Source organism: Paraburkholderia caffeinilytica (assembly GCF_003368325.1).
GTDB classification, from domain to species: domain Bacteria; phylum Pseudomonadota; class Gammaproteobacteria; order Burkholderiales; family Burkholderiaceae; genus Paraburkholderia; species Paraburkholderia caffeinilytica.
In genome coordinates this window covers 1,663,341-1,894,026 of sequence record NZ_CP031466.1, presented here as the reverse complement: position 1 = coordinate 1,894,026, position 230,686 = coordinate 1,663,341, and the positions used below count along the sequence as shown (strand labels likewise).

The following is a 230,686-nucleotide window of genomic DNA, read 5'->3' as shown; positions in this document are numbered from 1 at the left end:
TCTGGCAGCGCGTGCGTCAGGTCGTGCCGACCTATCGTGACGACCGGCCGCTTGCGGACGACATGACGATCGCGTTTCGCATGATCGCCGATGAAACGCCGCCACTGCTGCCAAACCCGGGTAATATTCGGCCCGGGCTGGATGCTTCAGCCAGCGGCGCAGGTCTTGCCGCATTGCCGAGCGTGACGGGCGTCGGCGCCACCGGCATCGGCACCGACCCTGCGGCCAACGACGGCGGGGCGGCTGCCCACGCCGGTTGACGGACCGGGTTGCCGGGCCTGAATCGATGCACTTGAGTTTGACGGACTTGAATCGATGGAGACAAAGCCGGTGAGCGGGCTTACCCGCCGGTGAACCGGCCTGACGTGTACCACCCGCGTACCACCCACGAGGTCGACGTGAACACTATTACAAACGCGCAAATCGCAGACACGCAGGACTCTCCTGATCGCAGCCATGAGACGCCGGCCAAGGCGATGCCCGCCTATGAGCAGATCAAGCGCTACGTGATCAGGCGCATCAGCGAAGGGGACTGGAAGCCGGGCGGCTTGATCCCATCCGAAACGGAGCTGGTCAAGGAATTCGGTGTCGCGCGCATGACCGTATCGCGTGCGTTGCGTGAACTCACCACCGAACGCGTGCTGACGCGCGTGCAAGGTTCCGGCACGTTCGTTGCGCCACAGCGCTACGAATCGACGGTGCTGGAAATCCGCAATATCGCCGACGAAATCGCCGCGCGCGGCCATCGTCATTCCGCGCGTGTGCTGACGCTCGAACCCAGCGACGATCCGCAAGCGCTCGAAGCGCTCGGTCTCGCGAACGGGCCGGCGTTTCATTCGTGCATTGTGCACAGTGAAGAGGGCGAGCCGATCCAGTACGAAGATCGCTACGTCAATCCGAAGGTGTTCCCGGACTACTTGCAACAGGATTTCACGGTCGAGACGCCGAATCATTACATGGTGCGGCTCGCGCCGATCCAGCGCGCCGAGTTTCGCATCTACGCGCAGAAGCCCGACGCATATGTGCGGCGGCATCTGATGATGGATATCGGCGAACCCTGCCTGCAGCTATGGCGCCGCACCTGGGTCGGTGACGATGTGGCGACCTCGGTGCAGCTATGGCATCCGGCGTCGCGGTTTCATCTGGCGGGCAACGTGTGAGTGGCAGGCAGCGGACGAGGGCGCGGCGCGCGCCCCGCTAGCCCTGGCGCTGCGACAGATCCGGCGTGAACCGGCAACCCAGCCGATACCGCGAGCCCGGATGCACGAAACGCGCGAACGTGACCGCGACGCCGCTCGTCCATGTGCGGCGCATCAGCGTGAGGCAAGGCTCGTCGGGGCGAATCTCCAGCCACTCGGCTTCGGCGCGTGTCGGCAGGCCCGCGTCGACGACATGCTCGACGTCGTGCGCCGGAACGGTCTCGAACAGATACTCGGACGGCCTCGTCGTCGAGAAATCCTGCTTCAGGAAGTCTGGTGCGGTGACCGGATTGACGTAGCGGTCTTCGAGCTGCACCGGCAGACCGTTCTCGCGATGCACGCAAATCACATGAAACACGGAAGCGCCGGGCGCCAGCCCTAAAGCGTTCGACACCGTCACCGGCGCGGTTTCGCGTTGCGAGAGGACGGTGTCGTAGCTGTATTCGTGACCCCGCGAGCGGATCTCGTCGCCGATATGGGCGATCATCAACAGCGTCGATTGCGGTTTGGATTGCGCGACAAACGTGCCGACGCCGGATACACGGGTGACAAGGCCTTCGTCGGCGAGTTCGCGCAGCGCGCGGTTCACCGTCATGCGCGACACGCCCAGCGTCGCGACCAGGTCCAGCTCGGATGGCAGACGGTCGCCCGCTTGCCGCGCGCCCGATTCGATGATCTGGCGGATGTGATTCTTGACCTGTTCGTAGCGGGCGGCCGGCGCGGCGGTGGCTAGGCGCGCGGTTTTCATCGCCGCGGCGGGCGGGTTGTCGTGAGCTTTGCTACGAACGGTGGAGGACATCGGCAGCCCTCGCGCTACATTCCGTGCGAACCAGGCGAATCGGGAAAGCGCCGGTGCAGGTTCATACCGGCTCCGTATCGTCAGGGCCGCGCGTCCAGAAAGCATTGCGGTCGAAGTAGTTTTGCAGGAACTGCCGCAAACGCGGCTGTCCGGCGTCATGAAAAACTTCGCGCGGCTTGCCTTGCACGGCGATGCGGCCCTGGTCGATGAACATCACCTTGTCGGCGACCTGCGCGGCAAAGCCCATTTCATGCGTGACCACAGCCATCGTCATGCCGTCGCGCGCGAGTTGCTTCATCACTTGCAACACCTCGCCGACCAGCTCGGGATCGAGCGCCGAGGTCGGCTCGTCGAACAGCATGATGTGCGGCTCCATCGCCAGCGCGCGAGCAATCGCAACACGCTGCTGCTGGCCGCCCGAGAGTTTCGACGGGTAGGCATCGCCCTTATGCGCGAGGCCGACTGTTTCCAGCATCGCATTGGCGCGGCGGCGCGCTTCATCGCGTGACAGACTGCGCACGCGCAGCAACGCTTCCATCACATTGCCGAGCGCCGTCATATGCGGCCACAGGTTGAATTGCTGAAACACCATGCCGACGTTGCGCCGCACGCGATTGATCTCGCTCGGCGACGCTCGCACGCGTTTTCCATTGCGCTCGCTATAGCCGAGCAGTTCGCCTTCGATGCGCACGTCGCCCTGATCGTAGGTTTCGAGCGCGGCAAGGCAGCGCAGCAGCGTGCTCTTGCCCGATCCCGACGGGCCGATGATGCAGACCACTTCGGAGCGGGCAATCTCGAGATCGACGCCGCGCAATACCTCGACTTCACCGAAGCGTTTCTTCAGGTTGCGCACTTCGATCAGCGGCGCGCCGGGCGGCGTATCGAAGGCCGCGGTGGAGGTGGAAGACGGCATGTCGGCGATAGCGTTCATAAGATGGTCCGGATTCCGTTCATGCCATGAAGCGCGCAATGCGGGTTTCGGCCCACATACCCGCGCGCGAGGTCAGTTCGACCAGCGCGAGATAGCACACGCACAGCACCAGCAGCGTTTCGACGAAAGCGAAGGTGGCTGACCCAATGCCGGTCAGCACGAACGTGAGTTCGGGCACGGTGACGATCGACAGCACCGCGGTTTCCTTGCTCAGCACGATAATCAGATTGGTCAGCGCAGGCACGATCAGCACCAGCATCTGCGGCACCTGAATGCGCAGGACGGCCTGCCAGCGGGTGAGTCCGAGACAGGACGCCGCTTCGAGATGACCCGGCGGCACCGATTGGAAACCGGAGCGGAAGGCTTCGGCGAAATACGCACTGCCGTAGAGGCCCAGGCCGAGCACGCCGGCCGTCATCGGTTCGAGCGTGAGGCCAAAGGAAGGGCCGCCGTAGTACAGCAAAAACAGCTGCACCAGAAACGGCGTGCCGCGAAACATCTCGATGTAGAACCGCAAAGCGCCGCGCACCCAGCGTCCGCAAAAGAGCTGCAGCACGGCGATCAGGAAGCCGATCAGGATGCCGATTGCGACGCCCGCGGCCCAGGTGCCGAGCGTGGTCGCGAGACCGGCGGCAATCGGCTGCAGGTTGTGCGTGATGACGGTGGGATCGAGCTTTTGCATGGCCTATTTCAATCTCAAGCTCAGGGTCGGTCAGGCGTGCTGCAAGCGGTATTCGGCGGCATGCGCGACGAGTGCCAGCGTGCCGCAGATCACGAAGTAAATCAGCCCGGCGGCGAGGTAGGCTTCGAGCGGCCGATAGGTGCTGGCCGCGATGTTCTGCGCGGTGCGCGTCAACTCGGCCACGCCCACCACCGAGATCAGCGACGAAGCCTTGATCAGCAGCACCATTTCATTGACGAGCGAAGGCAGCGTCAAGCGGAACGCCTGCGGCACCAGAATGCGCCGCAGCATGTCGAACGGCGACAGCCCGAGCATGCGCGCGGCTTCGAGATGACCCGGCGGAATGCTGAGGAAACCGCCGCGCAGAATCTCGGCGATATAGGAAGCGGAGCACAGCGACACGGCGCTGATCGCGGCGACGATGGGCGATACATTGATCCCGGCGAACGGCAGCAGGTAATACACCAGCAGCAGTTGCACCAGCATCGGCACGCCGCGAAAGAAGAACACGTAGGCGCCGCCGAACATGCGTGCCGCGCGGTTCGGAGAGAGCCGCGCCGCGCACACGCCGATCGCGACGAAGAAACCGATCAGGAGACCCGTCAGCGAAATGCCGATGGTGGCGAGCGCCGCATGCAGCAGCAGCGGCAGGCCCTGGACGAAGACGGTCGTGCTGAACATGACATCAATAGTTCGGCACCGGCATCGTGGTCGGCGCATCCATGGCGACGCCGAACCACTTTTTCTGCAAGGTCGCAAGGCGCCCGTCGCTGTGCATTTTCACGAGCGCGGCGTTGAAGGCATCGGCGAGCGGTTTGCTGTCCGGGTCTTTACGCAGGCAGTAAGCAAAGTACACTTTCGCGCCGAACGGCGGCTGGACCACGGCGAAGGTTTCGGGCCGTTGTTTGGCGACGTACGCGATGTTGGTCATCGAATTCGCGACCGCGGCGATGCGGCCGGCGGCGAGATCGGCGTAAGCCTGATTGTTGTCGACGTATTCGCGGATTTCAGGCGGCTTCGGCAAGGTGGCGACGTAAGTCTTCAACTGATCGAGCTGGGCCGAGCCTTTGCCCGCGCCGACCGTCTTGCCGGCGATATCCGACGATTGCTTGACGGAGGCATCGTTGGCGCGCTTGAGCAGCGCGTCGGTGGCGTCCGCGATCGGCAGCGTGTACGTGTAGCGTTCCATGCGCGCCTTCGTGACCGTCAGCGGGCCGCCCACCATATCGAACTTGCCGGCTTCGAGACCCGGCAGCACGCTCGGCCACGGCAAATCGATGAAGCGCACCTTCACGCCCAGTTCCTTGCCGATCTCGGCAAACAGATCCTTGTTGAAGCCCGCTTGCTGGCCGTTTTCGAGGAAGTCGAAGGGCGCGAATTGCATCTCGGTGCCCACTACCAGTTCGCCTGCTTTCTTCACTTTGACGAGCTGGTCTTCCGCGTGGGCGGCGACGCTTGCGGCGCACAGCGCCAGCATGACCAAACGACACTTCCAGCCTGCAAGGATGCTCATGGGATTCTCCGGTTGGCAAAGCGGTGTCGCGCGAAAGCGGTTCGTCAGCACGGACCGGCGCGAGTCATGCGATGCAGTATATACCGCAGTTTTCACGCGAAATAAATAAAACCGCGAGTAGAGAAAAGCCCTTACGTGAAGCCCCGCAAAGCAACTTGCGGGTGCGCTTTTGGCGGTATATACAACTGGAATGCACGAGGCGCGCGAGCTTGTCGCGAGCGATTCGCAAGCCTCTTTCCTCAGTTGAATTGGCCGGCTTTCCAGGGAGCAGTGCAATGCCCGTGACCCGCATTCCGATCATCGATCTTGCCGGCGTGCGTGCCGGCGACCCACAGGCCTTGACACGCGTGGCGCACGAAATTCGCGAAGCCTGCACGACGATCGGCTTCTTCTACGTCGTCAATCATGGCGTCCCGCAAACGGCAATCGATGCAGCCGAGCAGGCCGCCCGCACGTTCTTCGCATTTCCGGTCGAGACGAAGCGGCGCGCGGCGGTCAATCAACGGCATCGCGGTTTCAATGCGCTCGGCGACGCCACCATGTACCAGGCGAAGCGCCCCGACTACAAGGAGTTCTTCAGCATCGGCCTGGAGTTGCCGGAGGACGATCCCGATGTGCTGGCCGGGCAGGCGCTGCGCGGGCCGAACAACTGGCCGGATTTCATGCCCGATTTGCGGCCCGCGCTTTACGGCTACTACGAAGCGGTCGCGGCATGCGGGGCCGATCTGCTGCGGGCGGTGGCGGTGAGTCTCGGCGTCGACGAGCATTTTTTCGCACCGCGCTATACGAAGCGGATGCAGCGCACGCAGATGGTCTACTATCCGCCGCAGCCGCCTCAATCGGACGCGGATCAATTCGGCGTCGCGCCGCATACCGACTACGGCTGCATTACCCTGCTGTGGCAGGATCGGGTGGGGGGCTTGCAGGTGCGCGAGATCGCCAACGATACGTGGGTCGATGCGCCGCCGATCGAAGGCAGCTTCGTGGTGAACGTCGGCGATCTGCTGGCGCGTTGGACCAATGACCGCTTCCGTTCCACCTTGCATCGCGTGATCAATGCGTCGGGGCGCGAGCGCTATTCGATCGCGACGTTCTATGATCCCACTTACGGCGCGATGGTCGATCCGCGTGAGCTCGGCACGAGCGACGCCGATCTCAAGTACCAACCGGTCGCCGCGGGTGACTACATCCTCGGGCGGATCAACGATTCGATGGGCTATCGCAAGAAACGGGCGGTCGAAGGCGCGCAAGGAACCCCTGCATGACCGATAACCGTTCGACAAACGGCGAGGCGAGCACTGCGAGCAGTAACGCAGCCCACAGCGCCGCGCCGCTCTCCGCAACACTCGACGCGCTGCGTGCCGCGCTCGGTGCCGACACGGTGCGCGTTGGCGAGCAGATTGGCGAGCACGCGATGACCGACTGGACACGCCACGATCCGACGCGCCCCGCCGCGCTGCTCTTGCCGCGCAGCACGGCAGAAGTCTCGCGCGCGCTGGCGATTTGCCACGCAGCGCATCAACCGGTGGTGCCGCAGGGCGGCATGACCGGTCTCGCCGGCGGCGCGATTGCGCGCGCGACCGATATCGCGCTGTCGCTCGAACGGCTCACCGGCGTCGAAGAAATCGACACCGCCTCGGCCACGCTGACCGTGCGCGCCGGCACCACCTTGCAAACCGCGCAGGAAGCCGCAGCCGAAGCCGGCTTCGAACTCAGCCTCGATCTCGGTGCACGCGGCTCGTGCCAGATCGGCGGCAATCTGGCGACCAACGCGGGCGGCAATCGCGTGATCCAGTCGGGCACCGCGCGCGATCAGGTGCTCGGCCTCGAAGTCGTGCTCGCGAATGGCGACGTGCTGACTTCGCTCGGCAAGATGGTCAAGAACAACACCGGCTACGACCTGAAGCACTGGTTCATCGGTTCGGAAGGCACGCTCGGCGTGATCACGCGTGCGGTACTGCGGCTTCATCCGCCACGCACGGCGCGCCATACCGCACTCGTCGCACTCGACGGTTACGATGCTGCCGTGAACCTGCTGCGCCGTCTGTCGACGCGCTTTGGCAACGACATCGGCGCATTCGAGATCATGTGGCCGGATTTCTACGATTTCGGCGTGAAGCTCACAGGCACGCGCTCGCCGTTCGACGATTCGCACCCGCTCTATGCACTGATCGAGCACGCGAGCTTCGACGCGAGTGACGACGGCGAACGCTTCTCCGCCGTGCTGACCGACGCGCTCGATTCACAAGCGATCCGCGACGCGGTGATCGCGCAATCGGTGGCCGACGTGCGTGCGTTATGGGCGATTCGCGAATGCACCGCGGAATTTCCAGTGCGGCTCGATGCGATCAACTTCGACGTGAGCTTGCCTATCGGCGAGATCGGCGCTTTCGTCGACCGTTGCCGCGCGGCGCTCGATCGGCGCTGGCCGGGCAACGTGTCGTATTTCTTCGGCCATATCGGCGATTCGAATCTGCATGTCACCGTGGATGGTCATTCGATCCCGGGCGTCGATCATCACGCGGTATATGCGTTCGTCTACGAGATGTTGGGGCCGTTGCACGGTTCGGTGTCGGCGGAACATGGGATTGGCTTGCTCAAGCGCGAGTTCTTGCCGATCTCGCGCTCGCCCGCCGAGTTGGCCGCCATGGCCGCCATCAAACATGCGCTCGACCCGCATGGCATTCTGAATCCGGGCAAGCTGCTTTGAGCCGCGTGAGCCACGTGAGCCGCGTGAGCCGCGCGATTTACCGCGGCGTGTTTTCGGTGCGCGCCAGCAGTTCGCGGACGTAAGATCCGGATACGCGTTGGCCGTTTCGTCAATGCGTCGCGATGGAATCCAGGCCGGTCGATGTGACGTCGGGTTGCGCGGCGGGTGAGGCGAGGTAGTCGAGCAGCGCCTTCGCTTCTTTCGGATGCTCCGCACCTACCGGAATGCCTGCAGCATATCGCGTGACGGATTGCACCGACTCCGGAATCTTTCCGACGAAGGTTGCGCCCGGCACCGGCAGCAATTCACTGACCTGCTGGAATCCCACTTCGTAATCGCCATTGGCGACCACAGAGGCGACCGGAATCTTCGGAATCATCTTTGCTTTGGCTTTCACCTGATCCTCGATGCCGAGCTTCCTGAAGAGCTCGCGCTCGATATAGACACCGCTCGCGCTGTCCGAGTAGGCGATCGATCTGGCATGCAGCAAGGTCTCTTTCAGCGCATCGACCGAGCTGATATCCGGCTTCGGCGCACCGCTGCGCACGGCCATGCCGATCCGGGAATCGGCAAGCTCGACGCGCGATCCGGGCATCACCTTGCCTTGCTTGATCAGATCGTCGAGCGCGTAGCCGACCATGATGACCACGTCCGCGTGCTCGCCGCGCTCGAGCCGGTTCGGAATGGCTTCCGGCGATTTGCCCATCGACGGCCCGAGTATCGTGTCGAGCGTATTGCCCGTCGACGCCGTGAACTTGGGGCCGAGCAGTTTGTACGCGGCGGTGAAGCCGCCCGAGCTCATCACGTAGAGTTCGGCCGCCTCGACATGAGCGGTTGCAACGGTGCCGGCCAGCAGCCCGGCGGTCAACATGGTCTGGAAGAAGGTTTTCATCCGGATAAGCGTGGCAGTCTGAGATGGATAAGGGCGTGAGGGGCTCACGAGGCCAGGCGCGTCGACCGCAAGCGCATCGACTCGCTTTCCTTATACATACCATAGCTGGACCCGCGCAAGAACAGCGGGCCGCGCACGACACGGGCGTGCGGCTGCTGGATGCTCCGACCTGAATCGAATCGATCTGAACCGATCCGATCGCAACGCTGCGCTCAACCTTCGTCAATGCGCATTCAGATACCGCGCAATCACCGGGTAGACATCCACAGCCGCGTTCTTGCCGAAGATACAGTCGATGTGCCCGTAGCCGGGAATCAGATGCCGCTCATACGGCTGCTCGGGGAAGCGATTGACCAGCATGTCGTAGGTGCGCAGGGTACTCGTCGGCAGATAGGTTTCGTTTTTCTCGCCGTGGATGAAACCGATCGGCAGGCGCATGCCTTCCAGACCCTTCATGCCGTCCGCGCCGCTCAGATAGACGTCCTGGCCTTCGGCATCGACGACCTTGCCCGCCCGCACCATCGCTGCGAGATGCTTGAAGACGGAGACGTCGTGCACGCCGAGCAGTTCCTGCAGGTTCGAATGAAGCGTCTCGTTCAGTTGTTCGTGTTCGTAGAGCAGGCCGTAAAGGAAGGTCGCCCGATGGCAGATCGGGCTGCCGCAGCCCTGTTTATGATTGAGCGGGTAGAGCCGCAACGCTTCGTCGAGCAGATTATGAGGCCACGACCTGTGCTCAGTAAAAGCGGTCAGGTCGAGCACGCCGAGATGTTCCATGATGTCCGGGACGTGCAACCCGCACTTGATCTTTTCCAGCGTGCCCGGCACCGGATGCGCCGAAACCTGCGAGATGACGGCCGAGCGCACGCCCTTGAGGCCGTACAGCAGCGACATGGTCAACGCCAACCCGCCCATGCAATGGCCCAGCACCTGAATGTCCGGCATGCTGGTCAGCTCCCGCACTTTGGCGACCGCCGCCGGAATGTCCTCGCGCGCAACCTTGTCGACGTTGGTCGGCACCAGCACGCTCGGCATTTCGATGCTGACGCGCAGATCGACGAGCCACACGTCGTAGCCGGCTGCACAGAGATATTCCACCAGGTTGGTTCCGATCAGATCGGTGGAGTAGATCCGGCTTGAGACGCCCGAGCCGTGGATCAGCAACACGGGACGCAGCGGTTTGTCGGGCGGCCCGGCATAGCGCGTGAGTCGCAACGTGGTCCCGTCAGGCGTATCGAAGAAGACCACTTGCGGCGCGGGCGCGCGTAGCGCACGTTTCAGGCGCGGCTCCGCCTTCGGATCATAAAACTGCAGGGGCGCGGCCACGCCGCCGTATTCGGTGAACAGCACGCCCGCGAAAAACTTGCCGAACTTCAGGGTCCATTCAAGGCGCGTTATCAGGTCGGGCGTGTTGGTGACCTCGAGCGTGCGTTGCTGCTTGAGGAAATTTTCTGGGGTGATGATCAGCGTCGCCTTGCCGATTGGCGGCGCATCCGCCTGCGCCGACTCGCGGAGTTCGGCATAGAGCGTGTTGGTCTGGTCCCATAGATTGATTGGCGACGTACGCGTGATGATCTTCTGTCCGCTCAGATAGTACGTCTTGCCCTCGGTGGAATTGAGCGTCATGCGGTAGTTCATGTTGCGCTCGTCCACGTCCGATTCGTTGACCACGAACAGGTTGAAGGTGCCGCCGGTGATCGTCATCGGTTGCGCGGAGAGCGCGGGGCAAGTCAGCGTGCCCGTGGTCTGGGCCAGATGCTGCGGATTGCTCAGCATATCGGCCAGATCGTCCGATTCCACTGTCAGCGTGAATTCGATCGGACTGGTGGCGGCCTGGCCCGCCACGGCCGGCGTATAAGTGCCGATCATCGTTTCGGTGAAGCGCAGGCCGATCTTTTGAGGCGCGGGTGTAGCGGCCGTGCCCTCGGCCAGGTAGTCGATGTTCCAGCCGCGCGCGTTGGCGAGCAGCGCGCAATTGCGTTCCGCCAGCGCGGAAATCGTCAGCAGCGGATTGACGCCGAGCGACATCGGCATGACCGCGCCATCCATGACGTAGAGGCCTTCGTGCACCGCATTTCCGGTCGTGCCGCTGAAGACCCGACCCTGATGGTCGACGACGCCGCGCGCCGCATCCTCGCCCATTCCGCAGCCGCCGAGCGGATGCACCGTGACCACCCGGTTGCCGAGCATGGCGGTCGAAATCGGATCGCGCAGGTATTTGCCGCCGAGCGGCGCTTGCGCCTTCTCGAGCGTTTCTTCGACGGTTTGGAAGATCGGCTGCTTGCCGGCGTTCGGCCAGGCGATGCGCGGCCTGCCTTTGTCGTTCACGCTGATCTGGCCGCTTTCGTCGTCATGCGCCATCACCAGGTAGGTTTGCGTGTGATTGAGCGCGCCGTGATAGGGGCCGCGCAGGAAGCTCTCGATCACGCGCGCATCGTAGCCGAGCGGTTCCCCGGCGGCGCGCGGCGTGGGAATGTCGACACCCTCGAACGGCGCCGCGCCGCCCAGCAGCGCGACCAGTGCGGCGCCGACCGGCCCGGCGAGCGAGCCTTCTTCGATCACGAAGCCGTCCGTCACGTCAGGGGTGTCGCGATGGTCGATGATGCCGGTAATGGTCGGCCCGACCGGCGGGATGTCGCCTTTCTTGTGCGCGCCCCAGCCGACGCCGTTGATCACCTCCTCGGTGTTGTACGCGAAGGCCAGCACGTCGCCGTTACCGGTGAAGTGTCGACCGAGCATGTCCGACACGCTTAGCCCCTCATTGCGCGAGCGCAGCAGCAGGGCGCTTGAACCGATCGTACCGGCCGATACGATGACAACGTCGGCGCTCACGAACAGATCGGGCGCGTCATAACTCTCGCGCCCCAGCTTCACTTCCTGAAAGCGCACGATCCACTTTTGCGTGGCGGCGTCGCGCAAGACCGAATGCACTGCCGCGCCGGTGAAAATATGGGCGCCGTGCGCGACCGCATCAGGCAGATAGTTCATGTGCGTCGAATTTTTCGCGTCGTAGTTGCAACCCGAATTGCAATCGCCGCATCCGACACAGGCTTTCTGCTCGACGCCCGCAGCGTTGACACGGTCCTCGAACGTGACCGTGACCGGCGGGGGGTAAAAGCGATCTTCCATGCCGAGCGCCTGCGCGGATTGCTTGAGCGCCTGCAGTTTCGGCAACTGCAAGAAATCGCCGGACACCGCCGAGGGCTGCAGCATGGCGCGAGCAAGTTGGTAGCCCCTGTCGCGTCCCGCCTTGTCGGCGCGCAACGCAGCGGGCCAGCGGTCGTCGTCCCATAAGCGCGGTTCGGCTTCGAGGGCGACGTTTGCGTTGATCAGCGAGGTGCCGCCCAGTCCGCAACCCACCACGGCATTCACATCTTCATTCACGTGCACTTCGAGCAGCGCGAGCGGCGAGCCGATTTGTGCAAGCGCGGTGTTGTACTGCACCTGCGCGGCGCCTTCGAGCGGCGTGCGCGGATAGTCGCCGGCCATGAATTCGCGCCCGCGCTCCAGCACGCAGACGCTTCTGCCGGCACGCGCCATACGGCTTGCGGCAATCGCACCGCCATATCCCGAACCCACCACCACCACGTCGTAATGCGACTGCATTGCTGTCAGGGCGCTCGATAAGCGGTTCATTCGGACCACCTCGTCAGGAAGGGGATGCCGGGTAGGGGAACCCGGACTTCGGAAGGAAGACGGTATGCGGCTGCGGCTTTTTTATCGTAGGCGGTGCGCGATGACAAAAAAAGGCGCATCGTACGTGGCGCGTGGCGCTTGCGTGGGATGCGGCGCTTGCGTGGGGTGTGCCGATTTCCGGAAAAGGGAAAAAGCCGCCGTCGGCCCACGCGGGTTGGTCAATGCGTTATTAGGCGGCTACTTCATTCATTTCGCTGTCGCTCGATTCGGCGGCGAGCAGGTTCAAGGCGAGCAGAATCGCCGCGCGGTTGTCGAGATCGATCTCGATGCCGAGCACGTCGGTCAGCCAGCGGCCGATCTTGGTATTGGAAAATTCGTCGGCCCCGGCCGTCTTTTTCATGGTGACGCCAAGTTTGACGGCGCGATAGTGATACGAGGGCACGCGATGCTGAGCAGCGACCGCCGACAGGCCGCCTTTCCCTTCCGAGCACCAGCCGAGGCTGCCGGCCAGCACGATGCGCTCCGGCTCGTCGAGGCTGTCGATAAAGGTGCGCGCCGCGAGCCGCACGCGTTGTTCGTCGAGGCCGTATTGCAGCAACACGCTTTCGACCGGGTCTTCCAGTGCTTGCGCGTGCAGATCGATTTCCTGCGCCATGCCTTCGTTTTCCATCGACACGTTGCGTTGATGGCCGGCGCTGCGCAGGCAGTCGATCAGGTAACGGCGAAAATACGCGCACAGTGCGAAACTGTTGGACGGCGCGCTGTCGGCACAGGCATGCGTTTCCGTGTGGCCGGGCGCGAGGCGCAGGACTTTCGCGTAGATGAACTGCGCGACCAGTTCTTCCTTGTCTTCGCCGAGCGCCTGCAATTCAAGCGGATGGTAGGTGCGCAGCGCCCGCTTGACCAGATCGACCATCGACACCATTTCGTCGGCGGACAACTGGGTACGCCGACGCCACAGGTCGGGCAGGATCGCATCGTCGAGATTGCGGACGAACGCGTGGCTCGGAACTGCGCCCATGAAAACCTCCATAAAGGGTTAGGCAATGAGCGCGGGGAGCCTCGACTGCAGGCAAAGAGTGGGGTGTTGGAACTTTTGAGCCGCGCCGGAATGTGAAGTCAGTATGGTTTCCGGCGGCCGCTTCGCCTATATGGATTAAGTGGTAGCTGATGGGTAAACTGCCGGGTAAACCATCCGGTCAGCACAATCCGCCGTGCCCGACAGCAAGCATCTTGCATGGGACCAGAGTAAGCGCTGAAGCACTAACTCTGGTCGACAGCTTTGCATGGGACCAGAGTAAGTGCTAAAGCACTAACTCTGGTCGACAGCTTTGCATGGGACGGGAGTAAGTGCGTTGCATGGGACTAGAGTAAGCGCTGAAGCGCCAACTCTAGTCGACAGCTGAAGCGCTAACTCCCGTCGACAGCTTTGCATGGGACGGGAGTAAGCGCTGAAGCGCTAACTCCCGTCGACAGCTTTGCATGGGACGGGAGTAAGCGCTGAAGCGCTAACTCCCGTCGACAAAGGAGACCGCATGACGCGGGCCGACCCTATCCAGCGTGCAATCGACGAAGACCTGGTGCGCGTGCTATACGCGCAAGATCCCATCGCCTTCTTTTCGCACTGGTTCTCGATCGCGGTGCTGGTGGCGATCTACTGGCCGAACGTGCCGTCGCCGCCGCTGTTCATCGCGTGTTTTGGGTTTTATGCGGCCGCCAATTGCGGTGGACTGGCGCTGTGGATCTGCAATCGCCGCTACCCGCACCTCACGACGCCGCGTGGCTGGATCAACCTGCATGCGGTGCGCGGCGTGCTGCTGTACAGCGCGCCGGGGCTTGCGGTGTGGTTCGCGTTCCAGAGCCCGCAGACCGATTTGCCGCTGCTGCACACCGTGATGCTCGTCACGCTGGCGGCCGGCGTGTTCATGTCCAATGGCTTCGATTTGCTGAACTTCTCGACCGCGATTCCGTTTCTGCTGTTTCCGGCAATCGTGCTGCATTTCGGCACGCATACGTTCGACCGCACGATTCTTGCGATCGTCCTCGCGTTCTTCTTCTGCGCGATCAACGTCTATGCGCTGAGCTATCGCAAGCTGTTCCAGCAGGTCGTGCAGGCGCGCGTCGATCAGCAGTATCTGGCGGAGTCGCTGGCGGCACAAAAACGTGTCGCGGAAGAGGCCAGCCTTGCCAAAACGCGGTTTTTTGCGGCGGCGAGCCACGATTTGCGCCAACCGCTGCACGCGATCGGACTGCTGGCGGCTTCGCTCAACGACACGGCGGCGACAGCCGTGCAACATGCGAAGACGGCCCAGCACATCGTTTATAACGTCGAGGCGCTGAATCAGTTGTTCAATCAGGTGCTCGATCTCGCCAGGCTCGAAAGCGGCGTAACCCAGGTGATCCGCCTGCATTTCCGGCTGTCGGAACTGTTCGAGCGGGTGGGTAGCCAGTACCGCCCGCAGGCCGCGGCCAAGGGGCTGGCGCTGCGGATCGCGCCGTCCTCAGTGGTCTTGCACGACGATCCGGTGTTGCTCGAACGCGTGCTGAGCAACCTGCTCTCGAATGCGGTGCGCTATACCGAGGAGGGCGCAATCTGGGTCGGTTATCGCCGTGCGGGCCGTCGTTCGGGAGGCTATATCGAGGTGCGCGATTCCGGCATCGGCATTCCGGCCGCGGAGCATGAACGCATCTTCGAGGAGTTCTATCAGGTTGCCAATCCGCAACGCGACGCGCGTCAGGGGCACGGATTGGGCTTGCCGACGGTGAAGCGCCTCGTCCAGATGCTCGGCGGCGAGTTGCAACTGCGCTCGGCGCCGGGCCGCGGCTCCGTGTTTCGCTTTCCGGTGCAGGTGGGCGACCCCCGCGGAATTGTCGCGAGCCTGAATGAGGCGGTGGCGGGCGGGCCGTCGGCGCAAGGGCGGCGCGTGCTGTGCATCGACGACGAACCATCGATTCTCGAAGGCCTCACCAGTCTGCTGGAACGCTGGGGTTGCATCGTGCGGGGCGCACGCGACGAGGTCGACGCGCTCGCCGCGCTGGAAGACGGCTTCGTGCCGGATGCCGTGCTATGCGACTACCAGCTGGCCAATCACCGAACCGGCGCGCAAGCGCTGTCGGCCATGCGCAATGTGCTCGCGCGCGCGGGGCACGAAGGCGTGGTGACCTTGCTGATCACGGGCGATATGGCGTCGGCCGAGCTGGCGGCACTGGCCTTGCAGGGGATCCCGGTGCTGCACAAGCCGGTCACGCCGGCGCGTTTGCGGCGCACCCTGGAAATGCTGTGGCAGCAGGCGGAACTGGATAAGGGACGGCCGGCGGCAGCGCTGGATCTGCGCACCGGCGACGGCGGACGTGAACCGGACAGTTGGGCAGTGAAGGCGTAGCGATTATCGCAAGGCGAATCGAAAAAAGCAGATGGACGGCCGTCGGCTCGAACGCCTGACCGCAGCTTGGCGCTGCTCCGCGATTACAGGGTTTTCCCGGCTTCGAGCCAGCCGTTGATCACGGCGATCGCCGTGGACCGGTTGTGCACGCCGAGTGCCCGAAAGATCACCGACAGATGCACCTTGACCGTCCCTTCCGCGACACCCAGCTCACGCGCGATCATCTTGTTGGTCCAGCCGCGGTGCACCAGCCGCATGATGTCCTGCTGTCTTGGCGACAGGTTCTCCAGCAAATGTTGCTGGTGCGGCTGCAACGCCTGGATTTGCGCGATCGGTTCGGTCAGCGCGGTGCCGCCCTGAGTCGAGGAATGGACGGCGCCCTGAGCGGCAAGCTCGGCGGCCGCTTCGGCGTGCGCGGGGGCGGCTTGCGTCTCGCGCGAGCCCAGCAGGCTGAGCGCTTCCATCGGTACGTAGGCGCCGCCTGACAACACCAGCTCGATTGCCTTGAGCATGACGCTGGCGGGTTGCCGCTTGGGCACGAAGCCGAGCGCGCCGGCGGCCAGCACCGCGCGCATTTCGTCGGGCGACTCTTCGGCGGAGAGCACGACGACGGGCAACGCCGGGTTCGCCTTCAACAGCACTTCAAGCGACGACGCGCCGGTCATGCCCGGCATATGCAGATCGACGATCGCGAGGTCGTGGTCGGCGTCGGGCCGCGCGGCGGCGGCGAGGGTTTCCCAGGTATCGGCTTCGTCGAACTGAGCGTCGGGATCGAGGCCGCGCAGCAGCCCTTTGACGCCTTGCCGGATCAGTTCATGGTCGTCGGCCACAAGAAACTTCATGATGTCTCCGCGAGTCGGGTCTGCGCGTGATGGACTACCGCGGGTGTACTTCTGGCTTTACTTCCCGTTTTACTTCTATTCTCGAGTCGCGTCATTGCCGGCTACCCCGCGATCATATGCCGATCGGTGCGCGGCGCGCCTTCCGGCTTGCCGCACGAGTGATTATCTATTTGTATGATCGCCGGCTGGTTCGATGCACCAGCATTATGGTGTAAGGCAGGTCTCCCGCGCATAGGTTCCGGCTTGCTTTGTAGACGAGCCGCATGCCCCAATTTTAAAGCCGTCCACGCAGGGATTCGAAGGTTATGCGCACCGGATGACGTCGCGCACGCTGAGTTGGTTACTTGACCGCAAATAACGTCGCATTCATCAGAAGCTTGAACGCGAAACCGAGCGAGACTGCCGAGACCACGCCGAAGCACCAGAGCGCGATGAACCACAGCCACCCCGGCAGTTTGCGCACCGGCGTTTGACGCGTGCCGTGGGTGGCCTTGGCGCGTGCGTCCTTAGTGATAGTGATGTTGGTCGCCATGACGCACCTTGCCACGAAATACCCAATAACCCATCGTCGTATAAGCGATGATGACCGGCAGAATCACCGCCGCGCCGACTAGCGTGAACATCTGGCTCGAGCGCGGCGCAGCGGCTTCCCAGAGCGTCATGCTCGACGGAATCGCATACGGCCACAGGCTCACCAGCAGCCCCGCATACCCAAGCAGCACCAGCAGAAGCGCCAGCACGAACGGCGTGTTGTGATGCCGCGCCCGCACCGCGCGGTGCATGAAGAACGCGCAGATCGCCACGAGAAACGGCACCGGCAGCAGACGGTAAAACAGGTTGTCGTGGAACCAGCGTTGCGCGATGTTCGGATCCTGCAGCGGCGTCCACAGGCTGACCATCGCGATGAAGCCGAGCAGCACGAGCGTCAGCGGCCACACCACGCGATGCAGGCGGCGTTGCAGATCGCCTTCGGTCTTCGCGACCAGCCAGCAGCAGCCGAGCAATGCGTAGGTGATCACCAGACCGAGACCCGTCAGCAGACTGAACGGCGTGAGCCAGCCGAAGGCGTCGCCCGCATAGCCGCCGTCGATCACCGGGATGCCTTGCAGGAACGCGCCCAGCACGATGCCCTGAAAGAACGCCGCGCCCGCCGAACCGCCGATGAATGCCAGATCCCACAAGTGTTTCGTGCGTTTGGCCTTGGCGCGAATCTCGAACGAGACGCCGCGGAAAATCAGGCACACGAGCATGAAGATCAGCGGCAGATACAGCGCGGACAGCACGCTCGAGTAGACCACCGGAAACACCGCGAACAGCGCGGCGCCGCCGAGCACCAGCCAGGTTTCGTTGCCGTCCCACACGGGCGCAACGGTGTTCATCATCAGGTCGCGTTCTTTCTCATCGGGGAAGAACGGGAACACGATGCCGATGCCCAGATCGAAGCCGTCCAGCACCACGTACATGAATAGGCCCAGCGCAATGATCGCGGCCCACGCTACGGTTACGTCCATTTTCTTTCTCGCATGCAGGTGAGGTCAGGCGGCGTCGATCATATGATCGGCGGCGGACAGCGGGCGGCGCGCGGTCTGATTCGGCGTGTACTCAGGCACGCCGTGCGGTGTTTGTCCCGGCAGGGCGGGACCCGCGCGCATCAGCTTGAGCATGTAGTAGATGCCGGTGCCGAACACGAGGAAGTAGACGACCACGAAGGTCATCAGCGAGATGCCGACCTGTTGCGTGGTAAGTGGCGACACCGCCTGCGAGGTGCGCATCACGCCGTACACCACCCACGGCTGACGGCCGGCTTCCGTGGTGACCCAACCCGCCAGCAGCGTGATGAAGCCGGTCGGGCCCATTGCCACGGCGACGCGCTGGAACCACTTTGCTTCGAATAGACGCTCGCGGCGGCGCAGCGCCCATGCGGCCAGCGACATCAGGATCATCAGCACGCCGAGGCCCGCCATGATGCGGAAGCTCCAGAACACGACCGTCGAGTTCGGCCGGTCTTGCGGCGGGAATTCCTTCAGGCCGCGAATTTCGCCGTCCCAGCTATGCGTGAGGATCAGGCTGCCGAGGTGGGGAATCGACACGGCATAACGCGTGGTCTCCGCCTGCATATCCGGAATGCCGAACAGGTTCAGCGCGGTGCCACCTTTCTCGGTGTCCCACAGACCTTCGATCGCGGCGATCTTGGCCGGCTGATACTTGCGCGTATTCAGACCGTGCTGATCGCCGACGAACGCCTGGATCGGCGTGAGGATCAGCAGCAGCCACAGCGCCATCGAGAACATCTTCCTGACCGCCGGATCGCGCCGGCCGCGCAGCAGATGCCACGCGCCGACCGCCGACACCACCAGCCCCGCGACGATGAACGCCGCCAGCGCCATATGCGCGAGCCGGTACGGGAACGACGGATTGAAAATGATCTTGAACCAGTCGAGCGGCACGACATGGCCGTCGACGACCTCAAAGCCTTGCGGCGTTTGCATCCAGCTATTGGACGCGAGAATCCAGAAGGTCGAGATCAGCGTGCCGATCGCCACCATCAGCGTCGCGCCGAAGTGGGCGCGCGGACTTACGCGCTGCCAGCCGAACAGCATGATGCCGAGAAAGCCCGCTTCGAGAAAGAACGCGGTCATGACTTCGTACATCAGCAACGGCCCGGTGATAGGCCCGGCGAAACTGGAGAAGCCGGACCAGTTGGTGCCGAACTGATAGCTCATCACGACGCCGGAGACGACGCCCATGCCGAAGGCGACTGCGAAGATCTTCGACCAGAACAGGCAAAGATCTTTGTAGTACGCCTTGCCGGTTTTCAGCCAGCGCCATTCGAGGACGGCGATGAAGCTGGCGAGGCCGATGCTGAGCGCCGGAAAAACAATGTGAAACGAGACGGTGAACGCAAACTGAATGCGGGCGAGATCGAAGGCCGAAATTGCGGAGTTCATGAGCGTGAAAGTCGTGATGCCCGTGAGGGCGGACTACGCGCGTCGACCGTTGTCGGTGCGCACTGCGCTGGGCAGATGGCGCAAGAGTAGGGGATCAGTGAAATTTTTGCTGCAATGCGACGTGCGTCAAAAAACCGCCTTGTTTTGCGCGGTTTTTCGTTTTTGAGACGGCAAAGCCTTGATAGGTATCAAGTTTTCCTTATTGCGCGTTTGCGTGTGTTCTTCGTGATCGCCACAGAACTGCGGCAATAGACCGCGCTGCAGCAAGCCGGCGTGCACGCGTTTGCGATGGTGTGCCCGCAAGCCGGAGCAGTTCGTTGTACGCGCCGGCTACGCGATCGAGATAAACAGCTGCTTGCCACACGCCGCCGCGTATCTGCGTAAGGTATCGATGGAAGGCGAGTGCTGCCCCGACGCAAGTGCCCGCTCCAGCCGGGTGATGGCCGGCGCTTTCGTGCCCATGCGCTCGGCGACTTGCGCCTGTGTCAAGCCGGCTTCGCGGCGCGCGGCGAGCATCTGGTCGAGCAGCGCGAATTCTTCACGGTTCAGCCGTTCGTATTCGGCGCGTACTTCGGGGTCGGCGAGCGCCCGTTCGCGCATTGCCTTATAAGTTGCCATTTCTGATCTCCAGCAGTCTTTTGCGCGCCACGTCCAGTTCATTGCGCGGCGTTTGTTGCGACTTCTTCACAAAGCTGTGAAGCATGACGATTTTCCGTTCCACGATGGAGCAGTAGAACACTCTGGCGATGCCCTCGGCGCCTTTCAGGCGCATCTCGAATAAACCGCCACCCATTGATGCAGTGTGCGGTTCGCCGAGATTCGGGCCGTATTCCTCCATGCGATCGGCCAGCGCGATGAAGCGTGCAAGCAGCGTTTTCGGCAAGGAGGCAACGTGTACTTTGACCTTTTCGTTGTAGAAGTCGATCGTAAATGCCATTGAAATCCATGATAACAAATATGTTATTTATACGCAAGCAAGTCGCCTTGCCGTGTTCTGCTGTCTTTCTGCAAAAGGCGGAGGCGTTGCCCGGCAGGGGATCGAACGATGGGAAGAGGGCGAAAGCAGGACCGCGATGAGCGGTTACGACGGCGTTGGCACAACTCGCTGTTCGGCTGGGTTGAGTCGTGCGGGACGCGATATTGGGCGCGGCACGGCGGAGGTCTCCTTTAGCATTGGCTGGCCGAGTTGGCGTAGCGAATCAAGCTCTACTCGTCATCAACCGACAATAACGCTGTTCGTGCCGACTTTCTATTAGCCGGTTAGCTAGCCATCAGGCTAGTTTGCTTCTACCATGCACGCAGCTAACCGGCGGCTTCTCCAGCGTCACTGCATGCTCGAACGGATGAGCGCCGCATCGTCATCCGCTGGTTCATTTCCGATCGTTATTTCGAATACCGCGTGAGCCGATCCGGTTCGTCGCGAGTCCGTCATCAAAGTGCGTTGCAAGCCGTGTCATGCTTGATCGAGCGAGCGTCTCATCGTGCACCGACGGGGCGTCTTTCCTCCCATGTTCCACTCACACGCATCGCGTTTGGCGTGCATTCGTTGCTAGCGGTTTTCGTTGGGCGGCGCGGCTCGTGCTGCCCAAACGGTTCGAGCGGCACGCTTCATCCACCTGCCGGCGACGGCAGACTTCATCCAGAAGGAGTCAGCAGATGAGCACGATCACCACGAAAGACGGTACGGAAATCTTCTACAAGGATTGGGGCAAAGGGCGCCCGGTTGTCTTCTCGCACGGCTGGCCGTTGTCCGCGGACGCCTGGGACGCGCAGATGCTGTTCCTCGGCAGCAAAGGGTTTCGCGTGATCGCGCACGACCGGCGCAGCCATGGCCGTTCGGCGCAGACGTGGGACGGCAACGACATGGACACCTATGCCGACGATCTCGCCGCGCTGATCGAGCACCTCGACCTGCGGGACGCCACGCTGGTCGGCCATTCGACAGGCGGCGGCGAGGTCGCGCACTACATCGGCCGTCACGGTACGAAACGCGTCGCGAAGGCCGTGCTGATCGGCGCGGTGCCGCCGCTGATGCTCAAGACGGAAGGCAATCCCGAGGGCACGCCGATCGACGTGTTCGACGGCATCCGCAAGAGTGTCGTGGCGGATCGTTCGCAGTTCTTCAAGGATCTTGCGCTGCCGTTTTACGGGTACAACCGTCCGCATGCGAAGGTATCGCAAGGCGTGATCGATTCGTTCTGGGCGCAAGGCATGGTCGGGTCGATCAAGGGCCTGTACGACTGCATCAAGCAGTTCTCCGAAGTCGACTACACGGAAGACCTGAAGAAGATCGACGTGCCGACGCTGGTCCTGCATGGCGACGACGACCAGATCGTGCCGATCGACGCCGCAGGCCGCAAGACGGCGAAGATCGTGAAGAACGCCACGCTCAAGGTCTACCCGGGCGGGCAGCACGGCATGTGCACCGTCGAGGCGGACAAGGTGAATGCCGATCTGCTGGAATTCATCGGCTCCTGATGCGCTGACTTCGCGAGTGCGGCCGGCGTGGGGCGATTGCCTTGCGCCGGCCGCGTCGGTATCTGCAGCGGGTCCGCGCGTGTTCCAGTGCGGTGCGTATCGAGTGCCCGGCGCGTTGGCGCCGCCAATCGACCCGCGGATTTAGACGGCCTGCTGGCCGATTTCGTGATTGGCGAGTATTTCGAGCGCGCGCACCATGGCGGAGTGATCCCATGCCTTGCCGCCATGCGCCACGCAGGCGTTGAAGAGCTGCTGGCAGGTGGCTGTATTCGGCAAGGAAACGCCGAGCGCCTGCGCCGTCGACAGCGCGAGATTCAGATCCTTCTGGTGGAGCTCGATCCGGAAGCCCGGCTCGAAGGTGCGCTTCGTCATCCGCTCGCCGTGCACTTCGAGAATGCGCGAGGACGCAAACCCGCCCATCAGCGCTTCGCGCACGCGCGCCGGATCGACGCCGGCTTTGGAGGCGAGCAGCAACGCTTCGCCGACGGCCTCGATCGTCGCGGCGACAATCACCTGATTAGCCACCTTGCACACCTGGCCCGCGCCGACAGCGCCGATCAGCGTGACGTTCTTGCCCATCATGTCGAAGAGCGGCTTGACGCTCTCGAAGGTCGCCGCTTCGCCGCCCACCATGATGGTCAGCGAACCGGCCTTCGCGCCAACCTCGCCGCCGGAAACCGGTGCATCGAGATAGTCCGCGCCGCGCTCGCGCACGCGGGCTGCGAAGTCGCGGGTGGCCATCGGCGAAATCGAGCTCATGTCGACCACCGTCTGCCCTGGGCGCAGGGCCTCGGCGAGGCCCTGTTCGCCAAACAGCACGCGTTCGACGTCCGGTGTGTCCGGCACCATGACGAAGATCACGTCGGCATGCGCGGCCACGGCGGCCGGGCTGTCACACGCGACAGCACCGGCCTGGGCGAGATCGTCGGGCACGCCGCTGCGCGTAAACGCAGCCAGCGCGACACCGTTCTTGAGAAGGTTGGCGGCCATGGGCTTGCCCATGATGCCGAGTCCGATAAAGCCTGCTTTTTGCATGGAAATCTCCGGAGATGTCATGGCGGCCGTCTTTACTTCCGGTCCGCCTGTTTCTGCATGAAGTGTTGTTGAACCGTCTGCGCGGCGGCTTTCAGCAGCCCCATATCGGCACAGACGGCGATGACGCGGCAGCCCATCGAGAGATAGCGCTCCGCGTCGGCCTGGACGGGCGCGAGGATGCCGCTCGGCTTGCCGGCGGCCTGTGCGCGCTCGAAAACGCGCGCGATCGCCTGCTGCACGTCGGGGTGGCCCGGATTGCCGATGTGGCCATAAGCGGCGGCGAGATCGGACGGGCCGACGAAAACGGCATCGACGCCGTCCACGGCGAGAATCGCGTCAATATTGTCCACCGCCTTGCGGCTTTCGATCTGAACGATGACGCAGACGTTGTCGTTGGCGATGTCGAAGTAATTGGCGACGGTCGCATAGCGATTGCCTCGTTGGCTGACCGAGACGCCGCGGATACCCTGAGGCGGATAACGCGTCGCGGCGACGGCGCGCGCCGCGTCTTCGGCGCTGTCGACGAACGGCACCAGAAAATTCGAGAAACCGCTATCGAGGAGCCGCTTGATGAACACGCTGTCGTTGGCCGGCGGACGCACCACCGGCGCGCTCGGGCTGTCCTTGAGCGCCATCAGCTGGGGGATCAGCGTCAGAACGTCGTTCGGTGCGTGTTCGGCATCCAGCAATATCCAGTCGAAGCCGACAACGCCGAGCAGTTCCGTGGCAATCGGGCTGGCAAGCGAAGCCCAGCAGCCGATCAGGGTTTCGCCGCCGAGGACGGCGCGGCGAAAGCTATTGGGTAAAGGCTGGTAAGGCGCGGCGACTGTCATGGGATGTCTCCTCGAACTGCACAAAATTAACCCGGCAAGCTCCGACGTTCGTTGAACCGCATGTTATAAGTCATCGTATGTCTAGATGCAGGTTAGCATCGGTCTGAGGGGTTGTAACGGCCAGGTAAACCCGAACTCCTTGTGGAGCAGGGGTTTTGGGTTGCATGTAGGTCGCTCAATGTTGTAGGATGACTTATATCTAAGACGTCCATCCAAGGAAAGCGAAATGTCTATTACCGGCGAAATGCTGATTGGCCGCAAAGCAGTGCGCGGCGAGGAAAAACCCTTGCGTGCGTTCAATCCCGCTACGGGGTCCGACATCGCCGAGCCGGTGTTCGGCAGCGGCTCGGTGGCGAACGTCGAGCTCGCCTGCGAACTCGCCCAGAAAGCGTTCGATACGTACCGGCATTTGCCGCTCACCGTGCGCGCCGAGTTTCTCGAGCGTATCGCAGACGGCATCACGGCGCTCGGCGACGCGCTAATCCAGCGCGCACATGGAGAGTCGGGCCTGCCGAAGGCGCGTCTCGAAGGCGAGCGCGGTCGCACGACCGGCCAGCTCAAACTGTTCGCGCAAGTCGTGCGCGCCGGCCAATGGCTTGCCGCCACGCTCGATTCGCCGCTGCCCGAGCGCAAGCCGCTGCCGCGCTCCGACCTGCGAATGCAAAAGATTCCGCTGGGACCGGTCGCCGTGTTCGGCGCCAGCAACTTTCCGCTCGCGTTTTCCGTGGCGGGCGGCGATACCGCTGCGGCGCTTGCGGCGGGCTGCCCGGTGGTGGTGAAGGCGCACCGCGCGCACCTGGGCACCTCGGAGATGGTCGGCCGCGTGATTCAACAGGCCGCGCAGGACATGGATCTGCCCGAAGGTGTGTTCTCGATGATCGTCGGCGCCGGCAATTCCGTCGGTGAAGCGCTGGTCGCGCATCCGGCGATCAAGGCGGTGGGCTTCACGGGTTCGCGCGCGGGCGGCACGTCGTTGATGCGCGTGGCGGCCGCCCGGGCCGAGCCGATTCCGGTCTACGCGGAAATGAGCAGCATCAACCCGGTGTTCCTCCTGCCGAACGCGCTGTCGCAACGCGCTGAGACGATCGCGCGTGGCTTCGTCGATTCGCTGGTGCTCGGCGCGGGGCAGTTCTGTACCAACCCGGGGCTCGCGATCGCTGTCGACAGCGAGGCGCTCAAAAGCTTCGTCGCAACGGCGTCCGAGGCGTTGAGCGGCAAGCCGGCCCAGACCATGCTCACCGCCGGCATTCATGCGGCCTATGAAGAAGGCGAAGGCAAACTGGCGGCAACGAGAGGTGTCGAAACAGTGGCGCAAGGCGTCGACGCGACGGGCCCGACGCAGGCTCGCGCGGCCTTGTTCGTGACCGATGCGCAGACTTTCCTGTCCACGCCGGCGCTGGAGGACGAGGTTTTCGGGCCGGCGTCGACCATCGTGCGTTGCAAGGACGAGCAGGAATTACTCGCCGTTGCCGAGCACTTCGCCGGTCAATTGACTGCCACGGTGCAAATGGATAGCGCGGATCTGGCGGCGGCGAAGAAGCTGGTGCCGATTCTCGAGCGCAAGGCCGGGCGGATTCTGGTCAACGGTTTCCCGACCGGCGTCGAGGTGTCGCACGCGATGGTGCACGGCGGCCCGTTCCCGGCGACCTCCGATAGCCGGGCGACGTCCGTGGGGACCACGTCGATCGAGCGCTTCCTGCGTCCGGTCTGCTACCAGGATTTCCCGGCTGGTTTGCTGCCGGACGCGCTGGCCGATAGCAATCCGCTGGACTTGTGGCGCCGTCGCGATGGCGAGATCACGCGCAGCTAGGCGATATATGGGCGGCGCGCTGGCGGGCGCCGCGCAGGATGGAAAAATGGCCGGGATATCCCGGCCATTTTTTTTACGCCCAGCGTGGCGCAGCGTGACGAATCAGCGCTTGCTCAGCGCACGGAATCGGCTGGGTCAGCTGAATCAGCTATTGGCTTCCGCGCTTTCGTTCGCGCGCCGCAGCCGCTCGCGGCTGTTGGACAAGTGCATGCGCATCGCCGCGCGTGCGCCTTCGGCGTCGTGCCGTGTGATCGCTTCGAGAATGCTTTCGTGCTCCAGATTGACGAGCGACAGATAGGCGTCGGGCTCGGCACGCGCGATCCCCGCCGAATCGAGCCGGTTGCGCGGGATCAGCGCGCTGCCCATTTGCGTGAGGATGTCGACGAAATACCGGTTGCCGGTGGCGCGCGCCACGGAGATATGGAATTGCAGGTCGGCGTCGACGCTATCCAGCCCATTGTGGCGGGTGGCTTCGATCGCATCGAGCGCGGCGCGCATGCGCGCGAGGTCGTCCGGTTTGGCCCGTTGCGCCGCCAGACCCGCGCATTCCGTTTCGAGGCTGATGCGCAGTTCCAGGATCGACAGCACGTCGCGCAGGGTGGTGGCAGGCACCATGTCGATGCCCAGCTTTTCGCGTTGCGGTTCCAGCACGAAGCTGCCGATGCCGTGGCGCGTCTCGATGATCTTGCCCGCCTGCAAGCGTGAAATCGCTTCGCGGATGACGGTGCGGCTCACGCTCAGCGTAACCATTAATTGCGATTCGGTCGGCAGTTTGTCGCCGGGCTTCAAGGCGTTGGACGCGATTTGCTCGGTGACGTAGCTGACGACAAACTCGGCAAGATTGCGCGCGCGCCGTGGCGGTGCCGCGGATGCCAGTGGTGTAGCCATCGAAAACGCCCCTTGAATCAGATAGTTGCAGATACTTCCTGCGATTCATTATACCGTCGTCTGACGACTGATTATATAAACGCCGGATCATTTTCGGCATCGGTGTCGGACCTGGCGTCGATGTCCGGTTTCAGGCGCCTGGCGGACAAGCCGCTTTGTTTTGCAGGCGCCCAGGGAAGTACGATAACAGCGCAACTGCTAGGCTTGGCGCAACTCGACCCGTTTGATGTCTTTCACGATCACGAGGTAGCTGAACACCGTCAGCAAGGCATTCAGGCCGACGAAAACCAGCGCGCCGTTGAACGACCCGGTCTTCGCGACGAGGTAGCCGATCACGATGGGCGTCACGATGCCGGCCACATTGCCGAACATGTTGAAGATGGCGCCCGACAAACCGAGCGCTTCCTTCGGCGACGTGTCCGCCACCACGGCCCACCCGAGCGCGCCGATACCCTTGCCGAAGAAGGCGAGCGACATGAGCGCGACGACGATCCAGTCCGTCGAGACGTAGTTGCAGCCAATGATGCACGCCGACAGCAGCATGCCGCCGACAATCGGCACCTTGCGCGCGACGGTGAGCGAATGCCCGCGGCGGATCAGTCCGTCGGACAGAATGCCGCCGAGCACGCCACCGGAGAATCCGCAAATCGCGGGCAGGGACGCCACCAGACCCGCTTGCAGAATCGTCATGCCGCGCGCCTGCACGAGGTAGATCGGAAACCAGGTCAGGAAGAAGTAGGTCAGCACGTTGATGCAGTACTGGGCGAGATAGACGCCCAGCAGCATGCGATTGGTCAGTAGTTGGCGCACCAGCGACCAGCCGCCCGTCCTGGCGATGTCCGCGGCCCGGGCTGCTTTCGTGTGCCCGTTCACCACGCCGCCGCCCTGTTCGATGTAGTCGAGCTCGGCGCGCGAGACGCGTGGATGGTCGGCGGGGTTCTTCATCATTTTCAGCCAGGTGAGGGCGAGAAGAAGACCGGCTCCGCCCATCACGAGGTAGACCGCGTGCCAGCCGAACGCGTGGGTCAGCCACGCCATCAGCGGCGTGAAAATAACGGCCGCGAAGTATTGCGCCGAATTGAAAATGGCGGAGGCGGTGCCGCGCTCGTTGGTCGGGAACCAACTGGCTACAACCTTGGCATTGGCCGGAAACGCCGGCGATTCCGCGGCGCCCATCGCGAAGCGCAGCACGAACAGCGCGGTGACGGCGGCGGCTGCGCTGCCGAGCAGGCCGATCGCGCTTTGCAGCAGCGTGAACAGCGACCACAGGAAAATGCTCGCCGCGTAGACGCGCCGCGCGCCGAAGCGGTCGAGCAGCCAGCCCGCCGGCAATTGCGACAGGACATAGGCCCAGCTGAACGCGGAGAAGATGTAGCCCATCCTGATCGCGTCGAAGCCGAACTCGGCGCGCATCGCGGAGCCGGTCACCGAGAGCGTGGCGCGGTCCGCGTAATTGAATGTCGTGATCAGAAAGATCAGCAGCAGAATCGCGTAGCGGACCTTGGTGCGCTTCGCGACGTGGGCGGGGCTCGCGGTGCGGCTCATTTCCATCGTCATCTCCGAAATTTGTTGTGCAGGGAGCGAACCCCCAGGCGGCGCGGCGCAAACGGCCGCCGCGCACCTTACCGATTCGAGCGGAACGCGCCTGGTGGCGCGCCTCGGCGCGATACAAAGAGCGCCCGGTGACGTTGCCGTCCCGGGCGCTCCTGACGGAACCGTCTATGCGGTTCTCGCTCGCACGGCCTCTGGGCGTTTATCGCATCGCTCGCGTAGCGAGCGCTACTGCGGACCGAGCGTCTTGATGAGCGCGTCGAGTTTTGCCATTTCTTCTTCGGTCAGATCGGTCAGCGGTGCGCGCACCGGACCGGCGCTGTGGCCGACCAGCTTTGCGCCCGCCTTCACGATGCTGACCGCGTAGCCCGCGCGGCGGTTGCGGATCGCCAGATACGGCAGGAAGAATTCGTCGATCAGCTTGCCGACGGTTGCGTGATCGTCCGCGGCAATCGCGCGGTAGAACGCCATCGCCGTCTTCGGGATGAAGTTGAACACGGCCGACGAGTACACCGGTACGCCCAGCGCCTTGTAGGCGGCGGCATAGACTTCCGCGGTCGGCAGGCCGCCGAGGTACGAGAAGCGGTCGCCGAGGCGGCGGCGGATCGACACCATGTTCTCGATCTCGCCCACGCCGTCCTTGAAACCGATCAGGTTGGGGCAGCGCTCGGCCAGCCCTTCGAGCATGTCGGCGTTAAGCTTGGAGTTCGCGCGGTTGTAGATGATCACGCCCATGTTCGGCACGGACTTGCAGACTTCTTCCGCGTGCGCCGCGATGCCTTCCTGGCAGGCTTCGGTCAGGTAGTGGGGCATCAGCAGAATGCCGTTCGCGCCGTGACGCTCGGCTTCCTGGGCATACGCGATCGCCACGCGGGTCGGGCCACCGGCGCCGGCGAGAATCGGCACCTTGCCTTTGCAGACTTCGGTTGCCGTGCGCACGACGTTCGAGTAGTCGTTATGCGTGAGCGAGAAGAATTCGCCCGTGCCGCCGGCGACGAACAGCGCCGACGCGCCGTAAGGCGCCAGCCATTCGAGGCGCTCGGCATAGGTATCGGCGCGGAAATCGCCTTGTTCGTCGAAGTCGGTAACGGGGAAGGACAGGAGGCCTTCCGAAACGATCTGCTTCAGTTCCTGCGGTGTCGTCATGATGAGTATCCAGGGCGTCGAATGGGGTCGGGATGTAGAAATGAAGATTTCTTATACGTCATCGTACAACAACAATTCGGCTAACTCAACGGTGTTTTCACGGCATAATGCACGTCATAGGGTAAATACGGAACGTCTGCGTAATCTTTCATGTTGTAGGATGACGTATGAATGATTGGCGTGAATGAGGCGCAGCAGGCGTGAAATCGCCACAAGGATCGATGTCATGGAACAAACCCCGCTCTACATTCGCGTTCACCCCAATGACAATGTCGCGATCGTCGTCAACGACGGCGGTCTGGGTGAGGGCGCTGTATTTCCCGATGGCCTCGCGTTGCGCGAGCGTGTCCCGCAGGGGCACAAGGTCGCGCTGGCCGATTTCGCGGAAGGCGACGAGGTCATCCGCTACAACGTGGTGATCGGTTACGCGCTCAAAGCCTTGCCGAAGGGCAGCTGGATCAACGAACACGTGATCCGCATGCCGAGTCCGCCGGGGCTGGACGACTTGCCGATCGCCACCATCAAGGCGCCGGAGATGCCGCCGCTGGAAGGGTTCACGTTCGAAGGCTATCGCAATGCCGACGGCTCGGTCGGCTCGCGCAACATTCTGGCCATCACGACCACGGTGCAATGCGTCGCCGACGTGGTTCAGCACGCGGTCACGCGCATCAAGGCCGAACTGCTGCCGCACTACCCGAACGTCGACGACGTAGTGAGTCTCGGCCACACCTATGGCTGCGGCGTCGCGATCGACGCGCCCGACGCGATGGTGCCGATCCGCACGGTGCGCAACATCAGTCTGAATCCGAACTTTGGCGGCGAGGTGATGATGGTCAGCCTCGGTTGCGAAAAGCTGCAACCCGAGCGCCTGATGCCGCCGGGCACGATTCCGATTGCCGCCGCCGCGAATGTCGCGGAAGTCGCGGACATCGGCGACGTCGAGGCCGATCTGAACGGCGGCGTGGTGGTGCTTCAGGACGACGCGCACGTTGGCTTCCAGTCGATGATCGAGTCGATCATGAGAATGGCCGAGGGCCATCTGAAGCGGCTGAACAATCGCCGCCGCGAGACCTGCCCGGCCTCCGATCTGGTGGTCGGCGTGCAATGCGGCGGCAGCGACGCGTTTTCCGGGCTGACCGCGAATCCTGCCGTGGGTTTCGCGACCGATTTGCTGGTGCGCGCCGGAGCGACGGTGATGTTCTCCGAAGTCACCGAAGTGCGCGACGGTGTCGATCAACTGACGGCGCGTGCGGCCAATGCGGACGTGGCGGCTGCGATCATCCGCGAGATGCAGTGGTACGACGATTATCTGAAGCGCGGCGGCGCGGACCGCAGTGCCAACACCACGCCCGGCAACAAGAAAGGCGGCCTGTCGAACATCGTTGAAAAGGCGATGGGCTCGATCATCAAGTCGGGCAATTCGGCCATTTCCGGCGTGTTGTCGCCCGGTGAAAAGGTCAGGCAGAAAGGCCTGATTTACGCGGCCACCCCGGCGAGCGATTTCATCTGCGGCACGCTGCAGGTCGCGGCGGGCATCAACCTGCATGTATTCACAACCGGCCGCGGCACACCGTACAGCCTCGCGGAGGTGCCTGTCATCAAGGTCGCGACGCGCTCCGATCTTGCGCGCCGCTGGCACGATCTGATGGATATCAACGCCGGCACCATTGCAACCGGCGCCGCGACGATCGAAGACGTGGGTTGGGAACTGTTCCGCCTGATGCTCGACGTCGCCAGCGGACGTAAAGAGACCTGCGCCGAGAAACTCAAGCTCCATAACGCGTTGACGCTGTTCAATCCGGCGCCGGTGACCTGATAGTACCGATCGCAATCACGACAAAGACTGAGACATGACTGACTCGAACCTTGGCCGCCCGCCGGCGCAGAAACCCTTTCGCCGTATTCTGCTCACCGGCGCTGCCGGCAATCTTGGCCGGCAGTTGCGCGGCGCGCTTGCTGCGTGGGCCGACGTGGTGCGCGTCACCGATATTGCGCCGCTGGGCGAAGTGGCGGCGCACGAAGAAGCATCGATTGTGGATCTCGCGGATGAGGCCGCCGTTCACGCGCTCCTCGAAGGCGTGGATGCGGTGGTTCATCTTGGCGGCATTTCCGTCGAGGCACCGTTCGAAGATCTGCTCGAAGCGAATATCCGCGGCCTGTACAACCTCTATTCGGCTGCGCAGAAGCAGGGCGTGAGGCGCATCGTGTACGCGAGCTCGAATCATGCCGTGGGTTTTCACCCGACGACCTCGGTGGTCGATATCGACGCGCCGCTGCGTCCCGACAGTCTGTATGGCGTGACGAAGTGCTTCGGCGAATCGCTGTCGCGCTATTACTTCGACCGCTTCGGTCTCGAGACGGTGTGTCTGCGGATCGGCTCGTCGTTCGAGCAGCCGAAGAATCCGCGCATGCTCGTCACTTATTTGAGCTTCCGCGACTTTATCGAACTGGTGCGCTGCTCGCTGTTCACCAACCGGGTCGGCCACGCGATTGTCTACGGCGTATCGGACAACCGGACCAAGTGGGTCGACAACACCAAGGCGGCGTTTCTCGGCTTTCGTCCGCAGGACAGCTCGGTCGAGTTCGAGCATCTTTTCCCGGTCACGGCGCCCACCGCCGAGCTCGATGATCCGACGCAGCGGTTCCAGGGCGGCGCATTCGTGCTGGCCGGCCCGATGGAGCCGAGGCGGTGAGCAGCGTGGCGAACCCGCGAGTGGAGCGTGTCGAGGCAGCGGGGCAGGCGCCCGCGTCGGTCGGCGAGAGTCCGGTATGGCGCGCCGCGGAACAGGCGCTTTACTGGGTGGATATTCCGGCGCAAAAGATCGTGCGGCTGCGGCTCGATTCGGGAGCGCGCGCCGAGTGGCAATTGCCGGAGAGGGTGGCATGCATCGCCTTCGATCGTCGCGGCACGGTGCTGGCGGGCTGTGAGACGGGACTCTTCGCGCTCACGCTGACAGAAGGCGCGCCCCGTGGCGGCGAGCCGACGAAGGTGACGGGCAGAAAGCTCGCCGCGCCGCTTTTCCCATTCGACGACATGCGCTTCAACGACGGCCGTTGCGACCGGCAAGGGCGCTTCTGGTCCGGCACGATGGTGCAGGACATGGCGGCGGCAAATCCCGCGGGCGCGCTCTATCGCTTCGACGAGCGCGGTGTGTTGTCGGAGCCGGTTGTCGACGCGTTGATCACGCAAAACGGTCTGGCGTGGTCGCCCGATGGAACGACGATGTATCTGTCGGACTCGCATCCGCTGCGCCGGCAAATCTGGGCTTTCGACTACGACATCGAGACGGGCGAACCACGCAACCGGCGTGTATTCGCCGATCTGCACGATTACGCGGGTCGTCCCGACGGCGCGGCGGTGGATGCCGACGGTTGCTACTGGATTTGCGCGAACGACGCAGGCCTGCTGCTTCGCTTTACACCGCAAGGCAGGCTCGATCGGCAGATCGCCGTGCCGGCCTTGAAGCCGGCGATGTGCGCGTTCGGCGGGCGGAACCTGGATACGCTCTTCGTGACGTCGATTCGTCCCGCGACGGGCGCGAGTGAGCACGACGGCCATCTGTTTGCCGTTCGGCCCGGCGTGACCGGCTTGACCGAGCCCGAATACGCGGGCGAACTCTGAAAAGGCGGCGTGCATGAGGCGGGGCGCCTGGAATTAGCATGTCGGCGCCCAACAGTCGCAGCCGTTTATTCATCGCTTGTCGTACAACATAGTGGCAAAAATGCCACTCTCCAGCCATCTTCCTCTCTGCGAAAAACAGATGCCCGCGATTCGGGGATTTTGTTAAAACGCCTTCCTGTATTGGTTTTGATGCCGAACCTTAGTCCGGAAACTTTTACGGCCAACCTGTTGTCGTGCGGGTAAATACCGGCTGTACAACTTCGGGCACGTTTTATAGACTTCATATGTCGTCGTACAACGTATGAGCCCAAACAAATTCATTTCAAGATGGTTTTGGGCTGCCGGACAAAAGGGCAGCGTTCTCAGCGCGTATGACCAACGCGCGCGGGGCGCACGCCGAAGCAGTCGAAGTCAAGAAGTCGAGTTGTCTGACAGGAGTGCTGAGCATCTGTGCCGGGGAAGTAGAGCAGGCCAGCACGGCAAACCGCTCGCCATCCACACGGGCGGCGCGTGGAGCCGGGAGACGCATCAAAACCATGTCGCATCCGTACGCGGCCCTCCGCAAGTGCTCCCCGCAAGCGGCTCTCCGCATCCGGATGATCTAATTTCAAGGAATGTCACGATGAAAACCAAGTTTGCCTCTTCCCGTGTATCGATGATTGTCGCGGCCTCCGTGCTGGCGTTCAGCACGGTGTCGGCGCACGCGCGCGTGTTTCGGGTGTCGGACGTGCATGGCGACACCTATCCGACCAATATGGCTGTGAAATACATGGGGGAAGAAATCAGCAAGGCAACCGGTGGCAAGGATTCCGTGAAGGTCTTCGGCAACAGCGCGCTGGGTTCGGAAAACGACACGATCGACCAGGTGCGTATCGGCGCGCTGGACATGGCCCGCGCCAACGGTGCTGCGTTCAATGAGATCGTGCCCGAATCGATGATTCCGTCGCTGCCGTTCCTGTTTCGCGACATCGACCATTTCCGCAAAGTGATGTACGGCCCGGAAGGCCAGAAGATCCTCGACGCCTTCAAGGCGAAGGGCATGATCGCGCTGACGTTCTATGAGAGCGGCGCGCGCTCGATGTACGCGAAGAAGGCGATCCATTCGCCCGCCGACATGAAGGGCCTCAAGGTGCGCGTGCAGCCGTCGGACCTGATGGTCGACGAAATCAAGGCAATGGGCGGCACGCCCACGCCGATGCCGTTCGCAGAAGTCTATACGGGCCTGAAGACGGGTCTCGTGGATGGCGCGGAAAACAACCTGCCGTCATACGAAGAAACCAAGCACTTCGAAGTCGCACAGGTCTATTCCGAAACCCAGCATTCGATGACGCCGGAAGTGCTGGTGTTCTCCAAAAAGGTCTGGGACACACTAACGCCACAAGAACAGGACATCATCAAGAAGGCTGCGGCTGACTCCGTGCCTTACTACACGAAACTGTGGACCGCGCGTGAAAACGACGCGGCAAAGACGGTGACGAAGGCTGGCGCGACGATCGTTACCGCGTCGCAGATCGACCGTCCCGCTTTCGTGAAGGCGATGCAGCCGGTGTGGGCAAAGTACGAGAAGACCCCGCAAATGAAGCAGCTCGTCGACGAAATCCAGGCGGTTAAATAAGTTCGGAAGCAACGCGGTGGAGAAGGGCCGTGCGGCATATGCCGCCGGTTTTTCCCGCCGCGCCGGTTTTTTGAGCCGGCGAAGGTTGCAGGATTCTTGAAGATTAAATATAAGTCTGCTGCAGGCAAGGATGGGGTCAATGAGATTCATGAAACGGCCAAACGATTTTCTCTTCCGTGTGCTGGTGGTCGTGGCGTCGGCAAGTCTCGCCACGCTGTGCCTGTTGGTGATCTATAGCGTCTTGATGCGCTATGTCTTTAGCGATGCACCGGATTTCGTCGAGCCCATCGCCCTCCTGCTGGTGATTGTGATCGCCATGTTCGGCGCCGCGCTCAAGGTTCGCGAAGGCGGCCACATCGGGCTCGACTCGCTAGTCAAGAAGCTGCCGCCGAAAGGTCAGGTGATCGCCCATGCGTTCCAGCATATTTGCCTGATCATGCTGGCCGTGGCGGTTTTCTTCGGCTGCTGGCAGATGGCCGAGACGACGATGGACGACAAGATCCCGATCCTGGGCCTTCCGGAAGCGCTTCGCTATCTGATCCCCGTCTTCGCCAGCGCCTGCATCGCACTGTTCTCGTTCGAGAACCTGCTGGGGCTTTTCGCACAGAAACAAAAATAGAAGAATCATGGAACTTGCCATCCTCTCAGTCAGTTTCCTCGTTTTCCTCGTATTCGGGGTTCCTGTTTCGTTTGCGTTGGGACTCGCGTGCGTCCTCACGTATCTGTATGAAGGCTTGCCGGCGGCCACCGCCATGCAGTCGATGATTTCGGGAATGAACGCGTTTTCGTTTCTCGCGGTCCCGTTCTTCATTTTCTCCGGCGAATTGATGCTGCACGGCGGTATCGCCGACCGCATCCTGCGCTTCGCGCAGGCCACGGTGGGCCATTTCCGCGGTGGGCTCGGCATGGCCAACGTGGTCGCGTGCACGCTGTTCGGCGGCGTGTCCGGTTCGCCGACGGCAGACACGTCCGCGATGGGCGGCGTCGTCATTCCGCTGATGAAGCGCGAAGGCTACAGCGCGGCCTATGCGGTCAACGTGACGACCCATTCGTCGCTGGCGGGCGCGCTGATGCCCACGTCGACGAACATGATCATCTATGCGTTCGCGGCCCAGGGCATCACCGGGACGCTGAACGGACACCAGATGAGCGGCGTGTCGATCGGCGATCTGTTGTTTTCTGGTCTATTGCCGGTTCTGTGGGTGATGGGTTTCGTGCTTATTGCTGCATACTGGCAAGCGGTCAAGTTTGGCTATCCGCGTGGTGCTGACGGCTCGAGCGAATTGCAGCGTTTTCCTGGCTGGTTCGCGGTGGCCCGCACGTTCCTCGGCGCGGTGCCCGGCTTGATGGTGATCGCGATCATTCTGGTGTGCGTGGCCAAGGGTATTGCTACAGCGACGGAAGCCGCCGCCATAGCCGTGGCTTATTCGCTGGTGCTGACGATTGTCATCTATCGCACGATGACGCTGAAGAAGCTCTTTCATGCGCTGTCCAAGGCGGCTAAAACCACCGGTGTGGTGTTGCTGCTGATCGGCGTGTCGAACATGCTGCGCTATCAGATGGCCTATCTGGAGATTCCCGACGCCATCGAACACATGCTCGACGGCGCAACGAGCCTGCCCTGGTTGATGCTGCTTTATATCAACATCATCCAGATCTTCCTCGGCACATTCGTCGATATGGCTGCGCACATCCTGATCACCACGCCGTTATTCCTGCCGATGGCGATGCATGCAGGGGTCGGCCCGGTCCAGTTCGGGATCATGATTTTGCTGAACTGCGCATTGGGCCTCGTGCATCCGCCGATCGGGTCGGTGCAGTTCATTGGGTGCGCAATTGGCAATGTGTCGATAGGTGAAACCACCAAGGTGGCGTGGCCTTATTACCTGGCTATCTTCAGCGCGATCAACATCGTGACGTACGTGCCGATGTTTTCGACGTGGTTGCCCAGCCTGATCAATGGTCACCCGGTGTTTTGAATGCCTGGCCAAGAGTCGGCGCCGGTGTGGCACTGCCAGATACGAACGAATAAGTTTTTTACAGAGGAGCAGAAATGAAAAAGGTAATAGCAACCTCGGCCCTTGGGTTGGTCGCCCTCGGCGCGCACGCTCAAAGCAGTGTGACGCTGTACGGGGTCGTCGACGCGGGGATCGGTTATCAGAGCAGCCAGACGTCGCTCGGTTCGACGACCGGTGGCCGCTCGGTCGTCAAGATGGTCAACGGCGTCTGGGCAGGCAGCCGCTTCGGCCTGAAGGGCGGTGAGGATCTGGGCGGCGGCACGAAGGCGATCTTCCAGTTGGAAGAAGGCTTTAACAGTGCAACCGGTGCGCAGGCCGTCACCGGTCTGGCGTTCAACCGGCAGGCGTATGTCGGCGTGACCAATGCCTCCTACGGCACGTTCACCGCCGGCCGCCAGTACACGTCGTACTACACGCTGCTGTCGCCGTATAGCCCGACCACGTGGCTGACGGGTGCATACGGCGCGCACCCGGGCGATATCGATTCGCTGGATACGGTGTACCGCGTGAATAACTCGCTGGTGTACACGTCGCCGAGCATGTACGGCCTGACGGTGAGCGGCTCGTATGCGCTGGGCGGCGTGGCGGGCAGCACCAATGCCGGTTCGACGTATAGCGCGGCGATCCAGTACCTGAACGGTCCGTTCGGGATCGCGGCTGGCTACCAGCGCATCAATAACGCAGCGTCTGGCGGCGGTGCGTGGGACGCTAACTCCACGACGTCGAATGCCGGCGCGCAAGCGGGTGTGTCGGGTATCAACAACGGTTACCAGACGGCGCAGGCGCAGCAGCGCGTTGCGGTGACGGGCGGCTATGCGTTCAGCTCGCAGTGGGACGTCTCGTTCTCGTACTCGAACGTGCAATACATTCCGGGCGTGAATTCGAAGTTCCGCAGCCAGGCCACCTTCAACACGGCTGGCGCCGTGCTGCACTTCAAGCCGCTGACGGCGCTGGACCTGGCTGCAGGCTATAGCTACACGCGTGCTACGGAGTCGAACGGCATTTCGAGCGCGGCCCGCTACCAGCAGTTCAACCTCTCGCAGTACTACAGCCTCTCCAAGCGCACCGGTCTGTACGCGCTGGAAGCGTATCAGCGTGCAAGCGGCAAGACGATCGGCACGAACGGCACGAGCATCATCAACGCAACGGCCGATATCGGCGACGGCCAGAACAGCGCGCCGTCCTCGTCACGCAGCCAGTTTGCGGCTGGCGTCGGCATGATCCACCGGTTCTAATTGCCCGATGGCGTGGCGGCGTCTGCCGACGCTGCCACGGCGACGCGTTTCGAATATGCGTCGCTCAGAAATACCTGCTGCGCGCGCAACGCGCGCAGCATTTTCGGCGGCGCACGGACATCAGTTCAATCGTTAAGCTCCCCGTATCGCGCTATTGCACACCCGATGAGTTCATTGGCGGCTTTTTCAGCTCGCAGGGTCCAGATTTAGTGGCGACAATCCGACCGGGTTCAGGTGTCGGCCGATTGCCACGCACGCTCACGCGTCCGCTTCGGACCACAAACGCCCACCCGTTGCCCAGTTTTCGCGTTTGACGTCGGTGAGAATGATGTCCACCGAGTTCGGTTCGACGCCGAGCGATTCGCAAGTCGCTTTGGTAATGGCTTCGACGAACTGGCGCTTCTGCTCCAGCGAGCGGCCTTCGAAGAGTTCGATATGAAACGTGGGCATTGCGTGACTCCGTGATGAGCGATGTTGAGAAGTGAATCTAGTCGCGGTACGTGCGATCGAGCCGGTCGAGCCTGCGTAGCAAGGCAGGCCATTCCAGCGCGCCTTCGATCGCACCGCCGTCGTACAGTTGATCGGCTGTGCGTGCGGCGATGGCGTCGTCCGGCACGACGAGCTGGCTGCCGCATGCTTGCGCCTGCAGCTGGATTTCGCAGGCCTTGATCAGCGTGGCCATGAGCACATAGGCTTCGGCGACGGTGCGGCCGGCGGTCAACGTGCCGTGATTGCGCAACAGCATGGCCGGTTTGTCGGCGAGATGCGCGACGAGGCGTTCGCCTTCGGCCGGCGTAAAGGCGAGGCCTTCGTAATCGTGATACGCGAGATGGCCGTAAAAACGCAGCGCATGTTGCGACGCCGGCAGCAAACCGGCCGGTTGTGCTGAAACGGCCACGCCCGCCGTATTGTGCAAATGCATGACACAGAAAGCATCGGCGCGTGCCGCGTGCACGACGGCGTGCAGCGCGAAGCCCGTGGCGTTGACCGGATGCTCGCTCGCGCCGACGACGTTGCCTTCGATATCGATCTTCACCAGGTTCGACGCGCACACTTCGTCGAACGCGAGTCCGAACGGGTTGATCAGGAAGTGGCCGGGTTCGCCGGGAACGCTGGCCGAGATATGCGTGTAGACGAGATCGTCCCAGCCGTTGAGCGCCGCGAGGCGATAGGCGGCGGCCAGATCAACGCGGGTCTGCTGTTCCGCTTCGGACCTTGGCCCCGTCTCGATGACACGGCCGGTAGGCGTGTGAGTGAACGACATGTCTGTCTCCAGAGATTGCTTGATCGGCTGTGACGGCAGCCCGGGTTCAGGGGGCAAACCTGCAGCCTGGACCCGTATCTAAACCAGCGGCCCAACCTGCAACCCAAACCCGCCACATGACTCGCAGCGCTAACTGGCGCGGCCGACCGAAGCCGGCGAAGTGACGCGCCCTCCGGCTTCGACGCGCTCCGCCGCTTCGGGCATTCCCGTACCGCGCAAAAAACGGCCAGTGAGCCACTGCATGCACCACGACGCGAGTACGAACGGCGCGGTCATGGCCGGCAACGCATAGTAAGTGGCCGCCATTTGCAGCACGACAGAAATCACAATACCGCCAAGCGTTATCGCCATGCCGCAATCGGCCAGCGCGATCGCGGTCAGCGCGCCGTTGAATCCTAACAGGCCTGCGTCGAACGAGCTTGCGCTTGCGCCTAGCAGCAGATGCGCGGCGCTCGCAAGGCCCGCGCCGGCCAACACCCACAGGGCGTGCCGTCGTGACGCAGCCGCGATTCCGATCAAGATGAGGAAGCCAGGCAAGGCGCCGGACGCAAAGCCGGTTTGCGCGAGCCCGGCGAATAAGCCGTGGCTCAATTGCACCGCGCTGAACGTGGACTCAGTGGCGAGGCTTGCTGGCTGAACGACGCGTGCCACCAGCGGTAGCCAAAGCCACGTGACGATCAGACAGGGACTTGAGAAATAGCCGAGACCGCGCGAGCGCAGCCTGCGCGACCACGGTTCCAGCAGCCATGCCGTGCCGGTCCCGGCCAGAATCGCCACGGCTGCGGCCGTCGCGTTGTCGGCGATGAAGCTGAATGCGGCGAGACCGGCCAGCGCGCCATTGAAGCCGTGCAGGCCGGCGCGCGTGTCGTTCTCGCGATAGCCGGCCAGCACCGCGCTCACGTTGGCCGCGGTCGCGCCCGTCAGCGCCGCGCATGCGAGGCGCGGATCGGATAAGAGCCACGCGCCGAGCAGGCACGCACCGGTGAAGGCGTTCGGCTGCAACACGATCTGGCCGAGACTGCGCAACAAGGTGCGCAAGGCGGCGGATTGTGCTTCGGTTGCGGCGGCAGGCATGGTTTGAGGGCGGCGAATTCGATGCGGCGCGACTGTGTCGCGACTGTACCGCGGGCAGGTGAGGCGCGCGGCGGGTCAGGTTGAGAGTGAAACGCGAGCATAGGCTACTGGCGCCGCGCCGGGCATCGCCACCGTTGATAGTGGCTATTTGCGACACATGCGAGTCTGGAGGCGCAGCCGAAAGCCGAAAGCCGACGCATCGGCGAACCGAAAGTTTTCGCGCTACGATAGAAGCCCGGCGCGTTTGCCGCGCCGTTCCACAAGGAGGCAGACTGATGCGTGAACTACGGTGGGCATCGGAAGAGGGCGACGGCTTCGAACATCTGGCGTTCGACGCACGCGCGGACGGCTTTGCGGTGGAAAGCGTCCTGGTCGGGCAACGCTATGGCAAAGCGTATGGCCTGCACTATAAGGTGCGCTGCGATGCGCAATGGCGCACCACGTATGCATGGCTGAAAATCGTCGGCGGCGCTGAGCTGGAATTGCATGGCGACGGCGCCGGCCATTGGCACGATGGCAATGGCCTCGTACTGAACGCGATAGAAGGGTGCATCGATATCGATATCGCTGCCACGCCCTACACGAATACGTTGCCGATCCGCCGTTTGCAACTGGCCGAAGGCGAGCGCCAACCGATTTCCGTGGCCTATATTTCGACGCCGGATTTACAGGTCACGCGTGCCGAGCAGGCATATTCGTGCATCGAGTTGAATCGCGTGTATCGCTACGAGGGCATCTTCCGCAATTTCACCGCGGACCTGACGGTGGATGAAGACGGCCTCGTGATCGACTACCCGACGCTATTCACACGCTTGCCGCGCGGGCGTTGACTGTGGAGGCGTCGGGATCGCGTACGTCGTAGTTGATGACGCGGTAGCGCGCGTCGAGATGCGCGCGTACCGGTTCCCACACTATCGCCGCAGCCGGATAACCGCGCACCAGCACGATCGGTGCCGCGTCGCGCGGTCCACTCACGTAGAGCGCGAGCCGCACGTCGCCGGCCTCGACCGACAGCGTGTCGCGTATCACGCGGCCGCCTGCGCGCTGCGTCGCGCGGCTTTGCGCGCGCTCGGCGTGGCCGCGTTGGTGGCGTCGACAGCGGCGATGAGGCCGTCGATGCGCGACAGCTGCGCGCGATTGTCGTGATCCCACGGATGGAAGCCCGGCCGGAAAAAGCTCAGCCATTCGCCGGCAATACGCGGAAACACGCCATGACGCGGGCCGTACAGATACTTCACGACGCGCCACATGCCACGGATATGGCCGCCGCGTTTACGGTCGGCGATGAGCAGACGCACGTGGTAATCGAACACGATCAACCAGAACGTCAGCGTGGTGGCGAGCATCGTGCCGGTACGCAACAGGTAGCGTCCGAGTCCCGGCTTCAGCACGGCATTCCACACGTCGTACGAAACCGACTTGTGTTCGGTTTCTTCGAGCGCGTGCCACGTCCACATCTGCGCATAGCCTTCGACCGAACCGCCGATCCGCGATGCGTCTTCCAGCAGCAAGCCGGCCAGCATCGCCGTGTAATGCTCGAGGCAGACCGTGACCGCGAGTTGATACGAATGCGGCAGGACCTTGCGGCCGAAGTTGAGAATCGCCCACAGGCGTCTGTCGAGCTTGTGCGCGGGCAAACCGGCTTCCTGCAACAGATCGTTGTATTCGATGTGCTCGCGCGTATGCATCGCTTCCTGGCCGATGAACCCGAGCACCTGCTTCTTAAGCACGGGATCGTCGATCTGGTCGCGGTAGTTGCGCACGCTGTCCATGAAGAAACGCTCGCCGGCCGGGAATAGCAGCGAAAGCGCGTTGAAGAAGTGTGTCACATGCGAGCCCTGCACGTGCCAATCGCACGCGCGTTCCTGCGGTAAGTTGAAGCGGAGGTCGCGGCGAACCGGCATCATGGCCATTCTCCCTGTAATCCTTTATGTCCTGTTGATCGTGCTGACCGGGCGGATTGCTTTACGCGCTGCATGCCGTCCGTTGCGGGCGCCGCATCACGCACGCCGGCCGTCGACTTGCGCGGCGCGGCGCGCGCGTTTTTCCGCAATGCGTTTCATGCGGCGCGTCTGCATCACGACCAGCGCCTGATAGGCCGCCGGTAACGTGCGCGCCAACCAGTCGGCGGCGCGCGCATCGCGGCCGATCAGCACGCGCCGCTTGTTCCTGCGCACGCCGTCGAGAATCACGCGTGCGGCTTCGTCGGCGGTGGTGATGAAAAACTTCTCGAAGTCGTCCTTGCCCTGCTGTTCGTTTTCCAGCATGAAACCGACCATGTTCGACGAGATCCGGCTCGACTGCGCGATGCTGGTGCGAATGCCGCCCGGATGCACGCAAGTCGCCGACACGCCGCACTTCATCAGGTCGAGTTCCTGGCGCAACGCTTCGGTAAAGCCGCGCACGGCGAACTTGGTCGCGTTGTAGCCGCTCATGCCGGGCTGCGAGAACAGGCCGAACACGCTCGACGTATTGACGATATGTCCCGCGCCGGAGGCCTTGATATACGGCAGAAACGCCTTCGTGCCGTGCACCACGCCCCAGAAATTGATGCCGACGATCCACTCCAGGTCGGCATACTCCATGCCTTCGATGGTGCTCGACAATGCCACGCCCGCGTTGTTGAACACGAGGTTCACGCGCTGATGCTGCGCGGCTGTTTCGGCGGCCCAGTCGAACATCGCGGCGCGGTCGGACACGTCGAGCACGCGTGTGGTGATGCAGAGCGGCGAGCCGACGATATGCGGCGCGGCGGCCTGTGCGAGTTGCGCGGTTTCGGCGAGACTCGTCGCATTGCGGTCGGCGAGCGCAAGGTGGCAGCCTTCGCGCGCCAGACGGAGCGCGAGCGAGCGGCCCATGCCGGAGCCCGCGCCGGTGATCGCGGCCACTCTGTCGGTGAAATTCTTCATGGTTTATTTCCTCCCTGAACGGTGCCTTGTCGTTATGTTTATTCGGGTCGTGCTTTTGTCAGGTTGCTTCCGCGGACGCCGTGGCCGCGTTCCCATGCGCATGCACGGGCTGCGGCGGTGAACCATCGTGTCCGCTCAGCGGTTGCCGCACGGGCGAATACGCGAGGTAGTCGTCCATGCTGAAAGTGCGGGTCGCCTGGCGGAACTTGTAGGCAAACCCCGGCCATAGCGTGGTGTTCTTGCCGGTTTTCGGATCGAGATACCAGCTCTTGCAGCCACCCGTCGACCAGATCGCGCGGCCGAGTTTCAGCTGGATCTGCTCGTTGTAGGCGCGCTCGACCTGCGGACGCACTTCGATCGCATCGGCGCGTTCCGCGTTCATCGTCTTCAGCGCGCGCAGAACGTACTCGACCTGCGACTCGATCATGAACACCATCGAGTTGTGACCGAGGCCTGTGTTCGGGCCGACGATCATGAAGAAGTTCGGATAACCAGGCAGTGTCGTACCGAGATACGCATGCGCGCCATCGCGCCACGTATCGACGATGTCGACGCCGCCACGGCCGCGCACCACGCCGGCCGGAAACGGATCGGCCACCTGAAAGCCGGTGCCGAAGATCAGGCAGTCGGCCGGATGGCGGGCACCGTCGGTCGTGATCACCGCATCTTCCTCGACGCGGGCAATGCCGGTGGTCGTCACCGACACGTTCTGGCGTGACAGCGCCGGGAAGTAGTCGTTCGAGATCAGGATGCGCTTGCAGCCCATCGTGTAGTTCGGCGTGAGCGTGGCGCGCAATTGCGGATCGGGCACCTGGCGGCGCAGATGCCGCTCCGCGACTTTCTGCGCGGTCTTCATGAGCGAAGGATGAATCGCGAAGCCGAAGGCGCGCGATTCGAGCATGCAGTAGAGCGCCGAACGCATGATTTTCTGCGTGAACGGCAGATGCTTGAACAACCATTGTTCGAATGGCTTCACCGCACGGTCGGCCTTCGGCATGATCCACGGCGGCGTGCGCTGGAACAGGTTCAGATGCGAGACGCGCGGCGCGATCTGCGGCACGAACTGGATCGCGCTTGCACCGGTGCCGATCACCGCGACGCGTTTGCCTTCGAGCGGATACGTGTGGTCCCAATGCTGCGAGTGGAACGCTTTGCCCTTGAATGTCTCGATGCCGGGAATGTTCGGCAGGGCCGCACGCGACAGTCCGCCCATGCCCGAGATCAACACGCGCGCCGACCATTGCCGGCCGTTCGCGAATGTCAGTTGCCAGCGGTGGCGGGTTTCGTCGTAGATCGCGGAGGCCAGTTCATGGCCGAAGCGCAGATGACGCTGGATGCCGAAGCGCTGCGTGCATTCTTCCAGATACGCACGAATTTCCGGCTGGCGCGCGAACATGCGGGTCCAGCGCGGATTCGGGGCGAAGGAAAACGAATAGACGTGGGATTGCACGTCGCAGGCGCAACCGGGGTAGTGGTTGTCGCGCCAGGTGCCGCCGACCGACTCGGCCTTTTCGGCAATCATGAAATCGGTCAGGCCGGCTTGCCGCAGGCGGATCGCCATGCCGAGGCCCGCAAAGCCGGAGCCGATGATGGCGATATCGGTATCGACGGGCGCGGACGCGCCAGGCGCCGCGTCGTCGGGAGGCATCGTGCGTGCGTTCATCCGATCCGTCTCCTTGTTGTTCGCTCTTAACTGTTACATTGATTGATGTAACAATAGTGGCTGTCAACGGATGACGCAAGCAGCGGGTTAGACGGGAAACTCTATGCGCTATCGCACCGAAGCCTTAGGCGCGGCCGTCACGCGGGTCGCAGCGGACTCGCCAGCGTCGTTGCTTTGCACGATATGCAGTTCACGTGTGCGAACCGGCAAGCCGCATTGCGCGTCGGTGAGCGTTTGACGGACCTGGCGAGCGAGGTCCCAGCGCATGTCCCAGAACGCGTCGATGTTGGCCCATACGCGGATGTTCAGGACCACGGTGCTGTCGTCGAAACGGGCCACCATCACCTGCGGCGCGGGCTTTTGCAGCGCGCGCGGGTCGGCAGCGGCCAGATTGCGCAATGCGGCCAGCGCCTGCTCGACGTCGTCGCGCACCGAGATTTCCACTTCGAGATCGAGGCGGCGGGTCGGATTGCGGTTGTAATTGCGGATTGAATTGCTCCACAGCGCGCTGTTCGGCACGTATTCGCAAATGCCGTCGGCCTTCGTGAGACGCGTTGTGAACAGGCTGATTTCTTCGACGGTGCCCGACACATTGCCCGTGCCGGCATCAATCGAATCGCCCACCTTGAACGGCCGCAACAGCAAAAGCATGATGCCGGCCGCAATGTTCTGCATCGTGCCCTGCAGCGCGAGACCGATAGCGAGGCCGGCGGCGCCGAGCACGGCGACGATGCTCGCCGTCTGAATACCCAGTTGCGACAGCGCACCGATGATCGAGACGACGCGAATGCTCCACAGGCAGGTGTCGCAGATGACCGGACGCAGCGTGGCGTCCATGCGCGACTGGCTCGCGAGCAGCCGGTTGAGCGAGCGTGCGACGCGGCGGGCGACCCACCAGCCCACCATCAATAGCACCGCGGCCGCGCACAGGCGCATCGAGATCGTGGTGAGTGCGTCCCAAAGGAAGGTCCACCGGTCGGGGTGGATCTCAGCGAGTAGATTCTGCATGGCCTTGACGGTCCTGATTTTTAAAGCGGCGGCATGTTATCGGCCGCATGGTTTGAAAAAAGCATGGACACCGCGCGTTCGCGCAACGCGAGTGACGAGCCGGTATCCGGAAAATGACGCGATTAAAGCGTGCGGAGAAGGGACCGCTTCTTAAAAGGAAAGTTCTATCCGTACAAACTTTTTAACAGATCAGATTTCCGGATGCGAAGGGCGGGCGGCGCGCAATGGCGACGTGAAGGGGCGTTTTGTCGTGGCTCCGTTATCGATTGAATAACGGGGCCCGTGCAATATGGCGTGGGCCTAAGAAACTATTTCCTCAAGCCGTTGCAGCGTCATGAGATGATTTGATACGGATGGCGAAGTAATGGGTTGGTGGATTAATGGGTTGCCCCGTGTTTCTCCAACTGCCAACGTTTATTTTTGCGCCAGACTGGCGGCCACCTCGCGGTTTTGCCAGACGTTGTCCTTCACCGTGATTTTTTGTGGAATCAGATGCGCGCCGTAAAACGCATCGGCGACCACCTGCTGCGAGCGGACGATCTCGTCGGTCACGGCGGTGGTGCCGTACGGATAGCGGCGCACCCAGGTCTCGACCAGCTTCTGATCCAGACCGACCTTCGGCGCGATCAGTGCGGCAGTTTCCACCGGATGATCGTTGACCCACAGCCCGGTGGTGCGCAATTGTCCGAGAATCGCGCCGACCACATCCGGATGCTGCTGCGCGAAGTCGCGGGTCGCTTCATAGAAGTTGTGAGGGCTGTTGAGCTCCGAATAGTCCACGAGGGTGCGCGCTTTTAGTGTCTGCTGCGCCGACGCGTAGTACGGGTCCCAGATCACCCATGCATCGACGGTGCCGCCTTCGAAGGCGGCGCGTGCATCGGCGGGCGCCAGATACACCGGGTGGATGTCCTCGTAACGCAGGCCGGCTTTTTTCAGCGCTTCGAGCAGCAGATAGTTCGCGCTCGAGCCCTTCTGAAGCGCGACGCGTTTGCCCTTCAATTCCGCCACGTCGTGCAGCGTCGAATCGTTTCGGACCAGAATCGCTTCGGCATGACGTCCGGACGGTTCCGCCCCCACGTACACGAAGCGCACGCCACCGGCCTGCGCGAACACGGGTGGCGGCGCACCGGTGTAGCCGAAATCGACGCTGTTCGCGTTCAGCGCTTCGAGCAATTGCGGTCCGGCCGGAAACTCGAACCATTTGATGCTGTAGCCGAGCGGCTTGAGTTTTTCGTCGAGCGAGCCTTGCGCTTTGAGGATGGCGAGCAAGCCTGATTTCTGATAGCCGATGCGCAGCACGTTGGCCGGTTCGTTGCCGTTACTGGTGCTTTGCGCCGTCGCGCTCAAAGTGGCGAGCGCCGTCAGCAACGTGGCGGCGACGTGAAGCGAAATGCGGGTATGGCGGGGCATTCGGCGAATCTCCATTGCGTTCGATTGGTCGACGATAGTCGCATGGACGTCCCGCCGATCAAACGAAGCAATGCAGATTTGAATATGACGCGCGCGCGAACGGCTCGGGCATGAAAGCGGCTGGTTGAGCGCTGAAAGGGCACGTGCCTGCTCGCGGACGCGAGCCGCTAGCGAGGGAAAATGGCCGGCGAGTAGCCCTGCGCTTAACCCTACTTCCTGGGTTTATTTTTCTTCGTCGCTCCGCGCTCGGCCGCCGTACCGTCGGGCGCGTGGCCCAGCTTCTTTTCCATGATCGCCGCGACCCGGTCGCCGAGATAATCGCCGGAGGCTTCTTCCAGCGCGCGGTTCATTTCGCTTTCCACCAGCACCATCGCCAGCGGCCGCACCCGCCAGATCGCGTCGACGAGAGCGGGCACGTCGGCGGGCGGCGGCAGGGCGTCGGCGTCATAGCGATCCAGTTGGCGTACCACCAGATCGACCAGCGCCTTGGCGACCGCGTTGAAATGCGGTCTGGCAATACCCACGGCGTCGAGCAGGTCGGCGAGCGGAATGCCTTCCTTGGCCATGGTCGCGCCGGCGGCCAGCGCCGTTGGGCTGCCGGACACGAAAGAGAGGCCGTCGCGCTCGAGCAGACCCAGATCGACCGCTTTGCCGAGGGCGCTCGGCGAGGCCTTGTCGCCGAACATTTGCAGCAGTTCGAGCAGCGAGTATTTTTTTGGCCGCTCGCGCGACCAGCGGCTGCCGATCGCGGTTTCAAGGCCGAGGATAGAACGCAGATCGTGGCCTTCGTCGACGGCCTTGATCAGATCCTGGATGTTCGCGAGCGTGTAGCCGCGCGCGAGCAGATGGTTGATCAGCTTCAGACGCGAGACGTGCGTGTCGTCATACACGCCGACGCGGCCGCGCTTTTCCGGCGGCTCGAGCAGGCCGCGGTCCTGATAGGCGCGCACGTTGCGCACGGTGGTGTCGGTAACGCGTGCGAGTTCGTCGACGGTGTATTCGTTGCGCGGCGTGGCGCTTGCCGGGATGGTCGAACCGTCGGGTGAGGGCGGAATGGGGGGCGGCGTATTGGGCATGGAGGGATTTTACCGCGCCACGCCGTCCGGCACGGTCGAATCGCCCGCGCCCAACGTCCGCTGCATCAGCGTGGTGTCGAGCCACCGGCCGTGTTTGAAGCCGACCGCCTTCAGCGTACCGGTCAATTCGAAGCCCAACTGCGTATGCAGGGACAGCGAACCGCCGCTGCCGCCGTCGGCGATGACGGCGACCATCTGGCGCCACGGTCCGGTTTCGCAACGGTCGATCAGCGCCTGCAGCAGCACGCGCCCGAGGCCTCGCCCGCGATACGCGTCGCCGACGTAGATGGAATCTTCGATGGTGTTGCGATAGGCGGCGCGCGGCCGGTACGGCGTCGCGTAACAATAGCCGGCGACTTCGCCGTCGATCTCGACCACCATGTACGGCAGCCCATGACTGCGCACCGACGCGAGGCGCGTGCGCAGGTCGTCGACGGAGGGTGGGATTTCTTCGAACGAAGCGACGCCGGTCAGAACGTGATGCGCGTAGATCGCCTGGATCGCGGGCAGATCGGCTTCGGTGGCGTCGCGGATCACGGGTTCGGTGCTGGTCGAGCCGGTTGAACGGGGCGTGGAGGGCGCGGGGCGGGTGGTGCTCATGCGTGTTCCTGTCGTGTCCGGTGAGTCTGGGGATACGTTTTACTATGCCCGCCGCGCGTGCGAATTTGAAGCGCGTCAAAAATCGCCGCGATATATAGGCGGTGTCAGCGCAGCCATCGTGGATCGGCGTGCGCTGGAGCGGCCGCGTAGCGCCGGGCCATGCGGCTGTGTCGCGCTACGGCTTGTCGTCGTGAAGACGCATGCGCGTGGCATACGTCACGTCGATCAGCTATGCGAGTACGTATCCGGCTGCGTCACACGCCCGCGATGATGCCGGTGATGCTTTGCCTTGTGCTTCGGCTTGGCCTTGGCCGGAGGTCGTTCCGCGGATCGCGGTTGCGGTTGCTGTTGTTGTTGTTGTTGTTGTTGTTGTTGTTGTTGTTGGGCTTGCATCGGTTGCGGCTGCTGGGCCTGGGCGGCTGGTGCGGGTGCCGGATGGGCATTGCTGGACGGCAGCGTGGTTTGGCCTTCGCCGAAGTGAAAGGTTTGCGAGGTTTGCGCGTACGCGGTAGCGGACAGCGTCAGGGCCGCAGCGGCCAGGCAAATTGAAAACTTCATGAATCCATTCTCCTTCTGAACGAGCCGGTGAGGATACCGCAAAGCGGCTTGCGGCCCATTCGGAACGCCCAGGCGCCCCGGATTGAAAGAATTGATTCGTGAATTTGCCTTCCGGGCGGGTTCTGCCCGAAACATTGACTTGGCGAGCTTGAGCATCAGGCACCTGCATCCCGGACGCATCAACGCGCCAACGCACCGCCGCGCATCACGCGCCGGCTTGCGCAAACACCGGCTCGCCAAGCGTGAGCATCAGCCGGTTGGCCCACGCGAAGATCGCGATAGCGTGCGTCAGGTCGAGAATTTCCGCGTGCGTCAGCCCGTTTGCTTCGAGCCGCTCGATAGCGGCGGCGTCGACATTTTCGGGGTGGTCAGTCAGTTCGATCGCGTACCGGATGATCGCGCGCTCGCGCTCCGTGGTGCCTGCCGTCGACGGGTCCTCGAAAACCTGTTCGATCGCATCGGTTCGCTTCGCGAGCTGGCCGAATCGTTGCGCATGCACCGAAGCGCAATACACGCAGCCGTTTACGCGCGACACCACGGTGCTGGCGAGTTCGCGCTCGGCGCGCGGCAGGCCGCCTGGCGCATACATGATCGCGTTGAAGACCCCTGAGCGCTGCCGCAGAATTTCCGCTTGCTGGACCAGCAACAGATAGTAGTCAGAGGTCTTGGCATGCGGATGGCTCTCGTCGAGGACGGCGATCTGCTCGAGTGTGGCGCCGGCGAGGCTGACCGTATCGAGCCATGCGCGCCAGCCGAGCGTATCGAAGGTGAAGCCGTTGAGCCGGTCAACCGGCGATGCGCCGGCGTTCACGTGACTCATGCTGCCTCCTGTGCGGCGCGCAAAGCTTTCAGGCCCGCTACCACGCGCAATTGATAGGTGACGAATGCAATCAGCTGCGACAAGGCCACGATGCCGCGTGTCGTGATACCGGCTTGCCGCAGCGTTTGCAGATGCTCGGGACGGGCTTCGATGGGCTTGATAGTCAGCAACTTGACGTGCGAGAGGATCGCGATCAGGCGTGCGTCGGTGACGGAGTCGAGCGTGCCCGCTTCGATCGCATCGAGCGTGATCGGCTGGGCGCCGGCGGCGATGAGCTTCGCGGTGTAGGCGTCGGCGAGATCGTCAGCCAGCGAGAGGCGCGCGGCATACCATGCGGCAAACAGGCGTTCCTGCAGCGACAGGTCGGGCAATGCCGGATCGAACAACGCGTCTTCGCTGCGTTGCGTGTGCAGCGCGACCTTGTCGCGGGCATGGCGGATCGCGGCGAGCGGGCTGCCGGCCGGCAGCCCGGCGAGGGCGTCGATCGTATCGATGGTGTCGGCGCTCGAAGGCGCGGAAGGTTGAGTCGGTGACGCGAGATCGGTCATGTCTGCTCCGGCTGGTTAATCGGTGTTTTCAGCGGTGTTTTCAGCGGCATTTTCAGCAGTGTTCTTTGCTTGCAGGCGAGCGCGAGAAGTGTCGGGCGACGCATCCGCATCGGTCCATTCGTCCCCGCGCAGCTCTGCTGTATCGAAGGCGAGCAGCGCCTGATAGTGCCGCTCGCGATCCGCGTCGAACAGGCGGCTCGCGATGCCGCGCGCAAGGCGCTGCGCGCCGTCGCTGATCGCGGGGATGTCGCCGGAGAGCTTGCCGTGGCTGAGGCTTGCCGCATGATTGAAGCAATGAATCCGCGTCAGTGCGGCACAGGTGCCGGGCTCGCGCTCCTGAAATGCGAACGCGGCGCCGAGATCCGGCGACTCGGCCAGTTCGTGCGACGGCAGCGACGGGTCCGCGCGATAGCGGTCTTTCCAGCGCCGCACAAAGCGGGCGAACGGCGCGAATTCGGCGCGCGTGGCGATATCCGAGTGAAAGCCGGTCGCGAAGATCAGAAAGTCCACCACGTAGCGGCCTTTCGGTGTCGTCACGGCGAGCGCGCCGTCGAGCTCGTCGAGCGTAACAAGCGGGCTGCCGACGTGAAAGCGTGCGCCGGCATGGCGTGACACCCGCAGCACGCTGTCTCGTGGCGGCGGCGTTTGCTCGGCCTGCGCGTAGTGCAGGAAACGCCATTTGACCGGATCGTCGAGATCGGCGAAACCGTGCACGAGGCCCGGACTGCCGATGCCCGTCAGCTTGTTCACGCGTGGAATGTCGTCACGGCGGATAAACAGATCGACGCCGGCCGCACCGGCTTCGAGCGCGGTCGCCGCATTGTCGAAGGCGGACGCGCCCGCGCCGACGACACCGACGCGCTTGCCGGCCAATGCGGCGAAATCGATTGCATCCGCGGAGTGCGCCCAATAGCGGCGTGCAACCGTGTTGGCGATTGCCGGCACGGACGGGCCGCCCAAACCGTCGCGCCCGGTGGCGAGCACGACATGCCGCGCGAGCACCGTGCGCCGTGCATCGGCTTCAACGAGATCGAGAGCAAGCAGGCCGTCGTCGCGCGGACGCAGTGCGGTCAACGTGGTGTCGTTGTGCACCGGGAGATCGAGCACGCGGCGATACCAGCGCAGATAGTCCATCCACTGTGTGCGCGGAATCTTGTAGAGCGCATCCCACGCGACGGTGCCGAATTGCGCTTCGTACCACGCGCGAAATGTGAGCGCCGGCATGCGCAGCGCGGGCCCGGTGAGCTGCTTGGGCGAGCGCAGCGTTTCCATTCGTGCGAACGACACCCACGGGCCTTCGTGTCCCGATGGCGCGCGGTCGAACACCTGCAGATTGTCGATGCCGAGCCAGCGCAGTTCCGCTGCCGCGGCGAGCCCCGCCATGCCGCCGCCAATCACGGCGACATCGAGTATGCGCTCGGCGCCGGCGAAACGCGGTGGGACCCATGAGGGCGCGGGCAATTCCAGCCAGCGCAGATCTTCACGCAAGCGGGCTTCGAGTGCGTCAAGGCGATTCATGCTGTGTATTCCGGGTGTTTGTTGCGCGCACGGGAGACGCGCGTTTCGCGCTGTAGCAGCGCATCGTGTTGCTGGGCGGGATGCAGCACCACGCCTTCCAGCAGTTCACGGGTCGCGTGTTCGATGGCTTGCAGCAACGCGTCGACGGCAGGGCGGCGCGGTTTGCCCGCCGGCGTCACGAGGCCGAAGAAGAACGGAATCGCGCAATCGAGCGGTCGCGCCGTCACGCCTTCGATCGACAGGCCGAGTCCGGTGGCGGGATCCACGATCGCGACACCGGCGCCCGCGCGTGCGGCCATCACCGCGTTCAAAGAGGCATTGGTTTCGAGAAACACGTCGGCGGACAGGCGCTCGGCCGCGAACGCCGCGTCGATCCGATGCCGCAGCCGAAACCGGTTCGCCACGGTGACGATGCGCCGGTCCGCCAGATCGCGCAGCCCGATGTGCGGCTGCGTGGCAAGCGGGTCGCCGCTTTGCACAAGCGCCACGCAGGGCGCTTCGGCGATCCAGTGGATGTCGAGCCCCGCATGCCCGATCGGCAGCGTGACCAGCCCGATATCCGCGGTACGGGTCAATACCTCATGCACGACGTGTTCCGCCGACAAACTGCGCAACTGGAATTGCGGCGCGTGGCCGAGCGGCGGCAGCGAGGCGATGGCAGGTGGCACGATCGACGCCGCCAGCGCGGGCGTGGCTGCCACGCGCAGCGGTTCCGCTTCGCCGAGACCGATGGCGCGCGCCCGTTGCTCGATGGTTTTCAGCCCGATCAGCGAACGCTCGACTTCTTCGTAAAGCAGAAACGCGCGATGCGTCGGCGTGACACGCGGGCCATGGCGATTGAACAGCGCATAGCCCAGGTCCGCCTCGAGTTCCTGAATCTGACGCGTGACGGCCGGCTGCGAGCGTTCGAGCAAACGTCCCGCACCGGTGATGCTGCCGGCGGACATGACCGCCGAAAACGCTTCGAGTTGATGCAGCTCCATGACTCGCCCAGGCAATTCGGTCTGCGCATTGTAGGGGCCTCTGAATGCGGGATTTATATAATCAATTCGGATATCGACAGCCGAAAAAATGCGAAGCGGCTTGACGGACGAGCGCGTGGCGTTCTGGTTCCGGTTCTGCGCGGCGCGCGTCGCAAGCGAGAAAAATCAATTGCGTCAACGAGATGCCTTGGCGTATCCGGGCATGAGCGCGAACACGGGCTCGCTGCGTTGCTGTGAGCGAGTGGAGGCATCCTCGCCAACGCGATAACCATATTCCCAAAACTTCGTTGGTTCGCCCGAATTCACCGTGGTTACATGGCCCCACTTTGAAGATCACAGTCGGGGCACACATGAAGCACGTATCCAAATCATCGCGGAACAACTGGTCACGCTGGCTGAAAACGCTGCCGGTGCTCGCCGCCGTGGTGGGCATCACCGCAACCTCGCCGGCCCATGCCGGCGCAGCCGCGGGCGAGCCGTATCTGGTCGGCGTGAGTGGGCCGCTGACCGGACAGGACGCGCAATACGGCACGCAGTGGAAGCGCGGCTTCGATCTCGCGCTGGAGCAGATCAACAGCCAGGGCGGCATCAAGGGCCGCCCGCTTGCCTACGACTTCGAGGATAGCCGCGGCGACCCGCGTCAGGCAGTGTCGATCGCGCAGAAGTTCGTCGGCGATCCGCACATTCTGCTGGAGCTGGGCGATCTGTCGAGCACGACCTCGATGGCCGCGTCGCCGATTTATCAGCGTGGACAACTCGTGCAATTCGGCTTCACCAATTCGCACCCTGACTTCACGAAGGGGGGCGACTACATGTGGAGCACGGCGCTGAGTCAAGCCGAAGAGCAGCCGTTGCTCGCGCATTACGCGACGAAAGAACTCGGCTTCAAGCGCATTGCCGTGCTCTATCTGAATACCGACTGGGGCCGCACCAGCAAGGACATTTTCTCGAAGGCCGCCGCGCAGGATGGCGCACAGGTCGTCGCGGCGGAAGGCTATCAGCCGACTGAAAAAGATTTCCGCGCGACGCTAGTGCGCGTGAACGAAGCGAAGCCCGACTCGCTCGTGCTGATCTCGTACTACGCGGACGGTGCGCAGATCGTGCGCCAGGCGCGTTCGTCAGGGTTGACGCAACCGATCGCGGCGGTGGGCTCGGTCTATTCGCCGAAGTTTCTCGAACTGGCCGGCGAGGCGGCGAACGGCGTGTTCACCGAATCGAATTTCTTCCCCGGCGACAAGCGGCCTGAAGTGCAGGACTTCGTGCAGCGCTATCGCGCGAAATACAACGGCGAGCCCGATACCTTCGCCGCGCGTGCCTACGACGCGATGATCGTTTCGGCGGAAGTCATTCGCCGCTACGGCGTGACGCGTCAGGCGGTGCATGACGGTCTGAAGCAGATCAAGGACGTGCCGAGCCTGATCTTCGGCAAGGTGCAGTTCGATCAGGCGACGCGCCGCGTGGCCGGTGCACGCAGTGTGTACCTGGTCGTCAAGGACAATCAGTTCACGCAATGGGACGGTGCGAAGCCGCTGGTCGCTTCCAGATAACGCCACAGCAACGCTCACGTGCCTGCTCTTCACCGGATCTGAATGCTATGGCTTCATGGCTCGACTACACGATCAACGGACTGATCGTCGGCAACATCTATGCCTTGCTGGCGGTCGGCCTCGCGCTGATTTTCGGCGTGTCGCACCTGATCAACTTTGCGCACGGCTCGGTGTACATGATCGGCAGCTTCATCGGCTGGCTGTGTCTGACGCGGCTCGGTTTGCCATTGCCGCTGGCCTTGCTGGCGGTGGTGGCCGGCTGCGGGCTGCTGGGTATCGCGATCGAGCGCATCGGTTTGCGGCCGCTGCAGGGCGCGGCGCGCATCGCTCCGTTGCTCGCGACGATCGGTATCAGCTTCGTGCTCGATCAGTGCGCGCAGTTGCTGTTCGGCGCCGATCCGCGGCCCGTGCCGAGCACGCTGCCCGAGTGGCACTTTCGACTCGGCGGCGCGACGATCGGTTCGCTGGATCTGCTGATCGCCGGCATCGGCGTGACGGCGGCGGCCGTGCTCTATGTGTTCCTGCGTTTCACGCGCCTGGGCTGGGCCGTGCGCGCTACCGCGCAGGACCGGGAGGCGGCGCAGCAGATGGGCGTCAACGTCAACGGCGTCAATCAGGCGGTGTTTGCGATCGCGTGCGCGCTCGGCGGCGTGAGTGGCCTGCTGGTCGGCATGTACTACAACAGCATCGATCCGGCGATGGGCTTCCAGGCGACGCTGAAGGGCGTGGTGGCGTTGCTGATCGGTGGCCTCGGCAACGTGCCGGGTGCGATTGTCGGCAGCCTGCTGCTGGGACTCGTGGAGAGTTACGGTGTGGCGATCTTCGGCACCAGTTATCGCGATCTGTTCGCCTTCGTGTTGCTGCTGCTGTTTCTGGTGTGGCGCCCCAATGGACTTTTCAGCGGCAGCCGTCGTTTGCCGTCCGAGCCGATGACCGGCACGTTCCTGTCCGCCGGCCAGGCGGTGAAAGTGCCGCGCGCAGTGGTGATCGCGCTGACGCTGGCTGCGCTCGCGCTGCCGTTCGTCGCCAGTTCGTCCTATCTCCTGCAAACGCTCACCAATGCCTGGCTGTACGGAATGTTGGCGTTGAGCCTGACGCTGGTGGCGGGCACGGTCGGACAGATTTCGCTCGGCCATGCCGCGTTGCTGGTGATCGGGGCGTACGCGTCCGCATTGCTGTCGATGAACCTCGGCTGGTCGCCCGCCGTGACGATCCTGTGCGCCGGTCTGATCACCGCCGCGCTCGGCACGCTGCTGGTCTATCCGGCGTTCCGTTTGCGCGGCCACTATGTGTCGATTGCGACGCTTGGCATCGGCGAAGTGGTGAGCCTCGTGATCCTCAACTGGGACAGTCTGACGCGCGGCCCGCTCGGTATCGCGGGCATTGCGCCGCTGTCGGTGTTCGGCTGGACGCCGGGCAGCGCGCGTGCGATCTACTGGTTCGCGCTAGGCGTGCTGATCGTGCTGGCGCTCTTGCAAACGCGGCTGTTGAGTTCGCATCTGGGCCGCACGCTGCGTGCGATTCGCGAAGACGAGGTTGCCGCGCGCTCGCACGGCATCCGTCCGAATCGGTACAAGGCGATCGCATTTGCGTTCGGCGGGCTGGCCGCCGGCATCAGCGGCGGGATCGCGGCGCATCTGTATAGCTACATCAACAATCAGACCTTCGACTCGCAAGTGTCCATCCTCGCCTTGACGATGGTGATTCTCGGCGGCCTCGGCAACGTGCTGGGCGGCATCGTCGGCGCGGTTGCGCTGATCGGCTTGCCGGAGATTTTCCGCTGGGCCGCCGACTATCGGATGCTGATCTACGGGCTGGTATTGCTGCTGCTGGTGCGGTTCAGGCCGCAGGGTTTGCTGGGAACGGTATGACGGAGCGGGAGCGCACATGACACAGACTCTTCTCGACGTGCGCGGCATGACGCGGCGCTTCGGCGGACTGACCGCGGTGAACGGCGTCGATCTTTCGATTTCGGAGGGCGAACTCGTCAGCGTGATCGGGCCGAACGGTGCGGGCAAGTCGACGCTGTTCAATCTGATCACCGGGCTCGATACGCCGGACGCCGGCAGTGTGCAATTCGACGGCCGCGACATCACCGGCGTGCGGCCGGAAAAGCTGGCTGCGCTCGGACTTGCGCGGACGTTCCAGCATGGCCGCGTGTTCGGCAATCTGAGCGTGTTCGACAACGTGCTGATCGGCGCGCATGTGCGTTTGCGCGCTACCCGCACGGGCTGGCCGATTGTCGGCGCCATCGCCGAAGTCGCGCGCGCACTGGTCGGACCCGCTTCGATCCGACGTGAAGACGCGGCGTTGCGCGACGAAGTGCGCGAGATCGTCGCCGGGTTTGGCGAGCGTCTGACGCCACGCATCGATCATCCGGCGCATAGCCTGTCGTATGCGAACCGGCGGCGCGTCGAGATTGCCCGCGCACTCGCCTTGCACCCTCGCATCCTGCTGCTCGACGAGCCGACCGCGGGCATGAACGAGTCCGAAACCGCCGAAATGCTGGTGCTGATTCAGCAACTGAAAACGCGCGGGCTGACCATCCTGCTGATCGAGCACAAGCTCGACATGGTGATGCGCTTGTCGGATCGCGTGATCGTGCTCGACAACGGCGGGAAAATCGCCGAAGGGTTGCCGCGCGACGTGCGCAACGATCCGCGCGTGATCGAAGCGTATCTGGGCCATCGCAATGTCGGCGGCGCGGCGGCCGTGCGCGTCGCGGCCTGAACTTCTGGAACATCGACGATGAGCGACGCTCTACTGAAACTCGAACGCATCGAGACGTTTTATGGCCCCGTGCAGGTGCATTTCGACGTCAATTTTCAAGTTCGGCGCGGCCAGATCGTGAGTCTGCTCGGCGGCAACGCGAGCGGCAAATCGACCACCACGAAGCTGATCCTCGGTCTGCACAAGCCGCGCTCCGGCAGCATAACGTTCGAAGGCGAGGCGATCACGGGACTCAGCACGCCGCAGATCGTGCGGCGCGGTGTCGGCTCGGTGCCCGAGGCGCGGCGGCTGTTCGGCGACATGACGGTGCGTGAGAATCTGCTCATGGGCGCCTATACGCGGCGCGACCGCGCCGCCATCGAGGAAGACTACGAGCGCGTGCTGGGCCTTTTCCCGCGCGTGAAAGAGCGCCTGGCGCAAAAGGCCGGCACGCTCTCCGGCGGCGAGCAGCAGATGCTGGCCATGGCGCGCGCGCTGATGAGCCGCCCGAAACTGATCTGCATGGACGAACCCACCATGGGTTTGTCGCCGCTCTACGTCGATAAAGTGCTGGAACTGATCGACACGATCAACCGGCAAGGCGTGACGTTCTTCATGGTCGAGCAGAACGCCAGCCTCGCGCTGGAGATCGCGCATTACGGCTATGTGTTGCAGACCGGCCGCGTCGTGCTCGAAGGCACGGCGGAGTCGCTGCTCGGCGATGAGCGCATACGTGACGCGTATCTCGGTGGCGAAGCAGCGGCGACGACGGCGTCCTGACCCGCTCGACGCACGACATCGAATGCGGTCTTAAAGGTCGAACTGGTCGAATTCGCTTTGCAGTTCGCGGTTTCGTGCAACGCGTTCGTCGATGTTCGGCCCGAGCCGTTCGACAATCGCCGAAATCAGCAGATTGAACAGGCACGTGAGCGGCGCCAGCGAGTCCCAGAATTGACCGACGTCGGTCTTCACCTGCAGAAGATCGCCGTCGAAGTCGCGCGCCCACGGACAGTAAATATCCGTGACGAGCGCGAAACGCAGCCCCCGGCGGGTGGCCGCCTCGCAATAGCGGCGCGCGATCATCGAATAGGCCCGCGTATCGGTGACGATCAGATACGGCGACGCGAACCCGGAGTTCAGCGAATCGACATAGGAGCCCGACATGCCGTCGGAATAGAACACGCGCGGGCGGATGTATTCGAGGTAACTGTAGAACGCGTTGCTGATGCCGCGCGTGGACTGAATGCCGAGGATATACACGGCGTCGGCGGTTGAAATGCGCTCGGCCACGCGCGCAAACACCGGCGATTGCGCAAGCTGGTAGACATGCTGGATCGCGCCGGTTTCAAGTTCGAGCGAATGGGCGAGGGCCGGGTTGGGAGCAGGGGTAGCAGCATCAGGCCCGCTTGCGGCCGGTGTGGCTTCGTCGTGCTGGCCGGAGGCGCGGCGAAATGCGTCGAGCCGGTCGGTGATCAGCCATGGGCGCTCCTGCGCGCCGCGCAGTTCGCGCTTCAGGTCGTCGAGGTTCTGGTAGCCGATGCTGCGCAAGAACCGGCCCACCGAGATGCCGCTGGTGCCGGCTTGCTGGGCGATCTGGTCGGCGTTTTCGAGGCCGAGCCGGTCGAGATTCGCCAGCATGTAGCTGGCGACTCGCTTGGAAGTGGGGGTGAGTTCGGCAAAGCGGGCTTCGACGGTTTGTGCAAAAGCGGTCGGCATCGTAGTCGCGGCGCGAGTGGTGGATCGATTATCGAGATGATGACATATTCAACCCGCATTCATCCGACAACCGATCCCGCGCGATCCTGAAAATCAGGGATTGCCCGCACCGGCGAGATGCCGCTCAGACTGCCGGCCGCACCGGCGCGCTTCGCGAGAAGCGCCGCGCGCCCGCCACACACGCCACCACCACGACGGTCACCAGGATCATCGCGGGCGGCACCTGTTCATGCAGCAACAACCCGGCGAGCAGCAGACCGAAGAACGGCTGCAGCAACTGCAGTTGCCCGACCCCGGCGATGCCGCCGAGCGCCAGTCCGCGATACCAGAACACGAAGCCGATCAGCATGCTGAAGAGCGACACGTACGCGAGTCCCCACAGCGCCGCGTGGCTCACGCCATCAAACGAGGCCGGCCGGGCCCACCAGGCGAGCGGCAGCATCACCGGCAGCGACAGCACCAGCGCCCACGAAATCACCTGCCAGCCGCCGAGATGGCGCGACAGCCTTGCACCTTCGGCATAACCCAGACCGCAGACGACGATCGCCGCCAGCATCAGCGCATCGCCGAGCGGCGACGCGTCGAGGCCGTGGCGCAAGGCGAACGCGACCACCGCGCCGCTGCCGAGCGCCGAGAACAGCCAGAACGCCGGCTGCGGCCGCTCGCCGCCGCGCAGCACGCCGAAGACCGCAGTGGAAAGCGGGAGGAGCCCGACGAACACCACGGCGTGCGCGGAGCTCACGTGGCGCAGCGCGAGGGCGGTCAGAAGCGGGAAGCCGACCACCACGCCGAGTGCGACCACCACCAGCGGGACGAGGTCGCGTCTGGCGGGCCGAGCCTCGCGAAACACCAGCAGCAGCAACAGGCCCAGCGTGCCCGCGATGGTCGCGCGGGCGACCGTCAGAAACACCGGATCGAGGCCTTGCACGGCGATGCGGGTGGCGGGCAGCGAGCCGCTGAAAATCAACACGCCCACCATGCCGCTCACCCAGCCGTTCGTTGTCTTGTCCATCGAAAGAGTCCATGCACATGGAAAATGGTACGCATAGCATCCGCTTTCGGGCGGCAAAGAGTAAGCTATGGATCAGTACAATTCGTACAAACTGTACCGAACAAGGAGCAGTACAGATGGCGGAAAGCGATGGCAATCGGGCGGCCTCGAGCCTGGCAGCCGGCACGCGGGTCGGCGCAGTCATGGACAGCTTGCGCGAGCGCATCGCCAGCCGTTCGCTAGTGCCGGGCGCGCGCGTGCCGTCGATCCGAGCGATGACCGAGACGCTCGGTGTGTCGAAGTCGACCGTGGTGGAAGCGTACGACCGGCTGGTCGCGGAAGGAGTGATCGTGGCGCGGCGCGGCTCCGGTTTTTTCGTGTCCGGCCACGCGCCGCCGCTCGCGCTCGCCGATCTCGGGCCGCGGCTGGATCGCGAGGTCGATCCGCTGTGGCTCACGCGGCAGTCGCTGGAGGCCGGTGCAAAAGTGCTCAAGCCGGGCTGCGGCTGGATGCCGTCTTCATGGCTGCCGGAAGACGGCGTGCGCCGCGCGCTGCGTGCCGTGGCGCGCGACCCGCATGCGCCGCTCGCCGACTATGCGAACCCGCTCGGTCTGCCCGCGCTGCGTCAGCAACTCGCGTGGCGGCTCGCGCAGCACGGCGTGGAAGCGCCACCCGAGCAGATCGTGCTGACCGACGGCGGCACGCACGCGCTCGATCTCGTCTGCCGCTTTCTGCTCGAGCCCGGCGACACGGTTCTGATCGACGATCCGTGCTACTTCAACTTCCAGGCGCTGCTGCGCGCGCACCGCGTTCGCATTGTCGGTGTGCCTTATACGCCGTCCGGTCCGGATCTGGCGGCCTTCGAGCGGGCGCTGATCGAGCATCGCCCGCGGCTCTACGTGACCAATTCCGCGATCCACAATCCGACCGGCGCCACGCTTGCGCCGCCCGTCGCGCATCGGCTGCTGAAACTGGCGGGTGAACACAATCTGCTGATCATAGAGGACGACATCTTCGCCGACTTCGAAGACGAACCCGCGCCGCGGCTTGCGGCGTTCGACGGTCTCGCGCGGGTGGTCTCGATCGGCAGCTTTTCGAAGACCTTGTCCGCGGCCGTGCGCTGCGGCTACATCGCGGCGCGCAGCGAATGGATCGAGCCGCTGGTCGATCTGAAGCTGGCCACCTCGTTCGGCAACGGCCAGCTCGCGGCGAGCGTCGTGCATCGTTTGCTGGTGGACGGCACTTACCGCCGGCATCTGGAATCGATGCGCGCGAAGCTCGCCGACGCGATGGGCGAGACGATCAGACGGCTGGGCTATGCAGGCCTTGAAGTATGGACCCGGCCGCGCGCCGGCCTATTCGTGTGGGCGCGTTTGCCGGATGCGCTCGACGCCGCCGATATCGCGCGTCACGCGCTGGCAGAGAGTGTGGTGTTCGCGCCAGGCAACGTGTTCAGCGCTTCGCAATCGGCGGCCGGTTTCCTGCGCTTTAACGTGTCGCAATGCAACCGGCCGAAGGTGCACGAGGCGCTGCAACGGGCGATGGACGCGTCGGCCGTATCGAAGGAGCGCGCCTGAACGTGCGCTCCTTGTCACGCGAGCTTACTTGCACAGCAACAGCAGGCGTTCCTGATCCGTGCAAGGGGCGCGCGGTTTCTGCACGGCTTGCGCCGCCGTTGCGTTAATCGCCGCACTTCTGTTCGCGAGACAGGCGCGCAGATGTTTCTCCACCGGGCCGTAGTATTTCCATCCACGCACGAGCGGCGGCAATTCGAGTTTCACCTGCTTCCACTTCGGATGCCCGTGCTCCTGCAGATTGTCGAAGTTGGCGCAGAGCGAGTCCGCAAAGTGATTCAGATTGCCGACGGTACCGCGCAGGCCGTAATCGTAAGTGACGAGAAAGGCTTTGACCGTCAGCGTGGGAACATCTTCCTTCAGCCAGTTCGGATAGCTGGTCGCGCGGAGCGCCGTGGGAAAATACGTCTGTTTTGCGCGGGCGGTTTCGGGCGCGTTGGGATCGATCTTCAGAGGGCGGATCTGTTGCAGCAATTCGGGATTCATGTCGTTGAACAGTTTTGCCGGCTGCCCGACCACGATGATCGCAACGTCCACCTTCTTGACGATCAATGCGGCCAGCGCATCTTCATTGTTCAGGTGCTGGACGTTCTGCTCGGGAATCGCCTGACCGAACATCAGGTGATAGAGAGTCGTGGCGGTTTGCGCCGTGCCGCTGCCGAGCAGGCCCACGCTAATGCTTTTGTCCTTGATGTCGGCGAAGGTTTTCATCGGTGAATCCGCGCGCACCACGACGTTTATTTCCTCGTCGTAGAGCGGCATGATGAGCCGCAGCGGCCGGATTGTCGTGCCCGCGTCGGCATTGCCGGCATTGGCCATGTCGATGAAGGCCTGATACACGTCGGACTGCACCAGCGCGAGCTTCACGCCCGGCTCGAAGCGCATGCGCTGCACGTTTTCGGCCGAGCCCTTCGAGGCCATCACTTCCAGGTCGATGCCCGCCGGCTGCGCCACCCATTTCGACAGATCCTGACCGATCTGGATGTACGTGCCGCGCTCCGGACCGGTGACGATCTTGTAGTGCGCGGGTTCCGCGCCGGCAAACGAAGACACGATCATCAGCGCCAGCCCCAGCCATCCCGTCAGAAGTCTCTTCAGCATGGTTTATGTACCTATCGGTCAGGGTTGAACAGCCGCTCGCGTCGGCGCGCGCGAAGCACGGTGAGCGGGTTTGCGATCTCATGTTCAATGCGTTGCGCGCGCCATGTCCGTCTGCTGCCGCTCAGAGGACACGCGAAACGCAGTGCGTTCGGGCGTGCCGCGACGCAGGCAGCGAGGACAATTGGTCTCGCAAGCGGCTATGAAGTTCGGTATCCAAATGATTTGTCGATGACCGGACTGTCTGTCGCGGCATGCGGCTTGAGCGGCGCCCAACCTGTCTCGCGGATTACGCGTTCGAGGATCGTCTTCGCGGTGTCGTTGCCGGCGTCGATCGCGATCGCCTCATTGGCGTGCTGACGCGCGCAGCTCCACGACTGCTGCGCGGCGCACGCTTGCGCTGCCTGCAACGCGGCATCGCGGCGCGCGGCGAGTGGCTTCAGTTCGGTCAGCAGGCTTTGCGCGTCGGCGTTGCCGGGTTGCAGCGTCTGCGCCGCGCCAAGCGCCGCTTGTGCCGCGGACAGATCGTTGGCGCGGAAGGCCAGACGCGCTGCCTGCAGCGCTTGTGCGGCATCGCGGAACTGCGGCGTTGCTAGTTTGACAGGTGCTGCCGGCAAGGGCGGCGCAATGGGCGTGGCTGCGATTGCCGGTGCGGCCTTGGCGGAGTTGACGGGAACAGCAGGCTTAACCGCGGCAGCCTGATTCGTCGACTGAGACGGGGCGTATAGCGCAATCGTGCCGGTTGCCGTTCTGGCGTCCTGAGAGTTGTTCGCAGTTTGCTCGGTATTGCCGCTCTGAGATTCGTGGTCGTCGCTGAATAGTGTAAAGGCGACATAGGCCAGTCCTATTGCGCCAATCGCCACGATCGCGAGCAGCACCCGGCGCACCGGGAGCACGCTGTGGCCGCCGGTGTGCGGCGGATCGGCGAGGGGGGGAATCGGCGCGTCTGGAGAGACGAGCACCGGCGCTTGCATCGGCGATTCGGCATCGGCGGATTTGCCGGTGACGGCGGTCTGCGCGGCGAGACCGGTTTCACCTGGCTGGGCCGGATCGAAGCCGTTTTTCTGCACTGCCTTGCTGACGGCACTGGCGCGGCTGCCGGGAATCACGACGCGTTTGTGTGGGCCGGCGTCAAGCGGATGCACGGCGCCGCAATACGGGCAATAGTCGACTTGCCGGTACAGCGCACCGCCACAGCGTTTGCAAGGCGTCGGGAAGCTATGGCCGAGTATTGTCTGGGTGGACATGCTGTGGCCCCACCTGTGGAAAACAATGCCGTTACGGCATGTTCCAGATCGTGTTGAGGCAGGCGTGACGTCCGCGGAAACCACGATCCACATGCACTGGAGAACCTTTGGGACGCAAGTCCTCGCTTGCGGTGCCGCTGCTTGCAATATGTGGCGTTTCAGTGAGAACGTCAATCGACGTTGTTACCTACTTTATGCACGGTAAAGCGCATTTGTAGGTACGACGAAACACCGTATATGTCGGCAGAACGAACAGGCTGGTGGTTTTTTTCACACTGCATGTGCAGTCATGGTGCGCCGGCGATCGTGCAGTGACGCCCCGGCGGAATCGGCAGAATGAAATCGCGGCGATGAAAACAGAACGAGGTCGAAACGCGCGGCGTTCGACCTCGTCATCCAGCGCTTGCAGAAAACGTGCGTTGCAAACGCCCTGCGCGATCGATCAATGCTTGCGCAGCGGATGATCCTTCAGAAACCAGGCGAGCGCAAAGGCCAGCACGACGACGCAGGCCGCCGAGAGATACACCGTGTGCAAGGCACCGGCAAACGCTTGCAGATAATCGTCACGCAACGCTTCAGGCAACTGGTGGATGGCCGCCGGTCCGAGCGCGTGCGGCAGTTCGGTGTCGGCCGGAATCAGTTTTTCCAGACGCGCGGCAAGGCCGTTCGAAAACACCGCACCAAAACCGGCCACGCCGATCGAGCCGCCGATTGAACGGAACAGCGTCGCGCCTGACGTGGCGACACCCATGTGCTTGAACTCGACCGTATTCTGCACGGCAAGAATCAGCACCTGCATCACCATGCCGAGACCGAAGCCGAGAATGCCCATGTCGATATACATCACACGAATCGGCGTGCCGATCTGCAGGCGTGCGAGCAGCACCATGGCGACGGCCACGAGAAACGTGCCGGCGATCGGAAAAATGCGGTACTTGCCGATCTTGCTGATGACGCGTCCCGTCACCATCGACATCACGAACAGGCCGCCCATCATCGGCAGCATCTGTATGCCGGCTTCCGTAGGCGTCGAGCCTTTGACCACTTGCAGATACAGCGGCAGGAACGTGACCGAGCCGAACATCGACACGCCGATGATGAAGCCGATCAGACTGCTCAGCAAAAACGTGCGTTGTTTGAAGAGTTCGAGCGGCATGATCGGCTCGACGGCGGAGCGCTCTTCGTGGATGAAGCCCCAGATCGCCACCAGCCCCATCGCCAGCGTGAGCCACAATTGCGGCGACGACCACGGCAGGATCGTGCCGCCCTGGCTCGTGAACAGGATGATGCAGGTGAGCGCGCCGGCGAGAAACGCGGCGCCCATGTAGTCGATGGTGTGCTTCACATGCTGTACGTGCGGTTTGAAGACCGCGCCGATCACAGCCAGCGAGATGATGCCGAGCGGCAGGTTGATGTAGAAAATCCAGCGCCATGACAGGTGCTCGACGAGAAAGCCGCCAAGCAGCGGCCCGACTACCGTGGCGAGACCGAACACGCCGCCGAATACGCCCTGGAAGCGGCCGCGCTCAGCGGGCGGAATCACGTCGGCAATGGCCGCCATCGTCACGACCAGCAGACCGCCGCCGCCGAGTCCTTGCAGCGCCCGCAGCACGATCAACTGGGTCATGTTCTGGGCGACCCCGCACAGCGCGGAGCCGACGAGGAACACGACGATCGCCGTTTGCAGCACGATCTTGCGGCCGAACAGATCGCCGAATTTGCCATACAGCGGCACGACGATGGTCGAGCTGAGCAGGTAGGCGGTGACTACCCACGAAAGATTGTTGAGCCCGCCGAGTTCGCCGACGATGGTCGGCAGCGCCGTCGAGACGATCGTCTGATCGAGCGCGGCGAGTAGCATGACCAGCAGCAGCGCCGGAAACAGCAGACGGATCGGCGGGTGGTCATTGGCCTGCGGGCCGGACTGCGCTTCTGGGTGCACATCGGGCCGCGTCAGCCCGGGAGGTTGGGTCGTTGTCGATGGGTTCATGGCGCCACGGTGTTGAAATTAATTAATTCGGAGATTAATATATGCGACATCGTGTCACTCGTCAAATTGAATGCAATGGCAAGGATTACGTCAGATGACAGGGAAGTGAAACGCTCGCCACGCAGCACGGCTGCCGCCAAGGCGCGAAAGCTTTCGAAGCCGGCGTCGAGCGCCGCGGGCGATTCTGCGAACGCTTCAATTCCCGCACCACCGTCCGCACCCGCGCGGCGCCCAGGCAGGCCCTCGGGCTCGGCGCGCGGCCCCGAGCAGCGCAGCCGTCTGCTGGACGCCGCGCTTGCCCTGTTCGCGCGGCAGGGCATCGTCGACACCACGCTCGGAGAGATTGCCCGCGAGGCGGGTTTCACGCCGGCGATGATGCATTACTACTTCAAGACGCGAGATCAACTGCTCGACGTGCTGATCGATGAGCGTTTTGCGCCGTTGCGCGCGGGGATTGGCGTGCCGTTTCAGGAAAATCCCGACGATCCCGTGGCGGCCATCACGCAACTTGCGCAGCGATTGGTGAAGACGGCGAGCGACAATCCGTGGTTTCCGTCGCTGTGGGTGCGCGAAGTGATCAGCGACGGTGGCTTGCTGCGCCAGCGCATGCACGAACGGTTCGGCGACGCGAGTCAGAAGGCGTCGCTGTTGGCCATCGCGCGCTGGCAAAAGGAAGGGCGCCTGAATGCGGGGCTGGAGCCGTCACTGGTGTTCGTCACGCTGCTGGGTATGACGATTCTGCCGCTGGCCGCCTCGAAGCTGTGGCGTAACGATCCGGCCCGGCGCAACATCGGCAGCGAGGAGATCGCCCAACACGCGGTAGCCTTGCTGGTGCAGGGCGTCGGTCCGGGCAAAGCGGGCTGACACGCTGCCTGACTCATTCAGGATGACGTTTCTGCCGCCACGCCTCGTACGCGGCCTTTGTTTTTTCGTGTGGCGGATAAGTACCGGGCAGGGCGGCGCCCTCACGAATCCGCTCGGTGAGAAACGCTTCGAGTTGCTCCTGTTCGGCGGCAGGCTCGCGCAACCATGCCGATGCAACGGCGAGACTGGCGAAGCCCGCGCGGCACGCAACGTGCTACCCGAGGAGTGGACGTGAACGCCGCGCCGGAGACGTAACAATGCCGGCGTCGCAAGAGAACATGAATCTCAGGACAGACGCTGGGGTGGGCACGGCGATGGACACGGGTTGGCACCGGCCGCCACGGCGAATCGGGTGTCGACCCCAGTCGGCCAGGGCAACGGAGCCGGGGGTCGATTTTTCATCGGCGTGCAATTTTGGCGCGTTACCGTGCGCACGCGTTGCGCCCAGGCCATGTTTTACAATCGCGGGCCTGCATGCAACTCGACGCATGAAATCGAGTCGGAACCATGAACAGCGATACCGCAGCCGCGAAAATCGGCGGCAAACAGCAGGGCGATACGTTGGCCGAGTCTGATGGCCTAACCGGTTTTCTAGAGCAACAGCAGAACATGAACGGAGCATTGAGACTCGATCAGGCCACGATCGTGCTCGTCGAAGACGACCCGGATAGCCGGGAATCACTGGCCTTGTTACTCGAGGCGGAAGGGGCGCATGTCGTCGCAGTGGCGGATGCGGAAGAGGGTGTCGAAGCGGCGCTGCGGCTGTTGCCCGATGCCGTGGTGTGCGACCTCGAATTGCCGGCCATGGACGGCTTTTATCTGATCCAGCGGCTGCGCGATCACGAGATTCGCGGCGACCACGCGCCTTCGGTGGCCGTGGCGCTCACCGGACATACCGACGACGCTTACCGCTTACGCAGCATCGGCGAAGGCTTTCAGCATTTCATGACCAAGCCGGCATTGCCCGAAGACCTCGTGACACTCCTGCACGACGCAATCGACGCCCGCGCGGCGGGCTGATGAAGGGCCTCGCGGCCGATTGATCGGCGTTTTCCTGCGGCCGCGTCTTCGGTGGCCCGCTTTCGTCTGGCGAGAGAATCTGCAATCAGATTGCAAATCTGACTGCGGGCGCCGCTGTTATTTGGCGGCGGCGGCCGGTGCGGCAGCGCCGGCGCTAACCGCTTCCGCTGCCTGACAGGCAGAACACAATCCCTTCAATTCGATTTCATCGCTTGCAAGGCGGTAGCCCGCGTCTTCGATTTGCGCGACGAGCGCCTGGCGCAGCTTCGGCTGATGCAGTTCCGTGACGTTGCCGCATTGCTGGCAAACCACCAGAATGCCGTGCTGGCATTGCGTCAGATCGTGACAGACGGTGAATGCGTTGATCGATTCGATCCGGTGCACGAGGCCTGCCGAGAGCAGAAAGTCCAGCGCCCGGTAAACCGTGGGCGGCGCCGAGCCGGGATGGATCTGGCGCATGTCGTCGAGCAACGAATAAGCTTTGGTGGCGCGCCCGGAATTCAGCAGCAATTCGAGCACTTTGCGGCGGATCGGCGTGAGTTTTTCGCCGCGCTCGCGGCAATACTCTTCCGCGAGGGTCAGTGCGGCTTCCTGCGATTCGCCGTGCCCATTGTGCTCGCGCCCCGGCTCATGATGATGAGCGGCGGCGGCAGAGGTGGCTTTATTGGCGGTCACGGCGGGCTTGGCGGTCTTCATGTGTCGATTATAAAGGCCATCGTGCTTGGCCGTGCCGGTGGGCGACGCATCTGCCGGTTGCGGCTGGGCGCCGCGGCGAGGCACGAGGCCGCCCGACGGCTGCCGGATCGTTTAAGTCAGCGGGAAATCGACGTATTTCTTGAACCCCGGGCGTGTCGCAATCCGCGAATACCAACGCTCCAGATTCGGCAGCGGCGGGCGCTCGACACCTTCCAGCCCGACCCAGCGTTTTGCGTACGCGCCGATCACGATATCGGCGAGCGTGAACTTCTCGCCTTCGAGGAAGAAGCGGCCTTGCAGATGGTTGTCCAGCAGGCGCCACAGCAGCGTGACCGCGTTGAGGTCGGTGGCGAGCTTGTGGTCGTCGCGCTCGGCGGCCGGGGTGCGCACGAGGGCCCAGAACACCGGTTTTTCAGCGGGTTGCAGCGTGGTGAGCGACCAGTCGAGCCAGCGGTCGATGCTCGCGCGCAGTCTCGGCTCGGACGGATACAGAAGGCTCGATTCGGCGTATTGCAGCACCAGATAGCGCAGGATCGAGTTCGATTCCCACAGCACGAAGTCGTCGTCGACCAGCGTCGGAATCTTGCCAGTCGGGTTCATCGTCAGGTAGTCGGGTTCGTTGTTACGGCCGAATTGCAGGCCCGCGTCGATGCGCTCGTATGGCAGCACCAGTTCGTCGCAACACCACAAGACTTTCTGTACGTTGACCGAGTTGGCGCGTCCCCAGATCGTGATCATCCGGTAAATCCTTTCTTTATATTGACAGATGGCAAGCCGCGAACCGCGTGCGGCGTTCAGCCAGTAACGATACACGATGCGCATGGATTTGCGCGCCGCCGGCACGCAATCCGCCGCGTCAAGCGTTGCCGGAAGCACGGACAAAGCACGGACGAAGCGCGTGGCCCACGGAACCCCGAATGCCGCCCGAAGTGGCATGCCGGCAACGTGCGCGCGTTGCGTACAATGGGCGCACCCGAATACGACGAGGCATCGCATGGCCCGCATTGTCCCCGACGACTGGAAGAGCCTCGCCGCCACCGGCGCGGCGGCACGCGAACGCGAAACCCTTGCGTTGCTGGAAGGGGCGCTTTCCGATGGCTACACCGTCTATCACGGCGTGCACTGGACCCGCCTGAACCAGAACTTTTCGGTGTTCGGCGAGGCCGACTTCGTGATCGTCAGCCCGGCCGGGCGCGTGATGATCGTCGAACAGAAAACCGGCTTCCTGCGCGAAACGCCCAAAGGGCTCGTCAAGGTCTATCTTCAGACAGAACGCAATGTGGCGATCGCTCTCGCGCATACCGTCGAAACGCTGCACCGGCGCTTCACCGCGGCGTTCGGCGCGGGCACGTATTTCATCGAGGAACTGCTGTATTGCCCCGACCACATCGTCAAGGATGCGGCGATCGCCGGCGTGAATCCCGCGCGGATCGTCGACGCGACGCGTAAGGACCGGCTTGCCGCGATCATTCGCGAAGCCTTGCCGGCCGACGAACCGCGCCTCGCTTGCGCACCGAAGATCCACCATTTTCTCGCCGACGAACTTTCGCTTACGCCCGACGCCAGCGCGCTGGTCGGCCAGGCCGGCACGCTCGTCACGCGTCTGGCCGGTGGTCTCGCGACCTGGGCGCGACGGCTCGAGTTTGCGCCGTTCCGGCTGCGCGTAATCGGCACGGCCGGTTCCGGCAAGACGCAACTGGCGGTGCAGGTGATGAAGGACGCCGCGGCGCGTGGCCAGCGGCCTTTGTACGTGTGCTTCAACCGCCCGCTGGCGGATCACATTGCGCGGGTCGCGCCGCCCGAGGCAAAGGTGGCGAACTATCACCAGCTATGCGACTGGATTGCACGCGACGCGGGCCGCGAGCCGGATTTCCAGTCCGGCGACGTATTCAATCAGCTTGAAATGACTTTCGCCGACACCCCGGTCGGCGCGCGCTGGCAATTCGACGTGTTGATCGTCGACGAAGGGCAGGACTTCCAGCAGCCGTGGGTGGCGGCACTCGAGCGTCTTTTGAGGCCGGGCGCCGCGTGGTGGTGGCTCGAAGATCCGCTGCAGAATCTGTACATGCGCGAGCCGGTCGAGCTGCCCGGCTGGACCACGCTGAAAGAGACCACCAACTATCGCAGTCCGCGCGACATTCTCGATTATGTGCGCGAGGTGGTGGGCGCCTCGGTGCCGGTCGCGGCCGGTCTGGCGTCGGGCAGCCCGTTCGACGGTTCCGATATTTCGCTCTCCGTCTACGACGAGGCGAATGCCGCTGAAGGCAGCATCGAGGCGACCAAGCGGGCGATCACGCAGGCGTTGTCGCTCGGCTTTCGCAAGCAGGACATTGCCGTGCTGTCGTTTCGCGGCCGCGAGGGCTCGGCGATGACCGCGCAGGATCATCTCGGTCCGCATCGGTTGCGCAGTTTCACGGGTAAGTACGATCTGTTCGGCAACCCGGCGTATCGCGAAGGGGATGTGCTGTTCGAGTCGATCTACCGCTTCAAGGGGCAGGCGGCGCCGTGCGTGATTCTCACGGAAGTCGATTTCGAACGATTCGACGAGCGTATTGCACGCAAGCTGTTCGTCGGCGCCACGCGTGCGACGATGAAGCTGATCATCGTCGCCTCGCAGCGGGCCGCCGCGCATTTGCATCTGCGCGATGGCAAGGAGGTCAAGGAGACCAAAGAGGTCAAAGAGGCGAAAGAAGCCTAGCCGCCGTTCAGGTTGACGTCTGCGCGCTTGGGCGCGAACGTTCAGGTCCGTGCACTCAGCTCGGATGCGGGCTCGCAGGCTCGCGCCGGCCGGCACAAGCGGAGGCGCGTCCGCTTACCTCCACGCGCGCGCGCCCACCAGCATCCCCGTTTGCGTGAGCGCGTCCCACCAGATCACGCGCAGCAACGGCGCCTGCTGGGCAATCAGCAGCGCCTGCACCGGATCGCTCTCGACAAAATGCGTGACGCCGCCGCGCAATGCCGCAGCAGCTTTGTGAGCGGCGGCGCCGGCGGGACTTTCGTCGTGCATGCCGGGCGTGCGCATCGCCAGTTGCATATGACCGAAGCCGTGCCGCGCGAGCCACGCTTCGGTGCGCGCGCGATCCAGTTCCGGCCGGCCGGTGATGATCGTGCGCACGCGCTGCAAATCGATGCCCGGCAGCACCTCGAACGGCAGCAGCGCGTCGCGTTCGGCGAGCGCCGCGGCCAGATCCTCGTCGTAGCGCGCGAGCGGCACGTCGGGTAGCAGAATGCCGTCGAGGTCGATCGCGTAGGTGGCGTATTCATGATCGTCGGCCATGACGGGCGCGGCCCCCGCTTGGGCGGCCCCCGCTTCAACGCGCTTCCAGTCCTCGCGATAACGCTCGGTGTAGGCCTGGCGCTCCCACGGAAACAGCGCGAAGTAGCCGCGGGCGTCGATCGCGTAGTCGGGTTGCATGCGGCTCAGGTCGTCGACCGCGGCGGTCAGTGTCCTGACTTCGAGGCCATGCTGCCGCAGGAACGCGATGCAATCGGTCAGCGTAAAGCCGCGCCCCGCGATGTCCTCGCACAGCAGCACTTTGGAACCCGCTGGCGGGATCGGCAGCGTCGAATCCCAGGCGACCGTGCGCGTCTGGCGGTCGTAACGCAGGAAGGCGACCGGCGTGCCGGCCGCATGCGAAACCATCAGCGCAAGCGGCGCGCCGCCACGCAGAATGCCGATCGCGATCGTAAAACCCTCCGCCAGCAACGCGGGTTGCAGCGATTCGATCCAGTGATCGAGTTGTTCGTACGTCAGGGGCAAAACCGGCTTGTTCATGACTCGTGTGGCGTCGCGATGCGCGCGTGGGGCAAATGTCCCGTGGACGAAGAGCGGTGCGCGGTGCGGCGCAGCAGCGGATCCTCGTTTTTGAGGCAAGGAATTTTGGCGATATTATGCATGCGGTTCGAAGATCGCGCGTCGGGGTGACGCGCGTCGCCGGAGGGGACGTGTCGCAAAGACCGCCGCTGTGGCGAGAAAAGAACGAGCGCGCTGCAGGGTCGCCGGCAAGTTGAGCCGGCGCAGCGTGAAGCCGCTCGCAAAAATAACAAACGATGGAAAAAACAAGCAGATGACCAAGGTAAGTGCAGCGATGGATGGCGGGAAAAGCCGCTTCAGAGGCGCGTGGTGGGGACTGGGTCTGATCCTCGCCTTTGCCGCGTGGAGCATGCAGGCACAGGCACAGCCGCAGGCTGAGTCGTTGCCCTTATCGCTCGACGTGAAGGGCAAAATCGGCAAGACTAACGATGCGGCGCATCAGAAGTATCACTTTACCGAGGCGCAATTGCTCGCGCTGCCGGCTCATTCGATTACGACCGCCACCACCTGGACTCCACGTTCCACCTTCACAGGACCGCTGCTCGCGGATATCCTGAAGACAGTCGGCGCATCCGGCAGCGCAGTCGAGATCCATACGCTCGACGACTACACCTACACCATTCCGGTGTCGGACTGCGATCGCTACGGCGTGGTCGTTGCGTACAGCATGAACGGCCGGCGCCTGAAGATCAGCGACTTCGGGCCGCTGTTTCTTATCTATCCGCGCGACGCGTTTCCCGATGAACTCATGGGCGCGGCGGGCGACTCGAAATTCGTATGGCAGATCAAGGCACTCATCGTCAAATAACGCGCCGCCCATGGCGTCGTGTCCTCTATGTGTTGATCTGGCTGACCGCGCTTGCGGCGCCGGCAGGCGCGATCGGCTATCTGCTGTACGCGAACCTGCTCAATCCGCGCACCACCGAACAGCTGACCGGTCAGTACGACGGCTTCTATTGGGACGCTGCGCAACTGCAGATTGCCTACGCGCGCTTCGAGAACCAGCTGCTGCTGTATCAATCCGGCGTCGACGACGACTATCAACGGCTCATGCTGCGCTACCAGCTGCTGCAATCGAAGCTGCATGTGATGGCCGGTTCGACAAGCCAGCTGGCCACGCAGCTCGCGCTGCTGCAACGGCAACAGGACGAAATCCAGGTGCTCGATCATTTGCTGGGCGAGATCCAGCCTGAGGTCGATGCCTTGTCGAAGGACCGCAGCCGCGCCGATCGGATCGTCGCGGCGTTGCGTCAGCATTGGAATGAGGTCAACGATCTCGCGTTGAGCCGCCGTTTCGCCGACGTGGCCGACCGTGAGGCGATGAACCGCGATTTCATCGATAAGCGCCGCATGCTGTTCGCGGGCGGCCTGTTGCTGCTGTTACTGTCGGCGGCCGCGACCACGCTGCTGGTGCTCAACGGCCGGCGCCGCACGCGTCTGATGCATCAGCAGCACGCGGCGCTCGAAGCGGAGCATCAGGCGAGCCGCGCGGCGCGCGAGGCGAGTCTCGCGAAAGACGCGTTTCTCGGCATGATCAGCCACGAGCTGCGCACGCCGTTGCATGCGATCGTGTCGTCGATTGAATTGCTGGGCTTCAACTATCACTCCGAAGCCGACCGCAAGGTCATCCAGCGCCTCGAAACCGCGGGGCGCCATCTGGAAGCGCAGATGAAAGACCTGACCGACTACGCGCGCCTCGGCGCCGGCAAGCTCGAACTGCGTCACGAGCATTTCGAGCCGCGCGAACTGCTGGCGTCGATCGTCGACGAACATGCGATGTCGGCCGCCGCACGCGGACTCAAGCTGGAAAGCGAGGCGAGCGGCATGAACGGCCTCGTCGATTCCGATCCGCATCGCATCCGCCAGATCGTCAACAACCTGGTCACCAACGCGATCCGTTACACCGAAACCGGCACGGTGCGCGTGCAGCTGAGGCAGCGGCCGACGGTGCTGATCTTTGTCGTCAGCGATACGGGGCCGGGTGTGCCGCACGCGCAGATTCCGCTGATCTTCCAGGAGTTCACGCAGCTGGATGCGTCGCGCACGCGCCGCTTCGAGGGCGCGGGGATGGGGCTCACGATCGTTCAGGGACTGGTCAGGCTGTTCGGCGGCACCGTCGAGGTGGCGAGCACCGTGGGCGAGGGGACGGTCTTTACGGTGACGATCCCGGTTACGCCCGTCGCGGCCGTCGCGCCGCCCGGCGTGGCGGCGTACGCCGAACCGGGCGGCGCGCGCCCGTGCGTGCTGATCGTCGACGACAACCGCCTGATTCGCGAGTCGCTCAGCGAAATGATCGCGCACATGGATTTCGACGCGCACGCCGTCTCCAATGCCGACGATGCGCTCGCGTGGCTCGACGCGCGTCGCTGCGACGTGGTGCTGCTCGATCTGCATATGCCGGATCGCGACGGTTATACGTTCCTTGCGGATTTCGCGGCACGCGGGGGGCCGTCGTCGGGTGTTCCGGTGATCGTGGTGAGCGCGTATGCGCCGGAGGCGGATAGCGTGGATGCTGGTACGGCGGGCGAAGGGGGAGAAGTCGGCTCTCAGCCGTTTTTCGAAGCGTTATTAAAGCCGGTACATTACGAGGAACTGCGTGGCGCGTTGCAGCGAGCTTTGGCTTCGCGGCATACGGTGTGATGTGACGCCTTGAGGAAGCGCAGTTGGAGGAGGGCTCAACCTGAGCACACACCTTCAGCCGCTTGCCGGCGGATACTTCGTTAAGGCCGGTTGAGGCGCTTGGACAGATCCGCGACCAGGATCGCCATGCGCGCGGGCTTTTCATAGCACGCGACGTCGTAGTTGCGGATGATCTCGCTGATCTCCGATTCGCTGGCCTTGCCGGTCAGCAACTCGCCGGTCAGCACGAAAATCGGCGCATCGGGATTCTCCGACGCCCGCACCGCGCGAATCGCCGCCGCCGAGGTCTGCGAGCCGAACAGCCAGTCGATCACGACGCCGTCGAAGATCTGCGTCTGCAGTTGTTCGGCGAATGCCGCGAGGCCGTAGATCGCCACCGCCGTGAAACCGCTGCGCTCGAGATAATCGCGCAGGTTGTCGGCGGAGGCCCGATCGTCGTCGACCACGGCAATGGTCGGCTTGTCGGTTTCAGCGCGGCGCGGATAGATCTCGATCTTGTGGACTTCGTACGCGCTCTGGTAAAGCGTGCCGTCGTGACGCGCAACGCGCCATTGACCGAGCTTCAGGTACGCGACGAATTCAGGGCGGCTGCCCGGTTCGAGCGCGGCGCCGACCCATGCGGTGCAGGCCAGCTCGATTGGACCGGTGCAGAACATCGCCTCCTGGGCGATGGCGCCGACCATGCCCGGATCGAGCGACTGCGCGCCGAATAGCTGAGCGGCAGGTTCGCCGAACACCTCGGCAACCTTCTTGATCTGCGAGAGGGTCCACGGGCTGTTGCCGCGCAGCTTGCGGTGCCCCTGCGAAAAACTCAGATCGAGAATGCGGCATAGCTCAGTGGTTTGCTGGCGTTTTCCGATTCCATGCCGGCTCATCAACTCGCGCACGCGCTCGGCGACGGCGATGGAGTCAGGTGAGTGTGTTTCGTTGGTCATACTGCGTGAGGATCTGCCTTCTTGAAGGGTGGCTGGAGGACATGCGATACGGCACGCGCAGCGCGGCCATGCACATTGGATGCGCATTGACGCGGTTACGCGGGGGACAGCAAATGTACCGTAAAAAGTCTCACGGTCTGTGTTTTGGTGTGACTGTCGCCAAGCCTGTCGGTGCGAGGTGCGAACGGACAAATTGGGCGATCGGTTTATGCTTTTAGCATTGGGAGGCATTTTACCGATTAAATCTTGCGGAATCTGTAAGTAATTCCGATTGATAGTAATTCCGATTGATTTTTCCCTCATTCGCCGTCATGCCGGCGGCATCTTGTCGAGTTTGACCGCCGAGTTTTTCAGACCTTTGAAAATCCGCTCGGCGACCTTGCTCGGAAAGCGCTCGGGCAATTCGGCCGAGACCCGCGCGATGACCTCCGGCGTCTGTTCGATCAGCCGCTGGATCAACGGCTCGGCGTTCGCGCCATATGAGCACCTCGGCGCCATGGTGTTGAAGTGACGCCGCTGCACGTCGCGGAAGGCGTCGTGCTTGCTGCGCGACCACATCGCCATGGCGAGCCTGGCCTTGAACCATGACCACTGGTTCGGGCCGTTGCCTTCCACCGGCCAGATCGACATCACGTCGTAAAGCGGCGTCAGGCGGTACTGGCCACCCGCCAGCAAGCGGATGCTGAAGTTCTTGGCGTGGCCGTCGGGCGCCGCCAGCATCCAGAACAGGACCTGGCTTGCCAGCAGCGTCTCGATGTCCTGTTGCGCCGACACCGATTGCTGGAGAATCCGCGCGAGATCCAGCACGCCCGGACCGCCTTCGTTTTCGTACTTGCGATGCGAGGGCACGCCGTACACCTGGCAGAAGTCTTCCTGCGGCAGGCGCAGCAGCCATTGCCCGCTCGAATGCAGTTGCCGGTCAAAGCGTTCGACGCTCAGCACCCGCTGCTTGCCGAACGTCACGATCTCGGCGTTGGCCACCGGCAGGCCATAGGCGCGCAGAATCCGCAGACACAGCCATTCGTTTTCGACCGAGGTGCTGAGGTCGGCGAGCTTGTTGCCGACCAGCCCGAGCGGCAGCTTGAAAATGTGCGTGGTGGGCGTGGCGCCGTGCGGGCGTTGCCACTTGCCGTCGTGCCACAGCAGGGCGGTTTTCTCCTGCGCGCCGGCGAGCGAGATGCGGAAATCGTCTGCTTCGTCGGATGCGCCGAGGGCGGGGGTGCCGACGGTGCGCGCCAGCATGGTCTCGATCTCACTGTCGGAGAGCGGCGTGCCCTCGATCCGTTCGACGCCGGCCGGCGCGTCGTCGACGGCCAGCAACTGGACCGCGCCCACGCAATCGCGGCCGATGGCTTGCAGCAGGTCGAATGCGTCGAGCGTATCGGTCTGGTAGCGCTGGGCGATGCGCTTTCTGATCGCCTCGCTGTCGGGTAGCAGATTGTCGAAGTAGTTGAGCACCCGTGGCCCTTTATGCGCCTCGTTGCCTGGCGCGAACGGCAGCGAGAGCGAAAGCGGCCGGCCCGTCGGCGAGGCGACCCACGCGGAGTCGTAAGCGAACTCCATGGGGCCGCGGGTGGGCAGGCGCCAGACGCCGACGCGCTCGCCGTTGGCCCACACCGAAAGCGCCCGCGAATGCGTTTGGCGGCCCATGCTTACCACTCGATCAAGGACGCCGGCTCAGGCGCCGGCCGGTTCTTGTCGCGTACCTGCAATTGCAGGCCGTAGGCGCCGCACAACGCCAGCAATTGTGCGAGGGTGAGGGCGGTGGCGTCGGTTTCCAATGCCGAGATGCGACTCTGGCTGACGCCGATACGCGCGGCGGCTTCGGCTTGAGTGAGGCCGGCCTGACGCCGACCGGCAGCCAGCAGTCGGGCCATCTGGTCCGGCGCGGCGACGAGGTGGATCATGGTAAATTATCCGTGAGACGAATAAATGCACTTTATGCGTGATACGGATATTTGTCAATTATTCGTATCACGCATATTCGACAAATATCTGTCTGGCGAATAAATGGCAAATATCTGCGTGGCGAATAAAATCCGTCTGTATGCGTCCCGGCCGGGACGGCCGTGTAGCATGCTGTGAAAATATTCCCTACCGACTGGGCACGACTCATCTCATGAAGCAACCGACGCTACGCCATACCAACGTGCCGTACCACACGCAATGGGGCAGCCCCGAATGGGTGCGTCACGTCGTCGAACAACAGGGCGATCCATGCGACGATCCACACTGGCGGCGCAGCGGTTTTGCCGACCCGGAGCGTTACCGTTTCTGGGCCAGTCGCCTATGCGGTCTGACCTGCCTTGAATCCGTGCTCGACTACTGGCGCATCGAACATGCGCCGCGCGCCGTGCTGCTGGATGAAGCGTTGCGCCACGGCGTGTACCGGCTGCGCGACGACGGCGGTGTCGACGGCTTGATCTACCGGCCGTTCGCGGACTGGCTCGGCGAGGCATTCGGCATTCAGGTCGAGGTGCTGCCAGAGGCGCCGCTCGAAGAGATCGCCGTGCGCATCGACGGCGACACGCTGGCGATCGCCTCCGTGAGTCCCGAGATCCGCTATCCGGAGCAGCCGAATCAGCGCCGGGGCGGGCATCTGATCCTGCTGCACGGGCGCGATGGCGATGGCGTATGGTTTCATAATCCGTCGGGCATTGCGCCTCACCAGGCGGATGTGTATCTGCCGTTCGCAACAATGGCGCGTTTCTACGCAGGGCGTGGCATGACGCTCACCCGCATCGTGCGCTAGACACGGCAGCAGGCAAGTCGTGCGGCGAGTGCGATGATCGGGCCCGTTTTCTGCTGAGGAGCTTTCCATACCGACCTTCGCGATACCGGAGCTCGTCATGAAGCGAACCTATGCCGTGCTTGCCGCCAGCCTTGCCGCGCTCGGCGTCGTCATCGCAGCGAATGCGGCCAGCGGGGACGACCGGGCCAAGGTTTGCCGCAGCGACGCGATCCATTTCTGCGCAGCCCACATTCCGAGCAAGGCAAAAATCACCGCCTGCATGAAGGAGCACCTCGACGAACTCAGTCCGGCGTGCCGCGCGATGTTCGAGGACGACAAGAAAGACGACGCCAACGCCGCTTCGCAATGAACGTGGCGGAGATACGTCGGCGCCTGTCGGCGAATCATGCTAATTCCTGGGCTGCTGCGGGGCTTCCGCACTCCCGCACTCCCGCACTCCCGCACTCCCGCACTCCCGCATTCCCACGTTCCCGCATTCCCGCATTCCCGCATTCCCACGATCCCACGATCCCACGATCCCACGATCCCACGTTCCCACGTTCCGGCCCCACGGCGCACCAGGCGTCGTAGAATCGTTTGTTCCCGATCCCGGGATTCAACGCAGGAAGGCCGCCCGCATGAAACTGAACCGCATGATCAGCACGGTCGAAGTGCACACCGCCGGCGAACCGTTTCGCATCGTCACGAGCGGCTTGCCGAAGGTCCCAGGCAAGACCATCGTCGAGCGGCGCGCGTGGCTCAAGGAGCATGCCGATCACTTGCGCCGCGCGCTGATGCTCGAGCCGCGCGGCCATGCCGACATGTACGGCGGTTATCTGACCGAGCCGGTGAGCGAAGGCGCGGACTTCGGAGTGATCTTCGTGCACAACGAGGGCTATAGCGACCATTGCGGCCACGGCGTGATCGCTCTCGCGACCGCGGCCGTCGCGCTCGGCTGGGTCGAACGCAGCGAACCGGAAACGCGTGTCGGCATCGACGCGCCGTGCGGCTTCATCGAAGCGTTCGTGCAATGGGACGGCGAGCAGGCGGGGCACGTGCGCTTCGTCAACGTGCCGTCGTTCATCTGGCAGCGTGACGTGATCGTGCAAACGCCGACCTTCGGCGAAGTGCGCGGCGATATCGCCTTCGGCGGCGCGTTCTATTTCTACGCGTCGGGCAAGCCTTTCGGTCTGAACGTGCGCGAAGCCGAGGTCGACCGGCTCGTCCAGTTCGGCGACGAGGTCAAGCACGCGGCCAACGCGGCGTTCAAGGTCGAGCACCCGCTGATTCCGGAAATCAACCACATCTACGGCACGATCATCGACAACGCGCCGCGTCACGCCGGCTCCACGCAGGCCAATTGCTGCGTGTTCGCCGACCGGGAAGTGGACCGCTCGCCGACCGGGTCCGGCACCGCGGGCCGCGTCGCGCAACTCTATCTGCGCGGCGAGTTGGGACGCGACGAGACGCTGGTCAACGAATCGGTGATCGGCACGATTTTTCGCGGCCGCGTGTTGTCGGAGACGAAGCTCGACCGGTTCGACGCGGTGATTCCCGAGATCGAAGGCGACGCACATGTGGTTGGTTTTGCAAACTGGATCGTCGACGAACGCGATCCGCTGACATACGGTTTTCTGGTGCGCTGAATCGAACGCATCAATTCGCAAGGACAGGAAAAGCTCGCTCATGACCCAGCCGACCACCCCGACCCACCCGACCAACCCGACCGCGCAGATTTTCGACGCCGCCGCCACCGCGCGGCTGATTCCGTATGCGACGCTCGTCGACGCCTTGAAGCGCGCGAGCATCGACTACGCGCAGCAACGCATCGCGAGTCCCGAACGGCTCGTCGTGCCGCTCAACGAGGGCGGCATCATGCTGTCGATGCCGGCCACCGCGCCCGATCTCGCGATCCACAAGTTGGTCAACGTATGCGCGAGCAATCGCCCGCGCGGTATCCCGACCATCCACGGCCAGGTGATGGCTTTCGACGCCGACACGGGCGAGACGCTCTTCATCCTCGACGGCCCGACGGTGACTGGACGTCGCACTGCGGCGATGTCGATGCTCGGCGTACGCACTTTCGCGCCGGCCAGGCCGCGCGAATTCCTGCTGATCGGCACCGGCACGCAGGCGGTGAATCATCTTGAAGCGATCGGCGAACTGTATCCCGACGCTCGCGTGTGGGTGAAGGGCAGTGCGCCCGCGCGGGCCGAAGCGTTTTGCGCCGCACACGGTGCGCATGGCACGCATGGCACGCGCGGCGCGCATGGCGGCAACGCGCGCGAACCGCAACCGCTGGCCAACCCCGATGCGGCCATCCCCGACTCGATCGACGTGGTGGTCGCGCTGACCACCAGCAAAGAGGCCGTCTACGACGAAGCGGCGCGCGCGGACCGGCTCGTGATCGGCGTCGGCGCGTTCACGCCCGCCATGGTCGAGATCGGCGCGCGCACGATCGCAGGCAGCGCGCTGTTCGTCGACGACCAGGCCGGCGCGAGGCATGAAGCTGGCGATTTCATTCAGGCCGGCGTCGATTGGGCGCGGGTCGGCGGAATTGCCGATGTGGTGGCAAACGCCGCTTTGTCGCCGTCGAAACAAGCGATTGTTTTTAAAAGTGTCGGCTGCGCGGCGTGGGATCTGGCGGCCTGCCGCGTGGCGCGCGAAGCCTTGTCGGGCGGCTGATCGCGGAGCGTTCGCAACACCCGGCGTGTTGCGGCGCGCGGGTCCGGGTTGGCATCTTGCGCCAACCTGCGGCACATGTTGCCGTGCAAACAATCTCAAAACGTTGCACCATAGGCGTTTGCCAGAAAAAAGTGCCGGTCCGCCGGTGTTTTTTTGCCCTTTGTCCGTTGACTTGACGCCTACCACGACGCTGCGACCGCGCTATGACGACCCAACACGCTTCTGCCACTCCCGACCTGCCGCTCGACATGATCATTTTCGGCGGCACCGGCGACCTGTCGTTCCGCAAGCTGCTGCCCGCGCTCTACATGGCGCATCTGCACTGCAATCTGCCGCCGGATACCCGCATTCTCACGATTGGCCGCAAGCCGTGGTCGCGTGAGGAATACATCAACCAGTTCATGGAAGCGAAGGCGAAGCCCTTCATCGAAAAGAAGGCGTTCGACGCCACCGCCTGGGACAAATTCCTTGCGTTGTTCGAGTACGTGCGCATGGACGTCGATTCGATCGAGGATTATCAGCATCTGAAGGAGGTGTCGCGCGAAGGTGTGCGGCGTGTGTTCTATCTCGCGACCTCGCCGGATCTGTTCACGCATATTTGCGACAATCTTTCGGCTGCGGGATTGGTCGACGGGAATTCCCGCGTCGTGCTCGAGAAACCGCTGGGCCACGATCTGGCGTCCGCGCAGGAGATCAACACGGCGGTCGGCAAGCATTTCAGCGAAGCACAGATCTACCGGATCGACCACTATCTCGGCAAGGAAACCGTGCAGAACCTGATGGTGCTGCGCTTCGGCAACGCGATTTTCGGTCCGCTGTGGCAGGCGCCGTATATCAAGCGCGTACAGATCACGGTGGCCGAAGAAGTTGGCGTGGGCAGCCGCGCGGGCTTCTACGATAAAACCGGCGCACTGCGCGACATGGTGCAGAACCACTTGTTGCAACTGCTCTGCATCGTCGCAATGGAGCCGCCCGTGTCGCTCGATCCGGATGCGGTGCGCGACGAAAAGCTCAAGGTGCTGCGCTCGCTGCGCCCCATGACGCCCGAGGATATCGCGCGCGATACCGTGCGCGGCCAGTACACGGCCGGCGCCGTGAACGGAGAGCCGGTGAAGGGCTATCTCGAGGAAGACAACGTGCCGGCGAATAGCCGCGCCGAGACCTTCGTCGCGTTGCGCGCGCATATCAACAACTGGCGCTGGGCCAACGTGCCGTTTTACCTGCGCACCGGCAAGCGGATGCAGAAGAAGGTGTCGGAAATCGTCATCGAGTTTTCCGAGTTGCCGTTCTCGATCATTCCGAGCGGCGGGCGCAACTACGGCAACCGTCTCGTGATCCAGTTGCAGCCGGAAGAGTCGATCCAGTTGCAGATGCTCGCGAAGGAACCGGGCAGCGGCATGCACATGCTGCCGGTGAATCTGAACCTCGACCTGCAGCAGGCTTTCACCGAGCGTCGCGCGGAAGCGTACGAGCGTTTGCTGATCGACGTGATTCGCGGACGCCTCACGCACTTCATGCGCCGCGACGAACTCGAAGCCGCCTGGACATGGGCCGAACCGATTCTGGACGGCTGGAGCAAGTCGGGCGACAAACCGCGTGGCTATACGGCAGGTACGTTCGGGCCGGCTGCGTCGACGGCGCTGATGGCGCGCGAAAATGCGGTGTGGGCGGAAGAGTCGCAGTAAGCGGGTAGCTTCAGGCGTCGGCGGTGCGTCGACGCTTCGAAGCGCTCGTTTTGCATTGAAAAAGGCGACCCGTTTTCGCGGGCCGCCTTTTTTACGCGTTGCTGTTCTGATTTAAGGCAACGAAATCGTCAACGTGGCCGATTGCGGGCCAAGCTTGACCACCTGCGAATACGGCGCGAGCGTGCGCAACGTCTGATCGCGCAGATACGTATTCAGACCGAGATATGCGAGCAGCCCGACCAGCGCGAATACCGCGCCGATCGACCACAACGGCACCTCGCGCTTGAGCCGGTGAGCGACCTGATCCGGCAGTGGCCAATGCGGCGCGAACGGTGCGCGCTTGCCCTTCATATGCGCGATTTCGTCGCCGATGCGCGCGGTCAGATAGGCGAGCTTTTCCGGCCCTTCGAGCAGATACTTGCCCTGGAAGCCGAGCAGCAGGCACATGTGGAACACTTCGAGCGATTGCAAACGCGCGGCGCCTTGCGCACGGCATTCCTCGAGATACTGGAAGAATTTCTCGCCCGCGAGTTGCTCGCCGAAGAGCACCAGTTGCAGCGGCCGGCGTTCCCATTCCGTGCGAATCCTGAAGGTCGACGACAACACCGATTCGTCGATGGCGGCGCAAAACGCAAACTTCGACGCGTAAACATCTTCCGCCGACGCATTGAGTTTTTTCGCACCGCGCTCGAAGTCGCCGAGAAACTGCTGGATACGCTGGCTGAATTCGTGCGCGTCGCCGGGTTCGCGGCCGTTCTTCAACAAAAACAGCATGAAGAAGCCGTCGTACAGCAGATCGAGCAGCGAGCGGACCTGGTAGCTCGGCTCGGTCATGGGGGCGGGCGTCGCGGCAGGCGTGCTGCCGCCAAACAGGGAGGGCGCGTAGCTCATGATGTGACGGCGATCAGTTCGAGTTGAAGATCGTTGATGCCCGACGGCGCGTAGATCATTGCCGATTGGGCCTGCAACATGCGGTCATACAATGCGCCGCGCGATTCGCACGAGAAGTAGCACGCGCCCGGCCGCACCGGAATGGCAGGCGGTACTTGCGGCGTGTAGACGAGGCGCACGCCCGGCATGGCCGAGAGCACCAGCTTGTCGACGTCGTCCGGCGCGCCGACCTTGAAACGCGCGGGTACGGCTTCGACGAGTTCGGCGGTCGGCATGTCCGCGGAGACGGCGATGTAGAACATTGTTTTGTCGTCGATCTTGCCGGAGTCGAGGCGGCCCGCGTGGAACGACGGACGCACTTCCTCGAGCGCGATTGCGAAGTAACGCGTGGAGATCACGGTTTCGAGCAGATCGCGCAGGATCGTGTCGAGGCGCGCAAAGCCGGGGCCCGGATCGTCATGCCGGTAAGCCGGCAGGTCGGACAGCGCATAGCCCTTCGAAAATGTCATCAACTGGCCGGCCAGACGCAGCAATTCCTGAAACAGACGCTCAGGATGCAGCGCCGAATGCTGATACAGATGCGCGAGCGAGGCAAACGCGGCGCTCGCGGTGTGCAGCAGCCAGAACGACGCGATGTCGCCGGAACGGAACTCGATGATGTTCTTGGTCGGCTCGCGGTGAAAACCATACAGCGCGTTGACCTTGGCCTGCAGCGCGTCGATCAGTTGACGCAGCCGTTGATGCAGGATCGGCGACGCGTCGATCGCGAGGCAGGGCGGCACGAACGTGTCGTCGATTTCAAAACCCGAGGTGGCGGTGCGACGCACGCGCACGAGCGGCACCGACAGCAGCTGGTCGCGCGGCTCGCTATGCGCAATGAGTTTGACGCTGGTCTTCAGGAACGTGATGTCGGCTTCGGCGGCATCGGTGAAGTGGTCGGCCACCGGCGTCTGCTCGCTGACATAGCGCGAGACGAAGCCTGCATTGCTGTCTTGTGAATAGTTCTTGCCGGCTTCGCGCAACGGATGCAGCGCGAGATAAAAGGTGAATTCGTTGATGCCGTCGGGGAGCGTGTCGAGCGCGATCGGCGGCGGCAGGTCGTCGGCTTGCGGCGCGGAGTAGAGCGCGCCGTCCGGAAACACCAGCGAGAGTTCGCTCACGCGCAGCACATTGCTGCCGAGCGCGTCGCGGTCGAGGCGCGCCGAACGCACGCCCCAGTTGTACGGCTGGATGGCCTGGATCGATTCGAACAGGCGCGCCTCATGATAGGCGTCCTGACGCTGAAAATGCTGCGGCCTCAGAAACAGGCCTTCCCCCCAGAGCACTTTTGCTGAATAACTCATCTCAAACCTGTTATATGCGTTCAGCGTGTGGCGCGCCCGGAGATAACCGATTCGAACGCCGCATTGTTAATTCTCTAAAAACTGTTAAATCGTATTTTCACGGCATCTTTAACCGCAGCTTACCGAAGAAAGCATATTCAACGGCTGGGCGGGCAATCCCTGTTCCGGCGGGATCACAGTGCCGTTGGTCACCGTCATTGCACAGTTATGCAGGCCGATCATTATGCCGGATTTCTCCGACTTCGCCGGGTCGAAGGCGAATTTCCAGCGTTGCATCGCCGGATCGCGGAATAGAGCGACGATACCGAATGCCTGCGCCTCACGCGAGACTTTTTCGGTAACGACGTAACGTTGACCGGGGATCAGCGTCACTTCGCGCACGCCCAGCAGATCGCCGCCGAGCGTGGTCTTTTCCTTTGCCGGATCGGTAAAAGCGTCGAATGGCGCCTGCTGGAATGAAGTGGGGTCTTTCAGCACGTAAAGCCGCACGACCAGCGCCAATGGGCGTTTGTCATTGGCGGCATTCAGGTTCGGCGCGGCGTATAAAGTAAGGCCGACATTGCGCGGCGGTTTCTGCGCATCCGGCACGTCGGGCTTGCCGAGGCCGCTCGCCTGCAAAGCCGCGTTGGCGGCGGCTCCCAGCACCGTGACGCCGGCCGCGCAGCCGCCCAGCAGCACACACGCCGCGGCGTTTGCAATCAATAGCGATGCATGGCGAACAAGACGCGAATTCATATACATCGACCGGCTCGGCGCCGCCCCCCGTCAAAACATCAATAACGAATTCAATCCGGCAAATTTGCAGCAACGTGATGCCGCGTAATGCCGCTTTATGCAAAGTGCATTGTTCTCCGCCACTCGCGTGTTCGCAGGCCGGTATGCGGAAATTTTTTCCGTTCTTCGCAATGCGGCTATTGCGCCAGGAAACAATTTCTGCATGTTTCGTTTAAATCATCCGGGTGCATTTTTTTTGTGCAATGCTTCTTCACACGAAAGTTGAATTATCGAAAATTGGCCTGTACTATACCCGCGCAGTTGAAGCAAAGCAAAACTCCGGTTTCTCCTTGAATTAAAAAAATCGCACGTCGGTGAAAAACGATGAATGAGCGTCTGTTAGTAAAACTATCTGGGGTAGTGTTGGCATGCGGCGTGATTGCCGGTTGCGCGACACAGGGCAACAACACAGCGACCACACCGGAGGCTTTTAATAAGCAACTCGCGGACGCGGACACCGTCGCCAAGGGCGGTGATCAGGATCGCGCCATTGCGCTTTACCAGCAATTGTCCAAATCCGATCCGACCCGTGAAGAACCGTGGTCGCGCATTGCGCAGATCCAGTTCACGCAGGGTCATTACGGTCAGGCGATCGTCGCCGCGCAAGAAGCGCTGCAGCGCGACCAGACGGATCGTCAGGCCAAGAGCGTGCTGGCGGTAGCCGGCCTGCGCGTGGCGACGCAATCGCTCGGCGAACTGCGTCAGGATGCGTCGCTCGCGGGCGATGCGAAGTCGGACGCGCAGGCGCTCGCCAAACAGCTGCGCGACACGCTCGGCGAAGCCACGTTGTTTCCGCCCGACCCGAACGACAAGCCCGTCGTGAAGAAGAAGCGCATTGTCCGCCACGTCGCCAAAGGCAAGGCTGCGGATACGCCGGATGCCACCACCAGCGCAGCGGCTCCGGCCGCCACGCCGGCGGCTCCCGCGGCGCCCGCCGCCCCGGCTGCGCCGGCAGCCCCCGCCAAAGCCGCACAAAGCGGCGGCGCGTCCGACCCGTTCAGCGCGCTGCGCTGAACCACACGCCTGATCCATCTGCATCCGGGAGCCGACGATGGCGAAGAAAGAAAGTATTCAAAAACGCTTGCAAAAAGTGCGGCCTCCGCGCGTTCAACTGACGTATGAGGTGGAGCGCGGCGATGCGATCGAGATAAAAGAGCTGCCGTTTGTCGTCGGCGTGATTGCCGATCTGGCAGGCCAGTCCGAAGTCGAACAGCCGAAGCTGCGCGATCGCAAGTTCGTCAACATCGACCGCGACAATTTTGACGACGTGATGAAAGCGATCGAGCCGCGCGCCGCGTTTCAGGTGGAAAACCGCCTGAGTGAGGCGGGCGGCAAGTTTGCCGTTGACCTGCGGTTCAAGTCGATGGCCGATTTCAATCCGGACGAGGTGGTCGCGCAGATCGAGCCGCTGCGCCGTCTGCTCGAAGCGCGTTCGAAGCTGGCCGACCTGCGCAACAAGCTGGCCGGCAACGACAAGCTCGAGGACCTGCTGAGCGAAGTGCTCAACAACACGCAGCAGCTGCAGACGCTGGCGAAAGATCAGGGCAACGCAGCAGACCAGCACGCCGGCGCGCCGGATCACGACAAGCAGGGCGAATAAGTACGTACGGGGTGTGAGATGAATCAGCAAACGGCAGCAGCCCAACTTGTCAGCGCGCAGAGCGGCACGGAATCCACGCTGCTCGACGAAATCGTCGAGAAAAGCCGCGTGGCCAAGTCCGATTCCGAACACGCGCGCGCGAAAGACCTGATTGGCGAACTCGTCCATCAGGTGCTTGACGGCACGGTGGTGGTGTCCGACAACCTGTCGGCCACCATCGACGCGCGCGTCGCGGAACTCGACCGCCTGATCTCCGCGCAACTGAGCGCGGTGATGCATGCGCCGCAATTCCAGCGTATGGAAAGCACGTGGCGCGGCCTCGACTACCTGTGCAAGGAAAGCAATACCGGCTCGACGGTCAAGATCAAGGCGCTGCACGCGCCGAAGCGCGACCTCGTGCGCGACTTCAAGAACGCCATCGAATTCGATCAAAGCGCGCTCTTCAAGAAGGTGTATGAAGAAGAGTTCGGCACATTCGGCGGCGCGCCGTTCGGCACGATCATCGGCGACTTTGAAGTGACGCGTCAGCCCGAAGACGTGTACTTCATCGAACAGATGGCGCATGTCGCGGCCGCGGCGCACGCACCGTTCATCGCGTCGGCGTCGCCTGAGCTGATGGGTCTCGAAACGTTTGCCGATCTCGGCAAGCCGCGCGATCTCGGCAAGGTGTTCGATACCGTCGAGTACGCAAAGTGGAAGTCGTTCCGCGATTCCGAAGACTCGCGCTATGTCGGCCTGACCTTGCCGCGTTTTCTCGGTCGCCTGCCTTTCAATCCGAAAGACGGCGCCACGGCGGAAGGCTTCAATTTCGTCGAAGATGTGGACGGCACCGATCACAGCAAATACCTGTGGTGTAACGCAGCGTGGGCTTTCGCCGCTCGCCTGACGGCTGCATTCGACGACTTCGGCTGGTGCGCGGCGATTCGCGGCGTGGAAGGCGGTGGTCTGGTGGAAGACCTGCCCACCCACACGTTCAAGACCGACGACGGCGAAGTCGCGCTGAAATGCCCGACCGAAATCGCGATTACGGATCGCCGCGAAAAGGAACTGAGCGACCTCGGCTTCATTCCGCTCGTGCACTGCAAGAACTCGGATTACGCCGCGTTCTTCGCTGCGCAATCGGTGCAGAAGCCCAAGAAATACAGCACCGATAGCGCGAACGCGAACGCCGTGCTGTCCGCGCAGCTGCAGTACATCTTCTCGGTGTCGCGCGTGGCGCACTACCTGAAGGCGATGATGCGCGACAAGATCGGCAGTTTCGCATCGGCACAGAACGTCGAAGTATTCCTGAACCGTTGGATCTCGCAGTACGTGCTGCTCGACGACAACGCGACTCAGGAGCAGAAAGCGCAGTTCCCGCTGCGCGAGGCATCGATACAGGTCTCGGAGATTCCGGGCAAGCCTGGTGCGTATCGTTCGGTCGCTTTCCTGCGTCCGCACTTTCAACTGGATGAGCTGTCGATCTCTTTGCGGCTTGTCGCCGACCTGCCGAAACCGGCAAATTCATAAACGAAGTCAGAAAACCCGTGCCGGCCGCACGGGTTAGCTGTTAAAACCACCTTTTTGGGGAGTCGATGAGTTATGAAGGACATCTATTTAAAATTCGGCAATCCGGCGATCAAAGGCGAGTCCGCCGATAAAGATCATGCTGGCTGGATCGAAATCGATTCGTGGAGCCACTCGATTACGCAACCGCGTTCGGCAACCGCTTCGACGGCAGGCGGTCACACGTCCGAGCGTTGCGAGCACGCCGACATGCAGTTCACGAAAGACATCGACGTGGTCAGCCCGCTGATCTATCAACACGCATCGGGCGGCACGACGTTCGACGAAGTGACGATCGACTTCATGCGTTCGGACGGCGAAGGCAACCGCATCAAGTACCTGGAAGTGAAGCTCAAGTACGTGATCATCTCGAGCGCCACGCCGAGCGTGGTGGGCGAAGGCCTGCCGACCGAGCAGTTCTCGCTGAAGTACGCAGCCGTGCAGTGGAAATACACGCAGCAGAAAATCGGCGGCAACCAGGGCGGCAACGCGCAAGGCGCGTGGAGCCTGACGAAGAACGACAAGACGTACGCGGTCTGATGCCGGGGTGCACGCGGCGCGCGGCCTGAAAAGGCTAGCGCGCGCCGCGTGCGCCTCGCGTCGAACCGGTTCTTCGGACGCTGATGAAACGTTTCGAACCCAGCTTTCTCGACAAGCTGTTCGACGACGAACCGCATCTGCCGGCTTCCCCGGCGATGCGGCAATTGTCGTTGGACGAGTTGAAGGCCACCGTCGCGCGCGACGTCGAGGCAATCCTGAACACGCGGATCGCGCTGACCGAGCACGAGCTGGCGGCGCTGCCGGAATGCCAGCGCTCGGTGCTCACGTATGGCCTGAACGATTTCGCGGGCTTGAGCCTGGCGAGCCATTACGACCGTACGTTTATCTGCAAATCGATTCAACAGGCAATTGCACGGCATGAGCCGCGCTTGCAACAGGTGGCGGTCACGCTCGAATTGAACGAACAATCCACCAACGCGCTGAACTTTGCGATTCAGGCGCTGCTGGTCGTGCACCCGGCGGAAGAACCGGTCAGTTTCGATGCGATGCTGCAGCCTTCCACGCTGCAATATTCGGTGACGCGCGCACGCGCGAAACTTTAGTCCCTGATTTTAGCGGCTGAGTTTGAGTATCTGCGTTTGAGTATCTGCATTTTAGTATCTTGAGTACCGCTTTGCCGCCGCTCACGCGCGACGGTGGCGATAGATCGGGCGGCGATGGTTCAGGTTCGGGGATAGATCGATGGAAGAATTGCTGCCGTATTACGAGCGCGAATTATCATTTCTGCGGCGCTATTCGCGCGATTTCGCCGAGCGCTACCCAAAGATCGCAGCGCGTCTTGCGATGTCCGGCGAGCACTGCGAAGATCCGCACGTCGAGCGGATGATCGAGTCGTTCGCGCTGTTGGGCGCGCGTATCAACAAGAAGCTCGACGACGACTACCCCGAATTCACCGAAGCGTTGCTGGAAGTGCTGTATCCGCACTACCTGCGGCCGTTTCCGTCCTGCTCGATTGCGCAGTTGGGCACCTCGGCCGCGCTCAGTCACCTGACCGAACCGATCCTGGTCGAGCGTGGCACCGAACTCAAGTCGCGCCCGATTCGCGGCGTGCAATGCCGGTTCCGGACCGCCTACGACGTGACGCTGGCGCCGATCCGCATCTCGGAAGCGAAGTACACGTCGGTGGCGATGGCGCCGAGTGCGACCGTCCTGCCGGGCAACGCCACGGCAATCGTGTCGATCACGTTCGAATCGACGGCCGCGCAACTCGATCTCTCCGCATTGAAAGTCGGCGCGTTGCGCACGCACCTGCACGGCGAACAATCGTTTATCGCGGCGCTGGCGGACTGTCTGTTCGTCAACGCGATGGCCACGTATGTCGAAGCCGACCGCCGCGGCGTGTGGACGCCATTGCGGGAATCGCCTGTCGTACAAGCCGGCTTCGATGAGGACGACGCGCTGATCGACTATCCGGCCAAATCGCATCCGGCGTACCGTCTGCTGACCGAATACTTTGCGTTCCCCGAAAAATTCAATTTCGCCGATTTCAATCTGGCTGCGATGACGCGAGCGAGCGGCCGCTGCCAGCGTCTGACGCTGCACGTCGTACTCAAGGAGGTGCGCAGCGATTCCCACGTCGCGCGCTTGCTGGATTCGCTGTCCGCGCATCATTTCCGCTTGTTCTGCACGCCGGTCGTGAATCTGTTCGAACAGCACGGGGAGCCGATCCGCATCAGTCATCAGGCGATTTCGTACCCGGTGATCGCCGAAGCGCGCCGGGCATTCGCGTACGAGGTCTATTCGATCGACTCGGTGAAACTCGTCCGGCAGCAGGCGCATGAAGAATCGGTGATCGAATTCCGGCCGTTCTATTCGCTGCACCACGGCGAAGCGGCGCGTGCGGGACACTACTGGTTCGCACGGCGCAACGATTGGGTCGCGCAGAAAAGCCCGGGCTACGAGACCGAAATCTCCATCGTCGATATCGACTTCGAGCCGGCCGCGCCGCAAACCGACACGCTGAGTCTCGATCTGACGTGTACCAATCGCGACCTGCCTGCCGGCCTCGCCGTGGGTCTCGAAGGCGGCGATCTGTTTCTGGAGGGCGGTTCGCTGACCGGCAGCATCGCGATGCTGCGCAGGCCGACGCCCAGCGTGCGTTTTGAGCGCGGGCGCGCCTCGCACTGGCGGTTGATTTCGCATCTGGCGCTCAATCATGTGTCGCTCGCCAATAGCGGCCTGTCGGCGCTCAAGGAAATGCTGGTGCTTTACGATTTGCGGCGTACGGCGGTGTCGGCGCGGCACATCGACGGCCTGGTCGGCATCGAGCAGCGCGCGGCGGTGCAATGGCTGCCGGGCAAACCGTTTGCAACCTTCGTGCGCGGTATCGAGATTCGTTTGACGATCGACGAAGAGCATTTCGTCGGCACGAGTCTCGCGTCGTTCGTGCGGGTCATCGATACGTTTTTCGGGCTGTACGTGCATCTGAACAGCTTTGTGCAACTGGTCGTCGTGTCGAAGCGCACCGGCGAGGAGATTCTGCGATGCAAACCGCGCAGCGGCGAATCGATCCTGGCGTAGTCGAGCAACTTCTCGACGAACCGCATCGCTTCGAATTTTTTCAGGCGGTGCGGATTCTCGAGAAGTGGTTCGCGCAGCAAACGCCGTCGAGTCATGGACGCCCGGGCGAAATCGTCGCGCAGCGGATTGCCTTTCGCAATTCGCTGTCGATGTCGTTTCCGCCCAGCGAAATTCACAGCGCACAGTCATACGACGATGAAGGCACGGCGCTGAAAGAGACGCCGCAACGCACCGCCGCGCTCGAAGCCGGTTCGCTCCACAAGGTGGAAATCACGCCGGCGTTTTTCGGTTTGCTCGGCGGGCAGGGCGCCTTGCCGCTGCATTACACCGAGCAGATCATCGCGCGTGAGCAGATCAGGCGCGACCGGGCCGCACGCGAATTCTTCGACGTGTTTTCGAATCGTGCGACGGCGCTGTTCTATGCGGCCTGGAAGAAGTACCGGTTGCCGTTTCATTACGAACTGGACCGCGACGAACGTTATCTGCCGCTGTTGCTCGCGCTGGCAGGCGTCGCCGACGACGACACCCGCAACAGCCTGCAAAGCGGCGACGGCGCGCTATTCGACGAAGCGATAGCGGGTTACGCGTTGGCCGCACGGCATCGGCCGGTTTCTGCGGCCTATCTGCAACGCACGCTGTCCGAGTACTTCAAGGTGCGGGTGCGCGTCGAGCAGTTCGTCGGCAAATGGTATGACGTGCCGCGCGATCAATTGACCGTGCTCGGCGGTGTCAATGCGACGCTCGGCGCCACCGCGCTGGCAGGCGAGCGGGTCTGGCAGCGCGACATGCGCGCACGGCTCGTGATCGGCCCGCTCGACAAGGCCGACTACGAAGCGTTCTTGCCCGGCGCCGACCGCGCCGTGGCGCTCGAACGCATGCTGACGCTGCTGGCCGGCGTGACCCTCGAATATGAAGTCTCGCTGGTGCTGCGTCGCAAGGAAGTGGGACCCAGCATGCTCAGCGGCGGCGCGCGCCTCGGCTGGGACGCATTTCTGTGCACCAGGGAAGCCGACCGTGACCGCGCGGATGCCCGTTACGAATTGCACGTGATTCACTGACCATAACGATAGAACCAGGACCCGGATCGCACGACATGAGCACGTCCCTCAATACCCTGATCGCCAAACTGAATCCGACCTGCCGGCAGGCGGCTTTACTCGCGGCGAACAACTGTCTCGCGCGCGGTCACTATGAGGTGGACCTCGAGCATCTGTTGCTGGCGCTGCTGGATGAACCGGCGAGCGACGTCACGCTCGTGCTGCGCGCGAGCCGGGTCGACGCGCATGCTTTGCGCACGGATATCGAGCGCGAATTGCAACGGTTGAAGACAGGCAATACGCGCACACCTGTGTTTTCGAAGCATTTGATCGACTTGCTCGAACAGGCGTGGTTGATCGCGTCGCTCGATTCGCAGATCGGACGGATTCGTTCGGGGCATTTGCTGCTCGCGTTGTTGACGGCGCCGGACCTCGCGCAGTTTGCCGAGCGCATGTCGCCGCTGCTGCGCGACGTGCGGGTGACGGATCTGAAGCACAAGTTCGACGAATTGACCGCGGGGTCACGCGAAGTCGAACGTAGCAATGCGGCGGAGAACTCAACAGAAGGTGTGAGCGACGCATCTCCTGCCGACTCTGCACCCGGTGCGCCTTCTAAAACCCCCGCGCTCGATACGTACACCAGCAATCTCACGCAACGGGCGCGTGACGGCAAGATCGATCCGGTGATCGGCCGCGAAGCCGAAATTCGCCAGACCATCGACATCCTGATGCGTCGCCGGCAGAACAATCCGATCATGACGGGCGAGGCGGGTGTCGGCAAAACGGCGGTGGTCGAAGGTCTCGCGCTGCGTATTGCGGCCGACGACGTGCCCGCGCCGCTGAAAGGCGTCGCGTTGCATGTGCTCGATATGGGCCTGCTGCAGGCCGGCGCAAGCGTCAAAGGCGAGTTCGAGAATCGCCTGAAGAATGTGATCGACGAGGTGAAGAAGAGCCCGCATCCGATCATCCTGTTTATCGACGAAGCGCACACGATCATCGGCGCCGGCGGCCAGGCCGGACAGAACGACGCGGCGAATCTGTTGAAGCCGGCCTTGGCGCGCGGCGAATTGCGCACCATTGCGGCGACCACGTGGAGCGAATACAAGAAGTACTTCGAGAAAGATGCGGCCCTGGCGCGGCGTTTCCAGGTGGTGAAGATCGAAGAGCCGGGCGAGACGCTCGCGGCGGCGATGTTGCGCGGCATGGCCGCGTTGATGGAAAAGCACTTCAACGTCCGCGTGCTGGACGATGCGATCACTGAAGCGGTGCGTCTGTCGCATCGCTACATCAGCGGCCGTCAACTGCCGGACAAGGCGATCAGCGTGCTCGACACCGCCTGCGCGAAAGTCGCGCTCGCGCATAGCTCGACGCCCGCCGCGATCGACGATACGAAGAAGCGACTCGAACGCATCGACGCCGAAATCGCCGCGCTGGAACGCGAAGTGGCGAGCGGTGCGCTGCATGACGAGCGGCTCGCGGAACTGCGCAACCTGCGCGAAGAAGACGTGAAGGATCTGGCCGACGACGAGGCACGCTACGACAAGGAACGCGCATTGGTGACGGAGATCGTCGGTTTGCGTGCGGAAATCGACGCAGCGCGCGTGAGCAGTGCTGACGCTGCGCAGGCCGACAAGGCGCAACAGGCACGTGAAATGCTGGCCACGCGCGTTGCGGAATTGCATGCATTGCAGGGCGGCCAGCCGATGGTTCCTCTGCAGGTCGATGGCCACGTGGTCGCCGAAATCGTCGCTTCCTGGACCGGCATTCCACTCGGCCGCATGATCAAGGACGAAATCCAGACCGTGCTGAATCTGCAGCCGCTGCTGGGTGCCCGCGTGATCGGTCAGGACCACGCGCTCGAAGCGATCGCGCAACGCGTGCGCACCGCCAGCGCGAATCTCGAAGACCCAAACAAGCCACGCGGCGTGTTCATGTTCGTCGGGCCGTCCGGTGTCGGCAAGACCGAAACCGCGCTGGCGCTCGCGGATGTGCTGTACGGCGGCGAACGCAAGATGGTCACGATCAACATGAGCGAGTACCAGGAAGCGCACAGCGTGTCGGGCCTGAAGGGTTCGCCGCCGGGCTACGTCGGTTACGGCGAGGGCGGTGTGCTGACCGAAGCGGTGCGTCGCAATCCGTATTCGGTGGTGCTGCTCGACGAAGTGGAAAAGGCGCACCCTGACGTGCTCGAAATGTTCTTCCAGGTATTCGACAAAGGCACGATGGACGACGCCGAAGGACGGGAGATCGATTTCCGCAACACGCTGATCATTCTGACCTCGAACGTCGGCTCGCAGGCGGTGATGCAGGCCTGCCTGAACAAAAGCGCCGAAGAATTGCCCGGTGCGGACGAACTCGCGGAGACATTGCGCCCGCAACTGTACAAGGCGTTCAAGCCGGCGTTCCTCGGCCGCATGAAAGTGGTGCCGTACTACCCGATTTCCGACGACGTGCTGGCCGAAATCATCGATTTGAAGCTGGAGCGGATTCGCCGCCGCATCGAGTCGAACCACAAGGCGGTGTTCGAATGGGACGAATCGCTCGTCGACGCTGTGCTCGCGCGCTGCACCGAAGTGGATTCCGGCGCGCGCAATGTGGATCACATTCTGAACGGCACGCTTTTGCCTGAAGTCGCGCAGCAGGTGCTGGAACGCGTCGCGAACGGTGCCGCGATCGAACGCATCTCCGTGCGGGCGAGCGAGGCGGGCGAGTTCGACTACACCGTGGTGTAAAGCGGCGTGCCGTTGCAAACGCCAATCTGTTTTAATGCCGTACCGGAACCTTATTGCTTTCTGTCATGCCGACTAATCTGAACACGCTGCTGGCGCCGATCAGCGAAACCTCGCCTTGTGGCGAAGACCTGCTGTTTTCAGCGGACTTCGACGCGATTCAGCACGCGCGCCGATTCGAAGACCCATCGCTGGATCAGGGCGAATGGGTCACCGATATCAAGGAGGCCGACTGGCCGTTCGTGGTCGAACGTTCCAGCAGCCTGCTGCAGACGCAGACCAAAGACCTGCGCCTCGCCGTCTGGCTCACCGAGGCGTTAGCCATCGAAGAGGGCGTGACCGGTCTCGCGCAAGGGTATGCGCTGCTGACGGGCTTGTGCGAGAAGTACTGGGATCACGTGCATCCGCTGCCGGAAGGCGACGACACCGAGTATCGCCTCGGCAATGTCGCGTGGCTGGTGGGCCGTACCGGCGATCTGTTGCGGGCGATGCCGCTCACGTCCTCGCAAGGCAGCTCGTACAGCACGATCGATTGGGACGTGGCCACGCACGTCGCGCAGGCGGTCAAGCGCGATCCGGATCACGCCGACGACATCGTCCGCGGCAAACCCTCGATCGAGCAGATCGAGGCATCGAAACGCGCCACGCCGCCGGCGTTCTATTCGACGTTGCTGGCCGATCTGAAAGCGTTTGACTCGGCGATGCTCGCACTTGAACAGGAGCTGGACCGGCGTGCCGGCGATTCGGCACCGAGTTTCCGTCAGGCGAAGGATGCTTACGAGAGCGTCTACCGGTTGGTGGAGCGCTTCGCACGCGAACTGGGCGTCAGCGCCGAGACGTCACCGCCGAAAGCGCCGAAGCCGGAAGACCACGAACGCGCCGAGCCGACCTTCAAGACTTCACCGCAACGCGAGGAACCCGTGTTGACGACCATGCCGACCACGATCAGTCCGATTGCCGGAATCCAGAGCCGTGCGCAAGCCGTCGCGCAGTTGCGTGCCGTGGCCAGATTCTTTCGCAGCACCGAACCGCACAATCCGGCTGCTTACCTCGCCGACAAGGCGGCGGAATGCGCCGATATGCCCTTGCATCAGTGGCTGTCTTCGGTGGTGAAGGACGATGGATCGCTCGCGCATATTCGCGAGTTGCTGGGCGTGAAGCCTGAAGAAAACAGCTAGAATTTTCCTGCGCGCAAACAAAAAGCCTGGCATCGAAATCGATGCCAGGCTTTTTTTCGACCGTCAGGTCAAACAGGCAACAACTCAGGATCCCGCGCGAAATTCAATACGCCGGTTACGCGCCCGCCCGTCGGTCGTATCGTTCGATGCAATCGGCTGATCCGGACCGACTCCTGTGGTCGTCATCTGCTCGGGCGAGATGCCCTTGGCGACCAGATAGCCCTTCACGGCGTCCGCGCGCGCCTGGCTCAGCGCGATATTGGAGGCACGATTGCCCGCGTTGTCGGTATGGCCGATGATCGCCACCGTCCTCGTCTGCATCTTCGACAACACGGCCGCCATCTGATCGAGAATCGCGCGGCCTTGCGGCGTAAGCGTCGCACTGCCCGTCTCGAACTCGATCGTGCGGTTCGCCAATGTCTGGTCGAGCAGACCCTGTTCCGATGCGCTCACGCGCAGGCCGTTCTTGATCGTGTATGTCGGATTCAGTGCGTTCGCCATATCGCTCGCGAGCTGCTGCCGCTGCGATTCGTTGTGCACTTCGCCCTTCACGTCGATCTGCGTGCCGTCGATCTTCAACTGGCCTTTGCTGATCTGCTTCAACTGCGGGCCGATCAGCTTCTGCACGTTGGCGGACCAGTTCGGCGGCGTCGCGACGTCGGCGACTTCGATCTGATCGACCACGTTGGCCGCGCCGTAAGTGTCGCGCAGGCGCGCGAGCACCGCCGCCTTGGTCGCTTCATCCGGTACCTTGCCGCCCACCACCACCTGGCCCGGCGTTGCATTCGCAGGCGGCGGCGCCGCGCTGATCGCACCGGTGCCGGCGCCCGTGGTGCCGCTGGCGAGGCCGGCCGTACTGACCGCCGGACCCGCGTTGCCCGGCTGCGCCGACGAAGAAGCGGGCAAAATCGTCGTGCGAATCGCAATGCCGCTGTTGTCGACCGGCGTGACGCGTGCCGGGCCGTCGTTGTCGGCATGGGCGAGGGCGCCGATGAGAAGGCCCGCGAGGAGCGCGGCTATACGCATGGGTTGGCTCGACATTGCGTCACGCTCCCGTGAATGCTTCGCGGAACGTGTCGATGCTGACACGCAGCGACAGTTGCGGTTGGTCGAGGTAGCTGACGAGCTTGTTGATGCCATGGTCGTTTTGTGCGTGTTCGTCGATCCACTCGGGATCGTCGATATCGATGTTGTGTGCCGCGTACGCCTGCGGGTCGACCACGCTATGCAGCGTTTTTGCCGAGGCGCCGTTAAAGCCGATGATGAGCCGTTCGCGCTCGGCAATCGTGCCGATGAAAATCGCCAGTTCGAAATCGGCCTGCGAGACGAACGGTGCGATCAGTTCGAGCCAGAATGCGGCGACGAGCGAGCGATAGAACGGATCGTTCGGCAGCGGCAGCGTCAGGCCGCGTTCGAGATGCGACGAACCGCTTTGCATCACCGGACGCAGCAGCGAACCGAGCGCCAGCATCGCGCCACGCAAGCGCACCGGATGGCCGCTCGCAAGCAGCATCTGTTCGAGGCCGGAGAGGGTCTGATGTTCGACGAAGTCATTGAAAGTGCCGTCGTGCGGATTGCCCGGGCCGCCGCCGATTTCGATCGGCACTTGCGTTTCGCCGAGCGCGTGCAACGCGCCGGCCGGCTCGCTCATGCCGAGCAGCGGCTTCATCTGCGAGGCGATGCGCGACCACAGCCGCGCAAAGGCCAGCGGACTGTGCGCGAGGAACGTCAGCGGCTTTTCGACTTCCAGCGCAGTGGCGGCAAGAAACGGAAAGCGGCGTGACGATTGATCCTGGCTCGCCACCATATGCCCGGCAATCGCCAGCTTGCTGCGCGAACCGAGGAACGCGAAATGCATCGGCTTGGCGTTTTCGTAGACGATCTTCCAGCGCGGATCGTCAGTGAGCAACTCCATGGCCTCGGCGATCCAGCGGTCGAGCGTGGCCAGCAATTGCGGGTTATGCGCGCTTTTGACGAAGTCGCCGCGCGACGGAATCTTGCCGAAGTAGGCGATTTGCGCCTGCACGGTTTGCGTCATTGCGCACCCCCTGTGTTCGAAACCGCGGCGGCGGCCGCTGCCTGCCGTGCCGCCGGTGCGGCAGCGGGCGCGGCGCCCGCTGTTCCTGTTGGTCCTGCTGTTCCTGTTGCATTGGTCGCGCCCGCGGCCGTCGCGTTGACCGAATTCGCCGCCGCGCTCACGTCCGCCACCGACGACGGCAGCCGCAAGCCGCGCAGGCTTTGCTGTTGCGGCGCATCGCCGCTGCCGCCGCCCGACGCCTGCGACGTGCTGATGATGCGCATGCTGACCGCCACCGTGACATTGCCCTGCGTCCACGACAGATCGAAGGTGCCGTCCGGACGGCGCTTACGCTGCGCCGAGTTGATCAGCTTCTCCAGACCGTAGCGGCCCGGCTCGTTGACCAGCTGCAGCGTGCGGCCGTCGAAGGTCGTGGCGCTCAGCGTGGCGCCCGGCGAGCCCGATGGGTTCGGCCACACGAAGTTGGTCCATTGCGGCGGCGTATTGCGGTAACGCATTTGCTGGCCGTCGATCGCGAGCGTGTATTCCGTGGTGCCGCTGCTTGGCTGCGGCAGGATCTGGAATACGGTCTGCGGCTCGGCCGAGCTTTGACCCGACGAGGCCGCTGCACCGCCGGCAAGCGGGGCCACCCAGCGCGCGAAACCGCCGGTGAAGTCGGGCGTCAGCGCGAGGCCCATGTCGCCCCATGTGCGTGCGGTCAGCGTGTCGCCGCGGCGCACCGCGAGCGGGCCGAGCGTGGTGCCGACGAATTTGGCGATCGCGCCGTCCGGCCCGAACACCTGGGCGATCTCTCCGGCGCCGGCTTCGACCTTCGCATCGCCTGCAAACGGATACTTGTTCGCGAGCGACCCCTGGAACGTCTGGTAGACCTGCGCGTTCCACACCTTGTTGACTTCGACGCTGGCGGGCTGGATCACCACCGCATACGCCGCCATCAGCGGGCGCACCAGCAGCGGGCGCAGTGCCTTGCGTTGCGAATCGGTGAGGCCCGTCAGCATCTGTTCGTCGACGTACTTCAGCGAATCGGCCAACTCAGACCCGCTGCCGTCGAGCGTCTGCTGCATCAGCTGACGCGCGCCCGGTCCCGGATCGCCCTGGTTCTTGATCACGTTAAAGCGCGTACGGACTTTCGAGAGCGTGTCCATGTAGCCCTTCAACATCGAGCCGTTGTCGCCGGAGACGACGATGCGGCCCAGCGCCGAGAACTCCTGGCCGATCGGCCCCATCGGCACTTCGACCGGATTGCCGTTGATGTCGATATTGGCGTTCAACTGCCCGGTCGGCGCACGCGAGAACCAGTTCTTGAACCAGCTGGTCACGCCGGTTTGCGCGCGCTTCAGGTTCGCGTTGAAGAGCGACGGGTTGTCCCACGAGGTCTGGTCGTACGCGGTTTCAAGCACCTTGCGGATCGGCGAATCCTGCGGATCGCCGAGACGGTTCATCGCATCCACGGCCTGCCCGAAGCTGCCGAAGCTTTGCACCGCAATGCCTTGCATGAACTTCTGCCAGTGCATCGCGTACTCCGTCTTGTACATCGACACGAGCGCTTTCTGGATCTGCTCGGGGCTGCCTTCGAGCGTCAGGTCGTCGTGAGCGGAAGTGTTGAGCACCCAATCCTTGGCTTGCAACTCCTTGGTGGCGGCGTCGCGGATCGCAGGCTGCACGTACTGGAACCACGCTTCACGCGTGAACGTGCCGGGGATCGCGTAGCTGCCTGCCACCAGCGCCGTATTGTTCTCGCCGACGATGCGCGCGATCGTCATCGGCGCGAAGCGGGTCGACGCACGCGCCTTGATTTCCTCATAGACGCGCTGACGGGCCGGCATGCCGCGCACCACGCGGCGCAGATTTTCACGGGTCTGGTCGACGAGGCCGAGGTTCTGGTCGATCATCGGCCAGTCGTTGTCGGACACGCGCGACAGATAGAAGGTGATCATGCGCTCGGCGCTGCGGATCATCTCGTCGCGAGGCATGTTGCCGCGATTCGTTTCGAGCCAGCCGCGCCAGAAGCGGGCGACCTGGTCGGTCAGGTGAGCGGTTTCCACGTGACGCTTGTCGCTCAGCATCAGGTAGGTCTTGAGCGCGTTGTAGGCGTCTTCGACGTTGGTCGGCGACGCGTCGCTATACAGGCCGCCCTGGCTGTTCGCCGCCATCGCCGTGTGCGCGGACACGGGAATCGCGGCGGCGTCCGGCGTGCGGTTGAGCGGCGCGAGCTGATCGGGGTGCGCGTTGACGTCCTTCAGGAACGACGCGAGATTCTGCGAGACCGGGTCGAGCAGGATCTGGCGCACGCCGTTGTAATACTCGGTGAGCAAGTGCTGCTCGAGGCGGTCGCCCTGATACAGCCCGAGCGACACCGCCAGCGGCTTGTCGCGGCGGAACTGCTCGAGCTGGTCGATGCGGTCTTCCAGAATGTCCATGGCCTGCAACCGCGATTGCAGGTCGTTGCGGTTCTGCTGCAGGCGCACCACGTTGTCGAGGTCGGCCTTGACGTTGTCGGCGAGCTGCTGATTGCCGATCGTCGACCACGTCCAGCCGCCGAGCGCCAGCGCGAGCACCGCGACGAAGCCGAAGAACGTCGCATAGCGCATGCGCGTCTTGGCGGGGCTGGCGAACTGCTTGACAGTCTGCCGGTCGGCGAAGATCACCTTGGAGAACAGATCGCGCAGGAAGAAGCCGTTCTTCGAGAACGCGCTGTGCGGCTTGGGCAAACTGTCCGCGGAGAGGCCGAAACGGTTGGCGATGCGCGTGGCAGCGGCGCTGTTGGTCTCGCCTTCCTGCAGCGCGCTGGTGAAGTAGAAGCCGCGGAAAATCGGCTTGTGCTGGAACGGGTTGGTTTCGAACAGCGTGGCGAGGAACGCGCGCAAGGCAGGCTTGATCGTCGAGAATTCGAGCGGGAAGCTCAGCTGGCCCGGCGACAGCTTGTTGCCGCGGTTGATCGACATCTGCGCGACGCTGATTTCCTTCAGGCCGTCGTAGAGTTCTTCGAAGTGCTCGTCGAAAAGACCCACCACGTCGCGCTTTTCGTCCGGTTCGTAGGGCAGGGTGGCGCCCCATACGCGGTCGTACTCGTGACGGTCGCTGCCGCTGAAAAATTCGGTGAAGCCCGTGATCAGGTCGGCCTTGGTGAACATCACGTACACCGGCGCGAACACCTCGAGCTTCTCGGTCAGCTCCTGCACCCGTTGACGCAGATTCTTCGCGAGATTGATCGCGAACTCGGGCTTGCTGCCGGTCAACTCGGCAATGCTCGCCGTGACGATGATGCCGTTGATCGGCGCCTTTGGCCGGAAGCGCTTGAGCAGGCCGAGGAAGCCGAGCCATTCGGTGCGGTCTTCTTCGTGCACGGAATAGCGGCCGGCGGTGTCGAGCAGAATGCCTTCAGTCGTGAAGAACCAGTCGCAATTCCGCGTGCCGCCGATGCCGTGAATCACTGCGTTGTTCTTGTCGGCGAAGGGAAATTGCAGACCGGAATTCAGCACGGCGCTGCTCTTGCCCGCGGCCGGGTTGCCGATCACGATGTACCAGGGCAATTCATACAGCGCCGAGCCGCCGGACATCTGACCGATCTTCGAGGTCTTGATCGTTTTCACCGCGTCGACGAGACGCGTGCGCAGCACGTCGAGTTCGGCCTGGCGCGCGGGTGTCGGCGCGGGGCCGGTTTCGGTCTGTTTTTCGGCCTGTTGCTCGAGCATTTCACCGAGCTTGTTGTTCGCACGCCGCGCGCGCAGGCGGCGCACCGCCCAGACCAGCAACCATAGCGCGATCACCGCGCCGAGCACGATGGCGGGCCACATCGGGTCGATCTGCAAGGTATCGGCGCCGATGAACAAAACAGCAGCGAGCGCGAGCAAGCCGATGATCGAGAGCGTGCGTGTATGGGTCAACACGTTAAGAATGCGTCGCATAGGCCGTTCAGGTCTTGATGATGTGTGTTGTGGCGCGCGTGTGGCAAACAGCATGGCGCGAGCGCGGGCAAAGTCTGCCTGCGCCGCGTTTGAAATAAATCGAAAGCATATTCAGGCGAAGGTGAATGCGGCCGGATTGTTAAATCCGCCATGGGATGTTTCGCCGATGGCGACGAGACGAATGCCGTCATGCATGCGGCATTGCCGACTTTTGCCAGAAAATTTGCTTGAACGCCCCATTGCCAACCTCTTTATTGCCCACTTCGCCTTAATGACCACGCCCCAGCACGAAGCCGGGTTTGTGATATTCAACGTGCCCGAGATCCATCAATTTCCAACGGCCGCCCCACGTCAGGCCGACCTGTTCGGCCGTTTGTCCGTATAACTGATAACCTCGCATGGCCCAGGGATCTTTTTCTGAAATGACGAGCTTGCCGTCGCGCAAAAACGCATTGTCCGCGGCAAGGCCGTATTGGTGATAGCTTTGAAACGCTGCGGCATTGGTGACGTTGCCCCCCATTTGCGCCAGGCGGTTTTGCCGCTCCGGACTGCGATAACCTTCCAGCAATGCCATTTCATACCCGTACTGCTCGTGCATGATTTTGTACACGAGCAATAAACGCGTTCTGAAATCGGCGTCGAGCAAATTCCAGTCGCGGCTCGCATCTTTCAGCGCGGGCCGAATCTGCTCCACTTCCTGCGTTGCAAAGACCTCGGGCGGCAGCGGCGGCGGGGGCACGAGCTGTTCGCCATTCAATAACGCGGCAATTTTCTCGTCCGGTACCCGTGCAGTGTCATCGAATTGGAATAATTGCCGGCCGCGTAAAGCCAATGCCACCAATGGCGGCGTCGCAAGAATACCTGTGGTGGTAAAAATCAGCAAGCGCCGCTTTGCCAGTAACTTTTGCATATCGACTGCGGTCGATTGCGAAATTTTTGCCGAGCGCGCTAATTGTCCGCGTGCACGTGAAGCACCTTGAGATGCTCCGCGCATAACGCGGCCGTGAATGGCGAGCGCGGCGCCCAATAAAGAGGCGCGTACCGCCGGCAATAGCAGCATTGCGGCGATCACAACGGCGATGGCGAAATAGGCGAAAAGTACTACGGCAATCAAAGTCGCCCCCGGAAATTGGAAACAATTGTATTTTGTAATGCTTGCTCTTAGAATCAGGCCTGCTCGGAGAGGAGCCGGAACGGTATTATCACGGCGAAATAATCCAGGATTCAATGAGACAGTGAATGAGTGCGCCGGAAAGTTCGAATTCCAAAGCCCCACCTAGCCTGTTATCCGATAAGGCTAAGGGCGCCGATGGCAATGGTTCGCGAATTCTTGCGAATCTGGAAGGCCGCGTCGCGCCGCCTACCGATAAACCACGCCGGTCGAAAACGCCGCTCCTGCTGGTCGCCTTGCTGGTGATCGTGGCCGGCGGTTGGGGTGCGTGGCACATGCAGCAGCGTTTGCAGACAACGTCGCTGGCATCGGCCACGCCCGCCAACGCTGCGAAAGCCGCTGTGCCGGCGTCCGCCGCCAGTGGCGCGGCGCAGGTCGCCGCGAAAGCGGAGGCCCCGGCGGCTGCGTCGTCGCAAGCGGCCACGATTGTGGCTGACGACGGTGACGGCAAGGCGCCGGCGGCATCGGCGAGTGTGCCTGCAAGCAGCGATGAAAGCCGTTTGTCGCGCGCGCTTGCCGACGGCGCTGAGCCGAGCAATGCGTCGGCACCGGTTGCGTCCGCAACGGCCGCGTCGGCCACAACGGTGCCGGCGGCAAAGCAGGGTAAGAGTTCGACGGCTGTCGCCAGCAACGCGAAACACGAGACGGCGCACGGCAAGAAGGAAAGCGCGAGCGCAAGCAATCGTCACGCGAGCGCGCCGAGCGCGGTTGCTCAAGCGAAGAAATCGCGCCCGGCCGGTAATGCTTCGAAAGATGATTCGGATGCCGATCTATTGGCCGCGCTCGTGGCACGCACCAAACCGGCCGATGCGAAAGCGGCCGGCGGCAACACGGCCACCAAAGTCAGTGCCTCGGCTACGCCTGGGGACGCCAGGCTGGCCGAACGCGTGAAAGAGTGCGGGCAACGCGGTTTCTTCGAGGACCAGTTGTGCCGTTGGCGCGTGTGCGATGGGCATTGGGGTAAAGACCCCGCTTGTCCGGGTGCTGCGCCGCAGGCACGTCAGCCGTAAGCGCTCGTAGTGCGCCGTGGGTCCTCGTGACTCGCGGCAACCGGGCGCGATGCCTGCGCGGCTCATTTCCGCAGCCCATGTCTACCGACACGACCAGGACTGACAAGGTGGGATGCGATGGCGGCTAAACATGGGCCGCCTTCCATTCGCTGTCAGGGCGTCTCGTCATAGCGCTTTGCGGATTTTATTTCTCCTTGAACGACGACATGTTCGGCGGCGGCTCAAAAGCGCGGCGCTTCGGCTTTCACGAATCTGTCGATGCCGGAACGATGTTTTCCGGAATTTAGACGATTTGCCGTGCGGAAAGCTGATTCCATGAATTGCGCATTAAACATGGCGATTCTATTTCGTTAGGTTTACGTCTATGATGAACCTCCTTATTCGAGAAATATGGCTGCATAAAAGGAGGTATCGGTGAAGAAGCTCTTCGTGGCGCTGACCTGTGTGGCAAGCCTGGCAGCCATTTCGTCGCTTTCGGCGTGCGGCGGAAGCGATCTCAACGCGCAGGCGAATCCACCCAAAGTGATTATCGACAGCGACTACAATACACTGAGCGACGACGGCCAGCTCGGTGTAATGGCTGCGCAATTGCAGGCGCAAGGCTCACTGAAAGTATTGGGTATTACGGTGGTATCCGGTAATCAATGGTTGAAGCAAGGCGTATCGGACGCACTGAAATCAGTCGAGCGTCTTGGCGTTGAAAATCAGATCGGTGTATATGCCGGCGCCAATTACGCGTTATCGCATGATTTCGGCACCATTCAGGCCGAGCAGAAGCAATTCCCGGGTGGCGACGGCTATCTCGGCGCGTGGAACACGCCCGAGCCGAAATCGGACAGCGACCTCGTTGCACCGCCGGACGGCTTCGCCACGCACACCAAAGTGCAGAGCAGGAGCGCGGTGGATTTCATTGTCGATTCAGTCAAGCAATATCCCGGCGAGGTGACGATTCTGGCGATCGGCCCGCTGACCAACATCGCGCTCGCCACGCGTCAGCATCCCGAGATCGTGCCGCTGATCAAGCAGATCATCTACATGGGCGGCGCGATCGACGTGGCTGGCAACACCACACCGACGGCCGAATTCAACTGGTGGTTCGATCCGGAAGCGGCGAAAGCCGTGCTGCGTTTGCCGATCAAACAGGTGGTGATTCCGCTCGACGTGACAGATACCGTGAAGATGGACAAGGCGCTGTACGACCGTGTCGCGCACGATCCGGGCAAACAGACCATCATCACGCAATTGTTCAAGACGCTGAACGGCTACGGTTTCGACGGCAAGAACGGTTTTGAAACGAATCCGAACTACACCACGAACATCTGGGACACCCTGACGCTGGCGTATCTGATGCGTCCGTCGTTTGCGACGCAGACGGTGGATGAATGGGTGGATGTGGATATGAGCTTCGGTGCCAATGATGGCAAGTCGACCGGTTACACCAGTTCGCCGCCGGCGGGTTTGCAGAAGATGACGGTGGTTAAGCGCTTCGACAATCCGGCTTTTTTCAATTTCTATGTCGATCTGCTGACGCGTCCGGTGCCGGTGACACTACCGAACTAACGCGTTCGCGGTGTTGCGAGCCTGCATAAAACCCGCCTCAAGCGGGATGCAGGCCGCGCAACAACTGACGGACTCGCGACAGGTCCTGGTTCGCGTGTTCGGTCTGCTCGAACAACTCCACGAGCCAGTCGACGAAGGCTCGCACGCGTGGCGACACCTGGCGGTTCTTCACATACGCGACCGAGACCGGCATCGGCATGGGTTTCCATTGCGGCAGCACTTCGCGCAACAGTCCCGAGTCGAGGTACGGTTGTGCGGCGATCCGCGCCGGCTGGATCAGACCGAGACCTTGCAATCCGCAGGTGAGATAAGCCTGCTCGTCGCTGACTTTGACGAAGCCTTTGACTTTGACGTTTTGCGCTTCGCCGTCCACTTCGAAATCGAAGTCGACTTCGCGGCCGTTCTGCGGCGACATGCAATTGACGGCGACGTGCGTGCGCAGATCGTCGAGACCGACGGGCGTGCCGTGCCGGGCCAGATAGACAGGACTTGCGCACGTCACATGTTCGAGGGTGCCCAATTGCCGCGCGATCAGATTCGAATCCGGCAAGTCGCCGAGTTGGATACTGCAGTCGATGGCTTCTGAAATCAGATCTACCGAACGATTGCTGATGCCGATGGCGAGATCGAGATTCGGGTAGCGGGCATGGAAGTCTTCGAGCGCCGGCAGGACGATGGCGCTCGCGACTGCGCCGGGCATTTCTACGCGCAGGCGGCCGGTCAGGTTATCCGTTGCATGGCGGAGGCTGGCTTCCATTTCGTCGATGTCGGCGAGGATTTGCGCGCAGCGCTCGTAGTAGGCTGCGCCTTCCGGGGTGATGCTCAGGCGCCGCGTCGTACGGGTCAGGAGTGCGGTGCCTAGCAGCGCTTCCAGATTCTGGACGATGGTTGTCGCTGTCGCGCGGGGGATGTCGAGGGATTCCGCTGCGCGGGTGAAACTGTTTGTGTCCACGATTCGGATGAATGTCCGCATTGCAGTTATTCTGTCAATCACGATTCAAACTCCTGTTGGTGAAATAAAGGGTGCTTTTTTGCCTTTGGCGGTGGCGGTGTTTGTGGTTTTTGTGCTTTTTGTGCTTCTAGGGTTGGTGTCTTTTGTTGATCTGGGTTTTGGTTGTGTGTGCCTACGGCGTTGGGCTTTTCTTGTGCTTATGGTGTTGCCTTTCCTTGAATTGATTGCCTGCGCGACGCGTTCTTGTCCTTGTGCCTACGGCGTTGGGCTTTCCTTGAATTGTTAGTGGTCTATTAGCGTTCGCCCCTGTGCGGGGCAGGCACCTACTTTCTTTGCCGCCGCAAAGAAAGTAGGTGCCTGCCCCGCACAGGGGCGAACGCTAATAGACCACTAACAATTCAAGGAGAGGCACAAAAAACCAGAACCACAAAAACAACAAGCGCCGCGCAGACAACAACCCCAAGCACCCCCTCACCTGCAAGGCGCCAAAAATCAACCCGCGCCTCGCAGGCAAAAAAACAAATCACTTCCGCAAGGAATCCAGATCAATAACAAACCGATACTTAACATCACTCTTAAGCATCCGTTCATAAGCATCATTAATCCCCTGCATAGGAATCACTTCAATATCCGAAGTAATCCCGTGCTCGCCGCAGAAATCGAGCATTTCCTGCGTCTCGGCAATTCCACCAATCAACGACCCGGCCAGGCGGCGGCGCTTGAAGATCAGATTGAACACCTGCGGCGACGGATGATCATGCTCCGGCGCCCCAACCAGCGTCATCGTCCCATCACGCCTCAGCAGATTCAGAAACGGATTCAAATCATGCGGCGCAGCCACGGTATTCAGAATGAAATCGAAACTGTTCGCATGCGCGCCCATCTCTTCGGCATTCTTCGAGATGACAACCTCATGCGCGCCCAGCCGTTTGGCATCTTCAATCTTCGACGGCGACGTCGTAAACAACACGACATGCGCGCCCATCGCACGGGCCAATTTGACACCCATGTGGCCGAGACCGCCAAGACCGACAATCCCCACCTTCTTGCCAGGACCGGCGCCCCACGTGCGCAGCGGCGAATACGTGGTGATACCCGCGCACAGCAACGGCGCCACACCCGCCGGGTCGAGATTCTCCGGCACCCGCAGCGTGAATGCCTCGTCCACCACCAGTTGCGTCGAGTAGCCGCCGTACGTGATCTGACCGTCAACCCGGTCCACACCGTTGTACGTGCCGACAAAACCGTTTTCGCAATACTGTTCGAGGCCTTCCTCGCAATTCGCACACGTACGGCACGAATCGACCAGGCATCCCACGCCCACCAGATCGCCTGCCTTGTACTTCGTCACGTCCGGACCCACCGCCGTCACGCGGCCGACAATCTCATGGCCCGGCACCACGGGAAAAACCGTGTTCTTCCATTCGTTGCGCGCCTGATGCAAGTCGGAATGGCACACGCCGCAAAACAGCACTTCCATCTGCACGTCATGGGCGCGCAGTTCGCGGCGCTGAATTTCGAACGGGGCGAGCGGCGCGGTCGCGTCGGTCGCTGCATAGGCAAAAGTCGTGCTCATGGGTAGCTCCAGCAAAGAGGGTGATGTCGCAAGGCGCCGGCGATGGACGACGCGCGTCGCCGATGTGGGCAAACCTTGTCATGAACCGGGATCACGGCGCAGGCCGCGGCCGACGTATTCACCGAAACGGTGAACGGACAACCGAGCCCAGCACAGTGTGGAAGTAGACGACCCGGCAGGGTTCCCATAGTAGGGGCCGGGAGCGAACCGGGGAATACCTGAATATCTTGAAGATTTGCCTAAAACTCCTGGCGATGAGCGTACCAGGTCGTTTGGTGCTAAATTTCAAGCATTATTCTCTTATGCGTCACTATACCGTCATGTCAACCCGTTCCGTCGAACCCGCCTCGGCCACTTGTGATCCGGCCGAACACGTCCCGGCTGCAGGTAGTCCCTTCGATCGCGGCCCGGCCGCCGGCGGCCCCACCGATCGCGGCCCGGCCGATCGCGGCCCGGCCGATTCCGCTCAGCAGCGTCTGGTCGACCTGTTCGATTTGCTCGCGCCCAAACCTGGCGTGACGCGTTCGAGCTTCGAAGGTGTCAACCTGATGCGCGCCAATAGTCCGATGCCGCGTATGCCCGTGATGTACGAGCCGAGCATCGTGATCGTCTGCCAGGGGCGCAAGCGCGGTTACCTCGGCGATCAGGTGTTCCAGTACGACGCGCAGCAATACCTGGTGCTCTCGGTGCCGTTGCCGTTCGAATGTGAAACCGAGGCGAGCCCGGAAGCGCCGTTCCTTGGCATCTCGGTGCGCGTCGATCTGACCATGGTGGCCGAACTGCTGATGGCGCTGAACGAAACGCAGGGCACCGCGCAAAACGAGCCGCTCGGCATCTATTCAACGCCGCTCGATCCGGCCTTGAGCAATGCAGTGCAGCGTCTGATGGAAGCATTGGCCTCGCCGCTCGACGCGAGGATTCTCGCGCCCGGCGTGGTTCGCGAAATCTGTTATCGCGTGCTGACGGGCGAGCAGGGCGATGCGATTCGCGCGGCGCTCACGCATCAGAATCATTTCGGCCGCATCGCCAAGGCGCTACGGCGAATCCATGCCGACTATCACGGGCAACTCGATGTCGATACGCTCGCCTCTGAAGCGGGCATGAGCCTCGCCGTTTTTCATGCGCAATTCAAGGCCGTGACGGCGACCTCACCGATGCAATACGTGAAGACCACACGTTTGCATCACGCGCGTTTGCTGATGGTGCAGGACGGTTTGAATGCAGGCGCTGCCGCGGCGCGGGTCGGTTACGAAAGCGCGTCGCAGTTCAGCCGCGAGTTCAAGCGCCTGTTCGGCCTGAGCCCTGTCGACGAAGTCAAACGCATGCGCGCCGTGTACGACGCACCGCCGCCGCCGCGTGTGGTCAGGCCGGTTGCGCGTTATGTGACTGCCGTATAGACGCGCTTCGGCGGGAAGCGTCATAGCCCGCTAAACCAGTTGTAGCCCTGATCTTCCCAATAGCCGCCGGGGTTCGTGTTAGTCACGAAGATCGCCGCGATGTGCTTCGGATTCTTGAAGCCCAATTTGGTCGGTACGCGCAATTTCAGCGGATAGCCGTATTTGGCCGGCAACGGTGCGTCGCGGAAATCGAGCGTGAGCTGGGTTTGCGGATGCAAGGCCGTCGCCATGTCGAGGCTCGAGTAATAGCGGTCCGCGCATTTGAAGCCGACATAGCGAGCGCTCAGGTCGGCGCCGATGCGTTCGAGGAACGTGCGAAACGGCACGCCTCGCCATTGCCCGATCGCGCTCCATCCTTCGATGCAGATGTGCCGCGTAATCTGTGAAGCCTGGGGCAGGGCGCGCAGTTGATCGAGATTCCACGTGCGCTTGTCCGACACCAGGCCCGACACTTCCAGTCGATATGTCGAGCCGTCGATATCCGGCGCGTCGAACTCCGGATAGAACGCGTTGAACGGAAACGGTTCGGTGATCTCGCTTGCAGAGTAAGTCGGCGCGAGCTTGTTGCGATCGAACAGCCAGCCTTGCACGCGATCGTTCCAGCGCGACATGGCCCACAACACCTTGTCGACCGAATCGCCGTCCTGCATGTTGCAGCCCGAGAGCATCGCCAGCGCGCCGATCGAAAGCGACGAGCGCAGGAACAACCGCCGCTGCAATCGCTCGATTTGCGGTTTGTGGTCGGCGAGGAGAACGCCTGCGCTGCGCGAGTCCTTGCGTTTTGATTCGCTCATGCCTCGCTCCTTTCGTGCGCGGACAGCCTGGCGCGGCCGGTCAACATCGGTAGTAACGTGCGCGGCACCAGCAGCACCAGCGCCAGATGCACGACGACAAAACCCGCCACGCCCGCCATCGCGACAAAATGCACGCGACGCGCGAAATCGAAGCCGCCGAATAGGGCGGTAAGCCACGAGAACTGCACGGGCTTCCAGATCGAAAGCCCGGACGCAACCAGCAATACGCCAAGGAGCAATACGAAGAGATAGAGCGCGCGCTGCACCGCGTTATATTTGGCGGTATCGTGCGGCAGCTTGAACCGCATCGCCAATGCGGCATCGTGCACGACATCGCGTGGATAGACCGGCAATAGCCTGCGACGAAAATGCCCGCGCCCGATGCCATACGCCAGATACAGCAGGCCGTTCGCGCACAGCAGCCACATGGCCGCGAAATGCCATGCGATCGAACCGCCCAGCCAGCCGCCGACGGTTGCCCACACCGGGAATCTGAACGGAAAGAAGGGCGACGCGTTATAGATCGCCCAGCCGCTCATCACCATGCAGAGCATGGCAAACGCGTTGATCCAGTGCGTGATTCGTACGACGAGTGGGTGGACGATGAAGCGCGCTTGCGGTTCGGGCATGGTGAATAGTGATGAAGCAGGGAGAAAAGCAGGGAGAAAATTGAAAGCCGCGTCATTGAGGCACGCGGCAGTCTGAATGGCTGAAAGAGCGAGCGCTCAAAAGCGCCGTATTACATCGGCGGCGTGATGCCGTGCTCGCCCGCGGAGATGAAATTCGCCGCCATGGAGCCATCGGCTTCCTTATGGGCGAACAGCACGACCTTTGCGCCAGGCACCAGCAGCGCGCGGTCACCGGCTTCGAGCGCAACGATAGGCACGTCTTGCGGAATCACGACTTTCTTTTCGCCGTCCTTGTACTTGACCGTGATCGTGCGGCCGTTGCTGACCACGAGCGAACCGACCGTGCCGTTGGTCATCGTGCTGTTCGAGCCGAGGTCCCACGGACGGTGACCTTCGCCGGCGCCACGCATGCTGGCCGGGAATACATGCACTTCGAGGGCCTTCAGCGTGCCGTCGGGCTGCGGAATCGCGGCGGTGCCGACATAGCTGTCCGGCTTGATGTCGTTCACGTTGGCAATCGTCACGCCGCGAATCGGCGTGTCTTTGGCGAGCTTCACGTCGACGTCTCTGCCGTCGCGCGTGTGGACCTTGAGCAGGTCGCCCGAGAGCGAGGTGACGGTGCCGCGCACACCGGTGGGCGCGGCGGTCTGAGCTTCTGCGACGGATCCTGCTGCGAACAATGAGGCGGCGACGAGCGCGGGGGCGACGAAGGCGCGCATCGCATTGGCGGAGACAATCTTCATGGGTTTGCTCTGGGTGGGTGAAAGATAGCGTCAGGTTAGGCGCGCGATTGGCTCCGGCAGGTGACAGACAGATGACAAAAACGTCATGAACGGCGCGCCGCGGCCACGTAGAATGGCCGCCATATCCACGTCCACATTCATGACCCGCGCCCGATGCGGCGCGCGGGGTTGGAACACCAGGCACCATGAGCATCCTCGTCATCGAAGACGACCCGAAAACCGGCGACTACCTGAAGAAAGGGCTGCGCGAAAGCGGCTACGCGGTCGACCTTGCGCGCACCGGCACGGATGGGCTGCACATGGCGCTCGAACACGCTTACGACCTCGTGGTGCTGGACGTGATGCTGCCCGGCATCGACGGTTGGGAAATCATGCGCGCGCTGCGGGCGCGGCGCGATCTGCCGGTGATTTTCCTGACCGCGCGCGATCACGTCAGCGACCGCATCCGCGGCCTCGAACTTGGCGCCGACGATTACCTCGTCAAGCCGTTCTCGTTCACCGAGCTGGTGTTGCGCATCCGCACGTTGTTGCGCCGCGGGGTGATCCGCGAGAGCGATGTGTTCGAGATCGCGGACCTCAAGCTCGACGTCCTGCGCCGCAAAGTGACGCGCGAAGGCGTCGAGATTCCGCTGACCAATAAGGAATTCATGCTGTTGCATCTGCTGGTGCGCCGGCAGGGCGAGGCGTTGTCGCGTACGCAAATCGCCTCGGAGGTGTGGGATATGAATTTCGACAGCGACACGAACGTGGTCGACGTGGCGATCAAACGGCTGCGCGCGAAGATCGATCATCCGTTTGAGAAGAAGCTGATTCATACGGTGCGCAGCATCGGCTACACCTTCGGCGACGGCGCATGAAACTGTGGACCGAACGTTCGTTGACGGCTCGCACCACGATGCTGTTCGCCTCGATCGCGTGCGTGGTGATCGGCACGTTGGGCATGTATTTCTACCACTCCGCCGAGCTGTCGTTGCAGCGTCGCGCGGACGTGGTGCTCACCGGCCGTGTCGAGCACTTCAGCCGCATCGTGCACGATCTCTATTCGGTCAGCGAATTGAAGAGCCGGCCTTTGCTGTTCGAGAGCATGCTCGGCGCGGAGCAAGACGTGTTGCAGTTTCGCCGCCCGGGCGAAGCGCCGTTCATCGACGTGAATCCCGGTCATGTCGCCGTGCCGGCCCTGCAGGCCGGCACCGCTGACCACTTGCCGACGCCCTCGGACATTCGCCAGACCGTGCTGCCGGACGGCGTGCCGGTGCATTGGGCGATTGCTTCCGTCAAGGCGCGCGAGGACGGCAGCGAGGTCGAAGTGATCGCCGCGCATCCGATGACCCAGGAAGTGCGGATGCTGGCCGCGTATCGCAATCGCATCCTGCTAGCCACGCTGAGCGGCATGCTGGCTGCCACGTTGCTCGCCTACTACGTGCTGCGTCGCGCGTTGCGGCCGGTGCGCGAGATCGCTACGCGGGCGGCGCAGATCAGTCCGGCGAGTTTGTCGGTGCGGCTCGATAGCGAGTCCGCGCCGGCCGAACTGCGCCAGCTCACGCACGCCTTCAACGCCATGCTCGACCGTCTCGCTGATGGCTACCAGCGCCTCTCACAGTTCTCCGCCGATCTGGCGCATGAAATTCGCACGCCGGTAGGCGCCTTGATCGGCCAGACTCAGGTAACGCTCGCCAAACCGCGCGATGCCGAGGAATATCAACAGCTACTCGAATCGAACCTCGAGGAACTGAGCCGTTTGAGCCACATCGCGGAGAACATTCTGTTTCTTGCGCACGCGGATCATGCGGCACTGTCCATCGATCGGGAACCGGTCGATCTGCGCGACGAACTCGTCAGGATCGCAGACTATTTCGAAGGCCCGGCCGACGAGCGTGGCATGCGCTTTACCGTCGAGGCTCAGGGCGTGGCATCGGTCAATCCGATGCTGTGCCGCCGGGCGATCAACAATCTCGTCGTCAATGCGGTGCGGTATGGCGCGAACAATACGGTGGTACGTTTGAGCGGCGCGCAGGACGAACAGGGCGCGACCGTGGTGGTGGAAAACGACGGTGCGCCGATTCCCGGCGAGCAACTGGACCGCCTGTTCGATCGCTTCTACCGCGCGGATGCGGCGCGCAGCGAGTTCACCGAATCGAGCGGGCTGGGGCTCGCGATCGTCAAGGCGATCATGCATCTGCACGGCGGCACGGCGCGCGTGGTGTGTCCGGTGCCGGGCGTGGTGCGCTTCGAATTGCGTTTTCCGGGCGTTTAGCCGGCTGCCTGCGTGACTGGGGTCGTGTCCGGCGTGTGGCAACACACGAACAGCGGCCGCGGTGTATCGGCTGCCATCCACCCTGCCCAGCAGGCGTCGCTGTCACGGAACTTGAGCCGCAACCCTAACGTGTCCATCAGCACGCTATAAAAGCCGAATGCACGCTCGAAATCCGAAATGCCGACGAATACGTGGGAAAGCATCGGAGTCGCTCCTCATTTGCACTGCGGTGCCGGCCCGAGCTGGGTCAGACGATTCAAACCTTCTTCAGATACTCGGCCTTCAGCATGAAGTTGCCGGCGTCCATCTTGCAGTCCACTTCATGATCGCCGCCAACGAGGCGAATGCTCTTCACCTTGGTGCCCATTTTCAGCGTAATCGACGAGCCTTTCACTTTCAGGTCCTTGATCAGCACCACCGCGTCGCCGTCCGCCAACGGGTTGCCGTTGGCGTCCTTGACGACGCGTTCGTCGGTCTCGTCAGCGCTTGCGGCAGCGGTCATCGGCCACTCGTGCGCGCAATCGGGGCAGACGTAATTTTCGCCGTCGGGGTAGGTGTTTTCCATCGCGCATTGCGGGCAGGCGGGAATCGTCGACATGATTTTCTTTCCAGAGCGCGGCGCACCGCGGATAAATTAGGGGCTGGCGAGTATAGCGGACGTTGACCTGGCCGCCTTCGTCCCACGCGCCGGGAGCTGTTTCAATCGCCCGGCGCATCCTCAGCTGGACGGTTCGCGTAGTGCGCATGCTTTTCCTCATACATCAGCAGATCGGCGCGTTGTATGCCGGCCTCGAGCCGATCGCCGCGCTGGCACGTCGCCACGCCCATCGAAAGACTCAGCAGCGAACCCGGATAAAACTGGTTGTTCAGATCGACCAGTTGACGGATCGCATCGACCATCGCGGCGCCGCCGCGCTCGTCGGTGTCGGGCATCAGGATCGCGAACTCGTCACCGCCGATGCGCGCTGCGTGAAAGGGCGCGTCCGTCGCCTTGGCGAGGACTTCGCCGGCCCGCCGTAACAGCGCGTCGCCGGCCGCGTGGCCGAGCTGGTCGTTCACGCGTTTGAGGCCGTTGAGATCGGCCATGATGATCGTCACCGGCCACGGACCCTTGCGCTCCAGCCGGTTCAGTTCATCCACGTAAAAGGAGCGGTTGCGCAGCTTGGTCAGCACGTCATGCTTGCCGAGAAACTCCAGGTACGCTTCGGCCTTCTTGCGCGCCGTGATGTCGGTGAGGGCGACCAGCACCAGGTCCCAATTCTTTTCATGACCCGGCAGGACGGAGAACTGCAGGTGTACGTGCACCTCGTTGCCGTCGAGCGAATAGTTGAGCACTTCGCGCTGCTGGAACAGCTTGCCGTCCCACAGGTCGATCAGCTGCTCGCGAAAATGCGGCCGCATGTCGTCGCGGAAAACGTCGGGCAGACGCGAAAGAAGCGTTTTCTTGTCTTTCGCCATGAACATTTCGAGCGTGTGCTGGTTCACGTCGAGCACGTGGATTTCCTGCATGCAGCGCTCGACAAACTCGGGATGCACGTCGGTAAACACGCGGAAATCGCTGATGCCGGCCGAGCGCGCATCGTCGAGTAGGCGCTTGACCGCGCTGAAATCTTCCACCCACAACGAAACCGGCGAATGTTCGAACAGGCCGCGCACATATTCTTCGGCAAGCGTCACGCGATGCCGCGCGCCTTCCAGTTCGGTGATGTCTTCGACCGACACGAGCACGCGGTCCCACCGTTCTTCATGGCCGGGCAGCACGGCGCCCTTGAGCAGCACATCGAGGCGCCGTCCGCCGAGCGTGTAGTTGACTGTCTGGCTCGTGAACTGTGCCTGGCCCGCCCACAATTGGCATAGCTCTTCGAGGTGGGTCTTGAGCATGTCGTCGCGGAACACGGAGGCGAGGTTGCGGGTGAGCGCGTCGAAGTCGGCGGCCTCGAATTGCGTCAGTGTCTTCTGATTGACCTTGATGACGCGGATGCTGTGCGCGCATTCGGCGACCCGGCTTTGATCCGCGGCGAAATGGGCGCGCAGGTCCGTCACGCCTTCGGCCCGCCAGACGTCGAACAGCGCCCGCACGCCGCTGAAGTCTTCGAGCCAGAGGGAGACAGGCGCGAGTTCGAACATTTCGGAATCGTCCCTCAAGGGGGCGTTCTCCGGAGCGTCGTTGGTGGGCGCTGAGCCGCGCGGCAGGTTGTCCAGCATGAGATTCCCGTGGTCGGAGTTCCGGCTATTCTAAGGCGGCTTCCGTTCGCCTCGAAAGAAAGACGCATGACGCATGGCGTTCGCGCCGGTCCATTCACGAAGATAACGGCGTGGTCCGGATGGACTTTAGGCTGCACGGCAGCAGGTTCGCAACCGGGCTTTTCGCTCGCGACGGCTTGCGACTGTCCGTGGTCGGTCATGATCGCTGAAGCGTTGATGATCGCTCGCGATCGCCCGCCAGCAGGGCTGCCGGGGCCTTGTTACACTCACTCGTCGTGTCTCCAGCCCGTCGCCACCTCAGGAAAATACGCCTCTCATGAAGCCATCCCTGCTGGTTCTGATTCCCTTGAAAGAAGCGAGCCGCGCCCGTGTCGAGGCCGCTTTCGACGTCGTCCATGCACCCGATGCCAGCCGGCGGGCCGCCGCGCTCGCCGCGCACGGCGAGACGGTCCGCGCCGTGCTGACCAACGGCACGACGGGGCTGACGGCCGCTGAAATCGACCGGATGCCGCAGCTCGAGTTCGTCAGCGCGCTCGGCGCCGGCTACGAAAACCTCGCCATCGATCACGCCCGCTCGCGCGGCATCGTGCTCGTCAATGGCGCGGGCACCAACGATCATTGCGTGGCCGATCACGCGTTCGCCTTGCTGCTCGCGGTGGTGCGCGACGTGCCGCAACTCGATCAGGCCACCCGCCAGGGCGCCTGGCGCGACACGTTGCCGATGCGCCCGAACGTGTCCGGCAAGCGGCTCGGCATCGTCGGGCTCGGCAATATCGGCGAGAAGGTCGCGCGGCGGGGGGCCGGGTTCGACATGGAAATCGGTTACCACAACCGCACACCGCGCACAGGCTCGCCGCTGCGTTATTTCGACAGCGTGGAGGGACTTGCGCGGTGGTGCGATTTTCTCGTGGTGGCGACGCCCGGCGGCGCCGGCACGCGTCATCTGATCGGCAAGGCGGTGCTGGACGCACTTGGGCCGGACGGTTTCGTGGTCAACGTTTCTCGCGGCAGCGTGGTGGATACCGCTGCTTTAGCGGATGCGCTTGCCGCCGGCGCGATTGCCGGCGCGGGTCTCGACGTCTACGAGGGCGAGCCGCATCCACCGGAAGCCTTGCTGAGCCTGCGCAACGTGGTTCTGACGCCGCATGTGGGCGGCCGTTCGCCGGAGGCGATCGCGGCGTCGGTCGACAATTTCCTGGCCAACGCCGGCCGCCATTTTGCTGGCGAGACGGTATTGACGCCGATCTGATCGTTGAGGGTAACTGAAGCTAACTGAAGGCAAACTGAAACCATCGGCACGGCGGATAGTTTCTCTCGCAAATCGCGATTTCCCTTGCAGGCCGGCGGCGAATAGGATGGTCGGTATCGAACCACATCGCTTCGACATAGCCGGAGCCGCGACGGAGATCCCGCATGGAACACCACGCCCGCACGCAGGACGAGCGGCTCGAGATCAAGACGACCACCTGCTACATGTGCGCCTGCCGCTGCGGCATCCGCGTGCATCTGCGCGAAGGCGAGGTGCGCTATATCGACGGCAATCCCGAGCATCCGCTGAACCAGGGGGTGATCTGTGCGAAAGGCGCTTCGGGCATCATGAAGCAGTACTCGCCCGCGCGCCTGACCCAGCCGTTGATGCGCAAGGCGGGCGCGGAGCGGGGCAGTGCGCAGTTCGAACCGGTCTCGTGGGACGTGGCGTTCGACGTGCTCGAAAAGCGCCTCGCCACGATTCGCGCCACCGACCCGAAGAAGTTCGCGCTGTTCACCGGCCGCGACCAGATGCAGGCGCTCACCGGCCTCTTCGCCAAGCAGTTCGGCACGCCTAATTACGCGGCGCATGGCGGCTTCTGCTCGGCCAACATGGCGGCCGGGATGATCTATACGATCGGCGGCTCGTTCTGGGAGTTCGGTGGGCCCGATCTCGACAGCGCCAAGCTTTTCTTCATGATCGGCACGGCCGAAGATCATCATTCGAATCCCCTCAAGATCGCCATTTCCAAGTTCAAGCGCGCGGGTGGGCGCTTCATCGCGATCAATCCGATCCGTACCGGCTACGCCGCGATCGCCGACGAATGGGTGCCTATCAAGCCCGGCACCGACGGCGCGCTGTTCATGGCGTTTCTGCACGAACTGATCGCGGCCGACGCCTGGGACCACGAGTTTGTGCAGCGCTATACGAACGCGGCCGAGCTGGTCGATCTCGACGAAGCCAGCGAGACCTTCGGCCTGTTCGTGCGCGACCCGGATAGACCGGCTGGCAATCCGCTCTTTCCGCAGAATCATCTCTGGTGGGACGCCGACGGCGCGCGCGTCGTGCCGCATCATGCGCCGGGCGTGACGCCCGCGCTAGACGGCCGCTATACGCTCGCGGACGGCACACCGGTCACGCCGTCGTTCGCCTTGCTGCGCGAACGCGTCGCCGACTGCACGCCGGAGTGGGCCGCTGAAATCACCGGCATTGCCGCGGACACGATTCGCCGCCTCGCCGGCGAAATGATCCAGACCAGCCGCGATCACCGGATCGCGCTGCCGATCCCATGGACCGACGCGTGGGGCGAGACGCATGAGGCCGTCACTGGCAATCCGGTTGCCTTTCACGCAATGCGCGGGCTGGCCGCGCATTCCAACGGCTTCCAGTCGATCCGCGCGCTGGCGGTGCTGATGTCGCTGCTCGGCACGATCGACCGCCCGGGCGGCTTTCGTCATAAGTCGCCGTTTCCTCGCGCGGTGCCGCCATCGGCGAAACCGCCGAACAGTCCGCACGCCGTCAAGCCGAACACGCCGCTCGCCAGCGGTCCGCTCGGCTGGCCCGCCGCGCCTGAAGATCTGTTCATCGACGAACAGGGCGGCCCGGTTCGCATCGACAAAGCTTTCTCCTGGGAATATCCGCTCGCCGTGCACGGCCTGATGCACAGCGTGATCACCAACGCGTGGCGCGGCGATCCCTATCCCATCGACACGCTGCTGATCTTCATGGCCAACATGGCCTGGAATTCGTCGATGAATACGGTGAAGGTGCGCGAGATGCTCGCCGACAAGCACGCGAACGGCGAGTACAAGATTCCGTTTCTCGTGGTGTGCGATGCGTTCCAGTCGGAGATGACGGCGTTCGCCGATCTGATCCTGCCGGACACGACCTATCTCGAGCGGCACGACGCGATGTCGATGCTCGACCGACCGATCTCCGAATTCGACGGTCCGGTGGATTCCGTGCGCGTGCCGGTCGTGCCGCCGACCGGCCAATGCAAGCCGTTTCAGGAAGTGCTGATCGAACTCGCTTCGCGCCTCAGGCTTCCCGCCTTCACGACGGCCGAAGGCACGCGCCGTTTTCGCGACTATCCGGATTTCATCGTCAATCACACGACCTCGCCTGATTCCGGCGTGGGCTTTCTGATCGGTTGGCGCGGCAAGGACGGCGACAAGGCGCTGGTGGGCGAGCCGAATCCGCAGCAGTGGGAACAGTACGCAAAGAACAACTGCGTGTTCCATTACCGCTTGCCGGAGACGCTCCAATACATGCGCAACTGCAACGGGCCGTATCTCGACTGGGCAGTGAAGAACGGCTTCCGTAAATTTAACGAGCCGATCCTGATCCAGCTGTACTCCGACGTCATGCAAAAGTTCAGGCTCGCCGCGCAGGGTCGCACGCGCGGCAGGCAGCCGCCCGAGCACCTGCGGGCGCGGGTCGAAAAATATTTCGATCCGCTGCCGTTCTGGTACGCGCCGCTCGAAAGCGATTCCACCGATCTCACGCGTTTTCCGCTCGCCGCGGTGACGCAACGGCCGATGGCGATGTATCACTCATGGGATTCGCAGAACGCGTGGCTGCGGCAGATTCATGGCGAGAACTATCTCTACATGAATCCGCTGATGGCGGCCGAAAACGGCATTGCCGACGGCAGCTGGATCTATGCCGAATCGCAGTGGGGCCGCGTGCGCTGCATGGCGCGCTTTAGCGAGACCGTCGAGCCGGGGACGGTATGGACCTGGAATGCGATCGGCAAGGCCTCGGGCGCATGGAACCTCGGCGCCCACGCGAACGAATCGCAGCGTGGCTTCCTGCTCAATCACCTCATCACCGACGAGTTGCCCGGCCGCGACGCAGCGTCCGGGCGGCTCTCGAATTCGGACCCCGTGACAGGGCAGGCCGCGTGGTACGACGTGCGCGTGCGCATCTATCCCGCGGAAGCGGACGCGTGTCACACGCTGCCGCAGTTCGGCGCGATGCCCGCGTTGCCGGGATCGAACGGGGTGATATCGCGGGTTGTGCAGACCTATTTCGCGGGGCGCGGCGAATTCGCGGCGCGGCTGCGTGGCGCACAAGCTGCGCCTCGGAAAAGGAGCGATTGATGACTCAGATGGCTTTGGTGATCGACCTGAACGTATGCGTGGGATGCCAGGCTTGCGTGACGAGCTGCAAGGAATGGAATACGTCGGGCGAGTCGGGCAGCCTCGCCGATCTCAATCCGTACGACGCCGATCCGTCCGGCACGTTCTTCAATCGTGTGCAGAGCTTCGAGGCCGGCAGCTTCCCGAACGCCGACACGATCCATTTTCCGAAGTCGTGCCTGCACTGCGAGGACCCGCCGTGCGTGCCGGTGTGTCCGACCGGCGCCAGCTACAAGCGCAAGGAAGACGGCCTCGTGCTGGTCGATTTCGACAAATGCATCGGCTGCAAATACTGCGCGTGGGCCTGTCCGTACGGTGCGCGCGAACTCGACGAGGCGCGCAAGGAGATGACCAAGTGCACGCTATGCGTCGATCGCATTCACGATGAAAACCTCTCCGAGCGCGACCGGCAACCCGCGTGCGTGCTCGCGTGCCCGACCTCCGCCCGGCTGTTTGGCGACATCCACGATCCGGAGTCGGTGGTGTCGAAGGCAATCGAGGAGCGCGGCGGCTATCAGTTGATGCCCGAATGGAACACACGGCCGGCGAATCACTATTTGCCGCGCGTCAAGACGTCGGCATCGGCTTGCGGCAGCGGCGCCTGCGGATGCAAAGACGCCGGTACGGCCCTCGATGTACCCGACTCGCCCGCAGCACGGCTCGAGCGTGGCGAACTCCATCTTGCGTCGATGGCGAAGCGTATCTAAAGGACCTCGCGATGAATCCGGCTTTTTCGGTGGTTTTTCTCACCACATTGAGCGGCGCGGCTCAGGGCCTGTTGATCGCGCTCGTCGGCGTGGAGACGGCCGCGCATCTGGGACTCGTCACGGCGCCTGCTGATGCGTTCTACATCACTGGGGCGGGCTTGTCGGTCGTGTTGGGCGGCCTCGGCCTGATCGCCTCGTTCTTCCATCTCGGCCATCCGGAGCGCGCATGGCGCGCGGTGGCGATGTGGCGGACCTCGTGGTTGTCGCGCGAATGTCTGTGCCTGCCGGCGTTTCTCGCTTGCGCGTTCTTCTACGGCGTCGCGCACGGGTTCGGTTCGCCTTGGTCGCTCGCGATAGGCTGGCTCGGCGTGCTGGCGAGCGCCGCGCTGTTCGTCTGCTCGGCGATGATCTACGCATGCCTGCGCTTCCTGCAGGAATGGGCCACGCCGCTCACGCTGGTCAATTTCGTGCTGCTCGGCTGCGCCTCCGGCTTCACGCTGGCGACGGCGCTGAGCGCGGGGTTCGCGCCCGCGCTGACAGCGGGGCTCGCCATCGGCGCCTGCGTGCTGACGCTCGCGGGCTGCGCGAGCCGCTCGGCATCGCTCGTACGCAATGCGCGCTTGCGGCCGAAGTCCACCGTGCAGAGCGCGACCGGCATCCACAACCCGAAGCTCGTGCAGGTCTCGCGCGGCTTTACCGCCGGGGCGTTCAACCTGCGCGAATTCTTTCACGGCAAATCGGCGGGGACGCTGCGCGGCGTCAAATGGGGATTCCTCGTGGCCGCGTTTGCGTTGCCTGTCGTATTGATCGCGCTGGGTGCGGGCTTGCGCCCGATCGGCGCGTCGCTCGGCGTGCTGGCTGCCGCCTGTCTGGTGCAGTACGCCGGCCTCGTGGCGGAACGCTGGTTCTTTTTCGCCGAAGCGAAGCATCCGCAGAATCTGTACTACGCGCGAGTCGGTTGATGCAGGCGCGTTGGCGTTCGCACCAGAACCTCCCATCGCACGGGAACAGTGCTGTGCTGCACCATCGCCGTGCCTTGCCGCGCTACACATAGATTGGAGCGCCGGCCGGACGTCCGTCGCGCGGCATCGCTGTTGCCGGCTTTCCGGCACGCCGAACACCGGATTCCGCGGTATGGCACGGCATATGCATATAGGTCCCGCATAGGATCAAAGTCGACCTATCTTCATTCGAATCAATAGCAGCATCCTCATAACGGGGTTTTGGACAACGGCGTCCCCCGAATCCGGTCATCCGACCGGGTTCGCGGGACGCTTTTTCTTTTTTCTGGAACGACGATGACGGACAAAGCAACTCGCATCGAACTCTTCAGCCTGCGCACGCCACCGATGCGCGTTTTCCATCTGACGTGGATGGCGTTCTTCGTCTGCTTCTTTGCGTGGTTCGCCTGTGCGCCATTGATGCCGCTGATCAAGCGCGAATTCGGGCTTTCCGTCGATCAGGTCGCCAATATCAACATTGCCGCGGTCGCGGTCACGATCCTCGTGCGTTTGGTGATCGGTCCGCTATGCGACCGCTACGGTCCACGCAAGGTCTACTGCGGCCTGATGCTCGCGGGTGTCTTTCCGGTGCTCGGCGCGGCGCTCTCCACGGGCTACGAGAGCTTCCTGCTGTGCCGCCTGTGCATCGGCGCGGTTGGCGCCTGCTTTGTCATTAGCCAGTACCACACCTCGACGATGTTCGCGCCGAACGTGGTCGGCACCGCCAACGCGGCGACAGCCGGATGGGGCAATACCGGAGCCGGCGTGGCGCAGGCACTGGTGCCGCTGCTGCTGGCGGCGATCATGGCGCTCGGCGCGACAGAGCCGTCGGCATGGCGCCTCGCGCTGGTGGTGCCGGGCCTCGCGATGCCGGTCATGGCGTGGTTTTACTGGCGTTTCACGCAGGATTGCCCGCAAGGAAACGTTGCGGAACTGCGCTCGCGCGGTATCGCGATCGAAGGCGGAAAGAAGGGCGGTTGGGCGAGTTTCCGGGCGGCCTGCGCGAACTATCGCGTCTGGATGCTGTTCACCACCTACGCAGCGTGCTTCGGCGTCGAGGTTTTCATTCACAACGTCGCCGCAATCTATTACGTCGACCATTTTCACCTGTCGCTAAAGGCGGCGGGCATTGCCGCCGGCAGCTTCGGCCTGCTCGCCCTGTTTGCCCGCGCGCTGGGTGGCTGGCTGTCGGACAAGGCTGCCGCGCGTCGAGGCCTCGACATCCGCGCGAGCTTGCTGTTCGTGCTGATCGTCGGCGAAGGTCTGGGCCTCATGGGTTTCGCGCACGCGAACAGCATCGCGCTGGCCGTGATCTCCATGCTGGTTTTCGGTCTGTTCACGCACATGGCTTGCGGCGCGACCTATGCGCTGGTGCCGTTCATCGACCGCAAGGCGCTCGGTGGCGTGGCGGGCGTGATTGGCGCGGGCGGCAATGTCGGCGCGGTGGTGGCCGGTTTCCTGATGAAAGGCGTCGGCAGCATCCAGCAGACGCTGGCGCTGCTCGGCATGCTCGTCACACTGTCCGCGTTATGCGCGCTGGCCGTGCGCTTCAGCAGCGAACACAAAGCGCGCGAGGCGGCGCTGCGCGAGCACGCGTTGACCGTTGCCGGCACCAACGGCATTGCAAATTGACGACGCTGCCCTCGCATAAGGGGCTGTCGTCATCGCCCCGGCGCTGCACGGCGAAGGTGCCATGGCGCACCACCAATGTGCTGCGCTGCATCAAAATGCATCAACCCGGTTCGGGCAGCGCGGCCTTGCGATGGCGCCTTTCCCCGCGCAGGGCCGGACAGCAGCTCATTGACCCGCATGGCATGGCCCTTGCGTGAATGACCGCGGCGGATCAACGACGATCCGGCCAGCATGCAGCAAAAGTCGCTCTGCAGATTCCTTGGCTTTTGGACAACGGCGTCCCCCGAATCCAGTCACCTGATGACTGGTTCCGCGGGACGCCTTTTTATTTGCCGGACGAAAACTCCGTGGTCGCAGAGACCGCATGGCCCTCCGCCCCACCAACCTTGAGGAATTCAGCATGAACAACGATCGACTTCCGCAATCCTGGATGCCCGTGTGCGCGCTCGACGACATCGTTCCGAATACCGGCGTGTGCGCGCTTGTCAACGGCGAGCAGGTTGCGGTATTTCACGTGACCACCGGCGACGCGGAAGCGGGCATCTACGCGATCGACAACTTCGATCCGGGTTCGCAGGCGGCGGTGCTCTCGCGCGGGCTGATCGGCAGCCTCGGCGAGCGCATCGTGGTGGCCTCGCCGATCTACAAGCATCATTTCGATCTGCGCACCGGCGAATGCCTCGAGGCGCCCGAGAATTCCGTCAACGCGTATCCGGTGCGCATCGAGAGCGGTAAGGTGTGGGTCGCGGCATGAGACATGAGCACGCCGCGCCGGGCTCGGGAGGCGCATCGCTCATCGCGCCTTCCCGCCCGCGTCTGGTGGTGGTCGGCAACGGCATGGCCGGCATGCGCACGGTCGAGGAGCTGCTGAAGCTCGCGCCGGATCTCTACGACATCACCGTGTTCGGCGCCGAGCCGTACGGCAACTACAACCGCATCCTGCTGTCGCCGGTGCTCGCGGGCGAGAAGCGCGTCGACGAGATCATCCTCAATACGCGCGACTGGTATGCGGACAAGGGTATCCGGCTGCATGCGGGCGACCCGGTGGCCGCGATTGACCGCAAGCGCCGCATCGTGCGCTCGCAAAGCGGCATCGAGGTGGGCTACGACCGGCTGCTGATCGCAACCGGCTCCAAGCCATTCCTGATTCCGGTGCCGGGTCATCAGTTGCCTGGGGTGATCGCGTTTCGCGACATCCAGGACGTCGAAACGATGCTCGCGGCTGCGCGCAGTCACCGCCACGCCGTGATCATCGGCGGCGGTCTCCTTGGGCTGGAGGCGGCGAACGGGCTCATGCGCCAGGGCATGTCGGTGACCGTCGTGCACGACACCGACAGCCTGATGGACCGCCAGCTCGACAGGAGCGCGTCGGCCCTGCTGCTGCAGACGCTGGAGCGCAGGGGTTTGCGTTTCCTGATGAAGGCGCGCACTGCCGAAATCGTCGGGCCGGAGCGTGTCACCGCGGTACGGTTTGACGACGGCATGGAGATTCCCGCCGACCTGGTTGTCATGACGGCCGGGGTGCGCCCGAATATCGAGCTCGCGAAGCAGGCGGGCTTGCACTGCGAACGCGCGATCGTCGTCGACGACACCTTGCAGACCTACGATCCGCGCGTCTACGCCGTCGGCGAATGCGTGCAGCACCGCACGGCGACCTTCGGTCTCGTCGCGCCGATCTGGGATCAGGCGCGTGTTTGCGGCGCGCATCTGGCCGGTGCCGGTCACCGCCGCTACGTGCAGCGCGCGACGGCGACCAAGCTGAAAGTTACCGGCGTCGACCTGTATTCCGCCGGCGATTTCGTCGGCGGCCCGGATAGCGAAGATCTCGTGTTGCGCGATCCGCGACGCGGCATCTACAAGCGCCTCGTGATCGAGGGTAGCCGGGTGATCGGCGCGGTCCTGTACGGCGACGTCAAGGACGGCGCCTGGTACTTCGAACTGATCCAGAACCGGACCGACATCGCGCCGTTGCGCAGCCGGCTGTTGTTCGGCAAAGCCCTGTGCGAGGCGCAGCCCGCCTGAACCGGAATCGAACGTGAGTCTTCCCATCGTCATTGCCAGTCCGCCCGACGCCAGTCGTGACGCGGTCCGAACCACCTGTCCCTATTGCGGCGTCGGCTGCGGTGTACTCGCGACGCCACGCCCGGACGGCCAGGCCGACATTGCCGGCGACGATCGCCATCCGGCAAATGCCGGCCGCTTGTGCGTGAAAGGCTCGGCGCTCGGCGAAACGGTCGGGCTCGATGGACGCCTGCTGCATCCCAGGCTGCGCGATCCGGGCAGCGGTGAATTGCGCAACGTGTCGTGGAACGATGCGCTCGACACGGTTGCCGGCGGTTTTCGCCGGATCATCGATCAGCACGGCCCGGATGCCGTCGCGCTCTACGTCTCGGGGCAACTGCTGACGGAGGACTACTACGCCGCCAACAAGCTGATGAAGGGCTATGTCGGCAGCGCGAACATCGACACCAATTCGCGCCTGTGCATGTCGTCGTCGGTCGCGGGGCACAAGCGTGCGTTCGGCGAAGACCTCGTGCCGGTGTGCTACGAGGACCTCGAGCTCGCGGACCTGGTCGTGCTGGTCGGATCGAACACGGCGTGGTGCCATCCGATCCTGTTCCAGCGGATCGTCAGGATCAAGGAAACGCGGCCCGATGTGAAGGTCGTCGTGATCGACCCGCGCTACACCGCGACCTGCGAGATGGCCGACCTGCATCTGCCGCTGAAGGCGGGCACCGACGTTCGACTGTTCAACGGACTGCTCAGTTTTCTCGCGGAACACGACACGACCGATGCAGGTTTCGTCGATGCGCATACGACCGGCTACGCCCAGGCACTCGATGCCGCTTCAACCGACTCGGCGAACGGCTTCGACCTCGCGCAGTGCGCGAAGGCCTGCAAGCTCGACCCGCACGATCTGCTCGAGTTCTACCGGCTCTTCGCGCGGACCGAGCGGGTCGTGACGGTCTATTCCCAAGGCGTGAACCAGTCGACCTCCGGCACCGACAAGGTCAACAGCATCATCAATTGCCATCTGCTGACAGGCCGCATCGGCAAGCCGGGGATGGGGCCGTTCTCGTTCACCGGACAGCCGAACGCGATGGGCGGGCGTGAAGTGGGCGGCCTCGCGAACACGCTGGCGGCACATCTGGAACTCGACAATCCGCGTCATCGCGAGCTCGTGCAGACCTTCTGGGGCTCGCCCGCCATCGCGGAACGGCCGGGACTCAAGGCAGTCGAGTTGTTCGAGGCGATCGAGACGGGCCGCATCAAGGCTGTCTGGATCATGGGCACGAACCCGGTTGTGAGCCTGCCCGATGGCGATCAGGCGAAGCGCGCGCTCGCGCGTTGCGAGCTCGTCGTCAGCTCCGACATTGTCGAAAACACGGATACCAATGCGTTTGCCCACGTCCTGCTGCCGGCGCTCGGCTGGGGCGAGAAAGACGGCACCGTCACCAACTCCGAGCGCAGGATTTCGCGCCAGCGAGCGTTCCTGCCGGCACCGGGCGAAGCGCGCGCGGACTGGCGGATCATCTGCGACGTCGCACAGCGCATGGGGTATGCCGGCTTCGATTTTTCGGCGCCGCATGAGATCTTCGACGAGCATGCACGGCTGAGTGCCTATCGTAACGAGCCGGGCAACGGTGGCGAGGCCACGGGCAGCCTGGGAAAGATGAATAACGGACACACCGAAGGCGGTGTGCCGCGCGTGTTCAATCTGGGTGGGCTCGTCGCGCTCGGCCCCGAGCGCTACGACGCGCTGCAGCCGATCCAGTGGCCGGTGCCGGCGGCGAATGGCGCGGAGCAGCGCGGGACCGCGCGACTCTTCGGCGATCGCCGCTATGCGCACGCGGACGGCAAGGCGCGGTTCGTCGCGACCCCGCCGCGCGCGCCGGTCCACGCGCCGGACGACGAGTATCCGCTGACGCTCAATACCGGCCGGGTACGCGACCAATGGCACACGATGACCCGCACGGGCAAGTCGGAGAAGCTCGCCGGCCACGTGACGGAAGCCTTCGTCGATTTGCATCCGCAGGACGCGCTGTCGTGCGGCGTGCGGGAAGGTGAACTCGCGCGTGTGTCGAGCCGGTGGGGCACGATGGTCGCACGTGTGCAGCATGGCGGCGGCATGTCGCGAGGCAGCGTGTTCGTGCCGATTCACTGGAACGATCAGGTGGCGTCCGACGCGCGTGTCGGCGCGGTGGTGAATCCCGAGGTCGATCCGGTCTCCGGGGAGCCCGAGTTCAAGCACACGCCGGTTCGCATCGACAGGTTCGACGTCGCCTGGCACGGCTTCTCGTTGAGCCGTCACGCTCCGGTGCTGGACGGCATGACCTACTGGACGCGCGTCCACGGCACGCAGTTCGTGCGCTACGAACTCGCGGGGCGCAAGCCGCTCACCGATCACGGCAACTGGGCGCAGGCGCTATTCGGCATCGACGATCCGCACGCCGACTGGCTGGAATACGAGGACAGGACGGCGGGAATCTATCGCGCCGTGCATCTGGTCGACGAGCGTATCGAGAGTTGCATCTTCGTATCGGCGCGCTCCGAGTTGCCGTTGCCGTCGCGTACCTGGCTCGCGGGCCTGTTCGGGAAGAACAGGCTCGACGACGAGGACCGTGCCGGTCTGCTGGTCGGGCAGCCGATTGGCAAGGGTGTCGATACGGGACCCACGGTCTGCTCGTGTTTCGGCGTGGGACGCAATACGATCTGCGCGGCGATCCGGGAGCACGGGCTAAAGACCGCGGCGGAAATCACCGCGTGCCTGAAGGCCGGCGGCAACTGCGGATCCTGCGTGCCGGAACTGAAGAAGCTGTTGGTCGACACCGAACTGGAAAGGTTGAGCACAGCTTGAAGGAGATTGACGCTTCATGATGAAGAGACTCAAAACCATGCTGGCCGTGATCAAAACCGGCGACACTGTGTTCGCTCGCCATGACGACGGCAACGTCACGCCGTCAGGTTCAGAAGGTGTCGGAGAAGGGCATCTGCGACATACGGCGAGTCCTCGCGCCTCACATTTGAGCGAACGGGGGCGGCACGACCGTGCGCGGCGCCGCACCCGCAAGCCGGGCGCAGCCGTGGGCGCGGTGCACCCTGGCGCGCCACGCTCGCATCGCTATTGATGCGTTGGCCTTGGCCTTGGCGTTTGCGTTTGCGTTGGAAGGGCGCGGTTTCGACACGCCGCGCGGTGCGACTAACGCCGCAGTTCCGACATGATCTTTTCGGCGAGAAAGTCGCATGGCGGCCGCTTCGATTTGGCACTCCGCGCGAGTATTAGCTCCAGCGCGGCGATTTCGGGCAAGCCCTGCGCGTGGCCGAGCAAGGTCAGATGAGCAGGAACCGCGCATTGCGCGAGCGGCGCCACCGCGAGTCCTGCTTCGACCATGCTGAGCAGGCCCATCAGGCTCGGGCTCTCGTACGAGGTCCGGTAGGTGATCTTCGCCTGTTCAAGACTGCGGATCGCGTTTTCCCGGGCGACGCTGCCCGGCAGGAACACGGCAATCGGCAGCGGCCGCTCGCGCCAGATGTCGTGCGCGCTGGGCGCCGCGGCCCAGACCATCGGTTCGAGCCGGATGAATTCGCCGGATAGGCCCTTGACGCGCGTCCCGCAGACCAGGTCGACCGAGCCGTCCTTCACCATGGGCGCGAGCGCCACGCTCGGCAGTCCGACGACCTGAATCTCGACCTTCGGGTAGGTCGCGGAAAATTTCTTGAGGATCGACGGCAGCAGTGACGAGGCGTAGTCGTCGGGCACACCGATGACGACCCGGCCGGTTACGTCGGGCCGGACCACCGCCGCCCACGCTTCATCGCGCAGGGCGAGCATGCGCCGCGCGAACGTCAACAACACTTCGCCATCTTGCGTCGGGATCACGCTTCTTGGCTTGCGCACGAAAAGCGGCTTGCCGAGCGCGGTTTCGAGGGTCTTGATCTGCATGCTCACCGCCGATTGCGAGCGATGGACGATTTCCGCCGCGCGACTGATGTTCCCCGTGTCGGCCACGGCCACGATCATTGTCAGAACGTCCAGATCCAGTGCTTTCATTGGTATCAGATAAATCGATGGATACCATCAATATTACGCGATTTTCTTAGATCGACGCGTCGTGCATAGTGCTGGAAAGGAGCCTCATGTATGAACGCGCGAACCGACCCTTCAGTACTTTCAGTCCCGGAGCTGTGCTTTGCCACCGTGCCCTCCGGCATCTGCGTGCCCTATGTGATCAGCGGTTCGGGAGAGCCACTGGTCTTCGTGCACGGATCGCTGTGCGATTACCGCTACTGGAGCAGTCAAACCGATTTTCTGTCGAAGCATTTCCTCTGTATTTCGGTCAGCCTTAGCCACTACTGGCCGGCGGACGATGCCTGCATTCAAGGGGAATTTGGCTGGAAGACGCATGTCGCGGAACTCGCCGAGTTCATCGCGGCCATGAACCTCGGGCCGGTTCATCTGGTGGGGCACTCGCGCGGAGGATGCGTCGCATTCCACGTGGCGCGGGAGTATCCACGCCTCGTGAAAACGCTGACGCTTGCCGATCCGGGCGGCCCGTTGCAGATCGACGGGATGCCGGAAGCCTCGCTGCCGCCTGCGACCAACGTCCTTCGCGCCAAAGTCGCCGATTTGATTGAAAGCGGTGCGATCGACGCCGGACTGGAACTCTTCGTCGACTCGGTGAGCATGCCCGGCTTCTGGCGCAAGAGTCCCGCCGGTTTTCGCACCATGGCGATCGACAATGCCGCCACGCTGCCGAAGCAGTTTCGCGATCCGTTGCCGGCGTACTCACGTGACGCAGCGCGTGACGTGCAGTGCCGGACGTTGCTGATCGAAGGCGAAAAGAGCCCGCGCATGTTTCGCAACAACGTCGACAAGCTCGCGGATTGGGTCGACCACGCGGAAAAACAAACCATTGCGGGCGCATCGCATGGGATGAACGTCGCGAAGCCCGGGGTATTCAACCGGCTTGTCCATGCCTTTGTAAGTTCCTGGTAATACTGATTTTCGGGCAACGCGCACAACCATCAGAAATCAGAAAGAAGAATAACCATGGATCATTTCCTGCGCGCCAGCCTCGCGGGCGAATTGCACGCCCGGCCGTTTCTGCGGATTGGCGGTTCGGTGGCGCTCGCGCACTTTGCCATCTATGCCGACGGCGATCCTTCCGTTCACGAAGCGCTGCTTCGATCGCTGTGCAGGCTGACAGGTCTCGCGATTCCCGCCGACGGAACGACGCATTACTCGGCGCGGTGGAATGAGGAGAAGCAGTTGAAGTGGGAGCGGCACACGGAATTCTCCACCTTCACGTTTGTCGCGCAACGTCATGACGCGGACTACTTCTCCGATCTGCCGTCGGCCCATATTCCATCCGAATGGTTTCGCGGTTTTGAAGGCAAGCGGTTCGTCGCGATCCGCATGGAACTCGTGTCGGGCGACTCGACCGGCGCGGCACGCCAGAGCGTGCGGCAGTGGATCGACGGTCCCGTTCTGGTGGGCAGCAAGGTGCTGGGAGGCGGGCAGGTTTACTGCGACTGGAGCGTGCGGCCCGACGGCTTCTCGCGATTTCTGGTGATCGACGACGACTTTCGGGAGGAGCAGGGCGGACGTCTTCTGCAGCGACTCTACGAGATCGAGACATACCGGATGATGGCTTTGCTGGCGCTGCCGGTTGCCCGCGAACTGGGCAGAAGTCTCGACGAACTGCAGTCGGCGCTTCAGCCGTTGATGCACAGCATGGACACGAGCCAGGGGCGCCGCAACGATGCCGAACTGCTGGTGCGCCTCACGCATCTTGCCGTGCGCATCGAGTCGCTGGCGGGCTCGAGCGGGCGCTTCAGCGCCTCGCGCGCTTATGAAAAACTCGTCCTTGCCCGCATTCAGGAGCTGCGCGAAGAGCGCATCGAAGGCGTGCCGACCATCGCCGAATTCATGGAGCGGCGCTTCGCCCCCGCGATGGAGACGTGCAAGACCGTCTGGGCGCGCCACGAACAATTCGCCGGACGGGTGGCAAGGGCGGTCGATCTGCTGCGCACGCGCGTCAATCTGGCACAGGAAGAAGACACGACCCGCTTGCTGGAAGGCATGAATCAGACCGCACAAAGCCAGTTGAGGTTGCAACATGCGGTCGAGGGCCTGTCTGTCGCCGCCATCTCGTACTATGTGCTTTCCTTGGCGTCGGCCGGATTCAAGGCCCTTCATACCCTCCATTTTCCACTCGATCCGGAACTGGCCGAAGGGCTCCTGATCGTCCCGGTCGTCCTGCTGGTCATGCGCACAATCCGGCGCAGCAAAGGAAGACACGCGGCGCCCCGATCGGAATGGCCGACGTCCCGGCGATCCGGGAGTCCGGGTGCCGGGGTTTGCGACTGAACTCCCTGTTTGGTGGGGACTCCACCGGCTCCCGGTTGCCGCTTACCCGCACGCGCCGACTTCGCCACACGCCGTGCAGAAATCGCAGCCATCCTTGCGAATCACAGCGTTCGCACCGCAGGAGCCGCATTTGCGTCCGAGCATGGTGTGCAGCCCGAGCGCGCCACCGGATTGCGTCAGCGTTGTCTCATCAGCGTCACCAGGATGCGGACGGATGCCGAAATCCGCCGGCAACGCCGTCTCGGCCTTCATCTGACCGCGAGGCAAACGCGCCAGCATGCGCGACGGCACCTGGTTGCCTTCGGCGTCGAGAAAACCGCGACGATGCAGAATCTGCTGGATTGCAAAAGCGAGCGCCGCCACTTCTGAATCGTGCCAGCGCGGCGTGCGATGGCCGTCCAGACGCTGCACTTCGCCGAGCCGCACCTGCCCGCGATCCCACGACACCTTGCGCATATCCTGCAGGTTGCGCGCGACAAAACCGCCGCGTGCCGCGAGCGACAGCGAACGCATCGTCGCCGTGATCCATTGCTGAGATTCGTCGCGCTGCCCGGTCGGAATGAAGAACTCGATAGGGCGTTCGATCGTGACCTCGTCACCGCCCAGGCGTCCCGTCACTTCGATAAACGACACGGCTACGTAAAGCGATTTCTTGCCGGCTTGCGTGAGGTATTCGACTTTTTCGATGATCGCCGGCAACTCGCCCTTCGGCCGATGATCGATCGCGATCCGCAGCGGATCCTGATCGGTTTCGGCCAGCGTGTCGTCCGCTTGCGGCGCGCTCACGCTCAGCACCGCGCCGAGCGTTTCATTCGGACGGTAGGTGGCGAGACCCTTGAGACCGTTTTTCCACGCGTCGAAGTAGAGGCTTTCGAACGCATCGAACGGATAGTCCGCGGGCACGTTCACGGTCTTCGAGATCGACGTGTCCACGTACGGCTGCACGGCGGCCATCATGTCGAGGTGGTCGCGGGCCGACATTTCGAGTGCGCTGACGAAGTAGTCCGGCAAGTTGTTCACATCGCCGCCGAGCTCGCGATAAAGGCGATACGCGTAGTCTTCGACGTCGAACGATTCACGGCCCCCGTCGGCCATCACCTTCATGCGCGTGTAGGTCCACGAGAAGGCCGGCTCGATGCCGTTCGACGCGTTGTCCGCGAACGCGAGGCTGACGGTGCCCGTCGGCGCGATCGACAGCAGGTGGCTGTTGCGGATGCCGTCGCGGCGGATTGCATCCTTGATGTCGTCGGGCAGGCGGGAGGCGAAGGTGCCGGCGTCCAGATAACGTCCGGCGTCGAACAACTCAAACGCGCCGCGCTCGCGCGCCAGCTCCACCGATGCCCGATAGGCCTCGTCGCGCATCAACCGGGCGATGCGCACCGCGAAGTCGCGGCCTTCCTGCGAGTTGTAGCGCAGGCCAAGCATTACCAGCGTATCGCCGAGGCCGGTGAAGCCCACGCCGATGCGCCGCTTGGCGCGCGACTCGTCGTATTGCTGCTGCAGCGGCCATAGCGTGACGTCGAGCACGTCGTCGAGAAAGCGCACCTGGATGCGGGTGCGTTTGGCGAGACCGTCCCAGTCGAACGAAGGCTTGCGGCCTTTCGTTTGCGCGAACGGATCGAGCACGAAACGCGTGAGGTTCAACGGTCCGAGGTTGCAGCAGCCATAGGCCGGCAGCGGTTGTTCGCCGCACGGGTTGGTGGCGCGGATGGTTTCGACGGCGCGTAGATTGTTGTCCTCGTTCATGCGCGAGATGAACACGATGCCGGGCTCGGCGACGTCGTACGTGGAGCGCATGATGCGGTCCCAGATCTCGCGGGCCGGCCTTTCGCTGTAGACCCACAGGCCGTCCTCGCGTTGCCGCACATCGCCTGCCGCGCGCAGCGCCGGCGACGGCTCCGCGTGGTGCACGAGTTGCCAGGGCTGATCTTCTTCGACAGCGCGCATGAATTCGTCGGTGACGCCTACCGACACATTGAAGTTGTTCCAGCGGCCCTTCGAATGTTTTGCCTCGATGAACTCGATCAGATCGGGATGATTGCAGTCGAGCACGGCCATTTGCGCGCCGCGCCGCGAGCCGGCGCTTTCGACAGTCCGGCACGAGGCGTCGAACACGTCCATATAGCTGCACGGTCCGGACGCCGACGAACTGGTGGTATGAACGCGGGCGCCCTTGGGCCGGATGGCGGAGAAGTTGTAGCCGACGCCGCCGCCGCGGCGCATCGTTTCGGCGGCTTGCAGCAGCGCCACGTAGATGCCCGGCAGGCCCTGTTCGTCGACGCCTTGGATCGCGTCGCCGACCGGCTGCACGAAGCAGTTGATAAGCGTGGCGGCGATGCCCGTGCCCGCCGCGCTCATGATGCGCCCGGCGCCGAGCGCGCCGTGCCGCAGGTTGTCGGCAAACAGCGCTTCCACCGATTCGCGCAGGGCTTCCGGTTCCGCCTGGGCGACGCCGCGGGCGACGCGCTGGAACACGTCGTCGGCCGATTGCTCGTCGCCTTTCGCATATTTCTCGAGCAGGACGTCCAGAGAGAATTGTTGCGGTGCAACTAGCGGGGCGGGAGAAACCGCTGCGGCGCGGGTGTCGTGCGTGTCTTCTGCCATGGTGTCGCCTCTCGTTTGCCGCGGACGGGCCGCGGCGTGTTCGAATGGGTGAGGACGTTCATTTAACCGTGCGCGTCTGGCGGGTGTGGTGACCAGGCGCAACGGAGATCACCTTAACGCACGTGACCAAGGGCCGCAATCCGGCTTTTGGAGGCGAGGCCGCAGCGTGGCTGTCCGCCAGTGCCGGCGGCCTTCGGCCGTGGCCGTTATGGACATGCAGGCAGTGAATTGACGAGCGGCGCCGGGCGTGTCGGAGAGCGGACGAGAAGTGGACGAGAAACGGGCGCGGGCGAGAAACGGGTGAAAAGTAGCTGAAAAGCAGGTGAAAGGCAGGCTGGAAGCGGGCGAAAAGCGGGCAGCGAGGTGGAGAAACTGCACCCATCAATCAGGCGGGAGGCCTGCGACGACAGGCGCCGTAAGCGCCGCAACCGCATGCCGCAAGCGCACGGCAGCCACGTACCGTCGAGGTAAAAGCGTCAGGCTTCAGCCAGTTCGCCCAACACTTCGGCACAGATCATTGCCGAAGCATTCGAAGGCGCCGGCCGTTCAGCCGGTTTGAACACCGCGTCGCCGCGGCGAATCTTGCGCCGTGTCACCGCGCATGTTCCCGACGTATGCGCCGAGCGCCGCCGCCAACGCTGCTCGCCATAATGACAGCGCCCCGGTTCAACCCAGCGGATCACCAGCGTGGTGTCGGAGCGCTCGAGAATCTCGATGCGTACGCCATTGGTTCCGTCAAGGGGGATGGACTCTAAGGTCATCATCGTCGGCTCCGTATTGTGGTTTGCCGAATGTAGTCCCGTGCGCGCCGGATAGCCATTGTGCGGCGGTTGAAACACTGTTCCCCAAATAGCAACAATGAAACTTGACATTCACGCTTACCTGAAACCACAGGGCTTTGCGGGATATATGCGATGTGAATTTGCGATAGCGTGGATTTTTGCAACGCAGTGTTGTACTGAGCGCGACGCGCATGCCGCCGGCGGAGGGCGCCGGTGCTTCCTTTAAGATGTCGCTATTGATGAGCAACCGTGCGACGCAAGTGTAGCGGGTTTGCATTTTTCCGGTCGTCACGCGCGCATATCCACACGATCTCAAGAGCCCACATGATTTCACGCCCCCCCGTAGCGCCACCCGATTCGCCGACACCGCCTGATTGCCTGAGAAAGCAGAAAACGGCTTCACTCGTCCTGACCATCGCTCTCGTGTTGCTGGCGTTGTGGGTGGTGCGCGATTTCATTGCGGTGGTGGCCTGGGCGAGCGTCATTGCGATCGCGCTGTGGCCGCTTTTGCAGAAAGCGGAAGGCAGCAGCTGGCTCACTGGCCGCACGACGCTGATCGCCGTGGCGCTAACCCTTGCAATCGCGTTGCTGGTGGTCCTGCCGGTGGGTATCGGCATTGCCCAGGCGCTGCGCGAAGCCCACGACATGAATGAGTGGTTCAAGGCCGCGCAGGAAAACGGTATTCCGATGCCGGACGTCATCCAGCGCTTGCCGTTCGGCGTGCAACAGATTTCAGCCTGGTGGCAGGCCAATCTCGCTCAGCCGCTGCGCGATTCGGCGGCCATGAAAGGCTTGCACAGCACCACGGTGATGACGCTCGGCCGCCACTTCGGTGCGCGCGCCGCGCACGGCGTGATGGTGTTCGCGTTCATGCTGATCACGCTGTTCGTGATCTTTCAGGCGGGGCCGCGTCTGTCCGGCGCGTTGATGAAAGGCGCGCGGCGCGGCTTCGGCGATGACGGCGCGCAGTTGCTCGAACGCATGGCCGCGGCCGTACGCGGCACGGTGTCGGGACTGGTGGTGGTCGGACTCGGCGAAGGCGTGTTGCTGGGCGTCGCCTATTGCGTGACCGGTTTGCCGCACGTCGCGCTGCTCGCGTTCGTTACGGCGATCGCCGCGATGCTGCCGTTCTGCGCACCGCTCACGTTCGGTCTCGCGGCCTTGTGGCTGTTCTCGCAAGGTTCGGTTGCCGGGGCTGTCGGGCTTGCGGTGTTCGGTTCGGTCGTGGTGTTCGTCGCCGAACATTTCGTGCGGCCGGTGCTGATCGGCAACTCGACGCGATTGCCCTTCCTGCTGGTGCTATTCGGCATTCTCGGCGGGGCGGAGACGTTCGGTTTGCTCGGCCTCTTCATCGGCCCGGCGCTCATGACCGTGCTGATGGTGCTGTGGACCGATCTCGTGCAATAGTTGCACGCAATGCGCCGGTGCAATCGGGACTGCTGATTCGCCGGCTTATTTGTCCCGATCTACTTTTCCTGATCGCGCGCCGACTGTTTGACGCAGCCCAGCGTGTATTTCAGCGCGGCGGGCAGCAGCGCGCTCCAGACATCCCAGGTGTGGCCGCCGTCGACGATGCGCAGCGCCGCCGGATTTCCCGCCAGCCGAAGATGCGTGTAAAGCGATGACGCATCGGCCTGGATCGCCAGGTCGTCGTCGCCGGCGGCGATGAACATCGGCAGGCGATACGGCTGGCTCATGTAGCGCTCCCATTGCGCCGGATAGTTGAGCGCATGCCAGACGTGCGGATCGAACTGCCGGTCGCCGAACACCCCGACGCGGCGTGCCGCCGAAGCGAGCGGAGGCTCGTTCGCATAGATCGCGGGGCTCAGCAGGAGCGCGCCGCAAAAGAGTTCCGGTCGCGTCATGGCGTAGCGCAACGCGCCGAAACCGCCCATCGATACGCCGCCGATCATCCGCCCGCCACGCTGCGTCGCGACCGCGTAGCGCGTTTCGATCTCGGGCAGCAGGTCGCCGAAGAACGCGGTCTCTATCTTCTCCTTGCGATCGACATACCAGTCCGTGCCGCCTTGCGGCATCACGATCACGACCGGCGGCATCTCCTTGTGCTCGATCAGTGCGTCGGCGGTGGCTTGCAGATGGCCCTGCGTGAGCCAGTCGTTGGCGTCGCCGTTGTTGCCGTGCAGGAGGTAGAGTACGGGAAGGCGCGCGGCGTCATGGCGATAGCCGGTCGGCAGATAGATCGTGTACGCCCAGTCACGGCCGAGCGCTTCGGAATGAAAGCTTCGGCTGACGACGGTACTGGCGCTCGCCGGCGCGCCGACAGCGGCGCACAGCGCGAGGAGTGCGGAATGTAGGAATAGACGCATGTCAGAGTAGGAGGCCGCAGCGCAGGTCGCGCGCGGCCGTCATGCTATCAGCATCGGCAGTGGAAAATGGCAAGCGGCGTCGTGGTAATTCGTTGGGCAGGTAAGCGGCAAACGGCAACGCGGCAATTCGTCGGGCACGTAAGCGGCAAGAGGCGTCGTGGAAATTCGTCCGCCACATAATCGACAAACGGCAGGCAACGAATCGCAAACGGCAATACCCTAAAAGCTCGTTCGTTCGTTCGTTCGTTCGTGCACGCCGCCCGCTCAGGGCGACGTTCTGAGACGCAAGTTCCAGAGGTGCGTTGCGAAGCGCCTGAGCGGGTCAGACGCCCTGGCGACGCCGAACAGCGCGCCGACCGCACACGCGTCCGCCACCAGCCCGAGGGGATAGTTCAGATAGCCGTCGGTCGCGGCATACAGCACGGAATCGACGACCAGCGAAATCACGGCGCCCGCGATGAAACACAGCAGCCCTTTGCGGCCGATCATGCCGACCCACGGCATCCATTGAGCGAACTTCCTTGCCCAGCCGAGCTGGATCAGGTTCGCGACAAGCCAGGCAATCGCAAGAAAATTGACCGCGCGCAGATAGGAGAGGTTTTGCTTGAAGCTTGCATCGAGCGGCTCGCGTTCAATGAAGAGCTTGTAGTAAGCCGCGGCGGCAACCACGGCAAGCGCAAGCAAGCTGACCAGCCAGCCGAAACGGTGCGCGCTGATCCGCTGATAAACCGGCTGGCAGCGTGCCAGCACGCCGAGCACGAACAGCAACTGCCAGGCAAACGGGTTGAAGTCCCAGTGCATGTCCGGCGCGGCGGGCAGGTAGGCGTCGATCGCCGGCGCGCCTGCCCACAGCGCGACGCTGCCGGCCAGCAGCAGCCATGGCTTGCTGCGCGCGAGCGGCAGGATCATCGGCACCAGCAGCGCGAAGAACGCGTACATCGGCAACACGGAAGCGAGATACGGCTGACGGCGGAATAGCAGGATGTCGCGCAGGGCGGCCACGGGGGTGTCCATCAGATCGTCGAGATCGGTAGTGGCCAGATTGGGGCCGTCGATACTGAACGCGGTCAGCACCGCGCTGACCAGCAGCATCAAGCCGGCTGTGATGAGGAACGCGCGATAGATCTCGAGCGAGCGTCGCAGGAAGCGGCTGCGCGCGCTCGCTTCGTTACGCCGTTCGGCGAGCGCCGCATAGGCCGTTGCGGTGGCGAAGCCGCCGAGGAACACGAAGACCTCAGCCGCATCGCACAGCGCATAGGCATGCAGCGTAACGCGCGACAGAATGCTGCCGCCGATGTGATCGACGACGATGATCAGGAGGACCAGCCCGCGAAAAAAATCGAGCTCGATCAAGCGGGATTGCGACATTTGCATTGTGTGGTGCCAAAAGCAGCCCCGTGCGACGGCGCGCTGGTTCAGCGCGGCAGGCGTCTCACAAAGCTTTTTGAAATTGGATCAGGGGTTGCGGCATGCGGCCGCCCCGCGGATGCGCGACCCGCGGGCGGCCATCCGTGTGCCGCGCGAGCCGGCCATGCGAGGCGCGGCTGCCCAGGCCAGTAAAAATGACCCGTTTGAGGGCGGAGAGTTCCGCTGCAGCGCCGCAAAAGCTTTCAATTATATTTCCTTCCATGACGAAGCCGCATCGAAACGCGCAGGGCCGGCGCGGCCAATGCGGCAACTCGCTTAAGTCCCGGTGGCGCGGCGCCGTTTACCTGAATAAGCGCCGCGAAAAAAGGGGCCGCACGACGCAGTGGAGATTTCGCAACGTTTTTAGCCATGCGCGCGACACCCGATGGACGGCGGCGTAACGGCGTGTGAGGATTTCTTCAAAGCGCGCCGGGGTCAATAAACGCCTCGAGAAGCGTTAAAAAGAAAGCGGTCGGATCGAGTTGTCCCATTACTCGAGCTCAGGGAGATCATCATGAACAAGCAAGTGTTCGCGCTGGCTGTCTCCACCGCTTTGTCCGCCACTTCGTTAGCGATTTTCTCCCTGCCTGCCTGTGCCCAGACGAGCGTGACGCTGTACGGCGTACTCGATGAAGGCATCAACTACACCAATAATGTCGGCCGCGGCCATGTCTATGAGCTTGCGAGCGGCTTTGCACAAGGCAGCCGCTGGGGCCTGCGGGGCGCCGAGGAACTGGGCGGCGGCCTGAAAGCGATCTTCCAGCTGGAAAACGGCTTCGACGTCAGTTCCGGTCGGCTAAACCAGGGCGGCCGGATGTTCGGCCGCCAGGCGTTCGTGGGCTTGAGTTCGCAGCCATACGGCACGCTGACCTTCGGACGCCAGTACGACTCGGTGGTCGACTATCTGGCGCCGACCACGGCCAACGGCAACTGGGCCGGTTCGCTGTTCTCCCACCCGTACGATAACGACAACACCGACAACTCATTTCGTCTCGACAACAGCGTCAAGTACACCAGTCCATCGATCTCGGGCTTCCAGTTCGGCGGCGTCTACAGCTTCAGCAACGACACCGGCTTCGCCAACAATCGCGCGTACAGTTTCGGCGGGCAGTACACGTATGGCGGGCTGCTGGTGGCCGCGGCGTACCTGCAGGCCGACAACCCCGGCAACGGTTCAAACGGCGCGATCACCGCGAACGACGCCAGCTTCATCGCCGCCCGCATGCGCGTGTTCGGCGGCGGCATCACGTATACCTTCGGCCCAGCCACTGCCGGCTTCGTTTACACCAACTCGAACTATCTGGACCCGACCGGCAATGGCTATCTCGGCGTGACGCCGCTCGTGCCGCCGGGCGTGCTGTTGAACTCGCTCAAGTATCAGAACTTCGAGGTGAACGGCAAGTATCAGATTTCGCCGATGCTGTTCGTCGGCGCGCAGTACGTGTACACCATGGAAACCTACGATGCCTCGAGCGGCGGCGTGAAGCCGAAGATTCATTCGTTCGGCTTGATGGCGGACTACAACCTGTCCAAACGCACCGACGTGTACATTCAGGGCGAATATCAGCAGGTAACCGGCGACCCAACCTATTCGATTCTGGATGATGCCTTTACGCCGGGCACCCAGTCGCCGTCATCGACGTCGAAGCAGGTCGTGGTGCGCGCCGCGATACGGCATAAGTTCTAGCGGGCAGGGCGTGCCGGTGACGGACTGAATGATGACCGCAGTGGCCGGAGTGATGGAAAGCGTTTCTGCGCGTGGCGGGAAATCGGTTTATCAGTTCATCACGTAGTTCTGAATCAGAATGCCGATTACCACGCCGGCGGGAATGCCGAAGGTTCTGCCGCGAAGGGTCGCGCTCAGATCTTCATCGAGGACGAAGCTGCAGCGGCGTTCACGCCAGATGGTCTTATAGGCCAACGGTTTTGCATCGACGATAACGATTGAAATGAGCACGGTCAGGACGACCTGTTCCAAGGCATGCAGTTTCGCGATAAACGGCGAAAATTCACCGGCATTGCACAGCAATACCATCACGACTACAGCGATCAGGGCGCCGAAAAAGAAGCCACCCATGAATCTGTTCGCTGAATTAAGAGAATCCACTTAAACCTCAAATCATTCGCCGGCTTTATCAAGCTGGCGAAGTAAAAAAATATACTGACGGAATGGGTTGTCCCGTTTAAGGACTTGCACTGCTTTGACAGCGACAACGACAGCGAGGCAGGCAGGTTTCAAACGGACCCGTAAGGATATTTTTTTGACGTTCCTCAACATATCGTCCTTTTCCCAACGTCATGTGGGACCGGTCCGAAATGCCTGGCGTGCGGTCAGGTCGCCGGCAAAGCAGCCGTAGCGGGAGCAGGGCGCTTGCCGCGTAAGCGTTCATGCCTGCCACGGCGGACTTGAAATGAGTCAACGCGCTTCTCGAGAAAAAGAGCGGTCGTAATCGACTCGCGAAACAGGCTAAAAAAGCGCTGTAAACCCGTCACCACAACGACTCATACCCAGTCCGTTATTTGCGAGATAGCTGACAAAAAATGACGCACCGGGTGTCCAAACAGCGCGATAATCGCGGCCCTTGTCCTCTGTAGGGCAGGGGAAAAGGCAACTCACGGCAGTTCAAGGTAAATCAGATCGACTGCGGTAGCGGAACCGATGGCCGCCGCACGTCGCCGGTACGCCCGGGTGGACACAAGCGCCCGCGGATCGAACACCTCCCTCGTGGTGAAAGCCGTTCAGCGTTTCCGCGTGCGCAATCGCGCGCGGCGCGCGAAGCGTGAGGTTTTCCACGGGCTTTTGACTGGCTTTCCGCAGCCGTCCTGTCCACGAGTTGCCGTTGTGTTCACTAAAGGAGAAGTCCATGGGGAAACTCGACCTTTCGCGTCGCAGTTTTCTGAAGGCCAGCGTATTGGCGGGTGTGTCGGTGTATATCGCGCCGATGGGCAGCCGCGCATTCGCTGCGTTGTTCGAAGAGAAAATCCTGACGCCGGTTCAGTGGGACGCGGCCAACGGCCAGGCGAAATTCCGCATCGACGGGATTGCCAAAGTGACCGGCTCGAAAGTGTTCGCGCGCGACATTCGCGCCGCCGACATGCCGCACTGGCCGCAGCAGCAGTCGCACGCCTTCATCCTGCGCACGACGCAAGCCGACCGCAGCTACGAAGGTTTCGACCTGGCGCTGCTCGGCGACGAACTGAGGCCCGACCGTGTCGTCACGGCAGCCGATCTGACGCGCGACGGCCTGGTCTTCCCGGCCTTCTACGGCGCCGACATGCTGCTGCCGCCTGGCAAGACGCCCGCGTATCTCGGCCAGGCGGTCGCGATCCTGATCTATCACGACTTCGCGCGCTTCCGCTTCGCTAAAGACAAGCTCAAGTTCCAGGATCAGATCATCCGTTATGGTGCACAAACTGGGCCGCTAGAGCGCGATCCGTGGGGCACGTTCCGCTTCGTGCGCGTCGGCGGCAAGACGCCGTATGACGACGACATCTTCTCCAGCCTGAAAGACGCGCCGGTGTTCCCGAGCATGATGCGCAAGCATCAGCCGGTGTGGCCGGATGGCGTCGAACACGGCAAGCTCGACGAGCAGGGCATGTTCCACGCCGGCCAGATCCAGCAGGAGCTGGACCATCCGTCGGCGGACTGGCTCGTCATGGAGCGCGAGTACAGCACGCAGTCGATCGACACGGCCGCGCTCGAACCCGACAACGCGAACTGCTGGTACGACGCGGCGACGCAATCGCTGCATATGGTCGTGCCGACCCAGGCGCCGTCCGAAGTTGCCGACAGCGCCGCCGGCATGGTCGCGAAGTGCGCGTTCCCGGTGAAGAATCTGTTCATTCACCCGTGTTACACGGTGGGCTACGGTTCGAAGGACCACTTCAATGTGCCGTTCTACGGCCTCGTCTGCGCGATGAATGCGGATGGCCGCCCCGTGCGTCTTGCGAACGATCGCTACGAGCAGTTCCAGACGTCGCTGAAACGCCATGCGTTCAGGATGAACTACCGGATCGCCGTCGACAGGAACACCGGTCTGATGCAATCGTTCAAGGCCGCGATGGAAGCGGACGGTGGCGGTCGCTGCAACTTCTCGCCGTCGGTGGCGATGGTCGGCGCGACGGCCGCGCAATCGATTTACTACTTCCCGAAGAACGATCTTTCGGCGGTGGCGATCGCCTCGCGTGCGGTCGACGCCGGTTCCGCACGCGGCTACGGCACGCTGCAGAGCATGGCCGCGACCGAGATGATGGTCGACGAAATCGCCGCACAACTGAATCTCGATCCGATCGACTTCCGACTCAAAAACGCGCTGCGTTCGGGCATGAAGAACACGCAGGGCGCGGTGCCCGCGGGCGCGATTCGTGTCGACGACGTGTTGCAGAAAGCGAAGGTGCATCCGCTATGGGTGAATCGCGCGAAGCGTAAAGCCGAGTTCGAAGCCGCGCATCCAGGCAAGCGCTATGGCGTCGGTTTTGCGTGTGTGCAGAAGGACTTCGGCACGGGGGCGGAAACCTCGTTTGCAAAGGTCGAGTTCAGCGCCGACGGCAAGATCGGCTTGCAACACACGGCGGCCGAGATCGGCACCGGCATGTCGACCTCGCAGGCGATCGCGGTCGCGAAGTGGCTTGGCAAGCCGGCCACCGACGTGCATGTCGCGATCACCGATTGGCCCGATCTGCCGGTTGTCACGAGCGGCGATCCGTACATGATGTCGCAGGCGGACCAGGACAAGCTGGCCGCGAATCCGCGCTGGTCGCCGGGTTACGCGTCGCCGTCGAGTGCGACGAATTCCGCGTTCTACTTCACGCACAGCACGCGCGAAGCGGCACGCGTGGTTTTCGCGCACGGCTTGTGGCCGGCGGCGATGGCGATCTGGAGCCAGGGCGGCGGCGGTGGTCAAGCCGCGCCGCTGGTGGTGCGCATGGAGGACGCGCGCTGGGTCGACGGCAAGCTGTCCGCCGCGGGGCTCGAAGCGCTGTCGTTCGAGCAGCTCGCGAAGAAGGCGCACGAGTTGGGTCTGGTCACCGGTGCGACGGTGCACGTGTTCAATCGCTGGCAATGGACCGAGTCGGACTTCGAGATCGACGGCAATGTCGAGCGTTTGCCGCTCGATGGGCTTGCGCTTCGATATGGCGACAACGCTTCGGCCGATAAAAAGAAACTGCAAACCACGCCGAACCATTACCGCGTGCTCGATCGGCAGCGCGTGTTCATTCCGCCGGTTCAGCGCAACAACGCGGCCGTGACGTACTACAGCGCGGTCGGCACGCTGGTCGAGCTGTCGGTGCACGAAGCGAGCGGCGAGGTGGACCTGCTCGCGCATCACTCGATCATGGAGTGCGGCAATCAGCTTTCGCCGCAACTCGTATCGGGCCAGCTGCAAGGCGGCCTTGCGATGGGCATCGGCCATGCGCTGCACGAGTATCTGCCGCTCTATGAAGACGGTCCCGGCAACGGCACGTGGAACTTCAATCGCTACCGCTTGCCGCGCGCTACCGACGTCGCCGTCTGGACCCAGACCGGCGAAGTGCTGCCGCCGCTTACCGAGACCGATCCGCCGAAGGGTATTGCCGAAGTGGTGATGATTCCGGTGGTCGGCGCCATCGTGAACGGTATCGCGCACGCAATCGGACATCGCTTTACCCACCTGCCGGTCACCCCGCAACGTATTCAGGAGGTGCTCGCATGACGGCCCCCACTCAAACTTCCGCTGTTGCCGCGAGCGCCGCCGTTGCCTCGGGTACTGTTTCCGGCGCCTCTGCTGCCGGCGCAACTACTGCGACCTCTGGTCCTACGGGCGCTGCTGTCGCTCATACTGCTTCCGGTGCTTCCGGTGCTTCCGGTGCTTCCGGTGCTTCCGGTGCATCGGCCAGCGCCCCAACCGCAACCGCGGTCGAGCGTCCGTTGACGCATTTCCGTACGCTGCCGGTGTCGGTCAAGGTGAACGGCGAGATCGTCGGCCCGACCGACGTGCCTGCCGGTCTGATGATGATCGACTTTCTGCACGAGTATCTGCATCTGACCGGCTCGCGACTAGGCTGCGGTCAGGGCATCTGCCACGCGTGCGTCGTGATCGTCGACAAGCCGGACGGCACCAGCGAAGAAGTGCGCACCTGCATCACGGGCGCGAATTTCTTCCACGGCAAAACCATTCGCACGATCGAAGGCCACGCAAAGCGCAATGAAGCAGGCGAGGTCGTCGAACTGTCGCCGGTCCAGCAGAAGTTTCTCGAGCACTTCAGTTTTCAGTGCGGCTACTGTACGCCCGGTTTCGTCAATGCGGCGACGGTGCTGATCGAACGTCTGAAACGTCAGCCGGTCGCCAGAGGCGAGGTCGAGCACACCATCACCGAGGCGCTGAACGACCATATCTGCCGTTGCACGGGCTACGTGCGCTACTACGAAGCCGTGAAGGACGTCGTGATGACGACGCCTGGCCTCGTAAAGGACGCCCCGAAGGAAGTGCTCCAGGGGAGCGCCGCGTGATGAACCGCTCGATGAATGTGCGTCGCGCGCTGCTGTTGCTCGGCGCGGCTGTTGTGCTGAGCGCCTGCGGCAAACACGACGACTCCGCTGCCGCGATGCAGGCCGCCGCCGCATCAGGTCCGCAATCCACCGCGGCCGATCCGCTCGCACGCGGCCGTTACCTTGTCAAAGCCGCCGACTGCGCCGCCTGCCACACCACCTCCGACGGCGCACCGTTTGCCGGCGGCGTGAAGCTGGCCTCGCCGTTCGGCACTTTCTACGGCACCAACATCACGCCGGACAAGGACCACGGCATCGGCAACTGGAGCGCGAACGATCTCTACAAGGCGCTGCACGACGGCGTCGCGCCGACGAAGCAGTTGTATCCGGCCATGCCGTACACCTCCTATCGCCAGCTCTCGCGCGCGGATAGCGACGCGATCTACGCATACCTGATGGCGCAGAAGCCGGCAGCCGTGGCGAACCACGAACCTGAGCTGTCGTTCCCGTTCAACATGCGTTTTGGCGTGCGTTTCTGGAACTGGATGTTCCTGACGGACGCGTTGCCGGACGCATCGAAGGGGCAATCTTCGGCGGGGACTTCCATCGTGGCCTCCGCGGACTGGAATCGCGGGCGCTATCTCGTGAGCGCGCTCGGCCATTGCGCCGAATGCCATACGCCGCGTGGCAAGTTCGGCCAGCTTGACGGTGCGAAGCCATTGACGGGCGCGGCGCTCGGCCGGATCGCCGCACCGGACATCACGCCACAGGGTTTGGCAGCGCGCGGCTGGACGGCTGCGGACCTGCAGATGTTTTTCGCCACCGGCATCGCGCCGCAAGGCTCGGCTTTCGGCGAGATGTATCCGGTCGTGCATCTGAGCAGTCAGTCCATGACGCATGACGATTTGCGCGCGATGTCGGCGTATCTGCTCGGCGACAAGGCACCGGCGCCGCAACCGTTGCAATCGGTCTCCGCCGATACCGCGCAACTCGAGGCGGGGCGCAATGTGTATCTCGCAGTGTGCGCCGGCTGTCACGGCCTCGGCGGCGAGGGCAAGCCGCACGTCGCGGTGCCGATGCATGGCAACTCGACAGTGCGTCAAAGCGATGCGCACAACCTGATCGTGGCGATGCTCGACGGCATCGGCGCACAGGATTTTCCGGGTCTCGAGCGAATGCAGGAGATGCCGGGCTTCGCCACGCAACTCAGCGACACGGAACTCGCGCAGCTCGCGAACTATCTGCGAGCGACGCATGGCGGCCAGCCCGCCGACGTGACCGCCGATGCGGTGCAAGCCTTGCGGTGAAGCTTGCCACGCATTGGGCGCTGAAGATGACGTGCTAATCGTTATGTAAGCAAGAGCCGGTGCCGATCAGGGCACCGGCTTTTTTTATGCGCTGGCCGGTGAGCCGCCAGGCCGTCAGGCCAACGATTTACGTCTGTGCAAGTCGAATCGTCGGGTCGCTTGTGAGCGACACGCGATGAACTCACGCGTAATGGTCTGCTCAAACGATATCGCGCCGCTGCGTCCAGCGCGCGCCTTACGTTTCGCCGTAGACCAATCCGATGCCCTTCACGGAGACTTCATGAGCCATCTCGCAACGCAGATTCTTCCTCATCATAGTGACCCTCATTCGCTGGGTGCGCCGCTGGCTTGCGTGCAGGGCACGATCAGCAAGGTGTTCCTCAGCCCGGAATTTCACCACACCGCCAATCACCAGCAATTCGTCATCAGGATCGACAAGGTCGTGAAGTTCGACGGCGGCACGCAGAACCTGGTCGGCACCGAAGTCTTCGTTGCCGTGCGCTACGGCGACAGCGAAGGGCTCGCGCAGGAAATCCCCGGACTGCAGGTCGGGCAGCCGATCGAGGCGCAAGGCGAATACATCGCCGAAGCGAGCGCCTATCCCACCGCCGATAACAACAACCCCGTTCTGCCGGTGCTGCACTTCACGCATCATCCGGTCGGCTATGTGCTGTATCAAGGACACACCTACAGTTAGGCCGGACCGGTCGCTGCGAGCCGGGCGGGTGCACGCCTGTCCGTCCTCGCGGCGCATTTCTCCATCCACGTGCGCCATCGCATCAAGTGGCAATTCAAGTTTTCACGGCGTTTTGCCGTTAAAGCAAACGTTATCGTCCGGTCGTCGGGCGGGCAGCCGTCTGCGGTCTTCCGGCCGGGCGGGTAGAGACTGGAGATTAGAGATGTCAGGCCGGCACCGCGCGTCGAGCGCTGAGCGACCTGATGCACCGGGTCATGCCGCCAGGGCGGCGGCAACCGATCAGAACGGAACAGCGGCCGCTCGAGGACATGCGGCGCCGGGCTGGTTGCACATGCAACCGTGTCTGCAACACCGTGCGTAAGGTTTGTATCTGTTTGTGTAGGCCGGGGCGTTTTTTGCAAAACGCACTTTACAATTCCGCGTGAATTTTAATCGGCAATCTGGCCCTTTTCGCGGAAGATCGGCCGTTTTCGGGCATCCGGGCGTCTGTGTCCGGGCGTCCGGCGTCCGGGGCATCCGGTGACGTGAAAGGGATTGGGTTGGACGGCAGGGCACGGGTGGGCGCCGTACGAGGCGGCCTCGCTGTGTCGCGACAGACAGCAGCGCTTCGTCAGAACGCGCGCATCGCACGCGACAGGGCAGCATCCGGCTCGCCAATAAAAAGCAGGAGTCGAACATGTTGGGAAAGCGCTTCGACAGAACAATGATGGCCAGTCTGGCTGGCGTGTGGGTCGCGCTGGCGGTTAGCGGTTGTGCGAATGTGGGGCAGCAGGGCGGGCAGACTGACGCGGCAGCGGCTGCGTCTGGTGTGCCGGCGGCGGCTGCAGCGCCGGCTTCCGATGCGCTCGCAGGCACCTCGGTCAAGCCGGCTGCCGACGACGGCGCGCCGCTTAAAAAGTCGCCGCCGTTGGTGTATCGCGTCAAGCGTGGCGACACGCTGGCGCGCATCGCGCAGCATCATCATTGCAGTGTCAGGCAGTTGCAGGCGTGGAATGGGCTCAAGCCCTCCTCGCGATTGAAGCTTGGGCAGGTGCTGCACGTCGCCTCGCCGGAAACAGTGCGGGCGGTGAATGCTGCCAATGCAGCAGCTAATGCGGCGGCCGCCGCTGCCAAGGCTGCGGCGGCGTCCGCGCCGGCTGTTCCGCTCGCCGCGCAGCAGGCGTCGCCGGCAAGCCTGTCGCAGGCAACGGCGCAGCCCGCCACGCCATCCCCCGCGCCCAGCGCCGCCGAAGCACGTGAAGTCGCGCAGCAGACTTCCCGGCATGCGAACGGCGTGTCGCTGGCATGGCCTGCGGGTGGCCGCGTAATCGAAGCATTCCAGCCGGGCGAAACACGCGGCATCGAAATCGGCGGCAAGGCCGGCGATCCGGTACGGGCCGCCGCCGACGGCAAGGTGATGTACGCCGGCACCGGTCTGAACAGCTACGGCAGTCTGATCATTGTCCAGCACAACAAGGATTTTTTGACCGCGTACTCGCATAACCGCAAGCTGCTGGTCAAAATCGGCGACATCGTGCGGCAAGGTCAGCAGATTGCCGAGATGGGCGATGAGAACAACTCGCGCGTCTCGGTCGGCTTCGAGTTGCGCCGCGACGGCAAGCCGATCGACCCGATGCCGTATTTGCCGCAAGGCCGCGGCTAGGTTCGCGGTCAGCCGCCCGTCCGGATAGAGGCCCGATACAGGTCGGCGATTTTTCGTCCTCGCTACACAAGCAGCGCTCGCGGCAAATTGTTTGCCGCGAGCGCTGCCTTGTCACATCCACGCGCCCAGGTCACGACTGTACAGATCGGCCAACGGCTACACGCCTTCCTTCAATCGAACCACCGCAATGCCGCCGCGACGATCGCTTCGGGCGCATCTTCCTGCATCAGATGACCGGACCTGGGCACCGGCTGAAAGCGGGCCTCGGGGATGACCGCCGCCAGTTGCCGGCCGCGCTCGAGCGGAATCCACTGATCGTCTTCGCCCCACAGGATTTGCGTCGGGCAACGCATCTGCGAATAACGTGTTTCGACCGCGTCGGTGTAGCGCTGATCCATTTGGGCGATCTGGCGGTAGAACGCGGCTTGTCCCGTTGGACCGAGCCACGGCGCCACATAAGGAGCGAGTTCCTCGTCCGGAATGTCGCGAGCAATCGCGCCGCGCACGTAGGCTTGCACCACCGCCTCGTGAATATACGGCGGCAGCCCGGCGAAGGCCGCGCTGTGTTCGCGCACGTGCTGCACGAACGGCGAACCCCATGGCGCGACGGCGACCGGATCGATTAGCGTGAGGCTGCGATAGTCGCACCCGTCGATGATGTGCGCGCGCAAGGAAGTCGCGCCGCCGAAATCGTGCGCGATGACGTCCGGATTCGTCAGTTGCCAATGCGCGAGCAATTCCGCCAGCAGCACGTTCTGCACGCCGAGCGAGACGTCCTGAGCGTCGCGTTGTTCGGATTGGCCGTAGCCAAGCAGGTCGTAGTAATAGACGGTGCGAATCTGTGCGAGATACGGCGCGATGCGATGCCAGACGTAAGAAGAAAACGGTGTGCCGTGAACCAGCACCAGCGGCGGACCGTTACCGGTCACGCGAAAGCGCACGGTTTGATCGCGGAACGTATAGCTTTCGGGAAGCGGCCAGTTTTGCATGGCGGGGAACGTTGCAAGAAAGTCTTCTTACCTTAGCAGGACGCGCCGGAGCGCGCTGATCCGTTTGTCGCCGCATCCTCTGAAAGCCTCCCGCAAAAGCTCACCTTTGATTTAGTCAGCAAAGCCAGGCAAATTCAAAAAATTGTGCCTCCGGGCGTCGCCGGATCGAACGGTGAACGGTGCAGACATAGCGCACTATTACGAAACGAGCATAAATCACCTTGAAATAAGGTGTTTTTGCGTTGGCTGGGTTCGAGACACCTGGTAATCGTCAAGGGCGAGTCGATTCTGCTTTCAGCAAGACTTCAACCAGACGACACGTGAACCACCGGAATGTGCGCCCGGCAATGGTGAGTAAATTCGGGAGCCGAAGGCGCCGCCATCACCGAACGCAGCGCGGCTGCCTTCAAGCATGGCGACGACCTTCAGCCAACGTCAACGAAGCGCCACGCGAAGTAACGCGCCGCCGGCTACTTCGCTTCAATGCCGCGCAGTAATTGCGAAACCTGGCCGTGGTGATGCAGGATCGCCGGGTCGGCTTGCAGCAGCGGCAAATAGCGCGGCAGGAATGCGTTGTCGGGTTGCTCGGGAGAAAAGAGGCCGGAGACGGCTTCGGCTGCGGCGAGCCGGTCGGCGGCGTCTGCTTCCTTATCGTCGAGAATTTCGTCGACATTCGCGATGACGGTGGAAAGCGGCGTGAGCCAGCGGAACCCCGAGCCGTTGATGAGCACCTGCAGGAAGGCCGCCGGGGTCACAGGACCGAATTCCTTTTCATACGCTGCGCGCTCGTGATCGAGGATCGACTTATGCAGCGCCAATAGCGGTTTGCGAATCTCCGAGAGGAATTGAATGCATTGCTGGTCGTTCATCTTGCCGCTCCTTCGGATAGTCATGCCGGTTCAGGCCGGGCGATCGGGTCAAGCCAGATCCATGCTAACAAAATCGCGCGAAGATGCATCAACAAGATCGATGCGCGCATGCAAAGCGCGTCAGATCAGGCCGATGCGGCAATGGTAACGCATTGGTCCGCAGCCCGTTCTGCTTCCGGCACGGGCGGCGGCCGGGTCTCTTCCGGCGCCAGGACATATGCGCGTTTTCTGCGAACTTCTTTATCCGCGGCTACAATTTCCAGGTCCTTTCCGGCGCACTCGCGCTGCGCATCATCTACTGCACGCATTGAACTGTGGCCGCATGACGTATTAGCACGGCGTATCGAATAAACACGGCAAGTCTTTGCGTTTTGGTTCGACGTCTCTGTCTAAACAGACTGATAAAGAATAAACCCCACCGGAGCCGCTCATGACAACGTTCAACATCAACGGCCAGACCCATACCGTCGACGCGCCGCCCGACATGCCCCTGTTGTGGGTGTTACGCGACCTCGTCGGCTTGACCGGCACCAAGTTCGGTTGTGGCATCGCTCAATGCGGCGCGTGCACCGTGCATCTCGATGGCGTCGCGGTGCGCTCGTGCGTGCTGCCGGCGGCGGCGGTCGGCGACCGGAAAATCACCACCATCGAAGCGGTCGGCAGCACGCCGGCCGGGCAGAAGGTGCAGCAGGCATGGCGTCAGCTGGACGTCGTGCAATGCGGCTACTGTCAGTCGGGGCAGGTGATGTCGGCGGCCTCGCTGATCGCGAGCAATCCCAATCCGACCGACGCGGATATCGACGCCGCCATGGCCGGCAACATCTGCCGCTGTGGAACGTACAACCGCATCCGCGCGGCGATCCGGCAAGCCGCGAAGGGGGCCTGACATGTCCCAGGGATTGCTCGATTCGCAAAACCGCGCGCAACCATCGAAGGGCGGCAAAGGTGCTATATCGCGCCGCACGTTCCTCAAATTCGGCGTCACGGTAGGCGCGGCAACCGGCGGCGGCTTGCTGCTCGGCTTCAGCATGCCTGCCGTCAGTCAGGACCAGAAGGCCGGCAAATCGGTGATCGGCGGCGATGCCGACGAAGCGCCACACAGCGGCGTGTTCGCGCCGAATGCCTTCATCCAGATCGACACGGCCGGCAAGGTCACGCTGGTGATTCCGAAGGTCGAAATGGGGCAAGGCGTCTACACGTCGATCCCGATGCTGATCGCCGAAGAACTCGAAGTTCCGCTCGACTCGGTCACCCTCGACCATGCGCCGCCGAACGAAAAGCTCTTCATGGACCCGCTGCTCGGCGGCCAGCTCACGGGCGGCTCGACATCGATCCGCTATGCGTGGGAGCCGATGCGCCGAGCCGGCGCGGCAGCACGCACCGTACTGATCAGCACCGCCGCGCAGCAATGGCAGGTCGATCCGGCAAGCTGTCATGCAGAAGCCGGGCAGGTGAGGCATGCGGCGAGCAATCGCAGCATCGGCTACGGTCAGTTGGTGAACGCCGCCGCCGGATTGCCCGCGCCGCAGAACGTCAAGTTGAAAGACCCGAAAGACTTCAAGGTGATCGGCACGGCGGTTAAGCGCCTCGATTCGCCGGAGAAGGTCGACGGCACGGCGATGTTCGGACTGGACGTGCGCGTGCCCGGCATGGTCTATGCGGCCATTGCGAACTGTCCGGTGTTCGGTGGCACGCTCGCCAGCGTCGACGATACCCACGCGAAGAAGATCCCCGGCGTGCGTCAGGTCGTCAAGGTCGATAACGCGGTCGCCGTGATCGGCGATCACACGTGGGCCGCCAAACGCGGTTTGCAGGCGCTCGATATCAAATGGAACGAAGGCGCGGGCGCGAAGATCGGCATGAAACAGATCGTCGACGATCTCGCCAATGCGTCGCAGCGAAACGGTGCGGTGGCGCGTAAAGACGGCGATGTGAACAACGCGTTTGCAAACGCGAAGACACGCGTCGACGCCGTGTATCAGCAGCCGTTCCTCGCCCACGCCACAATGGAGCCGATCAACTGCACGGTCCACGTGCGGCCCGACGGTTGCGACATCTGGCTCGGCTCGCAAGTGCCGACGCGGGTGGTCGACGCGGCGGTCGCCGTCACCGGCTTGCCCGCGGACAAGATTGTGGTGCACAACCATCTGCTCGGCGGCGGCTTTGGCCGGCGGCTCGAGTTCGACATGGTCACGCAGGCGGTCAAGATCGGCAAACAGGTATCGACGCCGGTGAAGGTGCTGTGGACGCGCGAAGAGGACATCCAGCACGACATGTACCGGCCGTACTACTACGACAGGATCTCCGCCGGCCTCGACGCGAACGGCAAGCCGGTCGCCTGGCAGCATCGGATTGTCGGTTCGTCGATCCTGGCGCGTTTCGCGCCGCCCGCCTTCAGGAACGGTCTCGACCCGGATGCGGTGGAAGTCGCCTCGGACCTGCCGTACGACTTGCCGAATCAACTGGTCGACTATGTGCGCCAGGAGCCGCACGCCGTGCCCACGGCGTTCTGGCGCGGCGTGGGACCGACGCGCGGCACCTTCGTGGTCGAGAGTTTTATCGACGAACTCGCCGCGCAGGCGAAAGTCGATCCGGTCAAATACCGCCAGGATCTGCTGGGCAAGACGCCGCGCGCGCTGAACGTGCTCAATACCGCCACGCGGGCGGCGAACTGGGGCAGCGCGGTGCCGAAGGGTCAAGGGCGCGGCGTCTCGGTGATGCACGCGTTCGGCAGCTTCTTCTCGATCGTCGTCGACGTGGCGGTCGATCAGGGCGAGGTGGCCGTGAAGCGGGTCGTGTGCGCGGTCGACTGCGGGATGGTGGTGAATCCGAACACGATCGAAGCGCAGGTGCAGGGCGGCATCGTCTTCGGCATCACGGCCGCGCTCTATAGCGAGATCACGATCAAGGACGGCCGCGTCGAGCAGAACAACTTCACCGACTACCGGATGCTGCGGATCGATCAAACGCCGCCTATCGAGGTGCATATCGTGAAGAGCAGCGAGGCGCCGGGCGGCATCGGCGAACCGGGCACGGCGGCGCTCGCGCCCGCCCTGACGAACGCGATTTATGCGGCCACCGGCAAGCGGCTGCGGCAATTGCCGGTCGGCAGTCAGCTACAAACCGCCTGACTGGAGCCCAACATGAAAGACACACTCAAGGGTTTCGGTGCGGCGCTATGCGTGGCATTGCCGTTCCTGACGCAAGGTCCGGCGCAAGCGGCGGATCAGGCGCTGGTACAGCGCGGCGCCTATCTGGCGAAGGCCGGCGATTGCGTCGCCTGCCATACGGCGCCGAAGGGCAAGCCGTTCGCGGGCGGCCTCGCGATGACCACGCCGATGGGCCCGATCTACACCACCAACATCACGCCGGATCAGCAAACCGGCATCGGCAATTACACGGAAGAGGACTTTGCGAGAGCAATGCGCGAAGGCGTCGCGAAAGACGGCCACAACCTGTATCCGGCGATGCCGTACCCGTCGTACGCGAAGGTCAACGACGACGACATGAAGGCGCTGTACGCGTACTTCATGAGCGGCGTCGCACCGGTGCAGCAGGCGAATCGCGAACCGGACATCGAATGGCCGTTGAACATGCGCTGGCCGTTGAAGTTCTGGAACATGGTGTTCCTGGAGAAGGGCGCCTATCAGGACAAGCCGGGCAAGGATGTCGCGTGGAACCGGGGCGCGTATCTGATCCAGGGCCTGGGGCACTGCGGCTCGTGCCATACGCCGCGCGGCATCGCGTTCCAGGAGAAGGCGATGGATGAAAGCGGCAGCGCGTTCCTGAGCGGCGGCCTGCTCGACGGCTGGTTCGCGGCGAACCTGACGGGCGAGCACAACGTCGGCCTGGGCCGCTGGAACGATCAGGATCTGCAGGCGTTCCTGAAGACCGGCGCCAATCGCCACGCATCGGCCTTCGGTTCGATGACCAGTGTGATCAACAACAGCACGCAGGGCATGAGCGATGCCGACATCGCCGCGATGTCCACGTATCTGAAGTCGCTGCCGCCGGCGGGCGGCAGCGGTGCGCCGCCGTATACGTACGAGCCGCAGGCGACGAAGGTATCGCTGAACCGTCCCGCGAACGATGCCGGCGCGCGCGTTTATACGGCGTATTGCATGCACTGCCATGGCGTCGATGGACGCGGCTTTGCGCCGATGCTCGCGCCGCTGGCCGGGAATCCGAACGTGCTGGAGAAGGATCCGTCGTCGCTGATCAACGTGACCTTGAACGGTACGGAGGATCTGGTGATCGGCGGTATTCCCGCACCGTATCCGATGCCGAAGTACGCGCCGGTGCTCAACGACCGGCAGATCGCCGATGTGCTGACCTTCGTGCGGGCCGGGTGGAATAACCGTGGGCCGGCGGTCACGGCGGACGACGTGGCGAAGTTGCGGAAGTCGACGCAGGCGGCGAAGTAGCCCAATCGCGGCGGCAGTAAAAAAGCGGCAACCGTCTGAAACGGTTGCCGCTTTTTTGTGGATGCGTGTGAGGGCCGCTAAGCGTGTTGGCAGGCGTTCCGTTCGGCAAGGATCCGCCAACGGCAAGTCACCGGTGCTGCCCCACCTTTTGCCGCTTTTCCAGCACCCGCGCATACCAGGTCAACGGGAAACACATCGCGAAGTAAATCATCGCGACCATGCCGTAGATCGGAAACGGGCGGAATGCGGCGTTGGTGATCATCGTGCCGGTCTTGGTCAATTCCGTGAAGCCGATGATCGACGCGAGCGCCGTGCTTTTCACCACCTGCACGAGGAAGCCGACGGTCGGCGCCACGGCGATCTTCAGCGCCTGCGGCCAGACGATGTAGCGCAGTTGCTGGCCGAACGTCATGCCCAGACTCGCTCCGGCGGACCACTGTCCACGCGGCACGGCTTCCACGCAGCCGCGCCAGATATCCACCAGATACGCGCTGGTGTAAAGCGTCAGCGTGACGGTCGCCGCGACCCAGGGCGAGACGTCGACGCCCAGCAAGGGCAGGCCGAAGAACGCCAGAAACAGCTGCATCAGCAATGGCGTGCCTTGAAACACCTCCACATACACCACCACGATCCTCCGCAGCCATGGCAACGGCGACACGCGCATCGCGAGCAGGATGAGCCCGACCATGCCGCCGCCGACAAACGCGATCAGCGACAACAACACCGTCCAGCGGGCGGCGAGCAACAGATTGCGGGCGATGTCCCACAGTGTGAATTCGACCATGATCAGCGCTCCGTCGGCAGAGTGCGGGCGGCGGCGCGCCACATCAGGCGGGTGCGCCAGCTGCGCGGCGCGCTGTCGGCCCCTCGCGCGGCGCGGCCGGCAAACAGTCCGCGGCCAAACCGGTTCAACAATTGGCGCAACAGGATCGACAAGCCCAGATACGTCGCGGTGATGATCACGTAGCTCTCGAACGAGCGGAAGTTGCGCGACTGGATGAAGTTGGCCGCATAGGTCAGATCGGGCACGGAGATCTGCGAGACCACCGCCGAGCCGAGCATCACGATAAGGACCTGGCTCAGCAGCGCGGGAAACACGTTGGCGATCGCCTGCGGCAGCACGACGTAGCGGAACACCTGGCGCCCATGCAGGCCGAGTGCTTGCGCCGCCTGCACCTGGCCGCGCGAAATCGAATCGATGCCGGCACGCACGATCTCGATCGCGTACGCGCCGAGATTGACGGTCATCGCCAGGATCGCGGCCTGCACTTCGTCGATATGAATGCCGAGGCTCGGCAAGCCGAAGAAAACGAAGAACAACTGCACGATGAAGGGCGTATTGCGGATCAACTCGACATAAGTCGCGATCACCCAGCGCGCCCACTTCGGGCCGGCCACCGCGATGCTCGCTCCGGCAATGCCGACGAGGCCGCCGAGCACGGTGGACACGGCGGTCAGCCCCAGCGTGACGGCGACGCCGCGCGCGAGCATCCCCGCATAAAGGCCGAAGCCGCTGAAATCGAACGCATAAGTCATGGCGTGGCGCTCATCGTGAGGTCAAACTCCGGCGCGGACGACCCGAAAAGGCCTCCTGGAAGGCGCCCGGCAGGACGTCCCCTTGAGGGACCGGCCAGGCCAGTCCGCGCAAAAAAGGTTTAGAGATCGGCCGGCAGCGGCGCGCGCAGCCACTTCTGCGAAATCGCATTCATGGTGCCGTCCTTGCGGGCCTTGGCAATCGTTTCGTCGACTTTCTGCTTCAGACGCGGCTCGTTCTTGTTCAGACCGACGTGATCCGGCGAGCTGAACAGCGAAAACTTCTGCTCGGGATCGTTCGCCGGATGACGCGCAAGAATGGTCGCGCCGACATCGTTGCCGACTACCATCAACTGTACCTGACCAGAAAGAAACGCCGAAATTGCGCCGTTAGGATCGTCGAATCTTTTTATGGTTGCGCTGGGCGGCGCGATCTTGGTGACGCTCAGGTCTTCCAGCGTGCCGCGCGCCACCGAAATCGACTTGCCGGCGAGGTCGGCGGCGTTCTTCACGGGCAGCGTTTTCGGGCCGAAGACGGCGAGGTAGTAGGGCGCGTAGGGCTGCGAGAAGTCGATCACCTTTTCGCGTTCCGGCGTCTGGCCGACTGAAAGCAGCATGTCAGCCTTGTGGTCGGCGAGGTAGGCCATGCGGTTGTCGCCGGTCACCTGCACGAGCTCGACCTTCGCGTTGAGCGCCTTGCCGATCAGATTGGCGACGTCGATGTCGTAGCCCATCGGCTTCATGTCCGGGCCGATCGAGCCGAACGGCGGGTAGTCCTCGAATACGCCGATGCGCACCGTGCCGGACTTGGCGATGTTGTCGAGCGCGTCGGCATGCGCGGTGGACGGGAGCGCGCACAGTGCGCCGAGGCCGGTGAAGGCGAGCGTCGCGGCGAGGGTGGCGAAGACGCGGCGTGCGTTCGATTGGGCAACTTGGGGCTGATTCATGGTCTTTCCTCTGTCGAAAACTCGGTATTGGAATGGGTTTCTGTGAACGCTTCGGCGGCGCGTTTCGTTGCCTTGCTTCAGCGGCGCGCTTGCTTCAATGCGCCGCGCGGGCGGCGATCAGTTTGCACGCGTGCGGTGGCAATTCCGCGAACACCGGCATGCCGAGCGTCAACCCCGGCGTTTCGCGCGGCGTGGTCGCGGCAGTCAGCGTGAATCCCGCGCAATCGATGGTGGCTTCGAGCGACGCCCCCACATCGCGGATAAACGTCACCGTGCCCGCGAGGCGGTTCTGCCCGGCATCGCCGGCCGCTGCTTTGACGCACACGTCTTCCGGCCGGATCAGCAGACGGATATCGCTGCCGGATTCCGGCATCCGCGCCGGCTGCGCAACCGCAATGCGCCTTCCGCCCGGCAGGCTGACGCCGCCTGCGCCGTCATAAGTGACCGGCAGGATGTTGCCGAGCCCGATGAAGTCGGCGACGAACTCGCTGACCGGATCGCGATAAATATCGAGCGGCTTGCCGACCTGCGCAATCCGGCCTTTCTCCATCACCACGATCTCGTCGGCCATCGTCATCGCTTCGCGCTGATCGTGCGTCACCATGATCGTCGTGATGCCGAGGCGCTGTTGCAGCAGGCGGATTTCGACCTGCATGGCTTCGCGCAGTTTGGCGTCGAGCGCGGAGAGCGGTTCGTCGAGCAGCAGCAGTTTCGGTTGCGAGGCGATCGCGCGCGCAATCGCCACGCGTTGCCGCTGGCCGCCGGAGAGTTGCGTGACCGGCCGGTTCGCCATATGCGGCAACTGGATCAGCTCCAGCAATTCAGCGACGCGGCGCGCTTGCGCGTCTTTAGCGGTCTTGCGCAGCTTGAGCGGATACGCGACGTTCTGCGCGACCGTCATATGCGGAAACAGCGCGAGCGACTGAAACACCATGCCGAAGTCGCGCTGGTTCGCCGGTAAATGCGTGACGTCGCGGCCGGCGAAATCGATGCTGCCGGAGCTCGGCGTTTCCAGCCCGGCGATCATCCGCAATAGCGTGGTCTTGCCGCAGCCGGACGGCCCGAGAAAGCACACCAGTTTGCCGTCGGGCACGCTCAGATCGACGCTGTCGACGGCATAGGCCGCGTTGAAGCGCTTGGTCACGGCCTGCAAGCTTAGATGGGTCATCGAATGCTCCAGCAAAAAGGCATCGGCACAGCGCGAATCGAACGGGTGATCAAAGCGCCACCCCTTCGTCGCCGATCAGTTTTTCGAGCAGCCAGATCAGCGCGAAGTCGATCGCGACGATGAAAACGGCGAAACAGAACACGGTCGGATCGAGCGACGACACCGTGCGGCTGTAGAGCCACACCGGCAGCGTCATCGTGTCGATGCCGTACAGGAAGAAGGTCACCGTGAATTCGTTGAACGAGACGATGAACGCGAACAGCATGCCGGCGAGAATGCCGGGGCGCATCAGCGGCAGGATCACGTCGACCAGTGCGCGGGTCGGGCTTGCGCCCATCACGCAGGCCGCTTCCTCGAACTCAGGTCCGATCGAGGCCACCGACGCCGCACAATTCTTCACGGTGAACGGCAGCGCCAGAATCACGTGCGCGATGATCAGGCGGAAAACGCCGAGTTCGACCGGCAGCACGTTGAACACCAGCAGCAGCGACAAGCCGAGCATCACCAGCGGATAGACGAGCGGCAACGCCACCAGTTGTTCGACTGCGGGTTTGCCGCGAAAACGGTAACGGCTCAGTGCGTAGGCGGCGGGCACCGAGACGAGCGTGGCGATGACCATTGTCGAAAGTGCGACGATCAGGCTGGTGCTGAGCGCGGCGCCCATCGAGAGGGTGTCGCTTGCATCCGGCGAGACAAAGCTGTGCCAGGCCGCGCGGTACCAATGCAGGCCGTAGGCGTGCGGCGGGAATTCGAGCGTGTCGGCCGCGCTGAACGACATCGCGATCATCGTCAGGATCGGCAGCGCCGCGAGAAACAGCACGATGGCGGCCAGCAGCGCGGTGGCCTTGCCGAGCTGGCCGGGCATGGTGATCGGCAAACGCGGCTGGCGCGGTGAACGTGGTGAATGCGGTGAACGTGGGGGACGCGTCAAGGGCGTCTGGATCGGCGTGCTCATGCGTGAGGCTCCTCGGCGAGACGTTGCGTACGGCGCACGAGCCGCTGCGACAGCGCCATCACGGTGAGCGTCGCGATCATCAGCACGACACCGGATGCGGAAGCGGCGGGCCAGTTCAGCAGGGGCGCGACCTGGTCGTGGACCAGCACGGCGAGCATCGGCACGCGGCGTCCGCCGAGCAGCAAGGGTACGGCGAAGGCGCTGGCGTTGTACGCGAACACGAGCAGGGCGCCGGACACGAGACCCGGCATGGCGAGCGGCAGCAGCACATGGCGCAGCGTTTGCCAGCGTGTCGCGCCGAGCGTGGCCGCGGCTTCTTCATACGAGCTCGAGACCGCGCGCATCGCGCTCGACAAAGGCAGCACGGCCAGTGGAAACGCCGTCTGAATCAAACCGAGCAACACGCCGTGTTCGCGATACAGCCACATCACCGGACGCTCGACGAGGCCGCTGCCGAGCAGCGCGTGATTGAGCAGGCCCGCTGGGCCGAGAATGATCAGCCAGCCATAACCTTGCAGCAGCAGATTGACGAGCAAGGGCAGCAGCACGCCCGCGAGCAACAACCGCCGCGCGAGCCGCGACTGCGTGCGCGCCATCGCCAACGCGACGGGAATCGCCAGCAGCACGGCGCAGACCATGCTCTGGAACGCGAGCTTCAATGTGAGCCACAACGACTTCAGGAAATAGCCGTCGAGGAGATCGGCATAGTTCTGCAGCGTGAAGCCGCGCCATTCGTTGCCTTGCGTGCCGAAGCTCATGCGCAGCACGACGAGCGCGGCCGCGCCGAGGATGGCGAGAAATAACAGGATCGGCGCGAGCAGAAGCCAGGGGCGCGCTTTCGCGAGCGCCGTGGACGCCTGCTCGTCCGGTGCGCGGGATGCGGCGCCGGGCGAACCGGCAGCCGCGCCCGGCGCATCGTCCGTCGCCGCGCCCGACGCAGACGGGGCACGCCGCGAAAAGCGCGCGAGCATCGTGGTCATGCCGAGAAAATATCGGTGTAGCGCTTGATCCACGCCGGCTGCACGACGGCGAGCGCCTTGTCGTCATGCAGGATCGCCTTCTCGGCGATCTGCTGCGGACTCGGCACGAACGCCCGGCTTTCGGCCGGAATCACCGCTTTCGAATTGACCGGGCCGTTCAGCACGTCGGCAGCCATGCGGCCTTGCACGCCGGCGTCGAGCGAATGGTTGATGAAGGCGTGGATCAGATCGCTGTCGCCCGGATGCGACTTCGGGATCACCGTGAACATCAGTTGCGTGGCGAAACCTTCCTTCATGCCGTAGGTCACGCCCATCTTGTACTCGGGCTTGCGGATCTGGTCCGGGAAAAAGGCCGGCGAATAGATGCCGCCAATATCGAGCGAGCCGGTGCGGAACAGATCGGCTACCTGATTCGGATTCTCGCCGAGCGTCATCACGTGGTCCTTCAACTGCATCAGCTTCTTGAAGCCCGGCTCGATGTTCTGTTGCGAACCGCCGCTCATTTTTGCGGCGATGATCGCGAGGTCCACCGCTTCGGCCCATTCGGGCGGCGGCAGGAACAGGCGTCCGGCGTACTTCGGGTCCCATAGTGCTTCGTACGAAGACGGCGCCGTTTTGACCGTCGACGTGTTGTAGATCAAACCGTCCGACCACAGCAGATAACCCACGCCGAAGCCGTTCGCGCCCGTGCGGTATTGCGGCGCGACCTCCTTCAGGTTCGGCAGCTTGTCGAGATCGGGCTTCATCAGCAGGCCGGCGTCGCCCAGACCCGCCGCGCCGACGCCGGCCAGCGTGATGACGTCGTAAGTGGGACGATCGCCCGCGGCCTTGACCTTGGCGACCATGCCGGAGGTGCCGTCGGCGCGATCGGCGACGACCTTCGCGCCGGTCTTCGCCGTGAACGTGGCGGCGATGTTGCGCAGGGCGGCGGCGCCGGTGTCGTCCGACCAGGTCAGGAGGCGCAGTGTCTTGCCGGAGAAGTTGTGCTCCTGCGCCCGCAGATTGATGAACGGCATCGGCAAGGTGGACGCCGCGAGTGCCGCGCCGATCGTCTTGATGGCCTGCCTTCTACCCCGTTTGATCTCTTGCATGGCGGTCTCCTGTGTTGAACGCCTGTTGCCTGGTGATATTCGCTCTGACCGCTGCCGCTGCATCGCCCATTTGCGCTGCCGGTCTTACCCGGTTTCACGCAATGCCGGGTGCGCTGCGTGTTGATGCACTCTAGGTTTGCCAAAATCCTCCAACAAACGAAATATGCGCATGGCGCGCATGACGGAATCTCATGGGTCGGCTGTCGTGCGACGCTAGCAGCAGCTTTGCTGCGATCCGTGGGAAGACCAAGCCAGTGGCGTATCGGGGTTAACGTCCATGATCGATTGACGTCGGCGGGCTTGAAGGAGGTATGAGGAAAGCTCGGTTCTGGTGCGGTGTCCGGCGGGATGTGCCCTGAGTCGGTGCAAGCGGGGGCGCCCAGGCCTGAATCGACGTGCAGGTCATGAGCGGAATGCATGTGCGTTTGTCCGCGCGCAACGCCTGCGGAACATTCTGATCGCGTATCCTGTGGGCTCAAGGGCGCGACGGCACGCCATGCCGCACGCCCGGGCAATGACTTTTCCTGATCCCGGACTGGACTATCCCGATGCGACGTCTCCCGCCGCTCAATGCGCTGCAGATTTTCGAAACCGTCGCGCGGCATCGCAGCTTCACGCGCGCCGCCGACCACCTGTGCCTGACGCAAGGCGCGGTCAGCCGGCAAATCATCGCGCTCGAGGACTACTACAAGTTCCCGCTCTTCAAACGCCACGCAAAAGGTCTGACGCTGACCGCCGAAGGCGAGTTGCTGCTGCCGGCCGTGAAGGAGAGCTTCGCGCGCATCGAGGAGATATCGCTGCGCCTCACGCGTCAACGTACCGATCTCGCATTGAAAGTGCCGACCTGCGTGATGCGCTGGATGTTGCCCAAGATCATGCGCTTTCAGGCCGAGTATCCCGAGCTGCACGTGCAGATCACCACGACCTGGCAGCACGACGTCGATTTCCAGCTCGAGCCGTTCGACGCGGCGATCATCTACGGCTCGTCACCGGGCGTGGACGTGCAGGCGGTGCCCTTGTTCGAGGAGCGTCTGACGCCGGTGTGCGCGCCCGATCTGCTGAAAGACAAACCGTTGGACGAGGTGGCGGATCTGGCGCGCCACACGCTGCTGCATCCAACGCGCGACCATCGCGACTGGAAGATGTGGCTCGCCAAGGTGAGCGATGTGGATGCCGCGAACACGCAAGGTATCGACGCCGGGCACGGCCCGAGCTTCGACACGCTCGACATGGCGACCAACGCCGCTTTGCAGGGCTTCGGTGTCGCCATCAGCGATCTTGCCTTGATCGACGAAGACGTTGCGGCGAGGCGTCTCGTGCGGCCGTTCGATACGGTGCTCAAGACCGGCTGGCGCTATTACTTCGTGTATCCGGATTCAGTCGCGCATCAGCAGAAGCTGAATCTGTTTCGCGACTGGATTGCGGCGCACTGGGAGGAGTAGGCGCGGGCGGCCGCCGTTTGAGGTGGGCGTGGACCCTGAGCCTATCTTCAGGGCGCGAAGGACAGAAACAGATACGCCGCGAACAGCGACAGATGCACGGCGCCCTGCAGGATCGTCGTGCGTCCGGTGCTGAGCGTCAGGGTGCCGACAACCAGCGTGAGCGCCAGCAGCACGGTTTCCTTGCCGTCGATACCGAGGATGAGCGGCTGGGCGGTCCACAAGAACACCGCGGCGACCGTTGGAATGGTCAGCCCGATGCTGGCCAGCGCTGAGCCGAGCGCGAGATTCAGGCTGTTCTGCAAGCGATCGGCCCGCGCCGCGCGCACGGCAGCGAGTCCTTCGGGCAGCAGCACCAGCGCGGCGATGATAATGCCGACCACCGCGGGCGGCGCACCCGCGTTCTTCACCGCGGTTTCGACCACCGGCGAGAGCACCTTCGCCAGCAATACGACCGCGACGAGGCACACCACCAGCAAGCCGCCGCTGACCAGCGCCACACCGATACTCGGCGGGGTGGCATGGACGTCCTCGTCGGGGACGCCGGCAAGAAAGTAGTCGCGATGCCGCACGGTCTGGACGAACACGAACACGCCATACAGCACCAGCGACGACACCCCCGCAAACGCCAGTTGCGACGACGACAGAAGCGGGCCGGCGCTGGTCGTCGTGTAGTTCGGCATGACCAGCGTCAACACGGACAACGACGCGAGCACCGCCAGCGCAGCCGCCGCGCCGCGACTCTGAAAGTCCTGCTCGCGATGCCGGATGCCGCCCACCAGCAGGCAAATACCCACGATCCCGTTGCAGACGATCATCACCGCGGCGAATACGGTGTCGCGTGCGAGCCCGGCCTTTTCCGGGCCGGACGTCAGCATGACCGAGACGATCAGCGCGACCTCGATCACCGTGACGGCCACCGCCAGCACCAGGGTCCCGAACGGCTCGCCGACGCGATGCGCGACCACTTCCGCATGGTGCACGGCCGTGAACACGGCGGCGCACAGCGCGACGCCGATGAGCGCGAGCAGCAGTCCGTTGCCCGGCAAGGTATACGCGACGCCCAGCACGATCCAGGCGGCGAAGGGCGAGGCAATGGTCCAGCGGGGCAAACCGGTCGCGGGCGTGGTCATTCAGAGCCTCCTTTCATGGCGTGTTCTGTGGCTTGTGCCGGACTGGCGCGGCGCGCGCGGACGGCGCCGACGAGACTCGGGAGCGAGCGCGAATGCCAAACCATTCTGTCAACAATGTGCGATAACACATTAAATTATAAAGGATAGTTTGCGGCGGACGAGGTTTCGTCCGTCCGCGCTACGGATTGTGCAGACGCAGTGGCGGGGACGGCAAGACAACCGACGGCTGTTCTGCATCTGAAGGATTGGATGGATTGAGCGACGCGGGATTGCGCGGAAAATGCAGCGTGGTTTCGATGGACGAAACACCATCGGCCGACAACAGCCGGGTTGCCGCTTCAGGGAAAGAAACCGGATGTTTGGGTCCGGGCGCGCCGCCTCGTGATGAGGCGGCGCGCCCGGGTGTCGCGTGACGACTGTCTAACGCGATTACTGGCCGACCGGACGGATCGTCAGTGCGTTCTTGACCGACGTCACGCCCGGCACGCCTTGCGCGGTCTGGGTTGCCAGGTCGACCTGCGGCTGCTCAGGCACCGTGCCGGCCAGCGTCACTGCGCCGCTACGCGCACGCACGGTGATGTTGGCCACGCTCAGGCCCTTGGTCTTCGACAACGCGGTGCGCACTTTGCGTCCCAATGCGCGATCGGCTTTCTTGACCGCCTTGGCACCGCCAGCCGCGGACGAAGCGGCCATAGGGGCCGCCGGAGCTGCAGCGTCGCTGCTTTGTGCGTACGCGTTGATGGACGCCAGAACGATCAGCGCGCCGCCGACCATCTTGATTGCCTGGAATGCTTTCATTCAACTCTCTCCTATTGTCATGAATACATACGACGGCCCCGGAATGGGCCGGTGTACTGCACCAGCGGGTACTTCGGGATCAAATCTGAATGGAACGTTGCTGCGGTCGTGCAACTTCTTGCAATCTGTAAGCTGATCAGGCGCGCCTAAGCACACGCATGCCGGCAAAGGCTGTCCTGCAAGCCGGAAACACACGATACTCCAATTAGTGCCATGGTGAACGCGTAGCTGCCCGGAAATGAGGTTTTGGTACAACGCCTGGGCCGATGAAGGCAGACCGATGGCGCTCTACCACTTGATGCGGAGCGGGTGGCGCGGTCGTGGGCGCGTCTGCGCCGCCAGGCCGCACATCCATCGAACCCCGCGCGTTGCGCTTAACGACCTCCGTCCGGATCGCATGCCAAAGCAGCCTTTGCCTATCCTCCCATTGCTGCGTGACGATTTGCCGCTCGATACCGTCGCGCTGGCGCGTTTCATGGTCGGCAAATATCTGGTGCACGACCTCCCTGAAGGCCGTATCAGCGGCCGGATTGTCGAAACCGAGGCTTATCCGCTCGGCGATTCGACCAGCCATGCTTTTCAAGGCCGCCGCCCGTACAACGGTTCGATGTTTCTCGCCCCGGGCCACGCTTATATCCGGCTCACGTACGGGCTTTCGTACATGCTGAACATGTCCGCGGAAGCGGAGGAGGTTGGCGCCGGGATTCTGCTGCGCGCCATCGAGCCGCTGGAAGGTTTGCCCCTGATGGAAGCGCGGCGGCCGGGCGTGCCGCTGCGCGATCTCACGCGCGGTCCCGGCCGGCTTACCGTAGCGTTGGGCATCGATCAGTCGTTCGACGGTCGCGATCTTTGCACCGGGCGCGGCTTGTGGATCGGCGTGATAGAGAGCGGGGATGTGCCGGTCGGCGTGACGACGCGTATCGGCTTGTCGCGCGAAATGCATCGGCCGTTACGGTTTTTCGAACCCGGCAGCGCGTTCGTCAGCGGGCCCCGAAAATTGTTGCTGCCGCCGCATGCCGACACGTTGACGCGTGCGCAAATCTGACTACTGACGTCAAGCAATGCGGCAAAACACGCTCAATGGAGCAGCATTTTCGAAACATCAGACACAAAGGTTACGATTCCGACAATTATTACGGTAAATCGACGGCTTGGACGATCTTTGTTCGTTAGTTCCGCCGCATTCTTGCGTTTTGAACAATTATCTATCTCGCAATTAAGGGTTTTCCCGCGATGTTCGGGTGACTAGACTGAAACGACTCGCTTCTCGCATCGTGCGACAAGCGAAGCAAAAATCAGATCTGGAGGTAAGTCATCATGAAATCGCTCATCAAGGCAATCGCTATTGCAGCCGTTCTCGCCGCCCCGGTCGCTTCGTTCGCTCAATCGGCCGACCAGCCCGCGACCCGCGCGGAAGTCCGCAATCAATTGATCCAGCTGGAACAAGCGGGCTACAACCCGGCCGCGAGCAACGACCCGAACTATCCGGCTGATGCGCAAGCCGCCGAAAGCCGTGTGCAGGCGCAAAATCCGGCCGTCGCGCAGACGCAGGAGCCGGTCGCGGATACCAGCGGATACGGTGGCGCGGTGAGCGGTTCGTCGCAATCGGGTGGCGTCGTGCAGCCGATGTCGGGCCCGAAGGCCGTCTATTTCGGTAACTAGGCCGGTTGCGGCCGGCCGGTCGTCGATCAGATCGAAGCAGGGCGTGCGTGCAACACGCGAGCGCACGTTCTGCAGTTGGCAGGCAATCCGAGATATGACGCGTTCAGGGGTATGCGCACTTTATGCGCCGCGCATTCTCGCGGCCCACAATTCAGGAACCTCCGCTGCCGCAAGGTAGCTTTGCCCAACCTTTTTCAAGGATTGGGCTTTTTTTGCGTGCTGTTCCGCCAGCGTGCGACGCCCGAATCGCAGTGCGGACCGCCGCGGGCTGCGACAGGCAGCGACCCTCAGGGCCGTTCGCCGTGAATGTAGAACTCGAGTTGCTGAATCGTGAATTGCTGCTCGGCGATGATGTTCTTCACCAGGTCGCCGATCGATACCATGCCCACCAGGCGGTCGTTGTCGATGACCGGCAAGTGGCGCATGCGCCGTTCGGTCATCAGGGCCATGCAATCGTCGGTGGTCTGGTCGGGACGGACGAAGCGCACGGCTTTGCTCATGATGTCGCGCACCGGCGTGGCCTTCGACGAACGGTCCATCAGGACGACTTTGCGCGCATAGTCGCGCTCCGTGACAATCCCGGCGATGCTGTCGCCGTCTGTCACGACCAGTGCGCCGATACCCTTTTCAGCCATCAGCTTGATCGCCTCGTAGACGGAATCGTCGGCCCCGACCGTGTAGACGATGGTGTTGTTCGGTTTCGTTTTAAGAAGCTGTGCAACGCTTGTCATGGAGCGGCTCCGTTTCGCAGTGCAGCACGCCGAGGCGGCGCGCTGTCGTGAGGGACAGGCTATTCCAGTATAGGCGCGACGCGCGGCCGAAGTACTTCGGGAATACCTGTGGCGCGCGGCATGTCCGGTCTCATTCGATGCTCGCGAGCGGTGCGCCGTCGCACGGTTCCTTGCGCGGTGCATGGACATCCGATGCGTTGTGCCGATTAGCGGTAAACTCCCAGTCCACACCTTATTCCCGGTTTGATCGGGTTCATGTCAGCACCATTGTCCAACGCCATGCTCACGTCTCACGATCCGTCGCAAGCAGCAGACGGCGCAACCAACGGCGAATGCGTCGTTCTCGACGCTACCGCCACGCTCCCCACGCGCTACGGCACGTTTACCTCCTATGTGTTTCGCGTGGCCGAAAGCGGCGCCGAACATCTTGCGCTCGTGATGGGCGATGTCGCCAACCAGTCGTCCGTATTGACGCGCCTGCACTCCGAGTGCCTGACGGGCGACGTGCTCGGCTCTTATCGCTGCGATTGCGGCGAACAACTCGATCTGGCGCTGCGCTATATCGCGGCGGAAGGCTGCGGCGTGCTGCTGTATCTGCGCGGCCACGAAGGGCGCGGCATTGGGTTGTCGAACAAGATTCGCGCGTATGCGCTGCAGGAGCAGGGCCGCGACACCGTCGAGGCCAATCTCGATCTCGGCTTGCCCGACGACTCGCGCGAATACGATTCGGCGGCGGGCATTTTGCGCACGCTCAAGGTCACCTCGGTGCGCCTGATGAGCAACAATCCGGAAAAATTCGACACGCTGTCGAAACACGGCATTCCGGTATGCGAGCGGGTCGCGCTGGCGATTCCGATGCGCGAAGAAAACGAGCGCTATATCCGCACCAAACAGTTGAAGTTTGGGCACTACTTCGACGAAAACGAATAATTGACGCGTACGCGCCGGCCACCTTTTGCAAACGGTGACCGGTGCTTTGGCGTCGATTTCGTCAATGAGTTGAGCCGTTATGCCGAGGGGCTTTTACGTATCCAGCGTGCACCTTCGGGGTAGATAGGGCGTGTCTCTTTACTGCCTCGCTCGAACGAACTGTGCAAAATTGTTCGATATGGATTGCCACTCCTGTTGCTGCTGCTCGATGGGGTTTTCCAACTCAGCATCAAACACAACGCGAACCGTCCGGCGTTTCCAGATAACGCTGCAAATGTGCGAACCTCTCGTGCGCGACATCCGGCTTCGAACCGGGCCTGGTTGCGGCGAGTCAGAATAAACCAAAGTCGTCGTTGCTATCGGGAATCGCGTTGAGTATGTCCCGAAGCGCTCGCCAGCCAATCAATCCCGCGAGACCTGCCGGGATAGTCATCCAGTAGCGGGTGTCCGTCGTTCCGCGTGTCTGCGGGATGCGAGGCGTCGTGCTTTTCCTGGACTCCATCGATGCGCGCAGTAAAGGGCAGGTATGCATGCCGTTTCTCCTATCGCGAGTGCGGTTCAGCGTGCCGTCGCAGTTGCAGTTCCAGTTGCCGTCGCAGTTTCAGCCATGCGCGCCAGGATCGACGCAAGCACGTCCACTAGCGCGGTCGCGCCGAAGCGCCGCTCGCTGACCTCCGTTTCGACGTCGATGCGACCCGCGTTGTGTGAGTCGTACAGATCCGTAATGAGACGCGCGTGGTTTTCGCTGAGTCCCGCGCCTTGCAGCATGGCGGCCCATTCGCCTCGCGGCACTTCATGAGCCGCAATCTGCCGGTGCGCCAATTCACCGAGCGTGCGCGCGATGTCTAGCGCGCTGACGCGCGCCTCACCCTCGAGGCTCACCACCCGTGGCGACATCTTCGCCGGTCTGTCGTCGAGCAATAATTCGGCGGCCAGCAGCCCGACATCGTGTGCGGCGACTGTCGGAAACAGCTTGCTCAACGGATGATGCAGACTTGGCAGCACACCTCTGGCAAGCGCGACCGGCAGCATGCGCGCCCAGTTGTGCATGTGTTCGGCTGCGCGCAGAAACGTCAACTGCGAGCCAACAGGCGCGAGTTGCGTTTCGAGGTAGTGGAAGAGCGTCGTGATGCCGGTGCCGCTCGGGTGTTCCGCGCCGTAGTCGGACAGCGCGAGCAGGCGGTGCGGCGGGTTGGCGCGCAAGGCGTCCGCGCTCACGTCGATCATGCGCCGCATCGTGGTTGAGGGATCGGCGTTCGCGTGCGGCACCGGACACAGTATCTGTACCCCGTACGCCCCTTCGATAGCGCGTGCGACAGAGGTTGGATCGAGCAGATCGGCGATGGCGATTTCGCAGCCGATTGCCGCCAGCGTGTCGCCTTGCTTGCCGTTACGCACGACCGCGCGTACTTCGCGGCCTGCCCGGCGCAACGCCGCCGCGCTTACTCTGCCTACATTGCCTGCTGCTCCAAAGATCACAAACACGTTGAGCTCCTTGCTGGGTCGGTATGCGGCCATCTTAAGGAGGCGGGCAGGGAGAAACGCGCGGGCACGGATCGTCGTGCGCAGATTCGGATGATTGTTTTTCCGTGGGACTGCGCAGCACGTGCGTCGAGGCGCTGTGAGCCCAAGCGAAAGAGTAAAAAACGCAGCACAATGCACACATACTGTCCGCCATCGAGAGGGAAAGCAATGAATGCCGCGACACCGATACCGCAGCCGCACAGTGGTTCCCGCATTACGTTGCTCTCGAGCAAGGCGCTCGGCTGGCAGGGCTTTGGTGCGGAGCTGGTCAACGTGTCGGCCGGGCTGCACCGGATTCCCGCGCTCAAGCATCATCGCGTGGGCGTGCATGTCGGCGCGCCGGTGAGGGCGCGTTGCATATGCAGTGAGCGCCGCTACTCGCGGATTCAGGCGCATGGCGATGCCGATGTGATTCCCGCGGGCGTCGACGGGCAGTGGACCGATGAAGCCGCCTGCACGATTTTCAGTGTGTGGATCGGCGAAGACTTCGCGCGGAGGACCATCGAACAACTGGAATTGAAGACGGGCGAAGCGCGGCTTCGTCCGCAACTCCAGATGCGCGACCCGCGCTTTCAGCATCTGGCCTGGGCGTTACGCGCGGAACTCGAAGCGGACGATGCGTCCGATCCGCTCTACGCCGAAAGCCTCTGCACGGCAATGGTGGTGCGTCTGATCGGCAACGCACCGGTGCTCGACAGACTCGAGAACAAGCGTCGCACGCTTGCGCCGAAGACCGCGGCGCGCGTGATCGAGTTTATCGAAGCGCACCTCGATCAGCGTCTCACGCTTGGCGAACTGGCGACGCACGCCGAATTGAGTGTCCCGCATTTCAAGGTGCTGTTTCGCGAGACACTTGGCATGCCGGTGCATCAGTACGTGGTGCAAAGGCGAGTGGAGCGGGCAAGGGCGTTATTGCTCCAAGGCAAGTTGAGCGCGAGTCAGATCGCGCTGGAGACGGGCTTCGCGCATCAGAGTCATATGGCGCATTGGATGGGGCGGTTGTTGGGCATTACGCCGCGAGAGTTGGTCAGGTCAAGCGCGAATCCACACAGCATTATCGAACTCGATTCCTTCCATGCTCGCCGCATCGCAACACCGCGATAAACCCTGAAAACCGGCTGCAGCATAAACAGTTTGGAGTTCCCGCTCTATTGCCCTCGGTCGATTTGTATAGCTAAATATGCGGACTTCGCAACCGGAGGCCGTTACATGTCGAAATCGAAGGGTTCTCGCATCGTCGCCTGGGCGATCGCGGCTGCTGTCGCCAATGCGCCGCTCGCCGTTCTTCTGACACTCGTCACACCCGCCGGTATCGATCGCGCAGTTGCCGCGACGTCGAATGCAAGCACTGACGACTACGCGGCAACCCGCTATCCGATCATCCTCGTTCACGGGCTTGCAGGCACCGACAAATATCTCGGCGTACTCGACTACTGGTACGGCATTCAGTCCGACCTCCAGCAGCACGGCGCAACCGTCTATGTGGCGAACCTGTCGGGCTTTCAGAGCGACGACGGACCGAACGGCCGTGGCGAACAGTTGCTCGCCTACGTGAAGCAGGTCCTGGCGGCGACCGGCGCGCAGAAGGTGAACCTGATCGGCCACAGCCAGGGTGGTTTGACCTCGCGCTACGTGGCGGCGGTGGCGCCGGAACTCGTGGCGTCGGTCACCACGATCGGCACGCCGCATCGCGGCTCGGAGTTCGCCGACTTCGCGCAGGACGCGTTGCAAAAGGATCCGACCGGTCTTTCGACACCGATCATCGGCGCGTTCGCAAATAGTTTCGGCATCCTGACGAGCAGCAATAACAACACCAACCAGAATGCGGTCGCCGCGCTGCAGACGCTGACCACGGCCAACGCCGCAGCCTACAACTTGCGCTATCCGAGCGCCGGCCTCGGTGCGCCGGGTTCGTGCCAAACCGGTGCGGCGACGGAAACCGTCAACGGCAACACGCATCTGTTGTACTCGTGGGCGGGCAGTGCGATTCAGCCCACCTCTTTACTCGGCATCCCCGGCGCCACCGACACCAGTGTCGCGCCAGTCGATTCCGCCAACGTCCTCGATCCGTCGACACTCGTGTTGTACGGCACAGGCGCCATCATGCTGAGCCGCCAATCGGGGCAGAACGATGGACTCGTCTCGGTGTGCAGCGCGCTCTACGGCAAGGTGCTCGGCACCCGCTATAAGTGGAACCATCTCGACGAGATCAATCAGTTGCTCGGCGTGCGCGGCGCGAATGCAGCGGATCCGGTGGCCGTGATTCGCACGCAGGCAAACCGACTGAAGACGCAAGGCGTGTGAACGGATGCGGCGACTGGAGCGGCAGCGCGGCAGTGCGAGGCGTCAGTGGCTGGTTTTCGTGGCGGTGGGCGCGGTGTCGGCCGGTGCGGCATTGTGGCTGAACCGGCCGCCGCCCGCGCGTGATGTGGCGGCGATGCGGGTGGTGAATGCGGCGAGTTCTGCGCAACCAGCGCTCGCCTCGGGCAAGGACATGGCCACCGGTGCGTCGACGGCCGGCGGATTGCCCGCTTCGCTCGACGGTTCGTCGCCACCGCATCTGCCAACCGATGGCCGCGGCCACCTCATGCGCTCGCGTGCGGTCCGGGATTTCTTCGACTACTTCCTGACGGCGCAAAATGAAATCCCGGCGGCGACGCTCGATGCATTAGTGCGTCGGCAGATCGCCGCGCAGCTCGACGGCACGCCGGCCGCCGACGAAGCGGTGACCGTCTGGCAGCGCTACAACGCTTATCGGACGGCGCTCGGCTCGTCGCTACAGCCCTCGCCAACCCAAGGCCCAAGCGGCGCAAAGCTGGACCTCGACGCGCTGCAACTCTCGCTCGATCAGTGCGACGCCTTAGGCAACCGGCTGATGGGCGAATGGAACGAGCCGTTCTTCGGCGCCGAATCGCAGCAGCAACATAGGGATCTGGCGCATCTGCGCATCGCGTCGGACGGCTCGTTGAGCACCGCGCAAAAAGCGGCGCGTCTTGCCGGACTAGACGCGGCCGAGCCACCGGAAGCACGCGCGGCCCACGAACGGGCACGCGAGCAGCAGGCCGCACTCGACACGATCAGCCAGGCGCAGAAGCAGGGCGGTTCGCTCGACGCGATGCGCGCGCAGATCACGCAAACACTCGGGCCTGAAGCGGCGCAACGCGTCTTGCAGATGCAGCAGGCCGACGACGCCTGGCAAGCCCGCTACGCGGACTACTCGAACCAACGCGCGCAGATCGGCAAACAGGATTTGCCGCCTCAGCAACGCGATGCGCAGATCGCGCAGTTGCGCCAGCAGTTCTTCACCAATCCGAGCGACGCGATGCGGGCGGCGTCGCTCGATCGCGGCAGCGCGTCAGCAAACTGAACCCGCTATCGCAAGGCGGCTCGGCACGGCATCTCAACCCGGCGCGGCGCCCGTCAACTGCGAGTACACGTCATGCGACAGTTGCAACAGCACCTTGCGATCGATCCCGCCTGACACCGCATAGCCAAAGTCGCCGTCGACCCAGTAGAACACGTTCACCGGCCCGTCCTGATAGAGCTTGAACGCGGTGGTGTTCGAGTTCACCTGACGATGCGAAATGCACAGCGTCACGCGTTCGCCATTCGGCCCGCGATACATGAATTGCGCAGTCGGCCCATCGGCGCCCGGCAACAGGCGGCCGCCCGAGAGGTTGAAGCCGCTCTTCGAGAGCATCGGCGGATGCACGTTGGTGCCGAGGCGATCGGACAGCCACTGCACGAAATCCTGTTCGTGATCCGCAGTCATTTCGGCCGGGCGGTCGACGGCAGGCATATAGACCACATGCGCCACCGCGGCTTGCCGCGCGAACATTTCCGAACTGTCCGCACTGACCGGGCGCGTATCCGAGTGACCGGCGACGGGCGCCACGACATCCTGTCCCCTATGCGTGCCGACACCGATGCCCACGCCCAACACCAGCGCCGCGGCCATCCCGGCGAACTGAGGCCAGTTGGCGGCAATGCGCCAGCGACGCCCGCGGGCCGGAGGCGTCTGCAGACGTTTGGGCACGGGCTCGCTCAGCACACGGTCATAGCGTTCATGAAACATGTTGTTCAACGAGAAGTAATCGCTGACGCGTGTGGCCAACTCGGGGCTCTGCTCAAGCGCGCGCTCAACCTCGGCGCGTCGTTCGTCCGACAGCGTGCCGTCCACGTACCCATGCAGGTCTTCTTCGCCGATCGGCGTGTGTTGGTCGCTCATCGCACCACCTTTAATTTTGCACCGGGCTGCGTGCCCGCCATCAATGCGCGAAGCCGTTCGCGACCGCGCGAAAGTCGCGACATCACCGTGCCGATTGGAATGTTCAGTGCGAGAGCCACGTCGGTGTAGCTCATTTCCTCGAGACCGACCAGCAGCACGACTTCGCGCTGCTCCGTGGGCAGACGCTGCAACGCGTAGTCGAGGTCGCGCATTTCGAGCGAACGGGTCTGATCGGACGGCACGGCAAATTCGCTTTCGTGGACGCTGTCGTCATCGACCGCTACGTGCACCGCGCGCGCCGATGCCTTGCGCGCCTGATTGGCAAACACGTTATGCATGATCGTGAATAGCCACGCGCGCAGATCGGTGCCGGGCTGGAACATGCCGGTGCGGCCGAGCGCGCGCTCGAGCGTGTCCTGCACCAGGTCGTCGGCGAGATCGCGGTTGTTGATCAGCGCTCGCGCATAGCGCCGCAAGCGCGGCACATGCTCCATCAACTCGTCACGGACATCCATTTTCCATCCCGATCGTGGGCTTCTCGTGGGGCGCCGGATAGGCGGCCGTTGATTGATCCACCACGCGCATTCGAAGGGCAAACACGCGTGGGCGCATTTTATTCCGTTGTTTTTGCCGTGTTGCGAAAAAAACGGGGCAGGGCTTACCGCATCGTCATCGCGTCGGCGGCGCGCATCAGGCCGTGGGTGCGGGCGTCGCCGGCGACCACGAAGCGCTGCCGCTGCGCCGTCCAGGTCAGCAGGCGGATCTCGCCGATGCGGCGGGCGGCCCACTGCGGTTGGGCCGGCGTCAGCAGTGCCGGCGTGGACATCAGTACGACGGGCCGGTTGTCTGCGTTCAGATAGACGAATTCGCTGGCGCGTTGGAACGCGCCGAGCGATAGGACCCGGTGATCCACGAGTCGCAATCCGATCGCGGCGAGCTTGGGCGCGGACGCGTCGGTTCGCGTGGGCGAGGCAGCGGAATACGGGGCGGCGGCGGTTTCCGCCAACGCCATCACAGCGGCATTGTCGAGCGCCTGACGGGACACCTCGGTGGCGGCAAGCCAGCCGCTCGTGGCCACCAGTGCCAGAACGAGCGCGCCGAGCGCATTCGCCACCTTGCCCGGGCGCTTCGCGGCCTTCAGCCGGCCGGGTGCGCCGCGCCATCCGTCGGCGCGTGTCGAAACGGGTTCGTCCGTTGTTTGAAAAGCCTGCTGCATCTGCGCGTTGAGCCTGCCGTAGAAGGCCACGCGACGCGCTTCCGCCGGGTCCTTGCCCAGATAGTCCTGCAGAAACGCAGCCCGTTCCGGCGTCAGCGTGCCATCGGCGTAGGCCTGAATGTCGGCTTCGGAAAGCGGCGAATCGGAGGGCGGGGCGGTTGAGGTCATGGTGTCGGCGGTCGTCGGATTTCAGCTATCGAGTGGCGAACACACGCAGGCATGGGTTTATTCCACGTTCGAGGTTTGTTTTTTACAGCGCGCCAAGGCAGGAATAAAAGCCGCGAACCCGTGGTTCTCCCTCATGCAAACCCGCACAAAACTCTCTGGAGTTCATCATGAAGAAGATCGCTATTGCCGCCTTGTCCGTCGTCGTTCTGGCTGCTTCGTCGAGTGCTTTCGCAGAAGGCAAGACGCGTGCTCAGGTCTACCAGGAATTGATCGAGGCCCAGCAGAACGGCCTTGACTACGTTACCGATGCATCGTATCCGGATGTGAATCCCGTCTTTGCACAGCAGGTCAAGCACAACAAGGAGGCGCTCGCTGCCCGGGCGGCCGCCGCGAGCCACGTCGCGAGCGGCGCCGCGACGGCAGGCAGCGTCAATTGACGGTATCGATGGCCGGCGCGTACACGGAACGGACGCGCCGCCTGTCGAATGGAATAGATCGCTGAATCGGGTGTTAGCCGATGAGTGCATCTATCCGAGAGTCAAGGAGTCGTCGTGACAAAACCATCCGTTCCCAACGCTGCGCCTCCATGCGTGCCATGCCGGCTCGCCGCGATCGGCGCGGTCGTCGCGGCTCTTGCCGGCGGCTTCGCCTATACGGCACGCTGGTGATCGATCGCACGACGTCGCAGGAAGACGGCGACTGCCGCGATATCAATTTTGATCCGACCATCTTGCCGGCCGGCATCCGGCCTTCGAACGATCCGTTGCTCGCCGCGCGCTCAGCTGCCTACGCGCTGTCGTATAAGCGCCGCACGCGCGAAGAATCGCTGCATCCCGAGGTTCATCAAACGAAGTCGAACGGAGAGCGTTCATGACACAGACGCGTACCCATTTCAGCCCGCTCCCGCGTCTTTTGCACTGGACGATGGCGCCGCTGATCGTCGCCATGCTGTTCATCGGCGTGGGCATGGTCGCGACGGTGTCGCAGGCGCATACCACGCTGGTCGCGATTCACAAGCCGCTTGGGATAGCGCTGCTGCTGCTCGTGATACTCCGCGCGAGCGTGCGCATCCGGCGCGGCAGTCCGCCGTTGCCTGCGGATATGCCGGCGCCGCAGCGCATCGCCGCCGGGCTGTCGCATCTCGTCCTCTACGCGCTGATGGCGGCGATGCCGTTGATCGGCTGGGCGATGCTATCCGCGGCGGGATATCCGGTTACGCTATACGGGCCCCTGCATTTGCCACCGATCGCGCCGCATAGTACGGCGCTGTTCGCGCTGCTGCGCGCACTGCATACGTGGCTCGCATTCGCGCTATTTGCCACCGTGCTGTTGCATCTCGCCGCGGCGCTGTTTCATGGTTTGATCCGCCGCGATGGCGTGTTGTCGAGTATGGCACGCGGCGGACGTTAACCCTTCACCCGTTCCGAGCGCGGATCGTAGGGCGCCTTCAGGTGCACGGTCGCCGGCAGCAGATCGCCGGCGACATCGATCATGTATTGACCGCTGTTCAGATAGGCCGCATCGGCGACGCCATCCGGATTGTTGATGTACCCCATCGCCACCGGACAGCCGAGCGTGTGCCCGGAGGCCGCCGAACTGACGAAGCCGACCGGCTTGCCGTCACGCAGAATGGCTTCGCCGCCCCACAGCATGCGATCGGCGGCGCCGTCGGCAGTGAGCACCACCATGCGGCGGCGCAGCGGCTCGGTACGCAATTTCAGCAACGCGTCGCGGCCGCGGAACGGGATGTCCTTGTCGAGCTTGCAGGCGAACGACAGCCCCGCTTCGAACGGATTCGTATCAGGCGTCAGTTCGCGGCCCCACGCGCGGTAGCCTTTCTCGATGCGCAAGGAGTCGATTGCGTAGTAGCCCGCGTTGACGAGACCGAACGCCTTGCCCGCCTGTTGCAAAGTCTCGTACACGCCGACTGCGAACTCGACCGGCACGTACAGTTCCCAACCGAGTTCGCCGACGTAGGTGACGCGGGTGGCGCGCAGCGTCGCGTAACCGAGGTCGACCTCGCGGCTCTGGCCGAACGCAAACGCCTCATTGCTCCAGTCCGCCTTCGACACGCTTTGCAGCAACTCGCGTGAACGTGGGCCCATGACGGCAAGCACGGCGTATTGGCCGGTGACGTCGACCAGCGTGCAGTGCCTGTCGCGCGGAATCGCTTTTTCGAGGGTGTCGAAATCGCGTGTGGTTTGCGCGGTGCCGGTGACCAGAAGGTATTGATCGTCAGCGAGCCGCGTGAGCGTGAAATCCGATTCGTAAGTGCCGCGCTCGTTGAGCATGCCGGTGTAGACCGTGGTGCCGGGCGGCACGGCGACATCGTTCGCGACGATGCCTTGCAGCACGCTTTCCGCATCGCGTCCTTTGACGAGAAATTTGGAGAACGACGTCATGTCGAATAGCGCGACGCCTTCGCGACACGCGCGATGTTCGGCGCCGCTCCACGGCAGCCAGTTCTGCTGACCGAACGCGTAATCGATTCGCGCTTCGGCGGGTGTCGGCGCGAAAAAGTTGGCGCGCTCCCAGCCCATTTTGCTGCCGAAGCAGGCGCCATCGTCGCGCAGCAGCGAATACAGCGGCGAACGGCGGAACGGCCGCGCGCTGTCGAGCTCGCGATTCGGCCACGGCATCGCATAGTGCAGGCCGAGTGTTTCCTTCACGCGATCGTGCAGCCACGTGTCGTTGCCGTTAAAGCGCGCAAAGCGGCGAATGTCGACGGGCCACAGGTCCATCGTGGGTTCGCCCGCGACAATCCATTCCGCCAGCGCCATGCCGGCGCCGCCCGCCGATGCGATCCCCATCGAATTGAAACCCGCACCGATGAAAAAACGCCGCAATTCCGGCGCTTCGCCGAGGATGAAGTTGTTGTCCGGCGTGAACGATTCCGGACCGTTATAGAACTGGCGGACCTGCGCCGTTTCGAGCGCGGGCACGCGTTGCAGCGCATTTTCCATCAGGATTTCGAACTGATCCCAGTCGTCGGGCAGCAACTGGAATTCGAAATTGTCCGGGATGCCGTTCATGCCCCACGGTTTCGCGTCCGGTTCGAAGCCGCCCATCACGAGACCGCCCACTTCCTCCTTGAAGTAGATGAAGCCGTCCGGATCGCGCATCACCGGCAGGTCCGGATGCACGCCGGCAATGCGTTCGGTAACGATGTAGTAGTGCTCGGCCGAATGCAGGGGCACGGTCACGCCGCACAGGCGACCCACCGCCTTGGCCCATTGCCCCGCGCAATTCACGACGATGTCAGCGCCGATCGTGCCTTCTTGGCCCTCCTTGTTGCGCCACGCGAGGCCGCTGACTTCGCGTGCTCCCGTCGTGCCGTTCGCCTTGTCTTCGAGCGCGGTGCGTGTGTGAATCGCCGTGACACGGGTGTTCTCGACGATGCGTGCGCCGCGCGTGCGGGCACCGCGGGCGAGGGCCTGGGTCAGGTCGGTGGGATTCGCCTTGCCGTCGCCGGGCAGCCAGACGGCGCCGAGCAGGTCGTCGGTGCGCATCACCGGCCAGAGATCGCCGGCTTCCCGAGGGCTGATCACGTCGCACGCCACGCCGTAGGCGCGCGCGACGGCGGCGGTGCGCCTGAGTTGCGTCATTCGTTCGGCCGTGCGGGCTACGGAGAGCGAGCCGCATTGCTTCCAACCGGTGGCGAGGCCGGTGTCGGCCTCGAGTTCCGCGTAGAGGGCGGTCGAATAGCGGATCAGCCGGGTCATGCTTTCCTGCGCACGCAGTTGCCCGACGAGGCCGGCCGCATGCCAGGTCGTGCCACACGACAGTTGCCCCTGTTCGAACAGAACCACATCGGTCCAACCCAGTTTGGCAAGGTGATAGGCAACCGAGCAGCCAATGATGCCGCCACCGATGATGACAACACGGGCGTGGGTGGGGATGGGTGTTGACATATGTGGGAATTGGTTGAATTAAGGCGCGTAGATTGCAACAAAATTTGACAAAAAGCAACGATCAATTCGGCTAATCCGGGATCAAAGAAGGTCGCGGATAGGTCGGCAACAGACGGTGTCGCTATCTTTTCATAACCAAGTAGGTTAATATCAACCGGAGGCAAAGATGGAAAAAAATACGCCTCACTGCAAATTGGCCGATGCTCAGGGCCTCGCGCGCGCAGGAAAAATCAGAATCACGAAATCGGCCGTGATTGGGGCTGCGGCACTCGGCTTCGGGCCTGACGTCATTGTCGAAACTCTGATGTCGCTTGATCGGCGTGCTTTCAGAAAAAGCATGACTACGTACGCGGATCATCGGGTCTGGCAGGACGTCTACTGCGCCATGACTGAAGCAGGCATGGTCTATTTGAAATTGACGGTGGTCGATGACGTCCTCGTCGTGTCATTCAAGGAGTGGTGAGCATGAAATGCCCGAACTGCGGAGCGGCCGAACTGGTACGCGATACGCGCAATATGCGCTATGTCTACAAAGGGGAGACGGCCGTCTTCGAGGCCGTCACCGGCGACTATTGCCCGGCATGCGACGAGGCAGTACTCGACATGGACGAGGCGACCCGCACGGGTCAAATGATGCTGGCCTTCAACAAAGAGGTGAATGCATCTCAAGTGGATCCCGCATTCATTGCCGCCGTCCGCAAGAAACTCGATCTGGACCAGCGCGAGGCGGCGGAGATTTTTGGCGGCGGGGTGAATGCTTTTTCGCGGTATGAGAATGGCAAGACGAGGCCGCCGCTCGCACTGATCAAACTGTTGAAGGTACTGGACCGGCATCCCGAATTGCTGGCGGAAGTGAGAGCCGGCTGAGCTTTGGAGGGCCGATTGTGGGTTTGTATGGAAATGAGTTGAGATTTATTGGCGAACGATGAGGTGTTTGCTAGACTGAGCGCCGTCGCCCAGGTCTCCATCTCATGTTCTCCACCCAACGCCAAGCCGAAATCCTGCGACTCGTCCGCGAGCAGCGTACCTGCACGATCACCGATCTTGCCGGACGCTTCGAGGTGTCCGACGAGACCATCCGCCGCAATATCAAGCCGCTGATTGCCGACGGGCTGCTCATCAAGGTCCACGGCGGCATCATGCTGCCCGAGCGTCTCGACGAGCCGCCGTTCCAGCGGCGCATGGTGGCAAGCCGTGAGGGCAAGCAGGCGATCGGCGCGCGCATCGGCGAACTCGTGCGGGACGGCGATTCGCTGATTCTCGAGGGTGGCACAACCTGTCTGCATATCGCTCAGGCGCTCAGCGCGCGCTCGCGGCTCACGGTGGTGACCAATTCCATCGAAGTCGCCCGCGTGCTGGCGTCGCGCAATGGCAACCGGGTGTTCATCGCAGGCGGCGAACTGCGCGCCGACGACTCCGCCGCTTTCGGCGACAGCGTGCTTGCCTTCCTGCGCCAGTTTCATGTGCGCTACGCAATCGTCTCGGTCACCGCGATCGACATGCAGGGCCGTTTCATGGACGCACTACCCGCCGACGTGGCGTTTTCGCTCGCCGCCTTCGCGCAGGCCGAGCAGCGCGTGGTCGCGGCGGACCACGCGAAATTCGGTCATAGCGCGCTGGTGCACGCGTTCGGCCCGGATGCGGTCGATCTGCTGGTGACCGACGAAGCCCCGCCGCCGGCGCTCGCCCAGGTGTTCGCGGCAGCCGGGCTGGCGGTGAGTACCGGGGCATCCGGCGTTCCCGCGCCTTGAGCCGATCCAGTCCACCCCTCGCGCCGCCTTTAAAGCCGCCTTCAAAGCCGTCTCCACAGCCAATTTCGTCCAACGCGTAAAATGGCGGGTTACCACGGGCAATCTATGCGGAACCGAAACTGCGCGGGCAGTCGCCATTCATCGCCTGCCGCGTCGCTTCTGCGTTCGCGCATCGCCGCCTTCGCCGGCTTGAAAAGGAATGGACCCTGATGTCGTCAGTTTTCTTCGATCGGGAACGGATTACGGAATGGCTGGGTGAGCACACGGTCGCCAAGGCGCGCTCGGTCGGCGCAATCTCGAAGGTGGAGTGGCGCGGCGATACGCTGAGCGGCTACGTGCAAGGCACCCGCGTGCTCCCGTACCACACGCGGGTGCGGTTTCGTACGGATGGCGGCCGACCTTGGGCGCAGGGCGACTGCAGTTGCCCGGTCGGGCGCAACTGCAAGCATGTCGCCGCGCTGCTGCTCGCCGAACTCGAGTATCACGACGAGATGGACCACATCACCCACGTCGACATTGACACGGGCTCCGATGAGCATCCAGACGCCGGCTACCCTCGGACGCCGTCCGGAACGGCAGTCCAGGCGCCGTCCGGTGTGCGCCCCGAACTGGTCAGCTGGCTCGAGCGTTTTCGCGCGCGCGCCGAAGCCGCCGATGCGGTTGCCCAGAAGGCGGGCGCCGCGCGCACTCAAACGCTGGCCTACCTGCTGAACTGGTCCAATTTCCACATGCGTCACGAGGTCGTGCTGTACCGGGCGCGTTGCCATCCGGACGGCACGGTTGTCGAAGTCGACGAGCCGTGGGGCAATGTGGAAGCCGCTTTGCTCAAGCAACCCAGGTTCGTCTCCGACGAAGACCTGTCGATTCTGCGGGGTTTGTGGCTCGGCCGCTCCCGCGAAGATTTTGGTCAATTCATTCTGCGCGGCACGAGCGGCGCGGAGATGCTGCAAAAGCTGATCGCCACGGGGCGCCTGTTCTTCGAGCTCAAAGCGGCGCCGGGCCACGAGGGGCCGACCCCGCTGTCGCGCGGCGCCGACCGGCCCGGGCGGATCGAATGGGAGCCGCTGGCGGACGAACGCCTGCGGCCGGTGCTGTGCACCGAGCCGCGCGCCACCATGGTGCTGCCCACCGAGCCGGTCTGGTATGTGGACGGCGTGGCGAACGAAGCGGGTATCGTCGAGTCGTCGTTGCCGTTCCAGCAGTTGCCCGATTACCTTGCCATGCCGCCGATTTCGCTCGCCGAAGCGCCGCTGGTCGCGTCGGTGCTGCGCGAGATCGCGCCCGACTTGCCGCTGCCGCCCACGCATGACGCGTCTTCGATCCGGGTGATCGACGTCGATCCCGTTCCCGTGCTCTCGCTCAACAGCCACGCGCTGCCGTCTGCCCCCAAGGCGGGGCAGCGCAAGTCCGAGGCCGTTGAGCTGGCCGGCGTCAGCTTCGATTACGACGGCGTGAGCATCAATGTCGATAGCAGCGTCACGCTCGTGCCCATGCCGGGTGGCGACGTCATCCATATTCGCCGGCGCTACGAAGCCGAGAAGAAGCGCCTGCTCGAACTGCGCAAGACCGGGCTGCAGAAAGTCCCGACCAGCCGCGTCTACGCATCGCGGCTTTTGCCCGACACGATGCTCGGCCTGCCGGATGCCGAGGCCTGGTCGGCCTTCGTCAACGACGCCGTGCCGGACCTCGTGAGCCAGGGCTGGCGCGTGACGATGGCGCCGGAGTTCCGCTACAACATCATCGAGATCGATGCGATCGACGGCACCGCGCAGCAGGCGGGCGACGGCTGGTTCGACCTGGAGATGGGCATCCGCATCGGCGAGCGCAATGTGCGGCTCGAACCGCTGCTCGCCGACCTGTTCCGGCGTGACCGGCGCTGGCTCGGCGGCGCGCTCGAAGCCATCGCCGACGACGAACCGATCGAGCTGAAGACCGAGGAAAACAAGCGTCTGCGCTTGCGCGCCGACCGGTTGAAGCCGGTGGTGCGCGTGCTGGTCGACCTGTTCGACTCACTGGGCGGCACATTGGCCGACGGCGCGCCGCTGCGCGTGCCCTCGGTCGACGCGGGCCGCCTCGAAGCATTGAACAGCACGGGCCGCTGGCAATTCCAGGGTGACGACTCGATCCGCCAACTGGCGCAGCGGCTGCAGGCCGGCCCGGGTTTGCACGAGGTGCCGGTGCCGCGTGGCCTGAAGGCGGAACTGCGCGCCTATCAGCAGCAGGGTCTGAACTGGATGCAGTTTCTGCGCGAACACGATCTGGCCGGCGTGCTGGCCGACGACATGGGTCTCGGCAAGACCGTGCAGACACTGGCGCACATTCTCGCGGAGAAAGAAGCCGGACGGCTCGAGCGTCCCGCACTGATCGTCGTGCCGACCACGCTCGTGCACAACTGGCGCGAGGAAGCGCGCCGCTTCGCGCCTGAACTGAAAGTGCTGGTATTGAACGGCCCGCAGCGCAAGGAGCGCTTCGAGCAGATCGGCGAGCATGAGCTGATTCTTACGACCTACGCGCTGCTGTGGCGCGATCAGAAGGTGCTCGCCGAGCATGACTATCACCTGCTGATCCTCGACGAGGCGCAGTACGTCAAGAATGCAACCACCAAGGCGGCACAGGCGATCCGCGGATTGCGCGCGCGGCATCGACTGTGTTTGACGGGGACGCCGCTGGAAAATCACCTCGGCGAACTGTGGTCGCAGTTCGACTTTCTGCTGCCGGGCTTTCTCGGCAGCCAGAAGGATTTCGCGAGGCGCTGGCGCAATCCGATCGAGAAGAACGGAGACGGCGTGCGCCGCGCATTGCTGGCGCGCCGCATCCGGCCATTCATGCTGCGCCGCCGCAAGGACGAGGTCGCGAAGGAATTGCCGGCCAAGACCACCATCGTCTGTTCGGTGGACCTGGAGGGCGCGCAGCGCGATCTATACGAAACCGTGCGCACGGCAATGCAGGAGCGGGTGCGCGCGGCGGTCAGCGCGCAAGGTCTTGCGCGCAGCCACATTATCGTGCTCGACGCCCTGCTGAAGCTGCGCCAGGTTTGTTGCGACCCGCGTCTCGTGCGGAAAATCAAGGTTGACGAGGAGGCGGGCGAAGCGGGCGAAAAACCAGGCGAAAAACCGGGCGAAAAGCGCGGCAAAACGGAAAGAGCGGAAAGAGCGGAAAAGCCGGAAAAAGCGGAAAGGGGCGAAAAGGGGGCGCGCGCCACACGCTCGGCCAAGCTCGATTTGCTGCTGTCGATGCTGCCTGAATTGATCGAGGAAGGACGGCGCGTGCTGCTTTTCTCGCAGTTCACCGGCATGTTGTCGCTGATTGCCGAGGCACTAGAAGACGCTGCGATTCCCTATGTCATTCTGACTGGCGACACGACGGACCGCATTACACCGGTCGAGCGCTTCCAGCAAGGGGAGGTGCCGTTGTTCCTGATCAGCCTGAAGGCGGGGGGCGTGGGTTTGAACCTGACCGCCGCTGATACGGTGATTCACTACGATCCGTGGTGGAATCCCGCCGCCGAAAATCAGGCGACCGACCGTGCCCACCGGCTGGGGCAAGACAAACCCGTGTTCGTCTATAAGCTGATCGCGGCGGGCAGCATCGAGGAAAAGATCGTGGAGTTGCAGGAGCAGAAGGCCGGACTCGCCGACAGTATTCTCTCCGAAGACGCCGCCGGCGCTGCCAAATTCTCAGACGACGATCTCGACGCGCTATTCGCGCCGATGCCCGAGATTGAAAGCGGCAGGTGAGAAATCGGGGCCGCGCCGGATGCGGAGCCTGTGCTTTTAGTTTCAGTTAAACGATCTAACAATCTTTAAACGATTTATTTTGAGACTGTTCCTATACTGACTCGCAAATTGTCAAATCGCTGTTTCCTGAACGCCGGGGGGCACAGCCCGATAGGACAAAAGGTAGGCGGGGCCAATTACCGTGCGGGCGAGACCAACTGACCCGAAGAGCGACCCATCGAGGTCGATTTCAATAGCGGGCAGAGCCTGAGAGGCCTTGGGGTAAATCCCATGGAACGGCTCGGAATGACAGAGCCGGCTTGGATAGCGACTTAATCGCATCCATGAAAGCGCAGAGCCGTTTTCGATTATCATGATCTGCCCCCTCGCTAATCGGCGCGACAAAGCAAAAATACGCGCCAATTTCGAGACAGTGCGGCAGCGGATCTGAACGGGGTGTGAGGCAAGGGACCATTAATCGAAAAAGAGTGCAGCCGAAGATGAAAACAGGAAGCTGGATCGCCGGTGCGTGCGCCGTCATCCCGGCCATCTGCCGGCTCGCCGGCCTTCAGTTACTAAGGACGATGTCGCGTTGCGGGGTTTTATGAGAATTGCAGTCCTGGATGACGATTCGGCGCAAGCCGACCTGGTTTGCCAAACGCTGTCGACGGCCGGCCACGTCTGTCACGCTTTCGGTGCGGGCCGAGAACTGGTACGGCAACTGCGGCGCCAAACCTTCGACCTTCTCGTGCTCGACTGGAACGTACCCGACATGTCGGGCGAAGAGGTGTTGCGCTGGGTGCGCGAAAGCCTCTCCGAGCGCTTGCCGGTCCTGTTCATGACGAGCCGCGGCCGCGAAACCGATATCACCTCGATCCTCAACACCGGCGCGGACGATTACGTCGTCAAACCGGTCTCCGCGGCGGTTCTGCTGGCGCGCGTCGGCTCGTTGCTGCGCCGGGCGTATCACCTCAAGCCGCCTGCGGCGAAAGAAATTTTCGGCGAATTCGAATTCGACCTGGGCGCGAAGCACGTGGTGGTGCGCGGCGCGACCGTCGCCGTGACGCAGAAGGAGTTCGAGCTCGCGCTGCTGTTGTTCCAGCACCTGAGCCGGCCGCTGTCGCGCGCGCACATTCTCGACGTGATCTGGAAGCAGGCGACGGACATCCCGTCGCGCACGATGGACACGCACGTGTCGATGCTGCGCAGCAAGCTCGGCTTGCGCCCGGAGAAGGGCTATCGTCTGACGCCGATCTACGGCTATGGGTACCGGCTCGAGCGGATCGAATCCGGCGCGCCGGCCGTGGCGGCCGAAGAACGCCCCGAAGCGGGGGATGCGTGACGGTTGCTTTCGATGCGGTAGCGCCCGGCTGCGCAGCTTCACCGGGTTGGCGCGCCGGTGCGGCGCTGGCGGTGGCCGGCCTGATTGCAATGACGTGCTTCGCGCCGGCGTCGGCGGAGGCGCAATCGCCGCGCGCGCCAAAGCCGCGTACCAGAACGGCCGCGCCAGTCTACGTGTCTTACGTGACCCACGACGGCGACACCTTGTACGAAATCGCCGGCCGCTATCTGCGCGACGCCGGCGATTGGGCCGTGTTGAGCCGTCTGAACCATGTGCCCGCGCCGCGCCGCATGCCGGCGGGGATTACGCTGCGCCTGCCGGCCGACAGGCTCCGGCAGGACCCCGAGTCGGCACGCGTGATCGCGACGAGCGGTCCGGCGGAACACGCTTTCGGCGGCAATCCTTATACGCCGCTCACCGCGGGCACGACGCTGGGCGAGGGCGATCGCATCCGCACCGGCCATAACGGCTTTGTCACGCTGGAGTTGCCGGACGGCTCGCACGTCACGATGTCGCAGGACGGCCTGCTCGACATCGGCAAGCTGCGGCGCACCGCGCTCACTGGCGCGGGTGATCGCGTGCTCGATCTGCGGCGTGGCGAAGTCGACAGCCAGGTCACGCATGCCACCAAAAAGGACGACCGCTTCCAGATCCGCTCGCCATCGGTTGTAGCGGGTGTGCGCGGTACGCGCTTCAAGGTCGCCTACGACGGCGACGCGCAAACCACGGCGGTGGAAGTGCTGGACGGCGCGGTCGGTGTCGACCCGGCCGCAGTTGGCGGCCAGGCCTCTGCGCCGCCGCCGGGCGTACCGCTGCAGGCGTCCGCGCAACTCGTCAAGGCAAGCTTTGGCAATGTCACGCGGACAGGCAGCGCGATTGGCCGTCCGGTGGAGTTGCTGGCCGCGCCGTCGCTCACCGAACCGGCCAAGGTGCAGGACGGCAAAACGGTCGCTTTCGATCTTGTGCCGGCCGAGCGCGCGGTGGCCTATCGCGTGCAGATTGCGCGCGATGCCGATCAGCTCGACCTGATCCGCGATCTGCGCGTGAGCGCGCCGCATGCCGACTTCGGCGATCTGGCCGACGGCACGTATTTCGTGCGTATCGCCGCGATCGACGCGAACGGACTCGAGGGCCTGCCCCAGGTGTACGGCTTCGAGCGGCGTCAACTTGGGCTGAGCGCCTCGGCGAGCCCGCGCGCCGGTACCCGCGACTACGAGTTCCGCTGGTTCGTCAGCCGCTCCACGGTCGAGACGCACTTTCGTTTCGTGCTGGCCACGACCGCCGACCTGCGCCATCCGCTCGTCGACAAGACGGATCTGACGGGCGACCAGATCGTGGTGAGCGACCTGCCGGGCGGCGTCTACTATTGGACGGTCGTTGCCGAGCAGTTCGAAAACGGCCGCTTCTACGAGAAGAGCAGCGCGGTCCGCTCGTTTACGCTTGCACGTTGACGCTGGTAGATTCACGGGGCCGGGCCGACAACCGGCCCGCTCCTTAGCTCTCGCCCACGCCACGCCTTGCCGACCACACACACGCGCCTGAGCCTCGACCCGCGCGCCCGCCTCGGACGGCGCGCCGGCCGCCGCTTCCTGCTCGAATGGGTGGCGATCGGCTGCCTGGGCATTGTGGTGATTCTGCTTGGTTCGCCCGGCCGGCTGACCGCCGGCGTCGATCATCTGGTCTACGACCGGTTTCTGGGGCTGCGCGCACAACCGTTGCTGCGCGACATCGTAGTGCTCGAAATCGACAATGCCAGCATTGCGCAGCTTGGCCGCTGGCCGTGGCCGCGCAGCGTCCACGCCAGGCTGCTCGACCAGCTTGCGAAGGCGAAGCCCGCCGCGGTGATCTACGACGTGCTGTTCACCGAAGCCAATCCGGAAGACACCGAGCTTGGCCGCGCGGTCGCGCTGAGCCCCACCTATCTGCCGATGCTGCTGACGCCACCGGACAGCGCCGGCCAGCGCGTCGCGGTCGAACCGGTGGCGCCGCTCGCGCATGCCGCGGCCGGGCTTGGACATATCAACCTCGAAGTCGATAGCGACGGCATCGTGCGCAGCGTCGCGCGGTTCGAGGGCGACGCGGGCTCGCGTTGGCCGCAATTGATGGTGCCGGTCGCCCGGGCCGTCGAGCGTGGCGCGCTGCAGCTGACCGCGCCGCCGCACCGGCAGTCTTCCGGCGAGGCGGCGGCTCAATCCGACGACCATGGCGAAGGCGAGGGCCGCTTCCTGATCCCCTTCGGTTCGAACGCGCAGAGCTACGCGAAGCTGAGTTTCGCGGACGTGCTCGCCGGCCATGTCCCGCCGGACACGCTGCGTGGGCGCATCGTGCTGATCGGCGTGACCGCGTCCGGCTTGTACGACCGTTTTGCAACACCGGTGTCCGGCGAGCTGGGGCCTTTGCCCGGTGTCTACATTCATGCGAACGTGCTCGACACGCTGCTGACCGGCAGGGAGCTCGAACCCGCCGGGCCATGGGTGCTGTTCGTGGTGTCACTGGCGCCGCTCGCCGCGCTGCTCGCCGGCTTTCTGGTGCTGTCGCCGCGCCGCTCGTTGCTGCTGACCGTCGCGTTGGGCGTGCTGGCCACCCTCGGCAGCGCGGCCTTGCTGTACGGCGCGCGGCTGTGGATGTCGCCGGTGCCGGCGATCGCCGGTTTGATCGTGGTATATCCGATCTGGAACTGGCGGCGCCTCGAAATGACGATGGCCTATCTGCGCGAAGAGCTGCAACGCCTTGCCGACGAACCGCACCTTCTGCCGGAAACGCCGCAGCGCCGCCGCGAGTTCGGCGGCGACGTGCTGGAGCAGCATATGGCGCTGATGGCGCAGGCCGCGCAGCGCGTGCAGGACATGAAGCGCTTCGTCTGGGACAGCCTCGACAGCATGCCCGAGCCGATCCTGGTGAGCGACGTGGAAGGCATCGTGCTGATTGCGAACCATGCCGCGAAGGCGCATTTCGCGCGTCTTGGCGCACCGCTGCCGGAAGGCCGGCCGATGCGGGCGGTGCTGGGCGGGCTGACGCTGGTCAAGACCATCGACAGTGGCGCAGCGTCGGACGCCGAAAACAATCTGCTCGCGCATGCCCAGTGGCCGGCGCTGCTCGATCCCGCGCGCGGCGAGTTTGCCGCGCTGATGGCGCAAGGCGTCGAGGTGCGCGACGCCCACGAGCGCGACCATCTGCTGCGCTATGCGAACTGCACGAACGAGCAAGGCGAGACGACCGGCTGGATCGCAGGCCTCGTCGATGTATCGGCCTTGCATGCGGCCGAGCGCCAACGGGAAGACGCGTTGCGGCTGCTGTCGCACGATATGCGCTCGCCGCAGGCTTCGATTCTGGCGCTGGTGGAGATCGAGCGGGCGCGCAGCGAACCGGTGCTCGCGCGTGGCCTGCTGGAGCGCATCGAGCGTTATGCGCAACGTGCGCTGACGCTCGCCGACGATTTCGTGCAGCTCGCGCGCGCCGAATCGCAAGCCTATGTGCTCGAACCGGTGAGCATGACCGAGCTGATGATCGACGCCAGCGACGAAGTCTGGCCGCAGGCCCACGCCAAGCGCATCACGCTGCAAACCGATACGGACGGCGGGACCGATGCCGACGAGGGGCACTGGATCTGCGCCGACCGCTCGCTGATGACGCGCGCGCTCGTCAACATCCTGAACAATGCGGTCAAGTACAGTCCGCCGGATACGCGGATCACGTGCAGCCTGAAGAGCCTCGGCGGCCTCGACACCCGGGGCGCCCCAGGCGGCCATGCGCAGACGGCTGCGCCCGGCGCGGCAAAACGTGTATCGTGCACGATTCGCGACGAAGGCTACGGCATTCCCAAGGAGCAACAGGCCGGTCTGTTCGAGCGCTTCAGGCGCTTTCACGAGACGGAGCGGCCGGAAGTGGGCGGCGCGGGGTTGGGCATGGCGTTCGTCAAGACCGTCGTGACGCGCCACGGCGGCGATGTCGAGGTGGTCAGCGCGCCTGGCGAGGGAACGGCGTTCACGATTTCCCTGCCGGCACTCGAGGAAGCGCAAACCAACCTGTCCGCAACGCCGCGCCCATGACTTACGAACACTCACCTTATCGAAGCGAGAAGCTGGTGAAAGCGATATTGATCTGTGCTGCGCTGGCCGCGGCGAGTCTGACCGGATGCGCGGGCTTGAACGCCGACGTGCACACGCCGAATCCTTCGACCGTGTTGCAGGGCGAGCGCACCTATACGATTGCGCGGATGCCCTCGCAGGATGCCAGCGCGGATCATCCGCCATTCGAGACCATGCTGCGCGACGAGTTGGCGAAGAACGGTTTCGTCGATACGGCGGGCAAGTCCGCGCACTATTTACTGTCGATTGCCTATGACACTCGGCCGGCCGCGGTCAGCGTGGGCGCGAAGGATTGCGCGCCGGACGCGTGCGAACGCTCGCCCGAACCGCCGTTTTCGCTGTTCGGCGGACGCGCCTATCAGCACGCGTTGACGTTGCGCTTCTTCGAGCAGTCGAGCGGGCAGGAGGTCTACAAGGTGAGCGCAGCCAGCAGCGATCGCGATGCCGATCCCCTGCACGCGATGCCGGTGCTCGTGAAGAGCGCGCTGGCAAAATTTCCGTTCGATGCGCCGCACGACTGGCGCGTGAAACTGCGGACCGGTCAGGCGGGCGGCGTGCCGGACGTCGTTTCGGTCAAGCCGCTTCAGCCGTAGCGGCAAGAAACTCGCGCCCGCGCTATTCCGGCGCCGGGTCGTCTTCCGGCCAGCGGTTTTCGAATACGCAAGCGGCGAGCGGCAGGCGGCTTGCCCAGCGCTCGGTTTCCAGCATCGGCTCGCTGTAGAAATGATCGACGTGGCCGAGGCACAGGATCGCCACCGGCCGCGCGCCCTCGGGCATATGCAGCAGCGTGCGGACCGAGTCGACGTCGAATAGCGACACCCAGCCCATCCCCAGACCTTCCGCGCGCGCGGCCAGCCACATGTTCTGGATCGCGCACGCCACGGAAGCCAGGTCCATCTCCGGCAAGGTGCGGCGTCCGAAGATGTGACGCTCGCGGCCGTCCATCAGCGCCATCACCAGCAGTTCGCCGCATTCCAGCATGCCTTCCACTTTCAGCTTCATGAACTCTTCGCGACGCTTGCCGAGTGCGTCGGCGGTGGCGAGGCGTTCGCTTTCGACGGTCGCGTGCAGCGCCGTGCGCACAGCAGGGTCGGTAATGCGCGCAATGCGCCACGGCTGCATGAAGCCGACGCTCGGCGCGTGATGCGCCGCGTCGAGCAGGCGTTGCAACACGGCAGGGTCGACCGGATCGCGCACGAAATGGCGCATGTCGCGCCGTTCGTAAATCGCGCGATAGACGGCTTCGCGTTCGGAATCGTTAAAAGGCTTCGCCATGGAACAGGGCGGCCGTGAAGGCCGGGTTGGAGGGCCAGTAAGCATGCATATAGGTTGCCACGATCGAGCCGGCGCGGAACACGGCTTCTCCGGGGGCGTCGTGATTTGGCCGGGTGGCTGAACACAACGGCGTGAGCGGTGTCGTCAGCTTCGAGTAGTGAAACGTGTGGCCGGTCATTGGACCGTGCAGGCTGTCGATCTGTTGCATGCCGAGCGCGGTGAAGCGCGTCTGCATGGTGGCATGGCCGGGCAGCAGGCCGAGCATCGGGGTTGTGGCGCCGCTCGTGTCGGTCAACTGTTCAAGCAGGTAGAGCATGCCGCCGCATTCGGCGACGACCGGTTTGCCGGCGGCAGCATGCGCGCGGATCGTTGCGGCGCTGCGCAGGTTGCCAGCGAGCAAGGCCGCATGCAGTTCGGGGTAGCCGCCGGGCAGGTAAAGGGCGTCGGCGTGCTCCGGCAGCGCTTCATCGGCGAGCGGTGAGAAATAGTCCACGTGCGCGCCGAGCGTTTCCAACAGCGTGATGTTGGCCGGATAGATGAAGGAGAACGCGGCATCGCGCGCTATCGCGATCCGCTTGCCGTCGAGAAGACGCGGCGGTGCTTCTTCTTCAGGCGTGCCGAACTCGACCGGCGGCGGCAATTCGCTCAGCGCGGTGTGCGCGAGCGCATCGGCGGCGCGCTCCAGACGCGTGTCCAGGTCGTCGATTTCCGCGGCCTGATGCAAGCCGAGATGGCGGTCGGGCAATTCGATTTCGTCGTTGCCGCCGATATACCCGCACCAGCGCAGGTCCGGCGACAACGCCTCCTCGAGCATTTGCGCGTGCCTCGCCGAGCCGACGCGATTGGCGAGTACGCCGTAAAACGGCACCTGCGGCCTGAATTGCGCGAGACCGAAGGCGACCGCGCCGAAGGTCTGCGCCATCGCCTTCGCCGAAATCACCGCAAGCACCGGCACGCCGAATGCGGTTGCCAGATCGGCGCTGCTCGGCGTGCCGTCGAACAGGCCCATCACGCCTTCGATCAGGATCAGGTCCGCTTCGGCCGCCGCCTGCGCGAGCAGGTTCCGGCAGGCCGGCTCACCCACCATCCATAGATCGAGCGACAGGACCGGCGCGCCGCTGGCGCGCGCCAGGATCATCGGGTCGAGAAAGTCGGGGCCCGTCTTGAATACGCGCACGCGTCGTCCCAGCCGCCGATGGTAGCGCGCCAGACCGGCGGTAATCGTGGTCTTGCCTTGACCCGATGCGGGCGCGCTAATGAACAGGGCGGGGCACGCGGACATCGCTCAGAACTCCACGCCGCGCTGCGCTTTCACGCCTTGCTCGCGATACGGGTGCTTGACGATGCGCATTTCGGTGACGAGGTCGGCGGCTTCGATGAGCGCGTCCGGCGCGTGACGGCCGGTCACCACCACGTGCAGCATGTCGGCGCGCGCGTTCAGTACCGACAGCACTTCGTCGAGCGGCAGGTATTCGTACTTCAGCACGGTGTTCAGTTCATCGAGGATCACCATCTGATAGTCGCCGCTCTCGATCATGCGGCGTGCTTCGTTCCACCCTTTGCGCGCGGTGGCGATGTCGGCATCGCGATTCTGCGTGTTCCAGGTGTAGCCGTCGCCCATCGTGACGAAGTCGCAGTTGGCGATCGCGCCGAGGAAGTCGCGCTCCGAGGTATGCAGCGCGCCCTTGATGAATTGCACGACGCCGAGGCGCATGCCGTGGCCTAGCACCCGCACGGCCATGCCGAATGCGGCGGTGGTCTTGCCTTTGCCGGTGCCGGTATTGACGATCAGCAGACCTTTTTCGACGGTCGCGCCGGCCTGCTTTTTCTCGTGGCCTTCGCGCCGGCGCTCGGTCATGCGTTGATGCGATTCGGGATCGGTCTTCATGGGAGGTCCTGTTCTTGAGTGCCGTTGTTTGTCTGTTCTCGGGCGGAGTGGGCGGTGGTCGAGGCTATCGCCACCGTGACGCCGTTGTGGATGGTTTTGCGCACGAGTAGCCGTGCGTTAGAGGCATTGGGTGCAAGCGACGCAGGCGAGGCGATGGGTGCAATCGAGGCAGCCGATGCAACTGACGCAGCCGACGCAAATGTCGGCGTGAGGGCCGCACCGGGAGCGTTAGCCGTATCGGATCCGGTCGCTGCGGCGAGCAAGGCGCACGGTTCGCAGACGCCGTCGATGCCGAGATGCTCGCGTGCGGCCGCAGACGGATTGTCGACGGAGATCGCCGCAATCTGTTCGCGGCTGAACAGCTTCAGCGGCAGTGCATGACGTGCGCAGAATTCGACCAGGCCGGTTTCGTGAGCTTTGATGTCGACCGAGGCAATCGTGCGGATTTCATCGAATGCGTGCGAGCCGAGTGCGGCACGCACAGCTGTTTCGATTTGCTCTGCGGAGCTGTGCGAACGGCAGCCGATGCCGACGGTTAGCGTTTTCATGGCACGTCCGTGGGGTTCGCGGGGCTAGTTGCGTTTGCCGCTCGCGCAGCCTCCAGCGCTCCCGCCGAATCAGCATTGATCGCATCCCGCGCCCAGGCCAGCGACGCCACGCCGCCAATGACCACGATCGCCGGCGAGCCGAGTCCGGCGCGCGAGACCGCATCCGCGAACTCGCCGAGCCGCGCGAGCGTATGCCGTTGCTCGGGACGCGTAGCCGATTCGATCGCCGCGCACGGCGTTTCGGGGCTCATCCCGGCCGCGAGCAATGCGTCGACGATTTCGTTGAGCCGCCGCATGCCCATGTAAACCACCAGCGTCATCCGCGTGGCGGCGAGTGCGGCCCAGTCGGGCTCGCCGCTGCCGGCGCCGTGTCCGGTGACGAACACCACGCCTTGCGCGTGATCGCGATGCGTCACGGGAATGCCGATTGCCGCGGGCGCCGCAATTCCGGCGGTGATGCCGTTGATCACGTCCACGTCGATGCCGGCGGCATGCAGCGCCTGCTGTTCCTCGCCGCCACGGCCGAACACGAACGGATCACCGCCTTTCAGACGGGCGACACTGCGTCCCGCCTGCAGATGGTCGAGCATCTGCGCGACGATGCCGGCTTGCGGCGTTGACGGATGCCCGCCGCGTTTGCCGACGTACACGACCAGCGCATCGGCGCGCGCGAACTGCAGCACGTCGGGGTTCACCAGATCGTCGACCAGCACCACATCGGCTTGCGCCAGCGCGCGCGTCGCCTTGAGCGTCATCAGCTCGACGTCGCCGGGGCCGGCGCCGATCAGCCAGGCGCGGCTCATCGCGGCGTGCATGGCGAGCGCCATGTCGTGACAGGCGGAAACGGATGAGGCTTGATGAGGCCGCAGGCGGCGGACATTGAGGTCATGCGGTGTGACGGATTACGCGCGACGAACCGGGCCGCTCGCCGCGTTTCCCACAGGAACACGCCAACGGCCGCGCTACGTCGTGCTTTTTGCGCCTTCACATCCGTCCCTCGCGGATTCCGGCAGCCGGCAGCGTGACGCTCACTGCCTCCGCGTCTGGCCGGTATCCGGGCTGACGGCCTCACGCGTTTTGCCTTCCCGTCCGGATTCGTCAGACAGTGGCATCAAAAACGCATGCGCGATGCGAAAGCACCGCAGGTCGCTTACCGTTGCGGGGACAGCACAGGTTGAGCGCAGCGAGCGCGGCCTGTTTCCCGTTTAACTGCACATGCGAACGCATATGCGGGCACCAAACGCGCGCATACGATAGCACAGGGCAGGCCGCGCCGACACTGCGGAAAGGCCCTGCCGCGGCCCGCGCTTCCTTGACGGCGCGGGGGTCGCGGGCCTAAACTCGCACGCACTTTGGTGCTCGTGTGCGCGCTCGTGCGCATGCAGTTAAACGGGAAACAGGGTGCCCACCTGCAATGGACCGGGTCAACCTGTGCTGCCCCCGCAACGGTAAGCGAAAAGCGGTGCGTTTTTCAGCGCCGCGGAGCCGGCTTCGATGTCCACGCGCAAGGCCGCGTCGGCATATAACCACTGGGCGAGAAATCACTCGTCCGGGAAGGGGAAGCGGCGCTTTCGCCAGCCCGGATACCGGCCAGATTACGAAGAATGACTACCGCGGGGATGCGGTGGGGCGTTCATGACCTCATTCCTGTTTTCTGTTTTTCAGTTGCCCCGGCAGCGCCGTTGTTCGTCCCCGTGTTTGGTCAGTGTCGTGGTTTGGGGCATGTGCCTCGTTTGCCCGACCTATACACATTGACAATGCGCCGGCGTGCACGTGCAACTTCTAGGATCGACCTCACGATGCAAACTCAAATGCGCAAGATCCCCGTCACCATCGTCACGGGCTTTCTCGGCAGCGGCAAGACCACGCTGCTGCGGCACATTCTTCAGCATGCGGGCGGCAAGCGCATCGCGGTGATCGTCAATGAGTTCGGCGAACTCGGCATCGACGGGGAAATCCTCAAGGGTTGCGGCATCGGCTGCGATGAGAACGGCGTCGAAACTGAAGGGCAGCTGTATGAACTCGCGAACGGCTGCCTGTGCTGCACCGTGCAGGAAGAGTTTTTCCCGGTGATGGAAAAGCTGGTCGAGCGCCGCGAGCAGATCGACCACGTGTTGATCGAAACGTCCGGTCTCGCCTTGCCGAAGCCACTGGTGCAGGCGTTCAACTGGCCGCAGATCAAGAATAGCTTCACTGTCGACGCGGTCGTCACCGTGGTGGACGGCCCGGCTGCGGCAAGCGGCCAGTTTGCCGACAATCCGGTCGCGGTGGATGCGCAACGCAAGGCCGATCCGAATCTCGATCACGAATCGCCGTTGCACGAATTGTTCGAAGATCAATTGTCGGCGGCCGATCTGGTGATTCTGAACAAGACGGATCTGCTCGACGAAGCGCAGCAGGCTTCTGTCGAGGCCATCATCCGCGAAGAAATTCCGCCGCAAGTGAAGATCGTGCGCGCGCAGATGGGTCAGCTCGACTTGCATACGCTGCTGGGCCTCGAAGCAGCGTCGGAAGAGACGATCCATCTGCGCCACGACCATCACGGTTCGGCCGAAGACGCCGATCACCACCACGACGAATTCGATTCGGTGGTGGTGCAGGCGCATGTTTCGTCGCGCGAAGCCGCGATCGCCGCGTTGCAGGGGCTCGTCGAAACGAACACGATTTACCGCGTCAAAGGTTTCGCGGCGCTGCCGGGCGCCGCGATGCGTCTCGTGATCCAGGGCGTGGGCCGCCGTTTCGATAGTTACTTCGACCGGCGCTGGCAAGCGGGTGAAGCAGGTGAAGGGAGCGAACGCCAGCAAAGCCGCTTCGTGCTGATCGGCGAGGACCTCGATCAAGCCGTGCTGCAACAGGCATTCGACGCCGCCTTGGGCGCCGTGGCGAGCGCCCTGCCGCAACAGGCGTAACCACTTATGCATCTGTTGCGCACCACGCCGGGCGGTTTTGTCGACGACACGCAAGGCGTGATCCGTATCGATCAGCGGCCCGCCGATATCGTGGTGCTCAGCTCCGCCGACACCACGCTGTCGCTGCTCGCGAGTGTGTTTCCCCGTCTCGGCGAGGGCTTTCCGAGTGTGCGGCTCGCGAACGTCACGTATTTGCGGCAACCGGCGTCCGTCGATTTCTATGTCGAAGACGTGTTGCAGCATGCGCGTGTCGTCGTGGTCGATCATCTTGGCGGCGAGGCATATTGGCCGTACGGGATCGAACAGGTGGTCGCGCTCGCCGAGCGCAAGCAGCAGACGCTCGCGATGTTCTCCGGCGATCTGCAGGAAGACCCGAACCTGCTCGCGCGCAGCACCGCCGACGCCGATCTGTGCCATCAGCTATGGCGCTATCTGCGTGAAGGCGGGCCGCAGAATGCCGAGGCGTTCCTGCGTTTTATCGCGTACCGCTCGTTTGGCTGGGGGCGAGAGCCTGCGCTGCCGCGCGCGTTGCCTGCCGCGACGCTCTACCATCCCGAACGCGACACGCCGATCATGGCCGACTGGCAGGCGCGTTGGCGGAAGGGCGCGCCGGTCGCCGCGATTCTGTTCTACAAGGCGCATCTGCAGGCGGCCAACACGGCCGTGTTCGACGCCCTGATCGATGCGCTCGAGGCGCAAGGCCTGAATCCGCTGCCGATCGCGATCACCTCGCTGAAAGATGCGATGAGCCGTGAAGTCGTGCAGCAGCTGTGCGCGCAGCATGATGTCGCGCTGGTGCTCAATACGACCGCATTCGCCGCGTCCGCCATCGACGACCCCGAGCCGCTCGCGCTCGCCGGCGACGCACCGGTGATGCAGGTGATCCTGAGCGGCGGCAATCGCGAAGACTGGGTCAAGGACAATCAGGGCCTCAACTCGCGCGATATCGCCATGCATATCGCGTTGCCGGAAGTGGACGGCCGCATCATCACGCGGGCGATCAGCTTCAAGGGCCTCGCCTATCGTTGTCCGCATACCGAAGTCGATGTGGTCCGCTACCAGCCGGACCTCGAACGCGTCGGCTTTCTGGCCGAACTGAGCCGCCGCTGGTGCCGTCTGCGCACGCTCGGCAACGCGGACAAGAAACTCGCGCTGATTCTCGCCAACTATCCGATGAGCGAAGGGCGCATCGGCAATGGCGTGGGGCTCGATACACCGGCCTCGGTGGTCGGCATTCTGACCATGTTGCGCGATGAGGGATATCGCCTGGCCGAGCTGCCCGCCGACGGCGACGCGCTGCTGAAGAAGCTGACTGAAGGCGTGACCAACGATCCGGTCGTGCGTGACTTGCGGCCTGCGTTGCAAAGCCTCGCGCTCGACGACTATCTTTTGTACTTCAACGCATTGCCCGCAGAAACCCGCTATGCGCTGAATGCGCGTTGGGGTTCGCCCGAACAGGATCCGACGTTGCGGCGCGGCCGTTTTATGATCGCAGGCTGGCGCTGCGGGCAGGTATTCGTCGGGATTCAGCCGTCGCGTTCGCGCGAGCAGGGCGATTACGCAAGCTATCACGACGCCGAACTCGTGCCGCCGCATGCCTATCTGGCGTTCTATTTCTGGCTGCGTCACCAGTTTGGCATCGACGCGGTCGTGCATGTCGGCAAGCATGGCAATCTCGAATGGCTGCCGGGCAAGAGCGTCGCGTTGAGCGACGCCTGCTGGCCCGATCTGATTCTCGGTCCGATGCCGCATCTGTATCCGTTCATCGTCAACGATCCGGGCGAAGGCAGTCAGGCGAAGCGTCGCGCGCAGGCCGTCATCATCGATCACCTGATGCCGCCGCTCACGCGCGCCGAAAGTTACGGGCCGCTGCAGGATCTCGAGCGCCAGGTCGACGAATACTATGAAGCGCTGATGGTCGATCCGCGCCGCTCGAAGCTGTTGAGGCGCACGATTCTCGCGACCATCGTCGAGCATAGGCTGCATGACGAGTTGAGTCTTGCGGAGCCGAACGGCGAGGACGCTGAAGATGCGCTGCTGACACGGGTCGATGCGTGGCTGTGCGAGTTGAAGGAAGCGCAGATTCGCGATGGTTTGCATACGTTCGGGCAATCGCCTGACGGTGTGCAGCGGCGCGATACGTTGCTGGCGCTAGGACGCTTTCCGGTCGGCGATGGGCAGGGCGGCAAGGCCGGGTTGATCGATGCGTTGGCGCGCGATCTGCGAATCGACCATCTATTCGATCCGTTGTCGGTGGATTGGGCGGCGGTGTGGGACGGCCCACGACCGGACGTATTGCAGCAGGTGAGCGATGCGCCCTGGCGGCACTATGGCGATACGCGCGAGCGTCTGGAACTGCTGGCGGCCGAGATGTTGCGCGAAGTGTGCGGCGATGCAACGTCCGATGCGGCGCCCGCAAGCGGGGTGTTGCCGCAGGCGGAACGTGTGATCGAACGCTTGCGCAACGACGTATTGCAGCGGCTCGACGCCTGCGGCCCGCAGGAGATGCTGCATCTGAAGCGCGGCCTTGAGGGGTGCTTCGTGCCGCCGGGGCCGAGCGGTTCGCCGTCGCGTGGACGGCCCGACGTGCTGCCCACCGGCCGCAACTTCTATTCGGTCGATACGCGCGCTGTTCCGACTCAAGCGGCCTGGTCGCTCGGTTTGAAATCCGCGCAACAGTTGATCGAGCGGCACTTGCAGGAGAAGGGCGACTATCCGCGCGCGATCGGCCTCTCGGTATGGGGCACCGCGACCATGCGCACCGGCGGCGACGATATCGCCCAGGCACTCGCCTTACTCGGCGTGCGGCCGAAGTGGGCCCCAGGCAGTCATCGCGTGACCGACTTCGAGATCATGCCGATCGAGGCCTTCGACCGGCCGCGTATCGACGTCACGTTGCGCGTATCCGGCTTTTTCCGCGATGCCTTCGCGAACGTGATGCATCTGTTCGACGCCGCCGTGCAGGCCGTGGCCGAACTCGACGAGCCCGAAGCGCTGAACCCGATCCGCGCGCGCGTGCTGCGCGAACGCGACGCGCTGATCGCGGGCGGCATGGACGCCGCCGAGGCGCGCAGGCGCGCCGGCTGGCGCGTCTTCAGCGCGCGGCCCGGCGCGTATGGCGCGGGTCTGCAGGACATGATCGACTCGCGGCAATGGCAAACCGACGCCGATCTCGCGAACGCCTATCAGGCATGGGGCGGTTACGCCTACACGCAGAAAAGCGCCGGCGAAGAAGCGCGCCACGCGTTCGGCACACGTCTCGCCGCGATGGACGTTGTGCTGCAAAACCAGGACAACCGCGAGCACGACCTGCTCGATTCAAACGACTACTACCAGTTCCAGGGTGGCATGGTCGCGGCGGTGCGGCATCTGGCGGGCAATCAGCCGCAGGTCTATCACGCCGATCACAGCAACCCGGCCGCGCCGCGCGTGCGTACCCTGCATGAAGAGATCGCGCGGGTGATCCGCTCGCGCGTGGTCAATCCGAAATGGCTCGATGGCGTGAAGCGCCATGGCTACAAGGGCGCCGCTGAAATTGCGGCGACGGTCGACTACCTCTACGGCTACGATGCAACAGCACGGGTGGTCGCCGATCATCAATATGCGCTCGTCACCGACGCCTATCTGAACGACGCCGGCACACGCGAGTTCTTGCAGCGGCACAATCCACACGCCATGCATTCGATCTGCGAGCGTCTGCTCGAGGCGATGCAGCGCGGGCTGTGGCAGACGCCCGGCGACTATCGCGCGCAAGTCGAACAGCATCTGCTCGCGAGCGAGCAGCAGATCGAAGGAATGCAAACATGAACGCAGCGGTCCAACGGCCGGTTTTTCCCTTTGCCGCGCTGATCGGTCAGGCGCCATTGCAGCAGGCCCTCTTGCTGGCTGCGATCGACCCGGGTCTGGGCGGCGTGCTGGTGAGCGGGCCGCGCGGCACGGCGAAATCGACTGCGGCGCGCGCGCTCGCGGAACTGTTGCCGGAAGGGCAATGGGTGAATTTGCCGCTCGGCGCGAGTGAGGACCGCTTGATCGGCACGCTCGATATCGAAACCGTGTTGCGCGATCGCTCGGTGCGTTTTTCGCCTGGCTTGCTCGCGAAGGCGCATCGCGGCGTGCTGTATGTCGATGAAGTGAATCTGCTGCCCGATGCGCTTGTCGATGCGTTACTCGATGCGGCTGCCGGCGGCGTGAATACCGTCGAGCGCGACGGCGTCTCGCATAGTCACGATGCGAGCTTCGTGCTGATCGGCACGATGAATCCGGAAGAAGGCGAATTGCGGCCGCAGTTGATCGATCGTTTTGGGTTGATGGTCGAGTTGCGGAACTGTTTTGAGGCGCAGGTGCGTCAGCAGATCGTCAAGACACGTCTCGCGTTCGATCTCGACCCACAGGGTTTTCGTGCAGGATATACCCGGCAACAGGAAGCATATGTTCAGCGAATTCGCGCGGCGCGCGAAGCGCTGGCGCAACTCGACTTCGACGACACCGTGCATGCGCATGTCAGTGCGCTGTGCATCGATGCGGCGGTCGACGGATTGCGTGCCGATCTCGTGATGCTGCGCGCGGCGCGGGCGTTGGCGGCGCTGGAGCAGGCGGCTGCGGTGACGACGGAGCATGTCGAGCGGGTCGCCGAGGCGGTGCTGATGCATCGGCGCCACGATCGCGAGACGCGTGCCGAGGGTGATGTGCGCGAGGGCGAGGCGTCGCGGCAGGCTGCTGGCAATGAGGACGCCGCGCTTTCGTCACCTCCGTCACCTTCGCCATCTTCTCCCGATACGGCGTCAGGCGCCGCTGCCGGCGATAGCGATTGGGGTTACCTGCCGCCGCAGCCCGCGGGCGTCGCGCAGATCAAAGGCGTCATTCCGCTCAACGCAAAAAAACGCTGAGCCATCGGAAGGGCGCCGCCGCTGACTCGCGCAGCGGTTTTCGATGGCGGCAAGGTGCCGGCGCAGGTCCGCGTAGCCGCTTGCAAGGCGCGCCGGGCAAGCGCATTGCATGGCTGCCGACGCTCATCGCAATGCGTCAGGACCCTCTGCGCGCCGAGCATCTGCGTTTTGCGCGTGAGGCGCCGCGGGCCGGTGTACTGCATTGCTTCGTGCTCGATTGCTCCGGTTCCATGCTGGGCGGGCAACGTCTCGCGCTCGCCAAAGGGCTGCTGATTGCGCTGTTCGATCGCGCAAGCGCCTCTCGCGCCGAGGCGGCGCTGGTGTGTTTTGGCGGTGCTGGCGCCGCTCTGCGCTTCGGTCCGGCTGTGCCGCGCTGGTGGAACGAGCGGTGGCTAAAACCGGTGGGCGGGGGCGGCGGGACGCCGCTGGCGTCCGGCGTGCGCCAGGCTGCGCAGGTGCTGGAGCGCAGCGCCCGACGCAAACCCGCGCAACAGCGCTGGCTGTGGATCCTGACCGACGGCCGCAGCGGCGATCGGCCGGCGCGGCCACGCCATGCCGACGAGGTGGTATTCGTCGATTTCGAGCGGGCGGCGATACGGCTGGGCCGTTGTCAGACGCTTGCCGATGCATGGGGCGCGGCGCTGCTTACGCCGGACGAATTGATCGCCTGAGTCTGAACGGCACGCGCGTCATGCAGCGCATTTTCGCGCGCTTATTTCAATCCGTTGGACCAGTACTGCACATCGTCCTGACGGTCGAATACGAAGACCTTCATCGCCATCTGCTGCGCCGCGTCGAGTTGATCGAGTTCGAGGCCGTGGGTCGACGGTTCCCCCGGTGCACGGCCTTTCTGCACGTTGCGGATGACCGCGGTGGTTTCGATCGCGGTTTGCAGTTCCGCCGATTTCAGGCAGAAGGCAACGCGCAGTCGTTCGCCGACTGCACCCAGCGTCCACGAGGCGGTCAGCGACATGCCGAGTGCGCTGATGCTTTTGGCAAGGCCCAGGCCTTCGTATGAATCGCCGGTTTCGCCGATGCCGAAGCGCACCGCGAGGTGCGCGTGGACGCGGATCGACTTGCGTTCGCGCAGGCGGCGGATCACGCCGGGTTTCGAGAGCACAACGTAGTCGAATGGGGCACGGCACACTGCCTCGACCGTACAGACGAAACGAAACACGGCATGGCTTGCTATGGCGACGATCTCGATGTTTTCACCGGGACGTAGCGGGAGAATGCGGCCATCCTGCAGTGGCGGCGTGACGAAGAGCGCGTGGTTGGGCGCGAAGCCGATGATGCGGCACGGATGCATCGGGGCGCCGCTGCCGAGCTGGGAGCGCACGCCGACTAGCGCGCCTATCGTCAGATGCATGTCTTTTAGTGTGAGGCTGCCGGCGGCGGGGTGATCGGGCTGGGGTTCCGGCTGCGGCGGCGTGTCCAGCAGGTCGCCGCGGTGCGGGTGGAAATTGTCGAAGAGGAATTTGCGCTCGTCCGTGGTCGCCAGGATGGTGCCGCTGGCGAAGAGGAGTGTGCCGTCGGAGTCGGCGATTGGCCAGTCGAGAGGGGCGCCTACCGGCACTGCGTCCAGAGTCAGGGCCGGTGTGGGGGGCACGGTTTGAGCTTCGGCTTGGGCCTCGGTTGGGTTTTCCATGATCGGCAGCTAAATATATGGCGAGATTACTTGTTTACGGCTGCGCCGGTGGGAGGCTTTAGGGCTTGTTTGCCTTGGGGCGGTGGTTTTGCTTGATTTGTTAGTGGTCTATTTGTGTTGCCCCTGTGCGGGGCGGCACCTACTTCTCTTTGCCGCCGCAAAGAGAAGTAGGCAAGAGAAAGCGGCTCAAACCGCTCATGCTAAGTGGGCGCCTTTGTCTGGACGGGGTAGTGGCTCCGTAGAGTCTGTGTTCGTGCACCTGCATGCACTAGTGACAAGGGCGTCATTCTTCCCGCGGCGCTGCGCGCGCCGAAGAGTACTTCATCACGCCACTCCTCTCGGTTGCGCTTCTTGTGGCGTGAGTTCGCTCGTTAGTGTTGGTGTCTTCCGCTTGCAAAAAATTGCGATCACTGCTATCGCTCGATAATTAGCTCGGATGCCTAAGCATTTTCTTGATGCCGTGAAGAAGGACTGTTTCAGTGCCTCTCAACTTTTTGAAAATAATTGCACGGAGGGGATTGACGACCTGCCGGTCGTTCTCCATAATCTCGTTTCTCTGCTGCTGATGCAGCGACGCAGAACGAAGCGGTGCCGGGAGGTGAAGGATGCGACCCGGTGCGGTTTTGGTGGTGAATGCGTAATTGATCTTTAAAAACTAACAGCCGATAAGTGTGGGCGCTTGATGCGCGACGCGAGCCGGGCCCTTCGGGGTCTGGCGCAAAGCGAAAGTATCAAGTCTCACACAGTAATGAAAGGAAGGTTTTTCTGTCGAGAGACAGATTAATCATTCGTCAGTACGTTGAGTGAGCGACCGGTCTCGGAAGAGACCGAAAAACAGTAACAGGTTTGAACTGAAGAGTTTGATCCTGGCTCAGATTGAACGCTGGCGGCATGCCTTACACATGCAAGTCGAACGGCAGCACGGACTTCGGTCTGGTGGCGAGTGGCGAACGGGTGAGTAATACATCGGAACGTGTCCTGTAGTGGGGGATAGCCCGGCGAAAGCCGGATTAATACCGCATACGCTCTACGGAGGAAAGGGGGGGATCTTAGGACCTCCCGCTACAGGGGCGGCCGATGGCAGATTAGCTAGTTGGTGGGGTAAAGGCCTACCAAGGCGACGATCTGTAGCTGGTCTGAGAGGACGACCAGCCACACTGGGACTGAGACACGGCCCAGACTCCTACGGGAGGCAGCAGTGGGGAATTTTGGACAATGGGGGCAACCCTGATCCAGCAATGCCGCGTGTGTGAAGAAGGCCTTCGGGTTGTAAAGCACTTTTGTCCGGAAAGAAAACCTCCGCCCTAATATGGTGGGGGGATGACGGTACCGGAAGAATAAGCACCGGCTAACTACGTGCCAGCAGCCGCGGTAATACGTAGGGTGCAAGCGTTAATCGGAATTACTGGGCGTAAAGCGTGCGCAGGCGGTCCGCTAAGACAGATGTGAAATCCCCGGGCTTAACCTGGGAACTGCATTTGTGACTGGCGGGCTAGAGTATGGCAGAGGGGGGTAGAATTCCACGTGTAGCAGTGAAATGCGTAGAGATGTGGAGGAATACCGATGGCGAAGGCAGCCCCCTGGGCCAATACTGACGCTCATGCACGAAAGCGTGGGGAGCAAACAGGATTAGATACCCTGGTAGTCCACGCCCTAAACGATGTCAACTAGTTGTCGGGCCTTCATTGGCTTGGTAACGTAGCTAACGCGTGAAGTTGACCGCCTGGGGAGTACGGTCGCAAGATTAAAACTCAAAGGAATTGACGGGGACCCGCACAAGCGGTGGATGATGTGGATTAATTCGATGCAACGCGAAAAACCTTACCTACCCTTGACATGTATGGAATCCTGCTGAGAGGTGGGAGTGCCCGAAAGGGAGCCATAACACAGGTGCTGCATGGCTGTCGTCAGCTCGTGTCGTGAGATGTTGGGTTAAGTCCCGCAACGAGCGCAACCCTTGTCCCTAGTTGCTACGCAAGAGCACTCTAGGGAGACTGCCGGTGACAAACCGGAGGAAGGTGGGGATGACGTCAAGTCCTCATGGCCCTTATGGGTAGGGCTTCACACGTCATACAATGGTCGGAACAGAGGGTCGCCAAGCCGCGAGGTGGAGCCAATCCCAGAAAACCGATCGTAGTCCGGATCGCACTCTGCAACTCGGGTGCGTGAAGCTGGAATCGCTAGTAATCGCGGATCAGCATGCCGCGGTGAATACGTTCCCGGGTCTTGTACACACCGCCCGTCACACCATGGGAGTGGGTTTTACCAGAAGTGGCTAGTCTAACCGCAAGGAGGACGGTCACCACGGTAGGATTCATGACTGGGGTGAAGTCGTAACAAGGTAGCCGTATCGGAAGGTGCGGCTGGATCACCTCCTTTCTCGAGCTAACGTGTCAATGCGTTGAGCGCTCACGCTTATCGGCTGTGAAATCAGACAGTAAGTCAGACAGACTGAGGGGTCTGTAGCTCAGTCGGTTAGAGCACCGTCTTGATAAGGCGGGGGTCGATGGTTCGAATCCATCCAGACCCACCATTGTCTTGTCTGCGATGGCTGCGCTGGTCGATGAACCCCGAAGTGTGATGATGGTCTGTGCATGACTGGGGGATTAGCTCAGCTGGGAGAGCACCTGCTTTGCAAGCAGGGGGTCGTCGGTTCGATCCCGTCATCCTCCACCAATCTTCAATGCGCAGCGTTCTGCTGAAGTAAAAAAGCAGAGGGTTTTGCATTGGCGATTGAGCCAGTCAGAGTGATACGCGGTTATAGCAACTGCGATATCGGCTGTCGTTCTTTAACAATCAGGAAGAAGTAGTAAAGAGATTCACGAAAGGATACTTAGAGATGGGTATTCGAGTAGGTGAATCAGGGTTGTGATTGTATCAATGTATGAAAAGGTGATCGAAAGATTGCTTTGGAATACGGCGCAACACGAATACTCAACCTGTAGCGGTGGTGGCGAACGCATCATTCCCAGAGAATGATGCAGAGACACACCCGTTATAGGGTCAAGCGAACAAGTGCATGTGGTGGATGCCTTGGCGATCACAGGCGATGAAGGACGCGGTAGCCTGCGAAAAGCGGTGGGGAGCTGGCAAACGAGCTTTGATCCACCGATATCCGAATGGGGAAACCCGGCCCGTATGGGTCATCCGTAGCTGAATACATAGGCTACGTGAAGCGAACGCGGTGAACTGAAACATCTAAGTAACCGCAGGAAAAGAAATCAACCGAGATTCCCAGAGTAGTGGCGAGCGAAATGGGACCAGCCTGTACTCTTTATTTGTAGTGTTAGCCGAACGCTCTGGAAAGTGCGGCCATAGCAGGTGATAGCCCTGTAGGCGAAAACATTATGAAAGAACTGGGTGTACGACAAGTAGGGCGGGACACGTGAAATCCTGTCTGAAGATGGGGGGACCATCCTCCAAGGCTAAATACTCGTGATCGACCGATAGTGAACCAGTACCGTGAGGGAAAGGCGAAAAGAACCCCGGGAGGGGAGTGAAACAGATCCTGAAACCGCATGCATACAAACAGTCGGAGCCTCGCAAGGGGTGACGGCGTACCTTTTGTATAATGGGTCAGCGACTTACATTCAGTGGCAAGCTTAACCGATTAGGGCAGGCGTAGCGAAAGCGAGTCCGAACAGGGCGTTCAGTCGCTGGGTGTAGACCCGAAACCAGGTGATCTATCCATGGCCAGGATGAAGGTGCGGTAACACGTACTGGAGGTCCGAACCCACTAACGTTGAAAAGTTAGGGGATGAGCTGTGGATAGGGGTGAAAGGCTAAACAAACCTGGAAATAGCTGGTTCTCTCCGAAAACTATTTAGGTAGTGCCTCGTGTATCACCTTCGGGGGTAGAGCACTGTCATGGTTGTGGGGTCCATTGCGGATTACTACGCCATAGCAAACTCCGAATACCGAAGAGTGCAATCACGGGAGACAGACATCGGGTGCTAACGTCCGGTGTCAAGAGGGAAACAACCCAGACCGCCAGCTAAGGTCCCCAAATATGGCTAAGTGGGAAACGAAGTGGGAAGGCTAAAACAGTCAGGAGGTTGGCTTAGAAGCAGCCATCCTTTAAAGAAAGCGTAATAGCTCACTGATCGAGTCGTCCTGCGCGGAAGATGTAACGGGGCTAAGCCATATACCGAAGCTGCGGATGCACAGTAATGTGCATGGTAGGAGAGCGTTCCGTAAGCCTGCGAAGGTGCACTGGAAAGTGTGCTGGAGGTATCGGAAGTGCGAATGCTGACATGAGTAGCGATAAAGGGGGTGAAAGGCCCCCTCGCCGTAAGCCCAAGGTTTCCTACGCAACGTTCATCGGCGTAGGGTGAGTCGGCCCCTAAGGCGAGGCAGAAATGCGTAGCTGATGGGAAGCAGGTTAATATTCCTGCACCATTGTTAAATGCGATGGGGGGACGGATCGCGGAAGGTTGTCCGGGTGTTGGAAGTCCCGGTCCTTGCATTGGAGAAGGCGCTCAGGCAAATCCGGGCGCGGAATTCAAGGGTGCGAGGCCAGTCGCTTAGGCGACGAAGCAATCGGAAGTGGTTCCAAGAAAAGCCTCTAAGCTTCAGTTTAACAGGACCGTACCGCAAACCGACACAGGTGGGCGAGATGAGTATTCTAAGGCGCTTGAGAGAACTCGGGAGAAGGAACTCGGCAAATTGGTACCGTAACTTCGGGATAAGGTACGCCCCTGTAGCCTGACTGGCCTGCGCCAGGAGGGTGAAGGGGTTGCAATAAACTGGTGGCTGCGACTGTTTAATAAAAACACAGCACTCTGCAAACACGAAAGTGGACGTATAGGGTGTGACGCCTGCCCGGTGCCGGAAGATTAAATGATGGGGTGCAAGCTCTTGATTGAAGTCCCGGTAAACGGCGGCCGTAACTATAACGGTCCTAAGGTAGCGAAATTCCTTGTCGGGTAAGTTCCGACCTGCACGAATGGCGTAACGATGGCCACACTGTCTCCTCCCGAGACTCAGCGAAGTTGAAGTGTTTGTGATGATGCAATCTCCCCGCGGCTAGACGGAAAGACCCCATGAACCTTTACTGTAGCTTTGCATTGGACTTTGAACCGATCTGTGTAGGATAGGTGGGAGGCTATGAAGCGTGGACGCCAGTCTGCGTGGAGCCGTCCTTGAAATACCACCCTGGTTTGTTTGAGGTTCTAACCTTGGCCCGTGATCCGGGTCGGGGACAGTGCATGGTAGGCAGTTTGACTGGGGCGGTCTCCTCCCAAAGTGTAACGGAGGAGTACGAAGGTACGCTAGGTACGGTCGGAAATCGTGCTGATAGTGCAATGGCATAAGCGTGCTTAACTGCGAGACCGACAAGTCGAGCAGGTGCGAAAGCAGGTCATAGTGATCCGGTGGTTCTGTATGGAAGGGCCATCGCTCAACGGATAAAAGGTACTCTGGGGATAACAGGCTGATACCGCCCAAGAGTTCATATCGACGGCGGTGTTTGGCACCTCGATGTCGGCTCATCTCATCCTGGGGCTGTAGCCGGTCCCAAGGGTATGGCTGTTCGCCATTTAAAGAGGTACGTGAGCTGGGTTTAAAACGTCGTGAGACAGTTTGGTCCCTATCTGCCGTGGGCGCTGGATATTTGAAGGGGGCTGCTCCTAGTACGAGAGGACCGGAGTGGACGAACCTCTGGTGTACCGGTTGTCACGCCAGTGGCATCGCCGGGTAGCTATGTTCGGAAGAGATAACCGCTGAAAGCATCTAAGCGGGAAACTCGCCTTAAGATGAGATATCCCCGGGGCTTCGAGCCCCTTGAAGGGTCGTTCAAGACCAGGACGTTGATAGGTCAGGTGTGGAAGCGCAGTAATGCGTTAAGCTAACTGATACTAATTGCCCGTAAGGCTTGATCCTATAACAGGTGTGTGTCGGCAGCCGTTAGTGCTTCAGCACTTATGGATGCCCCACCCTGCGCCACGCGCAGGGTCTTATGCAGACCACACACGGTTGAGAGATCGATGTTGTGCCTCGAACAACACAACTCCCTCTGGTGAGCATCACCAGAAACTACTTCTTCCAGATTGGCTGTATTGCCCAAAGGCAGTACGGCAACAAGTCATGCCTGATGACCATAGCGAGTCGGTCCCACCCCTTCCCATCCCGAACAGGACCGTGAAACGACTCCACGCCGATGATAGTGCGGATTCCCGTGTGAAAGTAGGTAATCGTCAGGCTCCCCAGCAGCAGCAGAAACCCCACCCCGAAACGGTGGGGTTTCTGCGTTTACGCGGCAGAAACCGCGCGGCAGAAACAGTGCGGCAGAAACACGGCGCGGCAAACAGCGGGACAAACACAGCCCGCAGGAAGCGCACGCAGCACGGGGCGCTGCCCCCCGGCCATGCCATCACGACTGCGACAGCACGCTCACACCGGCACTGCGTCCGGATGACCCGATGACCCGGGATGGCACATCGCCCCGCGTGTCCCTGCCCGATACGCGCCCGCTCTCCCACCGTCACTCCTTCCCGATCCGCAGCGCGTTCGCGTAACCCGTCAGCTCCAGATAGGCACGTCCGACGTCCACGCCGTCGCGGTTCACCCGCACGGCACCCTCCCAATACACCGCGCCGGTCGACTGGCTGGAATCGAGTTCCTGGTCGTTCATCAACGGATCGAGATGCCACGTAAGCGCGCCGGTTTTGACCGTCATCGCGACGGGATACAACGTGTTCGTGCGCGGCGAGCGCCACGTGCGAACCGGCGTGAAGTCGACCTGATCGCGGCCGAATGTCGTCACCTGACCGTCGCGATTTCTCAGTGCCGCATGCGCCCATACCGCGTGTCCATCGCGACTGCGAATCTTGAAAGCCATCAAGGCTGACCCATCCGTCAGGTTGGCGCCGAGCCAATCCCATCCGACCGCATCGGTATCGAGCAGCGTGCTCGACCATTCGTGATCGAGCCACGCCGCGCCGCTAACGGCTGTCTCGCCCATCGATTTGCCGCCCGCCGCGGCCGGTCGAACTACGCTGCCGGTCACGCGCAATTGAGGCTCGCTGTAGTAATAGCTCGCCTGTTCGGGCCGTGGACCCTTGCGCGAATAGCCGCGCTCCCCCTGAACCAAAGGCGCTTGGGTCGGCGTCAGCGTGAGGTGCAGCACGAATCCGCTCGCTTCCACTGTCACGTCGTAGTGGCCGTCGGCGGCACGGATCATTTTCCATGCGTCGAGTTTGACGTCGGTATTGTCCGGCTTCGCATAGGCTAGCCCGAAGCCCTGGCGGCCAACGCGCTGATCGTGCGCAAGATGACCGAGCGCAGGATCGCTCAATGCTGCATGGGCAATGATCAATTGCGACGGTGCGAACGCACTCGGATCGGCAGAGTCATGGCCGGTTGCCGAGCGAAAAAAGGTGATCTGGAAACCGAGCGGTTGATTGTCCGGTGTCATGAGCCAGCCTGTCGCGTACCACCATTCGGTGCGAAAAGCCGGGTGTGCGCCGGTGTCCCGCGGAAGGACGACCGGATGATCGGGCGTGACCGCTGCAAACTCGGGCGTCGCGGCGAACGCAGACGACGTAGCCATCAAACCCATGCAAAGCAACGCCGCACGAATCGCGACGCTCAGTCGCCGCGCCTTCGCCGGGCGGGGTAGCGCGGCCGGCGATTTGTCCGCAATGCCGTGCGCGAGGCAAATGCGATCGGCTCGATAAGAGCCGATCGTCGCTTGATGCGACGCTTGTTGCGTCGATCCGCACAACGCTCTATCCGTCGCCTCCTGGACCAACTCGCGGGGCAACCCGTTCATCACCAATCCTCCTTCACCGCGCGCACCGCATCCACCGACACCGCGCCTCGTCCTGCAATCACCGCCGTCGAGCACGACGAAGCGAGCATCACCAGCGCGACCGTGCCGAGCACCGTCCATGGAACGTGCAGCGACATGCTCCAATGAAACGACTGCGGATTGACGACGAACACAAGGATCAGACTGATCGCAAATCCGAGAACGAAGCCCATCGCAATGCCGCAAGCGGTGAGCATCCCGCCTTCGAGTGCGAGAATCGCGAGGACCTGCGAGCGGGTCACGCCGACATGCCGCAGCATGCCGAACTCACGGGCCCGCGCGAGTGTCTGCGCGGAAAACGTCGCCGCGACGCCGAACAGGCCGATTACGATCGCGACCCCCTCGAGAAGATATGTGACGGCAAAACTTCGATCGAAAATAACCAGGGTGCGCGCGCGGATTTCACCCGGCTGCGACAGGCCGAGCGATGCCCCGAAAGGCAGCGCGCGCAGGCCGGCCATCACGTGTTCGACGTTCGACCCAGGTTGAACGGTGACAGCGACATCCGTCGCGCCTGTGTCGGCGGTCAGATGCCGGTAATCCGCAAGCCGTATCTGGATCGCGCCGGTCTGGCGCACGTAATCACGCCATATGCCGGCCACGACGAACACGTGGCCGCGCTCGCCGAGCGGCAACTGCACGCGCTGGCCAGGCTTGTATCCATACAGATCGACCATTGCTTCGGATACCCAAACAGGTGTCTCGCCCTCGTGCAACGCGGAAGGAGGCAGCACGGCCCCGGTCATCTGCAGATTCGCACCGGGATCGGCGGCGTCGATTTCACGGGCGAGCACGGCGACGTCCGGCCGCGCGGGGTCGAGCGTGAGATGCGAGGTGCGCGCAAATGCCGCCGTCTTGATGCCGGGCACGGCGCCCAGCAAAGTCTGTTCGTCGGGGCGCAAGCCGCCGGTGTCGCCATTCGGCGCCACGCGAACGTACAGATCGGCCGAGAGCAGGTGGCTCAACCAGTCTTCGACGGACACGCGGAAGCTGGCCACCATGATCGCCATTGCGACGATCAGCGCGAAACTCGAGAGCACGCCGCCCATTGCGATCGACGCATGGCCCGGTGCATTCGCGAGACGCGCCAATGCCAACGTGCTCGCCGCGCCGGCGCGCTGCCGCGCACCGAGCGCACGGCTCGCCGCACCGAAGATCAACGCGGTCACGCGCGGCATCAGCGCGATTCCGCCGACCAGCAACAGCGCGACGGCCAGATAGCCGCCGATCGGCGCATCGAACAACGGCGGCGCCCGCGTGAGTGCGGCGGCAACCAGCAAACATGCCAAAGCGGGCCACGGCGTAGCGAGCCGCGCCAGCGCGCCTTCTTCGGCGCCGGCTTTGAGTGCGGCGGCCGGTCGCGCGCGTGCCGCCTCCAATGCGGGGGCAAGACTGCCTAACACCGACACGGCGATGCCAAGCGTCAGAAACAGTGCGGTCGCCAGCGGTTCGAAACCGGCGTGCGGCTGCACGCCGGGAAAATAGCCGCCGCCCAGGTCGCTGCCGAAAAAGCGCAATGCGCCACTCGCCATCGCATAGCCGAGCGCGAGTCCGGACAACGAACCGAGCAGGCCGAGCAGCGCGCCTTCCATCAGGATCTGGCGCAACAACTGGCCACGCGTCAGCCCGAGCACACGCAGCATCGCAAACTGTGCGCGGCGTCGCACGACGCCCAACGCCTGGGTCGAAAACACGAGGAAGGCGCCGGTGAAAAGCGCCACCAGCGCGAGCACGTTCATATTGATCCGATAGGCACGCGACAGACGATCGGTGCGGCTTTCGGCGTCGCGTGTTTCGGAGATTACCCATTGACTGCCGAGCCGAGCTTGCAGGTCGCGCTTGAAGCGTTCGCGATCGACGCCGCGTTCGAGTTGCACGTCGATGCGAGACAGCTTGCCCACCTTGCCGAACTTCCACTGAGCGGCGGCGATATCCATCACCGCGAGGCGCTGACCCGGCCGTGTTCTCACGAGACCGCCGGCCACGCGCAAGTGCACGATCGACGTGCCGCTTTGCAGCGCCACGTTATCGCCGGCCTTCACGTCGAGCCACTGCTGCGCCGCCGTCGAGAGAAACATCGTATCGGCAGCGAGCGTGTCGAACGGCCGTTCCGGTGACGGCACGCCAATCAGATCGGGGGCGATGCGGCTGGCCTTGAAGATATCGATGCCGAGCACGGGCAGCGCGGCGCTCTGATTCGGCACGGTGACATCGAGCGCGAGTACCGGACTCGCCAGCGCCACACCGGGCTCAGTCGACAAGCGCGGATAGATCGATTCGTCGGAGAAAGGTTGCGCACCGCGCACTTGCAGATCGGCCTCGCCGGACAGGCTGCGTGCGGCCGCGGAGAACTCATTGAAGGCTGCGCTGTTGATCAATTGAACGGCATAGCCAAGCGCGACGCCGAGCGCGATCGTTGCGATCGCAACCAGTGCGCGTCCGCGGTGACTGTGCCACTCGGCACCCAACAGCCAGCGCGCGAGCCTGCGATGACCGCGCATTCGCCGCAGCGGGCGTAAGTCAGCGTGCATCATCGGCGGAACGCGCGGTGGATCGGGCGTCAGGGGCCGCGCCGGAAAGGGCGTTGCGTCCGGACGATGCGTGCAAACCGCCGTCGCTCAGAATCAGAATGCGGTCCGCCACCGCCGCAGCGGCTTCCGAGTGCGTGACCATGATGGTGGCCGCGCCGGTTGCCTTGCTTTGCGTGCGGAACAGGCCGAGCACGTCGTGCGCGGTATCGGGATCGAGGTTGCCGGTGGGCTCGTCGGCGAGAATCAGTTTTGGGCCATGCACGAGCGCCCGCGCAATGGCGACGCGCTGCAACTCGCCGCCTGACAGCTGCCGCGGAAAATCGTCTCCGCGGCCGCTCAAGCCGACGGCCGCGAGCATATCGAGCGCGCTAGCAGTGGGCAGATCGTTCAGCAGGAGCGGCAGAGCGACATTCTGCGCAAGCGTCAGATGCGGCAGGACGTGAAACGCCTGGAACACGAAGCCCAGTTTTTGCCGGCGCAACCGCGTCGCCGCGTTGTCGTCCAGACGCGAGACGACGCTGCCATCGATAATCACGTCGCCGCTGTCCGCGCTGTCGAGCCCTGCAACGAGATTCAGCAGCGTCGATTTGCCGACGCCGGAGTCGCCCATGATCGCGACGAATTCACCCGGCGCGAGCGTGAAATCGAGGTGCGCCAGCACGATGCGGCCGGCGCCGTAGGTCTTGCCAAGCCCCCGGCATTCGAGTGCGGGAACGACACCTTCATCACGAAGCAGCATGCGGTATCCGATAGGTCTGACCGGTGAGGGCGGCGTCCAGCCGTGCGAAGCAGCACCATGACGCGCACGCGCGTCGGCCCCTGAACCGCCGAAGTATATTCGCGTTCTGTAAGGCTCGCAGACCTGTGCGGCCGGCGCCCGAACCTCATCGGAAAGCGGGCGGGTGAGTGGAACGCACGGGTCCTTGGGCGCGCTCACGGACGCCTGTTTGGCGTGCCGGATCAAAAAATATTTTTTGCTCCCTGGTGCACTAAATTTTCGCCGGGTGCCAGAAATCGGCTTCGATGACGCGTCCTTCCTCGGCATGAACCATTCCAGTGCAATTGCCGTATGAAAATACCCGCGTAAGAGTGGCTAATTTCACGCGAACTGCGCTCTTCTGCATGCAAAAAGCATAGCGGAAATCCCGTGTGGATGGGTTTGTGCGTCTGCACATTTTTCGGCATTTCGCAAGGGTAGACGTCGCAACAATACATTGCCAAGGGCCTTGCAGCATTGTTGCGCTGCAAAAGTATTCTTATCTTGGTAATCTCCCACCCTTGGTCATTCGACTGCGGGTAAACGTGAAGTGGGCAGCACCGCTTCGACGTCGATTTCAGCGAAATCCAGCCTACATATCCATTTCAATGCTTTCGTTTTGAAGGCATTGAGACGGCGTTTTGTATTCCAAGTTTTCAACAGAACACATGCCATTGCCTCCGCTTCTTAGCCTACTCATCTGGATCCCTATTGTCGCCGGCCTGGTGGTTTTGCGTGCCGGATCTGACGCGGCGCGCGGTCGCACGCGATGGCTCGCGTTGATCGGCGCGGTAGCGGGTTTCCTGCCGGTGATTCCGCTCGTGTCGAATTTCCGCAACGACGTGACGTCGATGCAGTTCGTCGAGAACGTTCGCTGGTCGCCCACGTTCGATATCGCGTGGCACGTGGGAGTCGATGGGATTTCGTTGTGGCTCGTCGCGTTGACCGCGCTGACCACGATCATCATCGTGGTCGCCTCGTGGGAGTCGATCACCGAGCGCACCGCGCAGTATTTCGGCGCGTTCCTGATGCTGTCGGGTTTCATGCAGGGCGTGTTCACGTCGATGGACGGCATGCTGTTCTTCATCTCGTTCGAAGCCACGCTGATTCCGCTGTACCTCCTGATTGGTACGTGGGGGCATTCGAACCGCTCGTATGCCGCGGTGAAGTTCTTCTTCGTCTCGTTCCTCGGCTCGCTGATGATGCTGATGTCGATGCTGTACCTGTATGCGCAGACACACAGTTTCGACCTCGCGCTGTGGCGTGAAACGCACCTCGGCACCTGGCCGCAGGTCCTGATCTTCCTCGGCTTCCTTGCTGCGTTCGGTGTGAAGGTGCCGATGTGGCCGCTGCATACGTGGCTGCCCGACGTCCACCTCGACGGTCCGACCGGCGCCGCCGTGGTGATCGGCATGCTCAAGCTGGGCGGCTACGGTCTGCTGCGTTTCGCGCTGCCGATCGCACCGCAGGCCAGCCATTTCTTCGCGCCGATGATGATCACGCTGTCGCTGATCGCGGTGATCTATTCGAGCCTGCTGGCGCTCGTGCAGACCGACATGCGCCGCCTGCTCGCGTATTCGACGATCGCGCACATGGGCCTCGTGACGCTCGGCCTGTTCGTTTTCAACCGCATCGGCCAGGCCGGCGCAATCGTGCAGATGCTGTCGTACGGCGTGGTGTCCGGCGCGATGCTGCTGTGCACGGGCATGCTCTACGACCGCACGAAGACCGCATCGATCGCCGAATACGGCGGCGTCGCCAACACCATGCCGCGCTTCGCCGCGTTCGTGATGCTGTTCTCGATGGCCAATATCGGCCTGCCCGGCACCTCGGGTTTTGTCGGCGAGTTCATGGTGTTGATGGGCGCGATCCGCTTCAATTTCTGGATCGGCGCAATCGCCGCGACCACGTTGGTTCTGAGCGCGGCCTACACGCTGTGGATGTACAAGCGCGTGATTTTCGGCGCAATTGCCAATGCACGCGTCGCGAAACTGCAAGACCTCGGCAGGCGCGAGTTTGTGTTGCTCGGCGCGATGGCCTTGCTGGTGCTGGCCATCGGCATCAATCCGAAGCCTTTCACCGATGCGATCGACCCGTCGGTCGGCACGCTGCTGGCTCAATCGGAACGGAGCCTGCATCCGTCGGGCGCCGCGCCGGCTGACGGCGGCGAACATCTGCAGGCCGCCGCGCCTGCTCCGGTTGCCACTGCGGCTCGCTCGCCGGGCTGATCGACGCGACGAGGCGTTGCGCAGTTGCAGCATCTTTCCACGGATGCTGCACTCGCCGAAGCGTTGTCCGGCTTCGGCCCCAAGACCTTTTGCACGCCATTCAACGCGACGCGACCATCCGGTTGCGCCGCGTTTTAGTGCTTGTTTCAAGGGGTTTTGTGATCGTCAAACCGGGCACCGGCTGCGCCCTGACACCAGGCGAAAACACCTGTGCGCACGGCTATGCGGCAACGTGTCGCACGGTGTTGCGACGCAATAATGCGTTGCTGAATCGGTTGTTTATTGCAAAATGCCGTTCCCCTATTATGCGAGCGCTTATTAATGGAGAGCGGTCTGATGACGTTCGTTGAAGTCGTAAATAAAAGGCAATGGATATGAAAGGAAAGGCTCTGCGAGGGTCGATAAGTTTCCTGTCCACCGGCCTCATGTTGTTGCTCTCGGGTTGCAGCAACCTCGATATTTTGAATCCGAAGGGGAGTGTGGGGCTGGCGGAACGCGAGCTGATCGCCACGTCGACCTGGGCCATGCTGATCGTGGTCGTTCCGGTCATCGCGCTCACGCTGCTGTTCGCGTGGCGCTATCGCGCGTCGAACCGGAATGCCGAATACCGCCCGGGCTGGGTGCACTCGACCGGTATCGAAATCGCCATCTGGACGATTCCGACGCTGATCATTCTGTTCCTCGCCGTGCTGACGTGGAAGACCACGCACGAGCTCGATCCGTACAAGCCGCTCGAGTCGCAGGTCAAGCCGATCAACGTCGAAGTGGTCGCGCTCGACTGGAAGTGGCTCTTCATCTACCCCGACCTCGGCATTGCATCGGTGAACCAGCTGGCGTTCCCAGTCGGCACGCCGGTGAACTTCGTCATCACGTCGGACACGGTGATGAACTCCTTCTTCATTCCGCAACTCGGCGGCCAGATCTACGCGATGGCCGGCATGCAAACGCGCTTGCATCTGATCGCCGACGAAGCCGGCAACTACGCGGGCACCGCGGCGAACTTCAGCGGCAAGGGCTTCTCGGACATGAAGTTCCGTGCACTCGCCACGTCGCCCGACGAGTTCAACGCGTGGGTCGCCAAGGTACGCGGCTCGTCCGACCGTCTCGACATGGACCGCTATCACGCGATGTCGGCGCCGACCGAGAAGGAGCCGGTGCGCTACTTCTCGTCGGTCGATCCGAAGCTCTTTCACAACATCATTGCCCGATACAACAACGGTAACGTCATCGACAACATGAACGACGCCAACTGTGCGCCTAAGGGTAAGGGGTAACGCATGTTCGGAAAACTTACGCTCGATGCGATTCCGTATCACGAGCCAATCATCGTGGGCGCCGGCATCTTCATGGCGCTCGTCGGGCTGGCCGTGCTCGGCACGGTCACGTACCTCGGCAAATGGCGCTACCTGTGGACGGAGTGGCTGACCTCCGTCGACCACAAGAAGCTCGGCATCATGTACATCATCGTCGCGATGATCATGCTGCTGCGCGGCTTCTCGGACGCGATCATGATGCGCCTGCAGCAGGCGCTCGGCTATCTGAGCCCCGGCTATCTGCCGCCGCATCACTACGACCAGGTGTTTACGGCGCACGGCGTCATCATGATTTTCTTCATGGCGATGGCGTTCATGATCGGCCTGATGAACCTGATCGTGCCGTTGCAGATCGGCGCGCGCGACGTCGCGTTCCCCTTCATCAACTCGTTGAGCTTCTGGATGACCGCGGTCAGCGCGATTCTGATCAACATTTCGCTGGTGATCGGCGAGTTCGCGCAAACGGGCTGGCTGGCGTATCCGCCGCTGTCGGAATTGCAGTTCAGTCCGGGTGTCGGGGTCGACTATTACCTGTGGAGCTTGCAGCTGTCCGGTATCGGCACCTTGCTCACCGGCGTGAACTTCTTCGCGACCATCGTGAAGATGCGCGCCCCGGGCATGACGTTCATGAAGATGCCGGTGTTCACGTGGACCGCGCTCTGCACCAACGTGCTGATCATGGCCTCGTTCCCGATCCTGACCGTGACGCTCGCGTTGCTCGGTCTGGACCGCTACCTCGGCATGCACTTCTTCACGAACGACGGCGGCGGCAACGCCATGTTGTACCTGAACCTGATCTGGGCCTGGGGTCACCCCGAGGTGTACATCCTGATCCTGCCGGCGTTCGGGATCTTCTCGGAAGTCGTGGCCACCTTCGCCAAAAAGCCGTTGTTCGGCTACAAGACGATGGTGTGGGCAACCTGCGCGATCATGGTGCTGTCGTTCCTCGTGTGGCTGCACCACTTCTTCACGATGGGTTCGGGCGCCGACGTCAATGCCTTCTTCGGCATCGCGACGATGGTGATCGCGATTCCGACCGGCGTGAAGGTGTTCAACTGGCTGTTCACGATCTACAAGGGCCGGCTGGAATTCACCACGCCCGTGCTGTGGACGATCGGCTTCATGATCACGTTCACCATCGGCGGGATGACCGGCGTGATGATGGCGATCCCGGGCGCGGACTTCGTGCTGCACAACAGCCTGTTCCTGATCGCTCACTTCCACAACGTGATTATCGGTGGCGTGCTGTTCGGCTATCTGGCCGGTTTCAACTACTGGTTCCCGAAGGCGTTCGGTTTCAAGCTGAACGAAAAACTCGGCAAGGCTGCGTTCTGGTTCTGGCTGGTCGGCTTCTATGTCGCGTTCATGCCGCTGTACGTGCTCGGTTTCATGGGCATGACGCGCCGTCTGAACCACTACGACAATCCGGCATGGCATCCGTGGCTGATTCTCGCTGCGTTCGGCGCGGGCCTGATCGCTATCGGTATTGGCTGCCAGCTGGTGCAACTGTACGTCAGCATCCGCGACCGTAATCTGCCGCAAAATCGCGACGTCTCGGGCGACCCGTGGAATGGTCATACGCTGGAATGGGCGACGAGCTCGCCGCCGCCGGTGTACAACTTCGCGCTCATCCCGACGGTGCGCAAGCTGGACGCGTTCACCGATATGAAGTCGCGTAAGGCGCAGCAAACAGAGCCGGTGTATCGCGACATTCATATGCCGTCGAATACCTCGGCGGGTCTGGTGGTCGGTCTGTTCTCGCTGGTGCTCGGCTTCGCCGGTGTGTGGCACATCTGGTGGCTTGCGATTGTCGGCCTGGTCGGCGCGATCGGCACGGTGATCGTCTACAGCTTCCAGGACAACGACGGCTACTACATCCCGGCCGACACGGTCGCGCTGATCGAAGAACGGCGCGCCGGCGCGGGTGCCCACATCGCGGTAGAGGTGGACTGATGTTACAGAAGACTATTGCGGTTCAACCGCACCTCGCGCCGGACCATGTGCCGTCGCAATCGGTATTCGGTTTCTGGCTGTACCTGATGACCGACTGCATCATCTTTGCCGCACTGTTCGCCGTGTTCGCGGTGATGGGCCACCAGTTCGCGGGTGGACCGAGCGGTAAGGATCTGTTCGAGATCCCGGGCGTCGCGCTTGAAACGTCGATGCTGCTGCTGAGCAGCATCACGTACGGCTTCGCGATGCTGGGCGCACATAAGAACAGAAAGGGCGTGCTGCTCTTCTGGCTCGGCGTGACCTTCCTGCTGGGTCTCGCGTTCCTCGTGCTGGAAATGCGCGAGTTTTCGCACCTGATCGCAGAGGGGGCAGGCCCGAGCCGCAGCGCGTTCCTGTCGTCGTTCTTTACGCTGGTCGGCACGCACGGTTTGCACGTGACGTGCGGCCTGATCTGGATGGTGGTGCTCGCCGTGCAGGTGATGCGCCATCGCGATCTGACCGAACGCGACATGATTCGCCTGACGTGCCTGAGCCTTTTCTGGCACTTTCTGGATGTCGTGTGGATCGGCGTCTTCACCTTTGTCTATCTTGCGAGCGTGATCTAAATGGACCATAGCCATCACTCACACCTGGCACACCCGGAAGAAGGACACGGTGGGGAAAGTCACGGCAGCTTCGGCAGCTATACGGTGGGTTTCATTCTCTCCGTCGTGTTGACTGCCGCAGCCTTTGGCCTCGTGCTGAACGGCACGCTGACCGGCGAGAACGCCTTGCTCGCTATCGCGGGCCTCGCGTTCGTGCAGATCGTCGTGCACCTGGTTTTCTTCCTGCACATGAATGCGTCGTCCGCGCAGCGGTGGAACGTGACGGCCTTTGCCTTCACGGCGCTGACCGCGGTGATCGTGATCGGCGGCACGTTGTGGGTCATGCATAACGTCAGTATGCACATGATGTCGCGCTAGGCTGCGAACGGAGCAGGTTGAGAAGAAACCCCGCAAGATGAAAGTCTTGTGGGGTTTTTTCATTCCGGGGGCTATCGTCTGTGTGACCACCCAAGAGCCGACGGCTGGCATGTTGAAAATAGACGGGCCGTCATACTGGCCCGTCTATTTTCATGCGGTTTTCCACGTAGTCTAAAGCGGCACCACCACCGGTTCAGAATGACAAGGCGGCTTGCCGTACGGGAAATGAACCGGCCCGCAACCCCAATGAACCGGCGGACACTCCCAGCCGCGCCGAAGGACAATGGGCGGCATCATCCCGCCGGGGCAAGCAGGCGGTGCTTCTCGGGTGAGGCAGGCGGTGCCGCCGAGTACGGATTGCGAAGCCAAACGGTCGAGTTCGTCGACGCGGGGCAGATCTTTAAGGACTAGCGCGTTCATGATGGATCTCCGGCAAGGTTCGATTGACAGCGAGCCCGGACATCGCCGCGCTCATTCGTTCCAACTGCACGCACCATGCCATCCGCCGCAAAGCGGCATGCCGTCCACATCCGCCGGTCTGATGGGCGCGAAGTGGTAGAAATAGACCGACTTGCCGACGCCAGGATGTCGGGCCGCTGCCAACAGTGAAGCCCGCCGCGCTGCATTCGCTCGACGCACGGGAATTCTGGGCACAATAGGCAACCCGCCGGCAATCCCGCCGGCAACCCCGCGCCACTCGCGCGCGAATCGCCGATTTCCGTTAGCAAGCCTGGGAGCACGCATGAGCCAGCTTAAAGCCGTTGAATATTCCGCAGCTTCTCCCGAAGTCAAAGCCGTCTATGACGACATCAAGCAGACCCGCCAGGTCGACGACGTCAATAACTTCTGGAAATACATCGCCCAGCATCCGCCGACACTCGCACGCACGTGGGACAGTTTGAAGGATGTGATGGCGCCGGGTGCGCTCGATCCGCTGATCAAGGAATTGCTTTACGTCGCGGTGAGCGTGACGAACAACTGCGGTTACTGCGTCGCGAGCCATACGGCTGCGGCCCGCCGCGCCGGGATGACCGACGAGATGTTCGGCGAACTGCTGGCGGTGGTCGGTATGGCGAACGAGACCAACCGGTTGGCGGTGGGATATCGCGTACCGATCGATCCTGCGTTCGAGTAACGTCGTCGAGTAACCGCGCGTGCCCTCGGCGCCCTCAGCCCCGCGCGCCGCGCCATCCGGCGAGCAGCGCGGGCAATTCGGCCATGTCCCGAAACACGTGAACCGCGCCCGCGCCATGCAAGGCCGTCGCGCTGCTGTGGCTCAGCTCTTTCGGGCAATAGCCGAACACGGTAGCGCCGGCGGCCACGCCTGCAGTCACGCCCGTGACGGTATCGTCCACGACGGCACATCGTTGCGGCTCCATGCCGACCCCCGCGGCCGCGGCAAGGTAGACATCGGGATAGGGCTTGTTGCGCGGTGTTTCGTGGCCGCTGAAAATGCGGCCTTCAAAGCAGTCGAGAATACCGGCCTTCGCCAGTTGCAATTCCACCTTGATGCGATCGGCGCCCGACGCAACGGCAATGCGCGCATCGAGCGCCGCGTAAAGCGCACGCACGGCCGACGCCGCGCCGTCGATGGCAACCAGCTCGCGATCGAGTGCCTCGTTGCGGCGCGCGCGAAACTGCATGAGCCAATCGGTCGTGATCGCGAAGCCGGTGCGCGCTTCGATGAGTGCGGCTTCATCCCTGACGGCCTTGCCGACAAAAATGCGCATCGTCTCTTCGACAGTCAAATGCCAGCCGAGCTCGCCGAGCATCTCGGTCAGCACGCGGTTGGTGATGGGTTCGGAGTCGACGAGCACGCCGTCGCAGTCGAAGAGTACGGCGTCGAAAGGGAAATGGGCCATCGGGCAGGGTACGGATAAAAGTCGCGGAACCGGCAAGGATACATCACCGGCTCGCGCGGCACGGCGCAAAGGCCGTGCAATCCGTCCCGGCGGGAATCAGGACCCTGCAGGCTTATAACCGTCGCTCAGCGTTTTCATGAACGCAATGATGTCCTGAATATCCTCATCCGTCATGGCCGGCTGATCCCCGAACTTGCGATCGAACGGCGCATCGGCGACGTCGATATTGGCGTGATATTGCACCGGCAGATCGTTGTACTTCTGGACCTTGCCCGACGCATCGCGCGGATAGATCTTCTCGGGCGCCGTATTGCGCAGGTTGTAGAAGTCCATGACCTGCTTGAGGTCGTGATACACGCCGTTGTGGAAGAACACCTTGCGCTCGGCGACATTGCGCAGGGTCGGCGTCAGGAACATCCCGCAGTACTGGGTCTCCTTCGCCATATCGTCGCGGAACGGCCCGCACACGCCCATATCGAAGAACTTCGGATCCTTGTTGGCCGGAATGGCCGGATTCCGCGGCACGCCAAGCGCCTCGTACTGGGTGTCGGTAAATACCGGCGGCAAGCCATCCTTGCCAGGCTGACTCAAGTGGCAACCGGCGCAATTGGCCTTGTCCTTATCGTTGAACAACTGCAAGCCGTGCAATTCGGCATGGGTCAGCCGCGCTTTGCCTTCGAGCCAGTAGTCGTACTTGCTGGTGAAAGCATGGAACGACTGATCCTCGGTCTGATACCGCCCAACGGCGAACATGGCTTCCGAAATCAGCAGGCTCGGATTGTTGACGATGCCCGGCCCGAAGATCTGTTTGAACTGGTCGAGATATCTGGTTTGCATCAGCTTGCGCGCAACATCCTCCGGCGTCGCGTTGGCCATCTCCACCGGATTCATCAGCGGACCGATTGCCTGGATTTGCAGCGTATCGGCGCGGCCGTCCCAGAACAGGCCGCCTTGCGGCACCATCGCCGGCGCGGCGGGCGCGGCAAGCGCCGTTTTCTGCGCGCGCTGCACGCCGGCAGCCTGTGACGCCAGCTGTGTCATGTCGACGGGCGCGTCGGTATCGCCCTGATCCGGCCCAATGCTGAATGGCGCCTGGCGGTACAGATACGTCAGCGACGGCGGCGGCCGATAGCCGGCCTGATTCATTTGAGGACCGCCGAGTTGAACCGGGAACGCGTTATCGGGCGCATACGAATGCTGTGGCGAGTGGCACGACGCACACGACTGCGTACCCGAGGCCGACAACGTCTGGTCGAAGAAAATCTGTTTGCCGAGCTGCGCAACCGCGCTCAGGGGCGCGTCCTGCGGACGCATCAAATGAACCGGATGAGGATTCGCGCCGGTGATTTCCTCGACGAGCGAGCCGACTGCGGGCGGCATCCGTTCCGGGTAGACGAGCGCGTACGCGCAAACCACGACGAGCGCGAGCACGATGCCCACGGCGCTCCACGCAAGCAGCCTGAGCCACGAGCGGCGGGTAGTGACGGGACCCGGCTCACCGCCGGCAGGCAGATGCGGGGGCAGCAGGGCGTCTGAAGGATGATTCATGGCGGTAGTGACAAGTAATTCGATCAGATGCGATCAAAAAGCAAATCGAGCCAGCACGTTTGCACTGGCTCGACGCCCAACACCAGCTTGATGCGTTTCCCGCTCTTCATCGCGCGGCGCTTCGTGTCGTCATGCACGAGCAGCGCCCGTGCATGACGTAACGGGAGGCACACCGGAAGAGCAGTCCGCACGCGCGCCGCGATCAGCTAGCCGGCGGCGCCGACAGTTTCGTGCCCAGGTTCTCGTCCAGATACACCGTCGGGTTGTTGCCCGAGCCCGAGAAGTTGAACATGTTCATGATGCTGCCAGCCGACGCATCGAACGAGCCATTGCCAAGGCGTTGACCGCCAAGCCAGTTGTCTTCGATGAACCTGACCACGGACGCCTGGGTGATCGGCGTGTCGTCGACGAAGTTGACCTTCGCCCACGGCGACACCACGATGAACGGCGTGCGCGTACCCGGGCCGCAACGGCCGTTCACCGCACCGCCATTCACGCCCTGCGGTTGAACCGCGCCTGTTGCCGTGCACTGACCCGCGCCGCTCAGGTTGTCGGTGCCGGCTATCGTCGCGCCGCCCGCGGATTGCGCCGTGGTCGAATCGAACGAGGAGCTTTTCGGCGCCATGTAGCGGTGATCGTACCAACCGTCCGAATCGTCGTAGGCGATGATCACGGCGGTGTTCTTCCAGTCAGGCTGTTGCTGCAGGAAGTTGATCACCTTCGTGACGAATGCCTGCTCGTCGATCGGGTCCGAGTTGCCTGGATGGCCGTCTTCGACCGCCGGCGCCTTCAGGAAGCTCACCGACGGGTAGTTGCCCGCCTTCACCGCGGCGAAGAAGTCGTCGGTGTCGTACTGGTGGTGAACCGGCGTTGCCGTGCTGTCGAGCGGATCGGTCGCGCCGATCACCGCCGTCGACGTCGGACGCGTGTGCGCGAGGTTGGCCGTGGTCGGGTAGTACTGGAACCACGCGTGATGCTGCACGTAGTCGGTCTTGGTCGCGTTCAGCACTTGCGAGAACGTCGAACGTGCGCAACCGGTCGTGCCGTTGGCATTGGTGGTCGTCAGATTGAAGCCGCCCATGAAGCCGCCCCACGTGAGGCCCTTCGCGTTGAGCAGGTCGCCGATGTTCTTGTTGTTCGACGACATCTGGCCCGTGATGGCGCTCTTTGCCGCGATCGTGCAGACGTCGCCGGTCGGGTCCAGGTCGCCGACCATCGTGAAGCCGCCGGCCGAATCCGCAATCGCGTTGGCCGAGGTTCCGCCCGTCACCACGACGCCATTGTTCTGGCCGGAGACGACTTCGAGCGCGCCAGGCGTCGACGGACCGTACGTGTCCGTGTACGCGTTCTGGTTCATCGCGAAGTTCTGCGCGTAGTTCCACATTGCCGTGACCGTGTTGCCGTCGAAGTAGCCGAGCACCTGGCCCTTCGTGGCGAACGCGCCGGTGCTGCCGGCGATCGTCGAACCCGACGCCGTGAACAGCGGGAACGAGTCCATCGCTCCGTTGTTGTAGGCGAGCTGCTCCGCGGCATACGCGTGGTTCTGGCTCGACGTATTGGCTTGCGAACGATCGAGACGGAACGGCAGCAGGTCGGCGGCCGGCAGGCCGAGACCCGCGATCGTCACCGAGCCGACCGTGGTGCCTGCCGTGTTCGGCGAGGTCGACAACGCGTTCGGGTTCGAGGTGATCAGATTGTTGGTGCTGAGGTTGTTGACCGACGGCGTGCCCGTGGCTGCGGTGAATTGCGGCTCGCCGACCGGGTTGTTGGCTTGCGGGTAGGTCGCGAAGTAGTGGTCGAACGAAACGTTCTCGCCGAAGATCACTACCACGTGTTTGATCGGCGTGGCCGTCGCGACGGCATCCTGCGCCGACACCGTGGCTACCGGCGTCGACGCGGTCGTCGAGTTCACGCTGTTGTTGCCGCATGCTGCGAGCGCAAGCATCGCGGCAAACGGGATGGGTAAGAGGGTTCTACGGAACATGTGACTGGCTCCAGTTTCGACTTCGCCGTTCAGCGTTTCCAGTACTGCACGTGTGGAGATTCGCTGGGAATATTGTTAGAAATACAGCTGAGTTGTCTTACCGCTTGAAACTGCGCGCATTGAAACATCTGCTGATTAAGATTTGAGGGCGCGAACATTACGCCACCTATCGGCTGCCATTCATTTCAATAACGATTTCTGTCGTTCTACTTGCGCTGGGCCCTGATGCAAAGGCTGTTCTGGCCTCCACGGCTCGCGTACTTCAGCGCGTTCCTTTCAATGCAAATCAAGCGACAGATTTTTGCAGCTGCTGCGTTCAAGAAGAAACGGAGCCGCTTATGGCTTCGGCTCTATATGGGAGAAACCAGCATGACATCGACCAGACCGGCCCGTCTTCTGACTTCCGTACTCGCTGCGGCGATCACGTGCGTTGCCGCGCTCACGGCCGCGCCCGCTTTCGCGCAGGCAGTGATCGTCGCGCCGATGGCGCCACCGCCGCCGCGCGTCGAAGTCATGCCGGCGCCGCGTGCCGGCTACGTGTGGGATCAAGGCCGCTGGCGTTGGGACCACGGCCGTTATGTGTGGGTGCCGGGCCACTGGCGGCCGGTTCGTGTCGGCTATCGCTGGGTGCCGGGGCATTGGGTGCAGCGCGGACCTAACTGGCGTTGGGTCGAAGGGCATTGGGCCTGAACGTTGAGCGCGGCGGTCGTATATTGATTGCAATGCATGCAAACCGTCCAATGCGCGCCGGCCGAACCGGTGCGCGCACAACCAGTCGATCCGCGCTCCGCACCTGGCGCGCGTTGTGGAGCCGCATGCCTTGAGCGAACGCGATCCCGATGCGGAATTGCTCGAGGGGGTGGCCCGGAAAGACCCGGCTGCCGTCCGCTCGCTCGTCGCGCGCAAACTGCCGCGTCTGCTCGCGCTCGCCACGCGCATGCTGGGCGACCGCATGGAAGCGGAAGACGTGGCGCAGGAGGTCTTCGTGCGGATCTGGAAACAGGCTTCGCGCTGGCGGGAAGGCGAGGCAAAGGTCGACACGTGGGTCCATCGCGTCGCGCTCAATCTTTGCTATGACCGCTTGCGCGGCCGCCGCGAAGTCCCGCACGACGACCTGCCCGACGAGATCGACCCCGCCGCATTGCCCGACGCCGCGCTCGAGGCGCGCGCCCAGGACGAGCGCGTTCGCGAAGCGCTCGCCGCATTGCCCGCACGACAACGCGAGGCACTGGTGCTCAACTACTACCAGGAGATGTCGAACATCGACGCTGCCGCCCTGATGGGCATCACGGTCGATGCGTTGGAAAGTCTGCTGGCACGTGCGCGCCGCAATCTGCGCGCCCAACTGGCCGGCAGCGGCCTTAGCAAGGACAAGTCATGACGCCCGAAAGATTCCTTCAGATCGTCGACGCCTACGGCGCCGATCCGCGCCGCTGGCCGCAACAGGAGCGCGCTGCGGCCGAGGCCTGGGCCGCGGCGCATCGTGCCGAGGCGGATGCGGCGCTGGCCGACGCGGCCGGCATCGATGCATGGCTGGCCGCCGACAAGGTCGATCCGCCGGGCGTGGCGTTGCAGCAGCGCATCGTCGGCAGCGCTCCGGTGCGGCAGCCGGGCGCACCGCGCCGGAAATGGTGGTGGTCGGGCGCGGCGGTGGCCGGCGTCGGCGTGCTGGGGGCGCTGGGTGGGGTGGCCGGCGCTTTTGCGGTTTCGTTCTTTGTTTTGACGGGGACGGTTCCACAAGTGCACGAGTTTTCTTATTTAACTTCGAGCTTCGGTGGTTCATCCGCCGATTGGAGCGGCGAATGAACGGCCGGTCGTGGAAAATCGTGCTGGTGGCTTCGCTGGTGCTCAACGTGTTTCTGCTGGGCGCGATTGTCGGAGGGGCTTATCAATGGTTTGCGGCGCATGGCGCGACCACCACGGTGCTGGCGCAGCAACGCACGGCGCTGCGCTTCGCCGCCGACACGCTGCCGGCCGAGCGTCAGAAGGCCTTCATCGATGCCTTGAAGAATGCGCGCCGCGAAGGCAAGCAATTTGCCCGCGATGGCCGTGAGGGGCGTCACGACGTATTGCGTCTGCTGGCCGCGCCGCAATTCGATCGCGCG

193 protein-coding genes, 2 tRNA genes, 3 rRNA genes, 2 pseudogenes and 2 riboswitches (2 of these 202 only partly in view) are annotated in these 230,686 nt (G+C 63.1%); of the genes and pseudogenes, 103 read left to right on the top strand and 97 right to left on the bottom strand.

The features are described 5' to 3' along the window. Window positions 1–260, top strand: partial view of an HAL/PAL/TAL family ammonia-lyase gene (locus DSC91_RS08415; RefSeq protein ID WP_115777701.1) — the 3' portion only. 1,381 nt of this gene lie to the left of the window's left edge; the window shows 260 of its 1,641 coding nt (coding positions 1,382–1,641); the start codon falls outside the window, past its left edge; the stop codon is at window positions 258–260. A 138-nt stretch (window positions 261–398) separates the two neighbouring features. Then, window positions 399–1,160, top strand: a complete 762-nt coding sequence (gene hutC / locus DSC91_RS08410) for a histidine utilization repressor (protein ID WP_115779751.1) — start codon at window positions 399–401, stop codon at window positions 1,158–1,160. A 37-nt stretch (window positions 1,161–1,197) separates the two neighbouring features. Here hutC (DSC91_RS08410) and hutC (DSC91_RS08405) read toward each other — a convergent pair whose 3' ends face one another. From hutC (DSC91_RS08405) to DSC91_RS08385, 5 genes are all read right to left on the bottom strand, one after another. Beyond that, window positions 1,198–1,998: a histidine utilization repressor gene (gene hutC, locus DSC91_RS08405; protein WP_115777700.1), complete on the bottom strand. Its 801-nt coding sequence runs from the start codon at window positions 1,996–1,998 to the stop codon at window positions 1,198–1,200. Window positions 1,999–2,059: 61 nt separating this feature from the next. Beyond that, window positions 2,060–2,929: an amino acid ABC transporter ATP-binding protein gene (locus DSC91_RS08400; RefSeq protein WP_115777699.1), complete on the bottom strand. Its 870-nt coding sequence runs from the start codon at window positions 2,927–2,929 to the stop codon at window positions 2,060–2,062. A 19-nt stretch (window positions 2,930–2,948) separates the two neighbouring features. Then, window positions 2,949–3,611: an amino acid ABC transporter permease gene (locus DSC91_RS08395; protein WP_115777698.1), complete on the bottom strand. Its 663-nt coding sequence runs from the start codon at window positions 3,609–3,611 to the stop codon at window positions 2,949–2,951. A 30-nt stretch (window positions 3,612–3,641) separates the two neighbouring features. Then, a complete protein-coding gene (locus DSC91_RS08390; RefSeq protein ID WP_115777697.1) occupies window positions 3,642–4,292 on the bottom strand; it encodes an amino acid ABC transporter permease in 651 nt (216 codons plus the stop codon). A 4-nt stretch (window positions 4,293–4,296) separates the two neighbouring features. After that, a complete protein-coding gene (locus DSC91_RS08385) occupies window positions 4,297–5,124 on the bottom strand; it encodes a transporter substrate-binding domain-containing protein (protein ID WP_115777696.1) in 828 nt (275 codons plus the stop codon). A 275-nt stretch (window positions 5,125–5,399) separates the two neighbouring features. Between DSC91_RS08385 and DSC91_RS08380 the strand changes: the two genes are divergently transcribed. Both DSC91_RS08380 and DSC91_RS08375 read left to right on the top strand, forming a co-directional pair. After that, the gene (locus DSC91_RS08380) at window positions 5,400–6,389 is read left to right on the top strand and encodes an isopenicillin N synthase family dioxygenase (protein WP_115777695.1); all 990 of its coding nucleotides are present in this window, start codon (window positions 5,400–5,402) and stop codon (window positions 6,387–6,389) included. Further along, window positions 6,386–7,834: an FAD-binding oxidoreductase gene (locus DSC91_RS08375; protein WP_175171985.1), complete on the top strand. Its 1,449-nt coding sequence runs from the start codon at window positions 6,386–6,388 to the stop codon at window positions 7,832–7,834. The genes DSC91_RS08380 and DSC91_RS08375 overlap by 4 nt, the downstream gene beginning before the upstream one ends. Before the next feature lie 109 nt (window positions 7,835–7,943). On the opposite strand, the gene DSC91_RS08370 is transcribed toward DSC91_RS08375, so the two are convergent. The 3 genes from DSC91_RS08370 to DSC91_RS08360 all read right to left on the bottom strand — a co-directional run bounded on the left by DSC91_RS08370 (window position 7,944) and on the right by DSC91_RS08360 (window position 13,380). Then, window positions 7,944–8,726 (bottom strand): substrate-binding domain-containing protein, encoded by a 783-nt coding sequence (locus DSC91_RS08370; RefSeq protein WP_115777694.1) that lies wholly within the window; start codon window positions 8,724–8,726, stop codon window positions 7,944–7,946. 222 nt (window positions 8,727–8,948) lie between these two features. Next, on the bottom strand, window positions 8,949–12,359 hold the full coding sequence (locus DSC91_RS08365) for an alpha/beta fold hydrolase (RefSeq protein WP_115777693.1): 3,411 nt from the start codon (window positions 12,357–12,359) through the stop codon (window positions 8,949–8,951). A 229-nt stretch (window positions 12,360–12,588) separates the two neighbouring features. Continuing rightward, window positions 12,589–13,380, bottom strand: coding sequence for a hypothetical protein (locus DSC91_RS08360; RefSeq protein WP_115777692.1), 792 nt, complete (start codon window positions 13,378–13,380; stop codon window positions 12,589–12,591). A gap of 514 nt (window positions 13,381–13,894) precedes the next feature. On the opposite strand from DSC91_RS08360, the gene DSC91_RS08355 reads away from it, so the two are divergent. Further along, entirely contained in the window at window positions 13,895–15,742 is a 1,848-nt protein-coding gene (locus tag DSC91_RS08355; protein WP_115777691.1) for an ATP-binding response regulator, read from the top strand. 83 nt (window positions 15,743–15,825) lie between these two features. On the opposite strand, the gene DSC91_RS08350 is transcribed toward DSC91_RS08355, so the two are convergent. From DSC91_RS08350 to DSC91_RS08325, 6 genes are all read right to left on the bottom strand, one after another. Continuing rightward, a complete protein-coding gene (locus tag DSC91_RS08350) occupies window positions 15,826–16,584 on the bottom strand; it encodes a response regulator transcription factor (RefSeq protein ID WP_115777690.1) in 759 nt (252 codons plus the stop codon). 340 nt (window positions 16,585–16,924) lie between these two features. After that, complete coding sequence (locus DSC91_RS08345; protein ID WP_115777689.1) at window positions 16,925–17,116, bottom strand: hypothetical protein; 192 nt, start codon at window positions 17,114–17,116, stop codon at window positions 16,925–16,927. Continuing rightward, entirely contained in the window at window positions 17,091–18,095 is a 1,005-nt protein-coding gene (gene cydB, locus DSC91_RS08340) for a cytochrome d ubiquinol oxidase subunit II (RefSeq protein WP_115777688.1), read from the bottom strand. Before cydB ends, DSC91_RS08345 begins: the two co-directional genes overlap by 26 nt. A 24-nt stretch (window positions 18,096–18,119) precedes the next feature. After that, complete coding sequence (locus tag DSC91_RS08335) at window positions 18,120–19,532, bottom strand: cytochrome ubiquinol oxidase subunit I (protein ID WP_115777687.1); 1,413 nt, start codon at window positions 19,530–19,532, stop codon at window positions 18,120–18,122. 330 nt (window positions 19,533–19,862) lie between these two features. Then, window positions 19,863–20,150 carry a helix-turn-helix domain-containing protein gene (locus DSC91_RS08330; protein WP_063498788.1) on the bottom strand — a complete coding sequence of 96 codons (288 nt, stop codon included), beginning with the start codon at window positions 20,148–20,150 and terminating at the stop codon, window positions 19,863–19,865. Continuing rightward, window positions 20,137–20,469 (bottom strand): type II toxin-antitoxin system RelE/ParE family toxin, encoded by a 333-nt coding sequence (locus DSC91_RS08325; protein WP_115777686.1) that lies wholly within the window; start codon window positions 20,467–20,469, stop codon window positions 20,137–20,139. Before DSC91_RS08325 ends, DSC91_RS08330 begins: the two co-directional genes overlap by 14 nt. 719 nt (window positions 20,470–21,188) lie before the next feature. Between DSC91_RS08325 and DSC91_RS08320 the strand changes: the two genes are divergently transcribed. Continuing rightward, the gene (locus DSC91_RS08320) at window positions 21,189–22,010 is read left to right on the top strand and encodes an alpha/beta fold hydrolase (RefSeq protein ID WP_115777685.1); all 822 of its coding nucleotides are present in this window, start codon (window positions 21,189–21,191) and stop codon (window positions 22,008–22,010) included. 141 nt (window positions 22,011–22,151) lie between these two features. On the opposite strand, the gene DSC91_RS08315 is transcribed toward DSC91_RS08320, so the two are convergent. Further along, on the bottom strand, window positions 22,152–23,066 hold the full coding sequence (locus DSC91_RS08315; RefSeq protein WP_115777684.1) for a 2-hydroxy-3-oxopropionate reductase: 915 nt from the start codon (window positions 23,064–23,066) through the stop codon (window positions 22,152–22,154). A gap of 11 nt (window positions 23,067–23,077) precedes the next feature. After that, window positions 23,078–23,878 (bottom strand): 2-dehydro-3-deoxyglucarate aldolase, encoded by an 801-nt coding sequence (gene garL, locus DSC91_RS08310; protein WP_115777683.1) that lies wholly within the window; start codon window positions 23,876–23,878, stop codon window positions 23,078–23,080. Window positions 23,879–24,104: 226 nt separating this feature from the next. Here garL and DSC91_RS08305 point away from each other — a divergent pair, with 226 nt between their 5' ends. After that, a complete protein-coding gene (locus tag DSC91_RS08305) occupies window positions 24,105–25,688 on the top strand; it encodes an aldehyde dehydrogenase (NADP(+)) (protein WP_115777682.1) in 1,584 nt (527 codons plus the stop codon). Between the two features lie 144 nt (window positions 25,689–25,832). Here DSC91_RS08305 and DSC91_RS08300 read toward each other — a convergent pair whose 3' ends face one another. The 3 genes from DSC91_RS08300 to kdgD all read right to left on the bottom strand — a co-directional run bounded on the left by DSC91_RS08300 (window position 25,833) and on the right by kdgD (window position 29,273). Then, complete coding sequence (locus DSC91_RS08300; RefSeq protein ID WP_115777681.1) at window positions 25,833–26,576, bottom strand: FadR/GntR family transcriptional regulator; 744 nt, start codon at window positions 26,574–26,576, stop codon at window positions 25,833–25,835. Window positions 26,577–26,774: 198 nt separating this feature from the next. Further along, window positions 26,775–28,127 carry an MFS transporter gene (locus DSC91_RS08295; RefSeq protein WP_115777680.1) on the bottom strand — a complete coding sequence of 451 codons (1,353 nt, stop codon included), beginning with the start codon at window positions 28,125–28,127 and terminating at the stop codon, window positions 26,775–26,777. Window positions 28,128–28,355: 228 nt separating this feature from the next. Continuing rightward, complete coding sequence (gene kdgD, locus DSC91_RS08290) at window positions 28,356–29,273, bottom strand: 5-dehydro-4-deoxyglucarate dehydratase (RefSeq protein ID WP_115777679.1); 918 nt, start codon at window positions 29,271–29,273, stop codon at window positions 28,356–28,358. A 226-nt stretch (window positions 29,274–29,499) separates the two neighbouring features. On the opposite strand from kdgD, the gene garD reads away from it, so the two are divergent. The 7 genes from garD to DSC91_RS08255 all read left to right on the top strand — a co-directional run bounded on the left by garD (window position 29,500) and on the right by DSC91_RS08255 (window position 37,763). Further along, complete coding sequence (gene garD, locus DSC91_RS08285; protein ID WP_115777678.1) at window positions 29,500–31,089, top strand: galactarate dehydratase; 1,590 nt, start codon at window positions 29,500–29,502, stop codon at window positions 31,087–31,089. 34 nt (window positions 31,090–31,123) lie between these two features. Beyond that, window positions 31,124–31,966, top strand: a complete 843-nt coding sequence (locus DSC91_RS08280) for an NAD-dependent epimerase/dehydratase family protein (RefSeq protein WP_115777677.1) — start codon at window positions 31,124–31,126, stop codon at window positions 31,964–31,966. Next, window positions 31,963–32,895, top strand: a complete 933-nt coding sequence (locus DSC91_RS08275; RefSeq protein ID WP_115777676.1) for an SMP-30/gluconolactonase/LRE family protein — start codon at window positions 31,963–31,965, stop codon at window positions 32,893–32,895. Before DSC91_RS08280 ends, DSC91_RS08275 begins: the two co-directional genes overlap by 4 nt. 622 nt (window positions 32,896–33,517) lie before the next feature. Continuing rightward, window positions 33,518–34,510, top strand: a complete 993-nt coding sequence (locus DSC91_RS08270) for a TRAP transporter substrate-binding protein (RefSeq protein WP_115777675.1) — start codon at window positions 33,518–33,520, stop codon at window positions 34,508–34,510. Between the two features lie 139 nt (window positions 34,511–34,649). Next, window positions 34,650–35,129, top strand: coding sequence for a TRAP transporter small permease (locus DSC91_RS08265; RefSeq protein ID WP_115777674.1), 480 nt, complete (start codon window positions 34,650–34,652; stop codon window positions 35,127–35,129). A 7-nt stretch (window positions 35,130–35,136) separates the two neighbouring features. Beyond that, window positions 35,137–36,489 (top strand): TRAP transporter large permease, encoded by a 1,353-nt coding sequence (locus DSC91_RS08260; protein WP_115777673.1) that lies wholly within the window; start codon window positions 35,137–35,139, stop codon window positions 36,487–36,489. A gap of 74 nt (window positions 36,490–36,563) precedes the next feature. Continuing rightward, entirely contained in the window at window positions 36,564–37,763 is a 1,200-nt protein-coding gene (locus DSC91_RS08255) for a porin (protein WP_115777672.1), read from the top strand. A gap of 258 nt (window positions 37,764–38,021) precedes the next feature. On the opposite strand, the gene DSC91_RS08250 is transcribed toward DSC91_RS08255, so the two are convergent. The 3 genes from DSC91_RS08250 to DSC91_RS08240 all read right to left on the bottom strand — a co-directional run bounded on the left by DSC91_RS08250 (window position 38,022) and on the right by DSC91_RS08240 (window position 40,101). Beyond that, entirely contained in the window at window positions 38,022–38,270 is a 249-nt protein-coding gene (locus DSC91_RS08250; protein WP_268238879.1) for a 4-oxalocrotonate tautomerase, read from the bottom strand. Next, window positions 38,251–39,027 (bottom strand): class II aldolase/adducin family protein, encoded by a 777-nt coding sequence (locus DSC91_RS08245; RefSeq protein WP_115777671.1) that lies wholly within the window; start codon window positions 39,025–39,027, stop codon window positions 38,251–38,253. Before DSC91_RS08245 ends, DSC91_RS08250 begins: the two co-directional genes overlap by 20 nt. Before the next feature lie 129 nt (window positions 39,028–39,156). Then, window positions 39,157–40,101, bottom strand: a complete 945-nt coding sequence (locus tag DSC91_RS08240; RefSeq protein WP_115777670.1) for an urea transporter — start codon at window positions 40,099–40,101, stop codon at window positions 39,157–39,159. 275 nt (window positions 40,102–40,376) lie between these two features. Here DSC91_RS08240 and DSC91_RS08235 point away from each other — a divergent pair, with 275 nt between their 5' ends. Beyond that, the gene (locus DSC91_RS08235) at window positions 40,377–40,931 is read left to right on the top strand and encodes a putative glycolipid-binding domain-containing protein (protein ID WP_115777669.1); all 555 of its coding nucleotides are present in this window, start codon (window positions 40,377–40,379) and stop codon (window positions 40,929–40,931) included. Here DSC91_RS08235 and DSC91_RS08230 read toward each other — a convergent pair. The 13 genes and pseudogenes from DSC91_RS08230 to DSC91_RS08170 all read right to left on the bottom strand — a co-directional run. Continuing rightward, window positions 40,915–41,130, bottom strand: a pseudogene (locus DSC91_RS08230) (alpha/beta fold hydrolase); the annotation flags it as partial. The gene DSC91_RS08235 and the pseudogene DSC91_RS08230 overlap by 17 nt on opposite strands. Continuing rightward, the gene (locus tag DSC91_RS08225; RefSeq protein WP_115779749.1) at window positions 41,127–42,008 is read right to left on the bottom strand and encodes a metal-dependent hydrolase; all 882 of its coding nucleotides are present in this window, start codon (window positions 42,006–42,008) and stop codon (window positions 41,127–41,129) included. The gene DSC91_RS08225 and the pseudogene DSC91_RS08230, both read right to left, overlap by 4 nt. Window positions 42,009–42,101: 93 nt before the next feature. Beyond that, window positions 42,102–43,010: an SDR family NAD(P)-dependent oxidoreductase gene (locus DSC91_RS08220; RefSeq protein ID WP_115777668.1), complete on the bottom strand. Its 909-nt coding sequence runs from the start codon at window positions 43,008–43,010 to the stop codon at window positions 42,102–42,104. Between the two features lie 58 nt (window positions 43,011–43,068). Beyond that, window positions 43,069–44,673 (bottom strand): flavin-containing monooxygenase, encoded by a 1,605-nt coding sequence (locus tag DSC91_RS08215; RefSeq protein ID WP_115777667.1) that lies wholly within the window; start codon window positions 44,671–44,673, stop codon window positions 43,069–43,071. Between the two features lie 108 nt (window positions 44,674–44,781). Further along, window positions 44,782–45,681 carry a mechanosensitive ion channel family protein gene (locus tag DSC91_RS08210; RefSeq protein ID WP_115777666.1) on the bottom strand — a complete coding sequence of 300 codons (900 nt, stop codon included), beginning with the start codon at window positions 45,679–45,681 and terminating at the stop codon, window positions 44,782–44,784. A 414-nt stretch (window positions 45,682–46,095) separates the two neighbouring features. After that, window positions 46,096–47,091: a sulfonate ABC transporter substrate-binding protein gene (locus tag DSC91_RS08205; protein ID WP_115777665.1), complete on the bottom strand. Its 996-nt coding sequence runs from the start codon at window positions 47,089–47,091 to the stop codon at window positions 46,096–46,098. Window positions 47,092–47,300: 209 nt separating this feature from the next. Beyond that, a complete protein-coding gene (locus DSC91_RS08200) occupies window positions 47,301–48,167 on the bottom strand; it encodes a MerR family transcriptional regulator (protein ID WP_115777664.1) in 867 nt (288 codons plus the stop codon). 9 nt (window positions 48,168–48,176) lie between these two features. Continuing rightward, on the bottom strand, window positions 48,177–48,767 hold the full coding sequence (locus DSC91_RS08195) for a GNAT family N-acetyltransferase (RefSeq protein ID WP_115777663.1): 591 nt from the start codon (window positions 48,765–48,767) through the stop codon (window positions 48,177–48,179). A 225-nt stretch (window positions 48,768–48,992) separates the two neighbouring features. Next, window positions 48,993–49,325, bottom strand: coding sequence for a hypothetical protein (locus tag DSC91_RS08190; RefSeq protein ID WP_115777662.1), 333 nt, complete (start codon window positions 49,323–49,325; stop codon window positions 48,993–48,995). Between the two features lie 205 nt (window positions 49,326–49,530). Then, window positions 49,531–50,145 (bottom strand): peroxidase-related enzyme, encoded by a 615-nt coding sequence (locus DSC91_RS08185; RefSeq protein WP_115777661.1) that lies wholly within the window; start codon window positions 50,143–50,145, stop codon window positions 49,531–49,533. Continuing rightward, window positions 50,142–50,693, bottom strand: a complete 552-nt coding sequence (locus DSC91_RS08180) for a CMD domain protein (protein ID WP_115777660.1) — start codon at window positions 50,691–50,693, stop codon at window positions 50,142–50,144. Before DSC91_RS08180 ends, DSC91_RS08185 begins: the two co-directional genes overlap by 4 nt. A gap of 15 nt (window positions 50,694–50,708) precedes the next feature. Then, complete coding sequence (locus DSC91_RS08175) at window positions 50,709–52,211, bottom strand: NAD(P)-binding domain-containing protein (RefSeq protein ID WP_115777659.1); 1,503 nt, start codon at window positions 52,209–52,211, stop codon at window positions 50,709–50,711. Next, window positions 52,208–53,194: a LysR family transcriptional regulator gene (locus tag DSC91_RS08170; protein WP_115777658.1), complete on the bottom strand. Its 987-nt coding sequence runs from the start codon at window positions 53,192–53,194 to the stop codon at window positions 52,208–52,210. The genes DSC91_RS08175 and DSC91_RS08170 overlap by 4 nt, the downstream gene beginning before the upstream one ends. 350 nt (window positions 53,195–53,544) lie before the next feature. Between DSC91_RS08170 and DSC91_RS08165 the strand changes: the two genes are divergently transcribed. The 4 genes from DSC91_RS08165 to DSC91_RS08150 are packed head-to-tail and all read left to right on the top strand — an operon-like array spanning window position 53,545 to window position 58,230. Continuing rightward, the gene (locus tag DSC91_RS08165) at window positions 53,545–54,741 is read left to right on the top strand and encodes an ABC transporter substrate-binding protein (RefSeq protein WP_115777657.1); all 1,197 of its coding nucleotides are present in this window, start codon (window positions 53,545–53,547) and stop codon (window positions 54,739–54,741) included. A gap of 47 nt (window positions 54,742–54,788) precedes the next feature. Further along, a complete protein-coding gene (locus DSC91_RS08160; RefSeq protein WP_115777656.1) occupies window positions 54,789–56,612 on the top strand; it encodes an ABC transporter permease in 1,824 nt (607 codons plus the stop codon). Window positions 56,613–56,628: 16 nt separating this feature from the next. After that, on the top strand, window positions 56,629–57,471 hold the full coding sequence (locus tag DSC91_RS08155) for an ABC transporter ATP-binding protein (RefSeq protein ID WP_115777655.1): 843 nt from the start codon (window positions 56,629–56,631) through the stop codon (window positions 57,469–57,471). Window positions 57,472–57,489: 18 nt separating this feature from the next. After that, the gene (locus tag DSC91_RS08150; RefSeq protein WP_115777654.1) at window positions 57,490–58,230 is read left to right on the top strand and encodes an ABC transporter ATP-binding protein; all 741 of its coding nucleotides are present in this window, start codon (window positions 57,490–57,492) and stop codon (window positions 58,228–58,230) included. A gap of 30 nt (window positions 58,231–58,260) precedes the next feature. Here DSC91_RS08150 and sapR read toward each other — a convergent pair whose 3' ends face one another. Together sapR and DSC91_RS08140 are read right to left on the bottom strand one after the other, a co-directional pair. Beyond that, on the bottom strand, window positions 58,261–59,166 hold the full coding sequence (gene sapR, locus DSC91_RS08145; RefSeq protein ID WP_115777653.1) for a sap1 transcriptional regulator SapR: 906 nt from the start codon (window positions 59,164–59,166) through the stop codon (window positions 58,261–58,263). A gap of 124 nt (window positions 59,167–59,290) precedes the next feature. Next, window positions 59,291–60,178, bottom strand: a complete 888-nt coding sequence (locus tag DSC91_RS08140) for a DMT family transporter (RefSeq protein WP_115777652.1) — start codon at window positions 60,176–60,178, stop codon at window positions 59,291–59,293. A 116-nt stretch (window positions 60,179–60,294) separates the two neighbouring features. Here DSC91_RS08140 and DSC91_RS08135 point away from each other — a divergent pair, with 116 nt between their 5' ends. Beyond that, window positions 60,295–61,734 carry an aminotransferase-like domain-containing protein gene (locus DSC91_RS08135; protein WP_115777651.1) on the top strand — a complete coding sequence of 480 codons (1,440 nt, stop codon included), beginning with the start codon at window positions 60,295–60,297 and terminating at the stop codon, window positions 61,732–61,734. 24 nt (window positions 61,735–61,758) lie between these two features. Here DSC91_RS08135 and DSC91_RS08130 read toward each other — a convergent pair whose 3' ends face one another. The 3 genes from DSC91_RS08130 to DSC91_RS08120 all read right to left on the bottom strand — a co-directional run bounded on the left by DSC91_RS08130 (window position 61,759) and on the right by DSC91_RS08120 (window position 66,066). Further along, on the bottom strand, window positions 61,759–62,832 hold the full coding sequence (locus DSC91_RS08130; protein WP_115777650.1) for a TAXI family TRAP transporter solute-binding subunit: 1,074 nt from the start codon (window positions 62,830–62,832) through the stop codon (window positions 61,759–61,761). Between the two features lie 197 nt (window positions 62,833–63,029). Then, the gene (locus tag DSC91_RS08125) at window positions 63,030–64,076 is read right to left on the bottom strand and encodes a hypothetical protein (RefSeq protein WP_115777649.1); all 1,047 of its coding nucleotides are present in this window, start codon (window positions 64,074–64,076) and stop codon (window positions 63,030–63,032) included. Window positions 64,077–64,518: 442 nt separating this feature from the next. Continuing rightward, window positions 64,519–66,066, bottom strand: coding sequence for an MDR family MFS transporter (locus DSC91_RS08120; RefSeq protein WP_175171983.1), 1,548 nt, complete (start codon window positions 66,064–66,066; stop codon window positions 64,519–64,521). Between the two features lie 75 nt (window positions 66,067–66,141). Here DSC91_RS08120 and DSC91_RS08115 point away from each other — a divergent pair, with 75 nt between their 5' ends. Then, entirely contained in the window at window positions 66,142–66,930 is a 789-nt protein-coding gene (locus DSC91_RS08115; RefSeq protein WP_115777647.1) for a TetR/AcrR family transcriptional regulator, read from the top strand. 507 nt (window positions 66,931–67,437) lie between these two features. Further along, complete coding sequence (locus DSC91_RS08105; RefSeq protein WP_115777646.1) at window positions 67,438–67,950, top strand: response regulator; 513 nt, start codon at window positions 67,438–67,440, stop codon at window positions 67,948–67,950. A gap of 117 nt (window positions 67,951–68,067) precedes the next feature. On the opposite strand, the gene DSC91_RS08100 is transcribed toward DSC91_RS08105, so the two are convergent. Both DSC91_RS08100 and DSC91_RS08095 read right to left on the bottom strand, forming a co-directional pair. Then, on the bottom strand, window positions 68,068–68,646 hold the full coding sequence (locus DSC91_RS08100; RefSeq protein ID WP_115777645.1) for a Fur family transcriptional regulator: 579 nt from the start codon (window positions 68,644–68,646) through the stop codon (window positions 68,068–68,070). 111 nt (window positions 68,647–68,757) lie between these two features. Next, window positions 68,758–69,384, bottom strand: coding sequence for a glutathione S-transferase family protein (locus DSC91_RS08095; RefSeq protein WP_115779748.1), 627 nt, complete (start codon window positions 69,382–69,384; stop codon window positions 68,758–68,760). 256 nt (window positions 69,385–69,640) lie between these two features. Between DSC91_RS08095 and DSC91_RS08090 the strand changes: the two genes are divergently transcribed. Further along, complete coding sequence (locus DSC91_RS08090; protein ID WP_115777644.1) at window positions 69,641–71,344, top strand: ATP-binding domain-containing protein; 1,704 nt, start codon at window positions 69,641–69,643, stop codon at window positions 71,342–71,344. Between the two features lie 114 nt (window positions 71,345–71,458). On the opposite strand, the gene DSC91_RS08085 is transcribed toward DSC91_RS08090, so the two are convergent. Next, entirely contained in the window at window positions 71,459–72,421 is a 963-nt protein-coding gene (locus DSC91_RS08085; RefSeq protein WP_115777643.1) for a phosphoribosyltransferase, read from the bottom strand. A gap of 292 nt (window positions 72,422–72,713) precedes the next feature. Here DSC91_RS08085 and DSC91_RS08080 point away from each other — a divergent pair, with 292 nt between their 5' ends. Together DSC91_RS08080 and DSC91_RS08075 are read left to right on the top strand one after the other, a co-directional pair. Then, window positions 72,714–73,268, top strand: a complete 555-nt coding sequence (locus DSC91_RS08080) for a putative pterin-binding protein (protein ID WP_115777642.1) — start codon at window positions 72,714–72,716, stop codon at window positions 73,266–73,268. Then, window positions 73,238–75,100: an ATP-binding protein gene (locus DSC91_RS08075; RefSeq protein WP_115777641.1), complete on the top strand. Its 1,863-nt coding sequence runs from the start codon at window positions 73,238–73,240 to the stop codon at window positions 75,098–75,100. The genes DSC91_RS08080 and DSC91_RS08075 overlap by 31 nt, the downstream gene beginning before the upstream one ends. Before the next feature lie 80 nt (window positions 75,101–75,180). Here DSC91_RS08075 and DSC91_RS08070 read toward each other — a convergent pair whose 3' ends face one another. From DSC91_RS08070 to DSC91_RS08060, 3 genes are all read right to left on the bottom strand, one after another. Continuing rightward, the gene (locus tag DSC91_RS08070; protein ID WP_115777640.1) at window positions 75,181–76,035 is read right to left on the bottom strand and encodes a helix-turn-helix domain-containing protein; all 855 of its coding nucleotides are present in this window, start codon (window positions 76,033–76,035) and stop codon (window positions 75,181–75,183) included. A 309-nt stretch (window positions 76,036–76,344) separates the two neighbouring features. Further along, a complete protein-coding gene (locus DSC91_RS08065; RefSeq protein ID WP_115777639.1) occupies window positions 76,345–77,685 on the bottom strand; it encodes a type II toxin-antitoxin system HipA family toxin in 1,341 nt (446 codons plus the stop codon). A 2-nt stretch (window positions 77,686–77,687) separates the two neighbouring features. Then, on the bottom strand, window positions 77,688–77,942 hold the full coding sequence (locus tag DSC91_RS08060) for a helix-turn-helix transcriptional regulator (RefSeq protein WP_115777638.1): 255 nt from the start codon (window positions 77,940–77,942) through the stop codon (window positions 77,688–77,690). 212 nt (window positions 77,943–78,154) lie between these two features. On the opposite strand from DSC91_RS08060, the gene DSC91_RS08055 reads away from it, so the two are divergent. The 5 genes from DSC91_RS08055 (at window position 78,155) to zwf (ending at window position 83,136) form a co-directional block, all read left to right on the top strand. Further along, the gene (locus DSC91_RS08055) at window positions 78,155–78,787 is read left to right on the top strand and encodes a C39 family peptidase (protein WP_115777637.1); all 633 of its coding nucleotides are present in this window, start codon (window positions 78,155–78,157) and stop codon (window positions 78,785–78,787) included. 97 nt (window positions 78,788–78,884) lie between these two features. Further along, entirely contained in the window at window positions 78,885–79,136 is a 252-nt protein-coding gene (locus DSC91_RS08050) for a hypothetical protein (RefSeq protein WP_115777636.1), read from the top strand. Window positions 79,137–79,404: 268 nt separating this feature from the next. Next, entirely contained in the window at window positions 79,405–80,412 is a 1,008-nt protein-coding gene (gene lhpH / locus DSC91_RS08040) for a trans-3-hydroxy-L-proline dehydratase (protein WP_115777634.1), read from the top strand. Between the two features lie 40 nt (window positions 80,413–80,452). After that, window positions 80,453–81,451, top strand: coding sequence for a bifunctional Delta(1)-pyrroline-2-carboxylate/Delta(1)-piperideine-2-carboxylate reductase (gene lhpI, locus DSC91_RS08035; RefSeq protein ID WP_115777633.1), 999 nt, complete (start codon window positions 80,453–80,455; stop codon window positions 81,449–81,451). A 203-nt stretch (window positions 81,452–81,654) separates the two neighbouring features. Further along, on the top strand, window positions 81,655–83,136 hold the full coding sequence (gene zwf / locus DSC91_RS08030; RefSeq protein WP_115777632.1) for a glucose-6-phosphate dehydrogenase: 1,482 nt from the start codon (window positions 81,655–81,657) through the stop codon (window positions 83,134–83,136). A gap of 111 nt (window positions 83,137–83,247) precedes the next feature. Here the strand turns inward: zwf and icmH are convergent, their stop codons facing one another. The 3 genes from icmH to tssJ all read right to left on the bottom strand — a co-directional run bounded on the left by icmH (window position 83,248) and on the right by tssJ (window position 86,105). Continuing rightward, on the bottom strand, window positions 83,248–84,027 hold the full coding sequence (gene icmH, locus DSC91_RS08025) for a type IVB secretion system protein IcmH/DotU (RefSeq protein WP_115777631.1): 780 nt from the start codon (window positions 84,025–84,027) through the stop codon (window positions 83,248–83,250). Next, entirely contained in the window at window positions 84,024–85,370 is a 1,347-nt protein-coding gene (gene tssK, locus DSC91_RS08020) for a type VI secretion system baseplate subunit TssK (RefSeq protein WP_115777630.1), read from the bottom strand. The genes icmH and tssK overlap by 4 nt, the downstream gene beginning before the upstream one ends. A 108-nt stretch (window positions 85,371–85,478) precedes the next feature. Next, entirely contained in the window at window positions 85,479–86,105 is a 627-nt protein-coding gene (gene tssJ, locus DSC91_RS08015) for a type VI secretion system lipoprotein TssJ (protein WP_115779747.1), read from the bottom strand. Window positions 86,106–86,468: 363 nt separating this feature from the next. Here tssJ and DSC91_RS08010 point away from each other — a divergent pair, with 363 nt between their 5' ends. From DSC91_RS08010 to tssA, 9 genes are all read left to right on the top strand, one after another. Further along, window positions 86,469–87,158, top strand: a complete 690-nt coding sequence (locus DSC91_RS08010) for a tetratricopeptide repeat protein (RefSeq protein ID WP_115777629.1) — start codon at window positions 86,469–86,471, stop codon at window positions 87,156–87,158. Window positions 87,159–87,195: 37 nt separating this feature from the next. Then, entirely contained in the window at window positions 87,196–87,744 is a 549-nt protein-coding gene (gene tssB / locus DSC91_RS08005) for a type VI secretion system contractile sheath small subunit (RefSeq protein ID WP_115777628.1), read from the top strand. Between the two features lie 18 nt (window positions 87,745–87,762). Beyond that, the gene (gene tssC, locus DSC91_RS08000; RefSeq protein ID WP_115777627.1) at window positions 87,763–89,253 is read left to right on the top strand and encodes a type VI secretion system contractile sheath large subunit; all 1,491 of its coding nucleotides are present in this window, start codon (window positions 87,763–87,765) and stop codon (window positions 89,251–89,253) included. A gap of 72 nt (window positions 89,254–89,325) precedes the next feature. Then, on the top strand, window positions 89,326–89,829 hold the full coding sequence (locus DSC91_RS07995; RefSeq protein WP_054036475.1) for an Hcp family type VI secretion system effector: 504 nt from the start codon (window positions 89,326–89,328) through the stop codon (window positions 89,827–89,829). 83 nt (window positions 89,830–89,912) lie between these two features. Then, on the top strand, window positions 89,913–90,392 hold the full coding sequence (gene tssE / locus DSC91_RS07990) for a type VI secretion system baseplate subunit TssE (protein ID WP_054036473.1): 480 nt from the start codon (window positions 89,913–89,915) through the stop codon (window positions 90,390–90,392). A gap of 139 nt (window positions 90,393–90,531) precedes the next feature. After that, window positions 90,532–92,370, top strand: a complete 1,839-nt coding sequence (tssF, locus tag DSC91_RS07985; protein WP_115777626.1) for a type VI secretion system baseplate subunit TssF — start codon at window positions 90,532–90,534, stop codon at window positions 92,368–92,370. Then, complete coding sequence (tssG, locus tag DSC91_RS07980; RefSeq protein WP_115777625.1) at window positions 92,334–93,428, top strand: type VI secretion system baseplate subunit TssG; 1,095 nt, start codon at window positions 92,334–92,336, stop codon at window positions 93,426–93,428. Before tssF ends, tssG begins: the two co-directional genes overlap by 37 nt. A gap of 35 nt (window positions 93,429–93,463) precedes the next feature. Continuing rightward, window positions 93,464–96,139, top strand: coding sequence for a type VI secretion system ATPase TssH (gene tssH / locus DSC91_RS07975; RefSeq protein ID WP_115777624.1), 2,676 nt, complete (start codon window positions 93,464–93,466; stop codon window positions 96,137–96,139). 65 nt (window positions 96,140–96,204) lie between these two features. After that, on the top strand, window positions 96,205–97,314 hold the full coding sequence (gene tssA / locus DSC91_RS07970) for a type VI secretion system protein TssA (protein ID WP_115777623.1): 1,110 nt from the start codon (window positions 96,205–96,207) through the stop codon (window positions 97,312–97,314). Between the two features lie 84 nt (window positions 97,315–97,398). Here tssA and DSC91_RS07965 read toward each other — a convergent pair whose 3' ends face one another. From DSC91_RS07965 to DSC91_RS07950, 4 genes are all read right to left on the bottom strand, one after another. Continuing rightward, the gene (locus DSC91_RS07965) at window positions 97,399–98,355 is read right to left on the bottom strand and encodes an OmpA family protein (RefSeq protein WP_115777622.1); all 957 of its coding nucleotides are present in this window, start codon (window positions 98,353–98,355) and stop codon (window positions 97,399–97,401) included. A 4-nt stretch (window positions 98,356–98,359) separates the two neighbouring features. Beyond that, window positions 98,360–99,352 carry a type VI secretion system-associated protein TagF gene (tagF, locus tag DSC91_RS07960; RefSeq protein WP_115777621.1) on the bottom strand — a complete coding sequence of 331 codons (993 nt, stop codon included), beginning with the start codon at window positions 99,350–99,352 and terminating at the stop codon, window positions 98,360–98,362. Beyond that, entirely contained in the window at window positions 99,349–103,260 is a 3,912-nt protein-coding gene (gene tssM / locus DSC91_RS07955) for a type VI secretion system membrane subunit TssM (RefSeq protein ID WP_115777620.1), read from the bottom strand. The genes tagF and tssM overlap by 4 nt, the downstream gene beginning before the upstream one ends. A 268-nt stretch (window positions 103,261–103,528) precedes the next feature. Next, a complete protein-coding gene (locus DSC91_RS07950) occupies window positions 103,529–104,374 on the bottom strand; it encodes a M15 family metallopeptidase (RefSeq protein ID WP_162831345.1) in 846 nt (281 codons plus the stop codon). A gap of 125 nt (window positions 104,375–104,499) precedes the next feature. On the opposite strand from DSC91_RS07950, the gene DSC91_RS07945 reads away from it, so the two are divergent. Next, window positions 104,500–105,441 (top strand): hypothetical protein, encoded by a 942-nt coding sequence (locus tag DSC91_RS07945; protein WP_115777618.1) that lies wholly within the window; start codon window positions 104,500–104,502, stop codon window positions 105,439–105,441. A gap of 414 nt (window positions 105,442–105,855) precedes the next feature. Beyond that, window positions 105,856–107,001, top strand: coding sequence for a nucleoside hydrolase (locus DSC91_RS07935; protein ID WP_115777617.1), 1,146 nt, complete (start codon window positions 105,856–105,858; stop codon window positions 106,999–107,001). Window positions 107,002–107,038: 37 nt separating this feature from the next. On the opposite strand, the gene DSC91_RS07930 is transcribed toward DSC91_RS07935, so the two are convergent. Beyond that, window positions 107,039–107,995, bottom strand: coding sequence for a LysR family transcriptional regulator (locus tag DSC91_RS07930; RefSeq protein ID WP_162831344.1), 957 nt, complete (start codon window positions 107,993–107,995; stop codon window positions 107,039–107,041). Here DSC91_RS07930 and DSC91_RS37375 point away from each other — a divergent pair. Then, window positions 107,961–108,239, top strand: coding sequence for a hypothetical protein (locus tag DSC91_RS37375; protein ID WP_162831285.1), 279 nt, complete (start codon window positions 107,961–107,963; stop codon window positions 108,237–108,239). The genes DSC91_RS07930 and DSC91_RS37375 overlap by 35 nt on opposite strands. 237 nt (window positions 108,240–108,476) lie before the next feature. On the opposite strand, the gene DSC91_RS07925 is transcribed toward DSC91_RS37375, so the two are convergent. Next, window positions 108,477–109,529, bottom strand: a complete 1,053-nt coding sequence (locus DSC91_RS07925) for an NAD(P)-dependent alcohol dehydrogenase (RefSeq protein WP_115777615.1) — start codon at window positions 109,527–109,529, stop codon at window positions 108,477–108,479. 320 nt (window positions 109,530–109,849) lie between these two features. On the opposite strand from DSC91_RS07925, the gene DSC91_RS07920 reads away from it, so the two are divergent. Beyond that, window positions 109,850–110,926, top strand: coding sequence for an AraC family transcriptional regulator (locus DSC91_RS07920; protein ID WP_229758303.1), 1,077 nt, complete (start codon window positions 109,850–109,852; stop codon window positions 110,924–110,926). A 20-nt stretch (window positions 110,927–110,946) separates the two neighbouring features. Here DSC91_RS07920 and DSC91_RS07915 read toward each other — a convergent pair whose 3' ends face one another. The 3 genes from DSC91_RS07915 to DSC91_RS07905 form a co-directional block, all read right to left on the bottom strand. After that, the gene (locus DSC91_RS07915) at window positions 110,947–111,720 is read right to left on the bottom strand and encodes a molybdopterin-dependent oxidoreductase (protein WP_115777614.1); all 774 of its coding nucleotides are present in this window, start codon (window positions 111,718–111,720) and stop codon (window positions 110,947–110,949) included. Beyond that, window positions 111,717–112,349: a cytochrome b/b6 domain-containing protein gene (locus DSC91_RS07910; protein ID WP_115777613.1), complete on the bottom strand. Its 633-nt coding sequence runs from the start codon at window positions 112,347–112,349 to the stop codon at window positions 111,717–111,719. Before DSC91_RS07910 ends, DSC91_RS07915 begins: the two co-directional genes overlap by 4 nt. 110 nt (window positions 112,350–112,459) lie before the next feature. Beyond that, window positions 112,460–113,092: a hypothetical protein gene (locus DSC91_RS07905; RefSeq protein WP_115777612.1), complete on the bottom strand. Its 633-nt coding sequence runs from the start codon at window positions 113,090–113,092 to the stop codon at window positions 112,460–112,462. Window positions 113,093–113,277: 185 nt separating this feature from the next. Here DSC91_RS07905 and DSC91_RS07900 point away from each other — a divergent pair, with 185 nt between their 5' ends. Continuing rightward, window positions 113,278–113,949, top strand: coding sequence for a heavy metal response regulator transcription factor (locus DSC91_RS07900; RefSeq protein ID WP_093638501.1), 672 nt, complete (start codon window positions 113,278–113,280; stop codon window positions 113,947–113,949). Further along, entirely contained in the window at window positions 113,946–115,346 is a 1,401-nt protein-coding gene (locus tag DSC91_RS07895) for a heavy metal sensor histidine kinase (protein WP_115777611.1), read from the top strand. The genes DSC91_RS07900 and DSC91_RS07895 overlap by 4 nt, the downstream gene beginning before the upstream one ends. Here the strand turns inward: DSC91_RS07895 and DSC91_RS07890 are convergent. The 3 genes from DSC91_RS07890 to DSC91_RS07880 form a co-directional block, all read right to left on the bottom strand. Then, window positions 115,343–115,549, bottom strand: a complete 207-nt coding sequence (locus DSC91_RS07890; RefSeq protein ID WP_175171979.1) for a VOC family protein — start codon at window positions 115,547–115,549, stop codon at window positions 115,343–115,345. The genes DSC91_RS07895 and DSC91_RS07890 overlap by 4 nt on opposite strands. A gap of 53 nt (window positions 115,550–115,602) precedes the next feature. Continuing rightward, window positions 115,603–115,944, bottom strand: coding sequence for a zinc ribbon domain-containing protein YjdM (locus tag DSC91_RS07885; RefSeq protein ID WP_115777610.1), 342 nt, complete (start codon window positions 115,942–115,944; stop codon window positions 115,603–115,605). 101 nt (window positions 115,945–116,045) lie between these two features. Next, window positions 116,046–117,551 (bottom strand): sensor domain-containing diguanylate cyclase, encoded by a 1,506-nt coding sequence (locus DSC91_RS07880; protein ID WP_115777609.1) that lies wholly within the window; start codon window positions 117,549–117,551, stop codon window positions 116,046–116,048. 316 nt (window positions 117,552–117,867) lie between these two features. Between DSC91_RS07880 and DSC91_RS07875 the strand changes: the two genes are divergently transcribed. The 9 genes from DSC91_RS07875 to DSC91_RS07835 all read left to right on the top strand — a co-directional run bounded on the left by DSC91_RS07875 (window position 117,868) and on the right by DSC91_RS07835 (window position 130,409). Next, entirely contained in the window at window positions 117,868–118,800 is a 933-nt protein-coding gene (locus tag DSC91_RS07875; RefSeq protein WP_115777608.1) for a 2-hydroxyacid dehydrogenase, read from the top strand. A 164-nt stretch (window positions 118,801–118,964) separates the two neighbouring features. Continuing rightward, window positions 118,965–121,901, top strand: coding sequence for a molybdopterin-dependent oxidoreductase (locus DSC91_RS07870; protein ID WP_115777607.1), 2,937 nt, complete (start codon window positions 118,965–118,967; stop codon window positions 121,899–121,901). Continuing rightward, window positions 121,901–122,647 (top strand): 4Fe-4S dicluster domain-containing protein, encoded by a 747-nt coding sequence (locus tag DSC91_RS07865; protein WP_115777606.1) that lies wholly within the window; start codon window positions 121,901–121,903, stop codon window positions 122,645–122,647. The genes DSC91_RS07870 and DSC91_RS07865 overlap by 1 nt, the downstream gene beginning before the upstream one ends. An 11-nt stretch (window positions 122,648–122,658) precedes the next feature. Then, on the top strand, window positions 122,659–123,609 hold the full coding sequence (locus DSC91_RS07860) for a dimethyl sulfoxide reductase anchor subunit family protein (RefSeq protein WP_115777605.1): 951 nt from the start codon (window positions 122,659–122,661) through the stop codon (window positions 123,607–123,609). 336 nt (window positions 123,610–123,945) lie between these two features. Further along, complete coding sequence (locus DSC91_RS07855) at window positions 123,946–125,280, top strand: MFS transporter (protein ID WP_115777604.1); 1,335 nt, start codon at window positions 123,946–123,948, stop codon at window positions 125,278–125,280. A gap of 400 nt (window positions 125,281–125,680) precedes the next feature. Beyond that, window positions 125,681–126,034: a nitrite reductase small subunit NirD gene (gene nirD, locus DSC91_RS07850; RefSeq protein ID WP_115777603.1), complete on the top strand. Its 354-nt coding sequence runs from the start codon at window positions 125,681–125,683 to the stop codon at window positions 126,032–126,034. Next, a complete protein-coding gene (locus DSC91_RS07845; RefSeq protein WP_115777602.1) occupies window positions 126,031–127,302 on the top strand; it encodes an NAD(P)/FAD-dependent oxidoreductase in 1,272 nt (423 codons plus the stop codon). Before nirD ends, DSC91_RS07845 begins: the two co-directional genes overlap by 4 nt. 13 nt (window positions 127,303–127,315) lie before the next feature. Next, window positions 127,316–130,138, top strand: coding sequence for a nitrate reductase (locus tag DSC91_RS07840; RefSeq protein ID WP_115777601.1), 2,823 nt, complete (start codon window positions 127,316–127,318; stop codon window positions 130,136–130,138). Window positions 130,139–130,154: 16 nt separating this feature from the next. Beyond that, the gene (locus tag DSC91_RS07835) at window positions 130,155–130,409 is read left to right on the top strand and encodes a hypothetical protein (RefSeq protein WP_115777600.1); all 255 of its coding nucleotides are present in this window, start codon (window positions 130,155–130,157) and stop codon (window positions 130,407–130,409) included. 71 nt (window positions 130,410–130,480) lie between these two features. Here the strand turns inward: DSC91_RS07835 and DSC91_RS07830 are convergent, their stop codons facing one another. Next, window positions 130,481–131,332 (bottom strand): LysR substrate-binding domain-containing protein, encoded by an 852-nt coding sequence (locus DSC91_RS07830; protein WP_175171977.1) that lies wholly within the window; start codon window positions 131,330–131,332, stop codon window positions 130,481–130,483. 90 nt (window positions 131,333–131,422) lie between these two features. Between DSC91_RS07830 and DSC91_RS07825 the strand changes: the two genes are divergently transcribed. After that, window positions 131,423–132,277, top strand: coding sequence for an alpha/beta fold hydrolase (locus DSC91_RS07825; protein ID WP_115777599.1), 855 nt, complete (start codon window positions 131,423–131,425; stop codon window positions 132,275–132,277). Window positions 132,278–132,331: 54 nt separating this feature from the next. Beyond that, the gene (locus DSC91_RS07820; RefSeq protein ID WP_115777598.1) at window positions 132,332–133,651 is read left to right on the top strand and encodes a DUF3422 family protein; all 1,320 of its coding nucleotides are present in this window, start codon (window positions 132,332–132,334) and stop codon (window positions 133,649–133,651) included. 42 nt (window positions 133,652–133,693) lie between these two features. Here the strand turns inward: DSC91_RS07820 and DSC91_RS07815 are convergent, their stop codons facing one another. Beyond that, window positions 133,694–136,255 (bottom strand): adenosylcobalamin-dependent ribonucleoside-diphosphate reductase, encoded by a 2,562-nt coding sequence (locus tag DSC91_RS07815; RefSeq protein ID WP_115777597.1) that lies wholly within the window; start codon window positions 136,253–136,255, stop codon window positions 133,694–133,696. 476 nt (window positions 136,256–136,731) lie between these two features. Then, window positions 136,732–137,016, bottom strand: a complete 285-nt coding sequence (locus tag DSC91_RS07810; protein ID WP_097397326.1) for a DUF3331 domain-containing protein — start codon at window positions 137,014–137,016, stop codon at window positions 136,732–136,734. A 345-nt stretch (window positions 137,017–137,361) separates the two neighbouring features. Here DSC91_RS07810 and DSC91_RS07805 point away from each other — a divergent pair, with 345 nt between their 5' ends. Further along, complete coding sequence (locus tag DSC91_RS07805; RefSeq protein WP_115777596.1) at window positions 137,362–138,444, top strand: AI-2E family transporter; 1,083 nt, start codon at window positions 137,362–137,364, stop codon at window positions 138,442–138,444. Window positions 138,445–138,503: 59 nt separating this feature from the next. On the opposite strand, the gene DSC91_RS07800 is transcribed toward DSC91_RS07805, so the two are convergent. Next, complete coding sequence (locus tag DSC91_RS07800; RefSeq protein WP_115777595.1) at window positions 138,504–139,364, bottom strand: alpha/beta hydrolase; 861 nt, start codon at window positions 139,362–139,364, stop codon at window positions 138,504–138,506. 264 nt (window positions 139,365–139,628) lie between these two features. Then, window positions 139,629–140,738: an OpgC domain-containing protein gene (locus DSC91_RS07795; protein ID WP_115777594.1), complete on the bottom strand. Its 1,110-nt coding sequence runs from the start codon at window positions 140,736–140,738 to the stop codon at window positions 139,629–139,631. Between the two features lie 547 nt (window positions 140,739–141,285). Here DSC91_RS07795 and DSC91_RS07785 point away from each other — a divergent pair. Further along, a complete protein-coding gene (locus DSC91_RS07785) occupies window positions 141,286–142,458 on the top strand; it encodes a porin (RefSeq protein WP_115777592.1) in 1,173 nt (390 codons plus the stop codon). 90 nt (window positions 142,459–142,548) lie between these two features. Here DSC91_RS07785 and DSC91_RS07780 read toward each other — a convergent pair whose 3' ends face one another. After that, window positions 142,549–142,848 (bottom strand): hypothetical protein, encoded by a 300-nt coding sequence (locus DSC91_RS07780; protein WP_229758302.1) that lies wholly within the window; start codon window positions 142,846–142,848, stop codon window positions 142,549–142,551. A 787-nt stretch (window positions 142,849–143,635) separates the two neighbouring features. Between DSC91_RS07780 and DSC91_RS07775 the strand changes: the two genes are divergently transcribed. The 5 genes from DSC91_RS07775 to DSC91_RS07755 all read left to right on the top strand — a co-directional run bounded on the left by DSC91_RS07775 (window position 143,636) and on the right by DSC91_RS07755 (window position 150,886). Beyond that, window positions 143,636–146,464, top strand: coding sequence for a xanthine dehydrogenase family protein molybdopterin-binding subunit (locus DSC91_RS07775; RefSeq protein WP_115777590.1), 2,829 nt, complete (start codon window positions 143,636–143,638; stop codon window positions 146,462–146,464). Beyond that, a complete protein-coding gene (locus DSC91_RS07770; RefSeq protein ID WP_115777589.1) occupies window positions 146,461–147,261 on the top strand; it encodes a (2Fe-2S)-binding protein in 801 nt (266 codons plus the stop codon). Before DSC91_RS07775 ends, DSC91_RS07770 begins: the two co-directional genes overlap by 4 nt. Beyond that, window positions 147,261–148,547 (top strand): cytochrome c, encoded by a 1,287-nt coding sequence (locus DSC91_RS07765; RefSeq protein ID WP_229758301.1) that lies wholly within the window; start codon window positions 147,261–147,263, stop codon window positions 148,545–148,547. Before DSC91_RS07770 ends, DSC91_RS07765 begins: the two co-directional genes overlap by 1 nt. A 280-nt stretch (window positions 148,548–148,827) precedes the next feature. Beyond that, entirely contained in the window at window positions 148,828–149,244 is a 417-nt protein-coding gene (locus tag DSC91_RS07760; RefSeq protein WP_115777587.1) for a hypothetical protein, read from the top strand. A 676-nt stretch (window positions 149,245–149,920) separates the two neighbouring features. Further along, the gene (locus DSC91_RS07755) at window positions 149,921–150,886 is read left to right on the top strand and encodes a peptidoglycan DD-metalloendopeptidase family protein (protein WP_175171975.1); all 966 of its coding nucleotides are present in this window, start codon (window positions 149,921–149,923) and stop codon (window positions 150,884–150,886) included. A gap of 170 nt (window positions 150,887–151,056) precedes the next feature. Here DSC91_RS07755 and DSC91_RS07750 read toward each other — a convergent pair whose 3' ends face one another. Then, entirely contained in the window at window positions 151,057–151,875 is an 819-nt protein-coding gene (locus tag DSC91_RS07750; RefSeq protein WP_115777586.1) for an alpha/beta fold hydrolase, read from the bottom strand. 470 nt (window positions 151,876–152,345) lie between these two features. Further along, window positions 152,346–152,744 (bottom strand): hypothetical protein, encoded by a 399-nt coding sequence (locus DSC91_RS07745; RefSeq protein ID WP_115777585.1) that lies wholly within the window; start codon window positions 152,742–152,744, stop codon window positions 152,346–152,348. Between the two features lie 430 nt (window positions 152,745–153,174). Here DSC91_RS07745 and DSC91_RS07740 point away from each other — a divergent pair, with 430 nt between their 5' ends. From DSC91_RS07740 to DSC91_RS07730, 3 genes are read left to right on the top strand one after another with little or no spacing between them, the layout of a single operon-like run. Continuing rightward, window positions 153,175–153,630 (top strand): (2Fe-2S)-binding protein, encoded by a 456-nt coding sequence (locus DSC91_RS07740; protein ID WP_115777584.1) that lies wholly within the window; start codon window positions 153,175–153,177, stop codon window positions 153,628–153,630. A gap of 1 nt (window position 153,631) precedes the next feature. Further along, window positions 153,632–155,875, top strand: coding sequence for a xanthine dehydrogenase family protein molybdopterin-binding subunit (locus DSC91_RS07735; protein ID WP_115777583.1), 2,244 nt, complete (start codon window positions 153,632–153,634; stop codon window positions 155,873–155,875). Between the two features lie 12 nt (window positions 155,876–155,887). Next, window positions 155,888–157,168 (top strand): c-type cytochrome, encoded by a 1,281-nt coding sequence (locus tag DSC91_RS07730; RefSeq protein ID WP_115777582.1) that lies wholly within the window; start codon window positions 155,888–155,890, stop codon window positions 157,166–157,168. Window positions 157,169–157,295: 127 nt separating this feature from the next. On the opposite strand, the gene DSC91_RS07725 is transcribed toward DSC91_RS07730, so the two are convergent. From DSC91_RS07725 to DSC91_RS07695, 7 genes are all read right to left on the bottom strand, one after another. After that, complete coding sequence (locus DSC91_RS07725) at window positions 157,296–157,952, bottom strand: amino acid ABC transporter permease (RefSeq protein ID WP_115777581.1); 657 nt, start codon at window positions 157,950–157,952, stop codon at window positions 157,296–157,298. Window positions 157,953–157,954: 2 nt separating this feature from the next. After that, a complete protein-coding gene (locus tag DSC91_RS07720) occupies window positions 157,955–158,704 on the bottom strand; it encodes an amino acid ABC transporter permease (RefSeq protein WP_115777580.1) in 750 nt (249 codons plus the stop codon). Between the two features lie 119 nt (window positions 158,705–158,823). Beyond that, window positions 158,824–159,648, bottom strand: coding sequence for a transporter substrate-binding domain-containing protein (locus tag DSC91_RS07715; protein ID WP_115777579.1), 825 nt, complete (start codon window positions 159,646–159,648; stop codon window positions 158,824–158,826). Between the two features lie 94 nt (window positions 159,649–159,742). Next, on the bottom strand, window positions 159,743–160,816 hold the full coding sequence (locus tag DSC91_RS07710) for an ABC transporter ATP-binding protein (RefSeq protein ID WP_115777578.1): 1,074 nt from the start codon (window positions 160,814–160,816) through the stop codon (window positions 159,743–159,745). A 49-nt stretch (window positions 160,817–160,865) separates the two neighbouring features. Then, a complete protein-coding gene (locus tag DSC91_RS07705; protein WP_115777577.1) occupies window positions 160,866–161,771 on the bottom strand; it encodes an ABC transporter permease in 906 nt (301 codons plus the stop codon). After that, a complete protein-coding gene (locus DSC91_RS07700; protein ID WP_115777576.1) occupies window positions 161,768–162,751 on the bottom strand; it encodes an ABC transporter permease in 984 nt (327 codons plus the stop codon). The genes DSC91_RS07705 and DSC91_RS07700 overlap by 4 nt, the downstream gene beginning before the upstream one ends. Next, window positions 162,748–163,842, bottom strand: coding sequence for an ABC transporter substrate-binding protein (locus tag DSC91_RS07695; RefSeq protein WP_115777575.1), 1,095 nt, complete (start codon window positions 163,840–163,842; stop codon window positions 162,748–162,750). Before DSC91_RS07695 ends, DSC91_RS07700 begins: the two co-directional genes overlap by 4 nt. Before the next feature lie 548 nt (window positions 163,843–164,390). Here DSC91_RS07695 and DSC91_RS07690 point away from each other — a divergent pair. Beyond that, window positions 164,391–165,284, top strand: coding sequence for a LysR substrate-binding domain-containing protein (locus DSC91_RS07690; RefSeq protein WP_115777574.1), 894 nt, complete (start codon window positions 164,391–164,393; stop codon window positions 165,282–165,284). A gap of 47 nt (window positions 165,285–165,331) precedes the next feature. On the opposite strand, the gene DSC91_RS07685 is transcribed toward DSC91_RS07690, so the two are convergent. Both DSC91_RS07685 and DSC91_RS07680 read right to left on the bottom strand, forming a co-directional pair. Next, the gene (locus tag DSC91_RS07685) at window positions 165,332–166,414 is read right to left on the bottom strand and encodes a calcium:cation antiporter (protein WP_115777573.1); all 1,083 of its coding nucleotides are present in this window, start codon (window positions 166,412–166,414) and stop codon (window positions 165,332–165,334) included. Window positions 166,415–166,843: 429 nt separating this feature from the next. Beyond that, a complete protein-coding gene (locus DSC91_RS07680) occupies window positions 166,844–167,212 on the bottom strand; it encodes a BON domain-containing protein (protein ID WP_115777572.1) in 369 nt (122 codons plus the stop codon). A 397-nt stretch (window positions 167,213–167,609) separates the two neighbouring features. Here DSC91_RS07680 and DSC91_RS07675 point away from each other — a divergent pair, with 397 nt between their 5' ends. Together DSC91_RS07675 and DSC91_RS07670 are read left to right on the top strand one after the other, a co-directional pair. Continuing rightward, window positions 167,610–168,257: a DNA-3-methyladenine glycosylase gene (locus tag DSC91_RS07675; RefSeq protein WP_115777571.1), complete on the top strand. Its 648-nt coding sequence runs from the start codon at window positions 167,610–167,612 to the stop codon at window positions 168,255–168,257. 272 nt (window positions 168,258–168,529) lie between these two features. Then, window positions 168,530–168,874, top strand: coding sequence for a DUF4148 domain-containing protein (locus DSC91_RS07670; RefSeq protein WP_115777570.1), 345 nt, complete (start codon window positions 168,530–168,532; stop codon window positions 168,872–168,874). A 287-nt stretch (window positions 168,875–169,161) separates the two neighbouring features. Here the strand turns inward: DSC91_RS07670 and DSC91_RS07665 are convergent, their stop codons facing one another. After that, the gene (locus tag DSC91_RS07665) at window positions 169,162–169,605 is read right to left on the bottom strand and encodes a CBS domain-containing protein (RefSeq protein WP_115777569.1); all 444 of its coding nucleotides are present in this window, start codon (window positions 169,603–169,605) and stop codon (window positions 169,162–169,164) included. 279 nt (window positions 169,606–169,884) lie between these two features. On the opposite strand from DSC91_RS07665, the gene ribA reads away from it, so the two are divergent. Further along, window positions 169,885–170,535, top strand: coding sequence for a GTP cyclohydrolase II (gene ribA / locus DSC91_RS07660; RefSeq protein ID WP_115777568.1), 651 nt, complete (start codon window positions 169,885–169,887; stop codon window positions 170,533–170,535). Window positions 170,536–171,093: 558 nt separating this feature from the next. On the opposite strand, the gene DSC91_RS07650 is transcribed toward ribA, so the two are convergent. Continuing rightward, window positions 171,094–172,020, bottom strand: coding sequence for an NmrA family NAD(P)-binding protein (locus DSC91_RS07650; RefSeq protein WP_115777566.1), 927 nt, complete (start codon window positions 172,018–172,020; stop codon window positions 171,094–171,096). Window positions 172,021–172,227: 207 nt separating this feature from the next. Here DSC91_RS07650 and DSC91_RS07645 point away from each other — a divergent pair, with 207 nt between their 5' ends. The 3 genes from DSC91_RS07645 (at window position 172,228) to DSC91_RS07635 (ending at window position 175,426) form a co-directional block, all read left to right on the top strand. After that, entirely contained in the window at window positions 172,228–173,163 is a 936-nt protein-coding gene (locus DSC91_RS07645) for an AraC family transcriptional regulator (RefSeq protein ID WP_115777565.1), read from the top strand. Window positions 173,164–173,268: 105 nt separating this feature from the next. After that, complete coding sequence (locus DSC91_RS07640) at window positions 173,269–174,363, top strand: triacylglycerol lipase (protein WP_115777564.1); 1,095 nt, start codon at window positions 173,269–173,271, stop codon at window positions 174,361–174,363. 4 nt (window positions 174,364–174,367) lie between these two features. Beyond that, entirely contained in the window at window positions 174,368–175,426 is a 1,059-nt protein-coding gene (locus DSC91_RS07635) for a lipase secretion chaperone (RefSeq protein ID WP_115777563.1), read from the top strand. 33 nt (window positions 175,427–175,459) lie between these two features. Here DSC91_RS07635 and DSC91_RS07630 read toward each other — a convergent pair whose 3' ends face one another. From DSC91_RS07630 to DSC91_RS07620, 3 genes are all read right to left on the bottom strand, one after another. After that, complete coding sequence (locus tag DSC91_RS07630) at window positions 175,460–176,287, bottom strand: anti-sigma factor family protein (RefSeq protein WP_115777562.1); 828 nt, start codon at window positions 176,285–176,287, stop codon at window positions 175,460–175,462. Then, a complete protein-coding gene (locus tag DSC91_RS07625; RefSeq protein WP_115777561.1) occupies window positions 176,284–176,802 on the bottom strand; it encodes a sigma-70 family RNA polymerase sigma factor in 519 nt (172 codons plus the stop codon). Before DSC91_RS07625 ends, DSC91_RS07630 begins: the two co-directional genes overlap by 4 nt. Window positions 176,803–176,945: 143 nt before the next feature. Then, complete coding sequence (locus DSC91_RS07620) at window positions 176,946–177,671, bottom strand: anti-sigma factor family protein (RefSeq protein WP_115777560.1); 726 nt, start codon at window positions 177,669–177,671, stop codon at window positions 176,946–176,948. 167 nt (window positions 177,672–177,838) lie between these two features. Here DSC91_RS07620 and DSC91_RS07615 point away from each other — a divergent pair, with 167 nt between their 5' ends. From DSC91_RS07615 to DSC91_RS07605, 3 genes and pseudogenes are all read left to right on the top strand, one after another. After that, window positions 177,839–178,108, top strand: a complete 270-nt coding sequence (locus tag DSC91_RS07615) for a DUF4148 domain-containing protein (RefSeq protein ID WP_115777559.1) — start codon at window positions 177,839–177,841, stop codon at window positions 178,106–178,108. 218 nt (window positions 178,109–178,326) lie between these two features. Further along, a pseudogene (locus tag DSC91_RS07610) lies at window positions 178,327–178,545 on the top strand (catalase); the annotation flags it as partial. Further along, complete coding sequence (locus DSC91_RS07605) at window positions 178,542–179,081, top strand: cytochrome b (protein ID WP_115777558.1); 540 nt, start codon at window positions 178,542–178,544, stop codon at window positions 179,079–179,081. The pseudogene DSC91_RS07610 and the gene DSC91_RS07605, both read left to right, overlap by 4 nt. On the opposite strand, the gene DSC91_RS07600 is transcribed toward DSC91_RS07605, so the two are convergent. After that, window positions 179,078–181,582, bottom strand: a complete 2,505-nt coding sequence (locus tag DSC91_RS07600; protein ID WP_115777557.1) for a GcvT family protein — start codon at window positions 181,580–181,582, stop codon at window positions 179,078–179,080. The genes DSC91_RS07605 and DSC91_RS07600 overlap by 4 nt on opposite strands. A gap of 166 nt (window positions 181,583–181,748) precedes the next feature. Between DSC91_RS07600 and DSC91_RS07595 the strand changes: the two genes are divergently transcribed. The 8 genes from DSC91_RS07595 (at window position 181,749) to DSC91_RS07560 (ending at window position 193,072) form a co-directional block, all read left to right on the top strand. Beyond that, window positions 181,749–182,045 (top strand): type II toxin-antitoxin system MqsR family toxin, encoded by a 297-nt coding sequence (locus DSC91_RS07595; protein ID WP_115777556.1) that lies wholly within the window; start codon window positions 181,749–181,751, stop codon window positions 182,043–182,045. Between the two features lie 2 nt (window positions 182,046–182,047). Beyond that, window positions 182,048–182,449, top strand: a complete 402-nt coding sequence (locus tag DSC91_RS07590) for a type II toxin-antitoxin system MqsA family antitoxin (protein WP_115777555.1) — start codon at window positions 182,048–182,050, stop codon at window positions 182,447–182,449. 104 nt (window positions 182,450–182,553) lie between these two features. Beyond that, window positions 182,554–183,333 (top strand): DeoR/GlpR family DNA-binding transcription regulator, encoded by a 780-nt coding sequence (locus DSC91_RS07585; protein ID WP_115777554.1) that lies wholly within the window; start codon window positions 182,554–182,556, stop codon window positions 183,331–183,333. Between the two features lie 209 nt (window positions 183,334–183,542). Beyond that, on the top strand, window positions 183,543–187,070 hold the full coding sequence (locus DSC91_RS07580) for a DEAD/DEAH box helicase (RefSeq protein ID WP_115777553.1): 3,528 nt from the start codon (window positions 183,543–183,545) through the stop codon (window positions 187,068–187,070). A gap of 583 nt (window positions 187,071–187,653) precedes the next feature. Further along, the gene (locus DSC91_RS07575; protein WP_115777552.1) at window positions 187,654–188,391 is read left to right on the top strand and encodes a response regulator transcription factor; all 738 of its coding nucleotides are present in this window, start codon (window positions 187,654–187,656) and stop codon (window positions 188,389–188,391) included. Next, window positions 188,388–189,842, top strand: a complete 1,455-nt coding sequence (locus DSC91_RS07570) for a FecR family protein (protein ID WP_115777551.1) — start codon at window positions 188,388–188,390, stop codon at window positions 189,840–189,842. Before DSC91_RS07575 ends, DSC91_RS07570 begins: the two co-directional genes overlap by 4 nt. 66 nt (window positions 189,843–189,908) lie before the next feature. Then, window positions 189,909–192,440: a CHASE2 domain-containing protein gene (locus tag DSC91_RS07565; RefSeq protein ID WP_115777550.1), complete on the top strand. Its 2,532-nt coding sequence runs from the start codon at window positions 189,909–189,911 to the stop codon at window positions 192,438–192,440. Next, window positions 192,437–193,072, top strand: a complete 636-nt coding sequence (locus DSC91_RS07560) for a DUF4136 domain-containing protein (RefSeq protein WP_115777549.1) — start codon at window positions 192,437–192,439, stop codon at window positions 193,070–193,072. Before DSC91_RS07565 ends, DSC91_RS07560 begins: the two co-directional genes overlap by 4 nt. A gap of 22 nt (window positions 193,073–193,094) precedes the next feature. On the opposite strand, the gene bluB is transcribed toward DSC91_RS07560, so the two are convergent. From bluB to cobA, 5 genes are read right to left on the bottom strand one after another with little or no spacing between them, the layout of a single operon-like run. Then, window positions 193,095–193,754, bottom strand: a complete 660-nt coding sequence (bluB, locus tag DSC91_RS07555; protein ID WP_115777548.1) for a 5,6-dimethylbenzimidazole synthase — start codon at window positions 193,752–193,754, stop codon at window positions 193,095–193,097. Continuing rightward, the gene (locus tag DSC91_RS07550) at window positions 193,738–195,036 is read right to left on the bottom strand and encodes a cobyrinic acid a,c-diamide synthase CobB (RefSeq protein WP_115777547.1); all 1,299 of its coding nucleotides are present in this window, start codon (window positions 195,034–195,036) and stop codon (window positions 193,738–193,740) included. Before DSC91_RS07550 ends, bluB begins: the two co-directional genes overlap by 17 nt. A gap of 3 nt (window positions 195,037–195,039) precedes the next feature. After that, window positions 195,040–195,642, bottom strand: coding sequence for a cob(I)yrinic acid a,c-diamide adenosyltransferase (gene cobO / locus DSC91_RS07545; RefSeq protein ID WP_115777546.1), 603 nt, complete (start codon window positions 195,640–195,642; stop codon window positions 195,040–195,042). Then, on the bottom strand, window positions 195,639–196,190 hold the full coding sequence (locus DSC91_RS07540; RefSeq protein WP_115777545.1) for a cobalamin biosynthesis protein: 552 nt from the start codon (window positions 196,188–196,190) through the stop codon (window positions 195,639–195,641). The genes cobO and DSC91_RS07540 overlap by 4 nt, the downstream gene beginning before the upstream one ends. Then, window positions 196,187–196,993: a uroporphyrinogen-III C-methyltransferase gene (gene cobA, locus DSC91_RS07535; protein WP_115779743.1), complete on the bottom strand. Its 807-nt coding sequence runs from the start codon at window positions 196,991–196,993 to the stop codon at window positions 196,187–196,189. Before cobA ends, DSC91_RS07540 begins: the two co-directional genes overlap by 4 nt. Window positions 196,994–197,218: 225 nt before the next feature. Continuing rightward, window positions 197,219–197,446, bottom strand: a riboswitch (cobalamin riboswitch). Between the two features lie 80 nt (window positions 197,447–197,526). Next, window positions 197,527–197,799, top strand: a riboswitch (cobalamin riboswitch). 190 nt (window positions 197,800–197,989) lie between these two features. Here cobA and cobW point away from each other — a divergent pair. The 4 genes from cobW (at window position 197,990) to DSC91_RS07515 (ending at window position 204,656) form a co-directional block, all read left to right on the top strand. Then, on the top strand, window positions 197,990–199,099 hold the full coding sequence (gene cobW, locus DSC91_RS07530) for a cobalamin biosynthesis protein CobW (protein WP_175171972.1): 1,110 nt from the start codon (window positions 197,990–197,992) through the stop codon (window positions 199,097–199,099). A gap of 6 nt (window positions 199,100–199,105) precedes the next feature. After that, the gene (cobN, locus tag DSC91_RS07525) at window positions 199,106–202,906 is read left to right on the top strand and encodes a cobaltochelatase subunit CobN (protein ID WP_115777544.1); all 3,801 of its coding nucleotides are present in this window, start codon (window positions 199,106–199,108) and stop codon (window positions 202,904–202,906) included. Beyond that, window positions 202,903–203,985, top strand: a complete 1,083-nt coding sequence (locus tag DSC91_RS07520) for a magnesium chelatase ATPase subunit I (RefSeq protein WP_115777543.1) — start codon at window positions 202,903–202,905, stop codon at window positions 203,983–203,985. The genes cobN and DSC91_RS07520 overlap by 4 nt, the downstream gene beginning before the upstream one ends. A gap of 131 nt (window positions 203,986–204,116) precedes the next feature. Beyond that, the gene (locus DSC91_RS07515) at window positions 204,117–204,656 is read left to right on the top strand and encodes a vWA domain-containing protein (protein ID WP_229758300.1); all 540 of its coding nucleotides are present in this window, start codon (window positions 204,117–204,119) and stop codon (window positions 204,654–204,656) included. A 41-nt stretch (window positions 204,657–204,697) separates the two neighbouring features. Here the strand turns inward: DSC91_RS07515 and DSC91_RS07510 are convergent, their stop codons facing one another. Further along, window positions 204,698–205,633 (bottom strand): flagellar brake protein, encoded by a 936-nt coding sequence (locus DSC91_RS07510; protein WP_115777541.1) that lies wholly within the window; start codon window positions 205,631–205,633, stop codon window positions 204,698–204,700. A gap of 848 nt (window positions 205,634–206,481) precedes the next feature. Between DSC91_RS07510 and DSC91_RS07505 the strand changes: the two genes are divergently transcribed. The 5 genes from DSC91_RS07505 to rrf all read left to right on the top strand — a co-directional run bounded on the left by DSC91_RS07505 (window position 206,482) and on the right by rrf (window position 211,833). Next, window positions 206,482–208,012 (top strand): 16S ribosomal RNA (locus DSC91_RS07505). A 77-nt stretch (window positions 208,013–208,089) separates the two neighbouring features. Beyond that, a tRNA-Ile gene (locus DSC91_RS07500) sits at window positions 208,090–208,166 on the top strand. Between the two features lie 67 nt (window positions 208,167–208,233). After that, window positions 208,234–208,309 (top strand) — tRNA-Ala (locus tag DSC91_RS07495). Window positions 208,310–208,634: 325 nt separating this feature from the next. Next, window positions 208,635–211,513: ribosomal RNA gene (locus DSC91_RS07490) — 23S ribosomal RNA — on the top strand. 207 nt (window positions 211,514–211,720) lie between these two features. Further along, window positions 211,721–211,833: ribosomal RNA gene (gene rrf, locus DSC91_RS07485) — 5S ribosomal RNA — on the top strand. Together the 16S, 23S and 5S rRNA genes with 2 tRNA genes alongside form the textbook arrangement of a ribosomal RNA operon. Before the next feature lie 281 nt (window positions 211,834–212,114). On the opposite strand, the gene DSC91_RS07480 is transcribed toward rrf, so the two are convergent. The 3 genes from DSC91_RS07480 to DSC91_RS07470 all read right to left on the bottom strand — a co-directional run bounded on the left by DSC91_RS07480 (window position 212,115) and on the right by DSC91_RS07470 (window position 216,713). Continuing rightward, a complete protein-coding gene (locus DSC91_RS07480) occupies window positions 212,115–213,191 on the bottom strand; it encodes a lipocalin-like domain-containing protein (protein ID WP_115779741.1) in 1,077 nt (358 codons plus the stop codon). 212 nt (window positions 213,192–213,403) lie between these two features. Then, window positions 213,404–215,977: an FtsX-like permease family protein gene (locus DSC91_RS07475; RefSeq protein ID WP_373291954.1), complete on the bottom strand. Its 2,574-nt coding sequence runs from the start codon at window positions 215,975–215,977 to the stop codon at window positions 213,404–213,406. After that, the gene (locus tag DSC91_RS07470) at window positions 215,964–216,713 is read right to left on the bottom strand and encodes an ABC transporter ATP-binding protein (protein ID WP_115777540.1); all 750 of its coding nucleotides are present in this window, start codon (window positions 216,711–216,713) and stop codon (window positions 215,964–215,966) included. The genes DSC91_RS07475 and DSC91_RS07470 overlap by 14 nt, the downstream gene beginning before the upstream one ends. A 686-nt stretch (window positions 216,714–217,399) precedes the next feature. On the opposite strand from DSC91_RS07470, the gene DSC91_RS07465 reads away from it, so the two are divergent. The 5 genes from DSC91_RS07465 to cyoD all read left to right on the top strand — a co-directional run bounded on the left by DSC91_RS07465 (window position 217,400) and on the right by cyoD (window position 223,187). Continuing rightward, window positions 217,400–218,959, top strand: a complete 1,560-nt coding sequence (locus DSC91_RS07465; RefSeq protein WP_115777539.1) for an NADH-quinone oxidoreductase subunit M — start codon at window positions 217,400–217,402, stop codon at window positions 218,957–218,959. 374 nt (window positions 218,960–219,333) lie between these two features. Beyond that, window positions 219,334–220,233 (top strand): ubiquinol oxidase subunit II, encoded by a 900-nt coding sequence (gene cyoA / locus DSC91_RS07460; protein ID WP_115777538.1) that lies wholly within the window; start codon window positions 219,334–219,336, stop codon window positions 220,231–220,233. Window positions 220,234–220,236: 3 nt separating this feature from the next. After that, a complete protein-coding gene (gene cyoB, locus DSC91_RS07455; RefSeq protein WP_115777537.1) occupies window positions 220,237–222,225 on the top strand; it encodes a cytochrome o ubiquinol oxidase subunit I in 1,989 nt (662 codons plus the stop codon). Beyond that, window positions 222,225–222,830, top strand: coding sequence for a cytochrome o ubiquinol oxidase subunit III (gene cyoC / locus DSC91_RS07450; protein WP_115777536.1), 606 nt, complete (start codon window positions 222,225–222,227; stop codon window positions 222,828–222,830). The genes cyoB and cyoC overlap by 1 nt, the downstream gene beginning before the upstream one ends. Beyond that, window positions 222,831–223,187 carry a cytochrome o ubiquinol oxidase subunit IV gene (gene cyoD, locus DSC91_RS07445; RefSeq protein WP_115777535.1) on the top strand — a complete coding sequence of 119 codons (357 nt, stop codon included), beginning with the start codon at window positions 222,831–222,833 and terminating at the stop codon, window positions 223,185–223,187. A gap of 171 nt (window positions 223,188–223,358) precedes the next feature. Here the strand turns inward: cyoD and DSC91_RS07440 are convergent, their stop codons facing one another. Beyond that, window positions 223,359–223,607 (bottom strand): hypothetical protein, encoded by a 249-nt coding sequence (locus DSC91_RS07440; protein ID WP_115777534.1) that lies wholly within the window; start codon window positions 223,605–223,607, stop codon window positions 223,359–223,361. Between the two features lie 322 nt (window positions 223,608–223,929). On the opposite strand from DSC91_RS07440, the gene DSC91_RS07435 reads away from it, so the two are divergent. Continuing rightward, window positions 223,930–224,322, top strand: a complete 393-nt coding sequence (locus tag DSC91_RS07435; protein ID WP_115777533.1) for a carboxymuconolactone decarboxylase family protein — start codon at window positions 223,930–223,932, stop codon at window positions 224,320–224,322. 34 nt (window positions 224,323–224,356) lie between these two features. On the opposite strand, the gene DSC91_RS07430 is transcribed toward DSC91_RS07435, so the two are convergent. From DSC91_RS07430 to DSC91_RS07420, 3 genes are all read right to left on the bottom strand, one after another. Next, complete coding sequence (locus DSC91_RS07430) at window positions 224,357–225,049, bottom strand: HAD family hydrolase (RefSeq protein WP_115777532.1); 693 nt, start codon at window positions 225,047–225,049, stop codon at window positions 224,357–224,359. A gap of 96 nt (window positions 225,050–225,145) precedes the next feature. Continuing rightward, window positions 225,146–226,597, bottom strand: a complete 1,452-nt coding sequence (locus DSC91_RS07425) for a cytochrome-c peroxidase (protein ID WP_115777531.1) — start codon at window positions 226,595–226,597, stop codon at window positions 225,146–225,148. Between the two features lie 202 nt (window positions 226,598–226,799). Next, the gene (locus DSC91_RS07420; protein ID WP_115777530.1) at window positions 226,800–228,581 is read right to left on the bottom strand and encodes a phospholipase C; all 1,782 of its coding nucleotides are present in this window, start codon (window positions 228,579–228,581) and stop codon (window positions 226,800–226,802) included. Between the two features lie 369 nt (window positions 228,582–228,950). On the opposite strand from DSC91_RS07420, the gene DSC91_RS07415 reads away from it, so the two are divergent. The 4 genes from DSC91_RS07415 to DSC91_RS07400 form a co-directional block, all read left to right on the top strand. After that, window positions 228,951–229,271, top strand: coding sequence for a YXWGXW repeat-containing protein (locus DSC91_RS07415; protein WP_115779739.1), 321 nt, complete (start codon window positions 228,951–228,953; stop codon window positions 229,269–229,271). Window positions 229,272–229,374: 103 nt separating this feature from the next. Further along, the gene (locus DSC91_RS07410) at window positions 229,375–229,962 is read left to right on the top strand and encodes an RNA polymerase sigma factor (protein WP_115777529.1); all 588 of its coding nucleotides are present in this window, start codon (window positions 229,375–229,377) and stop codon (window positions 229,960–229,962) included. Continuing rightward, window positions 229,959–230,387: a hypothetical protein gene (locus DSC91_RS07405; RefSeq protein ID WP_115777528.1), complete on the top strand. Its 429-nt coding sequence runs from the start codon at window positions 229,959–229,961 to the stop codon at window positions 230,385–230,387. Before DSC91_RS07410 ends, DSC91_RS07405 begins: the two co-directional genes overlap by 4 nt. Beyond that, window positions 230,384–230,686: the 5' portion of a periplasmic heavy metal sensor gene (locus tag DSC91_RS07400; RefSeq protein WP_115777527.1), read on the top strand. The gene runs 231 nt beyond the window's last position; only the first 303 of its 534 coding nucleotides appear in the window; it begins with the start codon at window positions 230,384–230,386; the stop codon falls past the right edge of the window. The genes DSC91_RS07405 and DSC91_RS07400 overlap by 4 nt, the downstream gene beginning before the upstream one ends.

Coding starts and splice junctions, on each gene's coding strand:
- hutC (WP_115777700.1), bottom strand. CDS start 1,998: ATGTCCTCCACCGTTCGTAGCAAAGCTCACGACAACCCGCCCGCCGCG.
- DSC91_RS08400 (WP_115777699.1), bottom strand. CDS start 2,929: ATGAACGCTATCGCCGACATGCCGTCTTCCACCTCCACCGCGGCCTTC.
- DSC91_RS08395 (WP_115777698.1), bottom strand. CDS start 3,611: ATGCAAAAGCTCGATCCCACCGTCATCACGCACAACCTGCAGCCGATT.
- DSC91_RS08390 (WP_115777697.1), bottom strand. CDS start 4,292: ATGTTCAGCACGACCGTCTTCGTCCAGGGCCTGCCGCTGCTGCTGCAT.
- DSC91_RS08385 (WP_115777696.1), bottom strand. CDS start 5,124: ATGAGCATCCTTGCAGGCTGGAAGTGTCGTTTGGTCATGCTGGCGCTG.
- DSC91_RS08380 (WP_115777695.1), top strand. CDS start 5,400: ATGCCCGTGACCCGCATTCCGATCATCGATCTTGCCGGCGTGCGTGCC.
- DSC91_RS08375 (WP_175171985.1), top strand. CDS start 6,386: ATGACCGATAACCGTTCGACAAACGGCGAGGCGAGCACTGCGAGCAGT.
- DSC91_RS08370 (WP_115777694.1), bottom strand. CDS start 8,726: ATGAAAACCTTCTTCCAGACCATGTTGACCGCCGGGCTGCTGGCCGGC.
- DSC91_RS08365 (WP_115777693.1), bottom strand. CDS start 12,359: ATGAACCGCTTATCGAGCGCCCTGACAGCAATGCAGTCGCATTACGAC.
- DSC91_RS08360 (WP_115777692.1), bottom strand. CDS start 13,380: ATGGGCGCAGTTCCGAGCCACGCGTTCGTCCGCAATCTCGACGATGCG.
- DSC91_RS08355 (WP_115777691.1), top strand. CDS start 13,895: ATGACGCGGGCCGACCCTATCCAGCGTGCAATCGACGAAGACCTGGTG.
- DSC91_RS08350 (WP_115777690.1), bottom strand. CDS start 16,584: ATGAAGTTTCTTGTGGCCGACGACCATGAACTGATCCGGCAAGGCGTC.
- DSC91_RS08345 (WP_115777689.1), bottom strand. CDS start 17,116: ATGGCGACCAACATCACTATCACTAAGGACGCACGCGCCAAGGCCACC.
- cydB (WP_115777688.1), bottom strand. CDS start 18,095: ATGGACGTAACCGTAGCGTGGGCCGCGATCATTGCGCTGGGCCTATTC.
- DSC91_RS08335 (WP_115777687.1), bottom strand. CDS start 19,532: ATGAACTCCGCAATTTCGGCCTTCGATCTCGCCCGCATTCAGTTTGCG.
- DSC91_RS08330 (WP_063498788.1), bottom strand. CDS start 20,150: ATGGCAACTTATAAGGCAATGCGCGAACGGGCGCTCGCCGACCCCGAA.
- DSC91_RS08325 (WP_115777686.1), bottom strand. CDS start 20,469: ATGGCATTTACGATCGACTTCTACAACGAAAAGGTCAAAGTACACGTT.
- DSC91_RS08320 (WP_115777685.1), top strand. CDS start 21,189: ATGAGCACGATCACCACGAAAGACGGTACGGAAATCTTCTACAAGGAT.
- DSC91_RS08315 (WP_115777684.1), bottom strand. CDS start 23,066: ATGACATCTCCGGAGATTTCCATGCAAAAAGCAGGCTTTATCGGACTC.
- garL (WP_115777683.1), bottom strand. CDS start 23,878: ATGACAGTCGCCGCGCCTTACCAGCCTTTACCCAATAGCTTTCGCCGC.
- DSC91_RS08305 (WP_115777682.1), top strand. CDS start 24,105: ATGTCTATTACCGGCGAAATGCTGATTGGCCGCAAAGCAGTGCGCGGC.
- DSC91_RS08300 (WP_115777681.1), bottom strand. CDS start 26,576: ATGGCTACACCACTGGCATCCGCGGCACCGCCACGGCGCGCGCGCAAT.
- DSC91_RS08295 (WP_115777680.1), bottom strand. CDS start 28,127: ATGGAAATGAGCCGCACCGCGAGCCCCGCCCACGTCGCGAAGCGCACC.
- kdgD (WP_115777679.1), bottom strand. CDS start 29,273: ATGACGACACCGCAGGAACTGAAGCAGATCGTTTCGGAAGGCCTCCTG.
- garD (WP_115777678.1), top strand. CDS start 29,500: ATGGAACAAACCCCGCTCTACATTCGCGTTCACCCCAATGACAATGTC.
- DSC91_RS08280 (WP_115777677.1), top strand. CDS start 31,124: ATGACTGACTCGAACCTTGGCCGCCCGCCGGCGCAGAAACCCTTTCGC.
- DSC91_RS08270 (WP_115777675.1), top strand. CDS start 33,518: ATGAAAACCAAGTTTGCCTCTTCCCGTGTATCGATGATTGTCGCGGCC.
- DSC91_RS08265 (WP_115777674.1), top strand. CDS start 34,650: ATGAGATTCATGAAACGGCCAAACGATTTTCTCTTCCGTGTGCTGGTG.
- DSC91_RS08260 (WP_115777673.1), top strand. CDS start 35,137: ATGGAACTTGCCATCCTCTCAGTCAGTTTCCTCGTTTTCCTCGTATTC.
- DSC91_RS08255 (WP_115777672.1), top strand. CDS start 36,564: ATGAAAAAGGTAATAGCAACCTCGGCCCTTGGGTTGGTCGCCCTCGGC.
- DSC91_RS08245 (WP_115777671.1), bottom strand. CDS start 39,027: ATGTCGTTCACTCACACGCCTACCGGCCGTGTCATCGAGACGGGGCCA.
- DSC91_RS08240 (WP_115777670.1), bottom strand. CDS start 40,101: ATGCCTGCCGCCGCAACCGAAGCACAATCCGCCGCCTTGCGCACCTTG.
- DSC91_RS08235 (WP_115777669.1), top strand. CDS start 40,377: ATGCGTGAACTACGGTGGGCATCGGAAGAGGGCGACGGCTTCGAACAT.
- DSC91_RS08225 (WP_115779749.1), bottom strand. CDS start 42,008: ATGATGCCGGTTCGCCGCGACCTCCGCTTCAACTTACCGCAGGAACGC.
- DSC91_RS08220 (WP_115777668.1), bottom strand. CDS start 43,010: ATGAAGAATTTCACCGACAGAGTGGCCGCGATCACCGGCGCGGGCTCC.
- DSC91_RS08215 (WP_115777667.1), bottom strand. CDS start 44,673: ATGAACGCACGCACGATGCCTCCCGACGACGCGGCGCCTGGCGCGTCC.
- DSC91_RS08210 (WP_115777666.1), bottom strand. CDS start 45,681: ATGCAGAATCTACTCGCTGAGATCCACCCCGACCGGTGGACCTTCCTT.
- DSC91_RS08205 (WP_115777665.1), bottom strand. CDS start 47,091: ATGCCCCGCCATACCCGCATTTCGCTTCACGTCGCCGCCACGTTGCTG.
- DSC91_RS08200 (WP_115777664.1), bottom strand. CDS start 48,167: ATGCCCAATACGCCGCCCCCCATTCCGCCCTCACCCGACGGTTCGACC.
- DSC91_RS08195 (WP_115777663.1), bottom strand. CDS start 48,767: ATGAGCACCACCCGCCCCGCGCCCTCCACGCCCCGTTCAACCGGCTCG.
- DSC91_RS08190 (WP_115777662.1), bottom strand. CDS start 49,325: ATGAAGTTTTCAATTTGCCTGGCCGCTGCGGCCCTGACGCTGTCCGCT.
- DSC91_RS08185 (WP_115777661.1), bottom strand. CDS start 50,145: ATGAGTCACGTGAACGCCGGCGCATCGCCGGTTGACCGGCTCAACGGC.
- DSC91_RS08180 (WP_115777660.1), bottom strand. CDS start 50,693: ATGACCGATCTCGCGTCACCGACTCAACCTTCCGCGCCTTCGAGCGCC.
- DSC91_RS08175 (WP_115777659.1), bottom strand. CDS start 52,211: ATGAATCGCCTTGACGCACTCGAAGCCCGCTTGCGTGAAGATCTGCGC.
- DSC91_RS08170 (WP_115777658.1), bottom strand. CDS start 53,194: ATGGAGCTGCATCAACTCGAAGCGTTTTCGGCGGTCATGTCCGCCGGC.
- DSC91_RS08165 (WP_115777657.1), top strand. CDS start 53,545: ATGAAGCACGTATCCAAATCATCGCGGAACAACTGGTCACGCTGGCTG.
- DSC91_RS08160 (WP_115777656.1), top strand. CDS start 54,789: ATGGCTTCATGGCTCGACTACACGATCAACGGACTGATCGTCGGCAAC.
- DSC91_RS08155 (WP_115777655.1), top strand. CDS start 56,629: ATGACACAGACTCTTCTCGACGTGCGCGGCATGACGCGGCGCTTCGGC.
- DSC91_RS08150 (WP_115777654.1), top strand. CDS start 57,490: ATGAGCGACGCTCTACTGAAACTCGAACGCATCGAGACGTTTTATGGC.
- sapR (WP_115777653.1), bottom strand. CDS start 59,166: ATGCCGACCGCTTTTGCACAAACCGTCGAAGCCCGCTTTGCCGAACTC.
- DSC91_RS08140 (WP_115777652.1), bottom strand. CDS start 60,178: ATGGACAAGACAACGAACGGCTGGGTGAGCGGCATGGTGGGCGTGTTG.
- DSC91_RS08135 (WP_115777651.1), top strand. CDS start 60,295: ATGGCGGAAAGCGATGGCAATCGGGCGGCCTCGAGCCTGGCAGCCGGC.
- DSC91_RS08130 (WP_115777650.1), bottom strand. CDS start 62,832: ATGCTGAAGAGACTTCTGACGGGATGGCTGGGGCTGGCGCTGATGATC.
- DSC91_RS08125 (WP_115777649.1), bottom strand. CDS start 64,076: ATGTCCACCCAGACAATACTCGGCCATAGCTTCCCGACGCCTTGCAAA.
- DSC91_RS08120 (WP_175171983.1), bottom strand. CDS start 66,066: ATGAACCCATCGACAACGACCCAACCTCCCGGGCTGACGCGGCCCGAT.
- DSC91_RS08115 (WP_115777647.1), top strand. CDS start 66,142: ATGGCAAGGATTACGTCAGATGACAGGGAAGTGAAACGCTCGCCACGC.
- DSC91_RS08105 (WP_115777646.1), top strand. CDS start 67,438: ATGAACAGCGATACCGCAGCCGCGAAAATCGGCGGCAAACAGCAGGGC.
- DSC91_RS08100 (WP_115777645.1), bottom strand. CDS start 68,646: ATGAAGACCGCCAAGCCCGCCGTGACCGCCAATAAAGCCACCTCTGCC.
- DSC91_RS08095 (WP_115779748.1), bottom strand. CDS start 69,384: ATGATCACGATCTGGGGACGCGCCAACTCGGTCAACGTACAGAAAGTC.
- DSC91_RS08090 (WP_115777644.1), top strand. CDS start 69,641: ATGGCCCGCATTGTCCCCGACGACTGGAAGAGCCTCGCCGCCACCGGC.
- DSC91_RS08085 (WP_115777643.1), bottom strand. CDS start 72,421: ATGAACAAGCCGGTTTTGCCCCTGACGTACGAACAACTCGATCACTGG.
- DSC91_RS08080 (WP_115777642.1), top strand. CDS start 72,714: ATGACCAAGGTAAGTGCAGCGATGGATGGCGGGAAAAGCCGCTTCAGA.
- DSC91_RS08075 (WP_115777641.1), top strand. CDS start 73,238: ATGGCAGATCAAGGCACTCATCGTCAAATAACGCGCCGCCCATGGCGT.
- DSC91_RS08070 (WP_115777640.1), bottom strand. CDS start 76,035: ATGACCAACGAAACACACTCACCTGACTCCATCGCCGTCGCCGAGCGC.
- DSC91_RS08065 (WP_115777639.1), bottom strand. CDS start 77,685: ATGGGCCGCCAAACGCATTCGCGGGCGCTTTCGGTGTGGGCCAACGGC.
- DSC91_RS08060 (WP_115777638.1), bottom strand. CDS start 77,942: ATGATCCACCTCGTCGCCGCGCCGGACCAGATGGCCCGACTGCTGGCT.
- DSC91_RS08055 (WP_115777637.1), top strand. CDS start 78,155: ATGAAGCAACCGACGCTACGCCATACCAACGTGCCGTACCACACGCAA.
- DSC91_RS08050 (WP_115777636.1), top strand. CDS start 78,885: ATGAAGCGAACCTATGCCGTGCTTGCCGCCAGCCTTGCCGCGCTCGGC.
- lhpH (WP_115777634.1), top strand. CDS start 79,405: ATGAAACTGAACCGCATGATCAGCACGGTCGAAGTGCACACCGCCGGC.
- lhpI (WP_115777633.1), top strand. CDS start 80,453: ATGACCCAGCCGACCACCCCGACCCACCCGACCAACCCGACCGCGCAG.
- zwf (WP_115777632.1), top strand. CDS start 81,655: ATGACGACCCAACACGCTTCTGCCACTCCCGACCTGCCGCTCGACATG.
- icmH (WP_115777631.1), bottom strand. CDS start 84,027: ATGAGCTACGCGCCCTCCCTGTTTGGCGGCAGCACGCCTGCCGCGACG.
- tssK (WP_115777630.1), bottom strand. CDS start 85,370: ATGAGTTATTCAGCAAAAGTGCTCTGGGGGGAAGGCCTGTTTCTGAGG.
- tssJ (WP_115779747.1), bottom strand. CDS start 86,105: ATGAATTCGCGTCTTGTTCGCCATGCATCGCTATTGATTGCAAACGCC.
- DSC91_RS08010 (WP_115777629.1), top strand. CDS start 86,469: ATGAATGAGCGTCTGTTAGTAAAACTATCTGGGGTAGTGTTGGCATGC.
- tssB (WP_115777628.1), top strand. CDS start 87,196: ATGGCGAAGAAAGAAAGTATTCAAAAACGCTTGCAAAAAGTGCGGCCT.
- tssC (WP_115777627.1), top strand. CDS start 87,763: ATGAATCAGCAAACGGCAGCAGCCCAACTTGTCAGCGCGCAGAGCGGC.
- DSC91_RS07995 (WP_054036475.1), top strand. CDS start 89,326: ATGAAGGACATCTATTTAAAATTCGGCAATCCGGCGATCAAAGGCGAG.
- tssE (WP_054036473.1), top strand. CDS start 89,913: ATGAAACGTTTCGAACCCAGCTTTCTCGACAAGCTGTTCGACGACGAA.
- tssF (WP_115777626.1), top strand. CDS start 90,532: ATGGAAGAATTGCTGCCGTATTACGAGCGCGAATTATCATTTCTGCGG.
- tssG (WP_115777625.1), top strand. CDS start 92,334: ATGCAAACCGCGCAGCGGCGAATCGATCCTGGCGTAGTCGAGCAACTT.
- tssH (WP_115777624.1), top strand. CDS start 93,464: ATGAGCACGTCCCTCAATACCCTGATCGCCAAACTGAATCCGACCTGC.
- tssA (WP_115777623.1), top strand. CDS start 96,205: ATGCCGACTAATCTGAACACGCTGCTGGCGCCGATCAGCGAAACCTCG.
- DSC91_RS07965 (WP_115777622.1), bottom strand. CDS start 98,355: ATGTCGAGCCAACCCATGCGTATAGCCGCGCTCCTCGCGGGCCTTCTC.
- tagF (WP_115777621.1), bottom strand. CDS start 99,352: ATGACGCAAACCGTGCAGGCGCAAATCGCCTACTTCGGCAAGATTCCG.
- tssM (WP_115777620.1), bottom strand. CDS start 103,260: ATGCGACGCATTCTTAACGTGTTGACCCATACACGCACGCTCTCGATC.
- DSC91_RS07945 (WP_115777618.1), top strand. CDS start 104,500: ATGAGTGCGCCGGAAAGTTCGAATTCCAAAGCCCCACCTAGCCTGTTA.
- DSC91_RS37375 (WP_162831285.1), top strand. CDS start 107,961: ATGAATGTCCGCATTGCAGTTATTCTGTCAATCACGATTCAAACTCCT.
- DSC91_RS07925 (WP_115777615.1), bottom strand. CDS start 109,529: ATGAGCACGACTTTTGCCTATGCAGCGACCGACGCGACCGCGCCGCTC.
- DSC91_RS07920 (WP_229758303.1), top strand. CDS start 109,850: ATGTCAACCCGTTCCGTCGAACCCGCCTCGGCCACTTGTGATCCGGCC.
- DSC91_RS07915 (WP_115777614.1), bottom strand. CDS start 111,720: ATGAGCGAATCAAAACGCAAGGACTCGCGCAGCGCAGGCGTTCTCCTC.
- DSC91_RS07910 (WP_115777613.1), bottom strand. CDS start 112,349: ATGCCCGAACCGCAAGCGCGCTTCATCGTCCACCCACTCGTCGTACGA.
- DSC91_RS07905 (WP_115777612.1), bottom strand. CDS start 113,092: ATGAAGATTGTCTCCGCCAATGCGATGCGCGCCTTCGTCGCCCCCGCG.
- DSC91_RS07900 (WP_093638501.1), top strand. CDS start 113,278: ATGAGCATCCTCGTCATCGAAGACGACCCGAAAACCGGCGACTACCTG.
- DSC91_RS07895 (WP_115777611.1), top strand. CDS start 113,946: ATGAAACTGTGGACCGAACGTTCGTTGACGGCTCGCACCACGATGCTG.
- DSC91_RS07890 (WP_175171979.1), bottom strand. CDS start 115,549: ATGCTTTCCCACGTATTCGTCGGCATTTCGGATTTCGAGCGTGCATTC.
- DSC91_RS07885 (WP_115777610.1), bottom strand. CDS start 115,944: ATGTCGACGATTCCCGCCTGCCCGCAATGCGCGATGGAAAACACCTAC.
- DSC91_RS07880 (WP_115777609.1), bottom strand. CDS start 117,551: ATGCTGGACAACCTGCCGCGCGGCTCAGCGCCCACCAACGACGCTCCG.
- DSC91_RS07875 (WP_115777608.1), top strand. CDS start 117,868: ATGAAGCCATCCCTGCTGGTTCTGATTCCCTTGAAAGAAGCGAGCCGC.
- DSC91_RS07870 (WP_115777607.1), top strand. CDS start 118,965: ATGGAACACCACGCCCGCACGCAGGACGAGCGGCTCGAGATCAAGACG.
- DSC91_RS07865 (WP_115777606.1), top strand. CDS start 121,901: ATGACTCAGATGGCTTTGGTGATCGACCTGAACGTATGCGTGGGATGC.
- DSC91_RS07860 (WP_115777605.1), top strand. CDS start 122,659: ATGAATCCGGCTTTTTCGGTGGTTTTTCTCACCACATTGAGCGGCGCG.
- DSC91_RS07855 (WP_115777604.1), top strand. CDS start 123,946: ATGACGGACAAAGCAACTCGCATCGAACTCTTCAGCCTGCGCACGCCA.
- nirD (WP_115777603.1), top strand. CDS start 125,681: ATGAACAACGATCGACTTCCGCAATCCTGGATGCCCGTGTGCGCGCTC.
- DSC91_RS07845 (WP_115777602.1), top strand. CDS start 126,031: ATGAGACATGAGCACGCCGCGCCGGGCTCGGGAGGCGCATCGCTCATC.
- DSC91_RS07835 (WP_115777600.1), top strand. CDS start 130,155: ATGATGAAGAGACTCAAAACCATGCTGGCCGTGATCAAAACCGGCGAC.
- DSC91_RS07830 (WP_175171977.1), bottom strand. CDS start 131,332: ATGAAAGCACTGGATCTGGACGTTCTGACAATGATCGTGGCCGTGGCC.
- DSC91_RS07825 (WP_115777599.1), top strand. CDS start 131,423: ATGAACGCGCGAACCGACCCTTCAGTACTTTCAGTCCCGGAGCTGTGC.
- DSC91_RS07820 (WP_115777598.1), top strand. CDS start 132,332: ATGGATCATTTCCTGCGCGCCAGCCTCGCGGGCGAATTGCACGCCCGG.
- DSC91_RS07815 (WP_115777597.1), bottom strand. CDS start 136,255: ATGGCAGAAGACACGCACGACACCCGCGCCGCAGCGGTTTCTCCCGCC.
- DSC91_RS07810 (WP_097397326.1), bottom strand. CDS start 137,016: ATGACCTTAGAGTCCATCCCCCTTGACGGAACCAATGGCGTACGCATC.
- DSC91_RS07805 (WP_115777596.1), top strand. CDS start 137,362: ATGATTTCACGCCCCCCCGTAGCGCCACCCGATTCGCCGACACCGCCT.
- DSC91_RS07800 (WP_115777595.1), bottom strand. CDS start 139,364: ATGCGTCTATTCCTACATTCCGCACTCCTCGCGCTGTGCGCCGCTGTC.
- DSC91_RS07795 (WP_115777594.1), bottom strand. CDS start 140,738: ATGCAAATGTCGCAATCCCGCTTGATCGAGCTCGATTTTTTTCGCGGG.
- DSC91_RS07785 (WP_115777592.1), top strand. CDS start 141,286: ATGAACAAGCAAGTGTTCGCGCTGGCTGTCTCCACCGCTTTGTCCGCC.
- DSC91_RS07780 (WP_229758302.1), bottom strand. CDS start 142,848: ATGGGTGGCTTCTTTTTCGGCGCCCTGATCGCTGTAGTCGTGATGGTA.
- DSC91_RS07775 (WP_115777590.1), top strand. CDS start 143,636: ATGGGGAAACTCGACCTTTCGCGTCGCAGTTTTCTGAAGGCCAGCGTA.
- DSC91_RS07770 (WP_115777589.1), top strand. CDS start 146,461: ATGACGGCCCCCACTCAAACTTCCGCTGTTGCCGCGAGCGCCGCCGTT.
- DSC91_RS07765 (WP_229758301.1), top strand. CDS start 147,261: ATGAACCGCTCGATGAATGTGCGTCGCGCGCTGCTGTTGCTCGGCGCG.
- DSC91_RS07760 (WP_115777587.1), top strand. CDS start 148,828: ATGAGCCATCTCGCAACGCAGATTCTTCCTCATCATAGTGACCCTCAT.
- DSC91_RS07755 (WP_175171975.1), top strand. CDS start 149,921: ATGTTGGGAAAGCGCTTCGACAGAACAATGATGGCCAGTCTGGCTGGC.
- DSC91_RS07750 (WP_115777586.1), bottom strand. CDS start 151,875: ATGCAAAACTGGCCGCTTCCCGAAAGCTATACGTTCCGCGATCAAACC.
- DSC91_RS07745 (WP_115777585.1), bottom strand. CDS start 152,744: ATGAACGACCAGCAATGCATTCAATTCCTCTCGGAGATTCGCAAACCG.
- DSC91_RS07740 (WP_115777584.1), top strand. CDS start 153,175: ATGACAACGTTCAACATCAACGGCCAGACCCATACCGTCGACGCGCCG.
- DSC91_RS07735 (WP_115777583.1), top strand. CDS start 153,632: ATGTCCCAGGGATTGCTCGATTCGCAAAACCGCGCGCAACCATCGAAG.
- DSC91_RS07730 (WP_115777582.1), top strand. CDS start 155,888: ATGAAAGACACACTCAAGGGTTTCGGTGCGGCGCTATGCGTGGCATTG.
- DSC91_RS07725 (WP_115777581.1), bottom strand. CDS start 157,952: ATGGTCGAATTCACACTGTGGGACATCGCCCGCAATCTGTTGCTCGCC.
- DSC91_RS07720 (WP_115777580.1), bottom strand. CDS start 158,704: ATGACTTATGCGTTCGATTTCAGCGGCTTCGGCCTTTATGCGGGGATG.
- DSC91_RS07715 (WP_115777579.1), bottom strand. CDS start 159,648: ATGAATCAGCCCCAAGTTGCCCAATCGAACGCACGCCGCGTCTTCGCC.
- DSC91_RS07710 (WP_115777578.1), bottom strand. CDS start 160,816: ATGACCCATCTAAGCTTGCAGGCCGTGACCAAGCGCTTCAACGCGGCC.
- DSC91_RS07705 (WP_115777577.1), bottom strand. CDS start 161,771: ATGAGCACGCCGATCCAGACGCCCTTGACGCGTCCCCCACGTTCACCG.
- DSC91_RS07700 (WP_115777576.1), bottom strand. CDS start 162,751: ATGACCACGATGCTCGCGCGCTTTTCGCGGCGTGCCCCGTCTGCGTCG.
- DSC91_RS07695 (WP_115777575.1), bottom strand. CDS start 163,842: ATGCAAGAGATCAAACGGGGTAGAAGGCAGGCCATCAAGACGATCGGC.
- DSC91_RS07690 (WP_115777574.1), top strand. CDS start 164,391: ATGCGACGTCTCCCGCCGCTCAATGCGCTGCAGATTTTCGAAACCGTC.
- DSC91_RS07685 (WP_115777573.1), bottom strand. CDS start 166,414: ATGACCACGCCCGCGACCGGTTTGCCCCGCTGGACCATTGCCTCGCCC.
- DSC91_RS07680 (WP_115777572.1), bottom strand. CDS start 167,212: ATGAAAGCATTCCAGGCAATCAAGATGGTCGGCGGCGCGCTGATCGTT.
- DSC91_RS07675 (WP_115777571.1), top strand. CDS start 167,610: ATGCCAAAGCAGCCTTTGCCTATCCTCCCATTGCTGCGTGACGATTTG.
- DSC91_RS07670 (WP_115777570.1), top strand. CDS start 168,530: ATGAAATCGCTCATCAAGGCAATCGCTATTGCAGCCGTTCTCGCCGCC.
- DSC91_RS07665 (WP_115777569.1), bottom strand. CDS start 169,605: ATGACAAGCGTTGCACAGCTTCTTAAAACGAAACCGAACAACACCATC.
- ribA (WP_115777568.1), top strand. CDS start 169,885: ATGCTCACGTCTCACGATCCGTCGCAAGCAGCAGACGGCGCAACCAAC.
- DSC91_RS07645 (WP_115777565.1), top strand. CDS start 172,228: ATGAATGCCGCGACACCGATACCGCAGCCGCACAGTGGTTCCCGCATT.
- DSC91_RS07640 (WP_115777564.1), top strand. CDS start 173,269: ATGTCGAAATCGAAGGGTTCTCGCATCGTCGCCTGGGCGATCGCGGCT.
- DSC91_RS07635 (WP_115777563.1), top strand. CDS start 174,368: ATGCGGCGACTGGAGCGGCAGCGCGGCAGTGCGAGGCGTCAGTGGCTG.
- DSC91_RS07630 (WP_115777562.1), bottom strand. CDS start 176,287: ATGAGCGACCAACACACGCCGATCGGCGAAGAAGACCTGCATGGGTAC.
- DSC91_RS07625 (WP_115777561.1), bottom strand. CDS start 176,802: ATGGATGTCCGTGACGAGTTGATGGAGCATGTGCCGCGCTTGCGGCGC.
- DSC91_RS07620 (WP_115777560.1), bottom strand. CDS start 177,671: ATGACCTCAACCGCCCCGCCCTCCGATTCGCCGCTTTCCGAAGCCGAC.
- DSC91_RS07615 (WP_115777559.1), top strand. CDS start 177,839: ATGAAGAAGATCGCTATTGCCGCCTTGTCCGTCGTCGTTCTGGCTGCT.
- DSC91_RS07605 (WP_115777558.1), top strand. CDS start 178,542: ATGACACAGACGCGTACCCATTTCAGCCCGCTCCCGCGTCTTTTGCAC.
- DSC91_RS07600 (WP_115777557.1), bottom strand. CDS start 181,582: ATGTCAACACCCATCCCCACCCACGCCCGTGTTGTCATCATCGGTGGC.
- DSC91_RS07595 (WP_115777556.1), top strand. CDS start 181,749: ATGGAAAAAAATACGCCTCACTGCAAATTGGCCGATGCTCAGGGCCTC.
- DSC91_RS07590 (WP_115777555.1), top strand. CDS start 182,048: ATGAAATGCCCGAACTGCGGAGCGGCCGAACTGGTACGCGATACGCGC.
- DSC91_RS07585 (WP_115777554.1), top strand. CDS start 182,554: ATGTTCTCCACCCAACGCCAAGCCGAAATCCTGCGACTCGTCCGCGAG.
- DSC91_RS07580 (WP_115777553.1), top strand. CDS start 183,543: ATGTCGTCAGTTTTCTTCGATCGGGAACGGATTACGGAATGGCTGGGT.
- DSC91_RS07575 (WP_115777552.1), top strand. CDS start 187,654: ATGAGAATTGCAGTCCTGGATGACGATTCGGCGCAAGCCGACCTGGTT.
- DSC91_RS07560 (WP_115777549.1), top strand. CDS start 192,437: ATGACTTACGAACACTCACCTTATCGAAGCGAGAAGCTGGTGAAAGCG.
- bluB (WP_115777548.1), bottom strand. CDS start 193,754: ATGGCGAAGCCTTTTAACGATTCCGAACGCGAAGCCGTCTATCGCGCG.
- DSC91_RS07550 (WP_115777547.1), bottom strand. CDS start 195,036: ATGTCCGCGTGCCCCGCCCTGTTCATTAGCGCGCCCGCATCGGGTCAA.
- cobO (WP_115777546.1), bottom strand. CDS start 195,642: ATGAAGACCGATCCCGAATCGCATCAACGCATGACCGAGCGCCGGCGC.
- DSC91_RS07540 (WP_115777545.1), bottom strand. CDS start 196,190: ATGAAAACGCTAACCGTCGGCATCGGCTGCCGTTCGCACAGCTCCGCA.
- cobA (WP_115779743.1), bottom strand. CDS start 196,993: ATGAGCCGCGCCTGGCTGATCGGCGCCGGCCCCGGCGACGTCGAGCTG.
- cobW (WP_175171972.1), top strand. CDS start 197,990: ATGCAAACTCAAATGCGCAAGATCCCCGTCACCATCGTCACGGGCTTT.
- cobN (WP_115777544.1), top strand. CDS start 199,106: ATGCATCTGTTGCGCACCACGCCGGGCGGTTTTGTCGACGACACGCAA.
- DSC91_RS07520 (WP_115777543.1), top strand. CDS start 202,903: ATGAACGCAGCGGTCCAACGGCCGGTTTTTCCCTTTGCCGCGCTGATC.
- DSC91_RS07515 (WP_229758300.1), top strand. CDS start 204,117: ATGCGTCAGGACCCTCTGCGCGCCGAGCATCTGCGTTTTGCGCGTGAG.
- DSC91_RS07510 (WP_115777541.1), bottom strand. CDS start 205,633: ATGGAAAACCCAACCGAGGCCCAAGCCGAAGCTCAAACCGTGCCCCCC.
- DSC91_RS07480 (WP_115779741.1), bottom strand. CDS start 213,191: ATGGGTTTGATGGCTACGTCGTCTGCGTTCGCCGCGACGCCCGAGTTT.
- DSC91_RS07475 (WP_373291954.1), bottom strand. CDS start 215,977: ATGATGCACGCTGACTTACGCCCGCTGCGGCGAATGCGCGGTCATCGC.
- DSC91_RS07470 (WP_115777540.1), bottom strand. CDS start 216,713: ATGCTGCTTCGTGATGAAGGTGTCGTTCCCGCACTCGAATGCCGGGGG.
- DSC91_RS07465 (WP_115777539.1), top strand. CDS start 217,400: ATGCCATTGCCTCCGCTTCTTAGCCTACTCATCTGGATCCCTATTGTC.
- cyoA (WP_115777538.1), top strand. CDS start 219,334: ATGAAAGGAAAGGCTCTGCGAGGGTCGATAAGTTTCCTGTCCACCGGC.
- cyoB (WP_115777537.1), top strand. CDS start 220,237: ATGTTCGGAAAACTTACGCTCGATGCGATTCCGTATCACGAGCCAATC.
- cyoC (WP_115777536.1), top strand. CDS start 222,225: ATGTTACAGAAGACTATTGCGGTTCAACCGCACCTCGCGCCGGACCAT.
- cyoD (WP_115777535.1), top strand. CDS start 222,831: ATGGACCATAGCCATCACTCACACCTGGCACACCCGGAAGAAGGACAC.
- DSC91_RS07440 (WP_115777534.1), bottom strand. CDS start 223,607: ATGAACGCGCTAGTCCTTAAAGATCTGCCCCGCGTCGACGAACTCGAC.
- DSC91_RS07435 (WP_115777533.1), top strand. CDS start 223,930: ATGAGCCAGCTTAAAGCCGTTGAATATTCCGCAGCTTCTCCCGAAGTC.
- DSC91_RS07430 (WP_115777532.1), bottom strand. CDS start 225,049: ATGGCCCATTTCCCTTTCGACGCCGTACTCTTCGACTGCGACGGCGTG.
- DSC91_RS07425 (WP_115777531.1), bottom strand. CDS start 226,597: ATGAATCATCCTTCAGACGCCCTGCTGCCCCCGCATCTGCCTGCCGGC.
- DSC91_RS07420 (WP_115777530.1), bottom strand. CDS start 228,581: ATGTTCCGTAGAACCCTCTTACCCATCCCGTTTGCCGCGATGCTTGCG.
- DSC91_RS07415 (WP_115779739.1), top strand. CDS start 228,951: ATGACATCGACCAGACCGGCCCGTCTTCTGACTTCCGTACTCGCTGCG.
- DSC91_RS07405 (WP_115777528.1), top strand. CDS start 229,959: ATGACGCCCGAAAGATTCCTTCAGATCGTCGACGCCTACGGCGCCGAT.